Here is a 181,310-nt window from a genome sequence, read left to right on the forward strand (position 1 = left end):
CGCCCGACAATGCCAGTTGAGAAGACGGGAGATCGCGCCCGCCACTATTTTTCTGCGCTACAACAAATTGCTAGTCCGCGCTTCGAAAGCACCAAAATCCGATAAGTGAACGGCCCGATCTGCGGTAGTCTTTGCGGCGCGACCAGATCTGTTCTGGCGGCGAATCGTCCCCCATGCCGCATGATCTTTTGACCACGAGAAACCGTCAGCCTGTCATCGAAGGAGAAGAAATTGTTCCTCATGATTCACGGCACGCGCGTTGCCGCTTTGATTTCTGCCCTGACCTGCACGACGGGTTATCTCCTGAGTGCGCAGCAGGTTCAGGCCGGTCCGACTTTCCTTGATTTCCCTGTGGTGATTTTCTGCGAATACGAGCAGATCACAAGCGCCTATTATTTCTCGCAACTCGAGGCCGATGGTAAGGCGATCTATATGACGCCGGATCGTCAGGTGGGTGTGATCAGACTTTCCGGCGTGGCCGAACATCTTGACGGCGACCGCGCCGGAACCTGTCGCGACAAGACGCTCGAAGAATTGCGTGCTGCCGGACAGGCTTTCGATATCAAGCGCTGAACTGACGCCGGTCAATCGACGATGTGGTAGCCGCCGTCGATATAGATGGTTTGGCCGGTGATCAGCCGCGCCGCGTCATGGGCAAGAAACGCTACCGCCGCGCCGACATCGTCGATCCCGACAAGCTCGCGGGCAGGGGCTTTGCGTTCGGCCTTGACCAACAATTCGTCGAATTCCGGAATGCCCGAAGCGGCGCGGGTGGCCAACGGGCCGGGCGAGATCGCGTGGACGCGAATGCCCTTGGGACCAAGCTCGGCTGCCATATAGCGCACGGCGGATTCCAGCGCGGCCTTGGCGACACCCATGATGTTGTAGTTCTCGACCACCATTTCCGCGCCGTAATAGGTCATGGTGAACATCGCCCCGCCCTTTTTCATCAGGGGCTCGGCCAGATGCGCCATGCGCATGAAGGACCAGCACGACACCTCCATCGTTTTCAGGAACCCGTCGAGCGGTGCGTCTGTGACACGCCCTGCCAGCGTGTCGCGCGGGGCGAAGGCGATTGAGTGGATCAGGTAATCCAATTCACCCCATTTCGCGGTGATTTCTTCAAAAACCGCTTCGACCTGATCGGGAACCAGCATGTCCAGCGGCAGAAAGATCGGAGCCTCGATTTCCTGCGCCAAAGGTTCGACGAAGCGTTTCGCCTTGTCGTTCAGATAGGTCACGGCGACCTCGGCCCCCAAGGCGTGAAAGGCGCGGGCGCAACCCCATGCGATCGATTGGTCATTGGCGATACCAACGATCAGGCCCTTCTTGCCTGCAAGAAGCTTAGCCTGGGCAAGTGGCAGCGTCATGTCGTGACTCCGGGTTTGGGGCCGATCAGGGCAAGTGTATGGCGTGCGATCATCAGTTCCTCGTCGGTAGGGATGACATGGATCGCGATCCGGCTTTCAGGGGTCGAGATCACCGCCTCGCCCGCCTCGTTTGCCTTTACGTCCAGTTCGGCCCCCAGCCAGCCAAGGGTCGAGACGATACGGGCGCGGATCTGGGCCGAGTTTTCGCCGATACCCGCCGTGAAGACGAATGCGTCCAACCCGCCAAGCGCCGCTGCCAACATCCCCGCGTTCAATCCGCAGCGATAGACGAAATGGTCGATGGCAAAGGCGGCCTCGGGGGCGTCACTGGCCAGAATTTCCCGCATGTCGCTGGAAATCCCCGAAAGCCCCTTCAAGCCCGACCCGCGATAGAACAGGTCGGTGACTTCATCCGCGCTCATGCCCCGCTGCGAGATCAGGTACAGCACCACGCCCGGATCGACCTGCCCCGGTCGCGTTCCCATCGGCAAGCCGTCCAACGCGGTGAAGCCCATCGTGCTTTCCACGCTGCGTCCCGCGTTCATCGCGCACATCGAGGCCCCGCTGCCCAGATGGGCGACGATCACCCGCCCTTGCGCCTGCTCGGGCGCGATATCGCGCAGGCGTTCGGCAATATATTCGTAGGACAGCCCGTGGAAACCATAGCGGCGCACCCCTTCGTCGTAATAGGCACGCGGGATAGCGTATTGATCGGCCACCAAGGGATGGCCACGATGAAACGCGGTGTCGAAACAGGCCACCTGTGGTACGTCGCGTCTGATCTGCATCGCCAGCCGGATCGGAGCGAGGTTGTTGGGCTGGTGCAGCGGCGCAAGGTCCTGATATTCCTCAAGACGATCAAGAATATCGTCGGTGATCAGCACAGGCGCGGCGAAATCCGGCCCGCCATGCACGACACGATGACCCGTCGCCAGCAATTCCAGCCCTTCGAGTTCGCGCAGCCAGTCCCGTGTCACGGCAATGGCGGCAGGCAGGTCGAGGATTTCCTTGGCGGAATAGGCGCGGTCGATGATGCTGGCACCATCGCTGGCAAAGGCGCGCAGATGCGGGCGCACGCCGATCCCGTCCATCTGGCCGCGGATCTGCCGGACCAGCTCTGCAGCTTCAATCGAGAAGACCTGAAATTTCAGGCTCGAGGAACCAGCATTGACGACAAGGATTGCGCCGGTCATTCGGCTGCAACCTTTGGGCTGGCTGTCCGGCGGGCCTCGGCATCCAGCGCGGCGACCGCACAGGACGCCAGCCGCGTCCGCACCGAATCCGCCCTAGATGTCAGCACAATCGGAACCCGCGCACCCAGCACCACCCCCGCGGCATCGGCATGGGACAGGAAGCTGAGATTCTTGGCCAGCATGTTTCCGGCCTCAAGATCCGGAACGACCAGCACCTGCGCCCGACCCGCAACCGGCCCGCCTATGCCCTTGATCCGCGCGGCCTCGGGGTCGATGGCATTGTCGAAGGCCAGCGGCCCTTCCAGCAATCCGCCGGTGATCTGGCCGCGCTCGGCCATCTTGCACAGGGCGGCGGCCTCGATGGTCGAGGGGATCTTGCCGGTCACCGTTTCGACAGCCGACAGGATCGCGACGCGCGGTTCCGCGATCCCCAGTGAATGCAGCAAGTCTATCGCGTTCTGGACGATGTCGCGCTTGGTTTCGAGGTCGGGAAAGATGTTGATCGCGGCATCGGTGATGAAAAGCGTGTCCTCATGACCGGGAACGTCCATCACAAAGACGTGGCTGATGCGGCGGTCCGTGCGCAGGCCGGTGGCCGAGGCGGTGATCTCGCGCATGAACTCGTCGGTATGCAGGCTGCCTTTCATCAGGACTTCGCCCTTGCCCTCGCGGATCAGGGCCACGGCCTTGGCGGCTGCGGCGTGGCTATGGGGGGCATCTACGATCTGGATTCCGGTCAGGTCGATGCCGTGATCTGTGGCAACCGCGCGGATTTTCCCCTCGGGTCCGACCAGAAGCGGAGTGATCAGCCCCTCGTGTCCGGCATCGACAGGACCACGCAGCGAGGATTCGTCACAGGGATGGGCGACGACAGTCACCACATCGCGGGTCTCGCGCGCCCGCGCGATCAACAGGTCGTATTTCGAGGGCGTCTTCGCATCAGGCGTGCTCACGAAACTCTCCTCAGTTTTTGGTCAATCCAGTTGCATCTCGGGGATGTCATCCTTGACGATCAGGCGGGCTGCGGTCGCGGCAAGGATCTGTTCGACGCTGACCTCAGGTCCGCGCTCCAGCAGTTCAAGTCCGGCGTCGGTCGGACGGATTACTGCCAATTCGGTGACGATCAGATCGACGCGGCGCTCGGCTGTCAGCGGAAGGGTGCATTCGGGCAGGATCTTCGGTTCGCCCTTGGCGGTATGCAGCATCGCCACGACGACGCTGCGCGCCCCCGCGACCAGATCCATCGCGCCGCCCATGCCGGGAACCATCTTGCCCGGAACCATCCAATTCGCCAGATGCCCCTTTTCATCGACCTGCAACCCGCCCAGCACGGTCATGTCCAGATGACCGCCGCGGATCAGGCCAAAGCTCATCGCGCTGTCGATCGAGGCTGCGCCCGGTACGGCGGTGACAAAGCCGCCGCCAGCATCGGTCAGGCTGGGCTCGGCCATGCCCTCGGGGGGGCGGGCTCCAAGGCCGATGACGCCGTTTTCGGCCTGAAAGAACACGCCGATTTCTTCGGGGACATGGTTCGCGACAAAACTTGGAAGGCCGATGCCCAGATTGACCAGTGTACCCGGCCGGATCTCGCGGGCGACGCGGCGGGCGATGATTTCCTTGGCATCTAGCATGGACCGGTCCCCAGCAGATGATCGACCAGCACACCCGGAGTCTTGACCGCATCGGGAGGGATCATGCCGACGGGGACGATGTGCTCGGCCTCGGCGATGACGGTGGTCGCGGCAAGTGCCATGATCGGGTTGAAATTGTGCGCGGTCAGCAGATAGCCAAGATTGCCCGCGTAATCGGCGTGATGGCAGGCCAGCAGCGCGAAATCCCCGTGGATCGGGCGTTCCAGCAGGAAACGTTTGCCATCGACCTCCACGATCTGCTTGCCATCCTCGACTGGGGTGCCAAGGCCCGTCGCCGTCAATACGCCACCCAAGCCATAGCCTGCGGCACGGATGCGCTCGACCAAGGTGCCCTGCGGGACCAGTTCTATCTCCATGTCTCCGGCGATCATCTTTTTCTGCGCCAAAGGGTTCAGTCCGATATGCGAGACGATGGCCCGACTGACCTGACCCGAGGCGACCAGTTTGCCGACGCCTTTTTCGGGGGTGCAAAGATCGTTGCAGATCACGGTCAGCCCCCGCGTTCCCCGCAAGCGGATCGCCTCGATCAACCGGTGCGGAGAGCCTGTGCCCATGAATCCGCCCACCAGCAGAACTGCATTCTCGGGGATCATTTCGGCGGCGGCCTCGGGCCGGAGCGCTGCCTTCATGCCGGGGTCTCCGGCTTGGGCTTGCTGCGCGGCGCGCGTCTGGTCCTTGGCTTGGTCGTTGCTGGTTTGGCATCCGGTTGGCGGACGGCAGGTTTCGCGGGTGGTAGGGGGGAATCCGCCACGCCGAACAGTTCTTCCAGATGGCGCAAGCGGACGGCGACCTCACCATCCGGTTCGGCCGCTGCCGACAGGACGGTGTTCAGCATGTCGATGCCTGCCCGACGCTCTGCCTCGTCTTCCGGCAGAAGTTTCGGCAAGGCGGTCATCGCGGCATCCTCGTCGATCAGCAGCATGAAGAACTGGTCGCGCAGCATCTTGCGGAAATCGTCGAAGTTTTGTTTGCCCAGATCGGGGTTCGCGCGGCAGAAGCGGCGCACTGCCTCGAAGCTGCGCTCGTCGACGCCGCCGCGAGGTGCTCCGGCGTAGAACAGCGACCGTGCAAGGGCTTCGCGCATTCCGCCGCGCGCCATCATGCCCCGCAATTCAGCGATGCGCAGCTTGACGTTATGATCATGCATCGGACTTTTCGCGGCCTTGCGCTTGGGGCGGTCGCTTTGGTCCACGCCGAGCGCCGATTGCAGCAACTCGCGGCCATAGAAGTTCAGAAATGTCTCTTCGGCCCAGCGTTCATTGGTTTGGCGCAGCGTCTCGAAGCCCGCGATGATCTGGTTCGATACCTGTTCCTGCAGCGCAAGAAAAGGGTTCGCAGCCGAAACGGGTTGGCGTTTCGTGCGCGCGCGCTCGGCCATGGCCTTGGTCCAGCCGGTCAACGGGTTCCATGTGCCCAGCATCTCGTATTGCAGTCGCAACGGATGAAAATGCTGCATGATCGCGGGCATGCCGGTCGGCACCATCGCCCGCACGAAGGGTTGGGCAAAGGTGCGATACATCGCGAGGTTCAGTTCCGACAGCCGCGCGGCGGCGTCAAAGCGACGTTCGTCCTGCGCATCGTTGCCGCCAAGGGCGCGGATATCGTCCAGCGTGCGCGCTTCGCAGCGCATCACCCATTCGCCGGTGACGAGTTCAGGGTTCAGAACCGCGTCGCCCTTGGGTTCCAGCACCGCCTCGTAAAGGCCGGGCGGCAACAGGTCGAGCATGTCGATATTCGAGGCGAACTGCTGATGCTCTTTGCGGGCCACTCCGGTCGAAACGAAAATCCCCAGATGGCCGGTCGTCTCGTGGACCGTATAGACAATGGTCTGACCGAAGGCGCGGATTTCGTCGACGCTGTCATATAGGTCAAGCACCCAGTCCAAGGCCTGTTGCGGCGGGGTGATATTGTCCCCTTTCGAGCAGAACACGACGATCGGGGCGCGGATATTGCGCAGGTCGATCGCTGCGCCGTCGCTGGTCCGGATTTCCCCCGAGGACAGGCGGTTTCCCACGAAAAGCTCATCGACGATGAACTGCATTTCCTCGGCATTCAGAAGGACGTGGCCGCCCCACCATTTTTCGAAGCCCAGATAACGCGCGGCCTCGGTGTCGATCTTGGACCACAGGTTATATTGCTTGGTCCAATAGGTGTTGGCGGGATTCTGGTTTTCGAAATTCTGCACCAGCCACGCGCCGTCGAAGACTCCGCCGGCCAGATCGCTGGTCAGCGCCGTCAGCCAGCTTCCGCCCAGCAATCCGCCGGAATAGCGCATCGGATATTGGCCATGTACGCCCGCCCAATAGGACAGCGGCGTTCCGGCAAGGATGATCGGCCCGAATAGATCGGGGTAAAGCGCCGCGACCATCATCACCGACCAGCCCGCCTGACAATTGCCGATGACGCATGGCTTGCCCTCGGCCTCGGGGTGACGGGCGATCACGGTACGCAGAAATTCTGCCTCGGCATGGACGATGTCTTCGATTGTCTGGCCGGGCATCGGAGCGGGCAGGAAGCCAATGAAATAACAGGGATGACCGGCCTTCATCGCAACCCCGACTTCGCTGTCGGATTTGAATCCACCGATGCCGGGGCCATGGCCCGCGCGCGGGTCGATGACGACAAAGGGTCGTTTGCGCGGATCGGGCTGGATGCCGGATTCGGGCAAGATGCGCCCCAACAGGTAGTTCACCGGCCGTTCGAGGGTGCGACCGTCAAGGATCAGTTCTGCCTTGTAATCCAGAACATGGGGAATTTCTTGCGAGATATGCTCACGATATTGTTCGGCGCGTTCGCGCATCACGTCCATATACAGGACCGAACGCTGCCATGCGTCGATCATGTAAGCTGTTGCGGCAGACGGGATGGCCCATGCGGGTTCGGCTCCGGATGCGGGCGCATTTGTGGTTTCAGGTTGAGGTGTCATGTCGTTCTCCATGACCGAGGCAGGGATCTGGACGACCAAAGGCAGGTCGGTTTTCGCCGGTGACGTGACTTTCCCCGAATCTTAGCCGCACTGCAGCATGTCACTCCAGACCGGCGGCGTTATTTACTGTAAAATACCTGCCGAACCGAGTCGGACTGCTGCCAACTGCGGCATATTCCCGAGGATTCGCCTGCCCGAAGGCTACCAGCATTTCCAGACAAATCCAGCGCAAGGAGCATCAGGAACATGACCCCGTCAGAATCGAACCCCGCCGTGCCCAGTGCCGACGAATTGCGCCTTGTTCATTTGCAAAAACAGATGGAGGAGATGGATCGCCGCGAGAAACTGCGCGAGGCCGAACGTCAGGAACGTAGCCGTGCCGCCGAAGAATTCCTCAAGGGCGAGGTCAGCGACAAGGAACGCGAGTTGATCCGCCGTCTTGTCATGAATGCGGTCGAAAAGGGCGAGTTCGAAGCGATGGTCTACAGCTTTCCCTCGAAGCTATGCACCGATCAGGGGCGAGCCATCAACAATGCCGATCCGGACTGGCCCGAGACATTACAGGGCAAGGCGCGTGTATTTTACGAGCGGTTCAAGGAAAACCTCCAGCCCAAAGGCTACAAACTGAAGGCCATGATCATCAATTTTCCGGACGGGATGCCGGGTGATGTGGGGTTCTTTCTGGATTGGGCCCCGAAAGCGGTGTGAGTTCAGGACGGTATCGGGCTGGACCGGTATCTTCGCGCCGCACAAAAGACCAACGCGATGGTTGATAGGCCAGCGCCGACAATGAACGGGGCTCCGGAACCGGCGCTGTGCCAGAGCCATCCGGCCAAGGTGTTTCCGATCAACACGACGACACCGGTCACAAGGTTGAAGACGCCGAATGCGCTGCCTTTCAGATGATCCGGCGTTGCAGACGCGATCATCGCGCCAAGCAATCCTTGCGAAAATCCCATATGCAGCCCCCAGAGCACCGTGCCAAGGACGAAGCCCGATGTCGTTGCCGCGAATGCGAGTGTGGGATGTGCCGCGGTCAGGAAGGCAAGGCTGAAAAGAAGCAGGCCAGCGGTTCCGATCCTGTCCGAGAGCATGCCAACGGGAAAGGCCGTCAATCCGTAGGCGACATGCAGGATGATCAGTGATAACGGAACCCAAGTGGGTGTGAAGCCCGCCTCCAGCGCCTTGAGCAGAAGAAAAGCCTCGCTGAAACGCGCAAGCATGATGACCGAGGCCAGCCCGATGACCGCCCAGACAGCACGATTGAGCCTGAACGCATCGGCAAGGCGAAAGTCGCTGGGCTTCATCATGCGGATTCCGGCAGGCTCGCGTACGAAAAACACAAGCACGATCATGCAAAGCGCGGCAGGAATAGCGGCAAGCCAGAAGACCGAAAGAACATCGCCAGCCAGCAGGATCATCGCCCCGACCGCAACCAACGGACCGATAAACCCTCCGACCGTATCAAGCGATTTGCGTAGACCGAAGCTGGCGCCTCGGATCTCGGGCGGGCTCACGGCGGCCACGATGGCATCGCGAGGGGTTCCCCTGATGCCCTTGCCGACACGGTCCATCGCCTTCGCCAGCACGATCTGGTCAAGGGTTGCGGCCAAGGGGAAGATCAGACGCGACAATGCCCCCAGACCGTATCCCAGCACCGCGAGTGGTTTCGCCCGCCTGCTGAGGTCGGTGAACACGCCGGACAGGAATTTTGCGGCGGTCGCGATGGCGACCGACAGGCCCTCGATAAAGCCGATGGCCAGCGCCGATACCCCCAATCCGCCCGCAAGATACAGCGGAAGCAGCGCGTTTATCATCTCGGACGAGATATCCATCAGCATACTGACGATCCCCAGCATCCAGACTGTTGCAGGAATGGAGGGACGTTTCAGTTTGTGATCGTGCTGTGAGGAAGGCGTTGAAGCCATGGCTGCCCCGATAGGATTTCCCAACCTGCAGACCACATTCCCGCGTGCCGGATCAATGGCCTAGAAGGCCCGTTCTCGCAATTCCGGCGATGATGTTGTCGGGTGCGGTCGGACCGGCCATTCGCAAGGGGTCCGGCATAGTCGCACCAACGGCGCGATCGATTGCAAGCTGATGGCGGACCGCAAAACAACTGCGGTCCGTCGATGTCTATGGAGGGTCGGTCCGTTTCCAGGGTTCGACAAGCCAGAAACCTGACGCTGCATATCGGAATCCCGTTGCTGAATTCAGGCCTTGGCGCGCTCGACGTAGGTCAGATCAGCGGTGTTGATGATGACCTTGGTGCCAACGCCGATATGCGGCGGAACCATGATGCGAACGCCGTTATGGGCAATCGCGGGCTTGTAGCTGGACGATGCGGTCTGGCCTTTGACGACCGGTTCGGTCTCGGTGACTTCGACGACGACCTTCTGCGGCAGTTCGATCGCGATGGCGACGCCGTTATGGACTTGCAGGAAGACGCGGATACCATCTTCCAGGAAGACGCTGTCATCGCCGACGACATCAGGAGAGACGACAACCTGATCGTAGCTTTCCGGCTCCATGAAGTGGAAGCCTTCGCCATCCTCGTACAGGAAGTCATATTCGCGTTCGTCGACATGGGCGCGCTCGACCTGCTCGGTGGTTTTCCAACGCTCCGAGACTTTGTTGCCGTCCGAAATGCGGCGCAGATCGACCTGCGTCGTCGGCGTGCCCTTGCCGGGGTGGAAGTTTGTGGCCGTCAGAACGACGTAGAGACGTCCTTCGATTTCGACGACATTGCCTTTGCGAAGGCTTGAAGCGATGACTTTCAAGGCTGGTTCCTTGCGTGCTTTTCAAATACTGGGGAGCCGGTTATGCGATGCCGGCAAACATGGTGGTCCCCTTAGCGGTTTCTGCGGCATAATGCCAGCCGCAAGCATGATTTCACCGCTTGGAAGGAGTTCTGCCATGAAAACGCCACAAGGCAGCCCGTGGTGGAACCCGGAACGACATGCCGAGCGGCGGGCGCTGCTGTTGGCCCGCAACAGGACACAGGCGGCTATTCGTGACTGGCTGACCCAGCGGGACTTCATCGAGATCGATCCTGCGGCCCTTGCTGTCAGCCCCGGAAACGAGGCGCATTTGCACGGCTTCGCGACGGATATGATCGGCAATGATGGCGTTTCGCGGCCGATGTACCTGCATACCAGCCCCGAATTCGCGATGAAGAAGCTGCTTGCGGCGGGCGAGGAACGCATATTCGCATTCAGCCACGTCTGGCGGAATCGCGAGCGGACCCACCTTCACAGTCCGGAGTTTACCATGCTCGAATGGTATCGGAGTGGCGAGGACTATCGCAGTCTGTTTGACGATTGCGCCAATTATCTACGACTGGCCGCCCAATCGGCAGGGGCGGATATCCTGCGCTTCAGGGACCGGACCTGCGATCCCTACGACGATCCCGACGTAATGAGCGTCGCCGAAGCATTTCGCGAATATGCGGGGATCGACCTGCTGGCGACCTGTGACGGGGCCGAGACCGATGCACCCGCTCTGCGAGATCAGGCTCAGGCGCGGGGTATCCGACTAGGCGGCGACGACGGCTGGTCGGATATGCTGTCGCGCATCCTTGTCGAAAAAGTCGAGCCGCATCTGGGGCATGGACGTCCGCTGATCCTTGACCGTTATCCTTCCGCCGAAGCCGCTCTTGCCCGTCGTACCAAGGATGACGACCGCGAGGCGGAGCGGTTCGAGCTATATGCCTGTGGCGTTGAACTGGCGAACGGCTTTGGTGAATTGACCGACCCGATCGAGCAGCGACGGCGTTTCCAGTTGGAAATGGAAGAGAAGCGTCGCGTCTATGGCGAGACCTATCCGCTGGACGAGGATTTTCTGGCGGCCTTGGCCTTTATGCCAGCCGCCTCGGGCTGCGCGCTAGGTTTTGACAGGCTGGTGATGCTGGCAACCGGAGCCCCCAGAATAGACGAGGTGATCTGGACTCCGATTGCCGACTGACGCTGCCGATCAAGCCGAGGCTGAGAGCCCCCGCCGCCAGCCCGGCTCACGGCAGAGCGTCAGGTACACGCCCATAAGCAGCATGAGCGCAAGTTCTCGCGATCTGGCAAACTGGCCGACGCCCAACGCCTCCCAGATGCGCTGGGGAAAGAACAGGACGCAGGCAAGAAATAGCACCAGTCCCATCAGCGCGGGTCTACCGCGGCTGGCCCGTATCAAGGGATAGGCCAGGACCGTGGCGGGCGCGATATCGTAATCATGGGCGTAAACGAACAGGAAGGTCAGACCCAGTATTGTCGCAACCAACCAGATATTCTCGTAAGCCTTTCGCTGCCAATAAAGCAGGATGACACCCAGAACGCCCAGCGGGGCGAGGGACGGAATATCCACGCCGAGCTGTGCCAAGGCGCTGCGGACTCCGAACAGATGCTTGAATCCTGCGACATTGAACGCGGTATCCTGATATTCCCGAAGGCCGACCAACCAGGCGATCCAAGACCCCTGAATGCCGGTAGAAACCATCGGCCAGGCCGAAATCAGCAGCGTCACGACCGTCGCGGATGCTAGCAACGCCCAACGCCTGTCCAGCAGAAACCAAAGCGCGACAAGGATCGCCAATTGCGGCTTGAAACCGGCAAGTGCCAGCAGAACTCCGGCAAGAACGTCCCGCCTTTGATCCGCCAGAAACCAGCTGCACAGCAGAAATGCGCCCGAGATCAGCGTCGTCTGCCCCATCCATGACACATGCGCGGCAAACGGATTGCCGACTATGACCGCCGCAGCCAGCAGCACGTTTTGCAGCCGATAGCTACTGTCGCTTTCCGAATCTGTTGCCTGAGCGCCAAGGTAGACAAAACTGACCATCAGGATAAGCGAAAGGATGTTCAGCGTCCCGATCAACAGTCTGGCCTCTGAGACATCGCCCAGCGACAGGGACATGCTAAGATAGGACGAATTTGGCGGATAAGCGTAATTGCCGTCCGAGGTTCCGATTATCCCGTGCATCGTCGCCTTGAAGACATCCGCAGAATACGGAGAGATCGCCTTTTCCCACATGTCTCCGGCGACATACAGATAGGGCATGTCGAAGGCAAAATTTCCGCCGTCGCGCCCGATCCCCACCATTCCAAAGGCTATAAAGAAACAAGTGCCTAGAAAAAGCAGGGTAATTTCCAAAATCGGAAGGCCTGACTTCCGCTCACTGGTAAACCAACTCATCGCGCGCTCCAAAGACACGAAGGCAAGCGCCGCCCTCCAGTAGAATGAGGGCCGGATTTTTCGCTTCGTCAACTGTCTGTTCAGACTGCTTTGCTACAGATGCAGTAAGAGCAGGCATAAACTGTGTTCCTGCCACAACGATTGTCAGCAGCATTATCTGGGTAATGCTGGTTTGATTTTACCTGTGACGGGAATGGGTGGTCTGATGAATTAAACCGGACATAGCTTGCGATTCCGGAAGTGCAGATGCGATCCCTCGTCTTGGAGCTGTGGGCAGAAAGGGCGACATGAACTCGATGGTGGTCCTTTTCCAGATTGCGGGCGCAGTGGCCTTGCTACTGTTTGGAATCGGATTGGTCCGTGATGGCGCGACCGAGGCCTTTGGCGTCCGCATGCGTATGGCACTTGGCCTCGGGACCAGAACTGGTCCGCGTGCCTTCTTCTCGGGACTGGTCGCAACGCTTGGTCTGCAATCCTCGACTGCGACCGCATTGATGACGGCCAGTTTCGTCGATCGCGGCCTGATGAAAGAACGGATGGCGCAAGTCGTGCTGTTGGGCGCGAATGTCGGCACGGCGCTGACAGCCTTTATCGTTTCGGCTGGTCTTGAGGCCGCATCGCCGCTGCTCATATTCACGGGCTATTTGATGGCGCGGCGCAAATCCGCGATCTGGACAGGAACCGGTCGCGCATTGATCGGGCTTGGCCTGATGTTGGTCTCGTTGACGATGCTGCAGTTTGCCACGCAATTCCTGCGGGACTCGCCGGAACTGGCCGCATTTCTTCCGATGCTGGATACGGCATGGCCGGTGGCCTTGTTTTTCGCTGCGTCGATTGCGGTCATGTGCTCGTCTTCCTTGGCAGCGGTCCTGCTGATCATGTCGCTGAACCTGCCTGTTGGGCTGACAGTGGTCATGGTTCTTGGGGCTAATCTGGGAGGAGCGGTGCCCGCGGTTCTGGCCACCGGCAACCTTGATGCCGGCGCGAGACGCGTGACATTGGGTAATCTTGTCATTCGTGCAATAGGTTGCATGGCCGTCCTGCCTTTCGCCGGGAAGGTCGGAGAGAGCCTGCTGCAAATGCCGATTCCGCAGACCGGCCTTGCGGTCGAAACCCATCTTGTCTTTAACTGTATCCTCGCATTGGTGATCTGGCCGTTCACCGGACTGATTGCGCGGCTGGTCAACACGGCCATGCCCGATGAGGGAGAGCAGAAGGCTGTCGGCCCAAGCTGGCTTGACGAAAGCGCCCTGCAAACGCCGCTTCTGGCGCTGACCGGCGCCAGTCGTGAGGTAATGGCAATCGGCGATGCCGTGGACGAAATGCTGACGCAAACGCGCAAGGCCTTCCACGACAACGACACTGCACCCCTTGCTCAGGTAGATGAGCTTGAGCGGCGTGTGGACCGTCGTCAGCAAGAGGTGAAAACCTACCTGTCCCGGCTTGGCAGTTCCGCGACCGAAGATGAAAAACGCCAGTCGATCACCATCCTCGATTACGTTATCAATCTTGAACATGTCGGGGATATCATCGACCGCGGACTTGGTCCCGAAGTTCGCAAAAAGGTCGGGCTGGGTTTGCGCTTTTCGAATGAGGGTTATCAGGAAATAGATCGCATGTTCCTGATGACACAGGAAAACATGCGGCTTGCTCAAAGCGTCTTCCTGTCGCGTGACCGCGATATGGCACGCCGGTTGATGGAATTGAAGATCGAGATCCGCAAGCATGAACGACAATCGGCGCAACGCCATCTGATCCGCTTGCGTGAAGGGCACGAGGGCACGCGCGAAACGTCGTCACTGCATCTCGATATTCTGCGCGACCTCAAGCGCATCAACGCCCATGTCGTCTCGGTCGCCCATCCCATTCTGGACGAAGAGGGACTGCTTTTCGAAAGTCGTCTGCGTTCAAGATAAGCGGCGGTGATCACGACCGGATACCGATGCAAAGACGTGACAGTAGTTTCCTGCAAGTCGCTGCGGCAAATTGACAGATTGGAAGACCACTCAAATAGTTGGTTAACCCGACTCCGATATCCTTGAACTGACGGCATTGAAAAGGATGACCATGCGTAGGTTTAAGCGGAACTCCCTGAAATACGTCCTTTCGGGCATCGTATTAGCTGCGGCTGCCGGACAGGCGAATGCCGTGGAAAACGGTGCAGGCATGTATATCCTTGGCTCGCGGACGTCGATGGGCGGGGTGGTGGCCCCTCCGGGCACATATACGCAGCAAAGTTATTATCTTTATTCCGGCTCGAACGGGGGCGAGATCGTCAATAGCGGCAAGCTGCAATTCGGGATCGAGGGCAGGGCGGCGATCGGCCTGACCTCGGTGCTGTGGGTTCCGCCAAGCGAGCCCGTTCTGGGCGGCAGCCCCTATTTCAGTTTGACCCTGCCTTATGGCTACAAGAAAAGCGACATCGAGGGGACGCTGACCGCACCCGGCGGAACGGTTCTGAGCGGGTCCAAATCGGAAGACAGTTTCCTGTTCGGCGATCCGGTTTTCGGCGCGGGTCTGGGCTGGGGCAAGGGACCGTTCTTCGGTTCGTTGAACATGCTGATCAATGTTCCGATCGGCGATTATTCGACGTCGCGCAGTACGAACGTCGCATTCAATCACTGGGCATATGACTTTACCGGCGCGGTGACATGGATGGATGCGGATTCCGGTTGGCAAGCGAACTTCGCGACCGGCGTCACATTCAACGAGGAGAACGACGCGACCAATTACAAATCCGGTGATGAGCTTCACGTCGAAGCGTCGGTGGGTAAGGCAATCAATCCGAACCTGACGCTCAGCCTGCAGGGGTATTACTATAAGCAAATCTCCGGCGACAGCGGCAGCGGTGCCTTCCTTGGGGACTTCAAGGGCGAGGCGACCGCATTGGGTCCGGCCGTCGCGTGGAACAGCGATTGGAACGGCACACCTGTTGCGCTTGAAGCCCGTTGGTTCCACGAGTTCAATGTCAAGAACCGTCTCGAAGGTGACGCTGTCCTGTTCAACATGACGATCCCCCTCGGCGGCTGATTTTTTACCGATCTGAACTGAAGGCATCCCGTCCTGCGCACAGGGCGGGATGCTTTTATTTGAGCAAACGAAATGCTCCGTCCCTGTGATCGGTGGCTATTCGGATGCCCCGTCGCTTACGGCACGCAATCGTCAAAATCCCCAGCAAATCATGCAATTTTGGCGCGTTCTCGCACAAGTGGAACGTGCATATCTGACCTATCCAATTGTTTAGCTTGTCGAAATGGTGGCCAACGTCTTTGATGGCGGCGGGATAGTGACCCCGATTTCGAGTTGCGGCGCGTTTGTTGCCGCGTCTGTGCAGGATGTTAATGATGACTTATGTTACCGAAATTCCGGCGACCTCTGTATCTATTGGAACCGACGGAACCGCTTCATTCACCGGATCATTTGAGCTTTCCGATGTACTGAACAATTCGACTGAATGGACGCAGTACAAAATTGACGCTCAGGGTGCCACGAGCCTGTCGAGCGGCGACAATTTTACCCTTATCAGTTCGAACGACGAAGATTTCGGTTGCACCTATCTTGGGGGCGGCACGCTGAATTTCGAACCCGTCAACGGAGTTTTCGCCAACACGAACTACCAGATCCAGTTGGCACCGGTGAGCGGGTCGTTGGTCGAGGCCTACGGGCACTATTACTTCGTCACTGATGCGCCATTGAATGACGATAACATTGTGGGCTCGCTAAGCGTGACCCTGAACCAACCCGATGGGCAGGCCGCAGATCTTTCGGTGACGGCACCTTTGTCCGAACTTGCCGACGCGCTTGCCACCGAGGTCGACGAAATTCCCGGTAGCTGGGCCGATCAGGTGGCCGCTGATCTTCGCGGGTTGGACGATCAGATTGCCAGCCTTGGCTACGGTGCCACGGCGACAATCAGTCACGATCCTTCGGTCGAACGCCCCCTGACCGAGGCCGAGATCCTGTGCTTCGTTTCCGGCACGCTGATTTCAACGGATCGCGGACTTGTCGCCGTGCAGGATTTAATGCTGGGCGACATGGTCTGGACCAAGGACGATGGTTTCCAGCCCATCCGCTGGATTGGCTCGTCCAAGCTTTCCCCGACGGTTCTGGCCCAGAAACCGAATTTGCGCCCGATCCGCATTCGTGCCGGTGCGCTTGGCGCGGATCGTCCCAGTCAGGATCTGCTTGTCTCGCCCCAACACCGGATTCTGGTCCGTTCGAAAATTGCGGTCAGAATGTTCGGCGCGATGGAGGTCCTGATCCCGGCGAAGCAATTGCTTCAGGTTGATGGCATCGACTATGCCGACGACATCGAAGCCGTCGAATATTACCATTTCCTTTTTGACCGGCACCAGATCGTCATCTCGAACGGGGCCGAGACCGAAAGCCTGTATACCGGCCCGCAGGCGATGCGTACCCTGCCCAGTGCGGCACGGGCTGAAGTCATTGCATTGTTCCCCGAACTTGAGCAGGCCGACCACCAGCCGGAATCGATCAGGCTGCTGCCTTCGGGGCGGCAATCGCGCAAATTTGCGCAACGCCATGCCTCGAAACAACGCGCGCTGGTCTGTTAGTCTTCGTTCGTGATGGCCGCAGCATTCATCGTTGCGGCCATGGCGATTCGTCTACGGGCCCCAGCGCCGCCTAACCGGCATGGGGCTCGCGGATTGCACTGCCTGCGCCGGGTTGACGGGCGATCAGTCGGGCGGCGTCGGCCAGCGGCAATAGCGGCGGCATCGAGGTCGGGGTCGCCAGATAATGCGGCGTCCATTCCGGATCGAACTTATCCTTGAACGCCCGCAGCCCCTCGAATTTGTAGAAGCTGCCGCCGTGCCTGAAGATCAGCGAACCGAAGCGATCCCAAACCCTTCGCGAACGGTTCGGGTCCAGCCCTGCCAACGGAGCCATACCCAGCGAAAAGGCCGGATAAGCGCGTTCCTTCAACGCCAGCATCAACGCCGTGAACATGAACTCCATCGTTCCGCTTGGCGCGTCGATACGGTGCCGCATCAGATCAATCGAGGCGACTTCGTGTCGGTCGGTGGTCATGATATTGCCGAAAGCGATCACATCACCTTCTTGCCGCACCAGTGCCAGTGCCCAACGGTCCAGCCATTCCGGTTCGAAACGGCCGACCGAAAACCCTTTTTCCCGTGACTTCTTCGCGTCCAGCCATTCGTCCGAAATTTCGCGCAGTTGCGCCAGCAGCGTCGGGTCATGCGGCGGCAGCGCGATCTCCAGCGTCAAGCCGTCGCGTCCGGCGCGGGCATAGGTCGTGCGCAGACGTTTACGGTTGGCTCCTTCCAGAGAGAATGACCGCAGGTCCACGACGGCCTCTTCGCCCATCTTGTGCAGGGTCATGCCCAGATCCAGCATCAGTGGCACGTCATTGGGTCCGACCTCGTAAAAGATCGGTCGCGCGCCCGCGCGCCGTGCCGCATCGACGAAGCTGTAGGCAACTTCTTCGCAAGTCTCGTCGTCTCCTACAGGTGGGCCATACGAGATCCATGACGACCCCGCCACGCCAAACATCAGGAAGGCCTGTTCGTTGTCCGAAAACATCACCGCCTTGTCGCCGGTCAGGACAAAGCCGGCATCGGGATTTGTGCCCTGCATCGCGATGCGGCCGGCTATGTCCAGACTACGCTCATCCGGTATTTCGGGCCGGAAACGTGGCGTGCGCAGCAGCAGGAACAGTGCGCCCAATCCGACCATCAGGCCCGCCAGCAGGGCCGAGCGCAGGGCGCGGGGGGCACGCTCGTCCGTTGCGAATTGCCACCATAATTCGTTCGAATAAGGCGTTTCCTTATGGGCAAAGAACAACACGAAACCGAAGCCCGCGACGGCAGCAACCATCAATGCGATCCAGCCCGGGGTCAAAGCCGAATGGGTCAGCAGCGAGCGGCGGTGGAATGCCCGACGGAATGGCATCAGGATCACGACGCCAAGGATCAGGGCGGCAGCTTGCCCCGGTTCGACCCCTTCGAGGATGGCAAAACCAGCGCCGACCAGCATGGCGGTCACGGTCAGCCAGAACGCACCAAGACTGCGCCGCACGACGCCAAGCGACAATACGATCAGACCCGCGCCCAAGGCGCTGGTCAGCAGGATAGACCCCTCGATAAACGCGAGCGGGAAGATCGACTCGGCAAGTTCGGCGGCCTCGGTCATCGGTGGAAGCAGTGCCGAGACGCTCATCCATAGACCCGAGCCAAAGACCATCACCGCCAATAGCAGAGGCGCAAGTGGAGATACTGCACGCAGTGCGGGCTCGATCGAGATCAGCGACCGGCCAAGTGCCGTGCGTGGCGAGCGGCTGCCCAGCAGCTTCCAGCCCTCGTAAATCGCCAACAGGACAAGGGCGATGGCGAAGGGAACGAAGTAATAGATCAGGCGGAACAGCAGAAGCGCCGCGGCAACATTGTCAATCGGCACGCCCTTGGGCATCGCGGCAATGATGACGCTTTCGAAGACGCCCACGCCACCTGGAACATGGCTCAGAACTCCGGCCATGGTCGCTGCGGCAAAAACCGCGAGGAAGGTCGGAAAGCCGATGCCGGCATCCGGCAGCAGGATATAAAGCGTCAGGCCGGAAAAGATGATGTCGCCCAGACAGATCATAAGCTGGGTGCCCAAGACGCCTGCGGTCGGGGCATAAAGGCTGAAACGTCCGATCCGCAATTCGCGCCGCGTAATCCCCGCCCATAACAGCGGCCCGACCACGACGCAGATTGCGGCGATGGCCAGCAGCCGGATGGTCATTTCCGGCAGGGGAAGCAATGGCCCCAATGCTCCGGGATGCAGGGCCAGCGCACTGAAACCGATCAGAGAGGCCCCAATACCGAATGACGCCGCCGTAAAGGTCGAGATCGCAGCGATGTCATAGCCGTCAAGGCCCAATCCCGAATAGACCCGCCAGCGCACCGCCCCACCAGAAATGGCTGACAGGCCGATGGTGTTGCCGAAAGCATATGCCATCAACCCGCCGGTCATCGCGACAGGAAGAGGCAGCGGCTTGCCGATATGGCGGACCGCCGACCAGTCGTAGCCAGCGAGAAACAGATAGCCCAGCAATGTCGTCAGCAGCGCCAGCGCCGTAACATGCCATGGCGTGGCCTGAATTTGCTCGGCGACCTGATGGATGTTGACGTCCTCGAGCAGCTTGTTCAGCGCATAAAGGCCACCGCCGAACAGCAAGATTGCCAGAGCATAGGGCAAAAACTGCCGCCAAAGGGCAGGTCGGTCGAGGTCGGCCTCGGATTGGATCGGCCCGGAGGGCATATGCGGAACGCTCACCTTTCAACAGTGTCTGATCGGCAGCGCAACCGCTGCTGTCCGATTTCTCGTTGCATAATCCAGCCGGACGCTGCGGGAAAGGTGTCGCATCATTTCTTCATTGCCTAAGTCTTAAGCATATCTTGCGTTTTGTTTAGCGATCAGGCACAGGCTGTGCCAATTCGACGCATGACCAAAGGTCGCAACTCGCAATGTCACTGAATACGAAACTGGCTTCGGGCCGGATGGGCAGGGTTATCCGCAGCCTTGGTCCGGCGATTGGACCGGGTGCTCCGGTCGAAGCCATGCGCGCCGGACTGGGCGCTTTGCTGGGTTTAGGGGTTGCCGGGTTATTCCTGATGTCGCCCTTGGTTGATCTTCGTTTGGGCCTGTATCTGATTGCGCCTTTCGGCGCGACCTCGGTGCTGGTCTTTGCGGTTCCGAACAGCCCCTTGGCGCAACCTTGGTCGGCGGTTGTCGGAAATACCAGCGCGGCGGTGATCGGTGTCCTGTGCTGCATGTTGGTCCCTGATCCCGCCTTGCGGATCGCGCTGGCGGTGGGGCTGGCGATTGTCGCCATGATCCCGTTGCGCGCGATCCATCCTCCGGCGGGTGCGGTTGCGATGACGGCGGCCCAGAACCCCGAGGCGATCGGTAAGCTGGGTTTCTGGTTCGCACTGGCTCCGGTTGCTGCCGGTACGCTGATCCTGATCGTGGTCGGTGTCGCTTATGCCCGGGCCACGGGCCGTAACTACCCGTTCCGTCAGTTTGACGACCCAAGCTCGCATGGGACCGCTGATCACGCCGCCCCCGAACGGCTGGGGCTGAGCAAGGACGAACTGGCCGGTATCCTGCAACGCACCCGCCAGTCCCAGAACGTCGGTGTCGAGGACCTCTCGCGTCTGATCGGTGCGGCAGAGCTGCAGGCGGCGAGCCATCAGGCGGGTCCGCTTACCGCCGGAATGGTCATGTCCCGCGATCTGGTGACGGTCGGACCCGAAACCCATCTGGATCAGGTCGCAGATCTGTTTCGCGATCACGGCTTTACCTCGATCCCTGTCGTCGAAGAGGGGGACAAGTTTCTGGGCATCATCTACCAGATCGATCTGATCCGCCGCGCGCGTGCGGATGCGTTCAGCTTTGATCAGGGGTTTGGGAAGTCGATGTCGGCCCTTGTGCGGCGCGACCGGAAATTTCCTGTCCTTGCGGGAGAGGTGATGCGTCGGAATGTCCCCAACGCCAAGATCGACAGTGGCGCATACGCTTTGTTGCCGTTGCTGGCCGGTGGTGGATGCGACGCGGTTCCGATCCTGCATCGTGGACGCATACGGGGCATTGTTACGCAGACCGATCTTCTGTCCGGCTTGGCGCGTCAGGCCGTGCGCCCTTTGGAAACGGCTGTCTGATCCGAAAAGCGGTGGGCGAATTTGATTGCCTGCTCTTTCCCTGCCGCTAATCTTTCCCTCCGAGGGCATGGTCAGGGAGGGATGATGCGCATCGAGGAACGGGTTTTTCTTGTCACGGGCGGTGGCTCGGGCTTGGGCGCGGCGGTTGCGAGGATGGCTGTCGCGGCAGGGGCCAAGGCCGTGTTGCTGGATATCAACCGCGAGGCCGGTCAGGCTATGGCCGATGAACTGGGCGCCTCGGCGTGTTTCGTCAAAGCCGATGTGACCAGTGCTGCCGACGGCGAATCCGCAATTCGTGCGGCGCTGGATGCCTTCGGTCGAATTGACGTCGCGGTCAGTTGCGCGGGGATCGCTCCGGGAGAAAAAATCGTCGGGCGGGACGGACCACATGCGCTGGACAGCTTTGCCCGCGCGATCCAGATCAACCTGATCGGCACGTTCAATATCATGCGGCTTGCGGCGGATGCGATGTCGCGCAACATGGCCGCGGAGAATGGCGAACGCGGCGTGATCATCAATACCGCCTCGGTCGCGGCGTTTGACGGGCAGATCGGGCAGGCGGCCTATGCCGCGTCCAAGGGCGGGGTAGCGGCCCTGACCCTGCCAGCGGCGCGGGAACTGGCGCGGCACGGTATCCGCGTCGTGACGATCGCCCCCGGAATTTTCGCGACTCCGATGATGGCCGGTCTGCCGCAGGAAGTGCAGGATAGTCTGGGCGGTACGGTGCCGTTCCCGCCGCGACTTGGGCACCCTTCCGAATATGCGGCGCTGGTGCGCCATATCGTCGAAAACCAGATGCTGAACGGCGAGGTCATCCGACTGGATGGAGCGCTGCGCATGGCTCCGAAATAAGGACATTGCCATGGATAAGGATCCTATCGTCATCGTCGGTGCGTCCCGCACGCCAATGGGCGGCTTTCAGGGAGATTTGGCAGGCGTCGACGCCGCTACGCTTGGCGCGACAGCAATCGGCGGCGCTTTGGCCAATGCCGGTCTTGCTGCCGAGTTCGTTCAGGAAATCATCATGGGATGCGTTCTGCCCGCAGGGCAGGGGCAGGCTCCGGCACGGCAGGCGGCGCTAAAGGCGGGGCTGCCTTTGGGCGCGGGCGCGACGACCATCAACAAGATGTGCGGATCGGGGATGAAGGCCGCCATGCTGGGCCATGACCTGCTGCTTGCCGGATCGGCCGATGTGGTGGTGGCCGGAGGAATGGAGAGCATGTCGAATGCCCCTTATCTGTTGCCCAAGGCGCGTGGCGGCTACCGGATGGGACATGGACAGGTTCTGGACCACATGTTTCTGGACGGGCTTGAGGACGCCTATGACAAGGGCCGCCTGATGGGCACATTTGCCGAGGATTGCGCCGAAGCCTATCAATTCACCCGACAAGAGCAGGACGAATTCGCCATAGCCTCGTTGACCCGTGCGCAGAATGCCATCGAGACAGGGTTGTTCGCAGCCGAGATCACGCCGGTCCGGGTCACCACACGCGCGGGCACGGTGTCGGTCAATGTCGATGAGCAACCCGGCAAGGCGCGGCTGGACAAGATCCCGACGCTGAAGCCCGCATTTCGCGACGGGGGAACGGTGACGGCAGCGAATTCCTCGTCGATCTCGGACGGCGCTGCGGCGCTGGTGCTGATGCGCGCCTCCGACGCCGAGCAGCGCGGACTGCGACCCCGGGCCAGAATTCTGGCGCATGCGACACATGCCGATAGCCCGAACCTGTTTCCGACCGCGCCGATCGGGGCCATCCACAAGCTGGTTGACAGAACAGGATTGGTGCTCGGCGATTTCGATCTATTCGAGGTCAACGAAGCTTTTGCCGTCGTCGCAATGGCTGCGATGCGTGATCTTGGTCTGTCGCAAGAGGTCGTCAATATTCACGGTGGCGCTTGCGCATTGGGGCATCCGATTGGCGCTTCCGGCGCAAGGGTCATGGTGACGCTGCTAGCGGCGCTGGAAAGCCACGGGCTTGAACGGGGCATTGCCTCGCTTTGCATCGGCGGCGGCGAGGCAACCGCCATCGCAATCGAACGGATGCATTGATATCTTCACGACGATGCGTGTCTTGGTGATTGCAGCGGGGTCATGTCTACGATCCCGCCGCGAGGAACATTCCGCGTGCTGCCGGATCGCTTGTCCTTCGCTCGGTCGGCGATGCGCTTATGCGGGTCGCGCCGGCGGGAAGCTTACGGTGAATTCGGCTCCGCCGCCCTGCGCATCAGTCGCGACGATTTCACCGCCGTGAAGCGCGACAATCTGTTGGACCAGATGCAGCCCCAGACCCGAGCCTGCGACACCGGAACGACGGAAGAAGGGGTCGAAGATGCGTTGGCGATCAGCCGGAGGAATTCCGGGGCCGTTATCGCTGACCCTGAGCTGGGCAGGGGAACGAACCTCGATGGAAATTTCAACACCTTGCCCCCCGTGAGAGATGGCATTCTGGACCAGATTGGTCACCACGCTCTGGATGGACTGAGCGTCGCCGCTGATCTCCACAGGCTCGGCTGATGCATCGAAGGCGAGAGTTGCCCCGACGCCGAGAGCAAGCGGAGCGAGATCCGCCACCGCTTCGGCTGCCAGCCTGTTCAGCTCCAGTTTCCGGAAACGTGCGCTGTTTTCTTCGAGCCGCTGAAGATCCAGCAATTGCTCGGATAACGAGGCGAGCCGCGCCACATCCATCAGGATCTTTGCGCGTTCCGGTCCGGGGGGAAGTGTTTCGATCCGCATTGTCAGGATAGCGATCGGGGTGCGCAGTTCATGCGCTGCTGTGGCCAGAAAACGCTGCCGCTTTTCCAGCCCTTCGTCCAGACGCGTCAGTGCGGCATTGATCGCCCCCACCATAGCTTGCAGTTCGGGGGGAACATTGGCCTCGGTCAGTCGTGTGCCGGGTTTGTCGATGTCGATCCGCGCGGCCTCGTCCACGACGCGGGCCACCCCGCTAAGATCCCGCCGCACCAGATACGGGATGATCAGTGCCGAGACGGTAGTCAGCGCGGCCAGCAGCGCTAGGAAAAATGGATTGATCTCTTGCAGTCTGCTGATGACAAAGGGCAATGTCGGGCCCCCGCCCGTGGCTACCGTGACGGTGCCGGCGGGGCTTGTCAGGCGCTGTGCGATGACAGCCCTATGCGCCGAACTGTTGTCCCAATAGATCTTGGCCTCGACCAGTCGCTGCAGTCCGGTGAACATCGCCCGCACGTCATCGGGAACCGGACCGTATTCAAGCCGTCGGCCCGCCTGATCGGTGACCAGCACCCAGAAATCGGGAAAGTCCGCGACCCGCGCGATCAGCTCCTCGCGGTTCCGGATCGTCAGACGGTCGCCTTCCAGAACGAGGTGGCGGGCGATTTCATGCGGTACGTCCTCGTCCAGTTCGATCAGGCCCCTTTGTTCTGGTTCGGGAGTCGAGGCAAAGATGACCATCAGCGTTAGCGTAAGGAATTGCAGCAGGATCAGCCGCCACGACAGCCGCGCGATCAGCGAGCCCGGGCGGAACATCATTCCACCGCCCGGATCAGATAGCCGATCCCGCGCAGCGCGTGGATCTCGACCCCTGCCGGTTCCAGTTTGCGCCTGAGCCGCGAGATATGGGCGTCGAGCGTGTTCGAGGCGATGTCGTCATCATAGCCGTAAACTGCCTGTTCCAACCCTTCGCGCGAAACGACGCGACCGGACCGCAACAGCAGCGCCTCTAGCACGAGCAGTTCGCGCCGCGGCAAGTTCATTACGACCCCGTCGATTTCGGTGCTGCGATCTGCCCGATCAAAGCTCATCCGTCCCAGCCTGATCCGGTCTTGCGCCATGGTCGAGGGGCGACGGGTGACGGCGCGCAACCGTGCCAGCAATTCTTCGGTCGCAAAGGGCTTGGCCAGATAATCGTCAGCGCCCAGATCCAGCCCTTCGATCCTTTGATCCAGCGTGCCGAGTGCCGACAGCACAATGACCGAAGGGCGCAACGGGCGGTTGCCCAGTTCGTTGAACAGGCTTAGCCCATCTCCATCCGGAAGGCTCCGGTCCAGCACAATGGCGTCGTAGTCGATGCCCAGTACCGCCTCTCGCGCCATTGCGAGGGTCGGGGCAAGATCGACGAGCATGCCCTGACGACCAAGGCTGGTCGCCAACATCTCACGCAGGCTCGCTTCGTCTTCCACGATCAAGATCCGCATGCCGACTCCTTTTGCGACCGGGCACTGCTCGACATGCATTGCGCGGACATTGCGACGTTGTCGTCATCGGACGATCTTTTCAATCAGGGCGCGGAACGGGCAATCCGTTGCATTGCGACGGTCTTCAAAAGTTCACGGATAGGTGAACGACGGGATCGGCTGCCCGTGAATGCGCGCAATGTTCGCGCAAACTTTGGCTGCGAGATGGGCATGCATCGAACAAGCCCTGCAGGACCGGAAATGTCGTCTACCACCGATCATCACAAACATCCGGCGCGTCGCTGCGTGATCGGCGCGGCCGTGTTCGCAGGTCTTGTGATCGTGGCGCTTGGCTCGGGGCTGCGGCCTCCGCCTTCGGACGCAACTCAGATACCTGCCGGACCGTTGCCACGACAACTGACATCGGTCGAGGTCATCCGTCTCGTTCCTGCGGATCTGGTCGAGGAGATGCCCATATCCGGCACGGTCACGCCGGTCCGGCGCGCGGAAGTTTCGGCGCAGGTCTCGGGCCTTGCGGGAATCGTGGCGCATCGTCCCGGCGATGTGGTGGCGGCTGGCGACCTGCTTGTGACCATCGCGCCCGAAGACTTCGCCCTTGCGCTGGAATCCGAACAGGCCGCGTTGCAGGGGACGGAGGTTCAACTGGAAAATGCGCGATCCAAACTGGACCGTACCCGCCGGTTGCGAGAACGCGGAGCGATTGCCAACTCGCTACTGGAGCAGGCCGAAAGCGAGGCCGATATGCTGGCGGCCGATGTCGCGGCAGCGAAGGCGCGTGTGCGTCTGGCAGAATTGAACCGCGAAAGGGCAGAATTGCGCGCGCCGATCTCGGGTATTCTCGCGGCCCGCATGGTAGAGCCGGGGCAGCTTGTGGCATCAGGAGCCGCATTGCTTGAGATCGTCGACCTTTCGACCGTCATCGTCGAGGCCTTGGTGCCCGTGGGTCGGGCGGGCCAGTTACGAGTGGGCCAGCGTGTCAGCTTCTGGCCGCCCACCTTGCCCGAGCGCAGTATCCCCGCCCGCATCACCCGCATTTCGCCGCGCGTGGCCGAAGGCACGCGCGCTGTCACTGTCTATATGGAAATCGATAATGCTGCCGAGGGCCTGCGCGCGGGCGCTGTCCTGACCGGTCGGGTCGAGTTGCGCGTGGCCAAGGGGCGGCTTGCTCTGCCGCAAGATGCGATCCGTACGGATGGCACCGATACCAGCGTGACCGCGATCCGCGATGGTCAGGCTGTTTCTGTGCCGGTTTCAACCGGAACCGTATGGAATGGTGGCCGACTGGTCGAGATCACCGGCGATCTGCGTCCGGGCGACAGCATCGTGGCCCAGCCGCTTGTGGGCCTTGCGCCGGGCGATCCGGTGACGGTGGTGGGGGGCTGAGCCATGTTCCTGACCCGTATCAGCATTGCCCAGCCGGTCTTTGCCACGATGGTGATGATCGCGATCTCTGTCTTCGGTCTGGCGGCTTGGCGCGTCCTGCCCATCGACCGTTTCCCTCCGGTGGATTTTCCTATCGTGGCGGTGATGACCCCTTGGTCGGGCGCGTCGCCGTCGGCAGTGGAAAGCGAGATCTCGGTTCCCATTGAAGACGCGCTTGGCACGCTTGCGGGCATTGACGAAGTGAGTTCGACCTCGTCACAGGGGCATTCCACGGTCGTTCTGCGTTTTACGCTGGACACCGATAGCGGACAGGCGGCCGAGGATGTGCGCGACCGGCTGTCCAGCGTACTTCCCGATCTGCCTGCCGATGCCGATCCTCCGCAGGTCGTGCGCTTCAATCCGCTGGACGATCCGGTGTTGTCGCTGGCTTTGAGCAGCCCCTCGCAGCCCGCCGATGCGCTGACCCGACTGGCCGAAGATGTGATTCTGCCGGCAATTACCGCAGTCAAGGGGGTGGGCAGCGCCGCCTTGGTGGGTGGGGCGGATCGACATGTGGAACTGCGTCTGGACCCTGATCGCCTGCAAGAGCATGGTCTGGGGGTCGCTGAAGTGATCGCGGCCGTACGGGCGGGCAATGCGCTGTCACAAGCGGGATCGCTGGTCGAAGGCGCGACGACGCGCTTGGTGCAACTGAACGCCGAAGCCCGCACGATCCGCGAACTGGAGGCGCTGGTCATCGCCAGACCCGGCGGTGCTCCCGTCTATCTGCGTGATGTTGCCACCGTGGTGGAGAGTACGGCCGATCCGGAAAGTCTGGCTTTTCATGGAGGTAGCGCGGCACTGGCCGTCGATGTGACGCGGGTCGAGGGCGCGAATGTGGTCGCCGTAGCCGACGGGGTCGAAAAGGTCATTTCGGAGCTGGCGTCGGTCGGCCGGATCGGGGATGCGCAGATCAAGGTCATCACCAACTCCGCGACCGAGATCGAGGCCACCTATGCCACGCTTCTCTCGACATTGACCGAGGGCATGGCACTGGCAGTCGCCATTGTGTTTCTGTTCCTGAACTCATGGCGGTCAACCGTGATCACCGCGCTTATCCTGCCGATTTCGTTCCTTGGCACGCTGGCGGTGATGGTCCTTCTGGGGTTCTCGCTGAACATGCTGTCGATGCTGGCGCTGACGCTGTCTGTCGGCATCCTGATCGACGACGCCATCGTGGTACGGGAAAACATCACGCGACATCTGCATATGGGCAGGGATCATGCCCGCGCAGCCGCCGAGGGGACGCAGGAAATCGGCATGGCCGTCGTGGCGACGACGCTCGCGCTTTGTGCCGTGTTCCTGCCGCTTGCTTTCATGGACGGAATCGTCGGTCGACTGTTCATGCAGTTCGGGGTGACCGTGGCGGTGGCGGTCCTGATCTCGCTGTTCATCAGCTTTACGCTCGACCCGATGTTGTCGAGCGTCTGGCATGATCCCGACAGTCGACTGGGGGCGCATCAGGGCTGGTTCGGAAGCTGCATCGCTCGGTTCGATCATGCATTCGATGTGCTGGCCCGGATCTACGAACGTCTGCTTTTGTGGAGCCTGACATGGCGCAAGACGACGATGGCGCTGGCCTTTGCTACCTTCGCGGGCAGTCTGGCGCTGATCCCGAGGATCGGTGTGGAGTTCCTGCCCGCGACCGATGAAAGCCGCATAACAGTCACGCTGGAAACCGCCACCGGATCGTCCAAGGATTATACGGCGCTGAAAGCCCAGCAGATCATTGCATTGCTGGAGGCACTACCGGAGGTCGCGGGGACCTACACCACGGTCGCCGCGGGAAATGACGGTGCGGATAACGAGGCAGCGATTACGGTGACGTTGGTCGATCCGGCTGACCGTGCTGCCTCGGCCGAGGAGATGACCTCGCGACTGCGCTATTTGCAGCAACAGGTGCCCGGCATTGTCGCGACCGTCTCGGCCTCGGGCGGATTCGGACCGGATGATGCGCCGATTACGCTGAATATCGCGGGCAAGGACGGTGCGGAAATCGCCCGCACCGCCAGAATGGTTGGCGATGTGGTCGCGGCCATACCGGGCACGGCGGATGTGCGTCTTTCCAGCACGGATGCGCAGCCTCTGGTCAACTTCACGCTGCTGCGCGATGCGGCCAGCGATCTGGGCGCCACGGCGGATATGTCGGGCGACGCGCTACGCGCGATGGTGAATGGCTCTGAAATCTCCGACTTGCGCCGACCTGATGGCACTGTCGATCCCATCGTGATCCGCCTGCCCAAGGCGCTGCGACAGAATCCGGAAATGCTGATGGATCTTCCGGTCGCGCGGGGTGCAGGCGTTCCTGTCACGCTGCGCGAAATTGCCTTGCGCGAGGATGGCGTCGGTCCCACCCGTATCGAGCGGTTGGATCGTAGCCGGGTGATCACGGTGACTGCCCAGTTGGACGGCAGGGTGCTGGGCGATGTGATGGCCGAGGTGCGGGCTACGCTTGATGGCATCGACCTGCCCGACGGTGTGAGCGTGGGCATGGGCGGCGATGCCGATCTGATGGGGGACACCATTGTCAGCATGACCGTCGCGCTGATCATGGCGGTGGTGTTTGTCTATCTGGTTCTGGCCAGTCAATTCGCCAGCTTCCTCCAACCGCTCGCGATCATGGCCTCATTGCCTCTGGCGCTGTCGGGAGTCGTGCTAGGGCTGCTGACCGCGGGTTCGACGCTTAACCTTTATTCGATGATCGGCGTGGTGACGCTGATGGGACTGGTCGTGAAGAACGCCATCCTGCTTGTCGACAATGCCAACCAGTACCGACGCGCCGGGCTGGCGTTGCAACCGGCACTGTTGAAGGCGGGGGTCACACGCTTCCGGCCCATCATGATGACTACGCTTGCGATGATCTTCGGCATGCTGCCGTTGGCCCTGGCCGTCCATCCGGGCAGCGAGCAAAGCGCCTCGATGGCGCAGGCGGTCATCGGAGGGTTGGTCAGTTCGACCCTGCTGACGCTGGTGGTCGTGCCGGTGGCGCTGGTCTGGACGGGTCGGTTTTCCGACCGGTCCCAAGGGTATCCCTACCGGACCGCTGCCCGATGAATTTCATGTCAACGAAAGGAAAGACGATGAACCTTGCTCGCGTCCGCTTCTGCGGACTGGCCCTGATCTGCCTTACCGCCGCGACCGGTGCCGGTGCGCAGGAAAACCGGGGCCTCGGTCTTGGTCTTGGATACTTCTCGGGCGAACGTGCTTATGGCGATACCGATAACGTGCTTGTTCCACTGGTGGATTTCGAAACCGATTGGGTGCGGTTCCGTGGGCTGACGGCGGATCTGAAACTGCCGTTTATCTCGTCCGAGACGCTGAGCTTTGCCATCCGCGCCAATTATACCATCGGAGAGGGCTATGAGGCGGACGACACGCCTGTTTTGGCAGGCATGGACGAACGCAAGGGCGGGCTCTGGGCAGGTGCGGCCATGGACTGGCGTCCGGGCTTTGCCGATTTCGCCTTTGAATGGCAATCCGACATATCGGGGGACAGCGACGGGCATCGTCTTCGGGTCGAGATGTCACGTCGTTTCAATCCGACCGGTTCGGAGCGTTTCGGCCTGACCCCGCGCATCACCGGGATCTGGATGGATGACAATGCGGCGGAATATTACTACGGCGTCAGGACGACCGAGGTGACCCCGACCCGCACCGCCTATACCGGTAGCTCGACCCTGAATGTCGAGTTGGGGGTGCAGGCAGATTATATGCTTTCCGAACGCCAGATCCTGATTTTCGATGCCGGAGTGACGCGGTTGGGCAGCGGCATCACCGATAGTCCGATCACCGTGGACAAGACGCTGACCTCGGTCGGAATGGGCTACGCCTACCGCTTTTAAGCCAGTATTGGTCTTCCTTGTCTGGCGGCTCGATCCTAGGGATTATGCGGAATTGCGCGAACTGGCGTGGCGTTCCGGAGCGATCCGGACCGTCACCGGCGGCGCGACAGGCTGAATGTTACCGGACGAAATTGGAACATGAGGGGAACATTCATTTGTGGATTTGCCCGAGAGGCATTATTCACCGTCTAAACGATTCAAACAAATACCAGACAGATTTAATGCAAGAACACCAGACGCCCGAGATTTCCGATGACGTGATCGAGCTAGCCGGACCTGTTTTGTCCCTGATGGTGGTCCTGCGAAAGAAGATCAATTTTGCGTCCTCGCAAAACGGAGTTTCGGTTCTGCGCGAGGTACGGATCGCGAATGGCGGGGGTGTAGCCGCCAGCGACGTGACCTTGCATCTGTCTGCCAGTCCCGCCGTCCTGCGCGAGCGGACCTGGAAGATCGACCGCATTGCACCGGGTGCCGAGGTGTCATTGACCGATCTGGATACGCCTCTGGATACGGCGATCCTTGGAGGTCTGAACGAGGCCGAGTTCGGTCGGATCGACCTGCGTCTGGCCATTGGCGGCGAAACGGTCGCCGAAAGCAGCGAACGGATCGAATTGCTGGCCCGCGATGAATGGGGCGGCCTTTCCGAGATGGAGAACATCGTTGCCGCCTTCGTGTCTCCTAACCATCCACAGGTTGCGCGACTGCTGAAAGATGCGTCGCGCCTGTTGGAGGCGGCTGGCCATTCTGGCGCGATGGAGGGGTATCAATCGGACGATCCCCAGCGGGTCTGGATGATGGCCGGCGCGATCTGGTCGGCAGCGACCGGTCTGGGCCTGTCCTATGCCGTGCCGCCTGCGTCATTCGAGATTTGCGGCCAGAAAGTACGCGATCCCGAGCGGATCGTGGCGGAAGGCCTGGCGACCTGTCTGGACAGTTCGCTTCTGCTGGCGGCCGCCTTCGAGGCGGCGGGGCTGAACACGGCGATCCTGTTTTCGCAGGGGCATGCGTGGGTCGGGCTATGGCTGGTGAAGAACGACTTCGGACAGTTGCTTGAGCCGGACGTGGTTGCCGTGCGCAAGGCCTCGGTCCTGCGCGAATTCGTGCCGCTGGAATCGACGCTGCTGACCCGTCGTCCTAGTGTCGGCTTCGAAGAGGCCGTGATGGCCGGTCGCGATCGTTTATCGGAAGCGCGTGAAACCGAGTTTCTGCAAGCGATCGACATCAACCGCGCCCGCACCGCCCGCATCCGACCTTTGGCAAGTCACCGCGAGGCTGCCGAAGCCGATGCCGAGGCAGATGCCGCTGCCCCCGCAGCTTTGCCGCGCCCATTGGATCTGGGACTTTTGCCCGGCGATCTGGCCGAGGAAGCTCCGACCACAGCTTTGGGCCGGATCGAGCGCTGGCAGCGCAAGCTTCTGGATCTGTCTCTGTCCAACAAGCTGTTGAATTTCAAGGAAACCAAAACTAGCGTTCCGCTGCTTTGTCCGGATCTTCCCGCGCTCGAGGATGGTCTGGCCAAGGGCAAACTGTTCCGCCTGTTGGCGCTCAAAGATGAAAAAGCCGTCGCTGGACGCGACGTTCCCGCGGACGAAGCGCGTCGGATCGAAGCCGATCTGGCACGCGATGCGCTGGGAAAAGGGCAGATCGCCGTGCCTCTTGGCGGCGACGATATGTTTGCCCGCCTGACCGAATTGTTCCGTAAGTCACGCAGCGACGTGCAGGAAGGTGGCACGAACACCCTGTTCCTTGCCGCAGGTTTCCTGCGCTGGAAACGGAACGATGCCGATCAACGCCACTACCGCGCGCCGCTATTGTTGATGCCCGTGCGGCTCGAGCGGCGCTCGGCCCAGTCAGAGTTCCGGCTTGCCCTGATCGAGGATGAGGTCCGGATCAACTCGACCCTGCTCGAGATGCTCAAGCGTGATTTCGAGTTGCGTATCCCCGAGTTGGAAGACGAACTGCCCCGCGACGAGAGCGGTCTGGACCTGCCGCGCATTTTCGAGATTGTCCGCCATCGCCTACGCGACGTCGCGGGATTCGAAATGGTCGAGGATTGCGCGATTTCGACCTTCTCGTTCGCGAAATACCTGATGTGGAAAGATCTGGTCGATCGCGCGGACAGCCTGCGCGAAAGTCCCTTGGTTCGCCATCTGCTGGACAGCCCGACCGAAAGCTTCGCGGGCGGGCTTGCGCCTATGCCTCGCCCGTCCGAAATCGACCGGACCCATGCGCCGGCGGATCTGCTTGTGCCGATGCCTGCCGATAGTTCGCAGCTTGCCGCCGTGGTCGCCGCAGCCGAAGGGCGTGATTTCGTCCTGATCGGTCCACCCGGTACCGGAAAAAGCCAGACAATCACCAATATCATCGCCGACCAGTTGGGCAGGGGGCGTACGGTTCTGTTCGTTGCAGAAAAAGCCGCGGCACTGGACGTGGTGCAGCGCAGGCTCGAGCGTCAGGGCTTGGGCGCGGCCGTGCTTGAACTGCACTCGAACAAGGCCGACCGCAAGGTGGTGCTGGGCCAACTTGGCCGCTCGTGGGAACGTGCCAGCGGTGCCGAGGCGCGTGATTGGGTCCGCGTGACCGAGGATCTGCGCCTGTCCCGCGACCAGCTTAACGCTTATGTCGAAGCCCTGCATCGCCCGGGAACACAAGGTTTCAGCGTGTTTCAGGCGATTGGCAAGGTCGCCTCGGGCCAGCAAGCCTTTGATCTGGGTTTTCCAAACAAGGATTGCCACGACGCCGAAAGCTGGCAGCGTCTATGCCAACTGGCGCAGGAACTGGGCCAGCGCCGCGCTGTCGTCGCCGATCTTGACCCGACCGGACCACTTGCCTTGGTCAGCGCGGGAGAATGGTCCTATGGCTGGCAAGACAGCTTCCTTGCCGCAGTGCAAACCCTGCGGGCCGCGCTGATTGAACTTCGCGATGCCCGACAGGAATTGGCGAAAGGTCTGGGTTTTGCCGCTGCCGATGACTTGCTCGATATGCTGCCCGCCGCGCGTCTGGACCGCCCCTCGGTCGAGATTGCGGCGCTGGATGATTTGCAATCCTTGCGTGATGCGTCCCGTGATCTGGCGACCACGATCGAGTCGGCGCGGACCGCGCGAGAGGCGCTGTCGGCCAGCTACGCCGATGACACCATTGCCGCGATGCCGCTTGAATCGCTTGAACTGCAATGGCGCGAGGCGCAGACGAAATTCTGGCCGCTAAGTTCGCTCGCCCAGTCAAAGCTCCGCAAGCTTTTGCAGACCTATGCGGGGGCGGGGATCGCCGATCCCGCAACCGACATCGCGGGGTTGCGCCGCTTGGCACCGTTGCTGGAGGCGATCAAGGTTTCGCCCTTGTCCCGACTCGGTGCATATGCAGGCGAGAAAACCGATCTGTCGGCAATCACGGCCAGCCTAGACGAGGCCGATGCTTATTCGGCTTTGGAACGTAGCCTGAGCAAGGCCGGACTGGAGAATGACCAGATTGCCGGCTTGCGGATGGTGCTTGGCGCAGCGGATGGCGGGGTTTTGGCCCCGCATCTGCGCCGCCTGCAAGCCGCCCGCGTCGCGACCACCGCCGCAAAATCGGGCTTTGCGGCCGTTGGTGGGCAGGTTGATCGGGATGAGGCCGCACTTTGTGCATTGCTTGACGGGATCGAGGCCGTGCGCGGGCGCTTCCCTGACTGGATGAAATGGCTGTCCTCGCGCCAGCGTGCCGAGACGGCGGGTCTCCAGCCTTTGGTTCTCGCGCTCGAGGCTGGCAATGCTCCTGACGATGTCGGCGCGGCATTCGAGCGGGCTTATACGTCGTGGTGGCTCAGACTGGCGCTGGACGCTTCGCCCGAATTGCGCGGGTTTGCCCATTGGGAACATGACGCCCTGATCCAGCGCTTCCGCGCATTGGATCAGGCGATGACCGATCTGGCCGCGTCCGAAGTCATGCGTCGTCTTGGCAATGACTTGCCGCATCGCGACAGCGTGCCGCGCCGTTCCGAATTGGGCGTGCTGCGTCACCAGCTTGGTCTGCAACGCCCGACAGCGGCGATCCGCAGTCTGATCGCCGAGATGCCGACGACCTTCCCGAAGCTTGCGCCCTGCGTTTTGATGTCGCCGTTGTCCGTTGCGCAATATCTGCCCGCGGGGCAGGCGCAATTCGATCTGGTGATCTTTGACGAAGCCTCGCAGATCTCGACATGGGACGCGATCGGGGCCATCGCGCGTGGTCGTCAGGCGATTATCGTGGGCGACCCGAAACAGTTGCCGCCGACGAATTTCTTCGGTCGCAGCGACGAGGGTGAGGAAGCGGCGGCCGATACGCCGGAATACGAGCGCGACATGCCCTCGATCCTTGACGAGGTCGGGGCGGCGGGGATTCCGACGCATCGTCTGAACTGGCATTACCGCAGCCGCGACGAGGCGCTGATCGCCTTCTCGAACCACAATTACTATGGCGGCGGGCTGGTCACCTTCCCCTCGCCCGATGCGTCAGGGCAGGCTTTGCGGCTGCATCGGATTGACGGCGTCTATGGTCGGGGTGAAGGGCGAACCAACCGCGCCGAGGCAGATGCCATCGTGACGATGGTCCGTACCCGGTTGAAAGAGTGGTTGAAGCTTCCGGAAAAGGATCGTCTGACGCTGGGGGTGATCGCTTTCAACAGCCAGCAGCAGGGCTTGATCCTGGATCTTCTGGATGCTGAACGACAGGCCGATCCGGCGCTGGAATGGTTCTTCTCGGATGATCGCGAGGAACCTGTGATCGTCAAGAACCTCGAGAACATTCAAGGCGATGAACGCGATGTGATGTTATTCTCGATCACCTTCGGTCCCGATCAGGCGGGCAAGCTGTCGATGAGTTTCGGCGCGGTCAACAACGATGGCGGTGAACGGCGGCTCAATGTTGCCGTCACGCGGGCAAGGGCCGAATTGCACGTATTCAGTTCGATCAGCGCCGACCAGATTGACCTGACCCGCACCAAGGCCCGCGGCGTTCGCGATCTCAGGGCGTTTCTGGACTACGCCCAGCGAGGCGCGGTTGCTTTGGCGGGGCAGGATCTGGGTTCGCTTGGCGGTGTGGAATCCCCGTTCGAGGCTGCCGTCGCAGACGCGTTATCCGCCAAAGGCTGGGAGTTACACAGCCAGATCGGCGTGTCGGGATTCCGGATTGATCTGGGTGTTCGCCATCCCGATCACGCGGGGGCGTGGTTGGCTGGAATCGAGTGCGACGGCGCGACCTATCATAGCGCCGCGACGGCGCGGGATCGCGACCGCGTCCGACAGGCGGTCCTTGAGGGCTTGGGTTGGAAAATCCTGCGGATCTGGTCAACCGATTGGTTCCGCAATCCCGCCGACACCGCAGCGCGTATCGACGCGGCCCTGCGAGAGGTGCTGGAAAATGACCGGAACCGGCGAAGTGCGTTGAACCGGATCGAGGCCCAGCCCAAGGCCGAGCCGGAACATCCGCCGGAAGCGGATCGGCCCGAGCAGTTCGCCTCGGCCCAGGTGGACGCATTCCGACCCGACGCCGAGCGATTCTTCGACAGCAGCTACGCGCCGGTGCTTGCCGGACTGATCGACGGAATTCTGGTGCGCGAAGGCCCGATGACCGCCACTGCTTTGTCACGACGCATCGCGCAGGAGCATGGCTGGCAGCGAACGGGCGGACGGATTCAGGCCCGTGTTTCCGAGTTGCAACATCTGCTCGATGTGACCGAGGAGGACGGTCAAAGTTTCCTGTGGGTGAAAGGGGCAGTGGCCGAGCGGGTTACTTTCCGCGGGCTTTCGGGGCGCAATCTGCGCGACGTTTCGCGGGTCGAAATCGCCTCGGTCGAGGATCGGCATGCCGACCGGATTGCCCGCGCCGAAGATCCGGTGCTTGAACTCTCGCGGTTGCTGGGGGTCTCGCGATTGTCGCAGGACGCGCGCGATTATCTGCAGTCCTGTCGGGACTGGCGGGCCAACCGGATCGCCGTCGTCGACTAGGACTTGCCGTTTGTCGCGGGAATGATGCGAAAGGGGCTTCAAGCTGACGGCGTTCCGGTACAACCTGCGGCGGATTTTCGAGGTTCGCAGGAGCGTGGTTTAAGCATGATGACCGAGATCGTTGATATTCCGCAGGCGCTGGTTGATCGCTGGCGTCGCATTCCGGTTCCGGTGATCGTCGATCTGGCCGCTGAATGTCAGATTGACATCGCGATCCGGCCGCTTTGTCCCGCCGGACAGCAACCCGCGCTTTTCGGGCGTGCCGTCACGGCGCGCTGTGCGCCTCCGGACTTCGGGGCAGTGCTGCGGGCGATCGGCTTGATGCAGAAGGGCGATGTTCTGTTGATCGACGCTGCCGGCATTGCGGAATGGGCGATGGTCGGCGACGTTCTGGGGGGCCACCTGCACCGGATCGGCGCGGCAGGGATCGTTTGTGACGGCGCGGTGCGCGACACTGGCGCTCTTGCGGGCATGTCGGGTCTGTCGGTTTATTCCCGACATATCAATCCGCGCGGTCCTGTCGGCATTGCAGGGACCGAGGTTAACCGGCCGGTCACGATTGGCGGTTGCGTAGTGAACCCGCGCGATCTGATCATTGGCGATGACGACGGGTTGGCCGTTCTGAACGCAACCCATGCGGCGGCGCTGATCGACAAGGCTGAAGCCAAGCTTGTGCTGGAAGCCGAGTGGACCCGCAGGCTTGGAGCCGACGAGCCGATCGGTCAAATCTTCGGTTTGTAAGGCTTGAGCCAGCCTGCGACTATGGGCCGAAGGAGGCTTTACGCGAAGGCTTGGCGAATTTCGTCCCGCGTGGCGCCATTCGCCAGCAATGCCGCCAGAAGTATTCGGGCCTGACCGGGGCGTAGCAGGCGCGAATGGATCGCTCCGGCTTGTCCCAGATCATGCCCGCCGCCGCCGCCGCCATAGGTCGGGGTTAGGCTGCCCTCAGGGACGCGGCTCGAGACGATGACCGGTACGCCCGAAGTCACCGCACGGGAAACGCCTTCGACGATCTCGGGCGTGGCATTGCCCGAACCCAAGGCACATAGGATGATGCCTTGTGCGCCTGCGGCAAGGCTTGCATCCAGATGAATTGCATCCGCACCCGGATGGACCGCAACGATATCGACGCGCTGACCCGCGACCGACGCGGGCAGGGCGAGAGAGGGCGCTTTGCTGCGACCCGCCAAGGCAAAGGCATCGGCACGGTCCGAACCGGCTTTGTAAAGCCCCCAGACCGGAAGCACGCGACCACCAAACGCCAGTCGCACGCCGGACTGCTGCAAAGCTTCGTGCAGGGCGTCGGCAAGATTTATCGAGCCGTCGGCATGGGTGCTGTCCGAGGAAAACTGCGCTCCGGTGAAGATCACCGGTTTTCCGGCATTGTGTTGAAGCTGGACCAGAAGCGAGGTTTCCTCCATCGCATCGGTCCCGTGCATGACAACGATGCCTGCGATATCGGGGTCGGCCATTTGCTTGGCTACGGCATCGCTGATCGCCTGCATGTCGGAGAAAGTTAGGGACGAAGAATCCTTCGCCAGCAACTCGATGGCGCGCAACCGCAACGGCTGGGGCGGCAGCAGGTCCAGCAGCGCCTGTCCTGTCAGGGCAGGGCTGGCCGCGCCGTTGTCATCCTTGCGGCTGGCGATAGTTCCACCCGTCGCGATGACGGCGACGAGTGGTAATTTTTGCGGGCTTGTCAAAGCCGGAACTCCGTTTCTCCATGCGCGCGGGAAATGGCATGGATGCGGTCGCGCGACAGATGCCATCCTATGGTCAGAGCCGGGGCAATGACCAGAAGCGACGCGACGGTCCATGTCCCGATGGGGTAATCAAAGGCCATCAAAACGACAACGCCCAGAAGGAAGGCAAGTGTGACGATGCCGGTGAAGGGCGCGCCGAACATCCGGAAGTCGGGTCGCTGCATCTTGCCCTGCTTGGCAAGATACCAAAGCTTGAGCTGGCACAGCACGATGACTGCCCATGCGGTAATGATTCCAAGCGCCGCAACGTTCATTGCGATCTCGAACGCCGCGTCGGGAACCAGCCCGTTCATGACGACGCCCAGAACCGTTACGGCGGCGGTCACAGCGATTCCCAAATAGGGAACGCCCTGACGGTTCATTCGGCCCAATGCGGCAGGTGCCGAACCCGAGATTGCCATCGAATGCAGGATGCGTCCGGTCGAGTACAGGCCGGCGTTCAACGACGACAGCACCGCTGTCAGAACGACCAGATTCATGATGATGTCGGCACCCTCGATCCCGATTGCGCCGAAGAAGGTGACGAAGGGACTCTCGCCGGATTTATAGGCGGTATAGGGCAGCAACAAGGACAGAAGCAGAACCGATCCGACATAGAAGACGACAAGGCGCAGCACGACCGTGCGGATGGCGCGGGGCATGACCTGACGCGGGTCTTGGGTCTCGCCGGCGGCGGTCCCGATCAGCTCGACCGAGGCATAGGCAAAGACGACGCCCTGTATCACCAGCATCGCGGGCAGCACGCCATGCGGGAACAGCCCGCCACCTTCCGAGATCAGATGCAACCCCGGCGTATGGCCCGCGACCGGAGTACCGGTCAGCACGAACCAGATGCCGATGCAAAGGAAGGACAACAGCGACAGAACCTTGATCAGGCTGAACCAGAACTCCAGCTCGCCAAAAACCTTGACCGACAGCATGTTCATCGCCAGCACGACGACCAGAGCGGTCAGGGCGAAAACCCATTGGTCGATTCCGGCCAACCACGGAACGTAGGCCTTGAAAAAATTCATGTAGACTGCGACGGCAGTGACATCCGCGACCGAGGTCATCGCCCAGTTCAGCCAGTACATCCAGCCCGCCGCAAAGGCGAGTTTCTCGCCGTAGAACTCGCGGGCATAGGACACGAAGGAGCCTGAACTGGGGCGATGCATGATCAACTCGCCCAAGGCGCGCAGCACCAGAAACGCGAAGAAGCCGCAAAGGGCGTGCACCAGCACCAATGACGGCCCGGCAACCGCTAGCCTGCCACCCGCGCCCAGAAACAGTCCGGTCCCGATGGCTCCTCCGATCGCGATCATCTGGATCTGGCGCGGTTTAAGCTTTTTCTGAAAACCGGCTTCTTCCTGGCGGTAGATTTGCCCATCGGGGGGCGTGGGGTATCGATTGGACGCTGACATCGTGATCCTGGTTCCTTCCTCCGCTGGTCGGGAACTGTTTGCCGCGACCACACCACTTCCAGTTGTAAAGCTGTCTGACAGATTTGAGCCTGTTAGGGGTTTGATCGACGCAGCGTCAAGAAAAAATTTACCGCGGCCCGAAATCGGACCGCGGCGAGGGCAGGTTGTTCGATGGATTAGGAACCGCGTTCCGGTCCGGTTCAGACTTTTTCCAGCGCGATGGCGATGCCTTGTCCGACCCCGATGCACATGGTCGAAAGCGAACGTTTACTGCCGTTTAGCTGCATTTCCAGCGCAGCAGTTCCGGCAATGCGCGCGCCTGACATACCCAACGGATGGCCAAGGGCAATGGCGCCGCCGTTCGGGTTCACGCGCGGGTCATCATCCGCGATGCCCAGATCGCGCAGCGTTGCCAGACCTTGTGCGGCAAAGGCCTCGTTCAATTCGATGACATCGAAATCGGCCTGCGTCAGACCCAGTCGCGCCAGCAGTTTTTTTGAGGCAGGCGCGGGTCCGATTCCCATGATGCGGGGAGGCACGCCAGCGGTCGCTCCGCCCAACACGCGGGCAATCGGGGTAAGGCCGAATTTGCGGGCAGTTTCCTCGGTTGCGAGGATCAGCGCCGCTGCGCCGTCATTCACTCCCGAGGCATTGCCCGCCGTGACCGATCCGCCTTCGAACAGGGGCCTCAGCTTGGCCAGTGCTTCGGCCGAGGTGGTGCGGGGGTGCTCGTCCCGATCCACGACAAGGGCATCTCCCTTGCGCTGGGGAATCGTGACCGGCGTGATTTCACGCGCAAGACGACCGTTCCCTTGCGCGGCTGCGGCCTTGGCCTGCGAGGCCAGCGCCATCGCGTCCTGATCCTCGCGCGAAATGCCGAAATCATCCGCCACGTTCTGGCCGGTCTGCGGCATGGAATCGACGCCATAGGCCTTTTCCATCAGCGGGTTCACGAAGCGCCAGCCGATTGTCGTGTCGTAGATCTCGGCGTTGCGCGAAAATGCCGTATCGGCCTTGGGCATGACAAAAGGAGCGCGCGACATCGACTCGACGCCACCGGCGATCATCAGACTGGCTTCACCGGCCTTGATTGCACGGGCTGCCGCAAGAACGGCGTCCATGCCCGAGCCGCACAGGCGGTTGATCGTGGTGCCGGTCACATCGACGGGCAGGCCCGCAAGCAGCGCCGACATGCGCGCGACGTTGCGGTTATCCTCTCCTGCCTGATTGGCGCAGCCATAGATCACATCATCGACGGCGGCCCAATCGACCGAAAGGTTGCGTTCCATCAACGCTTTCAGCGGGATAGCGCCCAGATCATCGGCGCGGACCGATGATAATGCCCCTCCGAACCGGCCAATCGGGGTGCGGATGTAATCGCAGATAAAGACTTCGGTCATGTTAAAGCTCCGGAACGATCAGGTCGCCGATTTCGCCATCAAGGTGCAGTTCGGCCCCCGTCATGGCGCGTAAATCGTCGAGGGAAAGCGATGGCAGCTTCTCGCGCAAGACGAAATGCCCGTCCCGAATGTCGACCACCGCCAGCGAGGTATAGACACGGGTCACGCAGCCCACACCGGTCAAAGGCAAGGCGCATTTCTTGACCAGTTTCGGCTTGCCGTCCTTGGTCACATGCTCGGTGATGACGGCGACGCGTTTCGCGCCATGCACCAGATCCATCGCGCCACCAACGGCGGGAACGCCTTTCGGGCCGGTGGACCAGTTCGCGAGGTCTCCGGTTTCCGCGACCTCATAGGCACCAAGGATCGCGACGTCCAAATGGCCGCCGCGCACCATGGCGAAGCTGTCGGCATGGTGGAAAAAGGCCGTTCCGGGCTTGATCGTGACGGCTTTCTTGCCAGCATTGATCAGATCCCAGTCTTCTTCACCGATGGCAGGAGCCTCGCCGAAGCCGAGAATGCCGTTTTCGGTGTGAAACACCGCCTGACGGCCCGGAGGCTGGAATTTGGCGACCATCTCGGGAAAGCCGATGCCGAGGTTGACATAAGCGCCGTCGGCGATGTCCTGTGCGGCGCGCCATGCGATCTGGGTCGAGGTCAATTTGGTCATTCGGCAGCCTCCGGATAGACGGCGTTGGCGCGGTTCAGCACTTCTTCTTGCGCGGGATTGGCGACCTGAACGACGGCCTGCACAAAAATGCCGGGGGTGACGACGGTTTCGGGGTCAATCGAGCCCGGCTCGACGACCTCGCTGACCTGAACAATCGCATTCTTGGCTGCCATGCACATCAAGGGGCCGAAGTTCCGCGCTGCCATGCGATAGGTCAGGTTGCCAAGCCGGTCGCCACGATCGGCTTTGACCAGCGCGTAATCGGCTTTGAGCCAGCGTTCCTGCACATAGGACCGCCCATCGAATTCCTCGACCTTTTTGCCCTTGGCTAGGTCGGTGCCATAGCTTGTCGGGGTGTAGAATGCGGGGATACCCGCGCCGCCTGCGCGGATACGCTCGGCCAAGGTGCCTTGGGGAACGAGTTCCAGTTCGATCTTTCCGGCAAGGTAAAGCTCGGTGAAAACGCGCGGATCGGCGGAACGCGGGAACGAGCAGATCAGCTTTGCGACCATGCCCTGTTCGATCAACGCAGCCAGCCCGACGTGACCGTTCCCCGCATTGTTGTTCACGACGGTAAGGTTTTTCGGGCTGCCGGTTGTCAGAAAGCGGTCGATCAGCGCGTGGATCAGTTCGATCGGGGCGCCCGAGCCGCCGAAACCGCCGATCATCACGGTCATCCCGTCTTCGATCCCCGCCACCGCGGTGGCCAGATCGGGAATTGTCTTGTCCATGCGTCCTCCTTTGCGGCCCGAACCGCAAGTTTGCTGCCCTGACCTATAAAGGGATCAACCTTCCGTCCATCGATTTTGTGCGATATAGTTCATTTGTTCGCATATCGCACATGAGGGTAGGATGAGCATCAACGAACGCGACATTATGGGCGGGCTGGCCAAAGGGTTGCGCGTGATCGAAACGTTCACGTCCGAGCGTCCGCGCCAGTCCATCATCGAAGTTGCGGCTGCCTCGGGGCTTGATCGGGCGACGGCGCGACGTTGTCTGCTGACGTTGGCGCATCACGACTACGCGGATTATGATGGCAAATTCTTTACCCTGACCCCGCGTATCCTGCGGCTGGGAACGGCCTGCCTTGCAACAATGCCTCTGCCGCAGATCGTTCAGCCGAATCTTGACCGGCTGTCCGAGGACATTGGCGAAAGCTCTTCGGTTTCCGTGCTGGACGGGGCACAGATCGTCTATGTCGCCCGCGCGGCCCAGCGTCGGGTGATGTCGATTGCGCTCATGCCCGGGTCGCGTCTGCCTGCGTGGTGTACCTCGATGGGGCGGGTCATGCTCGCGGCCTTGCCCGAGACGGAACTGGCCCCGGTTCTTGCGCTGGCCCCATTTCCGGCGCGCACCCCGCATACCTTGATAGAGGCGGATCAAATTGTCGCAGAACTGGCCCGCGTCCGCCGTGACGGCTACGCCATCATCGACCAAGAAGTTGAATTGGGTCTGCGCTCGATTGCCGTACCGCTGCTGAATGCGCGGGGCAGGGTAATCGCGGCAGTTAATGTCGGCCTGCCCGCAGCACACGCAAGCAGCGCCGATTTGCGTGAGCATTTTTTGCCGCATCTGCTGAAAATGCAGGGAGAATTGCGGGCATTATTGCATTAGAATCGGGCCTCGTTCGCGATGTGCGAGGGAGGATTCATGAACGCATCCCTCGACGCAGGGGAATCGCATTTGGGTTTGACGGCCTGAGCAGGGCCTCTTGCGTCGGAGGGCAGGATGGATTCTGGAGGGCTGACTCAGTCCCTGAAGCCCGGCCGCCATGCAGATATTTCTCTCCGCCTTTGATGACATCCCTGACCCGCGGGCGGACAACGCGCGCCATGACCTCGGCGAGTTGCTCGTCATCGCCTTCGTCGCGGTGCTCTGCGGAGCGACAACCTGCGCCGGAATGGCCACGTTCGGCCGAGCAAAGGAAAGCTTTTTCAGGGACTTTTTGAACCTGAAGCATGCGATCCCCTCGCATGACACCTTCTCGACCGTGTTTCGCATGCTCGACCCCAAGGCGCTCGACGCGGCCTTCGGCAAGGTGCTGGCCGAGGTGGCGGCGTTGCTGCGCGAGGGGGACGTGATTGCCATTGACGGCAAGGCCCTGCGGGGTGCGCGGGGCAAGTCCGAAAGCGCGCGCACGCGGATGATGGTGTCGGCCTATGCCGCGCGGCTGCGCCTGACCTTGGCCAGCTGTGCGGCCGACAACGTCCTAGCTCGGGAACGAAACGCGGTTTTGGGCGTCAGATCACGGGGCATCCGAGCGATCGGATACCTATTGAATGGTTGCCCAGGCGGGCTCCGCCGTCAAGAAAGTGGTCTCTGCCATAGCAAATATAGGGTCGGCCTGATTGCCGCCCTCACCGTCCTTAAGACGAGATCCTAAATCCCAAGCGAAAGGCCCGAACATTGTCTACGAGGACAGGAAGCTGCCTCCACGGCTCTGCAGAGAGGGGTCCTTCCGCCTGGGCTCGTCCCCTCGAAGAAGGGACGATAGGGTTCACCGGATTTGATGACGGCGTGAATGGTGCGCGCCATCTTTGCGGCGATGGCAGTATAGGCTTTGCGCCGAAGATCCGGATTTTGCCGGTCTTTGGCGATATAACGCTCGAATTTGTCGCGGAAGCTGTTGGCGTTCTGCAGCACCGCCGTTTGCCCTGCCAGCCACAACGTGCGCCGCAATCGGGCATTGCCATATTTGGAGATTTTGCTTCGGCCGCGGAACATTCCGGATTGGACGGTGGCCAGATCCATACCGCAGAACTTCAGGAACTGGCGATGATGGTGGAACCGCCGCAGATCGCCGGTCTCGGCCAAGATGGTCAGCGCATTGATGGGTCCGATCCCTGGAATGGTGCGAAGCAACTGATAATCCGCCCGGTTGCCCAGCAGTTCGACGGCGCGTTCCTCAATGGCATTGCGCTGCCGGATCAGGCTACGTCCCTCACCCAGCATCATGCGGAACATGCGAATGGCATCTGAATCTGGCGAAACGGAAGGCCAGTTGACGCCTTCGCTGTCTCGTAAATATCTGACAACATGAGCGACTTCTCAACCTTGCGCCCGACCACCTCCCAAGCAGACTTGATGAACTCCTCCTTGGTCAGGGCCGAGATCATATGCGGAGAAGGGAACATCTCGAGGAAGGCCAAGAACCAATCGGTACGCGAGCTGCGATGGAAACGGTCGGCTTCTGGAAAGTAGAGCGGCAGGTAGTGAGTCAGGATCCGATGCCAAAGTTCAGTCTTGGCGCGTGATACGGCATCATGGGTCTTGGACAATTCTTGAATGTCGTTCGTGCCGGCAACCATCGGGTCTTGGAAAATCTGCACGGCACCGATCTGCAGCATGTGCAAAATGACCTGGGCATCCTTCGGATCATTCTTGTCCCAGCTGTTGTGCAGGGCCTCCCGTGTGCGGGCGAGGGCGACCGAGGACACCAGCTTCAGGTCGAACCCGGCGACGCCAAGATGATACGTCAGCACACGATGATAATTGCCTGTGGCCTCAAACCCGATCCGGACCGGCAGGCTATAGTCCCGCAAGATCGCGATCAGACGCAAAAAGTCATCAGTGCTGTTCGTGATCGTCAGGCGCCGCCGCCGCGTCTTTCCTGGGACAGAAATCAGCACCTCGTGCCGGTGTTTGGAAATGTCGATGCCTACCAGAACACGGGCATCCGAAGTATGCTCAACCTTGGCCATGGCCGGTCTCCTCTGTGGTGTGGTTCGCAAAACCACCATAGAGACCCGAGACCCGGTTATGGCCGCCTACTGCGCAATTTGGGGGCTGCGCAGGCGGTCATAACCTTCAATCGCACTTCATTCCCAACATGCTATGGCACGGAACTGGACGCCGCGCTTGAGGTCCTCGGGCTGATCGCGCTGAAGGGCAAGGTCGTCACCGGCGATGCGCTGCACTGCAACCGCCGCACGGTCGCGGCGATCAACGCGGGCGGCGGCGACTGGTGCCTGGCGCTGAAGGCGAACCAGGACTCGCTGCTGTCGGACGCCAGGGCATGTCTCGGCAAGGTCAGGAAGGACCACCCCATCGCGGTCACCGAAGACAGCGGTCACGGCCGAAAGGAAACCCGCAGGGCCATTGTCATTCCGGCCAAGGGTCTGGCCGAGCATCATGATTTCCCCGGGCTCAAGGCATTCGGTCAGATCGAGGCGACGCGCGAGATCGACGGTAGGATCTCCTCGGAGGCTCGGATTTTCGCGCTATCCTGGCTCCCCGCGCCGGAAGTCCTGCTGGCCACCGTTCGCGCCCATTGGGCGATCGAGAATGCGCTGCACTGGCAGCTCGACGTATCGTTCCGCGAGGATGCGGCGCGCAACCGCAAGGACAACGGCTCGGCGAACATCGCCATCCTCCGCCGCCGCGCGCTGGACGTCGTCCGGCGAGACACATCGAAGGGCTCGCTCTCCATGAAGCTTCAGAGAGCTGGCTGGGGCGAAGCCTTCCTTTGCAGCATTCTCACGGGGCTGGCAGCCGATTGAGCCAAACGCGATTGCCCTGACCCCTCGACGCACAGGCTTTGAGTATATAACAGGTTAAATCGTGTGATCCTTCGCCCCTTAAGGCGACCCAAAACTTGGACAGCAAGCGGCACTCTGCCTGCCGGCTTATTCCGGTCTGAACAAGTCCCAGCGCATTGATTTTGTGTGATCAACCCTCGGATTCATTCGCTTTGAATTGCAGGGTTTCGTATGCTTTGGCGAGAATCCCTGCAACTTCCAGTCGACGATGAAGCCCCATTTCCGCACCCCTGAGCAGGATGACCTGCTCCGCCCGCGGCCGGTCCATGTGATCGACAAAGGTGCTGATCAGCGGCATGCGCTGCGGCATCACGCCATAACTGGCAAAACTCCTGAAACCGCGCAGCGCCATCGAACCGGAGATCGGGCATATGAAGGCCGACGGTCGTTTCGCGCGTTGCCCGCTGAAAGGGAGGATTGGCGACGCGGTCTTCGCAGTTCTGTGCGCCTGCGATCACAACATCCGCAAGATACTCGCTCATCTCCGGGCGCGCTTTGGTCTCTGTTCCTTGAACTGGTTGCGACGACCGTCTGGGAGGGTAAGCAGACGTTAGGAGGCCTTGGTACTCGCCTGAAACGGTTGTTCAGAGCGGACAAAGTACATCGCGCCTTAGAGCGTCTGATCTGATCATTTTATCCCTCGCGGTCGCCTGAAATCTTCGGCTGTGAGCGTGATGAGGTTCCGCCCGATCAGTCGAAATTCTCTTCGCCGGGGTCACTATGGTGCTTAGAACACTAACCAGCAGGAATTAGTAATGGCACGATTATTGTGCGTAACGCCAGGAAATTTATTCGCATGCCGATCCGTGTCCCGAGACGGTCTTTCGGGGTGTGTTTCGGGTGGATTTTTGGGAGTGCTCGAAGGAGGGATTTCGACCAGGTTGAGCGACCAATCCCGACCAAATAAAATCGCCGTTTTTGTAGTGCAAAACACGGTAAATTCAGGTGTCAATTTGGTGCAAGCCCAGACCATTAGCTGGTATCGCGTCGAGCATTGCACCAAATTGCACCTTTACGCGTCTGGGCCTGCACGCGAATTTCGGCTAAGTTGTTTTTGAGAGGGCGGTTAAACAGGCGGAAATCGGGCGTTCTGGGGGTGGCTTGTCTTGCCCGCTGCCGAACTTTCTAGCGGGATCGGCGCCTCACGCATCCATCCAAACTGCCCTATGTCCTGAGAGGCGCTGTGCGAGGGCCTGGGCGCCGCTCAGAGTATTTGGCTACCTCGGGTCATCTTTACTCCATTCACTCTCTTGTTGCGCCCCTCCGTGGCTCTGAGGTGCCTTGCTGTCCGGCGTCGGGGCCTGCGGGGCAGTTTTTGGTCCCGGCATAAGCCCACTGCATGAGGGGGCGTTGCAGAAATCCAAGCTAGGCCTGCATTCCCCCTTTTCCCGTCGGGTTCAGGCGACGCGCTCAATCGCGGCAGTGCCGAGGGCGTTGAAGCGGTTCATAAAGGCGATGCGGATCTGGATTTCGGCGGTCTGGCGATCGGGATCCCGTGAGACGATCCGCTCGCCTAAGGACTTGAGGCACCGCATCTTCGCCTCGATCCGGCTCCTGACATGATGCCCGTCCATTGCTTCCAAATGGCGGCCCGACGCGCTTGGTTGCGCGCAGGATGTCGTTTCGCGCCTTGGAGGCTGGACACTCCTCCCTCCACAGGCGACCGTTTTTGCGGCTATTGTGGCCACGGCGTGAACAGCACAAAGGTGCTGATCAGTGGCATGCGCCACGGCATCACGCCATTGCTGGCAAAGCTCCTGAAACGGCGCAGCGCCATCGAACCGGAGATCGGGCATATGAAGGCCGACGGTCGTCTCGCGCGCTGCCCGCTGAAAGGGAGGATTGGCGACGCGGTCTTCGCAATTCCCTGCGCCTGCGGTCACAACCTCCGAAAGATACTCGCTTCTCCGGGCGCTTTAGTCTCTATTCCTTGAACTGGTTGCGACGACCATCTGGGAGGCAAACAGACGTCAGGTCGCCTTGGCGCTCGCTTGAAGACGTTGTTCAGAGCGGACTAATAAATTGTCAGCAATTCTTGTAATACGTAAAACCGCAGACCGACATTTAGCCCGAATTATGCAGTGCGCCCCGATGGCGCGTTTCACCAGTGGAGGAAGGATCCACCCAGATAGTTGTCGATAGGTCTGGTAGCTGACGAGCGGCTTTGCATGGTAACGGGCATGCGCCTATTGGATCTGGTGGAGGCTCCGCGCCGCCTGCCCGAAACGGTCCCCATGGCGGCACGCGCAGTTCGACACGCTGCGCCTGCATCTGCTCAAGCTGGCCGCGACCATCGTCGAAAAGAATACCCGGATCATCATCACGCTTCCGGCCTGTTGTCCGCGCAGGCAACTTCTCACCTTGCTGTTCCGCGCCCTCGAGCCACCGCGGCCGGCCTGACGCGAAACGCCCCGCTCATCCAGAAACATCAACCTGCACAACCTTACATGACGTCAGCGGCCCGAACAAAAAACGGCCGCCGAAGTCATTTGCGCGAGTCAAACCAAGCTGGGCCGTGCCACGCCTACACAATGCGAAGCGACAGCCTCGTGAATAGTCGCGGTTAGATCATCAACGCTGTGAGTCGCGCCTGTCGCGGCGACGGGAAGTTTGCGCCGGTTCACGCAACTCGGCCGTACAGAACAGATATATTTCAGAAAGAAGCGATTACAAGTTCCACACATAATCTTGACGCCGTATGCATGACAGCGCAACCTGCTGATGTCCTCAGGATAGTCGGAATCGGAAGGAAACATCGGCGGATAAGGACCGAACTCACCTGCAATCCTCTTGAAGCCTTCGACGATGGTATCGAGATACCTGCGACGATATGTTTCGTAATATTCGGCAATAATAAAGATTTAGCAGGGCTGGACTGAACGGCAGACGCAATAACTAGGAGAGACGATCATGCTTCGACTGTTAGGCTGCACCCTGGCGCTGGTAACAGCGTCAGGGTTTGCAATGGCGCAGACCACGCCAGCGGCCCCCGCCGCATCCGGCGACAAGCCAAACATTCTGGTCATTTTCGGCGATGACATTGGGCAGGGGAATATCTCAGCTTATACCAAAGGCCTGATGGGTTATCAGACGCCTAATATCGACAGCATCGCTAACGAAGGTTTGATTTTTACGGATTACTACGCCGAGCAGAGTTGCACCGCAGGTCGCTCGACCTTTATCACAGGCCAAGCAACCTTGCGCACCGGCCTGTCCAAGGTAGGCCTTCCCGGCGCAAACGCCGGACTGCAGGCTACGGATGCGACTATCGCTTCGGCACTGAAGGATCAAGGTTACGCGACCGGCCAATTCGGCAAAAACCATTTGGGCGACCGCGATGAGTTCCTGCCAACGGCGCATGGGTTTGACGAATTTTTCGGCAACCTTTATCACTTGAATGCCGAGGAAGAGCCCGAGAATCGGAACTATCCGCAGGATGCAGCGTTTCGCGAAAAATTTGGGCCGCGCGGCGTGATCAAATCCTCGGCCGATGGACAAATCGAGGACACTGGTCCTCTGACTCGCAAACGGATGGAAACTGTTGACGACGAAACGTCGGCAGCCGCCATCGACTTCATGAAACGCCAGCATGACGCAGGCAAACCGTTCTTCACCTGGATGAACACGACGCGGATGCACTTCCGCACCCATGTGCGCGACGAACATCGCAGTGCACCGGGCCTGACCGCGCTGACCGAATATGCCGATGGCATGATCGAACATGATAACGTGATCGGCACATTGCTCAAATCGCTTGATGATATGGGCATCGCCGACAACACCATCGTCATCTACACCACTGATAACGGCCCGCACCAGAACTCCTGGCCTGATGCCGGCACCACCCCGTTCCGCAGCGAGAAGAATACGAACTGGGAAGGCGCCTTCCGTGTGCCTGCGATGGTTCGCTGGCCCGGTCACATCGAACCGGGTTCGGTTGCAACCGACATGTTCTCGGGCCTTGATTGGTTCCCGACTCTGATGGCCGCTGTGGGTGATACCGATATAACGCAGCGTCTTCTGGACGGGACCACAATCAACGGCAAGCAGTACAAGAACCATCTGGATGGCTACAACCAACTCGACTACCTGACTGGCAAGTCGGAAAAGGGTGCGCGTGACCGGTTCTTCTATTTCAACGACGACGGCGAAGTTGTCGCTGTGCGCTATGAAAACTGGAAGTTTGTGTTTAAGGAACAGCGTTCGAAAGGCACTCTGAACATCTGGGCAGAGCCCTTCACCTCGCTGCGTGTCCCCAAAATCTTTGATTTGCGCGCCGATCCCTATGAGCGCGCCGATGTGACTTCGAATACCTACTATGACTGGTTGCTTGACCACGCCTACCTGCTGGCTCCGGCACAGATGGTTGTGGGCGAGTTCCTTGCGACTTTCAAGGATTACCCGCCGGCGCAGAAGCCTGACAGTTTCTCGATCGATCAAATCCAGGAAGAACTCAACAAACAACTGAGCAGCATGGCTGCGAACTGATGTGACATTAAAAAGGGCCGACAGCTTGTCGGCCCTTTTTTTATCCCCTTAACGGTTTCCAAGACATCTCACCCGAAAGTTTTCGTCTATGGAGGGATCATGTTTAGCCCAAAGAATACGGTTTTCATGGCAGTCTTTGCGGCCTTGGCTTCGCCAACCCTTGCGGACCCGCTGCCCTCGTGGAACGATGGCGCGACCAAAACGGCGATCATTGATTTCGTCGAAAATGTCACGGACCCTGCCTCGGACAAGTTCTTACCCGAAGAAGATCGCATCGCGACCTTCGATAATGATGGCACGCTTTGGGCCGAACAGCCGCTTTATTTCCAGGGCCTGTTTGCGCTGGATGTCCTGAAGAAAAAGGCGGCGGCTGATCCGTCAATTCTGTCATCCGACGTTTTGAAAGCAGCCAGTTCCGGTGATCTGAAAGGCGTCATGGCTGGTGGAACGGCTGGACTTCTTGAACTGCTGAACGTCTCGCATTCCGGTATGACTGTAGATCAGTTCCAATCCGACGCGCATGAATGGCTGACGACCACGACCCACCCCACTTCGGGGATGCATTACGTGGATATGACATATCAGCCTATGCTTGAATTACTTTCCTATCTGCGGGACGAGGGTTTCTCGACTTATATTGTCTCGGGTGGCGGCATTGATTTTATCCGCGCCATTTCGGACAAAGCCTATGGTATTCCGCCCCAACAGGTTGTTGGGACCGAGGGTACGACGAAATACGAAGAAGTGGATGGCAAGATGGTGCTGATGAAGCACGGCGGCCTGACCTTCTATGACGACAAAGAGGGCAAACCGGTCGGTATTGCCCGCCATATCGGCAAGCGCCCGATATTTGTCGGCGGCAATTCCGACGGCGATTTTGCCATGCTGGAATATGCCACCAGCGGCGATGGACCGGCATTCGGCCTGATCGTCCACCATACCGATGCTGACCGTGAGTTTGCCTATGATCGCGAGGGCCATATCGGCGTTCTGGATCGTGGCCTTGATGAAGCCGCTGCTCGGGGCTGGCATCTGGTCGATATGAAAAACGATTGGGCGCGGATCTGGTCGGTCAACAAATAGGACCGGCCTTGGTCGCGGCTTATCTAAAATCTTGAGGGATGTTCACCAACTCATGGATCAATCGGATATTTCTGCCAAAGAACGGATCGAGGAACTGCGCGCGCGTATGGGTCAGTCGATCATTGGCCAGCGTGCAGTTATCGACCGGTTGATCATCGGTCTTTTGGCCAATGGCAACCTGCTGGTCGAGGGTCTGCCCGGCCTTGCCAAGACCCGCGCGATCAAAGCATTGGCCAAGAACATGGAGGCCAAATTCAGCCGGATCCAGTTTACGCCGGATCTGCTGCCCTCGGACGTGACGGGGACCGAGGTGCTGTACAAATCGGGCGATGAAACCGAGTTCCGTTTCGATCCCGGTCCGATTTTTGCCAATATTGTCCTTGCCGACGAGATCAACCGCGCGCCGGCCAAGGTGCAATCCGCGCTGCTCGAGGCCATGGAGGAACGTCAGGTCACCGTCGCGGGCAAGACCCACAAGATGGAGCCGCTGTTCATGGTCATGGCAACCCAGAACCCCGTCGAACAGGAAGGCACCTACGCCTTGCCCGAGGCGCAGATGGACCGTTTCCTCATGCATGTGAACATCACCTATCCTCCGGTCGAGGACGAGGTCGAGGTGATCCGGTTGGTTCGCGGCGAGGAAATCGCCGCACTCGAGGAGCAGCAAGGCCAGGCGGCCTCGGGTGATCGCCCCGCACCGATTCCGCAAGAGACCGTTTTTGCCGCACGTCGCGAGATTGCCGCGATCCATGCCGCCGATGCTATCGACAAATACATCGCCGATCTGGTCAACGCGACCCGCGTTCCGGCCGAGTTCGGGGATGATCTCAAGCGCTGGATCGAGGTCGGCATTTCGCCGCGTGGCTCGCTTGCGCTGGACAAATGCAGCCGCACCCATGCCTGGATGAGCGGCCGCGATTATGTTGATCCAGAAGATGTGCGGGCCATTCTGCCCGATGTTTTCCGTCACCGGCTAGGACTGACCTTCGAGGCGCAGGGCGAGGGCGTGACGCCCGATCAGGTCACCGCCGAGATCGTGAGGCAGGTCGCGTTGACCTGAACCCGCGATGGAGGACAAAGCCGCCCGCATACGCACCGGAACCGTCACGCCCATTCCCCCACCGGGGCGGGCCGATCCCCGGATCAGCGTCGACCTGTCGCATTTGCGCAGGCTCGAGGCGCAGGCCAAGCGCATCAGTTTCATGCCGCGCCAGCCTTCGGGCAGCGTGTTGAACGGACGCCATGCCTCGCGCTTGCGCGGGCGCGGCCTGAACTTCGAGGAATTGCGCGACTACCTGCCTTCGGACGATATCCGCAGCATCGACTGGAAGGTGACGGCGCGAACAGGCACGCCGCATGTCCGCGTCTATACCGAGGAACGCGACCGCCCGACGTTGATCGTGGTGGATCAGCGCATGTCGATGTTTTTCGGCTCGGTTCTGAACATGAAATCGGTCACTGCTGCGGAATGCGCGGCGTTGGCAGCTTTCCGCATTTTCGATCAGGGCGACAGGGTTGGCGGCATCGTGTTTGGTGACGAAATGCTGGCCGAGATCAGGCCCGCCCGCAGCCGCCACGCCTTGACCGCATTTCTGACCGCGCTGGCCGATGCGAACGGACTTTTGCATGCCGACGCGCCCTCGGTCGAACCCATTGCGATGAACCGCGTGCTGGAATCGGTCGCGCGACTTGCGCCCCGCAATCATCTGGTCCTGATCTTCAGCGATTTCGATATCGTGGACGAAACGACCGAGCGCCTGATTGCTGGCCTGTCGCGTCGAAACGATCTGGTGCTGGGGCTGGTCTCGGATCCTTACTCGGATGATATGCCGCGCGAGCAAAGGATCGTCGTCTCGGACGGTACACTGCAGGCCGAGATCAACACCGGAGATCAGCAAACACACCGGTCGTTGCGCGAGTTTGCCAAAGGCAGGCTGGCCAGCATTCTGGATTGGCAGCGCCGCTTCGGCATTCCGGTTCTGCCGCTCAGTGCTGCGGAAGACAGCGTGGCCCAGATGCGTCATCTGATGGGCATTGCGGGGGCGCGCCGCTGATGGAACCGACCAATGTCGATAATGACAGCCTCATTGGCCTGATCGAGCAACTGACCGATCCGGTCGAGCCGACGCCGATCTCGATGGTGCCGCAGACATGGGGTTGGGCCGTGGTGGCGGCCGTGTTGCTGTTGGCATTGGCCTATGGCTTCTGGCGTTGGCGCAGGCATCGGCGCGCCAACGCTTATCGCCGCGCGGCGCTGGATCTGTTGGCCGAGGCAAAGGATGATCCGGTGCGCATTGCCGAAATCCTGCGGCGCACAGCGCTGGCCGCCTATCCGCGCAGCGATGTCGCGGGACTTGCGGGGCAGAGCTGGCTAGCATTTCTTGATCATCAGGTCGGAGGTCAGGCGTTCGCATCCGGGCCCGGTCAAGTCTTGGCCAGCGCGCCCTATCGCGAAAGCCGTCCCGATCCGGCCCTGACCCATCTGGCCGAGACATGGGTAAGACAGCATCGCAGGGCAGAGGCATGATTTCGCTGGGTTTCCCTTGGGCACTACTGGCGCTGCCTTTGCCCTTGCTGATCTGGTGGCTGGTGCCGCCGCATAAAGAGCAGGTTCCGGCGCTGCGCTTTCCGTTTTTCCGCCGCATCGTCGCGGCAGCAGGAACCGATGCGGCTTCGGGAGCGGTCGTCATGCGGCGCTCGGTTCTGCAGATGGTCAGTGCCGTTCTGGTCTGGTCGCTTCTTGTGGTGGCGATGGCCCGTCCGGAACGGGTCGGTGCTCCGATTGAACAAACCCGCGCTGCACGGGATGTGGTTCTGGCCATCGACATATCGGGTTCGATGGACGCGCATGATTTCAACGCCCCCGACGGCACGGTCGAACAGCGGCTTCAAGGTGTGCGGCAGGTCGTCGATGGCTTCATATCGGGGCGGGACGGCGACCGGATGGCGTTGATCGTCTTTGGCTCGAAAGCCTATGTCCAGTCGCCATTGACCGAGGATTTGCAGACAATCCGTGATCTTCTGTCCCAGACCGAAGTCGGAATGGCTGGCCCCCACACCGCGCTTGGCGACTCGATCGGGCTTGCGATCCGCACATTCGAGGCCAGCGATATCAAACAACGATTGTTGATACTGCTATCGGACGGAACCGATACCGTCAGCCGGATGAGTCCGGTCAACGCAGCCGAGATCGCGCGGGACCGCGGCATCGAGATTTACACCATCGGGATCGGCAACCCCAAGGCAACGGGGGAAGAAAAGGTCGATCTCAAGGCCCTGCAAGACATCGCGCAGCGCACCGGCGGTCAATATTTCTACGCCGAGGACAGCGACGGATTGCACAAGGTTTATGAACGCATCGATGAACTCGCCCCCCGTGAAACCGAGGCGCTGTCCTATCGGCCGCGTCAGGCGTTGGCATGGTTGCCGATGTTGCTGGCCGCACTGATCGGGATCGGCTCGACCGGCTATCTCGCGATGCGTAGAACCAAATCGGGGGCGCGGGCATGACCGATCTGGCGCTTTTCTTCGACCTGTTCCACTTCATCCGGCCTTGGCTGCTGCTGCTGCTGCCTGTTGTCGCGCTGATCTGGTGGTTCGTCCGCCGCCGATTGGTGGGCAACAGATTGCCGGATGCGGCGCTGGCCCCGCATCTCGCGCAAGCATTGACTGTCGGCAATTCACGCGCAGGACGCCTTGTTCCCATCGATGAGGTGGCCTTGGTGCTGATCCTGATCTGTCTGGGCGCGGCGGGTCCGACATGGTCGCGGGTGCCCGATCCCTTTGTCGCCCAAACCGCACCTTTGGTCATCGCGTTAAAGGTGACCGCCTCGATGGAGAACAAGGATCTGGCGCCGTCGCGGCTGGAGCGTTCGAAGCAGAAGATCCGTGATCTTCTGGCTTTGCGGGCGGGTGCACGATCGGCGCTGATCGCCTATTCGGGTTCGGCCCATTCGGTTGTTCCGATGACCGAAGACCCGAACGTATTGCAGCCTTACCTCGAAGGGCTGCAAGTCGATGTGATGCCCGATACCGGCAACAATACCGGTGCGGCGCTTGAGGCTGCACAGGCGATCATGGCAAAGGAAGCCTCTCCAGGGGGGATATTGTTCGTGACCGATGATGTCGCGGGGGCCGATGTCGCTGCGATGGACGCCGTCACCGGCACAAGCGCTGCCGTACTTGCGACATTGCCGGATGGGACGGGTAGCGCCGGAATCGACGCGCTGAACATCCCCGTCCAGCAGGTCACTGTTGATGACGCGGATATCGTCGCGCTGGATCGCCAGTTGAACGCCGCATATCGACGGGCTTTGGCCGAGGATGGCGACCAGCCTTGGGATGATCGTGGCTGGCTGTTCGCTTGGCTCGCTGCCCTGTTCGGGCTTAGCTGGTTCCGCCGTGGCTGGACGATGCGTTGGGGCGCGGCTGTCGTGCTGGCGGCGATGATCCTGCCCTATCATGCTCGCGCGGAAGGGGTGACGGACTGGTTCCTGACCGCCGACCAGCAGGGCCAGATCGCCTATAACAACAGGCATTTCGATCGTGCTGGCGAGCTGTTTCTGGAGCCGATGCACAAGGCTTACGCCCTTTACCGCGATGGCAATTATGAATCCGTCGTCGAGGTTCTGGCCGGAATCGAAACGCCGGATGCAAGCTTTCTGGCGGGCATGGCCCATCTGAAGAATCGCAATTATCGCGACGCCATCGAAGATTTCCAGACCACGCTGGATCGCGACAAGGACTTTCCCGGCGCGGCAAAAAATCTGGATCTGTCTAAGAAGATCCTCGATTTTGTGGAAACCACCCGTGAGCAGTCCGATACCGGCGAAGGCGAGGGCGAGGGTGCGGACGAGGTCGTGTTCGACAACAAGGACGCGAGGGGCTCGGACACCCAGATCGAAGGCCGCGATGAAGGTCCGCATCTGCTGACCGCGGATCAATGGATGAATACGGTCGACACGAATACGAGCGACTTTCTAAGGCAGAGATTTGCGATTGAGGCGGCCAGAAAATGAAGTGGGCACTCGTCCTGATCCTTGGCTTGTTCGCCTTGCCACTTGCGGCGCAGGAAGCGGCCACCCCGATCATCGAAGCACAGCTTGAACAGGCCGAGGTCGTTCCCGGTCAGACGGTGACGCTTCGTCTGAACATTCTGGTGCCGACATGGATGCCAACACCGCCCGAGCTTCCCAGTTTCGAAGGGCCGAACCTGCGCGTCAGGCTGCCGCCACAAAAAACGACCGCCATCAGCCGTCAGGTCAATGGCGAGACATGGTCGGGTATCTCGCGGCGTTACCTGCTAACGCCGATGGTTCCGGGACAGTTCATCCTGTCTCCGCAAGAGGTCGGGATCACCTATGTCGGGACTGACGGTCAGACCCCCGTCACCGTGGCGGCTCAGACCGAGGAAATGACCCTGACCGGCAATCTGCCGAAAGGGGCCGAAGGGTTGGATCCGTTTATCGCGGCCAATGCGCTGGAACTGACGCAGGATCTGTCCGGCCCGACCACGGATCTTGCGCCGGGGACAAGTGTTACCCGCACCGTGACCGCCAAGATCGAGGGGACGTCGCCGATCGTTCTTCCCGAGCTGACCACGCAATTCGATCTGCCCGCGATCCGGACTTATCCGGCCTCACCTGAAATTACCGAATCTGACGGCGCCGACACGCTATCGGGAACCAGAGTTGAAACCGAGACCCTGATGGCGGTCGGGGGCGGACAGGGCAGCGTTCCTCCTGTCAGCATCGATTGGTTCAATCTCAAGACCGGAAAGGTCGAGACGGCCACCGTGCCGGGTTTCGACATCTCGGTAACCGGTCCACCCGCTAAATCCGCTCAACCGAAACGGGCAATCGGCTGGAAACTGATCGCGATCGGTCTTGTTCTGGCGCTGGTTCTACTGGCGGTTCTGCGGTGGTCATTGCCACGCGCGCGCCGGATCGTTCATGCTCGAAAGCAGCACTATCTGGCCAGCGAGGCTTATGCCCGCAAGTCACTGCTCGCGGCGATCTCGCAGAAGAACTATCCGCTGGCCACGAAATGGTTGGCGATCTGGCGCGCGCGACTACCACGCGGCGAGACGAGCGCTTCAGAGCAGGTCTCCAGCAGTTTTGCGCGGATCGGAGCCACGATCTATCGTTCGGCTTCGAATTCGGACAGCGAAGCGGCGTGGCTGGATCTTGCCCGTGCCGTCAGGGAAACGCCCACCCAAACAAAACAGGCGACCAAGGTGCTGCCGCAACTCAATCCGGGGCATCACAGCTAGCACATTCTGCGCGGCTGGGGGATCGTGCCCCAGAACTCGCCTTCCTCACGCCCCGACTAATTCAGCGGCCTGCTAGAGCGTGTCGCGGGCTTTGAGATTGAAGATTTAACGAACCCGCTGCTGCGGGAGAGGCGTCTTTTTTTGGGGGGTGTGGTCTCCTGATGGGAAGGTTTGGTTGCTCAAGACCAACCTTCTCATCAGGAGACCATCCCATGGCTGATGCCACGACTGCGGTAAGCCCGCTGCGACGCCGCATGATCGACGACATGACGCTTCGCAACCTGTCGTCAACCACGCAGCGAACCGACGTTCATGCCGTCACGAAGTTCAGCCGGTATTTTGGCCGCCAGATCAGTTGGGGCTGGAGGACGTCCGGGCCTTCCAAGTCTACCTTGTATCGCAGGGCATTTCCTAGCCGGCGCTGAACCAGACGGTCTGCGCCCTGCGCTTTTTCTATGGGGTGACGCTGAACCGAGCGGAGATCCCGGAACGCATCGCCCATGCGCGCACGCCGCGCAAGCTGCCTGCGATCGTGAGCGCCGACGAGGTCGTGCGTTTCCTCGAGGCGGTACCGTCTCTGAAGGCGCGTGCGGCGCTGGCCACGGCTTATGCTGCGGGCCTGCGCGCCTCGGAAGCGGCCAGTCTGAAGGTCACGGATATCGAGAGCGATCGCATGGTGATCCAGATCCGCCACGGCAAGGGCGTGAAGGACCGGACCGTCATGCTCTCGCCACAGCTTCTCTGCATCCTGCGGAGCTACTGGCGTCTGGCTCGACCAACGGATTGGCTGTTTCCCGGGCGTGACGACAAACCGATAGACGTGCAGGTGCTGCATTCCGCTTATCGTTCCGCGACCAAGGCGGCAGGGCTGACCAAGAAGGTCAGCGTGCATACCTTGCGGCACAGTTTCGCGACCCCATTTGCTAGAAAGCGGCGTTGACATCCGCATCATCCAGGTGCTGCTCGGGCACAGTTCTCTATCGACCGCCGCACGTTATACGCAGGTTGCCACGACAACGATCGCGAAGACACAGAGCCCGCTCGACTGCCCGAGCCTGGAGGTGGTACCGCCCGGCTGATGGCCGGCGTCATGCGTTCGTCGTTGGAGGTGGCGGATATCTTCCGCCGCCATGGCTCAGCCTATGTTCAGGCGCATGTCGGCCATCTCGGCCGAGTAGAACGCCGCGTGATGAGCGCAATCGCACTGTGCCGGACCGCGGCGCTCGGCGGCCATGTCGAAGGCTGTCGGACCTGCGGCACGATCCGTGTCGCCTATAATTCCTGCCGCAACCGGCATTGCCCCAAATGCCAAGGTGAGCCAATGGAACGCCACTGGTCCGAGAGACATTGGCGAACGCGGCTCGTGACTGGCTGGCCGCGCGGGCAGGCGACCTGCTGCCCGTCCCCTATTTCCATGTGGTCTTCACGCTGCCGCCAGAGATCGCGGCCATCGCCTTCCAGAGCAAGGCAGCCATCTACGGCATCCTGTTCAAGTCCGCCGCCGAGACCCTGCGCATCATTGCCGCCGATCCAAAACATCTCGGCGCCGGGATCGGCCTGATCGCGGTGCTGCACAGTTGGGGTCAGGCCCTTAGCTATCATCCTCATCTCCACTGCATCGTGCAGGGCGGCGGACCATCGCCCGATGGCACGCGCTGGATTGCCTGCCGTCCGAACTTCTTTCTTCCGGTCCGCGTCCTGTCGCGGCTGTTCCGGCGGCTGTTTCTGCAGGCGTTGCGCGTCGCCCCGGCGGCGAAGACGGCAAGAGCCGTTTCGCATCCATGTCCCTGCTGCGATCGCCCGATGGTCAGACTCTCTGTCTGACATCACGGCCAGGCACCACCCCGGGGACCATTCTGGAACGACAGTTCATGAACCTCCAAGACAGACCATCGCCGCACGACCCGCAACCGATCCGCAAAAAGACCGCCCCCAGAGCCGGTACGCTCGTGACACGGTTGTGCCGGCGCCAGAAGTCCCGACAGGTAATCCGCCCCCAGACCGGCTCGTGGTGGCGGCTTCCACGGGCCGATGCCGGACCCGGCAGAACCAGGGCCGCTACCCTTCACCGCCGCATCCTCCTGCTCGCCCGACATCCCGGGCCAGCGCAAAAACCACAATCCCCATAGCGCCAAACCGGCCTGCGGCTTCGTTCAATCCGGCTTCAATGAGGTCGCGCGCGGTGCCAAAACCCACGCGACCCTCGGCGCGACCTCACAGAACCCTCCAGATTCCCGAAACGGCCATTCCGTGATTCCCTTGTGCTGCGGCAGATATGGGGAGGCAAATGGGCAATCCGCATCCAATGGAGCTTCGCACAGGGGTCATGGCCTTCGTGGATGAGGGCCACCGCCACCGCGAGATCGGCGCATTGGCCGCGAGACGGCAAGGCAATGGCGGAGGACACGGCAAACTGACGGGGGTGAGCGTTTGGCTCAAGGCTCGCGTCACGACCAAAGGCGAGATCACGCTCGATGAATTGGTGGACGATCTCGTCGAAACGCATGGCATCGCAGTTCACCGTGCAACGGTCTGGCGCATGCTGTGCGGGCTCGGGCTGACACACAAAAAAAACCCTGCAGGCGCTTGAACAGAAGCGCAAGGACGTCGCCAACCTGCGCCATGTCTGGATCGCGAAACGCCAGCCTTTCATGGCCAACCATCTGGTCCGGCGGGCTTTCATTGATGAAACAAGCATCAAGACAAACATGGCCGAGACGACCGGCTGGGTGCCCTGCGGTCAACGCCTCGTCGATCACGCACCGTTCGGCCATTGGCGCACCCAAACCTTCGTCGCCGCCCTGCGCGATGACCGATTGGACGCGCCCTGAGTGATTGATCGGGCGATGAACGTCGAGATGTTCGACCTCTACATCAAGACCCAACTGGTTCCCACGCTTCGGGTCGAGGACGTTGTTATCCTAGACAACCTCTCCAGCCACAAGAGTCCTGCCGCGGCGGCTGCCCTGCGTGATATCACTGCCTGGTTCCTGTACTTGCCGCCCTACCGTCCTGATCTGAACCCGATCGAAATGGTATTCTCAAAGCTAAAGGCGTTGATCAGAAAGGCCGCCGCCCGTACCTACAATCAATTCTGGGCAGCGGTCGGTCAGGTCCGCGACCTCGTCTCTGACGAGGAGTGCTACAACTACTTTAAAGCTGCAGGATATGAGGCCAATTGACCACAACACGCTCTAGTGCGCGATCATGCCTTTGACGAAGATCTCACGACCTTCGTCAAACGTACGGGGTATGAACCCGACTGTCAGCAACATGTTTTCGTCGGGTGAGTTTACTGGGTCTGTGGGCGCAGTTCCAGCAATGTCGGATTGTCTGGGTTGCTCTGCAGGGCCTGATCCAGAAGCTTGCGCCCCGCAGACTTGCCGTTCACGCCAATTTCTAGCCGCACCAGCACAGACCACGCTTCAATCCTCTGCGGATCAAGCTGGACAGTCTCGCGGAAGGCATTGATTGCAGCGGGGTAGTTTCGCGTTACCATCGCAATACCGCCCATCACCATATGGGTCTCGGGGAAATCCAGACGGTTACCCAGCGATTTCTGCCATTCGGCCATCGCACTTCGTAGATTTGCAGTCGCTTGCTGGGGAAGTTGACCAAGCGGCGCGCTGAGCAGTTCCTGCGCGGCAGCCATACGAACCAACCTGATCGGGTCGGTTGTCAGCTTGATCAGGTTATCTACACGCGCTTGCGGATTTCCTGCCCTTTGCAGACGCGCCGCCGAGGCACGGATCAACGGGCTATCGTCGGAAAGCATTGGCGTGGTTTCCTGAACGGTCTTTTCATCGGCGGCGGCTTGCATCAGGAACAGCGAAGTCGCCCGCACCAGATCCGCCTGACTTTCATCTTTCGCGATGGCCAGAAGGTTGCTGAGTGCCCCGGCCGGATCCTGTGCCGCCTGTGCAAAGGTGGTCCCGAAATGCGGTCCGCGATGGGTTGAGTTCGGATACCATTCCTCGATCTTTGCCGCCGCCCATTCCGGAGTCTGGTCCTTGTGGCAGGTGGTGCAGGCATCGGGCGCACCGGTTTGCGCCGACAGATCAGGGCGCGGGATGCGGAAGCTGTGATCTGCCCGCTCGTCATTGCCCATGTAGGTCTGTTCGACCATGTGGCAGTTCTTGCACTGGGCGCCCTCGGAACCTTCCTTGTGGAAGTGATGGGCGGCGGTGTCGAACTCCTTGAGCGGCAGGCTGGGAAAATCGGGATTGCCGGCCGGAGAATGGCATTGTGTGCAGACGGTGTTGCCCTCGGCGACCCGCTCGCCGGTGTGCGGGTCGTGGCAGTTCATGCAGCTGACGCCCTTGGCATACATTTTCGACTGCAGGAACGAGCCGTATTCATAATCCTCTTCGCGGATCTGTCCGTCGGCGTGGTACAGATCGGGCGTCAGCAGGGACAACCGGTAATTGTCGTGATAGGCCGTGCCGGGCAGCGGATTGCCTTCGTTGAAAGCCTCGCGGCGGGAATGGCATCCGGCGCATTGTTGAACCCATTTTTCCGCCCCGCCTTGGGTCGGCATGGTGAAGCCATAGGCATCAAGGCCAGAAATCGTCAGCGGCTGCTTGTCTTTCGCCCAATCGCGATGTTTCGAGCCCGGACCGTGACAGGCCTCGCAGCCGACACCGATCTCGACCTGGGTAGACTGGTAGCTGCGGGTTTGCGGGTTGTAGTTTTTCTCGAATCCGGTCGAGTGGCATTCGGCGCAGCGTGCGTTCCAGTTCTTGTACGGTCCGCTCCAATGCATCCCGTCCGTTGGAGGCAACAGCGAATCCGGATAAAGGTGGAACCATTCCTTCTTGTCCACGTCCCAAACCACGTCGAAGCTTTGTAGCTTTCCGGGCGCGGTTTCGAACAGGTATTGCTGCAGCGGCTTGATGCCCACCACCGAATGGACGTTGTAATCCTGGGTCACGCCGTCCATTTCGGTGACCTTGGCGTGAAAGCCTTTTTCGTCCTTCGAGAATTTCACGTCCATGCCGTTGCCGTGAAACTCGGTGTTGTTGAAGTCCGCGACCACGGTCGAATCCGACGGTTCGGTCCATGCCAGACCGTGATCCGATGTCTTCCATGCCTCGGTCTCGTCAACATGGCAGGAGGCGCATTGGGCCGAGCCGATATAGTCAGGAACCTCCTGAGCCGACGCAGTCATGGCGAGGCAGGACAGAAGCAATGCGGTCAGGGCGGTTTTCACGGTATCTGGCACTCTCTGAAAGGAAGTAGGGCTGGTTCGTGAATGGACGGGGCCGTCCAGAGACAATTTCACGGTCAGCGGCAAAAGTCGCAAGCGGAGAGTGGATTTTTTTCGGTCTGGCTGGCTGTTACGTCTGGTTACTTGCGGGATTCCGTGGTTTCGCGCACCATAAGTCTCGGCGTGATCATCGTGCAGGTGGCGATGCTTTCCCCAGCGATTCGCTGCAGAATAAGCTGTGCGGCCTTGCGACCTATCTCGCGCTTGGGCTGACGGACTGTCGTCAGGGCGGGGGCCAGATACGAGGCAAGGTCAATATCGTCAAAACCGACAATCGACACATCGCGTGGCACGATGTAGCCCGCGCGTTGAAGGGTCGCCATAAAGGCGCAGGCCATCTCGTCCGAAAAGGCGAAGATACCGCTTGGCCGGTCGAGAGGGGGCCGATCCATCCAGACTTTTGCTGCCGCCTGACCGGATGACAGGGTGAAATCACCGTCAAACAGCGTGATGCGGGCCGTGCCTGCGGCATCCTTTGCTCCCTCAAGTCGGGAGAGGTGCAATACATTTCGGGGCGGGCCGCCGATCAGGCCGATATGATCGTGTCCAAGATCCCGCAGGTGCCGGATCGCTAGCACTCCGCCTTCGCGATTGTCCAGCACGATCCGGGGGACGTCCGTGCCTTCGATCCATTCGCAGGCGGTCACGATGGGGGGCAGGTCGGCTTGCTCGGCGGGCGTGGGCAGCGCGACCATCCCGTCCAGCAAAATGACCCCGTCACTGCGCGAGGGGTCAAGAAAGCGCTGCAATGCGGTGTGTCGGCCTTTGTCCTCGAGCGTGTCGGCAACAAGCAGGTCATATCCCGCGCGCGCCAATTCATGGCCCATCCCGTCCAGAATCTTGGCGAAGAACGGATTGCTCAGATTGGGAACCAAAGCGACGACGCTGCCGGTGCGTTGCTTACGCAGGTTTCGCGCGGCATGGTTCATCCGGTAGCCGGTGGCTTCGACGGCCTGTAAAACCGTGGTGCGCGTGCTCTCGGCGACCAGATCGGGATTCGACAGCACCCGGCTGACGGTCGCAGCCGAAACTCCGGCGTGACGCGCCACGTCTGACAGCTTTACTCGGGCGGCAAGTCTTTCCATTCGCGCAGATTATGCCAGCGGACGGCGTCGCAGCAAGCGGCGAAAGAAGTTCTTGCAATCGATTTCAGTCCAGTGCAGCTTGGCTGGAGGAGTGAGGACCATCATGCAAACGATCAAAGGGCCTGCGCTGTTTTTGGCGCAGTTCATCGGTGCTGACGCGCCATTTGACAGCTGGGATTCGATCACACGCTGGGCTGCGGATTGTGGCTATAAGGGTGTGCAGGTTCCGACCAATGACCCGCGCATCCTTGACTTGGAGCGGGCGGTAGATTCGCAGACATACCGGGACGAATTCCTCGGCATCGCGCGTCAGAACGGCGTCGAAGTGACCGAGCTTTCGACCCATTTGCAAGGTCAGCTTGTCGCCGTTCATCCGGCCTACGATGCGGGCTTCGATGCTTTTGCCCCCGAGGCGTTGCGCGGCAATCCCAAGGCGCGGCAGGAATGGGCGGTCGATCAGGTTGGCAAAGCGATCCGCGTTAGCCGCCTTCTTGGCCTGAATGCGATGGCGACATTCTCTGGCGCTTTGGCTTGGCCCTATCTGTATCCTTGGCCGCAGCGTGCGCCCGGACTGGTCGAGGCAGCCTTTGACACGCTGGCTTCGCGTTGGCGGCCTTTGCTGGATCTGGCCGAGGAAAATGGCATCGACATCTGCTACGAGATCCATCCCGGCGAGGATCTGCATGACGGCGTGACTTACGAGATGTTCTTGCAGCGCGTCGGCAATCACGCACGGGCGAACATGCTGTATGATCCCTCGCATTATGTCCTGCAACAGATTGATTATCTGCAGAATATCGACATCTACCATGACCGCATCCGCATGTTCCATGTCAAGGATGCCGAGTTCCGTCCGAATGGCCGGCAAGGCGTTTATGGCGGCTATCAATCATGGGTCGACCGTGCCGGACGGTTCCGTAGCCTTGGCGATGGGCAAGTGGATTTTGGCGCGGTTTTCTCGAAGCTGACCCAATACGGTTTCGACGGTTGGGCAGTTGTGGAATGGGAATGCGCGCTGAAGCACCCCGAGGACGGCGCACGTGAGGGTGCCAGCTTCGTGCGTGACCACATTATCCGCGTGACCCCTCATGCATTTGACGACTTCGCGGCCAGTTCTGTGGACCCTGCCGCCATCAACAAGGCGCTTGGACTATGAAACCGATCAGACTGGGCATGGTGGGTGGCGGCAGCGGTGCTTTTATCGGTGCAATTCACCGGATCGCCGCGCGGATGGATGGGCAGTTCCAACTGGTCGCGGGCGCGTTAAGCAGCAATCCCGAGCGGGCCGCTTCAAGCGCAGCCGACCTGGGAATCCGCGGTTATGACAGTTTTGCCGAGATGGCCCGCGCGGAAGCCGCCCGCGAGGACGGGGTCGAGGCCGTTGCCATCGTTACACCGAACCACATGCATGCCGCGCCCTCGGTCGCGTTCCTGAATGCAGGTATCCATGTCATCTGTGACAAGCCCTTGGCCGCGACGACGGAACAGGCATGTCAGATTGCCGAGGCGGTTCGCGCCAGCACGGCGCGTTTCTTCCTGACGCATAATTACTCGGCCCTGCCCCTTGTCCGCGAGGCGCGCGCGTTGGTGGCTGAAGGGGCCTTGGGGAAAATCCGTCTGGTCCATGCGGAATATCTGCAAGGGTGGCTGTCCGACGAGACCCATAACAAGCAGGCCGATTGGCGTACCGATCCCGCTCAGGCGGGGGCGGGGGCGCTTGGCGATATCGGGACGCATGCGTGGCAATTGGCCGAGTTCGTGACGAGCCAGACCCCCAGCCACCTTTCCGCCGAACTGTCCAGCATGGTGCCGGGGCGACCGATCGACGACGATGCGCGGGTTTCTCTGCGCTATGCCTCGGGTGCCAAGGGCGGCATCTGGGCCAGTCAGGTCGCGACTGGTCAGGAAAACGGACTGTCGCTGCGGCTGTTCGGCGATAGGGGCGCTCTGGAATGGCGGCTGCAAGACAGTGAACGGCTGGTCCTTACCCCCAAGGATGGACCTGCGCAGATCCTGACGCGGGCGCAGGATCGCTCGGGCTCGTTCCGAACGCCTCCCGGTCATCCCGAGGGATATCTCGAAGGTTTTGCCAACCTGTACAAAGATATCGCGGGCATAATCCGAGGCGACGACAGCCTGACCGGACGGGTTCCGGGGCTGGCGGCAGGGTTGTCGGGAATGGCATTCATCTCGGCCGCGCAAGCCTCGTCCCGACGTGACGGCGCTTGGACTTCGGTCGCGCCATGACAGTTCTTGCGCTGCGCAATGTCTCGAAAAGCTTCGGCCCGATCGAGGTATTGCACGGCGTCGATCTGGCGCTTGAGCCGGGCGAGGTCCATGCGCTGATCGGCGAAAATGGCGCGGGCAAGTCCACCATCATGAAGATCCTTGGCGGGTTTCTGGATCCGACGCAGGGCGATATACTTCTGGACGGACAGCCCCACCGCTTTTCCAGCGGCCCACAGGCCGAGGCGACCGGCATCGTCGTCATCCATCAGGAATTCAATCTGGCCGCTGACCTGTCCGTGGCTGCGAATGTCTTCCTTGGGCGCGAAAGGGGCGGTTTCCGGCTGGATCATGCCTCGATGCGGACCGAAACTGTGGCGCTGCTGGATCGCCTGCACAGCCCGATCGACTCCGATGCCTTGATCCGCGACCTTTCGGTGCCGGACCGGCAAATGGTCGAGATCGCCAAGGCCCTGTCCCGCAAGGCGCGCGTGCTGATCATGGACGAGCCAAGCGCCGTGTTGACCCATCGCGAGGTCGGAACGCTGTACGAGCAGATCGACCGACTGCGCGGCGAGGGCGTCGCGATCCTGTATTGCTCGCACCGTCTGGACGAAGTCGCGCATCTGGCCGACCGGATCACTGTGCTGCGGGATGGTCGGGTCGTTCGCCAAGCCTTGCGGGGCGAGCTGGACGAAAACGGCATGGCCGCAGCGATGGTCGGCCGCGAGTTGCAGGATTTTTACCCTGAAAAGGGTACGCCTGATGATACCATCGCGCTGGAGGCGGTGGGACTGAACGTCCCCAGCGAAGTTCACGATGTCTCGTTCACGCTCAGGCAGGGCGAGGTTCTGGGGATCGCGGGTCTGGTTGGCTCGGGGCGTACCGAACTGGCCGAGGGGCTGGTCGGATTGCGGTCTGCTACGGGGGAAATCCGGCTGAACGGGCATCTTGTGACGATCCGCAGCCTGCGCGACGCCTTTGCTGTCGGCCTTGCCTATCTGACCGAAGATCGCAAGGAAGCCGGTCTATTGCTGGACAAGCCATTACGCGAAAATCTGACATTGGCGACGCTTGAGCGTTTTGGAAAACTTCGGCTGGATATCAAGGCCGAGGAATCCGCACTGGATCATGCAACGCAGGAATTCGACATTCGCGCGCCGCGTCGCGACATGCCCGCAGGCAAACTTTCGGGCGGAAACCAGCAGAAACTGCTGCTGGCCAAGACCATGCTGCCCGATCCGCGCATCATCATCATCGACGAACCGACCCGTGGCATCGATGTCGGCACCAAGCGCCAGATCTACGCCTTTATCCGCAAACTCGTGGACGAAGGGCGTAGCATCATCGTTATCAGCAGCGAAATGACCGAGGTCATTGGCCTGTCGAACCGCGTGCTGGTCATGCGCGAAGGACATATTGCGGGCGAGTTGTCCGGAGCGCGATTGACCGAAGAAAACATCGTGCGCCTTGCCATGGGCGTCAGCAGCGAGGCCGCATGAAACGACTGGACTTGCACACCCTTGGCCCGATTGTCGCGCTGATCGCCTTGGTTATTCTGGGCGCGATGCTAAATTCCTCGTTCCTTGCGCCGGCGAATATCACGAACGTGCTTGCCCGTTCGGCCTTCATCGGGATGATCGCGGTCGGAATGACCTTTGTGATCACAGCAGGCGGTTTGGATCTTTCGGTCGGCTCGATGGCGGCATTCCTCGCAGGGGTGGCGATCATCGCGATGAACGCGGCGCTGCCCTCGCTTGGGGCCAATTGGGGCACGATCATACTTGGCATGATCGTCGCGATCATTGGCGGGCTAAGCGCAGGTTGGCTTAACGGTGCGCTGATCACCAAAGCGAGGATCGAGCCGTTCATCGTGACATTGGGCACGATGGGGATTTTCCGGTCGCTGGTGACATGGCTTGCGGATGGCGGGACCCTTAGCCTGCAATCCGAACTGCGGACACTGTACAGGCCGGTCTATTACGGTGGTTTTGGCTGGATCACATGGCCGATCATCACTTTTGCCGTGGTTGCGATCATCGGCGAATGGATGATGCGCCATTCGCGGTTCGGCCGCCATGTCGAGGCTATCGGCTCGAACGAACGGGTCGCGCGCTATTCCGCGATCGACGTGAACCGGGTCAAGCTGATGACCTATGTTCTGCTGGGGCTGCTGGTCGGGTTGGCGGTCGTGCTTTACGTTCCGCGTCTTGGTTCGGCCTCGGGCTCGACCGGAGTTCTTTGGGAACTGGAAGCAATCGCTGCCGTGATTATTGGCGGCACGGCCCTGAAGGGGGGGACGGGACGCGTGTGGGGCACCGTGGTCGGTGTCCTGATATTGTCGCTGATCGACAATATCCTGAATTTGGCCGATCTGGTCAGCCCCTATCTGAACGGGGCGATACAGGGGGTCATCATCGTTCTTGCTGTCGTCTTGCAGCGGGAGAAAAGCACCGCCGACGAGCGGTAATCCTGGGGAGGAGAGGAAGATGAAGCGCAGAAACCTGATGAAGGGCGCGGCCCTAATCATGACCTTGGGCATGACGGTTGGCGGGGCCGTCGCGCAGGAAGCTGAGAAAAAGATCATCGGCGTCTCGATCCCGTCGGCCACGCATGGCTTTATGGGCGGGCTGAACTGGCACGCGCAGGACACCATCGCGCGGCTGGGCAAGGCCTATCCTAACCTCGAATTCGTGCTGGCGACGGCGGGGGATGCGGCCAAGCAGGTCAACGATATCGAGGATATGATGGCCACCCGCAATATCGACGGGCTGGTCGTGCTGCCATTCGAATCCGAGCCGCTGACGGCTCCGGTCAAAGCGGTCAAGGACGCGGGCAAGTTCGTCACCGTCGTGGATCGCGGCCTGTCGGAAGACGGTATCGAAGATCTTTATGTTGCCGGTGACAACACGGCCTTTGGTCGCGTCGCGGGTGAGTATTTCAAAGGTAATCTCGCAGCCGGCAGCAAGATTGTCGTCTTGCGCGGCATCCCGACGACGCTGGACAACGAGCGGGTCGAGGCGTTCCAGAAGGCGCTGGAAGGCTCGGATGTCGAGATCCTCGACATGCAGCACGGCAACTGGAACCGTGACGATGCCTTTACCGTCATGCAGGATTACCTGTCGAAATATCCCAAGATCGACGCGGTCTGGGCCGCCGATGACGACATGGCGATCGGCGTGCTGGAGGCCATTTCGGCCGCGAACCGCAATGACGAGATGTGGGTGATCGGCGGTGCCGGGATGAAGGAAATCGTCAAGCGCATCATGGATGGTGACAAACAGCTTCCGGTGAACGTGACCTATCCTCCGGCACTGATTTCCTCGGCGATCGAGATGACCGCGCTGAACTTCGTTTCGAAAGCGCCGATGACGGGGCGGTTCATCATTGGCTCGCAACTGATCACGCCGGAAAACGCTGAGCAGTTCTATTATCCCGACAGCCCGTTCTAAATTCGGGTAAGCGATGACCAGAACCCTGTCCGCCACGCGGGCAGGGTTTTTCATTCTGGCCTCTTGCCGTTTCCCGACCAGCCCATATCCTGCCGCTATTCCGCGCCGGATTGGCGCAAGTGGGACGCAAAGATGCCATTTCTTCTGCTGCTTGAACAAAATCCGCTGTTGTTCTTCTCGATCCTGTTATTCGGCTTGATCATCTTTTTTGAGCTTGGCGTCAGGATCGGCCGCAACCGCCGCAAGGAGATCGGCGAGGGCTCGGATGAAGGCGCGACTTTGGTTGTCGGCAGCGTGCTTGGTCTTCTGGCTTTTGTCTTGGCGCTGAACCTGTCCAACGCTTCATCGCGGCAGGAAAACCGGATGCATTCCGGCCTTGACGAGGTCAACGCGATTGGCACCGCCCTGATGCAGGCGCAGGCTGTTGGTGGTGATGAATCCGGCCCGATTGTCGCGCATCTGAAGAAGTATCTTGAGCTTCGCTATCGCTATATCCGCGCCGAACCGCATTCGCCCGAAATCGCCATCACGACCGACGAGTCCAACCAGCTTCAGAACGAGATCTGGGCATTGCTGGAAAAGCGGGTCTCCGAGAACCCGACACCTGCCGTGACTTCACTGATGAATGCGCTGAACAATGCATTCGATGCAACGACGGCCCTGCGGTTGATGATGGAATACCGAATCCCGATGCAGCTGATCTGGCTGCTTTTGCTGATGAGCCTGCTGGGCTCTGGCACGGTCGGCTACCAGTTCGGGCTGACAGGGCGCAAGGGACGCTTGCCTGCGATCATGCTGACGGTTCTGTGGTGTACGGTCGTGACCGCGATCATCGATATCGGCTCGGGCCGGATCTGGACGTTCCGTACGGATGCACGGGTCTATGAATGGGCGCTGGACGGCTACGGAATCCCGCGTCCACCTGTGGCCGAGTGAACCTATCGGTCCTTCGACGCCAGCCAATCGATGATGATCCCGCGCAGGCGCTCACCCGAGAATGACGGGAAATGCCCTCCGTGGACCACACGCACCGGCAGTTTCAGCAGGCGCTGCATCGAGGCGATGTATGCTGCGGCATCCGAGTGATAGGTGTCTTCGATCAGCGGGCCGTCATAGACGATATCTCCCGAGATCAGGACGCCGGTCGCCGCTTCCCACAAGGCGATGCCTCCGGGGGAATGGCCGGGTGTGTGGATGATCTCGAAGCTGCGGTCGCCCAGATCTATCCTATCACCGTCCTCAAGCAGGCGTGTGGCGGGGGCCGATGTGACCGCGTAACTGGTCGAAAGATAGGGCTCTGGCGGCAGAGCCGTGAAAATCTCGTCTGTGACATAAGGATCGGCCAAGGTTGCGGCGCGGGTCGGATTGGCCAGAATTTCCGCCTCTGCCCTGTGGCATAGGCGGCAATCGAATTCGTGGTGGCAGCCGATATGGTCGAAATGGGTGTGGCTTGCCACCGCGCCCAGCGGCCGCCCACTGACCAGAGGCACCCATTCCCGCAGCGAAACGACCCCCATGCCGCTATCGACCAGCATGTCACGGTCCCGTCCACGCACATGCCAGATGTTGCAGCGATAGAATTCGTGGATATGTGGCTCGTCTATCCATGTGATGTCATCCCCGACCCGACGCAGGCGATACCAGTCCTGAGGGGGAACACGCTTCACGCAGCGACCTCGTCGCGCAGGATGACGGCGTTGGTTGCGAACAGTTCAACATTCTGTCCGATACCGGGTTGGCTGCCTTGGGGCAAATGGGCGACGATCCGCGTCCCCTCAGCGGCCAATGGTTCGAAATGGCAGCGATGATGCGTCCCGAAAAAGCCACTTTCGACCAGACGCGCAGGGCCCAGTGACACATCGCCGGAAAAGCCGATATTTTCCGGGCGGATGCACAGGACACCCTCGCGGCCCGTCATCGTCATTGCAATAGGGCCAAACGGCGATTGTGCGTTCTGGCCATTGGCGGTCACCGGAATGCGGTTCATCTCGCCCATGAAATTGGCTGAGAACAGGCTGGCGGGTCGCAGATAGACATCCTCGGGGGAGCCGCAATGTTCGATGCGGCCCTGATTCATCACGACGATGCGGTCGGCGACGGCCATAGCCTCTTCCTGATCGTGGGTCACATGGACAAAAGTCGTGCCGACCCGGCGCTGGATGGCCTTCAACTCGTCCTGCATCTGGCGGCGCAGTTTCATATCCAAGGCGCCCAATGGTTCGTCCAACAATAGCACATCGGGTGACACGGCCAAAGCGCGGGCCAAGGCAACGCGCTGGCGCTGCCCGCCGGACAATTCATGCGGGCGGCGCGAGGCTTTGTCGCCAAGGCCGACCATCTCCAGCATTTCCTGAGCGCGCGTGCGCCGTTCGGATTTGCCGACACCACGCATCCGCAACCCGAAGCCGACATTGTCCAGCAAGGTCATATGCGGGAACAGGGCGTAGTCCTGAAACATCGTTGTTGTCGGACGGCCACGAGGCGGGACATGGGTCATGTCCTTGCCATTGATGATGACCTTGCCCTCGGTCGGGGTGACGAAGCCGCCAAGGATCGACAGCAGCGTGGTCTTGCCACAGCCCGATGGTCCCAGAAGCACGATGAACTCGCCCGCTGCTATGGTCAGATCGACTTTATGTAGCGCGGTGAAATTGCCGAAGCGGTGGTGGATTGCCTCGAAACGGACTTCAGCGGTCATGGGCGGGGCTTTCGGAATAGGGTCAGTTCAAGCGTCACGACGATTGCGACCGAAACAAGGAAGACCAGTGAGCCGATCGCGTTCGTCTTGGGCGACAGGCCCGAACGCAGCATCGACCAGATTTCAACGGGCAGGGTGATGTCAAAGCGGGTCAGCAGGAAGGCGATGATGAACTCGTCCCAGCTGAAGGTCACCGACAGGAAAAAGGAAGCGGCCAGCGCCGGAGCGAGCATTGGAGCCGAGACCAGCGCCAGAACCTGCCATTCCCGTGCGCCCAGATCGCGGGCAGCGCGCAGCGCATTGCGCTGATGCTCGCCCATCGCGGCATAGATGATCGAGAAGCATAGCGGCAGGTTGATGACGACATGACCGATACCGGTCGCCAGCAACGACGGACGCAGCCCGAGTTTGTTGAATATCTGGAGCAGTCCAAGGCCGATGATGAGGTAGCTGACAGTCATGGGTGCAATTAGCACGCCGCGCATCACTACCGAGCCGGGCAGGGCAACCCGGGCCAGACCCGACGCCGCCAGAAAACCCAGCACCAACGCAACTGCTGATGAGCCGAACGCCACGATAAAGGAATTCCACAGCGCGGCCATCAGATCGCGGTCGGCGATCACCTCGGCGTACCATTTCAGTGTGAAGCCCTTGAGTGGCGGAACAGGCAGCCGTCCGTCCTGAAACGAGAAAACGACCAGCGCCACAACGGGCAGAAGGATGAAGACGAAGATCAGGACAAGATATGCCCAGGACAGGATACGCATCAGACGCGCTCCATCTTTAGCCAGCGGGCGCAGGCGGCATAGGCCAATGTGACCAGCACCATCAGCACGACGGCCAGTGCTGAAGCCATCGGGTAATCTCCACGTCTGCCCAATTGCAGCATGATCAGTTGCGGCAGGGTCAGTTCCGAATTTCCGCCCAGAATTTGCGGCGTGATATAGTCGCCGATGCACAGCACGAAGGTCAGAAACGCGCCGGTCATCACGCCGGGCAGGGTCAGCGGCAGAATGACCAGAAAGATGACCTGCAATCGCGAGGCGCCCAGATCCTCGGCGGCGCGGGCGTAGTTCGGGGAAAGCTGGACGAGGTTCGAATAGATCGTCAGGGTCAAGAGCATGACGAAGAAATGGATAAAGCCGATGATGGTCGCGGCGCGCGTCGCCATGATCTGGACGGGCGCATCCAGAATGCCGCTTTGCACCAGCGTCTGCATAACGAGGCCGTTTTCTCCCAGAACAAGTGCCCATGAATAGGATCGCACGACGTAAGACGTCCAGAACGGCAGGACAGCCAGCAACAAAGCCAACCTGCGCCACCTTGGGGGCACTCGGGTCGCGATGATCCATGCCAATGGCCAAGCCAGAATGACCGAAACCACGGTCACGATCGCAGAAATCTCAAGCGAGACCCGGATGCCGCGCAGCAGTGACGGCTCCGAGAAGATCCGGACATAGTTGCCCAAACCCGGACCGGTCACGATTTCCCGCCCCTCCAGATGGGCAAGGCTCATCCAGATCATGGCGGCAAAGGGTAGGATGAAAAAGGCGAGAGTCCACAGCAGGGCGGGGGCCACCAAAGCGGCCCCTTGCTTGCGTTCAAAGCGTTCGATGCTCATGTCTCACGTCAGTTTTGCAGCATGTCGGTCCACAGATCCTGCATCGCGGCGTCGTCATCCGCGCTGGGGATCGGGTACAGTTGCGCGCGCTTCAGGTAATCGGACTGTTCGTCCCAGCGCAGCACGGTCTTCTGTTCGGGCGTCAGATGCTCGCCTGCCTTCGCATTGGCGGGCATGCCCCAGTAGCAGGCCGAGGTGGCCAAACGGGCCTGACCTTCGGGCGAAGTAAGGTACTTCACGAATTCCAGCGCCAGTTCGGGCTGCTGGGAATCTTTCAGCACCGCGATCGACTCGGCCCAAAGAACCGCGCCCTCGGCGGGGATGGTCCAGTCCAGATCGGGGTTCTCGGCGTGAAGGTTCGCCGTCAGGAATTCGCCGCCACCGACCAGAATATCGACCTCTCCGGTCGCCAGCGCAGTCTGGCTGCCGACGACATCCGCCACCTGCTTCGAGGCAGCTTTCAGTTTCATAAGCGGTTCGCGAAGGGTCTCGATCTTGTCGCCATTCAGGTCCGAGGTCGGGAGGCCTTGAGCGATCCCGACGATCCCGAGCGCCGGAAGGTAATAGTCGTAGATGCCGATCCGACCGTCATATTTCCCCGACCACAGGGTGTTCAGGCTGGTCATATCCTTGGGATCGACCTTGGATCTGTTATAGGCCAGCGTGTTGTAGCCGAATTTGTCCGTCACGGCATAGATAATTCCGTCGCGGGTATTGTGCGATGCCATCACCAGTTCGGGAAAGAAATCCGCAGTCGACACCGCCTCGGCAGGCAAGGGGGCCAGCACGTCGCGGTCAATGGCACGGCCGACATCGATCGCGTCGATCACCATCACGTCCCAATCGCCTGGACGGGATTGCTCAAGAATGGTCAGCCCTTCGGCAGTACCCTGGTATTCCTTGGTGTTGACCTTGACGTCATGGGCCTTTTCGAAAGGCTCGAGCAGTGCGGGATCGGCGTGGTCGCACCAGATCAGGGCGTTCAGTTCGGATGCGGCTTGGGCGGCAAGCGGGGTGACGGCCGTGGCAAAGGTGATCGCGGCGCAGGCAGTTCTGATCATCAATGTGACTCCTGTCGGGAAAATGAGGACCTCTTTGTGTCCTTTCTAGAAAAAAGTTGAACCAGTTCATTTTTGCAGTCAATAATAATTTCAACATTCCAGCGAGGACATGATGGCAGGCCTGCGCGAAAGACAAAAAGCCGACCGAAACCGGCGCATCCTCGAGGCGGCAAGCACGCTTTTTGGGCAAATGGGTTATGAGGCCGCGCGGATCGACGCGATTGCGAACGATGCCGAGGTCTCGGTCGGGACTTTGTACAACTATTTCGAAAACAAGGCCGATCTGCTTTTGGCCATTGTCAGCATGGAGGTCGAGGAGGTTCTGGGGCAGGGCGCAGCGGTGGTGGCCGATCCGCCTTCGACCGTCGCCGATGCCTTGGGGAAACTGATCCAGACCTATTACGATCACTCGCTGGTTTACCTCACCAAAGAAATGTGGCGCGCCGCGATGGCGATGACGATCCAGCAACCCGAAGCCCCCTTTTCGCGCCGCTACCGTGAACTCGATGCGGCATTGGCGGCGCAGGTGTGTGATCTGATCCGGACCTTGCAAACGCGGGGCGACGTGCGGGCCGATCTGGACGCCTCTGCGCTGGGAGAGATCGCCTTCAATGATCTGAACTCGCTATTCACCGAGTTCACCTTGGATGAGGGACAGTCGCTGCCGCAATTGCGGGCGCGGCTTGACGCACATCTTGGGGCTTTTACGCGATTGATCTCACGCGAAGGCTGATTGCGAAGAGTTGTTGCCTGACGCGTTGAATTATCTGATGCTGCGCTGCGGAATGCTTGGTATTTCACGGCAACGGAGCGACAGATGACTGACGCCGTACTGCCTATCAATCTTGCGCTGCAAGGCGGCGGCTCGCATGGCGCGCTGGCCTGGGGCGTCCTTGATCGCTTGCTGGAGGAACCCCGGCTTCGCATTTCGGAAGTCAGCGGGACCAGTGCCGGAGCCATGAATGCCGTCGTTCTGGCGCATGGGCTGGAAAAAGGTGGCCGCGAGGGCGCACGCGAGGCGCTGAACGGTTTCTGGAAAGCGATCAGCGACGCGGCACGTTACTCGCCGATGCAGCCGACAATCTGGGACCGGATGAAGGGTGATTTCTCGCTTGACCGCTCGCCGAGCTATCTGGCTGCGGAGGCGCTGAGCAGGATGTTCTCGCCCTACGAGTTGAACCCGTTCGACCTGAACCCGCTGCGTGATCTTTTGAACGAGATGATCGATTTCAATGCGATCAATGGCTCGGACAAGATCCGCGTCCATCTGACCGCGACCAATGTCCGTTCCGGTCTTGCGCGGATTTTCTCGACCGGCGAAATTTCCAGTGAAACGGTGCTGGCCTCGGCGTGTTTGCCGTTGATGTATCGTGCGATCGAAATTGACGGTGAGGCCTATTGGGATGGCGGCTATTCCGCCAATCCTTCGCTGACGCCTTTGATCCTTGATAGCGACGTCATCGACGTGCTGATTGTCCAGCTGAACCCGATGCGTCGCGAAAAGCTGCCGCGAAATGCGCGCGAGATCATCAACCGTGTCAACGAGTTGAGCTTCAACACCAGCCTGATCAAGGAATTGCGGGCGCTGAGCAATCTGAGCCGTCTGATCGAGGAAGGTAAGGTCGAGCTAAGCGAGGGGGTCGACCTGCGTCTGCACATGATCCATGGCGAAGAAGACCTGCAGGATCTGTCCGCGTCAAGCAAGCTGAATGCGGATTGGGATTATCTGCAATACCTGTTCGGGCGCGGCCGGATCTGGGCCGAGGATTGGCTGACCAAGCATCTGGACGATGTTGGCAAACGTCCCTCGTTCTGGGTCGAAGAACTTTTCGGCCAGCCCCGCCCGGGCAGCAGACGCTGAAAAAGCTTTCCGGCGATAATTTGTTGGCGTAGGCCTGCGGTTTCGCAGCCTGTAACGCGACTTACGTTCGGATGCGTCTCGCATCGGCCGCAAGTTGCAGATACTCTGCGGCCAAAGCATTGCCGGAAAGGTTCCTGACATGAGCACCAAACGTTTCACCGCCCAGATTCTGGGCCTTGCCTCTGCAGCGCTGCTAGCCGCGACGGTCGCGCAGGCGGATCCGGCGGCGGTGATCCGTGTCGGCTCGCTTTACGAGCCGCAGAACCTCGATAACACCGCTGGTGCAGGGCAGGGGATCAACGAAGCCTTCAACGACAACGTCTATGAGGCGCTGTTCCGGCTGAACGACGATGGCACGGTCGCGCCGGTGCTGGCCGAAAAGCACGATGTCAGCGCCGATGGTCTGACCCACACCTTCACGCTGAAATCGGGCGTGACCTTCCATTCGGGTGAGCCGCTGACCGCCGCGGATGTGAAATATTCGATCGAGCGCGTCACCGCCGAGACCTCGAAATCCTCGCGCAAGAAAAGCCTGTCGGCGATTGAGGCGATCGAGACGCCGGATGACAAGACCGTCGTCATCAAGCTGAAATCGAAGTCGATCTCGCTGCCCTACAACCTCAGCTATGTCTGGGTTGTGAACGACGCGGCGGGTGACATCACCGGCAAGGAAGACGGCACCGGCCCCTATAAGCTGGCCGATTGGAAGCGCGGCTCGGCTTTGTCGCTTGAGGCTTCCGACGCCTATTGGGGCGACAAGCCCGCCAATGCCGGCGCGATGTTCAGCTATTTCACCGAGGCCGCTGCGTTAAACAACGCGCTGCTGACCGATGCCGTGGACATCATCACCTCGGTCCAAAGCCCGGACGCGCTGGCGCAGTTCGAGGACACCTCGGCCTTCAAGATCTCCGAGGGTAAGTCCACGACCAAGCAGATCATGGCCTATAACGACCGCGTCGCACCCTTCGACAACGTCAAGGTCCGCAAGGCGCTGGCCCGCACCGTTGACAAGAAGATGTTGCTTTCGGCGATCTGGGGCGACCGCGGTATGGTTCTGGGCAGCTTCGTGCCGCCGACTGACGCATGGTATGAGGACCTGACCAGCGTCGACGCCTACGACCCGGAAAGCGCCAAGGCGCTTCTGGCCGAGGCCGGTTTCCCCGAGGGCTTCACCTTCACGCTGGAAACCCCGAATTACGACCCGCACCCGATCACGGCCGAGTTCCTGAAAGCCGAACTCGCCAAGGTCGGCGTGACGGTGAACATCCATGTCATCACCGCCAACGAATGGTACACCAAGGTCTATCAGGCCAAGGATTTCCAAGCGACGCTGCAAGAGCATGTGAACCATCGCGACGTGGGCTTCTATGGCAACCCAGATTTCTACTGGGGCTATAACAACCCGCAAGTGACCGAGCTGGTCGCGAGCGCCGAGGCCAGCGACTCCGACGCCCAGCAGGCCGACAAGCTGCGCGAGGCGAACCGCATCATCACCGAGGATGCCGCTTCGAACTGGCTGTTCCTCTATCCGCAGATCGTGGTCTCGAACACCAAGACCACGGGCTATCCGGTCAATGGGCTGAACGCGCAATTCTTCCTGCGCGGGATTACCAAAGAGTAACGGATGGGGCGGTATCTTCTTCGCCGGACCTTCGTGCTGGCCCTGTCGCTGATCGCGGCAGGGCTGGTGCTTTTCGTATTGCTGAGGCTTTTGCCGGGCGATCCTTCGGCGGCGCTGCTGTCGGTCGGCGCGGATGAGGCGCAGATTGCCGCCGCGCGCGAGCAGGTCGGTTCGGACCTGCCGATCTGGATGCAGCTGGGCAAGTTCCTGTCCGACCTTGCGCGTTTCGATCTGGGCAAGTCCTTCGTCTCGGGCGCGCCGGTCCTGCCCGAGATCATGACGCGGCTGTCCGTGACCCTGCCGTTGACGGTGGCGTCCTTCCTGCTGGCGATCGTGATCGCGGTACCCTTGGGCATCGTCTCGGCGCTGCGGGCGGATCGCTGGTATGGCGGGCTTTTGTCGGCGGTCTCGCAGCTTGGAATTGCGGTCCCGGTCTTCTGGATCGGCATCCTGCTGATCTGGATTGTCGCGGTGAAATTCCGCCTGCTGCCCGCGAGCGGCTTTCCGATGAAGGGCTGGGAGGATGCCGCTGGCGCTTTCCGCGCGTTGATCCTGCCGGTGGTGACGATTGCGCTGGTCATGTCGGCCTCGTTGATGCGCTATGTGCGCTCGGCGACCTTCGATGTGCTGGGCGCGGATTACCTACGGAATGCCCGCGCCTTGGGGGCAAGCTTTCCGCAGGCGCTGATCCGCCACGGTATCCGCAACGGGGCCGTTCCGGTGATTTCGATCCTTGGCATTGAACTGGCCTCGACCCTGTTGGGCGCGGTCGTGGTGGAGCGGGTTTTTGCCCTGCCGGGCCTCGGCTCGATGCTGCTGCTGGGCATCCAGCAGCGGGATTATCCGACGGTGCAGGGGGTGCTGCTGGTCTCGACCCTGATGGTGCTGCTGATCGGCTTTCTGGCCGATGTGATCCAGCGCCTGATCGACCCGAGGCTGCGTGAGACGGTGGCTGGCCGATGAAGAAGACAACCCTTTGGATCGGCGCGATCCTCGTCGGCATCAATGTCGTGATCGCGCTGCTAACTTTGGTCTGGCTGCCTTATGACCCGACGGCAATGTCGGGCGGGCGGCTGGCAGCGCCCTCATGGGCGCATTGGGCGGGCACGGACCGGCTGGGCCGTGATTATTTCACCCAAGTCATGATCGGGGCGCGGATTGCGCTGACGGTCGGGGTCGGTGCGGCGCTTCTGGGCGGGCTGATCGGGACCACTTTGGGTGTGCTGGCGGCTTTCGCGCAGCGGGGCTTCGATGACGCCTTGGCCGCGACGCTGGATATCCTGATCGCCTTCCCGACGCTGCTGCTGGCCATGCTGGTCGTGGCGGCGAGCGACGGCGCCTCGCTAGGGACCGCGATCCTTGCCATTGGCATCGCCATGTCCGCGATCATCGCGCGGCTGGTGCGAATCCTGACCAAGCGCGTGCTGGCACAGGATTACATCACCGCCGCGCGCTGCTCGGGTCTGGGTTGGGGCCGCATCGTGCTGGTCCATGTCCTGCCAAATATCGCGCCGACGGTGCTGGTCGCCATTGCGCTGCAATTTGGCCTTGCGGTGATTGCCGAGGCATCGCTGTCCTATCTTGGCCTTGGCGCGCCGCCGCCGAATGCGTCATGGGGGCAGCTACTGCAATCTGCGCAATCGACGGTCTTCAACGCGCCCATTGGCGTCATCGCTCCGGGCCTTGCGCTGATGGCGCTGGTCTTGGGGATCAATTTCCTTGCCGATGGGCTGCGCGACCTTCTCGACCCGGAAAGGGGGGCGGCATGAGCCTCCTAGAAGTCAATAACCTGCGTGTCCACGGGCCCGCGCGTGAGCTTGTCCATGGCATCAGCTTCTCGGTCGAGCCGGGCGAGCGGCTGGGTCTGGTGGGCGAAAGCGGCTCGGGCAAATCGCTGACCGCCATGTCCACCGTGGGCCTTTTGGCGCATGGGCTGCGTGCCGAGGGCTCGGTGTTGCTCGGCGGACATCAGGTCATTGGCCAGTCCGACCGGGCGCTGGTGCCCCTACGCGGTCCGGTCGCGGCGGTGGTGTTCCAAGATCCCCGCTCGGCGCTTGATCCGCTGATGAGACTGGGCGACCAACTCGCCCATCCGATCCGCCGCCGCGCCAAGCGCGAGGGGCGCAGCATGTCTGGCCCCCAGCTTCGCGCCGAGCAATTGCGCTGGCTGGATCGGGTCTCGATTGCCGACCCCGAGCGTATCCTGACTTCTTGGCCGCATGAGGTGTCGGGCGGGCAGCGGCAGCGCATCGCGATTGCCATGGCCTTGGCTTGCGGGCCGCGCCTGCTGATCGCGGATGAGCCGACGACGGCGCTGGACGTGACGACGCAGGCCGAGGTGCTGGACCTGCTCGACACCCTAGCCCGCGACGAAGGGCTGGCGCTTCTGTTCATCAGCCACGATCTGCCCGTGGTGGCCCGCATCACGGATCGGGTCATCGTCATGCAGCATGGCCGCGCGGTCGAGGAAGGGCCGGTGCGCCAAGTCTTCACCCGTCCCCGCGATACCTATACCCAAGGCCTTGTCGCCGCAGCCCAACAATTGGAAGCCGCCGTCAGAGGGATGCAATGAGCCTGATCTCCCTCAAAGATGTTCAGTTCAGCTATGGCGATACACCGATCCTGCATGGCGTCTCGCTGGCCTTGGAGCAGGGCGAAAGCCTTGGCATCCTTGGCGAAAGCGGCTCGGGCAAGTCGACCATCCTGCGGCTGATGCTGGGTCTGACCCGGCCCGATACGGGCGTGGTCGAGGCGGATGGATCGGTGCTTGACACCCGATCGCGGGCGCGGATGCAGGCGCATCGCCGCTTCGTGCAGCCGGTGTTTCAGGACCCCTATACCTCGCTTGACCCGAGGATGAAGGTCCGCCGTATCCTGACCGAGCCTCACGCCGCGCTGGATCTACCCGGGGATGCCGAGGCGGAAGCCGCGCGGGTGCTGGAGGCCGGGGGTCTGCCTGCCGACAGCCTTGACCGCTATCCCCGTGCTTTCTCGGGCGGGCAGCGCCAGCGCATCGCGATTGCGCGTGCCCTGATCGCGCGGCCCCGCGTGCTGTTGGCCGACGAGCCGGTCTCGGCGCTGGATCTTGCGACCAAGGTGCGGGTGATCGAGCTTCTGACCGAATTGTCGCGCGAGCTCACGCTGGTCCTCGTGTCCCATGACATCGCCATTGTCGCGGCGCTTTGCCCGCGCATGATCGTCCTGCAACAGGGCCGCGTGGTCGAGGCGGGCAAAACCGCCGCGATCCTGCGCGCCCCCCAACACCCCTATACGCAGCGCCTGCTCGCCAGCCTGCAACACATGCCCATGGAGTCCCCATGACCTACGAGACCGAGATCGAAAACTGGCGCGCCGAGCGCCTCGCCGCCTTGAAAGCTGAGGATGGTTGGTTGAACCTGACCGACCGCGTCGATATCGCGCCGGGCCGCATGACGGTCGGGTCGGCTGACGAAAATGATGTGGTCTTGTCGGTGGGGCCTGCGCGTCTGGGCGTCTTGGAGTTGGATACCGACGGATCGTCTCGTTTCGACGCGGGCGAGGGGGCGCTGACGCTGACGCCGGTCCCCGATGCTCCGCCACGTTTGAAGGTTGGCGATCTGCTGATTGAGGTGACGCAGGTCGAGGGGCAATATGCCTTGCGTGTCCGCGACGCGGTCTCGCCCAATCGCAGCAGCTTCCCCGGCATTGAGAGCTATCCGCTGGACCCTGCATGGCGGATCGAGGCGGATTGGATCGAGTTGGAAGCTCCGAAATCTTTGGGCATCGGCATGGTCACGGGTGTCGAAACCTCGGTGCAGCTAACCCATGTCGCGCGGTTCACGCATGATGGTGCACAGATCGAATTGCTGCCGACGCATTGGAAATCCGGCAAACCGATGTTCGTGATCCGCGACCGCACCGCCGGGCGCGAGACCTATGGCGCCTCGCGTTTCCTGATTGGTGAGATGGCGGGCGACAAGGTGGTTTTGGACTTCAACAAGGCCTTCAACCCACCCTGTGCATATACCGAGTTTGCGGTCTGCCCCTTGCCGCCGCGACAGAATATCATGGCGTTCGAGATCCTTGCCGGTGAGAAGAAGCCGATCGAAGGATGAACGAAAAGGGCGGGGCATCGATCCCCGCCCTTCTCGGTCGGTGACGGGATCAGACGATCCCGCCGCCTCCGCTGGCGACCCGCGGCCGCGTTTGCGCGACATGGGCGCGATAGCCTGAGGCGCGGTAGGCCGCGATCGGGTCAATGGCGGCGCCGGCCCGTGCGCGGGCCATGGCAAGAATCGGTTCGACATCGGTGCGGAAGGCGGCACGCAGGGTGGCTGCGGCCATAAGGGCGTCGTTGTCCTGTCGGTAGCCTTCCAGCGCGGTGCGGTCGACCAGAGATGCCTGCACATAGGCGCGCTGGATCTCGCAGGCCGAGACGATCAGGCTTTCGATCGGGTCGGTCACATTGTGGCTTTGGTCGATCATATGGGCGAGGTTCAGGCCGGGCGTGTCCTCAAGCTCGACCAGTTCGTTGAAGACGAGGAACAGGCGGAAGGGCTCGATCGTGCCGCTGTCCAGATCGTCATCTCCATATTTGCTGTCATTGAAATGGAAGCCGCCCAGCTTGCCCGCGCGGATCAGTCGGGCGACGATCATCTCGATGTTCACGTTCGGGGCGTGATGACCAAGGTCCACGAGGCACTGCGCTTTGTCGCCCAGTTCCTGCGCGATCATCAGGCTGGTGCCCCAGTCCTGCACCACAGTCGAGTAAAAAGCGGGCTCGTAGATCTTGTGTTCGCTGAAGATCCGCCAATCCTCGGGCAACCCGGCATAGACTTGCTTCATCGAGTCCAGATAGCGGTCGAACTGACGGCTAAGCGAGGTCTGGCCGGGGAAGTTCGAGCCGTCGCCGATCCAGACGGTCAGCGCCTTCGAACCAATGGCCTGCCCGATCTCGATGCATTCCAGATTGTGCTCGACGGCCTGCTGGCGGGTGGCTGCATCTGTATGGCTGAGGGATCCGAATTTATAGCTATACGCCTGATCCGGTTGATCCTGAAAGGTGTTCGAGTTCATGGCGTCAAAGCCAAGGCCGGTTTCCTCGGCCTTTTCCAGCAACAAAGCGGGATCCGTTTTGTCCCACGGGATATGCAGGCTGACCGATGGCGTCGCGTCGGTCAATTGATGGATCACTCCGCAGTCGTCCATCTTGTCCATGATGCCACGCGGTTCGCCAAGGCCGGGGAAACGGGCAAAGCGCGTTCCGCCCGTACCCGTCCCCCAACTGGGGACGGCGACACCGAAAGCGCGGGCGCGGTCGGTCAGGGCGTCGATATCGACGCCCCGACGGGCAAGTCGCTCGCCCAGTGATTGGTAGTCCTGCGCCAGATCGGCCTGACGTCCGGCGTTTTCAGCCTCGATAAGGTTCTTGTCGATCATGGCCATTACCGCGTGAAAGCCTGAACATTGCCCGCATCGACATTCAGGATATTTCCGGTCGATTTGGCAGAGAGATCGCTGGCGAAGAAATAGGCGCCTTCGGCGATATCCTCGGGCAGGACGGATCGTTTCAGCATCGAGCGCTGGCGGTACATTTCCTCGAGCCCTTCCTTGTCGGTCTTGTAGGTCGAGGCGCGCTGGTCCAGCCATTCGCCCTCCCAGATGCGCGAGCCACGCAGGACGGCGTCGGGGTTCACCACATTGACGCGGATCTGCGCCTCGGCCCCTTCCAGCGCCAGACAACGGGCCAGATGGATTTCCGCAGCTTTCGCGGTGCAATAGGCCGAGGCGTTCGGGCTGGCGGCCAAGCCGTTTTTCGATGCAACGAAGATCACCGAGCCGCCGATACCTTGCGTACGCAGGGTCTTGAACGCTTCGCGCGAGACAAGGAAATAGCCGGTGGACAGGATGTCCATGTTTTTGTTCCACAGCGCCAGCGAAGTTTCCTCGATCGGGGCCGAGGACGCGATGCCCGCATTCGATACCAGAATGTCGATGCCGCCGAACTCCACCGCCATTTCGGCATAGGCGGCAACCACCTGACTTTCGTCCGTGACGTTCATCTGGACCGAGCGCACGACATCCTTGCCGTGCCGTGCGGCCAGACCCTTCGATGCCGTTTCCAGCGCCGCGGGGTCAATATCAGCCAGCATGACGCAGGCGCCTTCCTTCAGGAAACGCTCGGCCGTTGCCGCCCCGATGCCGCCCGCGCCGCCGGTTACAAGCGCCACACGGCCCGCCAGCGATTTCGGTTTCGGCATGCGCTGAAGCTTCGCTTCTTCAAGCAACCAATATTCGATGTCGAATGCTTCCTGTTCCGGCAGGCCCTGATAGGTGCTGACGCCGGACGCGCCGCGCATGACATTGATCGCGTTGACATAGAACTCGCCCGAGATCCGTGCCGTTGCCTTGTCCAGCGCAAAGGTCAGCATGCCGACGCCGGGAACCAGATAGACCACGGCGTTGGGGTCGCGCAAAGCGGGGCTGTCGGGCTTTTTGCAGCGGTCGTAATAAGCGGCGTAATCGTCGCGGTAGTCGGCAACCGCCTTTTCCAGACCAGCGATGGTGGCGTCCAAGTCAGGGTTGGTCGGATCGAAGTCCACGACCAGCGGACGGATCTTGGTGCGCAGGAAGTGGTCGGGGCAAGAGGTTCCCAGCGGAGCCAGCGTGTCCAGCGCGTTCGAGCCGACAAACTCGAGCACGGCCGCCTGATCGTCGAAATGGCCGACCTTGTGGCGATCCTTCGAGATCAGTCCGCGGATGACCGGCATCAGACGGGCGGCAACCTCGCGGCGTTGGCGGGCGTCCAGCGTCGGCAGCTTTTGTCCGCCAAAGGCGGGTTTTCCTGCGGTGCGCGCCTCAAGCCATTCGGCGGCGTGATTGATGATCTCCAGAGTCGTCAGGTAGCATTCCTTGGCGTCGTCCGCCCAAGTGAACAGGCCGTGGCTTTCCAGAACACAGCCCTTGGCCTGCGGGTTCTCGATGGCGAATTTCTCAAGCCACAGGCCCAGTTCGTAGCCGGGCTTTTTCCACGGCAGCCAGCCAATGGTGTCGCCAAAGATCTCGGCGGTCAGTTCCTTGGAATTGACCGATGCGGCAATGGCGATGATCGCATCCGAATGGACGTGATCGACATGTTTCTTCGGCACATAGGCGTGCAACGGCGTGTCGATCGAGGCTGCACGTGGGTTCAGCGCGAAGGTGCAATGGGGCAGGTAGCCGACCATTTCATCCTCGAACGCGACGCCGCGATACTTGCCCTTCAGGGCGCGCAGCTTGTCCATATACAACGTCGAGAAGCCGTCCATCTTCATCGAGCCGATATCGCCGCCCGAACCTTTGACCCAAAGGACCTCGACCTGCTCGCCGCTCAGCGGGTCGGTTTCCATCACCTTGGCCGAAGTGTTGCCTCCGCCGTAATTCGTCACGCGCTTGTCCGATCCCAGCAGGTTCGAACGGTAAAGCAGCTTGTCCGATTCGCTCATTTTGGCTGCGCGGGCATCGTCCCACAGGTTCTCAAGCCGGTTGGCTACCAGTGTCTCAGTCATGAAAAACCTCCCATTGCGGCGACGACCGGTCGCCCGCTCCGAGTGCGATTAGACTCGGATTCGCGCAAGCGTCAATCAATTTCGATCAAAAACAATCATTGTGCAGGCGCAGAAAGTTTCTGGACGATCAATTATGATTGACAGTGATCGGTAATGATGGAAACTCCTTTGCCAAGGGAAGAGGGTCAAATGCTGGAAACCGAACGCCATCGCATCATTCTATCCGCCGTGCAGGAGCGGCCGGTGGTGACGGTTGCCGATCTATGCGCCCTGACCGGTGCATCCGAGGCGACCGTGCGACGTGATATTGGCCAGTTGCATCTTGCCAAGAAGTTGCGCCGGGTGCGGGGCGGGGCCGAGGCGATCTCTCCGCCGCAATTCGTCGGCATCAACGCGCGGCCATTCGCGGTCAACCAGACGCTGCACATCGCCGAGAAACGGGCGATTGCGCAGGCGGCGGTCGATCTGTGCGAAGATGGCGACGCGATCATCATCAATGGTGGGACGACCACATTCCAGATGGTGCATCCGCTGACCACCAAACGCTTGCAGGTATTCACCAACAGCTTTCCGATTGCCGAGCATCTGCTGAAGCATTCCAAGAATACCGTTCTGGTGCCGGCGGGCGCGATCTATCGCGAGCAGAATATCATCCTGTCGCCCTTTGACGCCGATGGCAGCAATCATTTCTATGCCCGCCGGATGTTCATGGGTTGTCGCGGCCTCGGGCCTTTGGGGCTGATGGAGGGCGATCCCTTGCTGGTTCAGGCCGAGCAAAAGCTGATCGACCAAGCCGATGAACTGGTCGTGCTGACAGACAGTTCGAAATTCGACCAACGTTCAAGCCTGCTGCTGTGCCCGCTGTCGCGGATCCATACCGTCATCACCGATGACCGGATCTCGGACCGGGCGGCACAGATGCTGGACGCTGCCGAAGTCCGTCTGATCGTGGCAGAGGTGGCCACGACAGATCGCAAGAAACGCGCGCAAGAGGAGTGATGCGCGCAACTGCTCATAGGGGAGGAACGAATGAGCATACTAGGAAAGGCACTAACGACTGCGGCCATGGCAGGCGTCCTGATGGCGTCGACCGCACAGGCCGAGGAAATGCGTATCGCCCTTGTGGTCAAGGCGCTAGGGATCGGTTTCTTCGAGGCAGCCAACAAGGGCGCTGAAGAAGCCGCGAAAGAGCTTGGCGACGTCAAGATCATCTATACCGGCCCGACCGACACCACCGCCGAAGGCCAGATCGAGGTGATCAACAGCCTGATCGCGCAAAAAGTCGATGCAATTGCGGTCAGCGCCAACGACACCGACGCGCTGGTTCCGACGCTGAAAAAGGCGATGGATCGCGGCATCACCGTGATCAGCTGGGACTCGGGTGTGGCACCCGAAGGGCGGCAGATGCAGCTGAACCCGTCGTCCTCGGCGTTGATCGGCAATATGATCATCAAGCTTGCCGCCGATAACCTGCCCGAGGGCGGCGACGTGGCGGTGCTGTCGGCGACCACGACCTCGACGAACCAGAACACCTGGATCGAAGAGATGAAAAAGGTCGAAGGCAATTACCCCAAGGTCAAGGTCGTGGGCACCGTTTATGGTGACGATCTGGCAGACAAGTCCTATCGCGAAGCTCAGGGCCTGATGCAGACCTATCCGGACCTCAAGGCGATCATCGCTCCGACGTCGGTGGGGATCGTGGCTGCCGCGCAGGCCGTGACGGATGCGGGGAAGGTCGGGCAGGTGAATGTAACCGGCTTGGGACTGCCTTCGGAAATGGCTGGCCATGTAAAGTCGGGCGCGTCGAAATCCTTCGCCATCTGGAACCCGATAGATCTGGGTTATTCCGCGACCATGATCGCCTATCACCTTGCCAAGGGCGATGCGAAGGCCGAGCCGGGCGCCTCGATCCCGATTGGCCGCATGGGAGAGGTCAAGCTGGATGACAAGGGCGAAGCCGCCATGGCCGATCCATTTGTCTACGATTCGACCAATATCGACCAGTTCAGCTCGATCTTCTGATCGGACCTGAATAGCCCGGCCTGGCGGCAACGCCGGGCCACCCAGTCCAAGGAAAATCCTATGCATTCCCGGCCAAGGGCCGCTGATGGCATGGTCGCACCCGTGCTGTCGCTGCGCGGCATCGTTAAGACATTCCCCGGCGTGCGCGCCCTTGCCGGTGTGCAGTTGGACCTTTTCCCCGGTCAGGTGACAGCCCTGATCGGCGAGAACGGGGCCGGAAAATCCACCATCGTCAAAGTGTTGACCGGTATTTATCAACCGGATGAAGGGCATATCCTTGTTGATGGCGCGCAGACCCATTTCCCGACTGCGCAGGCCGCGGGACAGGCGGGTGTCACGGCGATCCATCAGGAAACCGTGCTTTTCGACGAAATGTCCGTGGCCGAGAACATCTTTATCGGACACGCGCCGCGAAATCGTTTTGGCCTGATTGATCGCAAGGCCATGCAGGACCGCGCGGCCTCGATCCTGCACAGTATTGGCGCGGATCTGAATCCGGCGGTAAAGCTGCGCGATCTGAGCATCGCCTCGCGCCATCTGGTCGCGATTGCCCGCGCGCTGTCCATCGACGCCCGCGTGGTGATCATGGATGAGCCGACGGCCGCGCTGTCGCACAAGGAAATCGGCGAACTTTACGAATTGGTCGAAAAGCTGAAAGCGCAGGGCAAGGCGATCCTGTTCATCAGCCATAAATTCGACGAGATCTTCCGCATTGCGGATCGGTGGACCGTTTTCCGCGACGGGCAATTCGTCGGCGAGGGCCTGATGACCGAGGTGACCGAGGCTGATCTGGTCCGCCTGATGGTTGGCCGTTCGGTCGATCAGATCTATCCCAAGCGTCCGGCGCAAATCGGACAGCCCGCGCTGACCGTTGCCGGTTATTGTCACCCGACCGAGTTCGAGGACATCAACTTTACCCTGCACGCAGGGGAAATCCTCGGGTTTTATGGCCTGATCGGGGCAGGGCGCAGCGAGGTGATGCAATCCCTGTTCGGGATCACCAAGCCGTCGCGCGGGGCCTGCCGGATCGGTGATGATGTGCGGGTGATCCGCTCGACCGCGCAGGCTGTCGAAGCTGGCATCGTTTATGTCCCCGAGGATCGCGGGCGGCAGGGCGCGGTTAAAGGGCTGCCGATCTATCAGAACGTGACCTTGCCGTCTCTGGCGCGGACCAGCCGCGCCGGCTTCCTGCGGCTGGCAGAAGAGTTCTCGCTTGCACGCGAATATACCCAGCGGCTGGATCTGCGGGCGGCAAGCCTTGATCAGGACGTCGCTTTGCTTTCGGGTGGCAACCAGCAGAAGGTCGTGATCGCCAAATGGCTGGCGACCAAGCCGCGCGTTATCATTCTGGACGAGCCGACCAAGGGCATCGACATCGGCTCGAAAGCCGCCGTGCATGACTTCATGTCCGAACTGGCGGCCCAAGGCTTGGCCGTCATCATGGTCAGCAGCGAAATACCCGAGGTTGTCGGCATGTCCGACCGCGTCATCGTCATGCGTGAGGGGCGCATCGTCGCCGAATATCAGGGTGACGAGATGACACCGGAAAACCTCGTCCGTGCCGCAGTCGGTATCAACGGAGCCGCCACATGAGCATCCTGAAATCCCGCGAGGCCATTCTGGCTTTGGCGATCCTCGCGCTTCTGGCTGTCATTGCCAGCCGCTTTCCGGCATTCGTCTCGCCAGCCAACCTTGCACGCGTTCTGACCGACACCTCGCCCTTGATCCTGTTGGCGCTGGGTCAGATGGCGGTCATCCTGACGAAATGCATCGACCTGTCGGTTGCAGCGAACCTTGCGCTATGCGGCATGATCGCGGCGCTGATGAACGGGGCGGGGGTTCCGCTGCCGATGATCCTGCTGGCCGTCGTTCTACTGGGCGCGATGCTGGGCGCGGTGAACGGACTGCTGGTCTGGAAACTGGGCATTCCCTCGATCGTGGTGACGCTTGGAACGATGACGATCTATCGCGGCACGATCTTTCTGCTGACCAACGGGGCATGGATCAACGCCCACCAGATGAGCGCGGGCTTCAAGGACTTCCCGCGTACCGTCATCGCGGGGCTTCCGGTGATGACATGGATTGCGCTTGCGATCATCGGTCTTGTGGCGATCCTGATGGGCCGCACGCCCTTGGGCCGCGCTTTCTATGCGGTCGGCGGTAACGCTCATGCGGCGGTCTATACCGGCATTTCGGTCGGTCGGACCCAGTTCGCAGCCTTCGTGCTGGCCGGGGCGCTGGCCGGATTGACCGGCTATCTATGGGTCGCCCGCTACGCTGTTGCTTATGTCGACATCGCTGGAGGCTTTGAACTGGATGTGGTTGCGGCTTGCGTGATCGGCGGTATCGCCATTGCCGGAGGCTCGGGCAGCGTCGCCGGATGTGTCATGGGTGCGCTGTTCTTGGGCATCATCAAGAACGCGCTTCCGGTCGTCGGAATCTCGCCGTTCTGGCAAATGGCGATCTCGGGGGCGGCTATCCTGATCGCCATTGCCTTCAACGCGACCAGCCAACGCGCGCCGGGTCGCATCATCCTGAAACAGGCGGAGCATCGCACATGACGACGGCCACCGGACGCCATATTCCCGACCGCCTGACCAGTCCGGCCAGCCGCGCCCTGAAAAGCTGGGAGGCGCTGCTGCTGATCGTTGCCATCGCGATTTTCATCGTGAACTCCATGGCTTCTCCGTACTTTCTCGATCCGTGGAACCTAAGCGACGCAAGCTTCAACTTCACCGAGAAGGCGATGATCGCCTTTGCCATGGCGATGCTGGTCATCTCTGGAGAGATCGACCTTTCGGTCGGCTCGATCATGGCGCTGACCTCGACGGTGATGGGGGCCGCGATGACGGCCGGAGCGGGGACGCCCACATTGGTGGCGCTGGGGCTGGGCACGGGGTTGCTTTGCGGGGCCTTCAACGGATTGCTGGTGGCGCGGTTCGGTCTTCCCTCGATCGTTGTGACCATCGGCACGATGAGCCTGTTTCGCGGCATCAGCTACATCGTGCTGGGGGACGGGGCCTATACCGGCTATCCAGCCGGCTTCGCCTGGTTCGGGCAGGGCTATGTCTGGTGGGTGATCACGGTTGAGTTGGTGATCTTTGCCCTTGCCGCACTGGCCTTCGGCATTCTTCTGCATCGTACGAATTTCGGGCGCATGGTCTATGCCATCGGCAATAACGCGACCGCGGCCCGCTTTTCGGGTATCAGGGTCGACCGGATCCGCTTCATCCTGTTCCTGCTGACCGGATTGATGAGCGGGATCGCCGCGATCTGCCTGACCTCGCGGTTGGGCTCGACCCGACCCAGCATCGCCTCGGGGTTCGAACTTGAGGTGGTGACCATCGTCGTACTGGGCGGGGTCAGTATTCTGGGCGGTTCGGGCTCGATCATCGGGGTCGTGCTGGCGGCCTTGGTCATGGGGCTGGTGACCTTTGGACTTGGGCTTTTGAACGTGCCGGGGATCGTCATGTCGATCATTGTCGGTGCGCTGTTGATCGCGGTGATTGCCCTGCCGCGACTTTGGTCGATGCTTTCGAGGAAGTAATGCAGAAATATGCCTTTCGAATGACCCTGTTTCCGGGAATGGAGCAGGAATACCGCCGACGCCATGACGAGATCTGGCCCGAATTGGTCGATCTGCTGAAAGAGGCGGGGATCGAGGATTACTCGATCCACCTTGACCCCGAAACCAATGCTTTGTTCGGGGTGTTATGGCGGCGTGACGATCACGGCATGGATGATCTGCCCGCGCAGCCAGTGATGCAAAGGTGGTGGGCGCATATGGCCGATCTGATGCAGACCAAGCCCGGAAACGAGCCCGTCGCCGTTCCGCTTATCCCGATGTTCCACCTGCCATGACCCATATTGCTGTTATCGATATCGGCAAGACCAACGCCAAGCTCGCGCTGGTCGATGGCGAGTCCTTGACCGAACTCGCCGTGGTCACTCGCCCGAACCGTTCGCTGCCCGGTCCACCGTGGCCGCATACCGACCTTGAGGGCCATTGGCAGTTTTTCCTGCATCATCTGGCTGCGTTTCATGCCTCGCACGGGATCGATGCGATTTCGGTTACCACACATGGCGCGGCTGCCGTCCTGCTGGACCAGAACGGAGACGTCGCGGTTCCGATGCTGGATTACGAGCATGTTGGCCCCGATGGTCTTGCTGCCGCCTATGATGCGCTGCGTCCGGATTTCGCGCAGACCGGCTCGGCGCGCTTGCCGCACGGTCTGAACCTTGGTGCGCAATTGCATTGGCTGCTGGAAATCGATCCGGCTTTGGCCAAGCGCGTTGCTCATGTCGTGACCTATCCGCAATACTGGGGCTGGCGCCTGACCGGAGAGCTTGCAACAGACGTGACCTCGCTTGGCTGCCACACCGATTTGTGGGACCCGTGGCAGAGCCGTTTTTCGTCTTTGGTCGAACGATTGGGTCTGGAAGAAAAGATCGCTCCGGCGCGACGCTCGAACGAGGTGCTGGGGCAACTGCGCCCCGAACTTGCCGCATCGACCGGATTGCGTTCCGATACTCCGGTGATGGTCGGCATCCATGACAGCAACGCCTCGCTCTATCCGTATCTTCTGGGGAACGAGGCTGCTTTTTCGGTCGTGTCCACGGGAACATGGGTCGTCTGCATGTCCGTTGGCGGAGACAGGGTTCCACTGGATCCGTCCCGCGACGTGTTGGTGAACGTGAATGCGTTGGGCCAACCCGTGCCCTCGGCCCGTTTCATGGGGGGGCGTGAATACGAAACCATCCGTTCGGGCAGCGATGCCGTCCCGAGCCAATCCGACCGCGAGGCAGTGCGCAAGGTGGGCTTGATGATCCTTCCCGCCGTTGAGTCAAGCTCCGGCCCCTATCAGGGGCGGAAGATGGCGTGGATAGGCAGTCCCGAAAATCAGGGTCAGCAGATGGTGGCCTTGTCATGGTATCTTGCGCTGATGACTCAGACCTGTCTGGACCTGACCGGAGCACGCGGCCCCACCCTCGTCGAGGGGCCCTTTGCCCGAAACCCGGACTATTGCACCATGCTCGCTAGCCTGAGACCCGAGGGGGTAAGGATTGCCGGATCAGCCACCGGCACGTCGACCGGCGCGGCGATGTTATGCCTTCCTCGGGCTACGGTTCCGAAAACAACAGCGATAGCTGCCGATGCAGAGCTAGCCGGATATGCGCGTGACTGGACTACGGCAAGTGTTGCTCGGTAATCAGAGTTATGTCACTTGAATTTCGCAACTGACCGTTGTGACTGCAAGGACACAGATGGTTAACATTGCCCCGACCTATCTGTTCCGACTAGCCTTCGCTGATACCATTGCCGTGATTGCTACTTGATTCGCTCGGAGAATCGCGGCGTCGGTTATCAAGTTCTTCACTCCAGACGTGTATGCAAAGGGGAACGCATGGACTTGAAAGCGCTACAATTCAGTATTCTGGCCGGAGCTGCCTTGCTCGCTTCGCCCGCGCTGGCTCAGGATCAGGAACTGGCCAAACAGCTGTCCAACCCCGTCGCCTCGTTGATCAGCCTGCCGTTCCAGTTCAACTATGATTCCGGCTATGGTCCCTCGGACGGCGAGAAATACGTTCTCAACGTTCAGCCGGTGGTTCCGATCACGCTGAATGACGATTGGAACGTGATCTCGCGGACGATCATTCCCATCGTCAAGCAAAGCGACATCGCCGGTGAATCCGGAAGCCAATCCGGCGTTGGTGACGTCTTGGCTAGCTTCTTCTTTTCGCCCAAGCTGCCCACCAAGAATGGCCTGATCTGGGGTGCCGGACCGGCGTTCTTGCTGCCGACGGCATCCGATGAATTGCTTGGCGCCGAAAAATGGGGCATCGGACCGACAGCCGTCGTCCTGAAACAACATGGTGGTTGGACGTTCGGCGGTCTTGCCAACCATATCTGGTCAGTGGCCGGAGAGGATGATCGCGACGATATTTCGTCAACTTTCCTGCAGCCTTTCGTGACCTACACCACACCTACTTCGTGGACCTTCGCGCTGAACACTGAATCGACATATGACTGGAAGAACGAACAGTGGACCGTGCCGATCAACATGCAGGTCTCGAAACTGGTCAAGTTTGGCGCGCAACCTGTAAGCTTCCAGATGGGCGCACGTTATTGGGCGGATGCGCCTGAAAACGGGCCAGATGATTGGGGCATGCGTGCCTCGGTGACGTGGCTTTACCCCAAGGGCTAACCCGACCTCGAAGCGCAGTCGATCATCCTTGATGAAATGCAAGTTATGTGGACAACCGCAGTGGTTGACCGCATATCTTGTACATGTCGAAGATGGGGGACAATTTGCCGACTGAGACTGGGTCTTCGCCTTGGCCGATTGGCGGCGGTATTTCTGGTGAAATGGTCAGAAGTATTGATTGGTCGAAGACCTCACTTGGGCCGATCAGCGATTGGCCGCAGAACTTGCGCATCAAGGTCAATTCGATCGTCAATTCTCCGATCCCTCAGGTTTTGATGTGGGGACCGGATCATGTGATGATCTATAATGACAGCTACATCGAAATTGCCGGTAGCTACCACCCGCGCGCAATGGGCGGTACGGTGCCCGAAATCTGGCCCGAGATCTGGGACTGGAACCGTCGCATCATCGAGGAAGGCCGGCAGGGCAAGGTTCAGGCCTTCCGCGAACAAACGCTGACACTGAACCGGCATGGCCGCCCTGAAGAGGCGGTTTTCGACCTGTTCTATACGCCCATCTATAGCGACGATGGTCTGCGGGTGGATGGTGTCCTGTGCACCGTGCTTGAGATCACGGACGCTGTGGCTGCCCGCGCTCTGCTTGCCGAAAGCCGGACCGAAATCTACAGCCTTGCCGACGCCCTCCCCATTCTGGTCGGGTTTCTGGACCGCAGCCTGATCTTCCGTCTCGCCAATGGCCGCTATCTTGATGTGTTCGGCGTGCCGCCCGAGCGGGTGATCGGCCATCACAAGCGAGAGATTGTCGGCGAAACCTATTTTGCTTCGCGCGAGCCATCCTTGAAACGTGCCCTCGCGGGCGAAATGGTGATCAACGACGCCCCCGTCACGTTGCCCGACGGGCGCGTCCACACGTTTGAAGTCCGCTACATTCCCCGCCGCGACTCTGAGGGCAAGGTGCTGGGCATCTATGTCCTGATGATCGATGTCGAGGACCGGAAGAATACCGAGCAGGAACTTCGCCATAGCAATGAGCGGTTCGCGGCGGCGGTCAATGCGATCCATGGCGTGTTGTGGACCAACTCTCCTGACGGGAAGATGCGCGGTGAGCAGGCTGGCTGGGCCAATCTGACCGGACAAGGTTTTGAAGAATATCAAGACTGTGGTTGGGTTGACGTGGTCCATCCGGATGACCGCGCGGGCTCCTTGGCCAGTTGGCAAGAAGCCGTTGCGACCAAGGCCACCTACACATGGGAGCACCGTGTCCGGCGAAAGGATGGGCAATGGCGCAACTTTGCGATCCGTGCCGTGCCGACGCGGGATCTGGAAGGTGAAATCCGCGAATGGGTCGGTGTGCATACTGATATCACCGAACAACGCGCCGCCGAGGCGCAGCTGGTCGACCGCGCTCAGGATCTGGAACGTCAGGTCCGGCATCGACGTCGCGCAGAAGACCAGTTGCGGTTGCTGAATGAGGGACTGGAAGCCCGCGTCCAATCCGAAGTCGCCGAGCGTCGCAAGGCCGAGCACGCCTTGCAGCAATCCCAGAAGATGGAGGCAATCGGTCAGCTTACCGGCGGGATTGCGCATGACTTCAATAACTTGCTGCAAGTTGTTTCGGGAAATCTGCATTTGCTGCTGCGCGATGTGACAGGCAATGAACGCGCCGAGGAAAAGGTCAGAAATGCGCTGTCCGGTGTGCAGCGCGGTGCCAAGCTTGCCAATCAGCTTCTGGCTTTCGGGCGGCGCCAACCGCTGGAACCGCGTGTGCTCAACATTGGCAGGCTGGTGTCGGGGATGGACGACATGCTGCGGCGCTCGTTGGGTGAGGCCATCGAGATCGATGTCATCTGTTCGGGCGGATTGTGGAATGCCTATGTCGATCCCGGACAGATCGAAAACGTCCTGCTGAACCTCGCCATCAATGCCCGCGATGCGATGGATGGCAGCGGCAAGCTGATCATCGAGGTCGGAAACGCCCATCTGGATCAAGCCTATGCCGAGGACAATTCCGAGGTGACTCCGGGCCAATATGTCATGCTTGCCGTCAGCGATACGGGAACAGGCATGTCGCGCGAGGTTCTTGAAAAAGTGTTCGAGCCCTTCTTCTCGACCAAGCCCGAGGGTCGCGGCACCGGACTGGGATTGTCGATGGTTTACGGCTTTGTCAAACAGTCGGGCGGCCACGTCTCGATCTATAGCGAGTTGGGGCAAGGCACGACGGTCAAGGTTTTCCTGCCGCGCTCGATGGCCGAGGAAGATCGCGAGGTGGTCATGAAGGCCGGTCCGGTAACGGGCGGAACCGAGACCATCCTTGTCGTCGAGGATGACGAGGCAGTCCGGACCACCGTCGTCGAACTGCTGACCGATTTAGGTTATCGCGTTCTGACGGCGAAAGATCCATTGGCCGGATTGAGCGTCATCGAAAGCGGTGTGCCAATCGACGTCCTGTTCACCGATGTTATCATGCCCGGCCCGTTGACGAGCCGAGAGATGGCGCAGCGCGCGCAGGAACGTCTTCCCGAAATCGCGGTGCTTTTCACCTCGGGCTATACCGAAAACTCGATCGTCCATGGCGGCAGGCTCGATCATGGCGTCGAGTTGTTGTCGAAGCCTTATTCGCACGAGGCGTTAGCGCGCCGCCTGCGCCATGTCATCGCAAATCGTCAGCAGATCATGGCGGAAAAGGAGGTGCAGGCTCCGGCTGGCGATGGCCTCGAAATACTTCTGGTTGAGGACAACTTCCTGATCTGCGCCGATACGGCGATGATGCTTGAGGAACTGGGCCATCGCGTCACGCAAGCAGCGAATGCGCGGCAAGCGATCAAGGCGCTGGAGGCAAAGACCTTTGACTTGCTGCTGACCGATCTGGGCCTGCCTGACCTGTCGGGAGACGAACTTGCCAGGTTCGCGGTCGAGCGGCACCCGCATCTGGGGCTTGTCTATGCGACCGGTGAATCCCGCGCTCCGGACGGCAGTCCCGCCCGTGTCGTGTTATTGGGCAAGCCCTATGCCATGCCCGATCTGCAATCCGCCGTGCGACAGGCGATCAGGCAAAAGGATCTCGTGTGAAACCCGCTCCGCTTTGTACCCCGCCCGCCGATGCGGAGCAGCGCAAATCGGTGTCGCCCGTGATCTGCTATCCGGTCGCCACCCTGCCCATCCCTGATATCGAAGGCTACCGTGCCTTGCGCGAAGGATTGGAACTGGTCGAAACCATCCGGATCGAGCCCCGCGAGGCAGGTTGTTTCCGTGTTCAAGCCGGTTCGTTCTTCCGCATCGTCTCGACCGAAGGACCGCAGGTCGGCGATCTGAACCTGTTCGCAGATGGCAATCTGGACGAGCGTTTTTACAGCGGCAAGACACGGGCCCTGCACGGCACGCATGTCGGTCGGGGCGACCGGTTGTGGTCGTCCTTTCCCTATCTGCGTCCGATGGCGACGATCACGCATGACACTCTGGACTGGTACGGTTTCGACGAGTTCGGCGGTGCGGTCCATGATGTGATCGGGACACGATGCGACCCCTATACCCACGCATTGCTCAGCGGTGGCGGAGCCTATCACCATTGCTGTCATTCGAACCTGACGCGGGCTTTGGCGCAGTTCACCGGCCTTCGCCCCGAACTGGCCGAGGGCCATGTCCATGACGTGCTGAACGTTTTTATGTGCACGGGCTTCACCCGCGATACCGGCCAGTATTTCATGAAAGCCAGTCCGGTCCGGCCCGGCGATTACCTTGAGTTTTTCGCCGAGATTGACCTGCTCGGTTGCCTTTCGGCCTGCCCCGGAGGGGATTGTTCGAACAGCCATTCATCTGATGTGGCGGCGTGTTACCCTTTGCTTGTCGAGATATATCGCCCAACAGGTAATCCGGTCGGCTGGAAGCCACCTACCCGCAATCCTTGTGACCGCTCGCACGGGCTTTGATCGTGACTGAACGACTTTCTCCGGACGATATGCGCGTACCGATACGAGACGCGGTTCCGGTCCTGTTTCCCGGCCTTGCCGTCTCGGTCCTTGTCGCCGCCACCGCGCAATTCCTGTCCGAGCATTACGGCGCGCCTGCCATGCTGATGGCGCTGCTTCTGGGGCTCGCGCTGAACTTTCTGGCCGAGACCGGCACCAAGACCGCCCCCGGCATCGGCTTCACCGCCAAGACCGTGCTGCGGCTGGGGGTGGCGCTGCTGGGCGCAAGGATCTCGGTCGAGATGCTGGCCGGTCTGGGCGGCGCGGCCATCGGCTTGGTCGTCGCAGGGGTCGTGCTGACCATCCTCTTCGCGCTGGCGATCACCCGCATCGTCGGGCGCGATTGGCGCTTTGCCCTGTTGACCGGAGGCTCGGTCGCGATCTGCGGTGCCTCTGCCGCCATGGCCATCGCCGCCGTCCTGCCCCGCCACGAGAAATCCGAGCGTGATCTGGTCTTCACCGTCCTTGCCGTCACCGTTCTGTCCACCGTCGCGATGGTGCTTTACCCGATGCTGGCGCAGGTTTTCGGTTTCGACGCCCGCGATTCCGGCGTTTTCCTTGGCGGCACGATCCATGACGTGGCCCAAGTCGTCGGCGCTGGCTTCTCGATTGGCCCCGAGGCCGGAGAGACCGCAACGCTGGTCAAGCTGATCCGCGTCTCGATGCTGGCACCGGTGGTGCTGGTGATCTCGCTGGTGATCCGTGCGCGCGGTCTGGCCGATCAGGTCGAGGGGAAACGCCCGCCGCTGCTGCCGGGCTTCGTTCTGGGATTTCTCGCGCTGGCGGCGGTGAACTCGCTGGGACTGCTGCCGGTCTGGCTGGCCGACGCGGCGGGTGTCCTGTCCCGCTGGGCGCTGCTGGTCGCCATCGCGGCGGTCGGGATCAAGACCTCGCTGGCAAGGATGCTCGAGGTCGGGCCGGCGGCGATTGCCTTGCTTCTGGCCGACACGGTTTTTCTGGGCGCTTTCGTGGTGGGCGGATTGCATTGGCTGCGATAATGTCGCTTGGGATTGCCCCCGCGCAATCAATCGGCCAAAATAGCACGCTAGACTTCCGGAGGATTGCATTTGGGCGAGGCATTGAGAGAGAAAATTCCTGCCACGCGCAAGAATGCGACCGAAGCCGTATTCGAGGATTTGCGCGGTGCCATCCTGTCAGGCCAGATTCCGGTCGGTAGTCGCCTTCCATCCGAGGAAAAGCTCGCGGTCAGCTATGGCGTGAGCCGCCCGATGATCCGCGAGGCAATGCGGTCCTTGCAGACCTTGGGACTGACCCGCAGCCGAACCGGTAGCGGCAGCTATGTCATTTCGGCGACCCAACGCAGCGAATTGGCCTATGGCGAGTTCTCGGCCCGCGATCTGGTCGAGGCGCGTCCGTTCATCGAAATCCCCGCAGCCGGTTGGGCAGCCTTGCGCCGCGATGAGGAAAAGCTGGCCCAGTTGGTACAGCTTTGCGACCTTATGGAATCCGAGACGGATTCACAGACATGGGTCCGGCTGGATTCGGATTTTCATTGTCTGATTGCCGAGGCATCGCAAAACGCGCTGTTCGCGCGTGTCGTCCAGCAATCACGCAAGGCGCTGATGCAGCAATCCGAATTGGTCAACCTGATGGCAGACCGCCGGATCGCCTCGAACTATGAACACCGGCTGATTGCAGATGCCATTGCGGCGGGTTCCGAAGAGCGGGCGCGCGATGCCATGCAAAAGCATCTGTCGCAGGTGGAGGACGCGATGACATGGATCGTTTCGTCTCCGGCCAACGCGAAACGGTAGTCAGCCTGCTGCCAGAAGCAGATCCGCACCGATAAAGCCGACGGTCATCGCGACGACCAGAAGCGCACCAACGATCCGTGGTGGTGCGGGCAGCGGCAGATCGAACCAGCGGCAACCCGAGCCGATCAGGAATCCCAGCGTCAGTCCTCCGACAACGTGGATCATGGATTACCTCTGGTTTCGCCGGTCGGGCCACCGCATAGGGGCCGCGTCGTCGCGGCGCGATGCGCAGCGAACCAGTCGGTTAGGACATAGCCAAGTGTCATGGCCAGAACCAGCAGGGCTCCGATCAGGACCGGTGGCGCGGGCAGCGGGATGGCCGCCAGACGACAGGCGATGCCAAGCGCAAGCAGCAATCCGATCACGGTTTTTGTCATGCTTTTGGTCCTTTCGGGGGGACTGGTGCGCCTGTCCGGCTGTTGCGCGGCGCAAGATAGTGCCTGATCTCGGGGGGGCGTATGCCGCGATGAAAGGCATGGGCACGCGCATGATCCAGAACATCATGCTTGGTATGCCGCTCATGCTGGCGAAGATGTTCGGCCCAGCTGTGCAGGAAAAACCATTCAATCCACAGACGGGGCGATGCCGCGTCCTGATAGATGCCCCAGTCATGCGCTCCGTCGCGATAACGCTCTCCCGACAGACCGGTCATGGCAGCGAGGAATGCTTCCGTTTCCTCGGAGTCGACCTCGTAGGTGATGGTGACAAGGACCGGTCCGCGATCATTGCTGCTGGCAAGATCCTCGGCCATTTCGGGGCTGGGCCAGCTGGTTGCGGGGCTCATGTCGTGCCCCTGCCCCTGCCCTAGCAGCGCGTGCCAAGTCAGCGGGATTGCGGCGACCAGTCCAGCGGCCGCCAGCAAAAGGGCAAAATGCACCGACGTCAGGCTGGCGATCTGGCCCCAGAACGTCGAACCTGCCGCCATGCAGCCGTAAAACACCATCAACGCAATCGACAACCCTCGCGCACGGACCCAGTTCGGCAACGCGATCTGGGCCGAGACGTTCAGGCTGGTCAGCACTGCGATCCAGCCCAGACCGCCGATGAATGACGCAATGACGGTCAGTGTCGGGTTGTGCGACATGCTCAGGATAGCCATGGCCAGAGCCGTTGTGATCGTGCCTCCGGTGGTCAGGCCGTTGATCCCCATTCTTCTCCGAAGTCCGGGCAGGATCAGCGCGCCGGTTACCGCCCCTGCGCCGATCGCACCCAGCAACAATCCGTATAGCGCGGCCCCGCCCCCGGGAATGCCCCGCGCGAATAGCGGCAGAAGCGCCCAATAGGCACTCGCGAAGCTGAAGAATCCCAGCGCACGCAGCAATGTGGCCTTCAAAGCGGCATTATGCATCGCGTGCCGGAAACCGGTCAGCATGGCTCCGGCAATCGGTTCGGGCGGAAGCCGCGGCGGCTCCTCGGGCGGGGGCTTCCACAGGATCAGGGCTCCGATGATAACGATGGAGCTGATCGCGTTCACAAAGAACGGTGCCGAAAGACCGACAACCGTGATCAAAAGTCCCGCCAGCGCAGGCCCGATGGCGCGGCTGATATTCACCCCGAGCGAATTCAGCGCCACCGCCGGAGACAAGGTATCTTGCGGCACCAGCGCAGGCACCACCGATTGCCATGCCGGAGCGATAAAGGCCGCGCCGGTCCCGATCAGAAAGGTAAACACCAGCAACACGCCCGGCGTCATTTTTCCTGACAGTGTCGCGAAAGCCAGCAGTGCGATCACGATGCCCAGAACCGTATTCACGATAATCAGATAGCGCCGCTTGTTCACGCGGTCGGCCAGCGCTCCGGCAAGCAGTACGAACAGGAATATCGGAACAGTCGTTGTCGCCGAGACCAGCGAGACCATCCCCGGTGACGGGCTGAGTTCGGTCATCAGCCAGCCTGCGCCGACATCATTCATCCATGTGCCGATGTTCGAGATCAGCGTTGCCGTCCAAAGCAATGTGAATGCGCTATGCCGGAACGGACTCCAAGCAGATTGCCGGCTTTGATTCACCACTTTCGAGAATTCCTGCATCGCTCTCCCTTTCGCTCAGACCGCAAAGCACGAGCAACCCAATGCGCCCCAAAAGCTCGTCAGACGTTGGACGGGAATTGGGTTGGTCCAGGCGATGCTGTGGTCATGTCCGTGAATAGAGCAAACGCTACGGCAGTCGGTGTGACAAGATCGCGCATGAGCGGGACATGGCGCGCCCATCGCAGCAGGTCTTTGACCCGGACTTGGCAGATAGCGGAGGGGGCTCCAGTCCGGACTGACCGGAGGAAGTGGCGGCGCAAGATGTGAAAATTCCTGCTCGCCATAGACCACCTTACCGGCCACCATCGTCATGACCGACCGGATGCCCCGGATCTCGTCATCCGGCACGCGCATGAAGTCCTTGGAAAGAACTACAAGATCGGCGTGAAAGTCTTTGGCAAGCCTGCCTTTTTCACCCGCTTCGCCGGAAAACCACGCCGACCCTTCGGTCCATAGCCGCAACGCGGTTTCACGGTCGATCAGGCTGCCATCATCTGTCAGTTGCAAGCCACCGAGCGTCCGCCCCGTCGTCAACCAATGCAGCGCCACCCATGGGTCGTAAGAAGCAACGCGGGTTGCATCGGTTCCGCCGCCAACGGGTACACCCTCAGCCAACATCCGCGCGACCGGAGGTGTGGCGCGGACGGCATTGGCCCCGTAACGGGCAGCGAAATACTCGCCCTGAAAGGCCATGCGGTGCTGGATCGCGATTCCCCCGCCAAGCGCGCGGATGCGTTCGATGTTGCGCGGCGTGATCGTCTCGGCATGGTCGATAATGAAACGCTGGCGGAACGGCGTCCGCCCGTTCACCCGTTCAAATACGGTCAGGAAACGGTCGATCGTTTCATCGTAAGTGGCGTGTATCCGGAATGGCCAGCCATTCTCGGCAAGCAGTTCGACGATGCGTTCAAGCTCGGCCTCCATATGCGGGCCGGGTTCAGGACGGGGTTCAAGGAAATTCTCGAAGTCGGCGGCGGACCAGGTCAGGTTCTCGCCTGCCCCGTTCATCCGCAGCATGGCCGAGCCTGCGCCCGGTTCGGTCATCGCGATCCAGCGTTCGTAATCCGAAAGCTCGCTGCCCGCCTTTTGCGCGAACAGGTTATAGGCGAGCCGCAGGGTCAACTGACCGGCCTCGTCCAATTGCCGGATCACCTCGTAATCATCGGGATAGTTTTGTCCGCCTCCGCCCGCGTCAATGACACTGGTGATGCCAAGGCGATTCAGTTCGCGCATGAAGTGGCGGGTCGAGTTGATCTGGTCTTCAAGCGGTAGCTTTGGTCCCTGCGCCAGCGTCGAATACAGGATCAGCGCCGAGGGCTTGGCCAGCAGCATCCCTGTCGGATTGCCACGCGCATCCTTTTCGATCACCCCGCCCGGAGGATCGGGTGTATCCGCCCCGATGCCAAGCACCTTCAGGGCGGCGCGATTCAGCAAAGCGCGGGCATAAAGGTGAAGGATGAAGACCGGTGTGTCGGGCGCGGCGGCATTGATTTCATCAAGTGTCGGCATGCGGCGTTCGGCGAACTGGAACTCGGACCAACCGCCGATGACCCGAACCCATTGTGGCGCGGGGGTGCGCGCGGCCTGCTCGCGCAGCATCAGCAGCGCATCGGAAAGCGAGGGCACGTTTTCCCAGCGCAGTTCCATATTATAGCTTAGGCCGCCGCGGATCAGATGGGTGTGGCTGTCATTCAGGCCGGGGATTACCCGCCGACCGGCCAGTTCGATAACACGGGTGCCGTCGCCTTTCAGCCGCATGATGTCGCGATTGCTGCCAACCTCCACGATCCTGCCGTCGCGAATGGCAAGCGCCTCGGCCTCGGGTTGGGCGGGATAAAGCGTCGTGATCCGGCCATCGGTCAGGATCGTGTCCACCATTCATCGGCTCCTTAAGATGTCGCGATAATTTGGGCGCCGCGCCCCGAGGGGAGGAGGATCGGGGCGCGGCACCGCCGGTCACTCGGCAGCTTGGGGCGAAATTGCTGCCGGCACCGGCGCGAGGCGTGGGCCATGGACCACGCGCTCGGGGGCCTTGTGCACCATGGTATAGGCGTAATCGACGCCCATGCCGTAGGCTCCGGAATGCTCCTTTACCAATGCCATCACCGCGTCATAGGTGTCGCGACGCGCCCAGTCGCGCTGCCATTCCAGCAGTACCTGCTGCCATGTCATAGGCACGACGCCAGCTTGGATCATCCGTTGCATGGAATAGTCATGTGCATCCTTGGACGTCCCGCCCGAGGCATCCGCGACCATGTAGATCTCGTACCCGCCCTCCAGCATCGCCGACAATGCGAAAGTGTTGTTGCAGACCTCGGTCCAAAGCCCCGAGACAACCACCTTCTTGCGGCCGTTGGCAGCCAGCGCGTCCCGAACCTTCTGATCGTCCCACGAATTCATCGAGCTGCGTTCGAGGATCGGATTCTCGGGAAAAACCGCCAGAAGCTCGGGATAGGTATGCCCCGAGAACGCCTCGGTCTCGACGGTGGTGATCGTGGTCGGGACGCCAAAGATTTTTGCGGCCTTGGCCAGTCCGACTGTATTGTTCTTTAGTACCTGACGGTCGATGGACTGGACACCGAATGCCATCTGCGGCTGATGATCGATGAAGATCATCTGGCAGTTCTCCGGGGTCAGAACTTCAAGCTTGGTATTCATGGCGTTGCTCCCTTTGGATGTGGTCATTCAGACCGAGGCCACGAAGGCCAGAAGATCGTGGTTGAACTGTTCCGGTTCCGTTTCGGCCAATCCGTGCGCGCCGCCGGGATAGATTTTCAGCGTCGCATTCGGGACCAGCTTCACCGCCTTTTCCGCCGCCGCACCGATCGGCACGATCTGGTCGTCATCGCCATGGATGAAATAGACCGGGATATCGATCTTCTTCAGATCTTCAGTGTAATCGACTTCCGAGAATTCGTGGATGCAATCGTAAAGTCCCTTGATCCCGCCAGCCATGCCTTGCAGCCAGAATGAATCCTGCAACCCCTGACTGACGGTCGCGCCTTCGCGGTTATGGCCATAGAAGGGCACCGCCAGATCCTTGTAGAATTGCGACCTATTGCTGGCGACGCCTGCGCGGATGCTGTCGAACACGTCGATCGGCAGGCCTTCGGGATTGGTGTCGGTCTTGGCCATCAACGGAGGAACTGCCCCGACCAGCACGGCAGCCGATACCCGCGCGGTGCCGTGTCGGCCAAGGTAATGTGCGACCTCTCCTCCTCCGGTCGAATGCCCGACAAGGATCGCGTCCTTGAGGTCCAGCTTCTCGATCAACTCGGCCAGATCGTCCGCGTAACGATCCATGTTGTTGCCGTCCCATGTCTGTTGCGAACGGCCGTGGCTGCGGCGGTCATGGGCGATAACGCGATAGCCTTTCTGGCCGAAGAACAGCATTTGCGTTTCCCATGCGTCAGCCGATAGCGGCCAACCATGCGAGAACAGGATCGGTCGCCCTTGGCCTTGATCCTTGTAGAAAATCTGAACGCCGTCCGAGGTGGTGAGATAGCTCATGGTTCTGGCTCCGTTATCAGTGACACGGGACAGGCCAAAACCCATCCCCGGAAGCCACATCAAAGCCCCAGCCCCGACAGAAAGCTGCAACGCCTCGCGGCGGGTCAGTGCCGACCGTTGGATCGAATTGTCAGAGGATTCAGTCAGAGAAGACATGGATGGGGCTCCGTGCGACTTGCCCCATCAGATTACGCCCGAACGACTCGCCTATCTTGCAAGCTAGTGTCGGGCATTTCACGAAAGTCGGTTCTCTTGGTACATACGGCGCGGGTTAACGCGCCGTACGCATATCACAGCAGGAAGCTGTCAGCGGCCAGCGACATACGGTCGTCAAGCAGGATCGAAAAATCAGCGACCCTGTCGCCGTTCACGTCAGCCGAGATCAAGGTCCCATTCGCCACCGTACGGGCCGAAAGCTGTCCGGCTTGGCCGGTGAATGCCGCGCTTCCGATATAGTTGAACGCTTGGTCACCTGATCGCGCCGAGTTCGCGTCGATGCCTCGCAGGTCGATCACGTCGTGTTGGACACGGCTGAAATCGGTGATTGTGTCGCGTCCGGCTGGCGCAACGGTCGAATCCGCGTATGTCGAGAAGACAAAGGTATCCGCGCCTGTCCCGCCCGTCATGCGGTCAGCGCCCGCGCTACCGATCATCCGGTCATTGCCGTTGGAACCGCTCAGGACGTCGTTGCCAGCACCGCCGTTCAGAACATCATTTCCGTTTGCCCCGTTGAGATTGTCATTCCCCGCAGCACCGTTCAGCCGGTTATGTCCCGAATTGCCGGACATTACATTGGCTAATCCATTCCCCGTTCCGGTCAGATTGCCCGAGCCGTTCATCGACAGGTTCTCGACATTCGCTGTCAGCGTGTAATTGACCGAGATCGACGCCATATCCGTGCCCTGATTGGCATATTCTGTGACAATGTCCGAGCCATCGAGGATATAGAACTGGTCGTTTCCGGCATCGCCAAACAGCCTGTCGTAACCTGCGCCACCGGAAATCGTGTCATTCCCCGTGCCACCGTAGATCAGGTCATTGCCGCCATAGCCGATAAGCCCGTCATTTCCGGCATATCCGGCAATGCTGTCGGCATAGTCCGAGCCATAGACAGAGTCGGCACCACGCGCGATGTAAGCGATCAGCCCATCCGCGTTGCCGGCGTCAATTGCATCGAATGCGGTCGAGGCCGAGATCGAGAAATTATAGGCCTCACCCAGCAGCGTATTTCCGCTGAATTGGGCGTATCCGGTCAGTGTGCCGTAGACGTTGCCATAATAGTCGTAACTGAAATTGCCATAATACTCGAAGGTCTGGTTGCCAACGCTAATGACAATCGCGTCCGATCCGGCCCAAGTGACCGTTCCGTAGACGGTGCTAACTCCCCACATTCTCAGGCTGACATATGAGTCAAATACAGCCATCTCCCTATCTCCCGTCCAATCGCTAAAAAAACGAACAAGCGTCGAAGGAGAGCAGAGCCGTCTAAGGGAGCCCCGTTAACGTCTATGCATCTTGTACCGACGCATAAACGCTGATGGCTGAAGCCGTAGGTTGCGTCAACGGCATTTATTAACAGATGGTTAATGACGTAATGTCCTATCTGGCTCGGTCGCGCCAGCGCCCCGGAGACATGCCCTCGATCCGGCCGAATACGCGGGTGAAATGGCTTTGATCCGAGAAGCCACAGGTCAAGGCAACCTCGACCAAAGTCAGGTCCGTGGTCGCCAACAGGCGGCGCGCATGGTCGATGCGCTGGTTCAACAGCCATTGATAGGGCGTAACGCCGGTTGAATCGCGAAATGCCCGGAAGAAACCGTGTCGGGACAGGTTCAGCGCCTCGGCGATATGCGCGATCGAGACCTTCTCGTCCTCGCCCGACATCAGCATTTCTTTGGCGCGTCGGACCAGCATCGGTGCCAGGGTGCTGACATTGTCATCCGCAAGACCGTTCTGGCTGCGGTAATTGTGCAAAAGATGTGCGCCGACCGCCGTCGCCAACTGTTCGATGAACAGCGGATCGAACGCGTCGGGTTGGGCCAAAGCCGGTACAAGCGCTTGCGCCAGATGGCGCAGGATCTGATCTTCGTGACCTTGCACGCGGGATAGTGCCCGCCCCTTGCCTCGGTCCGTGATGCGCTCGGCCTCATCGACAAATTTCTGCGACAGTTCGATCAGGAAGAAGTCGAAATAGCCGTCCATCGTTGCCGCATAGTCATTGTCGAAGTCGCGAATATAAGCGTCCCCGCGATCGAACAGACGGTCCTGCACGCGCCCCGCCTCGCCACCCTTGCGGCGATGGCCATCGACGAGTGAGATCCCGACCAGCAACCCTCGGTCCTGAGCCGGTGTGGCGACATGGCTATGGTGCAACCCCGAGGCCGCTTTCCGGCGAAAGACAAATTCGTTCGAGCAAAGAACGTGGTCGGCAGATAGAACCGAAGTCGAGCAGCCTAAGGAATCCGTGGCCCCAGCCGTCCGCGTCATGGTCTGAACTTGAGCACTCATTGCGCACCTCTTCGTTTGGACCGGTCAGACGCGCGCAGGAAATGCGCCGACAGCCCGATTGTTCGTCGTGAATGAAAAACCGTTAACAAACTTCAGCCAGAAAGGATCATGCTGCTGGCATTGCCCGAATGCTGGGGCCTGCTGGCTGATCCGTGGCCGAGATACCGCCACCACCCTAGCCGATCTTGAACATTAATGTGCGGCATTTCACATTCGTGAACGTCCTAGACTTTCGTATAGTCAGCCTAAAATTGGCGTAAATTTGGGCGACTTGGCCATTCCTTGGGCATTAATCTACAGTCACTCCGGAAGTGATCGGGCCGCCATTGCCGACGCTTGGTCCGGGTGCGATCTGGGCCTTGGGGTTGGGCCGGAAGGGAACATGGATAAACGCCTGTCGATCATAGTCATCGAAGCCGATGTCGAACGTGCCGCCACGATTGTGGATGGTCTGCGCGAGGCGGGCGACCATGACATCCGTGTCATCTCTGAAGTGGCGGGGATGGCCCGTCATATCGCGGAAATGCATCCCGATATCGTGCTGATCGATCTGGCGAACCCGTCCCGCGATGTTCTCGAGGATCTGGCGGTGGCCTCGGCCCCGACCGAGCGGCCGGTGGCGATGTTTGTGGACCGATCGGACGAGCAACTGACCCGCGCTGCAATCGAGGCCGGAATTTCCGCCTATGTCGTGGACGGGCTCAGGCAGGACCGGATCAAGCCGGTACTGGATGCCGCTATCGCCCGTTTCCATATGATCCAACGGATGCGGGCCGAGTTGGTGGCGACCCGCGCCGCGTTGGAGGAACGCAAGCTGATCGACCGTGCCAAGGCGATCCTGATGAAGGCGCGCGGGATCGACGAAGAGGAAGCCTATGCCTTGCTGCGCAAATCCGCGATGGATCAGGGCAAGCGCATGGGCGAGATCGCCCAGCAACTGGTCATGGCGGCGGGGCTTCTGACATGCCGTTGACCCCCGTAAAACTGGGCTATCTGCCGCTGATCGACGCTGCCGCCCTGATCGTGGCGCATGAACTGGGCTTCGCCACCGAGGAAGGGCTGGCCCTTGATCTGATCCAGCTGAACTCATGGGCACAAAGCCGCGACATGCTGGGTGCTGGATTGATCGACGCCGCTCATATGCTGGCTCCGATGCCGGTGGCACAGGCGATCGGCCTTGGTCCCGCCCTGCCCGAGACGGATCTGGTTATGATCCTGTCGCAGGGCGGTCAGGCGATTGCCCTCAGCAATGCCCTGACCACGGCATTGCGGGATGCAGGCCATGATTTTGCCTTCACCGATGCGCGCGCCGCCGGTCTTGCCCTGCGGGCCGTTGCGGACAGGCCGCTGCGTATCGGGGTGCCGTTCCAGTTTTCGACCCAGCACGAGCTGACACGTTACTGGCTGGAACATTGCGGCTTTGCCGATGATATCTCGGTCGTGACGGTGCCACCGCCGCGTATGGCCGATGCGATGCTGGCGGGTGAGGTCGATCTGTTCTGCGTCGGGGAACCTTGGGCCTCGTTCGCGATCGAACGCGGTATCGCCTCGCTGATCCTACCGGGGCGTGCGATCTGGGCTGCACCGCCCGAGAAGGGTCTGGTCCTGAACCGCAGCTTTACCCAAGGCCAGCTCGAACTGACAGGGCGGCTGATGCGGGCGATCTGGCGGGCCGGACGCTGGCTGGACGAACCCGATCATCGCGGTAGTGCTGCCGACATCGTTTCGCGCCCGGACTATCTGAACCTTCCCTCCGAACTGGCCGAACGCGGGTTGACCGGACGGATGATGATTTCGCCTTTGGGCGAGATCCGCGATGTTCCCGATTTTATCGCCTTCAACGCACGTGGGGCCAGCTATCCCTGGCGCAGTCTTGCGGCATTCTTTGCCGACCGCATCGCCAGAAGACATGGTCTCGATCCGGTCGCTGCGATGCAGCAGGCCATGGCGATCTATCGGACCGACCTTTACCGGCTGCATTTGCGCGAAGCAGCTGCCGATCTGCCCGGAGCCTCGGCGCGGCTCGAGGGCGCACTTGCTGCGGATTTCGCGGTTCCCGCCGAGCGTGGACAGATGATTCTGCGTCGGGACGCGTTTTTCGATGGTTCGGTCTTTGAGCCGCCGTTCGCGAAGTGAGCGAAGTTTAAGCACACGACTTTTGCAGCGCAGAAAAACGCCCCCATCCTCAGCAGATGGGGGCGTTTTGATTTGCTTGCCCGACAGGATGATTGTGTGCCGCGTCAAGTTGGCGCAATTTCAACTCATGGCTCGGTACAACGACGTACCACGGCCCGCTCGCAAAGATGCGGCATGATCCCGCGAAGATGCGGAATCTTGCGAAAGCGCCAACCGGACGCCGTTGTTCCGCGAGAAACGCTTTCCGACAGCAGACGCAATTCAGCCACGCCATCGGAGCATCATCCATGACCACTTCAGCCTCGTCCGAGGCCAGCCGCGCGCTTGGCCTTTCTACCTTCGCATTCATCGTCTGCTTCGCCGTCTGGACCATATTCGCCATCATCGGCATCCAGATCCGCGAGCAGCTTTCCCTGACCGAAACCCAGTTCGGCCTGCTGATCGGGATGCCGGTACTGACCGGATCTTTGGTCCGGATCGTTCTGGGCATTTTGACCGATCGCCTGGGCGGTCGCGTCGTCTATACGCTGACCATGCTGGCATCGGCGCTGGCGACCTTCCTGCTGAGCTGGGCCACCACCTATCCGCAGATGCTGCTGGCCGCGCTTGGTGTCGGTCTTGCGGGCGGTTCGTTTGCCGTCGGCGTTGCCTATGTCTCGCGCTTCTATGCATCGGCCAAACAGGGCACGGCGCTTGGCATCTTCGGCGTCGGGAATGTCGGCGCTGCCGTGACCAAGTTCGTCGCCCCGTTCGTCATGGTCGCCTATGGCTGGCAAGCCACCGCGCAGATCTGGGCCGCAGCACTGGCGCTGACCGCGATCCTGTTCTGGGTTTTCAGCAAGGACGATCCGGTCACCATCGAGCGTCGCGGCACCAAAGCCCCGCTGCGCAGCCTGAAAGCCGAATTCGCGCCGCTGAAGAATGTGCAGGTCTGGCGCTTTGCGGCCTATTACTTCTTCGCCTTCGGGGCCTTTGTCGCGCTGGCTTTGTGGCTGCCGCGCTACCTGATCGGGGTTTACGGTTTCGACATCAAGACGGCGGGCATGATCGGCGCGGCCTATTCGATCCCGGCCTCGATCTTCCGCGCCTACGGAGGCGTGCTGTCGGACCGCGTCGGCGCTCGCGCTGTGATGTACTGGACGCTGATCGTCTCGCTGGTCTGCACCGCGATCCTTTCCGCTCCGTCGGGTGTTTCGGCTCCGGTCTTTCTGGTCGTGATCTTTGTCCTTGGCTTCTTCATGAGCCTCGGGAAGGCCGCGGTCTATAAACACATCCCCACCTACTATCCGCAAAATGTCGGGGCCGTCGGCGGTCTGGTCGGCATGATCGGCGGGCTTGGCGGCTTCTTCCTGCCCCTGCTGTTCGGCTGGCTCAAGGATGAAACCGGCATGTGGTCCAGCTGCTTCATGGTCCTGTTCGTCCTGATCGCGACCTGCCTTGTCTGGATGCACCTCACGATCCGCCGCCTCAATCGCGGCGCAGCACTTCAAACCGCCTGAAAGGAACCCACAGCCATGAAAAAGAAGCTAGTGGTCATTGGCGCCGGTATGGCCTCGGGACGGATGCTCGAACAATTGTTCGACGCCGCACCGGACGCCTACGAGGTCACCCTGTTCAACGGAGAGCCGCGCGGGAACTATAACCGCCTGATGCTGTCCCCTGTCCTGTCAGGCGAGAAGACATACGAAGACATCGTCACCCATGACGATGACTGGTACGCGGCAAACGGCGTCGATTGCCGCTTTGGCGAGCCGGTGGTCAAGATCGACCGCAAGAACCGTATCGTCTACTCGAACAAGGGCGGCGCGCCTTATGACGCGCTGGTCATCGCCACTGGCTCGGCCCCGTTCATCATCCCTGTCGTGGGCAAGGAACTGCCGGGCGTCGTGACCTATCGCGATCTCGAAGACACCCATGCCATGATCGATGCGGGCGTGGCGGGCAAGGATGCCGTGGTGATCGGCGGCGGGTTGCTGGGTCTGGAAGCGGCGGCTGGCATGGCCGCACGCGGCGCCAAGGTCACGGTCATCCACCTGATGGGCCACCTGATGGAGCGTCAGTTGGACCCGGCGGCGGGCTACCTGCTGCAGAAGGATCTGGAAAAGCGCGGCATCAAAGTCCATTGCAAGGGCGCGACCAAGGCGATCCTTGGCACCGACCGCGCCGAGGCCGTGCTGCTGGAAGACGGCACCGTCTATCCCGCCGATCTGGTCTGCATGGCCGTCGGCATCCGCCCCGAAACCCGCCTTGCCAATGACGCCCATCTTGAGGTCGAGCGCGGCATCGTCGTCGATGACGCGATGCGGACGAGCGATCCGCACATCTTCGCGCTTGGAGAATGCGTCGAGCATCGCAAGCAGCTTTTCGGCCTTGTCGCGCCGCTTTACGATCAAGCCAAGGTGCTGGCGAAAACCCTGCTGGACGAGGCCGCCGAGTTCGTTCCCGTCCAGACCGCGACCAAGCTTAAAGTGACCGGCTGCGATCTGTTCAGCGCGGGCGACTTCGCCGAGGGCGAGGGCCGCGAGGACATCGTCTTCCGCGATCCGGGCCGTGGCATCTACAAGCGCCTTGTCCTGCAGGACGACCGCATCATCGGCGTCGTCATGTATGGCGAGACCGGAGATGGCAACTGGTTCTACGGCATGATGAAGGAAGGTACCGATATCAGCGAAATGCGCGAGACGCTGATCTTCGGCCCTGCCTTCCAGGGAGGGTCCAAGCTGGACCCTATGGCGGCCGTTGCAGCCTTGCCGCCTGAGGCGGAAATCTGCGGTTGTAACGGCGTCTCCAAAGGCACGATCATGGCTGCGGTTGCCGGTGGGGCCTGCACGCTGGACCAGATGCGCGCCTGCACCAAGGCCAGCGCCTCTTGCGGCACTTGCACCGGATTGGTGCAACAGGTCATGGCCTTTGCCATGGGCGGCGAGGTGCAGGAAGCCCCCGCCGGCATGTGCAAATGCACCGATCACACGCATGAGGACGTGCGTCGCCTAATCAAGACCATGGCGCTGAAATCCATCCCCGCCGTCATGCAGGAACTGGGCTGGAAAACCGTTGGTGGCTGTCATTCCTGCCGCCCGGCGCTGAACTATTACCTGCTGGCCGAATACCCTCTGGAGTACAAAGACGACCGTCAGTCGCGCTTCGTCAACGAACGCAACCACGCCAATATCCAGAAGGACGGGACTTATTCAGTCGTGCCGCGCATGTGGGGCGGGGTGACAACGCCCGACGAGCTGCGCGCCATTGCCGATGCCGCCGACAAATACAACGTCCCGATGGTCAAGGTCACTGGCGGCCAGCGTATCGACCTGCTGGGCGTCAAGAAAGAGGATCTGCCGCATATGTGGGCCGATCTGAACGCTGCGGGCATGGTCTCGGGTGCGGCCTATTCCAAGGGCCTCCGCACCGTCAAAACCTGCGTCGGCAAAGAGTTCTGCCGCGTCGGCACTCAGGATTCGACCGGCCTTGGTATCAAGCTGGAAAAACTGATGTGGGGGTCATGGACGCCGCACAAGCTGAAGCTGGGCGTCAGCGGCTGCCCGAGGAACTGCGCCGAGGCGACCTGCAAGGATATCGGCGTGGTCTGCGTCGACTCTGGCTACAATATCTCGATCGGCGGCGCGGCAGGGATGGAGGTCAAAGAGACCGAGCATCTGGCCTCGACCCCGTCCGAGGAAGAAACCATCCAGATCATCCTCGCCGTGACCCAGCTTTACCGCGAGAACGGCAAGTATCTGGACCGGCTGTGGAAATGGATGTCCAAGGTTGGCCTTGATTGGATCAAGGCGCAGGTCGTCGATGATCTGGAAAACCGCATGGCCCTGGTCGAGCGTTTCGAGATCAGCCAATCGGTCTATCGCACTGATCCATGGGCCGAGCTCTCCACCCCCGCCGAGACGCCCAAATGGGGCCCCCTTGCAGATCTCACGCTGGAGGCAGCGGAATGACCACATTCGTCGATATCGGCGCGCTATCGGACGTGCCCCAACAGGGCGCGCGTGTCGTGAAAACCATGCAAGGCTGCGTCGCGGTTTTCCGGACCTCGGATGATCGGGTCTTCGCCCTTGAGGATCGCTGCCCGCATAAGGGCGGCCCCCTGTCCGAAGGCATCGTGCATGGCGACCGTGTAACCTGCCCGCTGCATAACTGGGTCTTCGACATGAACTCGGGCGAGGCGCAGGGCGCCGACGAGGGCATGGTCCGTACCTATCCCATCCGCGTCGAAAACGGCCGCATCCTGATCAGCGCCGAATTGATGGCCCGCAAAGCCGCCTGAGGAGGAACATCATGTCTTACGTCAATCCTACTGATTTCGCGAAGAAAATGGTCGATGCCGGCGAGGCCAAGGTGTTCATGTCGACCAAGGACACCCTTATCCGCGCCTATATGGCGGGCGCGATCCTTGCGCTGGCGGCGGCCTTTGCGGTGACGGTTACGGTCAATACGGGCGATCCGCTGATCGGCGCGTTGCTGTTTCCGGTCGGCTTCTGCATGCTCTACCTGCTGGGCTTCGACCTGCTGACAGGGGGGTTTACCCTTGTTCCGCTGGCGCTGATCGACAAGCGGCGCGGGGTCACGATGAAGGGGCTTATGCGCAACTGGGGGCTGGTTTTTGCGGGCAATTTCGCCGGGGCCTTCACCGTCGCGGTATTCATGGCGATCATCGTAACCTTCGGCTTCTCCGAGGCCCCGAATGCCGTCGGCGAAAAGATCGGCCATATCGGCGAGGGCCGGACGCTCGGCTATGCCGCCCATGGCGCGGCGGGGATGCTGACGCTGTTCGTGCGCGCGGTCATGTGCAACTGGATGGTCTCGACCGGTGTCGTCGCCGCGATGATGTCCACCAGCGTCTCGGGCAAGATCATGGCGATGTGGATGCCGATCCTTGTCTTCTTCTACATGGGCTTCGAGCATTCCATCGTGAACATGTTCCTGTTCCCTGCGGGCATCCTGCTGGGTGGCCAGTTCACGTGGATGGACTACCTGATCTGGAACGAGATCCCGACTGTTGTGGGCAATCTGGTCGGCGGGCTGACCTTTGTCGGCGCGATGATCTACGCCACCCACCACCGCACCTCGCCCGAACGCGATCGCGTCAGCATCGACGAAGCCAAACCCGTCGCGGTTCCCGCTGAGTAAGGCCACAAAATGACCATGCATCCCGCACTGCCGACGATCCGCACCACCTGCCCTTACTGCGGCGTAGGTTGCGGGGTGCTTGCAACACCGAATGCCTCCGGCGGGCTGAACATCGCGGGCGATCCGCAGCATCCGGCGAATCTTGGCAGGCTTTGCGTCAAGGGCTCGGCCTTGGGCGAGACGCTTGACCGGCGGGGCCGCCTGCTGACCCCACGCATTCACGGCCGCCCTGCCCGCTGGAACGAGGCGCTGGATCTGGTCGCCAAGCGTTTTTCGGACACCATCGCCGAACACGGACCGGATTCGGTTGCCTTCTATGTCTCGGGACAACTCCTGACCGAAGACTACTATGTCGCGAACAAGCTGATGAAGGGCTTCATCGGTTCGGCCAATATCGACACCAATTCGCGGCTGTGCATGGCGTCATCGGTTGCGGGGCATCGCCGTGCGTTCGGCTCTGATACCGTTCCGGGCCTCTACGAGGATCTGGAGCAAGCCGATCTGATCGTGCTGACCGGCTCGAACCTCGCTTGGTGTCATCCGGTGCTTTACCAGCGCATCGCGGCCGCGAAAGAAGCGCGCCCCGAGATGCGCGTCGTCGTTATCGACCCGCGCCGGACCGCCACCTGTGACATCGCCGACCTGCATCTGGCTCTCGCCCCCGGTTCGGACGCGGTATTGTTCAACGCGCTTCTGGCCGAGATCGCGGCGCGAAATGCCGTAGATGAAAATTTTATCCTCAATCTCAATGGACTAGAGGAAGCAGTTCAAGCCGCTTCTCAGGTCCAGACTGCCGCCACCGGCCTATCCGGCGACGATATTCGCCGGTTCCTCGATTTGTGGATCGGCACCGAAAGGGTCGTCACAGTCTATTCGCAAGGCATCAACCAATCGGAATCGGGCAGCGACAAGGTCAATGCGATCCTGAACTGCCACCTTGCCACCGGTCGGATCGGACGTGCGGGCATGGGGCCGTTCAGCGTCACCGGCCAGCCCAATGCCATGGGAGGGCGCGAGGTCGGCGGCCTTGCCAATATGCTGGCCTGCCATCTCGATATCGAGAACCCCGTGCATCGGAATGCGGTACAGGATTTCTGGCAGGCCCCGAAGATGCCGGAAAAGCCGGGCCTCAAGGCGGTGGATATGTTCCGCGCCGTCGAGGACGGGCGCATCAAGGCGCTTTGGATCATCTGTACCAACCCTGTCGTCTCGATGCCCGAGGCGGATCGTGTCGCCCGCGCCATAGCCAATTGTGACTTCGTCGTCGTCTCGGACATGATGGCGCAGACCGACACGACGCGCCTTGCCCATGTCCTGCTGCCTGCCACCGGTTGGGCCGAGAAAGACGGCACGGTCACGAACTCGGAACGTCGCATCAGTCGCCAACGTCGCACCCTGCCCTCTGTCGGTCAGGCCCGCGACGATTGGCGCATTCTGGCGGATGTCGCTGCCCGCATGGGCTGGTCCGAGCGTTTCGCATGGACAACCCCCGCCGAGATCTTTGCCGAACACGCGGCGCTGTCAGGTGTCGCCGGAAATCTCGGCAGCGATTTCGATATCTCGGACCATGCAGGCATCACTGCCGAGGCCTATGACCGCCTCGAGCCGTTCCTGTGGCCACAGTCGGCCCGCAAACGCGGTGGCCGCTTCTTCGCCGAGGGGCGGTTCCATCACCCGGACGGCAAGGCTCGGATGATCGCGGTGACGCCACGCGCGCCGCAACCGACCAGCGCCGAGCATTCTTATCGGCTGAACACCGGCCGCGTCCGCGACCATTGGCACACGATGACGCGGACCGGAATATCCCCCCGCTTGTCACGCCATCTGGCCGAACCCTTCCTCGAGATACATCCCCGTGATGCCGAGACGTTGGGGCTGACAGCCGCAGGCCTTGCGCGGGTCAGCAACCCGCACGGAGCTTCGATCCTGCGGGTTCTGGTGACAGATCGTGTTGCGATGGGCCAACCATTCGCGCCGATCCATTGGACGGGCGAGACAGCACCCTCGGGCCGGATTGACGTCTTGGTGCCTGCGGTGACGGATCCGGTCTCTGGGCAGCCCGCCTCGAAATCGGCGACGGTTGCAATCGCGCCCTTCCGCCCCGCCTGGTACGGCTATGCGATCTCTGCCAAGGGAATTTCGCCCAGCTGCGAATATTGGGCTCGGGCGGCAATTCAGGGCGGATGGCAGGCCGAACTTGCCGGAGCGGAAGATCCCGAATGCTGGATGAACTACGCCCGCCTTTTATTCGGGCTGGACGACGAGCCCCTGACCGTGCGCGACCGCGCCAAGGGACAGATCCGGCTGGCGTTTATCTCGGGCGGGCGGTTGCAGGCGGCGCTGTTCATCGCGCGTGAGCCGGTCGGGCTATCGCGCAGCCATCTGGGGACTTTGCTTGGCGAAACCAACCCGACCGATGCCCTTGCGGGGCGCCCCGGCTCGGATCGTCCCGATCAAGGCGCCTTGGTCTGCGCCTGCTTCAATGTCGGGGTGAACCTGATCCGCAGCACGATCAGCGAGAACCGCCTGACCACCGTGGACGAGGTCGGAACCGCATTGCGGGCCGGAACCAATTGCGGCTCATGCCGCCCCGAGATCAAGGCACTTCTGGCCGGAGCCATACATGGCAATTGAACCAAGCGGCACATCCGATGGATGTGCCGCGTAGACTAAGGCGCGGGTCAGACGAAGTAATCCTCGTGTTCCTTGCGATAGACATCGACCCAATCGGGTTCCTTGTGCAGATGGTCACGGATGGCAGCGACCGCAGCGTCCTCGTCACAATTGTTGATCGCTTCCAGTATCCGTTCATGCCCCGACAGGATCGCTTGGATCTTGTCCTCGGCATGGGTCTGAAGCCGCCTCACCCGATCGAAATGTCCCGAGCGTGACCGGATCAGGGTATGCAATTCGTCCTGCTTCAAGCCTCCGAACAGGACGCCGTGGAAGTATTCGTCCATCTCTTGGAAAAGCTGTAGCTGGCTGCGATCTCCGGCAAGACTGCGCTGCAACTCGATCACGGCACGGCCATATTCCACCACTTCGGGGGCGCCCTGACGGGCCAACCGCCGCACGACCTCTGTTTCAAGCGCGAGGCGCAGGAACTGGGCCTCCTGCACGCGGGTGGTGTTGATGCGCGTGACCAAAGTCCGCGACTGCGGGAAAATATCGACCAAGCCGTCCTGTTCGAGACGCTGCAAGGCATCGCGCAGCGGCGTCTGGCTGACCTCGTAATGCTGGGCCAGCTCGGATCGCAACAGGTTCGCGCCCGGCGGCAGATCCAGCGACAGGATACGCTGCCTCAGATCATCATAGATTCGGACCGCGGCCGAGCGCGCCTGATACCGGATATTGTGGCGCGCCAGTTCGACCGCTGCCTTGACGGACAAATTCATTCCTCTCCCCCCTCAGTGCAGCATCGATACGCCAAGGCGTGTCGTGCTGCATCACAGCACAATACATCCCAAGGAGCGGTTGAAAACTAAAATACCAGCTTTCCGCCCAGAGTGGTTGCGAGATGTGACATGTCTCGACATTGCCGTTTGATTGCGACCAAATTGGCGCCGGTCTGCATTACCCGAAGGGAGAGGAACATGACCCAGCACATCCGAAACGCGCGCAGCGGAGGACAGGTTCTGGTCGATCAGCTTCTGATCCACGGGGCCGACTGCGCCTATTGCGTTCCGGGCGAGAGCTATCTTGAGATTCTGGATGCAGCCTATGACGTCCGCGACCGGTTCACCTTGTACAATGCCCGCCACGAGGCCGGAGCCGCCAATATGGCCGAGGCTTATGGCAAGCTGACCGGTCGCCCCGGCATTTGCATGGTGACGCGCGGTCCCGGCGCATGTCACGCGGCCATTGGGATCCATATCGCCTATCAGGATTCGACCCCGATGATCCTGCTGATCGGTCAGGTCGGGCGCGGCACCGTCGACCGTGAAAGCTTTCAGGAAATCGACTACCGCCAGATGTTTGCTCCGGTCGCGAAATGGGCCGCGCAGATTGACGATGCGGCTCGGATTCCGGAATATATCGCGCGGGCGTTTCGGGTCGCGACTTCCGGTCGCCCCGGACCCGTCGTCCTTGCCCTGCCCGAAGACATGCTGACCGACATGGTCGAGGTTGCCGATGCGCTCGCCTTCGTGCCAACGGTCCCGCAATTCGATCCCGCGCAAATCCTGCGGATCGCGGATGTGATGAAGGGGGCAAGTCGCCCGCTGGTCCTGTTGGGAGGTTCCGGCTGGACCGACGCGGGTGCCAAAGCGATCGAACGCTTCGCACAGAAGAACGATCTGCCGGTCGCCACCTCTTTCCGTCGGCAGGATGCAATCGACAATGCGTCGGATTGCTATGTCGGTGATTTCGGAACCGGCGTTGCTCCCAGTCTGGTCAAGCGCTTGGCCGAGGCCGACGCCTTGCTGGTCATCGGCGCAAGGCTGGGCGAGATCACGACACGCAACTATTCCTCGTTGAATGTGCCGGATACCGGAAAAGCCCTGATCCACATCCATGTCGATCCCGACGAGATAGGTCGCGTCTACAGTCCGACGTTGGGTATTGCCGCCGATCCCGTCGCCACCGCCCTTGCGCTTGAGAATGCGGATTTGGGCGTGTCGGGTCATAGCGGCTGGCGCATGGCGTTGCGGGAGGAATATCTGGCGGATGCCGAGCCGCCGCCGCACGATTTCCCGCTGGATATGGGCCTTGCCATGAAGGAATTGCGCGACATCCTTCCTGCCGATGCGGTCATCACGCTGGATGCGGGCAATCATACCGGCTGGCCGCAACGCTTCCTGCGCTTCGCCCGACCGGGGCGGCAGATCGGCTCGACCTGCGGAGCGATGGGGTATTCGGTTCCTGCAGCCGTGGCGGCATCGCTGCTAGATCCCGCGCGACAGGTGATTTCCTTTGTCGGCGATGGCGGTTTCATGATGAGCGGAGCCGAGATCGCCACCGCCGTCCAGCATGGCGGGCGGCCCATCGTGCTGGTTTTCAACAACGGAACCTATGGGACCATCCGGATGCATCAGGAACGCGAGCATCCCCGGCGGGTTTCTGGCACGGACATCACCAATCCCGATTTCGGAGCCTTGGCGCAAGGTCTGGGCTCGGGGTTCGCGCGCGTGACCCGAACCGAGCAATTCCTGCCTGCGATCAAGGCGGCTTTCGCGTCCGACCGCCCGACTGTCATTGAACTGGTCACCGATCCCGAGCAGATCTCGACCCGGACGACCATCGCGAAACTGCGCGGTCAACGATAGGCCGGAAACGGAAAGGCCCGGAGTTTCCGGGCCTTTCGCAGGTTTTCTTAGAAACTGCGCGACAGCGACAGCTTGAAGTTGCGACCCGGTGCAGGGCCACCCAGCCAGCTTGCGGGGGTGTAGTCGGTATCGGTGACGTTATCGACGCCCATATGGACCTCGATCCCCTCGGCCATGCCCGATTGCGGTGACCACGAGGCGAAGATGTCATGCACCCCGTAACCGGCGCGATGCTCGCCCGTCGGTTTGTCGCGACCGGCCGCCAGCGTGCTGCGCGCGCCAAGACGCCATGCGTCATTGGCATTCCAGACGGCTTGCAGCATCAGGCGGTTGTTTTGCAGCGTGTCCAGATCGACATCGTCCTGATCGACGCCTTCGGTCACGGTAATGGCCGCGCCGAGTTCCCAAGCGTTCACCACGTAATTGGCCTCTAGCTCGCCACCCTTCAGATAGGCACGTTCGACATTGGTGTAATAGGCCGTCGGGCCGGCTCCGGCGCGGATGATCATGTCGTCGATGTGGTTACGATACAGCGTCAGTTTCAGCGCCGCCTCATCGCCGTCAGCCAGAACCGAACTGGCGTGATACGACGTGCCGATCTCGAGGTTCTTGCCCTTTTCGTCCTTGAGGTTCGGGTTGGGCGCTGTGACCATCGAGCCGTCATACAACTCGTCGACGGTCGGAATGCGGTTCACGAATGCGACTGAGCCGAAGACCGACCATGCATCGGTCAGGCTGTAGATCGCGGCGACCTGCGGCTCGATGGCCTCGAAGCTGCGGTCCTCGGCATCGAAACTGACACTGTCTTTCGGCTCGGTGCGCTGTTTTTCGTAACGCAGACCGGAATTCACCGTCAGCTTGTCCCATGTGACTTCGGACAGGGCGTAGACCGACCAGCCACGGGTAAAGCCCTCGGGGTGGGACGAGGACGGCACGCGCGACGAGCGGTCCTGCTTCCAGACTTCGGCCCCTGTTGTCAGGAAATGCTGATAGGCGTCGCCCGACAGATCCGCGATGTTGTTGACCTTGAATTTCCACAAACGGTAGTCGCGACGGCCAAGGAACGAGTCCAAGATCGGCTCGGACGGGTTGTCGCCCTGCTCGACGTTTTTCATCGTGCTGGTATAGGACAGCGTCGCCGTCAGATCGACATAACGGTTATCCGCAGGTTTCCAGCCCCAGACCATGCGTGCAGTCTGGTCACGGGTCGTGATGTCACCGACGCCCCAAGAGAAGCCCGGATAATACAGGTCTTTCTGCGCACCATGCATCTGGTCGAAGTCCTGATTGTCACCCTTGGCTTCCAGATGCTGGTACGAGAAGGCAACATATTGATCTCCGAAGGTCTTCTTCGCCTTCAGCAGCAAGTTCGGCGTGTTCGATTCCGACCGGATCGTCGTATTGCCGTCCGCGTCCTTGGTGTCACCCAGCTTGCGCCAGGCGAATGCGGCGACGCCCTCGAAATCCTCGGTCGGGCGCCAGCCCAAGGCTAGGCTGCCCAGAACGCTGTCGGGGTTTGACGAATAGCCAAGTTTGGCGCGGCCACCAAAGGTCTTGCCCTCGGCGATCAGATCCGAGGCCTCGATTGTTTCCATCGCGATCACGCCGCCAAGCGCACCCGCGCCGTAAAGCGTCGAGGAACCCGGACCGCGCAGAACTTCGACCTGACGCAGGAAGTCCGGTTCAACGAACAGCGCACCTTGCCGGTAGGATTCGTAGTATTTCTCTTCGCCGTCGATCAACTGCACGATGCCCGCTTCGCCGCCAGCCATACCATTCGCGCCGAAACCGCGGATGTTGAAGCCCTGACCGAAGAAGCTGCCCGAGCCGGTGCCCGCAACCCCCGGGACCGTGTCCAGAACTTCGCCGATGTGAACGGGGGCAATGTCGTCCAGTTCCTGCTCGCCAACGACCGTCACCGATTGCGGAACCGAGGAGGCAACCTTGGGCTTACCGGCGCGCAGCACAATCGGGTCCAGCATGAAATTGCGTTCGGCCGTTTCGGCCTCTTGCGAGATTGCAGGCGCAGCAAATGCGATTGTGGTGAGGCAGGTCGAGCCGGCAAGCAGCGCGACATAAATCGTATGTCGTGGCATAATGTCCCCGTGGTCATTTTGATGATTTCTTGCTGGCTTATTGGCTCGCGTCTTGCGCCCCGCTAAATTTTCCTAGTAAAACTGTCAATGACTCATTTGCTCCGGCGTCCGGGGTGTAACTTCAAGATAACAAAGCAAAAGGCTGACAATGACCCAGCACTCTCCCTCAGACCTGCGCCGTCTTCAGGCCGAGGAAACCGGTCGTCCCGTGGATCTGGCAGCGAAGCTGGGTGTCGCCGAAGGCGCGCTGGTTGCAGCGCAGGTCGGGCATGGCGCGATCCGGATCGATCCGACGCTGGGGCGCCTTTTCCCCGCGATCCAAGCCTTGGGCGATGTGATGGCCCTGACGCGCAACCGTTCTTGCGTGATCGAGAAAATCGGAACCTACAACAACTTCCACGACGGCGATCATGCGTCGATGACGCTGGACCCCGAGATCGACATGCGGATGTTCCCGCGCCACTGGGTCCATGCCTTTGCCGTTGAAAAGGCGACAGACGCAGGCATTCGCCGCTCGGTTCAGGTCTTCGATGCGGCGGGCGATGCTGTCCACAAGGTCCACCTGCGTGACAGCTCGGATCTGGCGGCATGGGATGCACTCAAACGCGATCTGGTGGCCGAGGACCAGTCGGACAGCGTCGAATTCGGCCCGCGCGCGCCGGTCGAGCCTGCCAGGGCTTCGGCGGACCGCGCCGACGCGCTGCGTCGCGAATGGGACGACATGACCGACACGCATCAGTTCAACACGCTGATTCACCGTCAGAAAATGAACCGCCTAGGTGCTTATCGCATCGCGGGCGCTCCCTATGTGCTGCCTTTGGCAATCGACGCCGTCCCTGCCCTGCTGGAACGCGTTCAGGCCGATAGCGTCGGCATCATGTTCTTTGTCGGCAACATGGGCTGCATCGAGATCCATTCCGGCAAGATCGAAACGCTGAAACCCATGGGGCCTTGGCTGAACGTGCTTGACGAGCGCTTCAACCTGCATCTGCGTGCAGATCACGTCGCCGAAGTCTGGGCGGTTCACAAACCGACCAAGCGCGGTCCGGCAATCTCGGTCGAGGCATTCGACGCCGAGGGGGCGCTGATCTTCCAATGCTTCGGATTGCGCCCCGAAAAAGGTGGCGATGCCGAGCAATGGGCCAAGCTGGTCGCGGGCCTGCCCATGCTGACCGAGGCCGTGGCATGAAAGCCCTAGCACTGGCGCTGCTGCTGGCAGCGCCTGCCCATGCCGAAAGCTTTCCCGAGGCCAAGCGCATTCTGTCCATCGGCGGCTCGGTGACGGAAACGATCTATGCCCTTGGCGAGCAATCGCGGCTCATAGGGCGGGATACCACGTCGAACTGGCCGCCCGAAGCCACCGCCCTGACCGATGTCGGTTATATGCGGGCGCTTTCCCCCGAGGGCGTGCTGTCGGTCTCGCCCGATCTGATCCTTGCCGAGCAAGGCGCAGGCCCGCCCGAGGCAGTCTCGGTGCTGCAATCGGCCAACATCCCCTATGTCTCTGTCGCCGAGCAGTTCGATGCGGCAGGTGTTCTGATCAAGGTCGGCGAAGTCGCCGAAGCTTTGGGCGTTCCGGAAAAAGGCAAGGCGCTAAGCGAAAAGCTGGCCGCCGATCTGGCGGATGCCGAAGCGCGTGCAAAGACGGTCGGAGAGCCGAAAAAGGTGCTGTTCATCCTGTCGCTGCAGGGTGGCCGTGTTATGGCCGGTGGCGAGGGTACGTCCGCGAACGGGATCATCAAGCTGGCCGGAGCCGAAAACGCGTTGACCGGCATTCAGGGCTACAAACCCGTGACGGATGAAGCCGTGATCAAGGCCGCGCCCGACGTCATTTTGATGATGCAGCGCGGCAATGCGGAAGCCGATGCGACCGCGAATGGCGGGAACAGCCTTGATGCCGCAAAGCAATCGGCGTTGGCAATGCCCGCGATTGCCCAGACTCCGGCCGGTCAAAGCGGCAATATTGTCATCATGGACGGGTTGAAACTGCTCGGCTTCGGCCCCCGCACCGGAGAAGCGGCGGTCGAGCTGCACGATCTGGTCTACGGAGCGAAGTGATGGTCGCGGTCAGCCCCGAAATTTCCCGAATTGCCGGTGATCGTAGTCATCGCGCGCGGCTGACCAGTTGGATTTTGGTCGTCGCGCTGCTGGTGACTGCAATAATGTCATTGGGCTGGGGGGCATCGGGCACGTCGCTGACGCGGGCGATCTCGGATCTGCTGGCGGGGCGGGAACTGGCGGTGCAGGATCGGGTCGTTTTGCTTGATATCCGCCTGCCCCGTGTCCTGATGGGCGTCTGCGTCGGGGCGGCCTTGGCCGTCTCGGGCGCGTTGATGCAGGGATTGTTCCGCAACCCCCTTGCCGATCCGGGGATCGTCGGTGTCAGTTCCGGTGCGTCACTGGGCGCGATCCTTGCGATTGTTCTGGGAACGGCGCTGCCTGCGGCAATCGCGGGAATCTTCGGCTGGTATCTGGTGCCGGTCGCGGCGTTCATCGGCAGCTGGGTCACTACGATGACCCTATATCGCGTCGCCACGCGAAAGGGGCGAACCTCGGTCGCGACCATGCTGCTGGCCGGCATTGCACTTGGGGCTATCCTTAGCGCAATCGCGGGACTGGTGATCCTGCGCGCGAATGACAGCCAGTTGCGCGACCTGACCTTCTGGGGGCTGGGATCTCTGGCCGGAGCCAACTGGCCCAAGCTGATGGCCGCTGGCCCGATCATGTTGCTGGCGGTCGTGACCTCTCCGGCATTGGCGCGTGGATTGAACGCTTTGGCGTTAGGAGAAGCCGCAGCCGGTCACGTCGGCATCCGCGTCCAGCGCGTCAAGAACCGCGCCATCCTGACCGTCGCGGCAGCGACCGGCGCCGCTGTCGCCGTATCGGGCGGGATCGGCTTTGTCGGCATCGTCGTTCCGCATCTGCTGCGACTGGCAAGCGGACCGGACCATCGCTGGCTTCTGGTCAATTCGGGACTTCTGGGCGCGACGATGCTGCTTTGGGCCGACATGGCCAGCCGCACCCTGATAGCACCCGCCGAACTGCCCATCGGGATCGTCACGGCCATGATCGGCGGACCGTTCTTCCTGTGGATTTTGCTACGCAATCGCGGAGTTCTCGACCTATGACTTTGGCGGCACAGGATGTCTCGGTCAGCATCGGCAGAAAGCCCATCGTTCAGGACGTCTCGCTGACCGCCGAGGCTGGCGAATTTACCGCCATTGTCGGTCCGAACGGCTCGGGCAAGACGACATTGATGCGCGCATTGACCGGAGAATTGGCGCATCGCGGTCGCATCACCCTGAATGACCAAGACATTACGGCCCTTGCGCCCGAAGCCTTGGCCCGGCGTCGGGGCGTCCTGCCACAGGCGGCAGCGTTGTCATTTCCCTTTACCGTCGCCGAGGTCGTCCGCATCGGGCTTGAGGCACGCGGCGAACGTGCCGATGCCCTGATCCCCGCCGCACTGGCCGCTGTCGATCTGCCCGATTTTTCCGGACGCCTCTATCAGCAGCTTTCCGGAGGCGAGCAGCAGCGCGTCCAACTGGCCCGCGTTCTGGCGCAGGTCTGGAATCCGGTCGACGAGCAAGGCGCGCGCTGGTTGTTTCTGGACGAGCCGGTCAGCAGCCTCGATATCGCGCACCAGTTGACCGTGATGCGACTGGCCGCAGATTACGCGCGACGCGGAGGCGGGGTGATCGCGGTCATGCATGACCTGAACCTGACGGCACTTTTCGCGCAAAAGGTCATCCTGCTGGGCCGTGGCGAAGTGCTGTCGCAGGGTACGCCAGCCGAGGTGATGACCGACGCCACCTTGTCGAACGCCTATGGTTGCGACCTGCGGGTGAACAAGGTTCCGACCGAAGGGATATGGATCTTGCCTCAGGTCGCCGCCTGAAGCAGTCCCAAGCCGAACAGAAAACGCGCGCTAGATCCGGCGCGCGTTTTCGTTTTCAGGATTTCCGCGGGGGTCGAGTATGGCTCTCGGCCCCCGCGAGGTGAATTCACTTCCGCAGATCGAAGCGGTCAGCGTTCATCATCTTGCTCCATGCGCGGCCAAAGTCGGCTACGAACTTCGCTTTCGCGTCATCCTGTGCATAGACTTCGGCAATCGCCCGCAATTTCGAATTCGAGCCGAAGACCAGATCGACGCGGGTCGCGGTCCATTTCGGAGCACCCGATTTGCGGTCGGTGCCGTCGAACACGTCCTGCGCGTCCGATTGAGCTTTCCAGACCGTATCCATGCTGAGCAGATTGACGAAGAAATCATTCGTCAGCTCGCCCGGACGGTTGGTCAGCACACCATGCGCGGTGCCAGCGTGGTTTGCGTTCAATGCACGCAACCCGCCAACGAGCACCGTCATTTCCGGCGCGGTCAGTTGCAGCAACTGGGCGCGGTCGATCAGCAATTCCTCGGCGGGGACCGAAAACTGCTGGCGCTGGTAGTTGCGGAAGCCGTCAGCCATCGGCTCCATCCAGTCGAAGCTTTCGACATCGGTCTGTTCTTGCGTCGCATCCCCCCGACCCGCGGCGAATGGCAGGGCAAGGTCTTGACCCGCAGCCGCAGCTGCAGCTTCCACTGCCGCATCGCCAGCCAGAACGATCAGGTCGGCGAGCGACACTTTCTTTGCACCTTTGGCGTCGAACTCGGCCTTGATGGCTTCCAACTGGGACAGGACAAGCGCCAGCATCTCGGGCTGGTTGGCTTCCCAGTCCTTTTGCGGAGCCAGGCGGATCCGCGCCCCATTAGCGCCGCCGCGATAGTCCGAACCCCGGAACGTCGAGGCCGATGCCCAAGCCGTCGCCACCAGATCTGCCAGCGGCACGCCCGAAGCCAGAACCTTGGCCTTGAGTTCGGCCACGTCTGCCGCGTCAACCAGCGGATAATCCGGTGCGGGGATCGGATCTTGCCAGATCAGGTCTTCCGCCGGAACCTCTGGACCCAGATACAGGTTCTTCGGCCCCATATCGCGGTGGGTCAGCTTGAACCATGCCCGCGCGAAGGCATCCGCGAACTGATCGGGGTTTTCGTAGAAGTTACGCGAGATCTTCTCGTAGATCGGATCGAAGCGCAGCGACAGGTCGGTCGTCAGCATCGAAGGCGCAATGCGCTTGTTCGGGTCATGGGCATCCGGAACCGTGCCCGCACCCGCGCCGTCCTTCGGCTGCCATTGATGCGCGCCCGCCGGAGATTTCGTCAGCTCCCATTCGTATTCGAACAGGTTGCGGAAGAAGCCTTGGCTCCATTCCGTGGGCGTCTGGGTCCAGACAACCTCGAGGCCACTGGAAATCGCATCAGCACCGAAACCTGTGCCGTGCGCGCTGGTCCAACCAAAACCCTGCAATTCGATCGCCGAGCCTTCGGGATCCGCGCCGACATGGGCCGCATCGCCCGCGCCGTGGGTCTTGCCGAAAGTATGGCCGCCCGCGATCAGCGCGACGGTTTCCTCGTCATTCATCGCCATCCGGCCGAAAGTGGCGCGGATATCACGCGCGGCGGCCAGCGGATCGGGGTTGCCATCCGGCCCTTCGGGGTTGACGTAGATCAGGCCCATCTGCACGGCAGCCAGCGGGCTTTCCAACTCGCGATCACCGGAATAGCGGCTGTTCGGGTTGTCGCTATGTGCCAGCCATTCGGTTTCGGAACCCCAGTAGATGTCCTCAAGCGGTTCCCAGACGTCGGGGCGACCACCGCCGAAACCGAAAGTCTTGAAGCCCATCGATTCCAGCGCGACGTTACCGGTCAGTATCAGCAGGTCGGCCCAGGACAGGCTATTGCCGTATTTCTGCTTGATCGGCCAAACCAGACGGCGGGCCTTATCAAGGTTGACGTTGTCCGGCCACGAGTTCAGCGGCGCAAAACGCTGCGCACCCGAGCGCGCGCCGCCCCTGCCGTCGGCGGTCCGATAGGTTCCGGCGCTATGCCATGCCATGCGGATGAACAACGGACCGTAATGCCCCCAGTCCGCCGGCCACCAGTCCTGACTGTCGGTCATCACCGCGCGCAGGTCTGCCTTGACCGCCTCAAGATCGAGCTTCTTGAATTCTTCGGCATAGTCGAACGTCTCGCCCAACGGGCTGAGCTGGGCATTGTCCTGATGCAGGATTTTCAGGTTCAGCTGGTTCGGCCACCATTCGCGGTTCGAACGGGCGCTGACCTTGGTGTTGCGGTTCGTCCCGTGCATGACGGGGCAGCCGCCTCCGGTTTTCATGATCTTGTCGTCCATGACCTCTTTCCTTCCGCTGACTTGCGACCTTGACCGTCCCACTGCGGGTAGCGGCCCTCGGTGACTCGCGCTTCACGAATAGTATTAGGGGATTAAGAAGATTATATAAATTTCTAATGGGTGATGGTCTTTATAATGCGAAGTTATGTCGCAACTGGTATGGAACGACGTAGCGGCGTGGCTTCATTTTGATCTCGACTTCGTGATAGGGTCGGTTTGGAATTCAACAGGAGGCCAATGACGTGAACAAACGCATCATTCTTGGGATCGCAGCCGCGATCGGTATTTTCGCTCAGGGTGCCACGGCACAAGAGATGTCCTTTTTCCGCATCGGAACGGGCGGGACCGCTGGCACATATTACCCGATCGGCGGACTGATCGCGAACGCGATCTCGAATCCTCCCGGCTCGCGCGCTTGCGAAGACGGCGGATCCTGCGGCGTGCCCGGTCTGGTTGCGACGGCCGTCGCCTCGAACGGTTCGGTCGGCAACATCAACGCGATCAATGGCGGCCAGCTTGAAGCAGGCTTTACCCAATCGGATGTAGCCTACTGGGCACAAACCGGCACCGGCCTGTGGGAAGGTCAGCCCGCAGTCGAGAAACTGCGCCTGATCGCCAACCTTTATCCCGAAAGCATCCACCTTGTCGCCCGCGCGGATGCCGGAATCGCGACCGTGGCCGATCTTAAAGGCAAGAAAGTCTCGCTCGACGAGCCCGGCTCGGGCACGCTGGTCGATGCGCGCATCATCCTTGAAGCCTATGGCCTGACCGAAGCAGATATCCAGCCCGAGTTCCTCAAGCCCGATCAGGCAGCCGACCGGATGCGTGACAATGCCATGGACGCCTTCTTCTTTGTGGGTGGCTATCCGGCAGGCGCGATTGCCGAACTGGCCAGCCAGCACGACATCAAGCTGATCCCGATCGACGGCGAGGCCGCCGACAAGCTGCGCGAGAAATACAGCTTCTTCGCTGCCGACAGCTTCCCTGCGGGCACGTATAACGGGCAGGATGCCGACGTTGCGACCATCTCGGTTGGCGCGCAGCTGGTCACCAGCGCCGATCAGTCGGATGAACTGGTCTATAACATCACCAAGGCGCTTTATAACGACAGTACCCAGAAGCTGTTCTCGGCCGGTCATGCGAAGGGCAAGCAAATTACGCTGGACAACGCCACCAAAGGCGCCGGCATTCCGCTGCATCCGGGTGCCGAGAAGTTCTACAAGGAAGCCGGCAAGGTTCAGTAAGGCCAAGCGACCTTTGACACGAGACGCGGCCCCTCAGGGGCCGTGTTGCTTTCAACGATAACAATCCAAGTGGAGAGACCGGCATGACTGATACCGCTCGCCAACTTTCCGAAGCCGAGCTGCGCGCGATCGAAGAAGAATACGATCCCGAGGCCCGCTTCCGCGACCTGACCAAGCCGGTCGCAATCCTTTCTGCGGTCGTGCTTTTCCTGCTGTCAGCCTACCACTTCTATACAGCAGGTTTCGGCATTCCCCGCGCGACCACGCATCGCGGCATCCATATGGGTGTATCGATGTTCGTGGTCTTCCTGAGTTTTTCGGCTTTTGCGTCGGGCCGCCACAAAAGCGCGGGTCCGACCATTCTGGGGCTTCCGGTTCTTGACTGGGTTCTGGCCTTTGCCGGTCTGGTCAGTTCGCTTTACGTGCCGTGGATCTATGACCAACTGGCATTCCGCGTCGGCAATCCGAACACGCTGGATGTCGCCATGGGAACGATCCTGATCGTGACCCTGCTGGAAGCCGTGCGCCGTTCGATGGGTTGGCCTCTGCCGGTGATCGCTATCCTGTTCATGGCCTATGCCTATTTCGGCAAAAGCATGCCCGGCATCTTTGTCCATCCGGGCGCGGACTGGAAGGCCATCGTCAACCACCTCTATCTGACCTCGCAGGGCATCTACGGCACCGCGCTTGGCGTGATTGCGACCTATGTGTTCCACTTCGTCCTGTTCGGCGTCATGGCGCAGAAGATCGGGCTGGGCCAGTTGTTCATCGACCTCGCCACCGCGTTGACCGGTCGCTTCTCGGGCGGTCCGGCCAAGGTCTCGGTGCTGTCCTCGGCGCTGATGGGCTCGATCTCGGGTTCGTCCATCGCCAATACCGTGACGACCGGCGCGCTGACGATCCCGACCATGATCAAGGTCGGCTATAAACGCCACTTCGCTGCAGCGGTCGAGGCCGCCGCCTCGACCGGCGGTCAGATCACCCCGCCCGTGATGGGGGCCGTGGCCTTCCTGATGGTCGAGTATCTGGGCATTCCCCTGCGCACTATCCTGATCGCCGCCATCGTTCCGGCCTTCATGCATTTCTTCGGTGTGCTGGTGCAGGTCCATCTTGAGGCCAAACGCCTTGGCATCCGTGGCCTGACCAAAGAAGAACTTCCGAACGCCATGGCCGTCCTGCGGGCGGGCTGGCTTTCGACCATTCCGCTGATCCTACTGGTCTTCATGCTGATGTCGGGCCGGACTCCGTTCTGGTCGGCCTTCAGCGCGATTTCGGCCTGTATCGTGGTCTATGTGATCCAACAGGTCATGGCCTCGGGGCTGGTCGAGGGCATCAAGGAAACTGCAAAGGGCACGTTCGACGGCTTCGTTCTGGGGGCAAAGCAGTCCTTGTCAGTCACGGCGGCAGCCGCGCTGGTCGGTGTCGTCATCGGTGTCGTCACCCTGACCGGCATCGGCTTCAAGATCGCCTTCATGGTGACCTCGATCGCGCAAGGCTGGGGTGTGTCGGCGCATGCCTTCCTCGGCTTCCTGCCCTTCGAGATCATGGGAGTGCAGACCCTGACGCTGCTTTTCACGCTGATCATGACCGCCGTGGTATGCATCCTGATGGGCTGCGGCATCCCGACGACCGCGAACTATATCATCATGGTTGCGGTCGCGGCTCCGGTGCTTGGGATGATGAATGTCGAACCGCTGGTCGCGCATTTCTTCGTCTTCTACTACGGGGTCATCGCGGATGTGACGCCTCCGGTGGCAATGGCGGCCTATGCGGCATCCGGCATCGCCGGAGCGAACGCTTTCAAGGCGGGTAACACGGCGTTCCGGCTGTCGATGGGCAAGGCGCTGGTTCCCTTCGTCTTCGTCTTCTCGCCGTCGCTGCTTCTGGTGACCGAGGGCTTTACGTGGGGATCGTTCGTTCTGGCCTTTGCAGGCGCAATTCTGGGCATCCTGTCGCTATCGGCGGCGCTGACCAACTGGCTGCTTGCACCGCTTTGGATGATCGAGCGCATCGTCCTTGTGATCGCGGCCTTCCTGCTGATCGCCCCCGAGCCGATTTCGAGCGCCATCGGTGCCGTCATCCTTGGTGCGGTGGCGCTGCGCCAGACTCTTGCCGGTCGCTCAAAGGCGATTGGCTAACATGACACAAGGGCGCGCGGCACTCCCGCGCGCCCTTACCATTCCGGCCGGAAGATGCGACGGATCCGGTCACGATGACACCACCTCACGCGGCACCGCTTACCGTGACGTGAATGTGTCAATATGGTTGTACCAGCGCTGCCGTCGCTGTATGTCGCCCCCGATTTGAGCGCAATGATGACAGGCGTGTGACGAGTGACCAACACGGACGAACAGCTCCAGCAGGGCAAAGGCCCGCGGAACCAGTGGAAAACTCTGGACAAGGATCTGGGTCGGATCAGCATTCTCGAACAAGCATCCGCCACCGTGTCGCGCCCTCTGGTCGCACCGGGGCTGGCCCTGCTTTTCGTCGTTGCCGTCGCGATGATCGCCTTGTCATTGATCGGTGCCAGTTCATCGGGACTGGTGATCGTGGGTGCTGCCGTTGTCGCCGCCTATATGGCGCTGAATATCGGCGCAAATGACGTCGCTAACAATATGGGGCCAGCGGTCGGCGCAAAGGCGTTGACCATGGGCTCGGCCCTTGTGATCGCTGCGGTTTTTGAAACCGCAGGCGCATTGATCGCTGGCGGCGACGTGGTCAGCACGATTTCCTCGGGGATCGTGTCGCCCGCTGCCGTGCAGGATTCGGCTACCTTTGTCTGGCTGATGCTGTCGGCCCTGATCGCGGCCGCCTTGTGGATCAACGTGGCAACCATTCTTGGCGCGCCGGTATCGACGACGCACTCGGTCGTCGGCGGCGTTGTCGGCGCGGGCGTTGTCGCCGCGGGTTTCAACGCGGTAAACTGGTGGCAGATGACCAGCATCGCGGCAAGCTGGGTCATCTCTCCGGTCATGGGCGGTGTTGTCGCAGCCCTGCTTCTGGCGTTCATCAAGGCCAAGATCGCCTATGTGGACGACAAGATCGCTGCGGCCCGGAAATGGGTTCCGGTCCTGATCGGCCTGATGGCAGGGGTTTTCGCGACCTATCTGGCGATGAAGGGCCTGCGCCGCATCATCGACATCGACGCCACCATGGCGCTGTGGATCGGGGTTGGCGTTGGCATTTTTTCATGGTTTGCGTCTCGCCCCATGATCGAACGTCAGTCGCGCGGGCTTGAGAACCGCAAGAAATCCTTGCGGACATTGTTCGCCGCGCCATTGATCATTTCGGCTGCGCTGCTTTCCTTCGCCCACGGAGCGAACGATGTCGCGAACGCCGTCGGGCCTTTGGCGGCCGTGGTCCATACCGTTCAAATGGGAGACGTTTCGTCCTCGGTCCATATCCCTACCTGGGTGATGGTGATCGGTGCAGTCGGGATCTCGCTCGGGCTGCTTCTGTTCGGACCGAAGCTGATCATGCTGGTCGGCGACCAGATCACCAAACTGAACCCGATGCGAGCCTATTGCGTCGCGCTGTCGGCGGCTGTCACGGTCATCATCGCAAGCTGGCTCGGGCTTCCCGTCAGTTCGACCCATATCGCGGTCGGCGGCATCTTCGGCGTGGGCTTTTTCCGCGAATGGCATGCCGAGCGGCGCGCCCGTATGCTGGGCCTGCAAAAAGGCAAGGTCGTCTCTCCAGATGAGCGGCGCCGTCGCAAGCTGGTTCGCCGTTCGCACGCAGTGACGGTCGCCGCAGCATGGGTCATCACGGTCCCGTTCTCGGCGCTGCTGTCGGCGGGCATCTACTATCTGCTGTCGCATCTTACGCTGGGCTGATATTTCCGGTCGGAAGCGACAAAGGCCGTGTGCAGGCAATGGCACACGGCCTTTCTGTATGACGTAACGTCATTGCCAGTGTTGATTGACCCTTTCGCGCCGACACGACTAGTCCTGCTGCATGTCCGCATGATCCCAAAGGCGTGGACGCGTATTTCGCCCGCACCGGAACCTTCTCGCCAAGGCCCGCGTTTTGGCAGGTTATGAACGAACGGGGCGGAGGGCAAATCTTTGACTTTACTTGGGATTAATGGTTATGCGCGGAGCATCTCCGCGTGAAATCCGTTCCTGAAGGCGTCATTCTTGCGCTCATCTCGGCCATCGCGGTCACGGTACTTTTTCTCGACACCATTTTCCCGCTGGGTACGGCGATCTGGCTGATCTACCTGTTGCCACTGGTCATTTCATACGCGTCAAATCGTCCCATCACCCCTCCGGTCGTCGCGATGGCGGTGACCGTGCTGATCATCGTCGGATTCCAGCTGGCCGACCCAGGTGTCGCGCCGCATATCGCGATCATCAACCGCGCCTTGGCCAGCCTTGTCATTCTGCTGCTGGGTGGCCTTGGCAATATCCTGATCCGGAACCGTATCGCGTTTGCACAATCCGAATGGGTGCAACGCAACGAGCTTGGCTTGGGGCGCGTTCTGCAAGGCGAACAATCGGTCGAGACGCTGGGCGACAATGCCTTGCGAAGCCTCGCCGAGTCACTAGGCGCACGCGCCGCAATCGCCTATGCCCGCGAAGGCGACAACCTGCGCCGCATCGCAAGCTGGGGAACGGATGCGGCGGACACATCAGGCAATATCGGCAAAGGCGACGGCCATTTGTGGCGGGCCGTTAGGGACAACCGCGTGGTTTCGCTGGCGACGGATCGCGACAACGCTTTGGGCTGGGGCTCGGGTTTGCTGCGCGGGACCGCCGCCCATGCGGCGATTGTGCCGCTGCACGACGCCGGACATATCAATGGCGTGATCGAGTTCGGTCTGGACAAGGCCCCCGACACCGGTGGGCAGGCTCTGCTGGAACGGATAGGAGAACGTATCGGTATCGCCCTGAAATCAGCACGTTACCGCGAAAACCTGCGCGAACTTCTTGAGGAAACCCGCAGGCAAGCCGAAGAATTGCGCAGCCATACCGAAGAATTGGCCGCAACCAACGAGGAACTTGAGGAACAGACCCGCGCTTTGCAGGAAAGCGAGCGTCGCCTGTCCGCTCAACAGGCCGAGCTTGAGCAACAGAATGCGCAGCTTGAAAGCCAGACGCAGCAGTTGGAAGAGCAGCGGGACGCATTGGCCCGCTCGCGCAGGCAATTGGTCGAACAGGCCGAAAAGCTTGCCCGCGAGAGCCGCTATAAATCCGAATTTGTCGCGAACATGTCGCACGAGTTGCGCACGCCGCTGAACGCGCTGTTGATCATGGCGCGGCTTCTGGCCGACAACCGGACAAGCAACCTGACCGATGAGCAGGTCCGCTGGGCCGACACGATCGAAAGTTCGGGTCAGGATTTGCTGGCGCTGATCAACGACATTCTGGATCTGGCCAAGATCGAGGCCGGAAAGCTGGAAGTATCTCCCGAAACGCTTGCTCCGGCGGGAATAGCCGCACGCTTGATGCGCAAATTCGAGGATCAGGCCCGCAGCAAGGGGCTGGAACTTCAAGCCGAAATCCGCCCCAATCTGGGCGAGATCCGTACCGATCCGTCGCGGCTGGATCAGATCCTGCGCAACTTCCTGTCGAACGCCCTGAAATTCACCGAGCGCGGACGCATCACGATCCGCGTCGATGAAGTCGATGGCGAGATCACCTTTGCCGTGCAGGACACGGGAATCGGCATCGCGCAATCCGAACAGGAAGGCATCTTCGAAGCATTCCGTCAGGCCGATGGAACCATTTCGCGCAAATACGGCGGGACCGGTTTGGGCCTGTCTATCTCGCGCGAACTAGCCGAATTGCTGCATGGACGGATCGCGGTGGAAAGCCAATCCGGTCGCGGCAGCACCTTCACCTTGACCCTGCCGCGCGACATCGCTCCCGGTGAGCAGCCGAGGCCCTTGATGGACACCGGTCCGGTTCCGCAAGCCCGTCGTGACACGTTCGACAAGGTTAGCGCGGAACCCGCGGAACTTGCCGAGATCTCGGATGACCGTCATGTCATCGACACCGGCGACCGGGTCATTCTTCTGGTCGAAGACGACATCGCTTTCGCACGACTTCTGCTGGACCTTGCCCGTGAGTTGGGATTCCGAGCAGTCGTCGTCGGGACTGCCGATGATGCCGTGCGGGCCGCACATCGCTATTTGCCGCAGGGGATCGTGCTGGACATGGGCTTGCCCGATCACACCGGCCTTTCGGTCTTGGACCGGCTGAAGCGCGACCTCGCGACGCGGCACATTCCGGTGCATGTCGTTTCGGCCAATGACTACACGCGCGAAGCGATGTCTCAGGGCGCGATGAGCTATCTGATCAAGCCGGTTGACCGCGCGGCGCTGACCGATGTGATCCAGCGTTTGGGCTCGGCCACCCAGCAACCGATGCGCCGCGTCCTGATCGTCGAGGATGATCCGGCGCAGCTTGAGGGACTCAAGGCAATGCTCGCCAATGATCGGGTCGAAACGATCGGCGCCTCGACCGCGGCCGAAGCCTTGGCCGCCTGCCGCGAGACCAGCTTTGATTGCATCGTGCTGGACATGACGCTGCCCGATGCCTCGGGCTTTGACGTGTTGCAGGAATTGCACGCGGACGAGGCGGCTTCATTCCCGCCTGTCATCGTCTATACCGCCCGCGCCTTGGACCAGAACGAGGAACTGCAACTGCGCCGTTACTCGAAATCGATCATCATCAAGGGCGCGAAATCCCCCGAACGGCTGATCGACGAGGTCACCCTGTTTCTGCATCAGGTCGTTTCCGATCTGCCCCCGCGTCAGCGCGAGATGCTGGCCGCTTCGCTCAGTCGCGACAACCTGCTAGACGGGCGCCGTATCCTTGTCGTCGAAGATGACATCCGCAACGTCTATGCGCTGACCGGCATTTTTGAGCCGCACGGGGCCGAGGTCCAGATCGCCCGCAATGGGCGCGAAGCGCTTGAGATTCTGGGTCGCGTGGCCGATGGCGGCGCTCCCTCGATCGATCTGGTGCTGATGGATGTGATGATGCCCGAAATGGACGGGCTGACCGCCACCCGCGAGATCCGCAAGATCGAACGCTGGCGCTCGCTGCCGATCATCATGCTGACCGCCAAGGCGATGGCGGACGATCAGGCGCAATGCCTTGCCGCCGGAGCGAATGATTACCTGTCCAAGCCGATAGAAGTCGGCAAGCTTTTGTCCTTGGCAAGGGTTTGGATGCCCCGATGAGCATCCGGCCCGTTCAGACAATGTCGGTGGAACAGATCGAGTTGGATCTGTTCCTGGAAGCACTACATCGCCGCTACCATTACGATTTCCGGTCCTATTCGCGCGCCTCTCTGGCCCGCCGTGCAGATGTCGCGCGCCAACGGCTTGGATGCGAGACCTTGTCCGACGCCCAACGCCGCCTGCTGCACGAACCCGCCGTTCTGGCAGAGGTGATCGACGCGATGACCGTACAGGTCAGCGAGTTCTTCCGCGACCCCGACTATTACAAGGCCCTGCGCAACGAGGTCTTGCCGCATCTTCACACCTATTCCTCGCTCAAGGTTTGGGTGGCAGGCTGCGCCAACGGTGAGGAGCTTTACTCCTTGGCGATCCTGTTTCGCGAGGAAGGGTTGCTGGACCGGACAATCTTCTACGCGACCGAGATCAACCGCCGCGCCTTGGCCAAGGCTTCCGCCGGAGTTTATGACATCGATCGCCTGCCCGGTTTCTCGGTGAATTACCAACGTGCAGGAGGGTGTGGATCGTTATCGGATCACTACACCGCCGCTTATGGTCGGGCCGTGTTCGACCGCAGCCTGCGCAATCGCGTGGTCTTTAGCGAGCACGATCTGGCAACCGATGAGGTTTTCTCGGAAGTCCATCTGATTTCCTGCCGCAACGTACTGATTTATTTCGATGACACCTTACAGAACCGGGTTTTCCGTCTTTTCACGGATTCACTGGTGCGGGGCGGGTTTCTGGGGTTAGGCGCCCATGAAACCCTGCGCTTCTCCGACCACGCGACGTCATATTCCGACTTCAACGAAAAAGAGCGCATCTGGCGCCGCACCGCATCGCAGGAGGTATATCATGCCCGATGATCAGATCCGTTTTCTTATCGTAGACGATATCCAAGAGAACATGATCGCACTCGAGGCTCTCCTGCGCCGCGACGGGCTCCGGATCGATTTCGCGGGCTCGGCCACCGAGGCGCTTGAAATGATGCTGGTCAACGATTACGCGCTGGCCTTCCTTGACGTGCAGATGCCCGAGATCGACGGTTACGAGCTGGCCGAGTTGATGCGCGGGGCGGAGCGTACACGCGGGGTTCCGATCATCTTCGTGACTGCCGCAGACCGTGACGAAAGGCGCCGTTTCCGAGGTTATGAAGCGGGCGCGGTCGATTACATTTTCAAGCCGCTAGATCCGCTCATCCTGCGGTCAAAGGCCGAAGTCTTTTTCCGGATCGGCAGGCAGGCGCGTGAACTCGAGCGTCAGCGCGATGAAATGCGGGTATTGGCGCACCATCGGGACGTCGCGATTTCGCGGCTCAAGGCGCATGCGGACAACTCTCCGTTGGCTCTGGTCGAATGCGACCGCGATCTGACGATCAGAAGCTGGTCGCAGGGGGCCGAGCGGATGTTCGGCGTATCCGCCGAACAAATGCTGGGACAAACCATCGGGCAGCATCGTTGGCTGGCTTCCGACGCCTGCACGGTGTTGCAAGGCTGGATCGACAACGGGACCAGCGCCCCCCGCCACAGCACCGAAATGACCGCCACCCGCAACGACGGCGAGTCCATCCATTGCGAGGTGTTCGGCTCGATCCTGCGCGATCCGACGGACGGAAACCTGTCGCTTTCGCTTCAGATGCTGGACGTGACCGAACGGCGACGCGCCGAAGAGGTCCGCAGCCTTCTGATCGGCGAACTCAACCACCGGATCAAGAACACATTGGCCAATGTGCAGGCCATCGCGCGCCAGACCCTGCGGCAAGCCGATAACATCGATGATTTCGAGCAGGTCTTTATCGGCCGCCTTCTGGCTTTGTCGCGTGCGCATTCGATCCTGTCCGATGTGACATGGACCAGCGCCCCGCTTGACCATCTAATAGACGAACAGATCCGTGCGGGTACGCTTGACGCCATGCGGTTGGTGCGCAAGGGCCCGAAGGTCCAGCTCTCGCCGGAAAACACGCTTCGTCTTGCGCTGAGCCTGCACGAACTGGGAACCAACGCCGCCAAGTACGGCGCATTGTCGGTTCCGGGCGGCGTGGTTGATCTTAGCTGGAAGACCGTCGGGCAAAGCCTTGTTCTGAAATGGGAAGAACGCGGCGGCCCTACTGTCTCGCCTCCGGCCCGGACAGGGTTCGGCATGACGTTGATCCATGCAAGTGCTGGCGGCGAAGAGGATACCGTACAAGCCGATTGGCGCGAAACGGGGGTGATCTGGACCATCACGCTGCCGGTTGGCGTCGAAACGCTGAAGACCAAAACGGCCGCCAAGCCGGTTGAAAACATACGAGGCCCGATGAAGCGCTCGGAACTGGGCGGGTCGCGTGTTCTGGTGGTCGAGGACGAGCCGCTCGTCGCTCTGGATATCAGCCACGAACTCAAGGCCGCCGGAGCATTGTCGGTCAATATCGCACGCACCATAGGTCAGGCACTGCAAGCGATCGAGCATTCGGATATCGACGTGGCATTGCTTGATGGCAACCTCTCGGGCGAGCGGGTTGACGAGGTGGCCTTTGCGCTCAGCCGACGAGCCATCCCGTTCTGTTTTGTGTCCGGTTATGGCCGCCAGCACCTGCCGCAAGACTTTCAGGACGCGCCGATTATCGAGAAGCCGTTTCGGGCCGATGCACTGCTACCGGTCCTTAATGAGTTGATCCGGTCATGATCGGGTTAACCCACTGAAATAATCCCGATTGCGAGACAAGCATCGTTGCGTCTAGGCTGCATCCGATAGGCGCATTGATGCGGGATCGGGATTGGGTTCGGGGCGGCTTCCAGAATACGCATTCGCTGCGTCCGGCTTGGTTGGGCAGGGTCAACAATGTTGCCCTTGATCGCACTGATCAGCTTTCCGGTCATCGTCGGCCTTCTGTTCTCGCGGATGGACTGGCAACGCGCGTTCATCTGGTCGATGCTGGGGGGGTATCTGTTTCTCGCTCCGGGTTATTCGATCACCCTGCCGGGACTTCCGATCCTGAACAAACCCGCGCTGCCGGCACTGATATCGGCGCTGATGGTGTTTTTGCAAAAGGACACGCCAAAGGCGCTGGAACCACCGCCACCTCGGGGTACATTCATCAATGTTCTCGTCGTCCTGAGTCTTCTTTCGCCCCTGCTGACCGCGATCACAAATAGCGACTCGATCACCGAGGGAAACACCTTCCGTCCCGGTATCTCGGCGACCTTCGCCATCGGCGATGTCATGCGCAGTTATCTCGAGATCCTACCTTTCCTTTTGGCCTACCGTATTTTGTGGAATGTCGAAGGGGCGTGGCGGCTGGTGCAGGCGATGGTGACCGGACTACTGGTCTATTCGTTCTTCATGTGGATGGAGGTCCGCTTCAGCCCGCAGATGAACGTCTGGATTTACGGCTACTTCCAGCATGATTTCATCCAGACCATCCGTTACGGCGGATATCGTCCGATTGTCTTTCTCGAGCATCCGTTATGGGTCGCGTCGATCACCTTGATGGCATTCCTGTCGGCGATTGCACTCGCACGCCGAGATCGCGACGCCCGCAGCATGTTCAGGGCGGGCTATCTCGCCTTGCTGATAGTGATCTGCAAATCGGCAGGCGCGCTTCTGCTGTCGATCATGTCGGCCCCATTGCTGCTGTTGGCGCGGCCGCAGATGATCATCCGCGTATCCTTGATCGTCGGCACGATTGCATTTGCCTATCCGATCCTGCGCACGACGTCGCTGGTACCGCTTGATGCGATTGTGAATATCGCCCTTGACGTGTCTGTGGATCGCGGAAATTCCCTTGATTTCCGCCTGACCAATGAAGAACGCTTGCTGGAGCGCGCGATGGAGAGGCCCTTGTTTGGCTGGGGCGGTGGAGGGCGCTCGCTATTCCTTGACCCCAATTCGGGCAATGTTTCCTCAATTCCCGACGGCTTGTGGGTGATCTGGTTGGGAAGCCGCGGAATCCTTGGTTACATGTGCCATTTCCTGATGTTGCTCGGCCCGATCTGGATACTGGCCGGAGCCGCCTTCAAGCACCGGAAAACCCAGAAGGCTATGGACCTGCTGCCATTGGCGTGCCTGTCGATGATGTTGGCCACGAACCTGATCGACATCATCCCCAATGCCACGGCGACTCCGATCACCTGGCTGATCGCGGGCACAATCATGGGGAACGCACAGCGCATCGCACAGGGGATCAGCCAACCTGAAACGCAAGATGGCGCAAACCCGGAACCTGTCCGGCGTGGGTTAAGAACCGTCCTGTAGCAGAGCTTCAGTTCGACGGTGCTGTATCTGAAAACTGGCGGGCCGACCCCATGCAATGCGCCAATGCGGAAGCGACCACATTGTTCAGGAAAATATCGGTAAGCTGTCCTTGGGCATCGACAAACCTGACGGTCACCCCTGATCCGCTTATATCGAGCAGACTGAATGAAACGGGGGCGAGGATTCCATCCGCTCTGTCTGCACATCGGGATGACGGGACGTTCACCAACATCTGATGGCGGGCGATTGCTTCTTCCTGATCTGTCATGACTGCATCACGTCCCTGAACACCCCGGTACCAACGCCTGCGCCGCAAGTGCAAGAAACACTTGCCCTTTTACGCAACACCACGTCCTGATCGAGCAAGCGAATGACACCGGCACAGGTTCCCGCCAACCGGAAATTTTCCCACGTGGTGGTCCGGATACCACAAAGATGATTGACAAAAATTATCGGCTTAACAATTGCTGATTATTTTTCTGGGTTATATGGTGCGTGGATACCAATGGAAGGTCACGCTCATGTTCCCGATCCGTCCGCACCGCAGTACCGGAATACTCTCTTCGGCTTCCGGTTCTGCCTCGGCCCTGCTGCGCGCGCGCGCCGCGGAATGGGAAGTTGACCTGATCGAATCATCCGAAAGCCTGACCATGCATGTTTGGGGCAGCGAACTTTGCCTGATCCCCGCTGACGGCATGGTCCGGATCGAACTGCGCGCCCCCGAGCAGCGTCTGATCGGCATTTTGCAGGACAGCGCGACCGAGCTATTCGAAGGCCACGGGATGGCCATCGCTTGGGACAATGTCGATGAGGGAGCTTTGGCTCCGGGCCTTACTTTGATGCGCGTCGAAAGCGTGACCCAGCGCACTCCCGGCTTTATTCGGGTCAGGGTATCCGGTCCCGAAGCGATCCGCTTCGGCCAGACCAACCTGCATTTCCGCGTTCTGATCGCCCCCGAGGGCCGTCAGCCGATCTGGCCGCGCATCGCAGCCAACGGTCGTACCCGCTGGCCCGAAGGCGAAGATGCGCTGCATCGTCCGGTCTATACTGTTGCCGATCAGCAGGGCGATTGGGTCGAGTTCGACATTTTCGCCCATGACGGCAGCCCGACCTGCGACTGGGCGCGGCGTGTCCAGACCGGAGAGCCGGTCGGCCTGATGGGTCCGGGCGGCGGCTGGTGTCCCGAGGCCAAGGAGCTTTGGCTCTTTGGCGACGAAACCGCCCTGCCCGCCATCAGCCGGATGCTGGATCTAGCCAAAGGAACCGTACGGGCGTTTGTCCATGCCGCATCCGAAGACATGCCCGGCCTGACCGACGATCCGCGCGTCACGCGCTGTGATGATCTGTTGGCATCCCTAGATACAGCCGCCATTCCGGTCGCGGACGATGTCCATGTCTGGTTCGCGGGCCATGCCATTCAGGCCCGCGAAGCGCGCCGTCAGCTTGCGGCGCGCGGTTTGAACAAGCGGCAGTTCACGGCTGCCGCTTACTGGGGTCAGCCCGATAGCCGGGCGTAAACCCCGCCCCGTGCGACAAGCGGCTCGTGTTGGCCGCTTTCCACGACCCGACCTTCCTGCATGACGACAATCCGGTCTGCGTGACGGATCGTGCCCAAGCGATGCGCGATCACCAAAGTCGTGCGTCCGACCGACAAAGCGTCAAGTGCCGACTGGATCTCGCGCTCGGTCTGGCTGTCCAATGCCGAGGTCGCCTCGTCAAGGATAAGGATCGGCGGGTTTTTCAGGAAGGCACGCGCAATCGCGACACGTTGCTTCTGGCCGCCGGACAGCATCACGCCACGCTCACCAACGATGGTATTCAGCCCATCAGGCAGGTTCTCGATCATGGGGCCAAGCTGGGCCTGATCGGCCGCATGCCTGATTTCGGCATCCGTCGCCCCCAATCGGCCATAGGCGATGTTTTCACGCAATGTACCGCCGAACAGGAAGACGTCCTGACTGACCAGCCCGATCTGGCGGCGTAGGCTGTGCAGTCGCATCTGATCCAAGGCAAGACCGTCAATCGTGATCCGGCCCGAGGTCGGCTCATAGAAACGCGGAAGCAATGCCAGAAGCGAGGTTTTACCCGCGCCCGAGGGACCAACAAAGGCGACGGTTTCACCCGCGCTGATGGTCAGGTCGATACCCTCGAGGATCTGGCGGTCGCCTTCATAGGCGAAGCTGACATTCTCGAAGCGGATATCGCCTTTCAGAGCCGGAGCCTCGATGGCGTCCGGCGCATCAGCGATTTCGGGGTCGGTTGCCAGCAGTTCCTGATAGCGACGGAAACCGGCGATGCCGCGAGGATAGGTCTCGATCACGGCAGCGATCTTTTCAAGCGGCCGGTAGAAAACACTCACCAACAACAGGAAGCCGACAAAGCCGCCCGTGGTCAGTTCGCCCGACAGGACATAACCCGCGCCCACGACCATGACGATCACCTGCACCAGCCGCAGGCCCATATATTGCAGCGCCGAGGACACCGCCATGACGCGGTAAGCCTGTAGTTTGGTTGTGCGGTAGTTTTCGTTGTCAGCCGCGAACAACGAGCTTTCATGCGCTTCGTTGCCGAACGCCTGCACGACACGAACACCGCCCAATGCCTCCTCCAGACGCACGTTGAAATCGCCCACGCGCGAGTAGATTGCGCGCCATGTCTGGGTCATCCGGCCCCCATAGAAAATGACCAGTGCCAGCATCGCAGGCACGATCAGCGCCACGATGAAAGCAAGGCTGGGATTGAGCCAGAACATCAGCAGGAACGCGCCGACAAAGGTCATGATGGCGATGAACGCATCCTCGGGGCCGTGATGGGCGACCTCTCCGATTTCCTCCAGATCGCGGGTGACGCGGGCCACGAGTTTGCCGGTACGGGCGCCGTCGAACCAGCGCCAGCTAAGCCGCGTCAGGTGATCGAAGGCGCGGGCGCGCATCACCGTCTCGATGTTGATGCCCAACATGTGACCCCAATAGATCACGATCGACATCAAGCCGGTATTGATCGCGTAAAGCGCCATCAGGCCGACTGCTGCGGCGATGGTCAGGCTCCAATTGCCTTGTGGCAGCAGGTGGTCGATGAAAGCGGTGATCGCCAGCGGAAAGGCCAGTTCAAGCAGGCCCGACAGCACGGCACAGCCGAAATCCAGCCAGAAAAGCCCCATCCAGGGGCGGTAATAGGCAAAGAAATCACGCAACATTTTCCGTTCCTTGTCGGTATTCAGGCAGGAATGGCGACTTGGCCGCCATCTGCACGGTGCAGTACCTGCATCGGCAGGCCATAGATCCGGGCCAGCGCCTCGGGGGTCATCAGATCCGAAGGCGTTCCTTGCAGGATCAGCTTTCCGCCCTTCAGCGCGACAATGTGATCGCAGAAGCGGGCAGCCATATTCACCTCGTGCAGCACGACGATGGCGCTGCGATTTTGCTCATGGCACATGCGGCGGACAAGGGAAAGAACCTCGACCTGATGCGCGATATCAAGGGCGGAAATCGGTTCGTCCAGCAATAGCGCACCGGCCTCTTGCGCGACCATCATCGCAAGCCAGACGCGCTGGCGTTCACCGCCCGACAGCGTGTCCACCAGACGGTCCGCCAAGGCGGTAATGGCGCATTCCGCAAGTGCGGCCGATACTGCGGCGTGATCCTGAGGCCCGAAGCGCCCAAGCGCGCCGTGCCAAGGGTAACGACCAAGCGCGACCAGTTCCCTTACCGTCATGCCCTCGGCTGGTGGCGTGGTTTGGGGCATGAATGCCAGCGCACGGGCGTAGTCACGGGGGAGCCAATCGGCCAGCGGGCGATCCTGAAAACGAACCTCTCCGACCGAGGCCGCTACCTGCCGCGCCAGCACCTTCAACAAGGTCGATTTGCCCGAGCCGTTATGCCCGATCAGCGCCACGACCTGTCCGCGCGGCAGAGTCAGGTCCAGACCATCCAGCAACCGACGGCCCGGCACATCGACGCAAAGACCGGAGATGGTGAACAGAGCATCGCTCATCGCTTCATCCTCATCATCAGCCAGATCAACCACGGCGCACCCAGCAGCGACGCGAACAGTCCCAGCGGCAATTCATAGGGAAAGCCCGCCATACGGGCGCCGAAATCTGCGGCGATCATCAATAGCGCGCCGATCAGCGCCGAACCCGCGACATGGTCCTGCGCGCGGGCAAAACCGATCCGGCGCGACACATGCGGAGCCATCAGCCCGACGAAACTGACCGGACCAACCAGAACCGTCGCGGCCCCTGTTGCGATGCCTGCCAAGGCGATCAGCCCGATGCGGGCCTTGTCCAGAGGCAGGCCCAGACCCGATCCGACCTCGGGGCCCAGAGGCAGGATCTGTAGCCACCGGCGCGTCATGCGAGCGCCGATCAGCACCAGAACCGCCAAAGCCGCCAGCGCAATGGCCTGACCGAACCCGACCACACTGGACGAGCCGCTAAGCCAAGCCAGCACTTGCCATGATTGCGTGCTGCCCGTCGCCATGACCGCCGACAGAAAGGCGGCCGCCATCGCCGAAACAGCAATCCCCGCCAGCAGGACGCGCTCGGCTGGCATGTCGCGGCGGCGGGCGAAGGTCGCAACCAGAACCAGCGCCAGCGCTCCGCCAACCATGGTACCAAAGGTCTGCACGCCAAGTCCCGGCGTAGCCACGGTGAACAATGTCACCACGTAGCCGATCGTCGCGCCGCCTGACACGCCCAAGACCTCGGGCGAGGCCAAGGGGTTCGCCGTCAACCGTTGCAGGATTGCGCCCGCCATGGCCAGCAACGCTCCGACCGCCGCCGCAGCCACGATCCGCGGCAAGCGAAGCGGCAGGAAGGCGCGGAAGCTGTCCCAGTCCAGAACCGCCCAGCCCTGCGGCACGCGCCCGATCCAGACCAGCAGCACCGTCAGCAACAAGGCGATCACCAGAAGGCCGGCCAGCAGTCGGGCCGGACGTTCGAGGCGCGGCGCTATTCCCTCGGCCGTCTCGGTTCCGGGCGGAGTCGACCCACGCAATCGCGGCAGCAACCAGATCAGAAGCGGGCCGCCAATCAGGCCTGTCAATGCGCCGGTCGGGAACATCTCTCCGGTGGCTCCGGCGAGGGTCAGGACAATGCCATCGCAGACCGACAGGATCAGGGCCCCGATCAGCGGTGCGATCAGCAACACCTGCCCCATCGTCCGCGCGCCAAGGCTGCGCGCCAAGGCTGGCGCGGCAAGTCCGACGAACCCGATCAGGCCAAGCTCGGCCGAGACCGAACCCGCCAGCAGGACCGCCAGCGCAATGACCGCGAGACGGATATTGGCGACATTCATGCCAAGCGCGCTGGCACCCGCCGCCCCAAGCGACAGGACGCGCAGCGGGCGGGCCAGCAGAAGCGCCCCGACGCCACCGATGACCAGCACCAGTGCCAGCGAACGCACGCCGCTCCAATCCTGTTGGACCAGCGAGCCGCCATTCCAGATCACCAGCGACAGCAGGTATTCGCCCCGTGCCAAAGTAATCGCCGTCGCGATGGCCGAGGTCGTCATGCCGACCAGCATCCCCGCAATCACCATGGTCACCGGCGCAAAGGCGCGTCTTGCGCCGATCCCCATCACGATTGCGGTGGCCATGCCTGCGCCCGCAAGGGCCACCGGCCAACGGCCATGTTCAAGCAATCCGGGCGCAAAAATGGTCGCCATGACCAAAGCAAGCTGCGCGCCGGATGAAATCCCCAAGGTGGTCGGATCGGCAACCGGATTGCGCAGCACCGCTTGCAGCAGAGCGCCAGACAATCCCAACGCCGCGCCCGCGACCAAGGCAATCACGCCGCGCGGCATCAATCCGAAGGCCAGCAGGATCTGCTGCAAGTTCATGGCGTCGGGATCAAACGACAGTGCAGGCCAGCCCGAGGGCAACAATTGCCACGCCGCCGCGCCCCATAGTGCAACGGCCACCCCAGCCGCCAAAAGCAGCGCTATCACCGTCTTGAAGTTCATGCCGGTTGCGGCCCCGCCTCAAGCGCGCCGGTCAACATTTCGGCAAATCGCAATGCCGAGGGTAAGCCGCCAAAGGCGTTGACCTCGGGCAGTTGATATAAGCGCCCCTCTGCCACGGCAGGAAGCTTGCGCCATAGCACGCTGCGGGCGACGCCTTCGCGCGCCTCGACCGGAATCTGGCCGACGATGATCAGACGCGCTTCGGGGGCATCGGCCAATCGCTCGATCGGCAAGGGCGCACGGAAGCTGAACTGCGTGCGGTCGGTCCACGCATTCGCCAGTCCCAGCCGCCCCAACATGTCGCCGAACAAACTGTCGAAGCCAAAAGCACGCAAATGGCGGGAATCGCCGATATTGATCAGACTGACCGGCCGGTCGCGGAACGGCGCGAGCCGAGAGGCAAGGCTCCGGATGCGATCTTGGGCCTCGGTCTCGACACGGACGGCCACTTCCGGTTGACCAACCGCCTCGGCCAATGCGGCAGTTGCCGCAAGGGTCTTGGCGACCGGCGGTTCGCCCGGAACGTAGAACGGCAATGACAGCACCGGAGCAATTGCCCGCAACCGCGCCTCGTGCTGGATGTAGAAGGGCGAACTCAGGATCAGGTCGGGTCGCGTCAGTTGCAGCAACTCGTAATTCGGCGCACCACGCAAACCCAGATCGGTCACGCTTTGCGGGATCGCTTCGGCAGCCTCGTCCTGTCGGTAGCGGATCAATTCGCAGGCGGCGACAGGCATCTGGCCAATCGCGATCGCGGTTTCCAGCATGGCCCAATCGATCGCTGCCAGACGCGGGCCTTGCGCGTCCTGCGCAAATGAAGACCCCGCCGCCGCGAGTGCGGCGACGGAGGAGATGAAGGCACGGCGGCCCATTTGGGCCCCGGCAGTTACCACTTGTAAGTGAGCCTTGCCTGAACTTCGCGACCATCGCCGTAGAAGCAGCCGAAGTCGCTGCAGCTGGCGACATAGGCCTCGTCGGTGATATTGGTCACATTGACCGAGGCCACGACATTGTCGCGGGTATAGCTTGCGCCCAGATCGCCCAACGTGACCGAGTCGATCTTGTAGGTATTGGTCAGGTTGCCGTAACGCTCGCCGATATAGCGGATACCGCCGCCGACGCGGACACCATTTCCGAAATCGCGATCCAGCCAGATGCTCGCCGCATTGTAGGGCGTGTTGGTCATCATCAACCCGTCCTTGTCGCCGCCCTTTTGCACCGCGTCGGTGTAGCTATAGGCCCCGCGGATATCCCAGCCCTCGGCCAGTTCAGCGGTTCCCTCAAGCTCGAAGCCGCGGACATGGACCTCGCCGATCTGCTCGTCGATCCCCGGAGCGACGGTGCGGCGCACGTTTTGCTGCTTCAGATCATAAACAGCAGCCGTGATCAGCGCGTCAAACGAGGTCGGTTGATACTTGACGCCAGCTTCCCATTGCTTGCCCTCGGTCGGCTTATAGGCCTCGCTGCCGCGATAAATGCCGATCTCTGGCTCGAACGAGGTGGCGTAGCTGACGTAAGGCGCCACACCATTCGCGAACAGATAGGACACGCCGACGCGCCCCGTGGTCGCTTCGTCTTTCTGGCCCGCGTCAGTGACCGTTTCGAAGCCCACGAAATTCGAGACAGCCGAGCCGGTCTGCTCGGCCCAGTCATGGCGCAGGACAAGTGTCGCGCGCCAGTTGTTCCAGCTGATCTCGTCTTGGGCATAAATACCGGTTTGCTCGATCGTCAGATCCTGCACATCGCGATATCCGGCGCTGCGCGGGAACGACACGCTGTAATCGGGATCGAAGAAGTTCAACGGCGGCACGGTCCCCCAGTAATCGGGAAGACTTGAAGAATAGTTGAACTCGGTGGTGTTATCGGCGCTCCAGCGGCTGATGTCCACGCCAAACACCAGCTTGTGCGTTACCGCGCCGGTCGTCGCTTCGCCCAGCAGACGGGTATCGACGTGAACCGTATTGCTGGATTCGTCCTGATAGATTGCGCCGGGGTAAACAATCCCGTCAGCATAGCTATGACCCGAGAAGAAGCCGGTATATTTCCAGTCGAATTTCTGGTAGCGGAAGCCCTGTTCAAGACGCCAGCCATTGTCCAGCTCGCGCTTGTACTCGACACCAAGGTTCAGCATCTTGCGGTCACTGTCATCCGCATCGGGATAGCCCGCGTAGAAATCGCGCGCGTCCTCGGCGTCGACGTCCTGCGTCAGGCCATAAGGAACCCCCGCGGGCGAGATCGGGCTGTCTTTCTGATAGGACAGCATCAGATCCAGCGTCGAGGCATCATCCATCTGCCAGCTTGCGGCAGCCGCCAGATATCCGCGCTCGTTGGTGACTTCATCGACCTGCTCTTCGTTATCGCTGAGCAAGCCGGTCAGGCGCCACGCCATATCATCGCTGGTCGAGCGGTTCACGTCAAAGAACAGGCTGTTCTGGTTTGTACCGAAACCCAGCCCTGCTTCCGAGAAATTGTCGAACTGCGCGTGCTTCTGGACCATGTTGATGATCCCGCCCGGCGAACCAGAGCCGTAAAGCCCCGATGACGGGCCACGCAGCACCTCGACCCGCTCAAGGCCGTATAGTTCAAGACCCATCGCGCCAAAGTCGCGGATCAGGTGCAGTCCGTTCAGGTATTGCGAGTTTCCGACGTCAAAGCCGCGCAGGTTCGGCTGATCGAAGCGCGGATCGCCACCGAAAGGCTCGGCGGTGACGCCTGCGGTATAGCGCAGCGCCTGCGTCATGCTTTGCGCGCCCTGATCCTCGAACTGCTGCTTGGTGATGATGGAAACCGACTGCTGGGTCTCGATCACCGGAGTCTCGGTTTTGGTGGCAATCTGCGAGGTCGGAACGACGTAGCCCTGCGTCGGAGCGGTGGCGTCCAGCACGACTTCGTCTAGCACGACGGCTTCGGTCGGCTGGGCGTCCTGCGCCATCGCCGGCACGGCAAGCGCCACGATGCTGGTCCCCGCCAACAAAGCAAAACGTCTGGAAAGCAGCATTTTCACGCCTCTTGTCTGTTGGATGGCGCAAACGCCAATCTGGACAGATATTGGCGGCATTGCCCGTTAACCGTTATTAACGAAGCAATTGCTGTAATTCAGCCATAAACGCAAGGACATCTGTCAGGAATAGAAAGCGTTTTTGTCGATTTTATGCTTACTGATGTCCGAACGCCACGTCATCGTGTTTTGCCGGAAAAATGGTCAAGGTGGAACCGGAAACTGTCCGGTTCCGCCTGTTGATGACAACTCACCTTACGCCGCGAATATGGCGTCCAGGATCTCGGCTTCGATCGCCGCCAGTTCGGCGCTGCCACGACTTGTCGGTCCGACGCGGACGATGTCGACGCGATGCAGGATGCCACCCTGCCCCAGCACGATCACCCGATCCGACAGCGCGACGGCCTCGGCGACGTCATGGGTCACAAGGATTGCTGTGAAACCCGCTTTCGCATGCATGTCGCGGATCAAATTCTGCATCGTCAGTCGTGTCAGCGCATCGAGCGCACCCAATGGTTCATCGAACACCAATAGGCTGGGATGGCTGACCAATGCCCGTGCCAGTGCCACGCGCTGGCGCTGACCGCCCGACAGGACCGACGGCCACATTCCGGCTTTTTCCGACAACTGGACCGAGGTCAGCGCCTCATGGATGGCTTTCGGGTCCGAACCTTGCCGCAGCCCGATCTCGACATTGTCGGCAATGGTCGCCCAGGGCAGCAGGCGCGGTTCCTGAAACATGATCCGCAGCCTGTCGCCGGACTGATCGGCGGGTTGGCCGTCGATCAGGACCTCGCCCGAACTGGGCTTGTCCAGTCCCGCGATCAGCCGCAGCAGCGTTGACTTGCCGCATCCGCTTTGTCCGACGATCGACAGGAACTCGCCCGGACGGACTTCGAGGTCGAGATTGGACAGCACCCGATTGCCATCGAAACTGCGCGAGACATTCCGGATCGAGACCGATGCGCCCGGATTTTCGCGCAGCATCGGGGGTACCGAGATGTCGCGGGGCAGAAGGTTAACGGCCTGCATAGGCGGGGCTCCATTTCAGCGCGCGACGTTCCAATGCACGGGTCAGGGTATCGGCCAGCTTGCCAAGCGCGGCATAAAGCAGGATCGACAGAACCACGACATCCAGCACCATGAACTCTCGGGCCTTCATCGCCATGTAGCCCAGACCCGACGAGGCCGAGAGCGTCTCGGCCACGATCAGCGTCAGCCACATGATGCCCAGACCATAGCGCAGGCCGACAAAAACCGAGGGCAACGCACCCGGCAGAACGATGCGCCGGAACAACTGGCGCGAGGTCATGCCATAAGCGCGGCCCATCTCGATCAGATGCGGGTCTATATTACGTATGCCATGCAATGTATTGAGATAGATAGGGAAAAACACGCCAAGCGCGACAAGGAACAGCTTTGCCCCTTCGCCGATTCCGAACCACAGGATCACCAGCGGGATCAGCGCGAGATGCGGGATATTGCGGACCATTTGCAGGGTTGAATCCGTCAGAGTCTCGGACAGGCGCGAGACGCCGTTCGCCACGCCAAGGGCAAAGCCTATGCCGCCGCCAACCACCAGTCCCGCCAGCGCACGCGCAGCCGAGACGCCGAGATGGGTGAACAGCTCGCCCGACAGCGCCAGTTGCGTTGCCGTGCCGACGATGATCGAGGGGCGCGGCATGACCGTATCGGCGATCAGACCGGTCGCGCCCGCGATCTCCCACAGGGCAAGGATGGCTGCCGGTACGGCATAGGGCAGAAGTGCCTCGGGCTTGGGAAGACTAGGCCGCCAGCCCGAGCCACGATTTCGGGCAGCGCTAAGGCTATCTGTCAGGCTCATGTGTTTGCTCCGTCAGCTGGCAGTTTGCGGTGTCCAGATCACCGAGGCGATGTCCAATTGCCGGGGAATGATGCCCAGCTTGTAGAACTCGTCCGCGACGCCCTGTTCGTAGGCGACATGCTTGGGCTCGATGAAGCCCTGCAGGCCCAGATCGGCCCCCTTGCGGGTCAGCGCGCGTTCCATCACCGCTTCGCTCAGGCCGGTTTCCTTGGAAAAGGTCTTGATGGTCTCAGGCAGGTTGGCCTGTCCGTCCTTGCCGACCTGCTGGATGATGCCGATGATGTCCCGAACCAATGCGGGATTTTCGGCGGCGTAATCACCGTTCGCCGAATAGAAGTTGTAATCCGGCTCGACGATCTCGGTCGTGGACAGGACGCGGGTATTGGGTCGCTCCTGCGCCATGGCGAAATAGGGGTCCCAGATTGTCCACGCACCGATTGCACCCGCATCGAATGCCGCGATGGCATCCGGCGGCGAAAGGTCTTGCGGCTGGATATCGTCTAGCGTCAGCCCCGCCGAAGCCAGCAGCTTGATCGTCGCATAATGAGCCGAACTGCCGCGTTTAAAGGCGATGGTTTGTCCCTTCAGATCGGCGATGGTCTGCACAGGGGAATCCTTGGGCACCAGAATGGCGTGCCCCTCGCGAGAGCCCTCGCCCGCGCCGACAAACACCAAATTACCACGGGCGGCATGGGCAAAGATCGGTGGCACGTTTCCGGTATAGCCGAAATCCAGCGCATTTGCCGAAAGCGCCTCGAGCAGCGGAGGCCCCGAGGTGAACTCGGACCAACTGATCGAGATGCCCTTGTCGGCCAAACCCTTTTCAAAAGCACCGGCCCCCTTGACGAGCCCAAGCAGCCCGCCCTTTTGCCAGCCGACACGCAGCGATTTGGCCGGAGCCGCCCGCAGGATCGCCGGACTTGCCAGCGCAGCCAGACCCAGACCAAGGGCCGCGCGACGCGAGAAATTCGTTGTCATGGTCGGACCCTGCCTATTAAAGGGCGTTCAGCAGCGACGCGCTGCGCTGAACGGGCTGCGGGATGGTAAAATCGGCAAAGAAGGGCGCGAACTGGCCAATCGCCCGACCAAGACGGGCGCGGGCCGCTTCGTCCACCAACTGGCCGCCGACGAAATCGCGGTCCGACACATAAACGCCGGTCGAAAGTGTCTGCGCTTCGAAAAAGCCCATCAGCGGGCGAAGCTGGTGTTCGATGATCAACGCGTGGCGATCACCGCCGCCCGTCGCGGCCAGAAGCACCGGCTTGCCATGCAACATGCCCGGATCGAGCAGATCGAACACATGCTTGAACAGCCCGCTATAGCTGCCCTTATAGACCGGACTCGCGATGACCAATGCATCGGCACGGATCAACGAGGTCACCAGCTCAAGCGCTTCCGGCGCCAGATCGCCCAGATGACGCGCGGCCCCCAACGAGGGACCAAGATCGCCAAGGTCGAACACATTGCCGACCGCGTTGAACCGTGAGGCGGCCTGCTGAACCGTTTGCTCGACCAGAGCGCGCGTGCGCGAAGGCACAGAGAAGCTGCCGGCAAAACCGGTGATGTTCAGGATAGTCATGGATATTCTCCTGTGGGTGTCCCGAAGGATCAGGATGGGGTGGCGACCGGGCCATGCGCGACGGCGGCCGGTCCGAGGATTGGGGCAAGGATCGCCTGCTTGACGATCTCGGCGGCAATGGCGCTGACCTGAATGGCGCATTCAGGCGCGCCGACCAGCTCACCGATATGACCGCGCGCCAAGGGGCCCGCGATCAGGACGCGCTGGCTGGCCGCCCCCGAGGCATCGATGGCGCGACAGGTCTCGGTCGTGGCCAGACCCAGCCCCAAAGGATCGGGGGTGACCAGACCAAGCCGTGCCAACGCGCCAAGCGCCGGATTCCAGTCGATACATCGCCCCTGCGCCGGTCCGGTGGTGACAATGATCTTGTCGAAACTCTCGGTTCGCCGGGTTTCGCCGCCGCGCTCGCGCCAGGACACGCGGACAGCCTCTCCGTCCCGTTCGGTGGCAAGAACGTGACCGGCGACGTATTCCAGACGGCCATCGGCAACCAGACGGTTCAGCACCACCTCGACCTGCGGAGCCAGACGATAGCGGTGCACGTCCCAGAGTGTCCGCAAGTGACGCAGCAATCTGGCGCGGTTCGCGGCGTCAAGCCCTGCCCAGATCTGCGGCCCCTGCTGACGCAACCGATAGAAGGTCGCGTGCCAGCTTTGCCCCTGCGCCTGATCGTCCACGACTGCGTGCCGGACCGCGCGCAGCAATTCCGAAGCGCGCCGGATCGGAGGGTTGACGAAATCAACCTGACTGTCGCGCGTGATCTGACCATGACCGCGCGATCGCAAACCATGGCGCGAAATGCAGGTGATCCGGCCTTGATGACCCAGCCGATCCAAGGTCGCGATGACATCAGCCGAGGTCAGCGCCGCGCCAAGGACCAGAATGCGGGCATCCTTATCCACCTCGGCCAGACGCACCGGATCATAGGGATCAGCGATCAATTGCGCGGCTCCGGTCAGACCAGCGACCGGTTTCGGCACTGCCGGAGCCGGATGACCCGTTGCCAGCACCACGATGTCGGCCCGAATCCGGCTTTCGTCCGAAAGCATCAATACCAGCGATCCATCCAATGCCCGTTCGACGTCACCGACGCGGGCACGGATGTGCCGGATGGTTCCGGTTTCCAGATGCGGGGCCAGTCGTTCGGAAACGTAGCGACCAAAGACCTCGCGGCGCGGAAAGCGTTCGCCGTGTTCGGTGACCGACTGCCGGTCGTGATCAAGCCTGCCCTGCTCCTCTGCTTCGGTCAGCCATTCCAGAAAATCCTCGCGCCGCTCGGGGTCAAGCGACATGCGATGCGCGGGGACATTGATCCGGTGGGTCGGTTCGTTGGTCGAATAAGCCAACCCCCTACCCAGTTCAGAGCGGGGCTCGACCACCGTGATGACGGCCTGCGCCCGCATCTCGGCAAGCTGCCAGGCCAGCGATGCGCCCGAAAATCCGCCGCCGATAATGACAACGCGCAGGCGCGGGGATTGCAGCACGGTCATCGGATTATCCTCCGGTCACCAGAACAGGACGGGGCTTTGCCGCCGGACGATAGTCGTTGCCGACTGTCTCGCCGAACGGCCCCATATTGGCGACGTGGCTTGTTTGCGGCAGAGGATGGTCCAGCGGCAGAAGCGGCAGGACGCGCTCGCCAAAGCTGTAGGCCTCTTCCAGATGCGGGTAGCCGGACATGATGAACGTATCGATGCCGATACGGCGATATTCGTCGATGCGCTCGGCCACGGTTTCGGCATCGCCGACCAACGCCGTTCCCGCGCCGCCCCGCACCAGCCCAACGCCCGCCCAAAGGTTCGGGCTGATCTCCAGCTTGTCGCGGCGACCGCCATGCAGTTCGGCCATACGACGCTGACCGACCGAGTCCATCCGCGAGAAGGTCTCCTGCGCTTTGGCGATCGTTGCGTCGTCAAGCTTGCTGATCAGACGATCAGCGGCCTCCCATGCCTCGGCCTCGGTTTCGCGAACAATGACATGCAGGCGGATGCCGAAACTCACGTCGCGGCCCTCGGCTTCAGCCAGACGGCGGACGGATTCGATCTTGTCGCGGACCAGAGCGGGCGGCTCGCCCCATGTCAGGTACTTGTCCACCTGTTTGGCCGCGACAACATTCGCAGCATCGGACGATCCGCCGAAGTAGAGTTGCGGCCCAGCAGGTTGCAGCGGAGCGAATAGCAGTTTGCCGTCAACGATCCTGAAATGCTTGCTTTCGTAATTGACCGTCTGGCCAGCCAGCAGGGACTTGTAAATATCGAGGAACTCCTGCGTCACCTCATATCGCTCGGCATGGCTCAGATGGATGCCGTCACCTGCGTTCTCGACAGGATCGCCACCGGTGACCACGTTGATCAGCAGTCGGCCATTCGACAGGCGATCCAAGGTCGCCGTCATACGCGCCGCCAGCGTCGGCGATTGCAATCCGGGGCGCACAGCAACCAGAAAACGTAGCTTCTCGGTCTGGGACGCCAGTGCCGCCGCGACCACCCAGCTATCCTCGCAGCTACGACCGGTTGGCAGGAGCACACCATAATAGCCAAGCGAGTCAGCCGCCTGAGCGATCTGGCGCAGATATGGCAGGTTTACGGCTCGGCCGCCTTCAGAGGTTCCCAGATACCTGCTGTCCCCGTGAGTTGGCAGGAACCAGAGCACCTTGATCTTGTCGGGCGCGGGAATGGTCATGTCGCGATCCTTTGCTGGGCCGGGCATCCGAATATCAATCTTGCCGGGCGGTCGTTTAGGTTCGAGGGCAGAATACAACAAATCACTACTGAGTATATAGAGATTATGGTATTTGCGGAAATGAAGAAGGGTTTCCCACCCGATCACCTATCCGCGGAGCATGTTTTTCCGGCAGGCGCGCCGCAGGGATCACGGTTCGCAGTTTCATGAGGTTTTCAGTACAACATCCTGATAATTCCGGTTCTTCGGCTCATCCATGCGTCGGCTGTCTGGCGATCCGGGAAGCGGCTGACCAAATTGGCGGCAAACTAGCCGGACGCCTAGGACCGTCAGCCTAATCCCGCCAAAGGCGTTGTGCGAAAGGATAGGGTGACCTATTTCAGAGGCGGAAAGCTACGCCGGAAAACCATGCTCGAACCCGCCGACTCCCGTCCGATGACCATGCGCGAGAACGAAGTCCGCCGCTTCGTGCACACACGTTTCGGGCTGCGCGGTACACTGAAGCTGCATAGGGCAGCTTTGGGCGCGGACCTGCTACGCGCGCCGGTCAACGTGATGCTGTCGCCGGTTTTCTTGTTCATCCGGCTGGTCGTCGTGATCCTGAGATTGTTTCGGGCGCGGCGGGTTGCGGAATGGCTCGCCGCGCGGAAGATCTTCCTGACCTCGGATCTTGCCCGTCAGGTCGAGACAGATCTGACGGCTTTGCTCGCGCGGCTGGATGCCCAGAAATTAGCGCCCGATGCCAGTCCCGAAACGACGAAACGCGCAATTGCGGCCTATGCTGAAACCCGTAACGCCGTGTCCGAGATCACGACCACGCTCATCGTCCTGATTGCCGGTTACCTGATATTCTACCGGCCGACGCCGGGTATATTGTCGCTAGCCGAGCCTGTCGCCCAGATGCGCGCGCAATCCCGCGCAATCGAGGAATTCGCGCTTGGTGGCTGGGCGGGTCAGATGTGGTACGGGCTGTTTCCAACCCAGCTTTCCACCGTCGAGCTTGTATTCACCACGATTGCATTGTCGGTGGGGGCCTCGGTCGTAACCACTTTTGCTGGATTGATCGCGGATCCGGTCCAACTATGGACCGGCATTCACAAGCGCCGCCTGATGCGGATGCTGGTGCGGCTTGACCGCCAACAGGAATCGGGCGCGATCGCGCGCGAGCATGTATTGGCACGGCTGGGCGATCTGGGTGACATCGCCTCGTCGATCTGGCGCGGAATGCGCTAACCTTGCGCGGCCTTGGCAAAGGCCCGTGCCTCGGCGGGTGCGATGCCGAGCCCGCCCGCCGCAGATAAATCAAGCTCGGGAAAATCCCGCGCGACAAGATCTTGCAGTGAAACAGCACTATCCTGCGCCTCGCGGCACAGGTTCTTGATGCGGGTCTGCGCCTCGGGTCGGGGCATGTGGCGCGCCAATGCGAATGTGAAGGCCTCGGCGTGGATCAGACCGGTACCGTCATCCAGACCGCGCGCCATGGCATCGATGTCCGGCGCGATCCGCCCGACCAGTTCAAGCGCAAATGCGATGGACCGACCGGTCGAGATGCAAAGCTGCGGCAGGGTCAGCCATTCAACGAACCATGCCGAGCCGTCGCGTTGCTGGCGGTGAATGCCCGCACCTTGCATCGCCGAGGCCAGCGCGACCGCCTGCCGCCCGATCGCGACAAGCACCGAGGGGCCGACAGGGTTCTGCTTTTGCGGCATGGTTGACGATCCACCCGCCCCTTCCAGCCGGATCTCGCCAATTCCGGATTGGGTCATCAGGATCAGATCCTCGCCAATTTTTGCCAGACTTGTCGCGACGCCCGCCATCCACGCAGCAAACGCACCGATCTGATCGCGTTCCGCATGCCAGCTATGGCCGGGATCGGTCAGGCCCAATTCCGTGGCCAATGCGGCGCGAACCTCAGGCCCCTCGGCCCCCATCGCCGAAAGTGTCCCCGCCGCCCCGCCAAGAGAGACCGTTGCCAGTTCTGGACGCAATGCGCCAAGCCGCTGGCGATGACGGATCAGGGGATGGCCCCAGCCTGCGATGACCGCGCCGAAGCTGGTCGGCGTCGCGACCTGACCATAGGTCCGCGCGGCCATCGGAACGGTTGCGTAAGTATCGGCAAGCTGTCCAAGTGCCGATATGAGTTGGCCAAGGCGTTCGTCCCAGATCTCGGTCACGCGACGCAGGCGAAGGGCAAGCCCCGTTTCCATGATGTCCTGACTGGTTGCCCCCCAATGCAGGTATTGGGCATATTCCGGAGCCTGCATCGCCTTGCGAAAGGCCGAAACAAGAGCCGGAACCGGAACGCCGTTGATCGCGGTTTCGGGGCCAAGACCAGCGGGATCGATCTGGGCTTCGCGCGATGCGCGATCGATATAGGCCGCTGCCGTCTGCGGAATCAGGCCGATCTGGCCCTGAACACGGGCCAATGTCCCCTCGACCAGCAACATGGCGCGGATTTCGGCACTGTCCGTAAACAAAGCGGCGGTCGCCTCATCGCTGAACAAGTGGCGATAAATGGCGCTATCGGCGGCAGATGCGGGCATGACACGGCTTTCTTATGGCAAATCGACCGGAGGACTGACGCCCCCCGACCCATGGATATTTATCCGCATGGCAGGATGCGAGGGGGCTTAGGCGGTGGCGGGCATCCGCAGCCCCAGAATCTGGCGTGCCTGCTGCCAGGTCGCGACCGGACGGTCGAATTTCCGGCAAATGTCCGCAGCGCACCGCACAAGCGCCGCGTTGGAAGGGGCAAGCGTGTCGCGGTCGATCCGGACGTTATCCTCAAGCCCTGTCCGGCAGTGGCCGCCCGACGAAATAGCCCATTCGTTCAACCTGATCTGGCTGGCACCGATGCCCGCTGCGCACCAAGGCACATCCTCGCCAAACAAGCGCTTCACGGTGTGCACATAGTAATCGAACACGTCGCGATCCGCAGGCATTGCGTTTTTGACCCCCATAACGAACTGGACATAGGGCCTATCCTTGATACGCCCGTCTTTGAACATGATCGCCGCTTGCAGGATATGGCTTAGATCAAAGGCCTCGATCTGGGGCTTGACGTCGTATGTCCGCATTTCGGAGGCAAGCCAATCCACCAGATCCGGCGTATTTTCATAGACACGGGTCGGAAAATTGTTCGAGCCGACCGCAAGCGATGCCATATCGGGGGCAAGTGGCAACATGCCGCCACGGGCCTGACCCGCGCCCGAGCGACCTCCGGTCGAAAGCTGGATGATCATGCCGGGGCAATGCTGCTCGAGCCCGTGCTTCAATTGCGCGAAACGGTCCGGGTCCGAGGTCGGCTTCCCTTGGTCGTCGCGGACATGGCAATGCACGATTGTCGCGCCCGCCTCGAAGGCTTCCTGCGTGGACTCGATCTGTTCGGCGACAGAAATCGGCACGGCCGGATTGTTTTCCTTGGTCGGAAGCGAGCCGGTGATCGCCACACAGATGATGCAAGGTTGGTCCGCTAGATCGCCCATCATGCCTCACATATCGAAGAATACGGTTTCGTTCTCGCCCTGCAGAACGATGTCGAAACGGTAGGTGTTCGCCGCAGTTTTCTTGGCGATCAGCGTGTTCACGCGCGGGCGATGTTCGATCCGCTGCAGGACAGGGCAGGATTCATTGTCCTCATCCTGGAAATAGATGCGGGTTTGCAGACCCAGATTGATCCCGCGCGCCACGACCCAAAGCGCGATATGCGGAGCCATCAACCTGCCATCAGGGAACGGCACGCGTCCCGGCTTGATCGTCTTCAGCGTCCACTCGCCCGAGTCGAAATCCGCGATGATGCGTGCCCATCCCGTAACATTCGGATCAGCCGCGCCGCGCGGATCGTTGCCGGGATAAATGCCCTGCGCATCGGCTTGCCAGCTTTCGATCAGCGCATCGCGCATGACCATGCCCGCGCCGTCCTGCACCGTGCCGATGATGGTGATTGCCTCGCCCTGCGCGCCTTCCTTGATCGGGCTTTCGCCCAGATCGAATGGATAGATCCCCTCGATGCCCAGCTTGTTCGGGGTCAGGCCGATATGAACATAGGGGCCAGCCGTCTGAGAGGGCGACTCTTTCAGGTAATCGAGTTCCTGCATCACAATCCCTCCTTGCGGTTCTCGAAGAACGACTGGCGGCGGCCCCGCAACACGATATCGAATTTGTAGGCGAGGCAATCCATCGGAATGGCGCGGTTCATGTCCAAGGGCGCGACCAGCGCCTGAATGGCTTTGTCCTGTCCGATTGTGTTCACGATGGGGCAACGCGCGATCAGGGGATCACCCTCGAAATACATCTGGGTGATCAGGCGTTGGCCAAAGCCCGAACCGAACACCGAGATATGGATATGCATCGGCCGCCAATCATTGACGCGGTTCGGCCACGGATAGGCACCGGGGCGGACCGTCAAAAATTCATATGCGCCGTCGGGACCGCTTATCGTGCGCCCGCAGCCACCGAAATTCGGATCAAGCGGAGCAGCATAGCTGTCCTTCTTATGGCGATAACGCCCCCCCGCATTGGCCTGCCAGATTTCGACCAGCACATTGGGAACGCCTCGACCTTGCTCGTCCAAGACGCGGCCATGCATGATGATGCGCTCGCCGATGGCGGGCTCTCCGGTGAAGTTCATGATCAGGTTGTTGTCGAGCAGCCCGATCATCGAGTGGCCAAAGGCCGGTCCGGTTTCCTCGGACAAGGTCGAGCCCATAGACACCAATGGCCGGAATGGCGCACGGGTCATCGAGGTCTTGTAGCCCGGCGCATAGGCCGCAGGATGCCAGTCACGGTCGCGGAAGAACAATGGCCCACGTTCCACCTTGTCGCTGAGGGTCATCGCTTGGCCTCCATTTCGGCAAAGGTTTCCTTGGCGATCTTGATGGCATGGTTCGCGCGCGGCACACCGGCATAGATCGCAACATGCAAAAGCGCGTCCAGAACGTCTTCCTTGCTGGCACCGGTATTGGCAGTGGCGCGGATATGCATGGCCAGTTCATGGTCATTGCCCAAACCCGCCAACAACGCGATCGTCAGCATCGACCGTTCGCGGGGGCTGATCGTATCCCGCGACCAGACCGAGCCCCACGCCGCTTCGGTGATCAGTGTCTGGAAAGGTTCGTCGAAATCGGTCTTGTTGGCCTCGGCCCGATTGACATGGGCATCGCCCAGCACCCGACGGCGCACGATCATGCCCTGATCGAAGCGTTCGCTCATTTGGAATGTTCCTTGATGAATGGCCCGAGGATCGCGGCGAACGCGGCGGGCTGCTCGACGCAAGGCAGATGGCCTGCATCGCGAACGATGTGGAAAGCCGCATCAGGGATAAGATCCGCTGTCGCCTTGACCAGTTCGGCAGGCGACGAGCCGTCCTGATCACCCGCGATGACGGCAACCGGCAGTCGCAGCATCGAGGTCGGGCCGGTCAGGTCGGCAGCGGCAAGTGCACGACACGCCCCGACATAGCCCGCTTCCGAAGTCCGCACGACCATGTTCCGCCAAGCTGCAATCGTAGGTTTTGCGCGGAAATCGGGTGCGAACCACCGCTGCATGATGACATCCGCGATCGAGCGGATACCGCCCGCCCTGATGGCATCAATCCGCTCGGACCAGCTTTGTGCTGTACCCATTTTCACCGCGGTGTTCGACAGGACCGCCGCGCGAACCAGATCCGGACGACGGGCCGAAATGGCCTGCGCGATCATGCCGCCAATCGACAGGCCGACGAAAATGACCGGCCCCACACCCAGATGTTCGATCAGTGCAGCAGCATCGTCGGCCAGATCCTCGACGGTGAAATCGCCACCCTCGTCCGACAGGCCATGCCCACGCTTATCGAAGCGGATGGCGCGGATCTGGGGCATTTCGGCCAAAAGCGCGTCCCAAAGCCGCAGATCCGTGCCCAGAGAATTGGCGAAAACGACGACAGGCCCATCGTTTGGACCGTCGATCCTATAATGCATTGCGCCCCAAGGGCGGGTCAGAACTTGCATGGCAATCTCCCTTCCTCGTAATCTGGCATAACAGTTACGGCTTGGATAATGCAAAACAGGCGAAAATGAATAACCATTCCGCTATACATCCGGGGGTGAAGCTGCGCCATATCCGTGCTTTTCTGGATATCGCCTCCGAGGGTGGGCTATCGGCGGTCGCGCGGGCGCAAGGCATCACCCAGCCCGCCCTGTCGCGCACCTTGGCCGAGTTAGAGACATTGCTGGGCCAACCGATGTTTCTTCGGCAGGGCCGACGTTTGGTCCTTAGCGAGGCAGGTGCATTGTTCCGCCGTCACGCTTTGACCGCCATGCAGGCGCTTGAAGCAGGCGCGGCAGCCCTGCGCCCCGGCAGCAGCGGCACCCTAAGGATCGGCGTTCTTCCCACCGTCGCGACCCGTTTCCTGCCGCAGGTCGTGCTGCGCTTTCGCGAGTTGCATCCCGAAATCCTTCTGGCCGCCGAAACCGGACCGCATTTCCACCTGATGCGCCTTCTGCGCGACGGCTTGGTCGAGGTGGTGGTGGGCCGTTTGCCCGGCGCATCGGAAATGGCAGGCCTGAGCTTCGATCACCTGTACGAGGATCAGGTGATATTGGTCGCCCGTGCCGACCACCCGCTGCAACACGCCACCATCCCCGAGGCATTGGCGGCGTCACCCCTGATCCTGCCTCCTGCTACGGCACTCATCCGCCCTACCGTTGACGATTACCTCGCCGCGAACGGGCTTAGCGGAATACGACCCGCGCTAGAGACCGTCTCGCTGGCATTGGGTCGGGGAGTCTGTCTTGCTTCGGACGCCTTGTGGTTCATTTCGCGCGGGGTGATTGCACACGAACTGGACCGCGGCGAGATGATCGAGTTGCCGACCGGCGCGAGGTTTCTTTCCGGTGCCGTAGGCATGACCCGCCGCCAGACAATCGCCGCACCGGGCCTAGTCGAATTCGAGGAGATCGCCCGCAATGTGGCGCGAAACCTGCCCTGACATGACGGCGCGCAGCTACTCGGCCCGAGCATCCGGAAGCGTCCGATGAACCGCACGACACCGACCAGAATACCGAATTACTACCTGTACGGAGATCGCGATTCCGACGTCGAACTGGATTTCCTGCATGTCGAACCGATCCTTGATCGCAGCGGGCCGAATGGCTGGCGCATCCTCGCCCATGCCCATCCCGAGCATTTGCAGATCATTCTGCTGCATGCGGGCGGCGGCACCATCCGGCTTGAGGATCAAAGCCACCCCTTGCCCGTGCCTTGCATTCTGGTCCTGCCGGAGGGATGCGTCCACCAGTTCGAATTCGATCCCGGCACGGATGGCTATGTTGTTACCGCAGCGCTTGGATTTATGGGCAACGCGACCATCGGCGACCCGCGACTGGCTCAGGCGGTGGCGCGTCCCGCGATACTTGGTCTGACGGATTCAGGCATCGACGAACCCGCCGTTATCGACACATTCGACTGGCTGCTGCGCGAGTTCGTCTGGTCCGCCCCCGGTCGGCGCGCGGCGATCACCGCCCTTTTCATGCGGCTTCTGGTCATCGTCCTACGGCTGGGGATCACCCAAGCCAGCGCCAATCCCCTGACGCCGGATCGTGACCAAGATCTGCTGATACGCTACCGCGCGATGATCGAGCGGCAGTTTCGCCACCAGCGCTCACCCTCGGTCTATGCCGCCGAACTGGCGGTGACGACGGCGCGGCTGAACGCCGCCTGCAAAGCGCGAACAGGTCGAACCGCAAGCGAGTTGTTACACCAGCGCATCCTGCTCGAAGCCAAGCGCTACCTGCTTTATACCGACAATAGCGTGGCGCAGATCGCCCATATGACAGGCTTCGACGATCCGGCCTACTTCAACCGCTTCTTTGCACAACGGGCCGGAATATCTCCGGGCCAGTATCGCAAACAAGACGGCACGGATTGACGAATTGTCCAATCTTTCTGACGCCTGATCCATTTTCTGGCACATTCATCCGCGCCATCTTGCCGCCAGAATAGGGTGGCGCGATTTTGCCGCCAGAGGAGGAATGCCATGCGCCATCAAGTGTGCATCATCGGCGGCGGACCGGCGGGTCTTCTGCTTTCGTTGCTGTTACGCCGTGCCGGAATCGACGCGGTCGTGCTGGAACGGCGCTCGCGCGATTATGTCCTGTCCCGCATCCGCGCCGGTGTTCTCGAGCAGGGCCTGTGCGATATGCTGCGTCAGGCAGGTATCGGCTCGCGGATGGATGCCGAAGGATTTGTCCATGACGGCACCATCCTCACCGCGCATGGCACGACGGTTCACATCGACTTCAAGACGCTGACCGGAAAATCGGTCATGATCTATGGCCAGACCGAGGTCACCCATGATCTTTATGACGAACTGGACCGGATCGGCGCGCCCGTTTTCCATGAGGCCGAGGATGTCGCGATCCATGACGCCGATACCGAAGCGCCGCATGTCACCTTCACACATCGCGGCCAAACCCATCGCGTCGATTGTGATTACATCGCCGGCTGCGACGGTTTTCATGGCGTCAGCCGCAACGCGATCCCGCCATCCGTGCGGCGCGAATTCGAAAGCGTCTACCCCTTCGGTTGGCTGGGCATTCTGGCCGAAACTCCGCCCGTCGCGGATGAACTGGTCTATTCGGGCCATGAGCGCGGCTTCGCCCTATGTTCGATGCGCAATGCCAATCTGAGCCGCCATTATCTGCAGGTTCCACTGACCGACAAACCCGAGAACTGGAGCGATCAGGCCTTCTGGACCGAATTGCGGCGACGTCTGCCCGCCCATCTGGCCGAAACGCTGGTATCGGGCCCCTCGATCGAGAAAAGCATCGCCCCGTTGCGCAGTTTCATCTCGGAGCCGATGAGTTGGGGCCGGATCTATCTGGCGGGGGACGCCGCCCATATCGTTCCCCCGACCGGAGCCAAGGGGCTGAACCTTGCCGCCTCGGATGTTTTCTACCTGTCCCGCGCATTGATCGCGCAATATGCCGGTGAAGCCCAGTTGCTGCAGGACTATTCGGCGACCGCCTTGGCACGGGTCTGGAAAGCCTCGCGTTTTTCGTGGTCGATGACGCGGATGCTGCACGAGTTTCCTGCCGAGGGCGAGTTCCTTGCCCGTATGCAGGCCGCCGAGGTTGACTATCTTGCCCACTCGACGGCCGCACAGACTGCTCTGGCCGAGAATTATGTCGGCCTGCCCTATTAGAATGGTCCGGCCAATGGCCGGACCATGATCGTCACATGCAGGCGTCAAACAGCGCGCGGGTATTCTCGCGCGTCATTTCGATGGGATTGCCGCCACAGGACGGGTCTTCCAGTGCCATCTCGGTCAACTCGTCCAGACGCTCCCTCTGCACCCCCATCTCAGTCAGGTTCGCGGGAATGCCGAGTTCGGCCCGCAGATCCATGACTCGCGCGCGGAAACCATCGAACCCGCCCTTGATGCCAAGGTAGTCGGCGGCGCGGGACAGCACGCCCTCGATAGCAGGGCGGTTGAAATCCAGCACCATCGGCATGACCACGGCATTGGTCGTGCCATGATGCGTGCCGTAAACGGCCCCGACCGGATGGCTCAGGCTATGGATCGCACCCAGCCCCTTCTGGAACGCAACCGCGCCCATCGCCGCCGCGCTCATCATCTGGGCACGGGCCTCAAGATCGTCGGGCTTTGCATAGGCGCGGGGCAGGTATTCATTGACCAGCCGCAGCCCTTCAAGCGCGATGCCTTGGCTCATCGGGTGATAGAACGGGCTGCAATACGCTTCGAGGCAATGGGCGAAAGCGTCCATGCCGGTGCCTGCGGTGATCATTTTCGGCATCCCCACCGTCAATTCGGGGTCGCAGATTGTCACCGCCGGCATCAGGCGGGGATGGAAGATGATCTTCTTCTTGTGGGTTTCCGAGTTCGTCAGAATTCCCGCGCGCCCGACTTCCGAACCGGTTCCGGCGGTCGTCGGAACCGCGATGATCGGCGCGATCACGGCAGCATCCGCACGGGTCCACCAATCACCGATATCTTCGAGATCCCAGACCGAGACCGTCTGCCGCGCCATCAGCGCGATCATCTTGCCCAGATCCAGTGCCGAACCGCCGCCAAAGCAGATCACCCCGTCATGGCCGCCCGCCAGATAGGTGGCAATTCCGGCCTGCATGTTGTGCTCGTTCGGGTTGGGATCGACCTCGGAAAAGATCGCACGGCCAAAACCACCGGCCTCAAGCACGTCCAGCGCGGCGGCGGTAATCGGCAATCCGGCCAACGCCTTGTCCGTCACCAGCAGCGGCTTTTGTATGCCCACGGATTTGCATTGCTCGGCCAGTTCCGCGATGCGGCCAGCCCCGAACTTGATCGCGGTCGGATAGGACCAGTTTGCCCGCAGAGTCATTTCTGCACCTTTTTCAGATGGTAGGATTTGGGTCGTGTCACGGCCAGATACCCCAATTCGGACAAGGCCGCGCCACGTCCGGTATCCTTGCAGCCGGTCCAGCACAAAGCCGGATCAAGATAATCGCACCGGTTCATGAATACCGTTCCGGTTTCCAGCCGCGAGCCGATTTCAAGCGCGGCATCGGTATCCGTCGTCCAGACCGATGCCGTCAGCCCGTAATCGCAGTCATTCATCAGCGCGACCGCTTCGTCGTCATCCTTGACCGGCATGATACCAACCACAGGGCCAAAGCTTTCCTCGCGCATGACGCGCATTTCGTGATGCACATCGACAAGGATCTGCGGGGCAAGATAGGCCCCGCCGTCATCCGCCGGAAAAGCTGCCGGATCGATCAGGGGCCGCGCGCCTTCAGCGACCGCATCGGCGATCTGGCCACGCACCACATCAGCAAAACGGCGATGCGCCATCGGACCCATGGTGGTTGCGGGATCGTTCGGGTCGCCCAGCTTATGCTGCATCACCCAAGCGACGGCCTTTTCGACAAAGGCATCGTACAGGCTTTCATGGACGTAAATCCGTTCAATCCCGCAGCAACATTGCCCCGAGTTGAACATCGCCCCATCCATCAGCCCATCCACAGCCGCGTCCAGATCGGCATCGGCACGGACATAGCCGGGGTCTTTGCCGCCGAGTTCCAAACCGGTCGCCGTGAACGTCCCCGCCGCCGCGCGTTCGATGGCCTGTCCGCCCCTGACCGAGCCGGTAAAATTCACAAAGCCGAAGCTGCGCTCGGCAATCAGTTCCTCGGTTGTCTGGTGGTCCAGCACGACGTTCCGGAAGACTTCGGGCGGCACACCGCCGCGCTCCATCGCCTGAGCCAGACGTTCCCCCGCAAGCAGGGTCTGACTGGCGTGTTTCAGAATGACCGCATTTCCGGCGATCAGGGCCGGAACAATCGTGTTCACCGCGGTCAGGAATGGATAGTTCCACGGCGCAATGACGAAAACGACACCGACAGGTTCGCGCCGGATCTCGCGGCGGAAACGGTCGCTATCCTCGACCTCGGTCGGGGCAAGAGCCTCGGCAGCGATCTTGGCCATATAGGCTGTGCGTTCGTTCACGCCGCCAAATTCGCCACCGTATCGTACCGGACGGCCCATCTGTCCGGCCAGTTCAGGCACGATTTCGTCCTTCATCGCATTCAGCGCGGCAATGCCTGCCTCGACCCGCGCGATACGCTCGCCTAGCGGAAGGGCGGCCCAAGCAGGTTGCGCCTCGCGGGCCATAGCGACCGCTTGGCGTGCTTCCGCGCCCGAAAGAACAGGCCGCTCGGCGTAAACCTCGCCATCGACCGGCGAAATCAGTTTGATCGTCTTGGTCATCGTATCCTCATTTCGCCGGTCAGGCCGGCCAATGCGTCAGGCGCGTTCGAACCCGCGGGCCAGTTCCCAGTCGGTAACGACGCGGTTCTGCTCTTCAAGCTCCCACGCGGCAGCGCGCAGGTAGTGATCGACCACCTCGTCGCCCAATTGTGTGCGCAACATCTGCGAGGCATTCAGCGCTTCGGCGGCAGCGCCAAGTGTCTTGGGTATCTCGCGTACGGCGGCTTGTGCAGCATAGGCATCGCCCGAGAAAGCAGGCTCGAGCGGCAGCTTCTTCTCGATCCCCGTCAGACCGGCGGCCAGCAGCACGGCGCAGGCAAGATAAGGATTCAGATCCGAGCCACCGATGCGGCATTCGACCCGCACACCCTTGGTGTTGTCGCCGCATACGCGGAAGCCCGCAGTACGGTTGTCGATGGACCAGATCGCCTTGGTGGGGGCGAACAGGCCGGTGACGAAACGCTTGTAGCTGTTGACATAGGGCGCAAGGAAATAGGTCAGCTCGCTCGCATGGGCCAATTGACCGGCCATGTAGTGCTGCATCAGTTCCGACATGCCGTGCTGGGCATCCGGATCGTGGAAAGCGTTCTTGCCATCACGGAACAGCGACTGGTGGACGTGGCTGGACGACCCGGCCTTGCCATGCGCGTATTTCGCGATGAAGGTCGCCGATTTGCCGTGCAGTTGCGAAATTTCTTTCGTGGCCGCCTTGATCAGCACATGCATATCCGCAGTGTCGAGCGCATCCGAATATTTGACGTTGATCTCGTGCTGACCGGCCTCGGCCTCGCCTTTCGAGTTCTCGACCGGAATACCGGCGCCGTAAAGACCGTTGCGCAGATCGCGCATCACCGGCTCGTCCGCAAAGGTTCCGGTCAAGCCGTAGTCCACGTTATGCCGCGCGGTCGGGACAAGATCACGATAGCCCGCATCGAACAGATCCTTATAACCCTGTTCGAACAGGAAGAACTCCAGCTCGGTCGCCATCATCGGAGTGAAGCCCATCGCCTCCGCCCGCGTGATCTGGCGGCGCAGGATCGAGCGCGGCGCATGGGGCACCAATTCATGGGTATTGTGGTCGTAAAGATCGGCAAAGCACAGCGCCGTGCCCGGAATCCACGGCAGCCGACGTAAGGTCGCCAGATCGGACTTCATCACATAGTCGCCATAGCCCGAGGCCCAACTGGTCGCGCGATAGCCCTGCACCGTCTCCATTTCCAGATCGGTCGCCAGCAGATAATTGCAGCAATGGGTCTCGTGCGGATTCTCGATAAAATGCGCGGCGTGGAAACGTTTGCCCTGCAAACGCCCCTGCATATCGACAAGAGCGACCATCACGGTGTCGATCTCGCCCGAGTGGACGGCGGCTTTCAAAGCGTCAAAATCTAGATTGGCGGGCATAAATCACCTTGTTCGTGCGGGCGCGCCGGTCGTGGCGCGCCCAGTTATCCGGATCAGGCTTCGCGATAGGGCGGGCCTGCTTTCGTCATTGCTTGATTATATTCTTTGATCTTGGCAACCACCTTTGCCTTGACCTCGGATTCCGCTGCGATTTCGTCCCAGAATTCCAGCGCCGCAGCCTCGACCGTGGCCCATTGATCGGCAGGAATGGTGGTCAGCTTCATCTTGTCGCCGGTGACACGCAACTTGGCCTCTCCGGCCCAGTACCAGTGCTGCCGGTAGTAATGCGACTGGTCGAAGACGGCCTTCATCAGTTCTTTCAGATGGTCAGGCACCTCGTCCCAGCGCTTCTGATTGGCGAAGAAATGGCCGATCCATGCACCCGAGATGCTGTTCGTCAGGAAGTTACCGGTCGCGTCGGCCCAGCCGACGGTGTAATCCTCGGTGATGCCGGACCATGCCACGCCGTCAAGCTCGCCGGTTTGCAGCGCAACCTCGATATCTTCCCAAGGCAGGGTGACAGGAACGACGCCGAATTTCGCAAGAAAGCGGCCTGCCGTCGGGAAGGTAAAGACGCGCTTGCCCTTCAGGTCCTCAAGGCTGTTGATCGGCTGTTTGGTCGCGAAGTTGCATGGGTCCCACGAGCCCGCCGAGATGTGCTGGATGCCCTGCTTGGCGTATTCTTCCTTCCAGATCTCATCTAGGCCGTAATGGTTGAACAGCGCCGGAACATCCAGCGAGTAGCGCAGAGCGAAGGGGAAATAGCCGCCAAAGACCGTGACTTCGGTCGGGCTGGCCATGCTGTCGTCGTCCGATTGCACGGCGTCGATCGTGCCGTTCTGCATGGCACGGAACAACTCGCCCGTGGGGACAAGCTGATCGGCATAGAACAGTTCGATCTCCATCTGGCCATTGGCGATCTTGTTGAAGGCGTCGATGGCGGGCTTGGCGACATGCTCGCCCAGTGTCGCGCCTGCATAGGTCTGCATCCGCCATTTCAGCGGCGCACCCTGCGCGATGGCGGGAGCGGCCAGCGCACTTGCGCCCGCAGCCAATGCGCCCGAGGTCAGAAAAGTCCGTCTGGTGGTCATTTGCATTCTCCCTGTTGGTTTTATTGTCCGTAGATCGAATGGGGCAGCCACATGGCGATGCCGGGGAAGGCGATCACCAGAGCAAGCGTCAGCACCATGATAAGCACGAATGGCAAGACCGAACGATAGATCACGCCCAGCGTGAAATCGCGCGGCGCCATCGCACGCATCAGGAACAAATTGTAGCCGAAGGGCGGCGTCAGATAGGCGATCTGGCAGGTGATCGTATAAAGAATCCCGTACCAGACCAGATCAAAGCCAAGCGTTCTTGCCATGGTCACATAGATCGGCGCGACAATGACCAGCATGGCAGTGTCATCCAGAAACATTCCCATCACAAGGAACGATGCCTGCATCAACAGCAGGACCTGAAGCGGTGTCAGGCCCATGTCCCGCAGGAACAGGTTCTCGATCGCGCGGCCCGCGCCCAAGCCATCGAAGACGGCTCCGAAGCTTAGCGCGGCCATGATGATCAGCATGAACATGCAGGTGATCGCCAATGTCTGGCGGGTCGCGACCTCGAAGACCTGACGGGTGAAACGCCCCTTGATCACAGCCGCCACGACAGCAGTCAGCGCGCCGATGACGCTGCTTTCGGTCAGCGAGGTCCAGCCCTTGATGAACGGGATCATCATCGCTGCGAAAATCACCAGCGGCAGCAACCCCGCCCGCAACAGATGGAACCGCTGGGACCATGTAATTGCGGCGCGCTCCTCGGGGGGCATCGGCGGGGCCAAGGACGGATTCAGGCTGGTGCGGATCAGGATGTAAACGATGAACAAAGCCGCCATCAGGAGCCCCGGCACGATCCCCGCCAGCCAGAGCTGGCTGACCGGCTGCCGCGCGATCAGCGAATACAGGACCAGCACGACCGAGGGCGGGATCAGGATGCCAAGGCTCGACCCCGCCTGAATGACGCCCGAGATCATCGGCTTGTCATAGCGGTGCTTGACCAGTTCAGGCAGTGCGATGGTCGCACCGATCGCCATGCCCGCCACCGACAGCCCGTTCATCGCCGAGATCATCACCATCAGCAGGATCGTCCCGATGGCCAGCCCCCCCGGAAGCGGGCCGAACCAGACATGGAACATCCGGTACAGATCCTCGGCCAGCCGCGATTCCGACATGACATAGCCCATGAAAACGAACATCGGCAGCGTCAGAAGCGCGTTCCACTTCATCACCTTCATGACGGCGGAAAAGCCCATATCCGTACCGCCCGGCCCCCAAAGCGCCAAGGCCGCGACCACCGCCACAAAGCCGATAGCGCCAAAGACCCGCTGGCCGGTGATCATCATCAGCAGCATGGTCGAGAACATTAGCAGCGCGATCCACTCGTAGCTCATCGGTCGACCTCGCCGGCAAAGGGTTTGGCGATCTCGACCCCGCGCAGAATGGCGATGTCACGGATCAGATGGGCGACCGCCTGCAGGATCATCAGCGCAAAACTGACGGTGATGATCAGCTTGATCGGCCATAGCGGCGGGCGCCACGCGCTTGGCGCGCGTTCGGATATCTGGAAGCTGTAGGCGGTGGAATCGACCGCGCCCCACAGCATCACTCCCAGATAGAACAGCAGACAGAATATCGTGAAGATGTCCCACATCGCCTGCCGCCGCATCGGCATCCGCGCGTAAAGCAGGTCCATCCGCACATTCGCGCCCAGTTGCATCGAATAGGGCGCACCCAGCAGGTAATAGGCTACCAGCGTGAACTGCGCCATTTCCAGCGTCCACAGCGAAGGAACCTTGAAAACCTTGGTCACCGAGGACCACAGCAAAATCGCCATGATCAAGAACAACAGATACATCGCGAAGCGGCCGATCCGGTAGTTCAGCCACTCGATGTTGCGGACATATGCAATCGCCCAACGCGGCATCATGCAACCTCATCTATCGCCGAGCGGATCACCGGCGCCAAACGGGCAACCATCGCGGTCTGAGCCTTTTCATCCGCGATCAGATCGTTGCGGATTTCCAGCATCGCATGGGGCAGCCCAAAAGGCGTGGCGTGGCGTGCCAATGTATGGGTCACGCCATCGGCGGCGCTGTAAGGCTCGTTCAGGCGGGTCAGAAGCCCAATGTCCCGCTGCGCGATAGCTTTCGCCAGCCGCGCATCGCTGTCATGGATCAATCCGAACTCGACCTCGCGCGGCTTGCCGAAATAGACCGGCGTGAAGCTGTGGACCGTGATCAGGGCGGTTGTCAGCCCCCGTGCCAAACGCCGCGCCAGTAGATCCGCCAGCGCCGCGTGAAACGGAATATAATGGGCCTGTGTCCGTGACCTCCGTTCGCTTCGCGAAAGCTGGAGGTTGAAAGGAATGGCATGGGCCTCGCTGCGTTCAGTCATTGCAGCGGGTGAATGGGGCGGCCGGTTCAGGTCAAAGATCAGCCGAGAGGCCTTGGCATGGACAAGCGGGGCGTGCAGCGCCCTGGCCAGACCCCGCGCCACTTCAAGCGCGCCGGGGTCCCATGCGATATGCGACACAAGTTGAGCATCGCTTAGTCCCGGTTTGTCCCAAGGCGGCGGAAAATGGTTCGAGGCGTGTTCGCACACGACCACCGCCGGACCAAGGCCCTCGGGATTATCGATTCCGAAAAACGACGCAAGATCAGACATTCGGCGCTCCTGTCACGACAGGCTGGCGCAGCGCCGATCCTTCTGTCAATATTTTTTCAGCGTGGGATTATTTTGTTATGATCGTTACGAACGCAATCCATCCATTTTGCCGGAGCGACAAGCATATGCGTCCAGATGCCGACCAACCCGGCACCATCGAGCAGCTGATTTCGACCAGTTTCGACATACTCACGCCGTCCGAGCGTCTGCTGGCAAGCCATGTGATGCGGCACTATCCCGTGGCCGGTCTGGCCTCGATGCCGCAGCTTGCAAAAGAGGCGGGCGTCTCGACTCCGACGGTGCTGCGCCTTGTGCAGAAGCTGGGTTTCCGCGGCTATCCCGAGTTCCAGACGAAGCTGCGCGCCGAGATCGAAGCGCGACTGGAATCCCCCTTGTCCAAACATGCACGCTGGACGGACGGGGTTCCGACCTCGCACATCCTGAACCGTTTTGCCGATGCGGTTCTGACGAACCTGACCGCAACGCTTGGCCGCATAGATCACGCCGAATTCGATGCTTGCGCCAATATGCTCGCCGATCCCGAGCGGCGCATTTTCGTCACCGGAGGCCGGATAACCCACGCCTTGGGGGATTATCTGGTGACGCAATTGAGCATCGTTCGGCCCGGCGTGATCGCATTGCCTGCCCTGTCCAATTCATGGCCACCCGCCCTGCTTGAGTTGCGCGAGGGCGATGTGCTGGTCGTTTTCGACATCCGGCGCTACGAAAGCGCCATCCTGCAACTTTGCGAAATGGCCGCCGAACAGGGAGCGCAGATCGTTCTGTTCACCGATCCATGGGTCAGCCCGATCTCGACCCATGCCCGCTTTCGCTTTTCGGCACAGATCGAGGTACCCTCGGCTTGGGACAGTTCGGTTGCGCTGCTGGTTCTGGTCGAAACGCTGCTGGCCGCAGTGCAGGAACACACTTGGCCGCAGACCCAGCAGCGGATGGAGAAACTCGAAGAATTATACGACCGCGCCAGTCTGTTCCGGCGCGGTCGGCAAGGGGACGGGCGCAGACCGGTTTCCGACTAAACGCCAAGATCCGCCTTTATGCACGACAGATCGACGACAAACCGTCGCCATATCGACCGTCAGGCCGATTAGCCCGCCTTCGCCTTGATCTTGCTCGCTCCCGGCAGTTCGATGTTGATCTCTAGGCTGGACAGCTCGTCACCGCGTTCGATCTTGACCTCGACCTGCTCGCCGTCGATCTCCATGTGACGACGGACCACCTCGAGGATGTCGCGCTGCAGAAGCGGCAGGAATTCGGGGCTGGCGCCGCCGGCGCGCTCATGCGCCAGCAGGATCTGCAGCCGCTCCTTGGCGGTCGCGGCGGGGCTGGGTTTGCGGGGGCGAAGGGAAAAGCCGAACATGCTCAGGCCGTCCGTTTCAGAAGCCGCTGGAAGAAGCCGCGCTTCTCGGCGCTGCCGATCCGCATCTCGATCTGCTCGCCGACCAGACGACCCACCGCGTCCTCATAGGCCTTGCCCGCCGCCGATTTCTCGTCCAGCGTCACCGGCATGCCCACGTTCGAGGCCCGCAGCACCGTCGGGCTTTCCGGAATGATGCCCAACAGCGGAATCGCAAGGATTTCCAGCACGTCCTCGACGCTCATCATCTCGCCATTGCTGGAGCGCTGCTGATCGAAGCGCGTCAGCAGAAGCTGCGCCTTGATCGCGCTGCCATCGCCCTTTTCCGCCAGCGCGGTCTTGCTGTTCAGCAGCCCCAGCACCCGGTCGCTGTCGCGCACCGAGGACACTTCGGGATTGGTCACCACGATGGCCTCGTCGGCGTAATACATCGCCAGATGCGCGCCGCGTTCGATCCCCGCAGGGCTGTCGCAGATGATATAGTCAAATTCCTGCCGCAGCTCGTCCAGCACCGCCTTGACGCCCTCCTGCGTCAGCGCGTCCTTGTCGCGGGTCTGCGAGGTCGGCAGCACGAACAGGTTTTCCAGCCGGCGGTCCTTGATCAGCGCCTGCTTCAGCTTGGCGTCGCCCTGGATCACATTGATGAAATCGAACACGACCCGACGCTCGCAGCCCATGATCATGTCCAGATTGCGCAGGCCGACATCGAAATCGACGACGACCGTCTTGTGCCCGCGCATCGCGAGCCCGGCACTGACCGCGGCCGAGGTCGTGGTCTTGCCCACGCCGCCCTTGCCCGAGGTGACTACGATGACCTTGCTCACGAGCGCTTCCTTTCGATCCTTGGGGTTATTTGAGCGGGGCGACGCATAGCTTCTCGCCCTCGAGATAGACCTGCACGAAGTCGCGCGGGATATCCGGACCCAGCGTCTCGCTGGTGCGGTAAAGTCCGGCAATCGCCAGCAGTTCGGCATCGAGCGCATGGCAGAAGATCCGCGCCGAGGTGTCGCCATTGACCCCCGCCAGCGCCCGCCCGCGCAACCGGCCATAGATATGGATATTGCCGGTGGCGATGACCTCGGCCCCCGAGCCGACCGGCCCGACGATCACCAGATCGCCGCGATCGGCAAAGACTGTCTGTCCCGAGCGCACCGGCTGGGTGATCAGCCGTGTCTGCGGCTCTTTGGCCACGGGTTCGGGCACGGGTTCCGGCGCTGCGGCCCTGCTCCGGCCTGGCCGCGCTGCGGGCTGGGCCGCGCGTTCCAGCGCGACATCGCGCCCTGCGGGCAGCACGATCAGCCCGGCCGCAACCGCCGCCTTGCCCTGATCGGCACGGGCGTTCTGCACGCCAAAGACCGACAGGCGCCGGTTCCGCAAGGCCGTGGTCAGACGCTCCATCTCGGCAGCGGAATCGAGGCCCGCAGCCTCGGCCAGATCGATCACCAGCGGGGCATTCTCGAAGAACAGCGGCGTCTGGCGCAACCGCGCATCCAACGACGCCAGAAACGCATCATCCACGCCTCCGGTCAGATGCAGCGCAACCGCCGTCAGCGACCGGCCGCGGAACTGCAATGGCCTGACACTCGCAACCGGCTCACCCGCGGTCGCATGGGATCCCTCTGCCTGCACGCCAACCTGCCTTTTATCCCGCCCACGATAATCCGCAAAACGGCTTTTGATATTATTCCTAATAGCACTTAATCCCCGCGTCCACTCTCATCCTGTAGTTGTTTTCGGTTTCGCCCCGAACAGGTCGAGCATGGCCGTTGCACGGCGCCGATGCATGGTTTCATGGGTGTATTCATGGGCAACGGTCAGGCCAGACAACCCTTTCTGCGGCAACTCATCGCAATGTTCCGCTCGTTCGATCAAAGCCTTGGCCAAGGCATCAGCCGAACCTCCACGAACCAGCCACCCCGACCGCCCATCCGCAAGCACCTCGCGGTTGCCAGGTGTATCGGTCGCAATTATCGGAACAGCTTGTGAAAGGGCATCATAGATGATCCGCGGCTGTTCATCCCCGGTCGTCGGCACAATGGCCGCGTGATAGCCCCCTAGAAGCTTGAGAAACTGCGGCCCATAGGGGACCGGCTGCAACAGTCTTAGCCTGACCGATCGCGTGTTGGCCGCGACATCGACGATCTGCGCTCCGAGAGGTCCATCGCCGATCACATCGATGGTCAAGGGAACGCCCTGAGCGTCAATGATCTTGACTGCCTCGATGAAAAGACCGACCCCCTTTTCCGCAGACAGGCGCGAGGCCATCAAAAATCGCGGGGCGGAGGGCTTGTTATTCCAAGCCAGACTTGCGGCCGCCCCGGAAAGCACATCGGTCGCTGCAATCCAGCTGGCGGGCAAGACCATGGCGGTACCGGACGGGCCAACCGGCAGACTCTCGCGATAAGCGGTGCTGGTGAAAACCGCGAAGCTTGCCTGACGCAAGCTCCACTTGGCGAACGCCTCGGTCAGTGCCGCCCTGACCTTGGCACGAAAGGTCGCGCTACTGCGATCCTGCACCCGCCAGAACGCGCTTTCCACGACCAGGATCAGCGGCTTACGCCGCAGGACGGCTATCGGATTGAACAGCATCCCCGGCGGAATGGGCCAACCCGCAATTCCGGAATGAACCAAGTCCGCCTGACCGACCATCGACCAGGCAGTCCGAATGTCGCTTGGCAGCTTTGCAAGGATGCCGGACCAACCGGAGTTCGCCTCACCAAACTCGTGAAAAGCGATCACCCGTCCGACAGGAGCACGAACGGGAACCCAATCTTTTGGTGGCTGTTCGGCAGATACGCGCGGAGCAATGACGCAGATATCCGAGATGTAATCGAAATGTGCGATCAGATCGCGCTGCCACAATGGATCCAACCAAACGACGCCGTCCGGATCCTGATAAAACGAAATCGGTGCAACCAACAAATAGGACTTCAACAGCATCGGAATGAGCCGGTCATCGTCCCTCGTCCCAGGCAAATCCATCACCAACCCTAACCATAACCACAGCAACCCAAAAAACGGGCCGCTTCCACATGGAACCATTTACATGGATCGAAGCTGCCCCAGAGAGTTTCCGCGATCCAGAAATTAGTTTGATGAAACGACGAAATTTGACCTAACACCAAAAATTTGCAGCGATTTTGCGTGTCCACATCACACAAGTGCCGGAATTAACCAATATCGGCGCAATGAAATCTGCCCCCAAAACCCAAGCGAGGAGGCAGCACGGTTCTTCGTTCCAGAATCGTCCAACGAGAGCAGAGGCGTTCCACCTATCGACCGTTACAAGAGCTCGGGAACCACATCGGTCGCAGTCTGGAAACGACACTGGAAAGCCGAAGATTGGACCGTCCGACACATATCAGTTTGACCGTCAGCGTTGGCGGTTACGGGATGTCTCGCAAAGTGCCATACGCTACACCGTGTCCGTCAGGCAGGCCGGACCCTCACAAAATTCGCGGCGCAAAAACCTTCGACAAGGTCGACAGACGCAAATTGACGCAAAATTCCCTTGTCTCCTTTTCGCGCGATCCATATACGGGGCGGCGGAGACGTGGCCGAGTGGTCGAAGGCACACCCCTGCTAAGGGTGCAGACGGGAAACCGTCTCGAGGGTTCGAATCCCTTCGTCTCCGCCACCAAACTCAAAATACCCCTTATTTTGCTGGCGTTTCTCGCTGGTCACCTTTCGTTCCCAACATAATTACCAACAACCTTAAACCGGTAGGATCAGACTCATCATCGCCCGAAGATGGCGCGTAGCGCAGTCCGAGAGCGTGTTGTGAGCCGCGGATCGGTTTGATCCGAGGCATCACGAATCTCATTCAACCATCCGCGCTCGTTCTCGGTTGTTGGGGTGCCGAACACCTGAAGGATAGCCGCAGCGTTCGTTTTGCCAATGGATTGCTCCAGCGCAAGTTGCATCAGCCGAGCTGGGTCCACTTCCATAGCCCGAGCAAGGGAAGGAACTCGGTCGAGGGGAATCTTGCTGGACCCGACTTTCATCAGGGAAAGCATGTTCGCGTTGGTGAAGCCCGCCTCATGCGCGATCTCACGTTGCGTCTTACGGTGAGCCAGAAGCTCAAGCTGGCGGCGAAGAAAAATCACGGCGGCGGTCTCGGCGTGGGGGTTTGCCATGGTTGGTCACCTTCTCAGTTGGTTACCAGACCACAGTAAGTAAGTTGGTCTGCGCGATCGCTCGGGACTGAGCGCTCCGCGGCAGGGAACTTTCAGAGAACAAATGCTCACCAAAATAAGAAAAAACCTAGCCAAGCTCCCACGTTACCGCTATCAGGCGCGGTGTTAAATAGTAACCGCGCATGTGCGCATAATAGGTAAAGAATGACCGTGACTACCCAAAGCCAAAACCTCTACCTCACGGTGGAGCAGGTCGCACGTCGGCTCAACGTCTCAACTGACAGCATCTACCGTTGGAAGCGAAACGGCGACTTCCCGACGGCGGTCAAGATCGGGCCAGGCTGCACTCGCTGGCGCCTGTCGGATATCGAGGCGCACGAAAACACATTCGAAGCCTGCTTCTCGTTCGATGCCGGAATGGCACTCTGGGACTGACACCCACTTTTAAGCTTCGTGGTGTAAGCCCCAATGACCCATTTTCCAGATAGTGCCGGTCTGATCCGGCTGCCCTTTATAGATCACCGCGATCACGCGACGGTCGCGTTCATGGAGGCGATGAGCGGAATACGCCTTGTGCGCGACACGCCGCCAGATACGCCGACCCCGCCCCCCAAACCGCCTGACATTGCAGTTGCGACGGCGTGCAATTTTGTCTCGGCACCTACTTCCCCAAACGAGCATTTCAGCCAGCAATGCTTGGTAAATGGCCTGCGTGGGACGAAGGCACCTCAGTGTGCAGATCCCACTCTATTATCCACTACCCCAAGCCTCTCACCCATAGCCTCCACACAAGTGAGTAACAGGGCATCAGTGATCGTGGCGGGCGTCGGCAGCGCGGTTGCGATGGGTGCCAGGGGGCATGGCGCGCCTCCTGCGAACAGCCCCACTCCTCCAGTTCGCCAAGCGCGACGCGTCATCGCCAGCCTTGATCGCCTTCTCCAAAAGCAGTGGCGCGGCCTCAATAAGAAGCGATTGACCGAGGCCGAAAAGGGCGCGGTCTCTGTGGTGCACGCAGCTAGCGTCGGCGGGCATGCCTTATCCCTCAACTTCGGTATTCGCCGCGAGAGTGCGTTACTCAGGTGCAAAGATCCGCGCCGGAGTTTGCAGAAGCACCTGAACAAACACCTCAATGACGCGGGCTTTCATGATCTGCCGATCACCTTTTGTTTTGATGTGGCACCCGCGGACGCCAATGGACGCTCTCGGGCTCACCTACATGGCGTTGTGGCTTTGGGAATGACCGACACCGACCTCAAGCGATTGGGGGATGTGCTCACCAAGGCAGCATCCCCGGCAATAGGTGCAATTGGTGGCGAACGTCAGTTCCATTGGAAACCTATACATGATGCGGAGGGCTGGATTGACTACATGGTTCGGGCCGAGCGGCGCACAAAGAACGAGCTCAAGATCGCGAATATTTGGCTTCTGTCGCGTGCGATAAAGCAAGCGACCCGAGAGACGTTCGAGCGACTGCGCGCAGAACGAGCAGCACAGACTGGGGGAGCCCAAGCGCTGTATCAGTGGTTCTGGGAGTGGGAAGGCTGGTCCGGCGGGACCGACAGTCAGGTGCTATGCTACGTTCAGGATGCCCTCAGCCTGTCGCAGGCGAGTTGAGAGGCATTACCTAAGCCGTGCTGCCCGGACGAGGCGCAGGCAGCAATAGACGCCAACCGCCTCAGGACTGGTTCTCAGGTTATAGCCCGCGCAACCGAGGACGCGCGGGCAAAAAGCCATTGCCCGGTAACGATGCGGACGAAGCGGACGCCCTGATCAGGCAGCTATGCGGACAATGCAGCCATTCGATACACACGCGATCAGCTTGTTCGCTCTGTTTCACGCCGGCGCGCGACGTGACAGCGAACCGGGCGCTCAAACAAATGTCGAGCGCCCGAGGCAGTCTTACTTCTTCAGATCCACGACCACTTCTTCAAGCTCGCCCTGGAA

General features: G+C 61.0%; 151 protein-coding genes, 1 tRNA gene and 6 pseudogenes. 88 read left to right on the forward strand and 70 right to left on the reverse strand.

Going from position 1 to position 181,310, the window contains the following annotated elements; all coding sequences use genetic code 11:
* Positions 1-231: 231 nt before the first annotated feature.
* Positions 232-573 carry a hypothetical protein gene (locus GL286_RS04680; RefSeq protein WP_155094344.1) on the forward strand — a complete coding sequence of 114 codons (342 nt, stop codon included), beginning with the start codon at positions 232-234 and terminating at the stop codon, positions 571-573.
* A gap of 11 nt (positions 574-584) precedes the next feature.
* On the opposite strand, the gene fabI is transcribed toward GL286_RS04680, so the two are convergent.
* From fabI to GL286_RS04710, 6 genes are read right to left on the reverse strand one after another with little or no spacing between them, the layout of a single operon-like run.
* Entirely contained in the window at positions 585-1,370 is a 786-nt protein-coding gene (gene fabI / locus GL286_RS04685) for an enoyl-ACP reductase FabI (protein WP_155094345.1), read from the reverse strand.
* Positions 1,367-2,563, reverse strand: a complete 1,197-nt coding sequence (locus tag GL286_RS04690) for an acetate/propionate family kinase (protein ID WP_155094346.1) — start codon at positions 2,561-2,563, stop codon at positions 1,367-1,369. The genes fabI and GL286_RS04690 overlap by 4 nt, the downstream gene beginning before the upstream one ends.
* A complete protein-coding gene (locus GL286_RS04695) occupies positions 2,560-3,516 on the reverse strand; it encodes a phosphate acetyltransferase (protein WP_170295035.1) in 957 nt (318 codons plus the stop codon). The genes GL286_RS04690 and GL286_RS04695 overlap by 4 nt, the downstream gene beginning before the upstream one ends.
* A gap of 21 nt (positions 3,517-3,537) precedes the next feature.
* Entirely contained in the window at positions 3,538-4,194 is a 657-nt protein-coding gene (locus tag GL286_RS04700; protein ID WP_155094347.1) for a 3-oxoacid CoA-transferase subunit B, read from the reverse strand.
* Entirely contained in the window at positions 4,188-4,844 is a 657-nt protein-coding gene (locus GL286_RS04705; RefSeq protein ID WP_155094348.1) for a CoA transferase subunit A, read from the reverse strand. The genes GL286_RS04700 and GL286_RS04705 overlap by 7 nt, the downstream gene beginning before the upstream one ends.
* Positions 4,841-7,141: a DUF3141 domain-containing protein gene (locus GL286_RS04710; RefSeq protein ID WP_155094349.1), complete on the reverse strand. Its 2,301-nt coding sequence runs from the start codon at positions 7,139-7,141 to the stop codon at positions 4,841-4,843. The genes GL286_RS04705 and GL286_RS04710 overlap by 4 nt, the downstream gene beginning before the upstream one ends.
* A 246-nt stretch (positions 7,142-7,387) precedes the next feature.
* On the opposite strand from GL286_RS04710, the gene GL286_RS04715 reads away from it, so the two are divergent.
* A complete protein-coding gene (locus GL286_RS04715) occupies positions 7,388-7,849 on the forward strand; it encodes a histidine kinase (RefSeq protein WP_155094350.1) in 462 nt (153 codons plus the stop codon).
* Positions 7,850-7,851: 2 nt separating this feature from the next.
* Here GL286_RS04715 and GL286_RS04720 read toward each other — a convergent pair whose 3' ends face one another.
* Together GL286_RS04720 and efp are read right to left on the reverse strand one after the other, a co-directional pair.
* Positions 7,852-9,069 (reverse strand): MFS transporter, encoded by a 1,218-nt coding sequence (locus tag GL286_RS04720; protein ID WP_155094351.1) that lies wholly within the window; start codon positions 9,067-9,069, stop codon positions 7,852-7,854.
* A 285-nt stretch (positions 9,070-9,354) separates the two neighbouring features.
* Positions 9,355-9,921: an elongation factor P gene (gene efp, locus GL286_RS04725; protein ID WP_155094352.1), complete on the reverse strand. Its 567-nt coding sequence runs from the start codon at positions 9,919-9,921 to the stop codon at positions 9,355-9,357.
* A gap of 136 nt (positions 9,922-10,057) precedes the next feature.
* Here efp and epmA point away from each other — a divergent pair, with 136 nt between their 5' ends.
* Positions 10,058-11,104 carry an EF-P lysine aminoacylase EpmA gene (gene epmA / locus GL286_RS04730; protein WP_155094353.1) on the forward strand — a complete coding sequence of 349 codons (1,047 nt, stop codon included), beginning with the start codon at positions 10,058-10,060 and terminating at the stop codon, positions 11,102-11,104.
* Positions 11,105-11,113: 9 nt separating this feature from the next.
* On the opposite strand, the gene GL286_RS04735 is transcribed toward epmA, so the two are convergent.
* Complete coding sequence (locus GL286_RS04735; RefSeq protein ID WP_170295036.1) at positions 11,114-12,229, reverse strand: glycosyltransferase family 87 protein; 1,116 nt, start codon at positions 12,227-12,229, stop codon at positions 11,114-11,116.
* Between the two features lie 380 nt (positions 12,230-12,609).
* Here GL286_RS04735 and GL286_RS04740 point away from each other — a divergent pair, with 380 nt between their 5' ends.
* From GL286_RS04740 to GL286_RS04750, 3 genes are all read left to right on the forward strand, one after another.
* Positions 12,610-14,238, forward strand: a complete 1,629-nt coding sequence (locus tag GL286_RS04740; protein ID WP_155094355.1) for a Na/Pi cotransporter family protein — start codon at positions 12,610-12,612, stop codon at positions 14,236-14,238.
* Between the two features lie 151 nt (positions 14,239-14,389).
* Complete coding sequence (locus GL286_RS04745; RefSeq protein WP_170295037.1) at positions 14,390-15,352, forward strand: SphA family protein; 963 nt, start codon at positions 14,390-14,392, stop codon at positions 15,350-15,352.
* A gap of 314 nt (positions 15,353-15,666) precedes the next feature.
* Positions 15,667-16,896, forward strand: coding sequence for a Hint domain-containing protein (locus GL286_RS04750; RefSeq protein ID WP_155094357.1), 1,230 nt, complete (start codon positions 15,667-15,669; stop codon positions 16,894-16,896).
* A gap of 70 nt (positions 16,897-16,966) precedes the next feature.
* Here the strand turns inward: GL286_RS04750 and mprF are convergent, their stop codons facing one another.
* Complete coding sequence (gene mprF / locus GL286_RS04755; protein WP_155094358.1) at positions 16,967-19,603, reverse strand: bifunctional lysylphosphatidylglycerol flippase/synthetase MprF; 2,637 nt, start codon at positions 19,601-19,603, stop codon at positions 16,967-16,969.
* 206 nt (positions 19,604-19,809) lie between these two features.
* Here mprF and GL286_RS04760 point away from each other — a divergent pair, with 206 nt between their 5' ends.
* The 3 genes from GL286_RS04760 (at position 19,810) to GL286_RS04770 (ending at position 23,053) form a co-directional block, all read left to right on the forward strand.
* Positions 19,810-21,003: an HPP family protein gene (locus GL286_RS04760; RefSeq protein WP_246184821.1), complete on the forward strand. Its 1,194-nt coding sequence runs from the start codon at positions 19,810-19,812 to the stop codon at positions 21,001-21,003.
* Between the two features lie 84 nt (positions 21,004-21,087).
* Positions 21,088-21,855: an SDR family NAD(P)-dependent oxidoreductase gene (locus tag GL286_RS04765; protein ID WP_155094359.1), complete on the forward strand. Its 768-nt coding sequence runs from the start codon at positions 21,088-21,090 to the stop codon at positions 21,853-21,855.
* 10 nt (positions 21,856-21,865) lie between these two features.
* Positions 21,866-23,053 (forward strand): acetyl-CoA C-acyltransferase, encoded by a 1,188-nt coding sequence (locus GL286_RS04770; protein ID WP_155094360.1) that lies wholly within the window; start codon positions 21,866-21,868, stop codon positions 23,051-23,053.
* Positions 23,054-23,170: 117 nt separating this feature from the next.
* On the opposite strand, the gene GL286_RS04775 is transcribed toward GL286_RS04770, so the two are convergent.
* Together GL286_RS04775 and GL286_RS04780 are read right to left on the reverse strand one after the other, a co-directional pair.
* Entirely contained in the window at positions 23,171-24,511 is a 1,341-nt protein-coding gene (locus GL286_RS04775) for a sensor histidine kinase (protein ID WP_155094361.1), read from the reverse strand.
* Positions 24,508-25,176: a response regulator transcription factor gene (locus tag GL286_RS04780; protein WP_155094362.1), complete on the reverse strand. Its 669-nt coding sequence runs from the start codon at positions 25,174-25,176 to the stop codon at positions 24,508-24,510. Before GL286_RS04780 ends, GL286_RS04775 begins: the two co-directional genes overlap by 4 nt.
* Before the next feature lie 240 nt (positions 25,177-25,416).
* Between GL286_RS04780 and GL286_RS04785 the strand changes: the two genes are divergently transcribed.
* The 5 genes from GL286_RS04785 to GL286_RS04805 all read left to right on the forward strand — a co-directional run bounded on the left by GL286_RS04785 (position 25,417) and on the right by GL286_RS04805 (position 37,144).
* The gene (locus GL286_RS04785) at positions 25,417-26,559 is read left to right on the forward strand and encodes an efflux RND transporter periplasmic adaptor subunit (protein ID WP_170295038.1); all 1,143 of its coding nucleotides are present in this window, start codon (positions 25,417-25,419) and stop codon (positions 26,557-26,559) included.
* A gap of 3 nt (positions 26,560-26,562) precedes the next feature.
* A complete protein-coding gene (locus GL286_RS04790; RefSeq protein ID WP_155094364.1) occupies positions 26,563-29,652 on the forward strand; it encodes an efflux RND transporter permease subunit in 3,090 nt (1,029 codons plus the stop codon).
* 26 nt (positions 29,653-29,678) lie between these two features.
* Positions 29,679-30,440 (forward strand): MipA/OmpV family protein, encoded by a 762-nt coding sequence (locus GL286_RS04795; protein WP_170295039.1) that lies wholly within the window; start codon positions 29,679-29,681, stop codon positions 30,438-30,440.
* A gap of 221 nt (positions 30,441-30,661) precedes the next feature.
* Positions 30,662-36,403 carry a DUF3320 domain-containing protein gene (locus tag GL286_RS04800; RefSeq protein WP_155094366.1) on the forward strand — a complete coding sequence of 1,914 codons (5,742 nt, stop codon included), beginning with the start codon at positions 30,662-30,664 and terminating at the stop codon, positions 36,401-36,403.
* Between the two features lie 108 nt (positions 36,404-36,511).
* Positions 36,512-37,144 carry an RraA family protein gene (locus GL286_RS04805; protein WP_211596187.1) on the forward strand — a complete coding sequence of 211 codons (633 nt, stop codon included), beginning with the start codon at positions 36,512-36,514 and terminating at the stop codon, positions 37,142-37,144.
* 38 nt (positions 37,145-37,182) lie between these two features.
* Here GL286_RS04805 and GL286_RS04810 read toward each other — a convergent pair whose 3' ends face one another.
* The 5 genes from GL286_RS04810 to GL286_RS04830 form a co-directional block, all read right to left on the reverse strand.
* Entirely contained in the window at positions 37,183-38,106 is a 924-nt protein-coding gene (locus tag GL286_RS04810) for an asparaginase (protein WP_246184822.1), read from the reverse strand.
* The gene (locus GL286_RS04815) at positions 38,103-39,566 is read right to left on the reverse strand and encodes an amino acid permease (protein WP_155094369.1); all 1,464 of its coding nucleotides are present in this window, start codon (positions 39,564-39,566) and stop codon (positions 38,103-38,105) included. The genes GL286_RS04810 and GL286_RS04815 overlap by 4 nt, the downstream gene beginning before the upstream one ends.
* 200 nt (positions 39,567-39,766) lie before the next feature.
* Positions 39,767-40,966, reverse strand: a complete 1,200-nt coding sequence (gene pcaF / locus GL286_RS04820) for a 3-oxoadipyl-CoA thiolase (RefSeq protein ID WP_155094370.1) — start codon at positions 40,964-40,966, stop codon at positions 39,767-39,769.
* 1 nt (position 40,967) lies between these two features.
* Complete coding sequence (locus tag GL286_RS04825) at positions 40,968-41,636, reverse strand: 3-oxoacid CoA-transferase subunit B (RefSeq protein WP_155094371.1); 669 nt, start codon at positions 41,634-41,636, stop codon at positions 40,968-40,970.
* Positions 41,633-42,367 carry a 3-oxoacid CoA-transferase subunit A gene (locus tag GL286_RS04830; protein ID WP_155094372.1) on the reverse strand — a complete coding sequence of 245 codons (735 nt, stop codon included), beginning with the start codon at positions 42,365-42,367 and terminating at the stop codon, positions 41,633-41,635. Before GL286_RS04830 ends, GL286_RS04825 begins: the two co-directional genes overlap by 4 nt.
* Before the next feature lie 121 nt (positions 42,368-42,488).
* Here GL286_RS04830 and GL286_RS04835 point away from each other — a divergent pair, with 121 nt between their 5' ends.
* A complete protein-coding gene (locus tag GL286_RS04835) occupies positions 42,489-43,250 on the forward strand; it encodes an IclR family transcriptional regulator (protein WP_155094373.1) in 762 nt (253 codons plus the stop codon).
* Positions 43,251-43,407: 157 nt separating this feature from the next.
* Positions 43,408-44,019 carry an ISAs1 family transposase gene (locus GL286_RS04840; protein WP_246184823.1) on the forward strand — a complete coding sequence of 204 codons (612 nt, stop codon included), beginning with the start codon at positions 43,408-43,410 and terminating at the stop codon, positions 44,017-44,019.
* On the opposite strand, the pseudogene GL286_RS04845 reads toward GL286_RS04840, so the two are convergent.
* Positions 44,016-45,337: pseudogene (locus GL286_RS04845) on the reverse strand (IS110 family RNA-guided transposase). The gene GL286_RS04840 and the pseudogene GL286_RS04845 sit on opposite strands and share 4 nt — an antisense overlap.
* Between GL286_RS04845 and GL286_RS04850 the strand changes: the two are divergent.
* Positions 45,320-46,135, forward strand: a complete 816-nt coding sequence (locus GL286_RS04850) for an ISAs1 family transposase (RefSeq protein ID WP_246184824.1) — start codon at positions 45,320-45,322, stop codon at positions 46,133-46,135. The pseudogene GL286_RS04845 and the gene GL286_RS04850 sit on opposite strands and share 18 nt — an antisense overlap.
* A gap of 169 nt (positions 46,136-46,304) precedes the next feature.
* On the opposite strand, the gene GL286_RS04855 is transcribed toward GL286_RS04850, so the two are convergent.
* Entirely contained in the window at positions 46,305-46,526 is a 222-nt protein-coding gene (locus tag GL286_RS04855; protein WP_170294993.1) for a hypothetical protein, read from the reverse strand.
* Between GL286_RS04855 and GL286_RS22440 the strand changes: the two are divergent.
* Positions 46,450-46,802 (forward strand): annotated as a pseudogene (locus GL286_RS22440) (hypothetical protein); the annotation flags it as partial. The gene GL286_RS04855 and the pseudogene GL286_RS22440 sit on opposite strands and share 77 nt — an antisense overlap.
* 769 nt (positions 46,803-47,571) lie before the next feature.
* Here the strand turns inward: GL286_RS22440 and GL286_RS04865 are convergent.
* A pseudogene (locus GL286_RS04865) lies at positions 47,572-47,848 on the reverse strand (IS5/IS1182 family transposase); the annotation flags it as partial.
* Here GL286_RS04865 and GL286_RS04870 point away from each other — a divergent pair.
* From GL286_RS04870 to GL286_RS22285, 16 genes and pseudogenes are all read left to right on the forward strand, one after another.
* A pseudogene (locus tag GL286_RS04870) lies at positions 47,848-48,169 on the forward strand (IS5/IS1182 family transposase); the annotation flags it as partial. The pseudogenes GL286_RS04865 and GL286_RS04870 overlap by 1 nt on opposite strands.
* A gap of 183 nt (positions 48,170-48,352) precedes the next feature.
* Positions 48,353-48,574: pseudogene (locus GL286_RS04875) on the forward strand (transposase); the annotation flags it as partial.
* Positions 48,575-49,084: 510 nt separating this feature from the next.
* Complete coding sequence (locus tag GL286_RS04880; protein WP_155094375.1) at positions 49,085-50,662, forward strand: arylsulfatase; 1,578 nt, start codon at positions 49,085-49,087, stop codon at positions 50,660-50,662.
* A gap of 99 nt (positions 50,663-50,761) precedes the next feature.
* Entirely contained in the window at positions 50,762-51,745 is a 984-nt protein-coding gene (locus GL286_RS04885) for an HAD family hydrolase (protein ID WP_246184825.1), read from the forward strand.
* Between the two features lie 52 nt (positions 51,746-51,797).
* Positions 51,798-52,805, forward strand: a complete 1,008-nt coding sequence (locus GL286_RS04890) for an AAA family ATPase (RefSeq protein ID WP_155094376.1) — start codon at positions 51,798-51,800, stop codon at positions 52,803-52,805.
* A gap of 7 nt (positions 52,806-52,812) precedes the next feature.
* Positions 52,813-53,799, forward strand: coding sequence for a DUF58 domain-containing protein (locus GL286_RS04895; protein WP_155094377.1), 987 nt, complete (start codon positions 52,813-52,815; stop codon positions 53,797-53,799).
* Positions 53,799-54,272 carry a DUF4381 domain-containing protein gene (locus GL286_RS04900; RefSeq protein WP_155094378.1) on the forward strand — a complete coding sequence of 158 codons (474 nt, stop codon included), beginning with the start codon at positions 53,799-53,801 and terminating at the stop codon, positions 54,270-54,272. Before GL286_RS04895 ends, GL286_RS04900 begins: the two co-directional genes overlap by 1 nt.
* Positions 54,269-55,255 carry a VWA domain-containing protein gene (locus tag GL286_RS04905; protein ID WP_155094379.1) on the forward strand — a complete coding sequence of 329 codons (987 nt, stop codon included), beginning with the start codon at positions 54,269-54,271 and terminating at the stop codon, positions 55,253-55,255. The genes GL286_RS04900 and GL286_RS04905 overlap by 4 nt, the downstream gene beginning before the upstream one ends.
* Positions 55,252-56,763: a VWA domain-containing protein gene (locus tag GL286_RS04910; protein ID WP_155094380.1), complete on the forward strand. Its 1,512-nt coding sequence runs from the start codon at positions 55,252-55,254 to the stop codon at positions 56,761-56,763. The genes GL286_RS04905 and GL286_RS04910 overlap by 4 nt, the downstream gene beginning before the upstream one ends.
* Positions 56,760-58,016: a BatD family protein gene (locus tag GL286_RS04915; protein WP_155094381.1), complete on the forward strand. Its 1,257-nt coding sequence runs from the start codon at positions 56,760-56,762 to the stop codon at positions 58,014-58,016. The genes GL286_RS04910 and GL286_RS04915 overlap by 4 nt, the downstream gene beginning before the upstream one ends.
* A 532-nt stretch (positions 58,017-58,548) precedes the next feature.
* Positions 58,549-58,956: a tyrosine-type recombinase/integrase gene (locus GL286_RS22270; protein WP_211596189.1), complete on the forward strand. Its 408-nt coding sequence runs from the start codon at positions 58,549-58,551 to the stop codon at positions 58,954-58,956.
* A gap of 16 nt (positions 58,957-58,972) precedes the next feature.
* Complete coding sequence (locus GL286_RS22900; RefSeq protein ID WP_425496086.1) at positions 58,973-59,095, forward strand: hypothetical protein; 123 nt, start codon at positions 58,973-58,975, stop codon at positions 59,093-59,095.
* Positions 59,095-59,771 (forward strand): annotated as a pseudogene (locus GL286_RS04925) (IS91 family transposase); the annotation flags it as partial. The gene GL286_RS22900 and the pseudogene GL286_RS04925, both read left to right, overlap by 1 nt.
* Before the next feature lie 532 nt (positions 59,772-60,303).
* On the forward strand, positions 60,304-60,606 hold the full coding sequence (locus tag GL286_RS22280) for a helix-turn-helix domain-containing protein (RefSeq protein ID WP_211596192.1): 303 nt from the start codon (positions 60,304-60,306) through the stop codon (positions 60,604-60,606).
* A 118-nt stretch (positions 60,607-60,724) separates the two neighbouring features.
* On the forward strand, positions 60,725-60,847 hold the full coding sequence (locus GL286_RS22445) for a transposase (protein WP_246184826.1): 123 nt from the start codon (positions 60,725-60,727) through the stop codon (positions 60,845-60,847).
* A gap of 15 nt (positions 60,848-60,862) precedes the next feature.
* On the forward strand, positions 60,863-61,198 hold the full coding sequence (locus GL286_RS22285; RefSeq protein WP_281352076.1) for a transposase: 336 nt from the start codon (positions 60,863-60,865) through the stop codon (positions 61,196-61,198).
* Between the two features lie 110 nt (positions 61,199-61,308).
* On the opposite strand, the gene GL286_RS04935 is transcribed toward GL286_RS22285, so the two are convergent.
* Both GL286_RS04935 and GL286_RS04940 read right to left on the reverse strand, forming a co-directional pair.
* Positions 61,309-63,225, reverse strand: coding sequence for a multiheme c-type cytochrome (locus tag GL286_RS04935; RefSeq protein ID WP_343038835.1), 1,917 nt, complete (start codon positions 63,223-63,225; stop codon positions 61,309-61,311).
* 137 nt (positions 63,226-63,362) lie between these two features.
* The gene (locus GL286_RS04940; RefSeq protein WP_155094382.1) at positions 63,363-64,367 is read right to left on the reverse strand and encodes a LacI family DNA-binding transcriptional regulator; all 1,005 of its coding nucleotides are present in this window, start codon (positions 64,365-64,367) and stop codon (positions 63,363-63,365) included.
* A 103-nt stretch (positions 64,368-64,470) separates the two neighbouring features.
* Between GL286_RS04940 and GL286_RS04945 the strand changes: the two genes are divergently transcribed.
* The 6 genes from GL286_RS04945 (at position 64,471) to GL286_RS04970 (ending at position 70,981) form a co-directional block, all read left to right on the forward strand.
* A complete protein-coding gene (locus tag GL286_RS04945) occupies positions 64,471-65,523 on the forward strand; it encodes a sugar phosphate isomerase/epimerase family protein (protein ID WP_155094383.1) in 1,053 nt (350 codons plus the stop codon).
* On the forward strand, positions 65,520-66,614 hold the full coding sequence (locus GL286_RS04950) for a Gfo/Idh/MocA family protein (RefSeq protein ID WP_155094384.1): 1,095 nt from the start codon (positions 65,520-65,522) through the stop codon (positions 66,612-66,614). Before GL286_RS04945 ends, GL286_RS04950 begins: the two co-directional genes overlap by 4 nt.
* A complete protein-coding gene (locus tag GL286_RS04955; protein ID WP_155094385.1) occupies positions 66,611-68,095 on the forward strand; it encodes a sugar ABC transporter ATP-binding protein in 1,485 nt (494 codons plus the stop codon). The genes GL286_RS04950 and GL286_RS04955 overlap by 4 nt, the downstream gene beginning before the upstream one ends.
* Positions 68,092-69,063, forward strand: coding sequence for an ABC transporter permease (locus GL286_RS04960; RefSeq protein ID WP_155094386.1), 972 nt, complete (start codon positions 68,092-68,094; stop codon positions 69,061-69,063). Before GL286_RS04955 ends, GL286_RS04960 begins: the two co-directional genes overlap by 4 nt.
* Before the next feature lie 19 nt (positions 69,064-69,082).
* On the forward strand, positions 69,083-70,045 hold the full coding sequence (locus GL286_RS04965) for an ABC transporter substrate-binding protein (protein WP_155094387.1): 963 nt from the start codon (positions 69,083-69,085) through the stop codon (positions 70,043-70,045).
* A gap of 132 nt (positions 70,046-70,177) precedes the next feature.
* Positions 70,178-70,981, forward strand: a complete 804-nt coding sequence (locus GL286_RS04970) for a hypothetical protein (RefSeq protein WP_155094388.1) — start codon at positions 70,178-70,180, stop codon at positions 70,979-70,981.
* A 2-nt stretch (positions 70,982-70,983) separates the two neighbouring features.
* Here the strand turns inward: GL286_RS04970 and GL286_RS04975 are convergent, their stop codons facing one another.
* Genes GL286_RS04975 through GL286_RS04995 form a run of 5 tightly spaced genes read right to left on the reverse strand, consistent with a single transcriptional unit; the run spans position 70,984 to position 75,425 of the window.
* Positions 70,984-71,712, reverse strand: a complete 729-nt coding sequence (locus tag GL286_RS04975; RefSeq protein ID WP_170295040.1) for an MBL fold metallo-hydrolase — start codon at positions 71,710-71,712, stop codon at positions 70,984-70,986.
* A complete protein-coding gene (locus tag GL286_RS22905; protein WP_155094389.1) occupies positions 71,709-72,743 on the reverse strand; it encodes an ABC transporter ATP-binding protein in 1,035 nt (344 codons plus the stop codon). Before GL286_RS22905 ends, GL286_RS04975 begins: the two co-directional genes overlap by 4 nt.
* A complete protein-coding gene (locus GL286_RS04985) occupies positions 72,740-73,510 on the reverse strand; it encodes an ABC transporter permease (RefSeq protein WP_211596196.1) in 771 nt (256 codons plus the stop codon). The genes GL286_RS22905 and GL286_RS04985 overlap by 4 nt, the downstream gene beginning before the upstream one ends.
* Entirely contained in the window at positions 73,510-74,364 is an 855-nt protein-coding gene (locus tag GL286_RS04990) for an ABC transporter permease (protein WP_155094390.1), read from the reverse strand. Before GL286_RS04990 ends, GL286_RS04985 begins: the two co-directional genes overlap by 1 nt.
* Before the next feature lie 8 nt (positions 74,365-74,372).
* On the reverse strand, positions 74,373-75,425 hold the full coding sequence (locus tag GL286_RS04995) for an ABC transporter substrate-binding protein (protein ID WP_155094391.1): 1,053 nt from the start codon (positions 75,423-75,425) through the stop codon (positions 74,373-74,375).
* Between the two features lie 112 nt (positions 75,426-75,537).
* On the opposite strand from GL286_RS04995, the gene GL286_RS05000 reads away from it, so the two are divergent.
* From GL286_RS05000 to GL286_RS05035, 8 genes are all read left to right on the forward strand, one after another.
* The gene (locus tag GL286_RS05000) at positions 75,538-76,158 is read left to right on the forward strand and encodes a TetR/AcrR family transcriptional regulator (protein WP_155094392.1); all 621 of its coding nucleotides are present in this window, start codon (positions 75,538-75,540) and stop codon (positions 76,156-76,158) included.
* A gap of 84 nt (positions 76,159-76,242) precedes the next feature.
* On the forward strand, positions 76,243-77,286 hold the full coding sequence (locus GL286_RS05005; RefSeq protein WP_155094393.1) for a patatin-like phospholipase family protein: 1,044 nt from the start codon (positions 76,243-76,245) through the stop codon (positions 77,284-77,286).
* A gap of 139 nt (positions 77,287-77,425) precedes the next feature.
* Positions 77,426-78,907 carry an ABC transporter substrate-binding protein gene (locus GL286_RS05010; protein WP_155094394.1) on the forward strand — a complete coding sequence of 494 codons (1,482 nt, stop codon included), beginning with the start codon at positions 77,426-77,428 and terminating at the stop codon, positions 78,905-78,907.
* Between the two features lie 3 nt (positions 78,908-78,910).
* Positions 78,911-79,870, forward strand: a complete 960-nt coding sequence (locus tag GL286_RS05015) for an ABC transporter permease (protein ID WP_155094395.1) — start codon at positions 78,911-78,913, stop codon at positions 79,868-79,870.
* On the forward strand, positions 79,867-80,676 hold the full coding sequence (locus tag GL286_RS05020; RefSeq protein ID WP_155094396.1) for an ABC transporter permease: 810 nt from the start codon (positions 79,867-79,869) through the stop codon (positions 80,674-80,676). Before GL286_RS05015 ends, GL286_RS05020 begins: the two co-directional genes overlap by 4 nt.
* Complete coding sequence (locus GL286_RS05025; RefSeq protein WP_155094397.1) at positions 80,673-81,479, forward strand: ATP-binding cassette domain-containing protein; 807 nt, start codon at positions 80,673-80,675, stop codon at positions 81,477-81,479. Before GL286_RS05020 ends, GL286_RS05025 begins: the two co-directional genes overlap by 4 nt.
* The gene (locus tag GL286_RS05030; RefSeq protein WP_155094398.1) at positions 81,476-82,228 is read left to right on the forward strand and encodes an ABC transporter ATP-binding protein; all 753 of its coding nucleotides are present in this window, start codon (positions 81,476-81,478) and stop codon (positions 82,226-82,228) included. The genes GL286_RS05025 and GL286_RS05030 overlap by 4 nt, the downstream gene beginning before the upstream one ends.
* Positions 82,225-83,001 carry a DUF1684 domain-containing protein gene (locus GL286_RS05035; protein ID WP_155094399.1) on the forward strand — a complete coding sequence of 259 codons (777 nt, stop codon included), beginning with the start codon at positions 82,225-82,227 and terminating at the stop codon, positions 82,999-83,001. Before GL286_RS05030 ends, GL286_RS05035 begins: the two co-directional genes overlap by 4 nt.
* Before the next feature lie 49 nt (positions 83,002-83,050).
* Here GL286_RS05035 and rhaI read toward each other — a convergent pair whose 3' ends face one another.
* Positions 83,051-84,325 (reverse strand): L-rhamnose catabolism isomerase, encoded by a 1,275-nt coding sequence (rhaI, locus tag GL286_RS05040; protein ID WP_155094400.1) that lies wholly within the window; start codon positions 84,323-84,325, stop codon positions 83,051-83,053.
* Between the two features lie 5 nt (positions 84,326-84,330).
* On the reverse strand, positions 84,331-86,433 hold the full coding sequence (locus GL286_RS05045) for a bifunctional rhamnulose-1-phosphate aldolase/short-chain dehydrogenase (protein WP_155094401.1): 2,103 nt from the start codon (positions 86,431-86,433) through the stop codon (positions 84,331-84,333).
* Positions 86,434-86,622: 189 nt separating this feature from the next.
* Between GL286_RS05045 and GL286_RS05050 the strand changes: the two genes are divergently transcribed.
* The 12 genes from GL286_RS05050 to GL286_RS05105 all read left to right on the forward strand — a co-directional run bounded on the left by GL286_RS05050 (position 86,623) and on the right by GL286_RS05105 (position 100,361).
* Complete coding sequence (locus GL286_RS05050; RefSeq protein WP_155094402.1) at positions 86,623-87,432, forward strand: DeoR/GlpR family DNA-binding transcription regulator; 810 nt, start codon at positions 86,623-86,625, stop codon at positions 87,430-87,432.
* Between the two features lie 30 nt (positions 87,433-87,462).
* On the forward strand, positions 87,463-88,455 hold the full coding sequence (gene rhaS / locus GL286_RS05055) for a rhamnose ABC transporter substrate-binding protein (RefSeq protein ID WP_155094403.1): 993 nt from the start codon (positions 87,463-87,465) through the stop codon (positions 88,453-88,455).
* A gap of 60 nt (positions 88,456-88,515) precedes the next feature.
* Positions 88,516-90,048 (forward strand): sugar ABC transporter ATP-binding protein, encoded by a 1,533-nt coding sequence (locus GL286_RS05060; RefSeq protein ID WP_155094404.1) that lies wholly within the window; start codon positions 88,516-88,518, stop codon positions 90,046-90,048.
* Positions 90,045-91,016: an ABC transporter permease gene (locus tag GL286_RS05065; protein ID WP_155094405.1), complete on the forward strand. Its 972-nt coding sequence runs from the start codon at positions 90,045-90,047 to the stop codon at positions 91,014-91,016. The genes GL286_RS05060 and GL286_RS05065 overlap by 4 nt, the downstream gene beginning before the upstream one ends.
* Positions 91,013-92,002, forward strand: coding sequence for an ABC transporter permease (locus GL286_RS05070; RefSeq protein ID WP_155094406.1), 990 nt, complete (start codon positions 91,013-91,015; stop codon positions 92,000-92,002). The genes GL286_RS05065 and GL286_RS05070 overlap by 4 nt, the downstream gene beginning before the upstream one ends.
* Entirely contained in the window at positions 92,002-92,316 is a 315-nt protein-coding gene (rhaM, locus tag GL286_RS05075) for an L-rhamnose mutarotase (protein WP_155094407.1), read from the forward strand. The genes GL286_RS05070 and rhaM overlap by 1 nt, the downstream gene beginning before the upstream one ends.
* Positions 92,313-93,665: an FGGY-family carbohydrate kinase gene (locus GL286_RS05080; RefSeq protein WP_155094408.1), complete on the forward strand. Its 1,353-nt coding sequence runs from the start codon at positions 92,313-92,315 to the stop codon at positions 93,663-93,665. Before rhaM ends, GL286_RS05080 begins: the two co-directional genes overlap by 4 nt.
* A gap of 195 nt (positions 93,666-93,860) precedes the next feature.
* A complete protein-coding gene (locus GL286_RS05085; RefSeq protein ID WP_155094409.1) occupies positions 93,861-94,661 on the forward strand; it encodes a transporter in 801 nt (266 codons plus the stop codon).
* A gap of 296 nt (positions 94,662-94,957) precedes the next feature.
* On the forward strand, positions 94,958-97,690 hold the full coding sequence (locus GL286_RS05090) for a hybrid sensor histidine kinase/response regulator (RefSeq protein WP_211596200.1): 2,733 nt from the start codon (positions 94,958-94,960) through the stop codon (positions 97,688-97,690).
* Positions 97,687-98,547 (forward strand): DUF1989 domain-containing protein, encoded by an 861-nt coding sequence (locus GL286_RS05095; protein WP_170295041.1) that lies wholly within the window; start codon positions 97,687-97,689, stop codon positions 98,545-98,547. The genes GL286_RS05090 and GL286_RS05095 overlap by 4 nt, the downstream gene beginning before the upstream one ends.
* Before the next feature lie 29 nt (positions 98,548-98,576).
* Positions 98,577-99,584: a YeiH family protein gene (locus tag GL286_RS05100; RefSeq protein WP_155094552.1), complete on the forward strand. Its 1,008-nt coding sequence runs from the start codon at positions 98,577-98,579 to the stop codon at positions 99,582-99,584.
* Positions 99,585-99,665: 81 nt separating this feature from the next.
* Positions 99,666-100,361 carry a FadR/GntR family transcriptional regulator gene (locus GL286_RS05105; protein WP_246184827.1) on the forward strand — a complete coding sequence of 232 codons (696 nt, stop codon included), beginning with the start codon at positions 99,666-99,668 and terminating at the stop codon, positions 100,359-100,361.
* On the opposite strand, the gene GL286_RS05110 is transcribed toward GL286_RS05105, so the two are convergent.
* The 8 genes from GL286_RS05110 to GL286_RS05145 all read right to left on the reverse strand — a co-directional run bounded on the left by GL286_RS05110 (position 100,362) and on the right by GL286_RS05145 (position 108,408).
* Entirely contained in the window at positions 100,362-100,526 is a 165-nt protein-coding gene (locus tag GL286_RS05110) for a DUF1427 family protein (protein ID WP_155094411.1), read from the reverse strand.
* Entirely contained in the window at positions 100,523-100,738 is a 216-nt protein-coding gene (locus tag GL286_RS05115) for a DUF1427 family protein (protein WP_155094412.1), read from the reverse strand. The genes GL286_RS05110 and GL286_RS05115 overlap by 4 nt, the downstream gene beginning before the upstream one ends.
* Positions 100,735-102,390, reverse strand: coding sequence for an MFS transporter (locus GL286_RS05120; protein ID WP_155094413.1), 1,656 nt, complete (start codon positions 102,388-102,390; stop codon positions 100,735-100,737). The genes GL286_RS05115 and GL286_RS05120 overlap by 4 nt, the downstream gene beginning before the upstream one ends.
* Before the next feature lie 15 nt (positions 102,391-102,405).
* The gene (locus GL286_RS05125; protein WP_155094414.1) at positions 102,406-104,268 is read right to left on the reverse strand and encodes an amidohydrolase; all 1,863 of its coding nucleotides are present in this window, start codon (positions 104,266-104,268) and stop codon (positions 102,406-102,408) included.
* Positions 104,269-104,346: 78 nt separating this feature from the next.
* Complete coding sequence (locus tag GL286_RS05130; protein WP_155094415.1) at positions 104,347-105,048, reverse strand: hydrolase; 702 nt, start codon at positions 105,046-105,048, stop codon at positions 104,347-104,349.
* 27 nt (positions 105,049-105,075) lie between these two features.
* Positions 105,076-106,056, reverse strand: a complete 981-nt coding sequence (locus GL286_RS05135; protein ID WP_246184829.1) for an alpha/beta fold hydrolase — start codon at positions 106,054-106,056, stop codon at positions 105,076-105,078.
* A gap of 134 nt (positions 106,057-106,190) precedes the next feature.
* Positions 106,191-107,324 (reverse strand): calcium-binding protein, encoded by a 1,134-nt coding sequence (locus GL286_RS05140; RefSeq protein WP_155094416.1) that lies wholly within the window; start codon positions 107,322-107,324, stop codon positions 106,191-106,193.
* Between the two features lie 175 nt (positions 107,325-107,499).
* A complete protein-coding gene (locus tag GL286_RS05145) occupies positions 107,500-108,408 on the reverse strand; it encodes a helix-turn-helix transcriptional regulator (protein ID WP_155094417.1) in 909 nt (302 codons plus the stop codon).
* 382 nt (positions 108,409-108,790) lie between these two features.
* On the opposite strand from GL286_RS05145, the gene GL286_RS05150 reads away from it, so the two are divergent.
* From GL286_RS05150 to GL286_RS05180, 7 genes are all read left to right on the forward strand, one after another.
* A complete protein-coding gene (locus tag GL286_RS05150; protein ID WP_155094418.1) occupies positions 108,791-109,381 on the forward strand; it encodes an ANTAR domain-containing response regulator in 591 nt (196 codons plus the stop codon).
* Entirely contained in the window at positions 109,372-110,544 is a 1,173-nt protein-coding gene (locus GL286_RS05155; RefSeq protein WP_155094419.1) for an ABC transporter substrate-binding protein, read from the forward strand. Before GL286_RS05150 ends, GL286_RS05155 begins: the two co-directional genes overlap by 10 nt.
* Positions 110,545-110,831: 287 nt before the next feature.
* Positions 110,832-112,043: an MFS transporter gene (locus tag GL286_RS05160; RefSeq protein WP_155094420.1), complete on the forward strand. Its 1,212-nt coding sequence runs from the start codon at positions 110,832-110,834 to the stop codon at positions 112,041-112,043.
* Between the two features lie 15 nt (positions 112,044-112,058).
* Positions 112,059-114,494 (forward strand): nitrite reductase large subunit NirB, encoded by a 2,436-nt coding sequence (nirB, locus tag GL286_RS05165; RefSeq protein WP_155094421.1) that lies wholly within the window; start codon positions 112,059-112,061, stop codon positions 114,492-114,494.
* Complete coding sequence (nirD, locus tag GL286_RS05170; RefSeq protein WP_155094422.1) at positions 114,491-114,823, forward strand: nitrite reductase small subunit NirD; 333 nt, start codon at positions 114,491-114,493, stop codon at positions 114,821-114,823. The genes nirB and nirD overlap by 4 nt, the downstream gene beginning before the upstream one ends.
* 11 nt (positions 114,824-114,834) lie before the next feature.
* Positions 114,835-115,686 (forward strand): formate/nitrite transporter family protein, encoded by an 852-nt coding sequence (locus GL286_RS05175; RefSeq protein WP_155094423.1) that lies wholly within the window; start codon positions 114,835-114,837, stop codon positions 115,684-115,686.
* A gap of 9 nt (positions 115,687-115,695) precedes the next feature.
* Entirely contained in the window at positions 115,696-118,320 is a 2,625-nt protein-coding gene (locus tag GL286_RS05180; protein WP_246184830.1) for a nitrate reductase, read from the forward strand.
* A 47-nt stretch (positions 118,321-118,367) separates the two neighbouring features.
* Here the strand turns inward: GL286_RS05180 and GL286_RS05185 are convergent, their stop codons facing one another.
* Positions 118,368-119,081, reverse strand: coding sequence for a GntR family transcriptional regulator (locus tag GL286_RS05185; protein ID WP_155094424.1), 714 nt, complete (start codon positions 119,079-119,081; stop codon positions 118,368-118,370).
* Between the two features lie 198 nt (positions 119,082-119,279).
* Here GL286_RS05185 and GL286_RS05190 point away from each other — a divergent pair, with 198 nt between their 5' ends.
* Positions 119,280-120,950 carry a thiamine pyrophosphate-binding protein gene (locus tag GL286_RS05190; protein WP_155094425.1) on the forward strand — a complete coding sequence of 557 codons (1,671 nt, stop codon included), beginning with the start codon at positions 119,280-119,282 and terminating at the stop codon, positions 120,948-120,950.
* Between the two features lie 47 nt (positions 120,951-120,997).
* Here GL286_RS05190 and GL286_RS05195 read toward each other — a convergent pair whose 3' ends face one another.
* Positions 120,998-123,046 (reverse strand): TonB-dependent receptor domain-containing protein, encoded by a 2,049-nt coding sequence (locus GL286_RS05195; RefSeq protein WP_155094426.1) that lies wholly within the window; start codon positions 123,044-123,046, stop codon positions 120,998-121,000.
* 148 nt (positions 123,047-123,194) lie between these two features.
* On the opposite strand from GL286_RS05195, the gene GL286_RS05200 reads away from it, so the two are divergent.
* Genes GL286_RS05200 through GL286_RS05215 form a run of 4 tightly spaced genes read left to right on the forward strand, consistent with a single transcriptional unit; the run spans position 123,195 to position 126,944 of the window.
* Positions 123,195-124,235, forward strand: a complete 1,041-nt coding sequence (locus GL286_RS05200) for a hemin-degrading factor (protein WP_155094427.1) — start codon at positions 123,195-123,197, stop codon at positions 124,233-124,235.
* Positions 124,232-125,104 carry a heme/hemin ABC transporter substrate-binding protein gene (locus tag GL286_RS05205; protein WP_155094428.1) on the forward strand — a complete coding sequence of 291 codons (873 nt, stop codon included), beginning with the start codon at positions 124,232-124,234 and terminating at the stop codon, positions 125,102-125,104. Before GL286_RS05200 ends, GL286_RS05205 begins: the two co-directional genes overlap by 4 nt.
* The gene (locus tag GL286_RS05210) at positions 125,104-126,174 is read left to right on the forward strand and encodes a FecCD family ABC transporter permease (protein ID WP_155094429.1); all 1,071 of its coding nucleotides are present in this window, start codon (positions 125,104-125,106) and stop codon (positions 126,172-126,174) included. Before GL286_RS05205 ends, GL286_RS05210 begins: the two co-directional genes overlap by 1 nt.
* On the forward strand, positions 126,171-126,944 hold the full coding sequence (locus GL286_RS05215) for a heme ABC transporter ATP-binding protein (RefSeq protein WP_155094430.1): 774 nt from the start codon (positions 126,171-126,173) through the stop codon (positions 126,942-126,944). Before GL286_RS05210 ends, GL286_RS05215 begins: the two co-directional genes overlap by 4 nt.
* A 106-nt stretch (positions 126,945-127,050) precedes the next feature.
* On the opposite strand, the gene katG is transcribed toward GL286_RS05215, so the two are convergent.
* Complete coding sequence (katG, locus tag GL286_RS05220) at positions 127,051-129,273, reverse strand: catalase/peroxidase HPI (protein WP_155094431.1); 2,223 nt, start codon at positions 129,271-129,273, stop codon at positions 127,051-127,053.
* 242 nt (positions 129,274-129,515) lie between these two features.
* Here katG and GL286_RS05225 point away from each other — a divergent pair, with 242 nt between their 5' ends.
* The 7 genes from GL286_RS05225 (at position 129,516) to GL286_RS05255 (ending at position 141,936) form a co-directional block, all read left to right on the forward strand.
* Complete coding sequence (locus GL286_RS05225) at positions 129,516-130,517, forward strand: TAXI family TRAP transporter solute-binding subunit (protein WP_170295042.1); 1,002 nt, start codon at positions 129,516-129,518, stop codon at positions 130,515-130,517.
* An 83-nt stretch (positions 130,518-130,600) separates the two neighbouring features.
* A complete protein-coding gene (locus GL286_RS05230) occupies positions 130,601-132,655 on the forward strand; it encodes a TRAP transporter permease (protein WP_155094432.1) in 2,055 nt (684 codons plus the stop codon).
* Between the two features lie 195 nt (positions 132,656-132,850).
* Positions 132,851-134,353 carry an inorganic phosphate transporter gene (locus GL286_RS05235; protein WP_170295043.1) on the forward strand — a complete coding sequence of 501 codons (1,503 nt, stop codon included), beginning with the start codon at positions 132,851-132,853 and terminating at the stop codon, positions 134,351-134,353.
* A gap of 275 nt (positions 134,354-134,628) precedes the next feature.
* Positions 134,629-137,709: a response regulator gene (locus tag GL286_RS05240; RefSeq protein ID WP_343038836.1), complete on the forward strand. Its 3,081-nt coding sequence runs from the start codon at positions 134,629-134,631 to the stop codon at positions 137,707-137,709.
* Entirely contained in the window at positions 137,706-138,569 is an 864-nt protein-coding gene (locus GL286_RS05245) for a CheR family methyltransferase (RefSeq protein ID WP_155094433.1), read from the forward strand. Before GL286_RS05240 ends, GL286_RS05245 begins: the two co-directional genes overlap by 4 nt.
* A complete protein-coding gene (locus GL286_RS05250) occupies positions 138,559-140,367 on the forward strand; it encodes a response regulator (protein WP_155094434.1) in 1,809 nt (602 codons plus the stop codon). Before GL286_RS05245 ends, GL286_RS05250 begins: the two co-directional genes overlap by 11 nt.
* Positions 140,368-140,523: 156 nt before the next feature.
* Positions 140,524-141,936, forward strand: a complete 1,413-nt coding sequence (locus GL286_RS05255; protein WP_155094435.1) for a hypothetical protein — start codon at positions 140,524-140,526, stop codon at positions 141,934-141,936.
* Positions 141,937-141,943: 7 nt separating this feature from the next.
* Here the strand turns inward: GL286_RS05255 and GL286_RS05260 are convergent, their stop codons facing one another.
* Entirely contained in the window at positions 141,944-142,204 is a 261-nt protein-coding gene (locus GL286_RS05260; RefSeq protein WP_155094436.1) for a hypothetical protein, read from the reverse strand.
* A 253-nt stretch (positions 142,205-142,457) separates the two neighbouring features.
* On the opposite strand from GL286_RS05260, the gene GL286_RS05265 reads away from it, so the two are divergent.
* Positions 142,458-143,453, forward strand: coding sequence for a siderophore-interacting protein (locus GL286_RS05265; RefSeq protein WP_155094437.1), 996 nt, complete (start codon positions 142,458-142,460; stop codon positions 143,451-143,453).
* Here the strand turns inward: GL286_RS05265 and GL286_RS05270 are convergent.
* The 11 genes from GL286_RS05270 to ssuD all read right to left on the reverse strand — a co-directional run bounded on the left by GL286_RS05270 (position 143,432) and on the right by ssuD (position 157,001).
* The gene (locus GL286_RS05270; RefSeq protein WP_155094438.1) at positions 143,432-145,132 is read right to left on the reverse strand and encodes an ABC transporter ATP-binding protein; all 1,701 of its coding nucleotides are present in this window, start codon (positions 145,130-145,132) and stop codon (positions 143,432-143,434) included. The two genes, GL286_RS05265 and GL286_RS05270, sit on opposite strands and share 22 nt — an antisense overlap.
* Before the next feature lie 20 nt (positions 145,133-145,152).
* Positions 145,153-145,929 (reverse strand): ABC transporter ATP-binding protein, encoded by a 777-nt coding sequence (locus GL286_RS05275; RefSeq protein WP_155094439.1) that lies wholly within the window; start codon positions 145,927-145,929, stop codon positions 145,153-145,155.
* Positions 145,926-147,899, reverse strand: a complete 1,974-nt coding sequence (gene fhuB / locus GL286_RS05280; protein ID WP_155094440.1) for a Fe(3+)-hydroxamate ABC transporter permease FhuB — start codon at positions 147,897-147,899, stop codon at positions 145,926-145,928. Before fhuB ends, GL286_RS05275 begins: the two co-directional genes overlap by 4 nt.
* The gene (locus GL286_RS05285) at positions 147,896-148,771 is read right to left on the reverse strand and encodes an iron-siderophore ABC transporter substrate-binding protein (RefSeq protein WP_155094441.1); all 876 of its coding nucleotides are present in this window, start codon (positions 148,769-148,771) and stop codon (positions 147,896-147,898) included. Before GL286_RS05285 ends, fhuB begins: the two co-directional genes overlap by 4 nt.
* Positions 148,772-148,785: 14 nt before the next feature.
* Positions 148,786-150,897: a TonB-dependent siderophore receptor gene (locus GL286_RS05290; RefSeq protein ID WP_155094442.1), complete on the reverse strand. Its 2,112-nt coding sequence runs from the start codon at positions 150,895-150,897 to the stop codon at positions 148,786-148,788.
* A 255-nt stretch (positions 150,898-151,152) separates the two neighbouring features.
* Positions 151,153-151,929 carry an ABC transporter ATP-binding protein gene (locus tag GL286_RS05295; RefSeq protein ID WP_155094443.1) on the reverse strand — a complete coding sequence of 259 codons (777 nt, stop codon included), beginning with the start codon at positions 151,927-151,929 and terminating at the stop codon, positions 151,153-151,155.
* Positions 151,916-152,740, reverse strand: a complete 825-nt coding sequence (locus tag GL286_RS05300; protein WP_155094444.1) for an ABC transporter permease subunit — start codon at positions 152,738-152,740, stop codon at positions 151,916-151,918. Before GL286_RS05300 ends, GL286_RS05295 begins: the two co-directional genes overlap by 14 nt.
* Before the next feature lie 12 nt (positions 152,741-152,752).
* The gene (locus tag GL286_RS05305) at positions 152,753-153,718 is read right to left on the reverse strand and encodes an aliphatic sulfonate ABC transporter substrate-binding protein (protein ID WP_155094445.1); all 966 of its coding nucleotides are present in this window, start codon (positions 153,716-153,718) and stop codon (positions 152,753-152,755) included.
* Between the two features lie 16 nt (positions 153,719-153,734).
* Positions 153,735-154,319 carry an NAD(P)H-dependent oxidoreductase gene (locus GL286_RS05310; protein ID WP_155094446.1) on the reverse strand — a complete coding sequence of 195 codons (585 nt, stop codon included), beginning with the start codon at positions 154,317-154,319 and terminating at the stop codon, positions 153,735-153,737.
* 29 nt (positions 154,320-154,348) lie between these two features.
* Positions 154,349-155,809, reverse strand: coding sequence for an FAD/NAD(P)-binding protein (locus GL286_RS05315; protein ID WP_155094447.1), 1,461 nt, complete (start codon positions 155,807-155,809; stop codon positions 154,349-154,351).
* Between the two features lie 4 nt (positions 155,810-155,813).
* Positions 155,814-157,001: an FMNH2-dependent alkanesulfonate monooxygenase gene (gene ssuD, locus GL286_RS05320; protein ID WP_155094448.1), complete on the reverse strand. Its 1,188-nt coding sequence runs from the start codon at positions 156,999-157,001 to the stop codon at positions 155,814-155,816.
* 408 nt (positions 157,002-157,409) lie between these two features.
* Here ssuD and GL286_RS05325 point away from each other — a divergent pair, with 408 nt between their 5' ends.
* On the forward strand, positions 157,410-158,234 hold the full coding sequence (locus GL286_RS05325) for a DUF6635 family protein (protein ID WP_155094557.1): 825 nt from the start codon (positions 157,410-157,412) through the stop codon (positions 158,232-158,234).
* Here GL286_RS05325 and GL286_RS05330 read toward each other — a convergent pair.
* The 6 genes from GL286_RS05330 to pcaD all read right to left on the reverse strand — a co-directional run bounded on the left by GL286_RS05330 (position 158,231) and on the right by pcaD (position 162,988).
* Complete coding sequence (locus tag GL286_RS05330) at positions 158,231-159,544, reverse strand: class-II fumarase/aspartase family protein (protein ID WP_155094449.1); 1,314 nt, start codon at positions 159,542-159,544, stop codon at positions 158,231-158,233. The genes GL286_RS05325 and GL286_RS05330 overlap by 4 nt on opposite strands.
* A gap of 87 nt (positions 159,545-159,631) precedes the next feature.
* Positions 159,632-160,486, reverse strand: coding sequence for a 3-oxoadipate:acetyl-CoA acetyltransferase (locus GL286_RS05335; protein WP_155094450.1), 855 nt, complete (start codon positions 160,484-160,486; stop codon positions 159,632-159,634).
* Positions 160,487-160,492: 6 nt separating this feature from the next.
* On the reverse strand, positions 160,493-161,098 hold the full coding sequence (pcaG, locus tag GL286_RS05340; protein WP_155094451.1) for a protocatechuate 3,4-dioxygenase subunit alpha: 606 nt from the start codon (positions 161,096-161,098) through the stop codon (positions 160,493-160,495).
* The gene (gene pcaH / locus GL286_RS05345) at positions 161,098-161,835 is read right to left on the reverse strand and encodes a protocatechuate 3,4-dioxygenase subunit beta (protein WP_155094452.1); all 738 of its coding nucleotides are present in this window, start codon (positions 161,833-161,835) and stop codon (positions 161,098-161,100) included. The genes pcaG and pcaH overlap by 1 nt, the downstream gene beginning before the upstream one ends.
* Positions 161,832-162,212: a 4-carboxymuconolactone decarboxylase gene (gene pcaC / locus GL286_RS05350; protein ID WP_155094453.1), complete on the reverse strand. Its 381-nt coding sequence runs from the start codon at positions 162,210-162,212 to the stop codon at positions 161,832-161,834. Before pcaC ends, pcaH begins: the two co-directional genes overlap by 4 nt.
* Positions 162,209-162,988 carry a 3-oxoadipate enol-lactonase gene (gene pcaD / locus GL286_RS05355; protein WP_155094454.1) on the reverse strand — a complete coding sequence of 260 codons (780 nt, stop codon included), beginning with the start codon at positions 162,986-162,988 and terminating at the stop codon, positions 162,209-162,211. Before pcaD ends, pcaC begins: the two co-directional genes overlap by 4 nt.
* A 65-nt stretch (positions 162,989-163,053) precedes the next feature.
* Between pcaD and GL286_RS05360 the strand changes: the two genes are divergently transcribed.
* The 3 genes from GL286_RS05360 to pobA all read left to right on the forward strand — a co-directional run bounded on the left by GL286_RS05360 (position 163,054) and on the right by pobA (position 166,182).
* The gene (locus GL286_RS05360) at positions 163,054-163,968 is read left to right on the forward strand and encodes a LysR substrate-binding domain-containing protein (RefSeq protein WP_155094455.1); all 915 of its coding nucleotides are present in this window, start codon (positions 163,054-163,056) and stop codon (positions 163,966-163,968) included.
* A gap of 45 nt (positions 163,969-164,013) precedes the next feature.
* Positions 164,014-164,907, forward strand: a complete 894-nt coding sequence (locus GL286_RS05365; RefSeq protein WP_155094456.1) for a helix-turn-helix domain-containing protein — start codon at positions 164,014-164,016, stop codon at positions 164,905-164,907.
* A 108-nt stretch (positions 164,908-165,015) separates the two neighbouring features.
* A complete protein-coding gene (gene pobA / locus GL286_RS05370) occupies positions 165,016-166,182 on the forward strand; it encodes a 4-hydroxybenzoate 3-monooxygenase (protein ID WP_155094457.1) in 1,167 nt (388 codons plus the stop codon).
* Between the two features lie 31 nt (positions 166,183-166,213).
* On the opposite strand, the gene GL286_RS05375 is transcribed toward pobA, so the two are convergent.
* From GL286_RS05375 to GL286_RS05405, 7 genes are read right to left on the reverse strand one after another with little or no spacing between them, the layout of a single operon-like run.
* On the reverse strand, positions 166,214-167,359 hold the full coding sequence (locus tag GL286_RS05375) for an iron-containing alcohol dehydrogenase (protein WP_155094458.1): 1,146 nt from the start codon (positions 167,357-167,359) through the stop codon (positions 166,214-166,216).
* Positions 167,356-168,744 (reverse strand): aldehyde dehydrogenase family protein, encoded by a 1,389-nt coding sequence (locus GL286_RS05380; protein ID WP_155094459.1) that lies wholly within the window; start codon positions 168,742-168,744, stop codon positions 167,356-167,358. The genes GL286_RS05375 and GL286_RS05380 overlap by 4 nt, the downstream gene beginning before the upstream one ends.
* Before the next feature lie 36 nt (positions 168,745-168,780).
* The gene (locus GL286_RS05385; RefSeq protein ID WP_155094460.1) at positions 168,781-170,145 is read right to left on the reverse strand and encodes a glutamine synthetase family protein; all 1,365 of its coding nucleotides are present in this window, start codon (positions 170,143-170,145) and stop codon (positions 168,781-168,783) included.
* Positions 170,146-170,198: 53 nt separating this feature from the next.
* Positions 170,199-171,236, reverse strand: coding sequence for a TRAP transporter substrate-binding protein (locus tag GL286_RS05390; RefSeq protein ID WP_155094461.1), 1,038 nt, complete (start codon positions 171,234-171,236; stop codon positions 170,199-170,201).
* A 20-nt stretch (positions 171,237-171,256) separates the two neighbouring features.
* A complete protein-coding gene (locus GL286_RS05395) occupies positions 171,257-172,582 on the reverse strand; it encodes a TRAP transporter large permease (protein ID WP_155094462.1) in 1,326 nt (441 codons plus the stop codon).
* Positions 172,579-173,115, reverse strand: coding sequence for a TRAP transporter small permease subunit (locus GL286_RS05400; RefSeq protein ID WP_155094558.1), 537 nt, complete (start codon positions 173,113-173,115; stop codon positions 172,579-172,581). Before GL286_RS05400 ends, GL286_RS05395 begins: the two co-directional genes overlap by 4 nt.
* A complete protein-coding gene (locus GL286_RS05405) occupies positions 173,115-173,855 on the reverse strand; it encodes an N-formylglutamate amidohydrolase (protein WP_155094463.1) in 741 nt (246 codons plus the stop codon). The genes GL286_RS05400 and GL286_RS05405 overlap by 1 nt, the downstream gene beginning before the upstream one ends.
* Positions 173,856-173,980: 125 nt before the next feature.
* Between GL286_RS05405 and GL286_RS05410 the strand changes: the two genes are divergently transcribed.
* On the forward strand, positions 173,981-174,892 hold the full coding sequence (locus GL286_RS05410) for a MurR/RpiR family transcriptional regulator (RefSeq protein ID WP_155094464.1): 912 nt from the start codon (positions 173,981-173,983) through the stop codon (positions 174,890-174,892).
* A gap of 68 nt (positions 174,893-174,960) precedes the next feature.
* On the opposite strand, the gene minE is transcribed toward GL286_RS05410, so the two are convergent.
* The 4 genes from minE to GL286_RS05430 form a co-directional block, all read right to left on the reverse strand.
* Complete coding sequence (minE, locus tag GL286_RS05415) at positions 174,961-175,233, reverse strand: cell division topological specificity factor MinE (RefSeq protein ID WP_155094465.1); 273 nt, start codon at positions 175,231-175,233, stop codon at positions 174,961-174,963.
* Positions 175,234-175,235: 2 nt separating this feature from the next.
* Positions 175,236-176,054, reverse strand: a complete 819-nt coding sequence (minD, locus tag GL286_RS05420) for a septum site-determining protein MinD (protein WP_170295026.1) — start codon at positions 176,052-176,054, stop codon at positions 175,236-175,238.
* A gap of 25 nt (positions 176,055-176,079) precedes the next feature.
* Entirely contained in the window at positions 176,080-176,859 is a 780-nt protein-coding gene (gene minC / locus GL286_RS05425) for a septum site-determining protein MinC (protein WP_170295044.1), read from the reverse strand.
* An 87-nt stretch (positions 176,860-176,946) separates the two neighbouring features.
* On the reverse strand, positions 176,947-178,101 hold the full coding sequence (locus GL286_RS05430) for a glycosyltransferase (protein WP_170295045.1): 1,155 nt from the start codon (positions 178,099-178,101) through the stop codon (positions 176,947-176,949).
* 676 nt (positions 178,102-178,777) lie between these two features.
* Between GL286_RS05430 and GL286_RS05435 the strand changes: the two genes are divergently transcribed.
* A tRNA-Ser gene (locus GL286_RS05435) sits at positions 178,778-178,867 on the forward strand.
* Positions 178,868-178,967: 100 nt separating this feature from the next.
* On the opposite strand, the gene GL286_RS05440 is transcribed toward GL286_RS05435, so the two are convergent.
* Positions 178,968-179,366, reverse strand: a complete 399-nt coding sequence (locus GL286_RS05440; protein WP_155094468.1) for a helix-turn-helix domain-containing protein — start codon at positions 179,364-179,366, stop codon at positions 178,968-178,970.
* Between the two features lie 204 nt (positions 179,367-179,570).
* Between GL286_RS05440 and GL286_RS05445 the strand changes: the two genes are divergently transcribed.
* Positions 179,571-179,801, forward strand: coding sequence for a helix-turn-helix transcriptional regulator (locus GL286_RS05445; protein WP_155094469.1), 231 nt, complete (start codon positions 179,571-179,573; stop codon positions 179,799-179,801).
* 537 nt (positions 179,802-180,338) lie between these two features.
* The gene (locus GL286_RS05450) at positions 180,339-180,980 is read left to right on the forward strand and encodes a hypothetical protein (protein WP_155094470.1); all 642 of its coding nucleotides are present in this window, start codon (positions 180,339-180,341) and stop codon (positions 180,978-180,980) included.
* Positions 180,981-181,310 lie beyond the last annotated feature (330 nt).

Source organism: Paracoccus aestuariivivens (assembly GCF_009711225.1).
GTDB lineage: Bacteria > Pseudomonadota > Alphaproteobacteria > Rhodobacterales > Rhodobacteraceae > Paracoccus > Paracoccus aestuariivivens.

Excerpts from the sequence above, each read along its gene's own strand:
- fabI (WP_155094345.1), bottom strand. The coding sequence starts at position 1,370 with ATGACGCTGCCACTTGCCCAGGCTAAGCTTCTTGCAGGCAAGAAGGGC.
- GL286_RS04690 (WP_155094346.1), bottom strand. The coding sequence starts at position 2,563 with ATGACCGGCGCAATCCTTGTCGTCAATGCTGGTTCCTCGAGCCTGAAA.
- GL286_RS04700 (WP_155094347.1), bottom strand. The coding sequence starts at position 4,194 with ATGCTAGATGCCAAGGAAATCATCGCCCGCCGCGTCGCCCGCGAGATC.
- GL286_RS04705 (WP_155094348.1), bottom strand. The coding sequence starts at position 4,844 with ATGAAGGCAGCGCTCCGGCCCGAGGCCGCCGCCGAAATGATCCCCGAG.
- GL286_RS04710 (WP_155094349.1), bottom strand. The coding sequence starts at position 7,141 with ATGACACCTCAACCTGAAACCACAAATGCGCCCGCATCCGGAGCCGAA.
- GL286_RS04715 (WP_155094350.1), top strand. The coding sequence starts at position 7,388 with ATGACCCCGTCAGAATCGAACCCCGCCGTGCCCAGTGCCGACGAATTG.
- GL286_RS04720 (WP_155094351.1), bottom strand. The coding sequence starts at position 9,069 with ATGGCTTCAACGCCTTCCTCACAGCACGATCACAAACTGAAACGTCCC.
- epmA (WP_155094353.1), top strand. The coding sequence starts at position 10,058 with ATGAAAACGCCACAAGGCAGCCCGTGGTGGAACCCGGAACGACATGCC.
- GL286_RS04735 (WP_170295036.1), bottom strand. The coding sequence starts at position 12,229 with ATGGTGGGGATCGGGCGCGACGGCGGAAATTTTGCCTTCGACATGCCC.
- GL286_RS04740 (WP_155094355.1), top strand. The coding sequence starts at position 12,610 with ATGAACTCGATGGTGGTCCTTTTCCAGATTGCGGGCGCAGTGGCCTTG.
- GL286_RS04745 (WP_170295037.1), top strand. The coding sequence starts at position 14,390 with ATGCGTAGGTTTAAGCGGAACTCCCTGAAATACGTCCTTTCGGGCATC.
- GL286_RS04750 (WP_155094357.1), top strand. The coding sequence starts at position 15,667 with ATGACTTATGTTACCGAAATTCCGGCGACCTCTGTATCTATTGGAACC.
- mprF (WP_155094358.1), bottom strand. The coding sequence starts at position 19,603 with ATGCCCTCCGGGCCGATCCAATCCGAGGCCGACCTCGACCGACCTGCC.
- GL286_RS04760 (WP_246184821.1), top strand. The coding sequence starts at position 19,810 with ATGTCACTGAATACGAAACTGGCTTCGGGCCGGATGGGCAGGGTTATC.
- GL286_RS04765 (WP_155094359.1), top strand. The coding sequence starts at position 21,088 with ATGCGCATCGAGGAACGGGTTTTTCTTGTCACGGGCGGTGGCTCGGGC.
- GL286_RS04770 (WP_155094360.1), top strand. The coding sequence starts at position 21,866 with ATGGATAAGGATCCTATCGTCATCGTCGGTGCGTCCCGCACGCCAATG.
- GL286_RS04775 (WP_155094361.1), bottom strand. The coding sequence starts at position 24,511 with ATGATGTTCCGCCCGGGCTCGCTGATCGCGCGGCTGTCGTGGCGGCTG.
- GL286_RS04780 (WP_155094362.1), bottom strand. The coding sequence starts at position 25,176 with ATGCGGATCTTGATCGTGGAAGACGAAGCGAGCCTGCGTGAGATGTTG.
- GL286_RS04785 (WP_170295038.1), top strand. The coding sequence starts at position 25,417 with ATGTCGTCTACCACCGATCATCACAAACATCCGGCGCGTCGCTGCGTG.
- GL286_RS04790 (WP_155094364.1), top strand. The coding sequence starts at position 26,563 with ATGTTCCTGACCCGTATCAGCATTGCCCAGCCGGTCTTTGCCACGATG.
- GL286_RS04795 (WP_170295039.1), top strand. The coding sequence starts at position 29,679 with ATGAACCTTGCTCGCGTCCGCTTCTGCGGACTGGCCCTGATCTGCCTT.
- GL286_RS04800 (WP_155094366.1), top strand. The coding sequence starts at position 30,662 with ATGCAAGAACACCAGACGCCCGAGATTTCCGATGACGTGATCGAGCTA.
- GL286_RS04805 (WP_211596187.1), top strand. The coding sequence starts at position 36,512 with ATGACCGAGATCGTTGATATTCCGCAGGCGCTGGTTGATCGCTGGCGT.
- GL286_RS04815 (WP_155094369.1), bottom strand. The coding sequence starts at position 39,566 with ATGTCAGCGTCCAATCGATACCCCACGCCCCCCGATGGGCAAATCTAC.
- pcaF (WP_155094370.1), bottom strand. The coding sequence starts at position 40,966 with ATGACCGAAGTCTTTATCTGCGATTACATCCGCACCCCGATTGGCCGG.
- GL286_RS04825 (WP_155094371.1), bottom strand. The coding sequence starts at position 41,636 with ATGACCAAATTGACCTCGACCCAGATCGCATGGCGCGCCGCACAGGAC.
- GL286_RS04830 (WP_155094372.1), bottom strand. The coding sequence starts at position 42,367 with ATGGACAAGACAATTCCCGATCTGGCCACCGCGGTGGCGGGGATCGAA.
- GL286_RS04835 (WP_155094373.1), top strand. The coding sequence starts at position 42,489 with ATGAGCATCAACGAACGCGACATTATGGGCGGGCTGGCCAAAGGGTTG.
- GL286_RS04840 (WP_246184823.1), top strand. The coding sequence starts at position 43,408 with ATGCAGATATTTCTCTCCGCCTTTGATGACATCCCTGACCCGCGGGCG.
- GL286_RS04850 (WP_246184824.1), top strand. The coding sequence starts at position 45,320 with ATGCTCAACCTTGGCCATGGCCGGTCTCCTCTGTGGTGTGGTTCGCAA.
- GL286_RS04855 (WP_170294993.1), bottom strand. The coding sequence starts at position 46,526 with ATGGCGCTGCGCGGTTTCAGGAGTTTTGCCAGTTATGGCGTGATGCCG.
- GL286_RS04880 (WP_155094375.1), top strand. The coding sequence starts at position 49,085 with ATGCTTCGACTGTTAGGCTGCACCCTGGCGCTGGTAACAGCGTCAGGG.
- GL286_RS04885 (WP_246184825.1), top strand. The coding sequence starts at position 50,762 with ATGTTTAGCCCAAAGAATACGGTTTTCATGGCAGTCTTTGCGGCCTTG.
- GL286_RS04890 (WP_155094376.1), top strand. The coding sequence starts at position 51,798 with ATGGATCAATCGGATATTTCTGCCAAAGAACGGATCGAGGAACTGCGC.
- GL286_RS04895 (WP_155094377.1), top strand. The coding sequence starts at position 52,813 with ATGGAGGACAAAGCCGCCCGCATACGCACCGGAACCGTCACGCCCATT.
- GL286_RS04900 (WP_155094378.1), top strand. The coding sequence starts at position 53,799 with ATGGAACCGACCAATGTCGATAATGACAGCCTCATTGGCCTGATCGAG.
- GL286_RS04905 (WP_155094379.1), top strand. The coding sequence starts at position 54,269 with ATGATTTCGCTGGGTTTCCCTTGGGCACTACTGGCGCTGCCTTTGCCC.
- GL286_RS04910 (WP_155094380.1), top strand. The coding sequence starts at position 55,252 with ATGACCGATCTGGCGCTTTTCTTCGACCTGTTCCACTTCATCCGGCCT.
- GL286_RS04915 (WP_155094381.1), top strand. The coding sequence starts at position 56,760 with ATGAAGTGGGCACTCGTCCTGATCCTTGGCTTGTTCGCCTTGCCACTT.
- GL286_RS22280 (WP_211596192.1), top strand. The coding sequence starts at position 60,304 with ATGGGCAATCCGCATCCAATGGAGCTTCGCACAGGGGTCATGGCCTTC.
- GL286_RS22445 (WP_246184826.1), top strand. The coding sequence starts at position 60,725 with ATGGCCGAGACGACCGGCTGGGTGCCCTGCGGTCAACGCCTCGTCGAT.
- GL286_RS22285 (WP_281352076.1), top strand. The coding sequence starts at position 60,863 with ATGAACGTCGAGATGTTCGACCTCTACATCAAGACCCAACTGGTTCCC.
- GL286_RS04940 (WP_155094382.1), bottom strand. The coding sequence starts at position 64,367 with ATGGAAAGACTTGCCGCCCGAGTAAAGCTGTCAGACGTGGCGCGTCAC.
- GL286_RS04945 (WP_155094383.1), top strand. The coding sequence starts at position 64,471 with ATGCAAACGATCAAAGGGCCTGCGCTGTTTTTGGCGCAGTTCATCGGT.
- GL286_RS04950 (WP_155094384.1), top strand. The coding sequence starts at position 65,520 with ATGAAACCGATCAGACTGGGCATGGTGGGTGGCGGCAGCGGTGCTTTT.
- GL286_RS04955 (WP_155094385.1), top strand. The coding sequence starts at position 66,611 with ATGACAGTTCTTGCGCTGCGCAATGTCTCGAAAAGCTTCGGCCCGATC.
- GL286_RS04960 (WP_155094386.1), top strand. The coding sequence starts at position 68,092 with ATGAAACGACTGGACTTGCACACCCTTGGCCCGATTGTCGCGCTGATC.
- GL286_RS04965 (WP_155094387.1), top strand. The coding sequence starts at position 69,083 with ATGAAGCGCAGAAACCTGATGAAGGGCGCGGCCCTAATCATGACCTTG.
- GL286_RS04970 (WP_155094388.1), top strand. The coding sequence starts at position 70,178 with ATGCCATTTCTTCTGCTGCTTGAACAAAATCCGCTGTTGTTCTTCTCG.
- GL286_RS22905 (WP_155094389.1), bottom strand. The coding sequence starts at position 72,743 with ATGACCGCTGAAGTCCGTTTCGAGGCAATCCACCACCGCTTCGGCAAT.
- GL286_RS04985 (WP_211596196.1), bottom strand. The coding sequence starts at position 73,510 with ATGCGTATCCTGTCCTGGGCATATCTTGTCCTGATCTTCGTCTTCATC.
- GL286_RS04990 (WP_155094390.1), bottom strand. The coding sequence starts at position 74,364 with ATGAGCATCGAACGCTTTGAACGCAAGCAAGGGGCCGCTTTGGTGGCC.
- GL286_RS04995 (WP_155094391.1), bottom strand. The coding sequence starts at position 75,425 with ATGATCAGAACTGCCTGCGCCGCGATCACCTTTGCCACGGCCGTCACC.
- GL286_RS05000 (WP_155094392.1), top strand. The coding sequence starts at position 75,538 with ATGGCAGGCCTGCGCGAAAGACAAAAAGCCGACCGAAACCGGCGCATC.
- GL286_RS05005 (WP_155094393.1), top strand. The coding sequence starts at position 76,243 with ATGACTGACGCCGTACTGCCTATCAATCTTGCGCTGCAAGGCGGCGGC.
- GL286_RS05010 (WP_155094394.1), top strand. The coding sequence starts at position 77,426 with ATGAGCACCAAACGTTTCACCGCCCAGATTCTGGGCCTTGCCTCTGCA.
- GL286_RS05015 (WP_155094395.1), top strand. The coding sequence starts at position 78,911 with ATGGGGCGGTATCTTCTTCGCCGGACCTTCGTGCTGGCCCTGTCGCTG.
- GL286_RS05020 (WP_155094396.1), top strand. The coding sequence starts at position 79,867 with ATGAAGAAGACAACCCTTTGGATCGGCGCGATCCTCGTCGGCATCAAT.
- GL286_RS05025 (WP_155094397.1), top strand. The coding sequence starts at position 80,673 with ATGAGCCTCCTAGAAGTCAATAACCTGCGTGTCCACGGGCCCGCGCGT.
- GL286_RS05030 (WP_155094398.1), top strand. The coding sequence starts at position 81,476 with ATGAGCCTGATCTCCCTCAAAGATGTTCAGTTCAGCTATGGCGATACA.
- GL286_RS05035 (WP_155094399.1), top strand. The coding sequence starts at position 82,225 with ATGACCTACGAGACCGAGATCGAAAACTGGCGCGCCGAGCGCCTCGCC.
- rhaI (WP_155094400.1), bottom strand. The coding sequence starts at position 84,325 with ATGATCGACAAGAACCTTATCGAGGCTGAAAACGCCGGACGTCAGGCC.
- GL286_RS05045 (WP_155094401.1), bottom strand. The coding sequence starts at position 86,433 with ATGACTGAGACACTGGTAGCCAACCGGCTTGAGAACCTGTGGGACGAT.
- GL286_RS05050 (WP_155094402.1), top strand. The coding sequence starts at position 86,623 with ATGCTGGAAACCGAACGCCATCGCATCATTCTATCCGCCGTGCAGGAG.
- rhaS (WP_155094403.1), top strand. The coding sequence starts at position 87,463 with ATGAGCATACTAGGAAAGGCACTAACGACTGCGGCCATGGCAGGCGTC.
- GL286_RS05060 (WP_155094404.1), top strand. The coding sequence starts at position 88,516 with ATGCATTCCCGGCCAAGGGCCGCTGATGGCATGGTCGCACCCGTGCTG.
- GL286_RS05065 (WP_155094405.1), top strand. The coding sequence starts at position 90,045 with ATGAGCATCCTGAAATCCCGCGAGGCCATTCTGGCTTTGGCGATCCTC.
- GL286_RS05070 (WP_155094406.1), top strand. The coding sequence starts at position 91,013 with ATGACGACGGCCACCGGACGCCATATTCCCGACCGCCTGACCAGTCCG.
- rhaM (WP_155094407.1), top strand. The coding sequence starts at position 92,002 with ATGCAGAAATATGCCTTTCGAATGACCCTGTTTCCGGGAATGGAGCAG.
- GL286_RS05080 (WP_155094408.1), top strand. The coding sequence starts at position 92,313 with ATGACCCATATTGCTGTTATCGATATCGGCAAGACCAACGCCAAGCTC.
- GL286_RS05085 (WP_155094409.1), top strand. The coding sequence starts at position 93,861 with ATGGACTTGAAAGCGCTACAATTCAGTATTCTGGCCGGAGCTGCCTTG.
- GL286_RS05090 (WP_211596200.1), top strand. The coding sequence starts at position 94,958 with ATGATCTATAATGACAGCTACATCGAAATTGCCGGTAGCTACCACCCG.
- GL286_RS05100 (WP_155094552.1), top strand. The coding sequence starts at position 98,577 with ATGCGCGTACCGATACGAGACGCGGTTCCGGTCCTGTTTCCCGGCCTT.
- GL286_RS05110 (WP_155094411.1), bottom strand. The coding sequence starts at position 100,526 with ATGATCCACGTTGTCGGAGGACTGACGCTGGGATTCCTGATCGGCTCG.
- GL286_RS05115 (WP_155094412.1), bottom strand. The coding sequence starts at position 100,738 with ATGACAAAAACCGTGATCGGATTGCTGCTTGCGCTTGGCATCGCCTGT.
- GL286_RS05120 (WP_155094413.1), bottom strand. The coding sequence starts at position 102,390 with ATGCAGGAATTCTCGAAAGTGGTGAATCAAAGCCGGCAATCTGCTTGG.
- GL286_RS05125 (WP_155094414.1), bottom strand. The coding sequence starts at position 104,268 with ATGGTGGACACGATCCTGACCGATGGCCGGATCACGACGCTTTATCCC.
- GL286_RS05130 (WP_155094415.1), bottom strand. The coding sequence starts at position 105,048 with ATGAATACCAAGCTTGAAGTTCTGACCCCGGAGAACTGCCAGATGATC.
- GL286_RS05135 (WP_246184829.1), bottom strand. The coding sequence starts at position 106,056 with ATGTCTTCTCTGACTGAATCCTCTGACAATTCGATCCAACGGTCGGCA.
- GL286_RS05140 (WP_155094416.1), bottom strand. The coding sequence starts at position 107,324 with ATGGCTGTATTTGACTCATATGTCAGCCTGAGAATGTGGGGAGTTAGC.
- GL286_RS05145 (WP_155094417.1), bottom strand. The coding sequence starts at position 108,408 with ATGAGTGCTCAAGTTCAGACCATGACGCGGACGGCTGGGGCCACGGAT.
- GL286_RS05150 (WP_155094418.1), top strand. The coding sequence starts at position 108,791 with ATGGATAAACGCCTGTCGATCATAGTCATCGAAGCCGATGTCGAACGT.
- GL286_RS05155 (WP_155094419.1), top strand. The coding sequence starts at position 109,372 with ATGCCGTTGACCCCCGTAAAACTGGGCTATCTGCCGCTGATCGACGCT.
- GL286_RS05160 (WP_155094420.1), top strand. The coding sequence starts at position 110,832 with ATGACCACTTCAGCCTCGTCCGAGGCCAGCCGCGCGCTTGGCCTTTCT.
- nirB (WP_155094421.1), top strand. The coding sequence starts at position 112,059 with ATGAAAAAGAAGCTAGTGGTCATTGGCGCCGGTATGGCCTCGGGACGG.
- nirD (WP_155094422.1), top strand. The coding sequence starts at position 114,491 with ATGACCACATTCGTCGATATCGGCGCGCTATCGGACGTGCCCCAACAG.
- GL286_RS05175 (WP_155094423.1), top strand. The coding sequence starts at position 114,835 with ATGTCTTACGTCAATCCTACTGATTTCGCGAAGAAAATGGTCGATGCC.
- GL286_RS05180 (WP_246184830.1), top strand. The coding sequence starts at position 115,696 with ATGACCATGCATCCCGCACTGCCGACGATCCGCACCACCTGCCCTTAC.
- GL286_RS05185 (WP_155094424.1), bottom strand. The coding sequence starts at position 119,081 with ATGAATTTGTCCGTCAAGGCAGCGGTCGAACTGGCGCGCCACAATATC.
- GL286_RS05190 (WP_155094425.1), top strand. The coding sequence starts at position 119,280 with ATGACCCAGCACATCCGAAACGCGCGCAGCGGAGGACAGGTTCTGGTC.
- GL286_RS05195 (WP_155094426.1), bottom strand. The coding sequence starts at position 123,046 with ATGCCACGACATACGATTTATGTCGCGCTGCTTGCCGGCTCGACCTGC.
- GL286_RS05200 (WP_155094427.1), top strand. The coding sequence starts at position 123,195 with ATGACCCAGCACTCTCCCTCAGACCTGCGCCGTCTTCAGGCCGAGGAA.
- GL286_RS05205 (WP_155094428.1), top strand. The coding sequence starts at position 124,232 with ATGAAAGCCCTAGCACTGGCGCTGCTGCTGGCAGCGCCTGCCCATGCC.
- GL286_RS05210 (WP_155094429.1), top strand. The coding sequence starts at position 125,104 with ATGGTCGCGGTCAGCCCCGAAATTTCCCGAATTGCCGGTGATCGTAGT.
- GL286_RS05215 (WP_155094430.1), top strand. The coding sequence starts at position 126,171 with ATGACTTTGGCGGCACAGGATGTCTCGGTCAGCATCGGCAGAAAGCCC.
- katG (WP_155094431.1), bottom strand. The coding sequence starts at position 129,273 with ATGGACGACAAGATCATGAAAACCGGAGGCGGCTGCCCCGTCATGCAC.
- GL286_RS05230 (WP_155094432.1), top strand. The coding sequence starts at position 130,601 with ATGACTGATACCGCTCGCCAACTTTCCGAAGCCGAGCTGCGCGCGATC.
- GL286_RS05245 (WP_155094433.1), top strand. The coding sequence starts at position 137,706 with ATGAGCATCCGGCCCGTTCAGACAATGTCGGTGGAACAGATCGAGTTG.
- GL286_RS05250 (WP_155094434.1), top strand. The coding sequence starts at position 138,559 with ATGCCCGATGATCAGATCCGTTTTCTTATCGTAGACGATATCCAAGAG.
- GL286_RS05255 (WP_155094435.1), top strand. The coding sequence starts at position 140,524 with ATGTTGCCCTTGATCGCACTGATCAGCTTTCCGGTCATCGTCGGCCTT.
- GL286_RS05260 (WP_155094436.1), bottom strand. The coding sequence starts at position 142,204 with ATGACAGATCAGGAAGAAGCAATCGCCCGCCATCAGATGTTGGTGAAC.
- GL286_RS05265 (WP_155094437.1), top strand. The coding sequence starts at position 142,458 with ATGTTCCCGATCCGTCCGCACCGCAGTACCGGAATACTCTCTTCGGCT.
- GL286_RS05270 (WP_155094438.1), bottom strand. The coding sequence starts at position 145,132 with ATGTTGCGTGATTTCTTTGCCTATTACCGCCCCTGGATGGGGCTTTTC.
- GL286_RS05275 (WP_155094439.1), bottom strand. The coding sequence starts at position 145,929 with ATGAGCGATGCTCTGTTCACCATCTCCGGTCTTTGCGTCGATGTGCCG.
- fhuB (WP_155094440.1), bottom strand. The coding sequence starts at position 147,899 with ATGAACTTCAAGACGGTGATAGCGCTGCTTTTGGCGGCTGGGGTGGCC.
- GL286_RS05285 (WP_155094441.1), bottom strand. The coding sequence starts at position 148,771 with ATGGGCCGCCGTGCCTTCATCTCCTCCGTCGCCGCACTCGCGGCGGCG.
- GL286_RS05290 (WP_155094442.1), bottom strand. The coding sequence starts at position 150,897 with ATGCTGCTTTCCAGACGTTTTGCTTTGTTGGCGGGGACCAGCATCGTG.
- GL286_RS05295 (WP_155094443.1), bottom strand. The coding sequence starts at position 151,929 with ATGCAGGCCGTTAACCTTCTGCCCCGCGACATCTCGGTACCCCCGATG.
- GL286_RS05300 (WP_155094444.1), bottom strand. The coding sequence starts at position 152,740 with ATGAGCCTGACAGATAGCCTTAGCGCTGCCCGAAATCGTGGCTCGGGC.
- GL286_RS05305 (WP_155094445.1), bottom strand. The coding sequence starts at position 153,718 with ATGACAACGAATTTCTCGCGTCGCGCGGCCCTTGGTCTGGGTCTGGCT.
- GL286_RS05310 (WP_155094446.1), bottom strand. The coding sequence starts at position 154,319 with ATGACTATCCTGAACATCACCGGTTTTGCCGGCAGCTTCTCTGTGCCT.
- GL286_RS05315 (WP_155094447.1), bottom strand. The coding sequence starts at position 155,809 with ATGACCGTGCTGCAATCCCCGCGCCTGCGCGTTGTCATTATCGGCGGC.
- ssuD (WP_155094448.1), bottom strand. The coding sequence starts at position 157,001 with ATGACCATTCCCGCGCCCGACAAGATCAAGGTGCTCTGGTTCCTGCCA.
- GL286_RS05325 (WP_155094557.1), top strand. The coding sequence starts at position 157,410 with ATGCTCGAACCCGCCGACTCCCGTCCGATGACCATGCGCGAGAACGAA.
- GL286_RS05330 (WP_155094449.1), bottom strand. The coding sequence starts at position 159,544 with ATGCCCGCATCTGCCGCCGATAGCGCCATTTATCGCCACTTGTTCAGC.
- GL286_RS05335 (WP_155094450.1), bottom strand. The coding sequence starts at position 160,486 with ATGGGCGATCTAGCGGACCAACCTTGCATCATCTGTGTGGCGATCACC.
- pcaG (WP_155094451.1), bottom strand. The coding sequence starts at position 161,098 with ATGCAGGAACTCGATTACCTGAAAGAGTCGCCCTCTCAGACGGCTGGC.
- pcaH (WP_155094452.1), bottom strand. The coding sequence starts at position 161,835 with ATGACCCTCAGCGACAAGGTGGAACGTGGGCCATTGTTCTTCCGCGAC.
- pcaC (WP_155094453.1), bottom strand. The coding sequence starts at position 162,212 with ATGAGCGAACGCTTCGATCAGGGCATGATCGTGCGCCGTCGGGTGCTG.
- pcaD (WP_155094454.1), bottom strand. The coding sequence starts at position 162,988 with ATGCAAGTTCTGACCCGCCCTTGGGGCGCAATGCATTATAGGATCGAC.
- GL286_RS05360 (WP_155094455.1), top strand. The coding sequence starts at position 163,054 with ATGAATAACCATTCCGCTATACATCCGGGGGTGAAGCTGCGCCATATC.
- GL286_RS05365 (WP_155094456.1), top strand. The coding sequence starts at position 164,014 with ATGAACCGCACGACACCGACCAGAATACCGAATTACTACCTGTACGGA.
- pobA (WP_155094457.1), top strand. The coding sequence starts at position 165,016 with ATGCGCCATCAAGTGTGCATCATCGGCGGCGGACCGGCGGGTCTTCTG.
- GL286_RS05375 (WP_155094458.1), bottom strand. The coding sequence starts at position 167,359 with ATGACTCTGCGGGCAAACTGGTCCTATCCGACCGCGATCAAGTTCGGG.
- GL286_RS05380 (WP_155094459.1), bottom strand. The coding sequence starts at position 168,744 with ATGACCAAGACGATCAAACTGATTTCGCCGGTCGATGGCGAGGTTTAC.
- GL286_RS05385 (WP_155094460.1), bottom strand. The coding sequence starts at position 170,145 with ATGCCCGCCAATCTAGATTTTGACGCTTTGAAAGCCGCCGTCCACTCG.
- GL286_RS05390 (WP_155094461.1), bottom strand. The coding sequence starts at position 171,236 with ATGACCACCAGACGGACTTTTCTGACCTCGGGCGCATTGGCTGCGGGC.
- GL286_RS05395 (WP_155094462.1), bottom strand. The coding sequence starts at position 172,582 with ATGAGCTACGAGTGGATCGCGCTGCTAATGTTCTCGACCATGCTGCTG.
- GL286_RS05400 (WP_155094558.1), bottom strand. The coding sequence starts at position 173,115 with ATGCCGCGTTGGGCGATTGCATATGTCCGCAACATCGAGTGGCTGAAC.
- GL286_RS05405 (WP_155094463.1), bottom strand. The coding sequence starts at position 173,855 with ATGTCTGATCTTGCGTCGTTTTTCGGAATCGATAATCCCGAGGGCCTT.
- GL286_RS05410 (WP_155094464.1), top strand. The coding sequence starts at position 173,981 with ATGCGTCCAGATGCCGACCAACCCGGCACCATCGAGCAGCTGATTTCG.
- minE (WP_155094465.1), bottom strand. The coding sequence starts at position 175,233 with ATGTTCGGCTTTTCCCTTCGCCCCCGCAAACCCAGCCCCGCCGCGACC.
- GL286_RS05440 (WP_155094468.1), bottom strand. The coding sequence starts at position 179,366 with ATGGCAAACCCCCACGCCGAGACCGCCGCCGTGATTTTTCTTCGCCGC.
- GL286_RS05445 (WP_155094469.1), top strand. The coding sequence starts at position 179,571 with ATGACCGTGACTACCCAAAGCCAAAACCTCTACCTCACGGTGGAGCAG.